This window comes from Hydrogenophaga soli (assembly GCF_054777695.1).
In genome coordinates this window covers 1-227432 of record NZ_BAAHAK010000002.1, presented here as the reverse complement: position 1 = coordinate 227432, position 227432 = coordinate 1, and the positions used below count along the sequence as shown (strand labels likewise).

Sequence of the window (227432 nt, the reverse complement as noted above, 5' to 3'; positions counted from 1 at the left end):
CACCAGATGGCCAAAGCCCTGGACGAGGCCGCCCGGGTGCTGCGCCCCGGTGGCTGGCTGTACGTGTCCGAGCCGGTGTACGAAGGTGCGCTGAACGACATCGTCAAGCTCTACAACGACGAAGGCACCGTGCGGGCCGCCGCCCAGATGGCCTTGGACGAGGCGCTGGACCGCCACGACAGCCCCTGGAACGGCCAGCAGGAAGAGTTGTTTGACATGCCCGCCCGGTTTGCCGATTGGCCGGAGTTCGAGCGGCGCATGCTCCACCCCAGCTTTGTCGACCACCACATCACGCCCGAGCTGAGCGAACGGGTTCGCGCCGCCTTCCTCCCCCATTGCGGGCCCACCGGTGCCCAGTTCACCCGCCCCATGCGGGTGCGGGTGCTGCACAAGAAGTAATGCTATAAGTTTTGTAGCCTCTTACGCTTACCAATAAAGCGGCAGAAGCCAAAAAAGCATCAAGAATCATCCCCCGATGGCGGGGGTGGGGGCACCAGGTAACGCCGGTCTGACCAGGTGGCCAGCCACTCCGGCTTGAACGCCACAAAAATGGCCGTCAGCATGCCGGTCAGCACCGCGTCGCCCCAGGCCATCAGCCAGCGGGCCACCAGGGCGTCGCCCGTCTCCACGCCCCCCAACACGTGGTAGAGCAGCTCGTACAACACCCCTGACGCGAACATGCACAGGGCCGTGCCCAGGAAGCCCCGCCCCAGGATGTAGACAAACACGTGCGACGGGGCCCAGCGCCGCAGCACCGCCCCCCAGCCCAGGCACAGGGCCGACGGCACCAGCCCCAGCCACACCAGCTGAGACAGCCCCACGTCCAGCGCCACATCCCCCAGCAGCCACACCACACCGGACACTGCGCCCAGGGCCAAGGTGGCCAGCGGCCAGCCCAGCAGCAGCGTGAGCAGGCACGCCCCCGACAACTGCACCGACACACTGCCCCCAAACACCGACGACGGCAGCTTTTGCGGCAACAACCAGAACCAGGGCAACAACACCCCGCCCGCCAGCAGCGGCGTCAGCAAGGCCGGGGTGAGCATGCGCCAGGGGCGCAACCCGAGGGAGAGCACCAAAGCCAGCAGGGCCGCGGCCAGCTCCAGGTCAAAGGCGTCAGGGAACGGCATCGGTGAAGGCATGGGGCCCGCAGTATGCGACGCCGACCTGCGGCCCCGCGTTGACTTCGGTCAACCCATGCCGGGCAGCTTGGGCATGCCCATGCCCTTCATGCCGCCCAGGCGCTTCATCATCTTCATGAGGCCGCCGCCCTTCATCTTCTTCATCATGCCCTGCATCTGCTCGAACTCCTTGAGCAGGCGGTTGACCTCCTGCACATGCACACCAGCCCCGGCGGCAATGCGGCGCTTGCGGGTGGCCTTGATGAGTTCGGGCTTGCGCCGCTCCAGCGGCGTCATGCTGCAGATGATGCCTTCCTTGCGCTTGATGTCTTTTTCGGCCCGATCCAGATCGGCAGGCGTGGTCTTGCCAGATATATCGCCGGGCAGCTTGTCCATCAGACTGGAGAGGCCGCCCATGTTCTTCATCTGGCGGATCTGCTCCAGGAAGTCTTGCAGGTCGAAACCGTCACCGCTCTTGACCTTGGCGGCCAGCTTCTGCGCGGCGGCCAGGTCCACGTTGGCGGTGACCTGCTCGACCAGGGCCACGATGTCGCCCATGCCCAGGATGCGCCCGGCGTGGCGCTCGGCATCAAACGCTTCCAGCCCGTCGATCTTTTCGGACACCCCGGCGAACTTGATGGGCACGCCGGTGATGTGGCGCACCGACAGCGCCGCACCGCCGCGGCTGTCGCCATCGGTCTTGGTGAGCACGATGCCGGTGAGGGGCAGCGCCTCCTTGAAGGCCTTGGCGGTGTTGACCGCGTCCTGACCCTGCATGGCGTCCACCACAAACAGCGTTTCCACCGGATGGATGGCGGCGTGCAAGGCCTTGATCTCGGCCATCAAGGCCTCGTCAATGGCCAGGCGGCCTGCTGTGTCCACCAGCAGCACGTCGAAGTGGTGCTTGCGGGCATGGTCCAGGGCCGCCAGGGCAATGTCCACGGGCCTCTGGTCGGGGCTGGAGGGGAACCACTCGGCCCCGGCCTGGGCGGTCACGGTCTTGAGCTGCTCGATGGCGGCGGGGCGGTACACGTCGCCCGACACGGTGAGCACCTTCTTCTTGCGCCGTTCAATGAGGTGTTTGGCCAGCTTGGCGGTGGTGGTGGTCTTGCCGGCCCCTTGCAAGCCGGCCATCAGCACCACGGCGGGCGGCTGGGCGGCCAGGTTGATGTCGTTCAGGGCGCGCTGGTCACCCTCGCCACCGCTCATCACCGCAACCAGCTCGCGGTTGACCACCGACACCAGCGCCTGTCCAGGGGTGAGTGAACCCACCACCTCCTGGCCCAGGGCCTTGTCCTTGACCTTGGCAATGAAGTCGCGCACCACGGGCAGGGCCACGTCGGCCTCCAGCAGGGCCATGCGCACTTCGCGCAGCATGTCGGCCACGTTGCTGTCGGTGATGCGGGCCTGGCCGCGCATCTCCTTGACGATGCGTGACAGTTTTTCGGAGAGGGCAGAGGCCATGGTGGGGTGTGTGGAATGTGAGGCCCGTGGGGCTGAGCCGGGCCGTTAAACTGTGCCCATGATTTTAGCGGCCAGCCCCCTCGTGACCACCGTGCTTGCAGTCGGCGCTGCGGTGGGTTATGCCGCCATGGCCCTGGCGCAACGCAAGCTGACCGCCCAAGGGTCGCGCCTGGGGCTGACCTTGGCCTGGCTGCTGCACGGTGCCGTGCTGGCCAGCCAGCTGTGGGCCTCTCCCCCCAGCTTCGGTTTTGGCCCGGCGCTGTCGGTCACGGCCTGGCTGGTGCTGATGGTCTACGCCATCGAAAGCCACATCTACCCTCAACTCAAGGCCAATGCCCTGCTGCTGGTGCTGGGCATGGTCACGGTGCTGCTGGCCTGGGCCTTTCCGGGTGCCCCTTACGCCAGCATGCCCTCGCCCTGGCTGCCCCTGCATTGGGCGCTGGGCATTGCCGCCTACGGGCTGATTGCCGCCGCCGTGGTGCACGCCTGGTGGATGCAGCGCACCGAGCGCGCCATTCGCCAAGCCAGCACGCCCATGGAGCCCAGCATCCCGCTGCTGGCCATCGAGCGCCTGACCTTCCGCTTTGTGCTGGCGGGCTTTGTGCTGCTGACGGCCACGCTGGTGGCCGGGGTGTGGTTTTCCGAGCTGCTGTACGGCAAAGCCCTGACCTGGGACCACAAGCGGGTGTTCACCCTGTTGTCGTGGGCGGTGTTTGCGGTGCTGCTGCTGGGCCGCTGGCGGCTGGGCTGGCGCGGTCGCGCCGCGGTGCGCGTGCTGTACCTCGGCTCAGGGCTGCTGCTGCTGGCCTATGTGGGGTCGCGCTTTGTGCTGGAAGTGCTGCTGCACCGCGCCTGAAAGGCAAGCCCGGGGATGAAATACATCGTTGTTGCACTGGTCATCCTGGTGGGCATCTGGTCCTGGCGGCGTGGCCGCGAGCAGGAACGCCAGGAGAACCAACGACGGCGTGCCCCCCAGCCCCCTGCCGCGAACCACGCGCCCACCACCGACATGGTGGCCTGCGCCCACTGCGGCCTGCACCTCCCCGCGAACGACGCCGTGCAGGGCCAGCGGGGCGTGTACTGCGGCCACGCCCACCGCCAAGCCCACGAGTCCTGAACGGGCGCAAGCCATGTGGCCTTCCTTCGCCCGGTCCACGCCGACCACCCTCCAGTTCTGGGAAGGTCCCCTCAACCGCTCCAGTGAGCGGCTGTGGGCCGCCTTCATGACGGCCCGCGTGGCCGTGGCCTCGGTGCTGGTGCTGCTGCAAGGCACCGTGCTGATGCTGGGTGGGCTGAACAACGGGCTGAGCCTGCTGCTGTGCATGGCGCACCTGGTGGCCTCCATCGCGGCGCGGCGGTTGGTGCATCCCCGCACCACGCTGGGCGTGTGGCGCTGGCCCTGGTTGCCCACCGTGGGGGTGGACTGGGGGGTGTATGCGGTGCTGCAAACCCTGCAACCCGGGGGGCTGAACTACTCCCTGCTGTTCGCGCTGCCGGTGCTCATGGCCGCCACCCTCGGTCCCCAGCGGCGGGCGCTGGCGGCGGCGGCGTCGGTCACGCTGTTCCTGCTCGTCGATGCTGCGTGGCGCTCCTGGCGCCTGAACGAGGACGGCGCGGCCCGCTACCTGCAGACCGCCATCACCGGCACCGGCTACTTCCTGATTGCCCTGCTGGCCCACCAGCTGTCCGTGCGCCTGGCCCGCGAAGAGGCCCTGGCCGAAACCAGCCAGTCGGCCGCGCGCACGCAAGCGGAGGTGAATGCCCTCATCATCGAAACCCTCACCGACGGGGTGCTGGTGGTGGACAGGCACCTCCAGGTGTGGGCGGCCAACCCGGCGGCCCGCAGCCTGCTGGGCGACGGCACCAGCCCCACCCCGGAACACTTCTGGCTGACGGACCGCGCCTACTGTGCGCCCCTGAACGAGCTGATCGAACGCACACTGGCCACCCACCAGCCCCAGACCGCCGAGATCCAGCTGACCACCCCCAATGACCACCGCCAGCAGCTGAGGGTGGGCACCCGCCCCATGGGCAGCGCCCCCGAGCACACCCCGGTGGATGGCCCGTCGTGTGTGGTGTTCCTGGAAGACCTGCACGAAATCGAGGCCCGCATCCGCGCCGAAAAGCTGGCGGGCATGGGGCGCATGACGGTGGCGGTGGCCCACGAAATCCGCAACCCCCTGTCGGCCATTTCACAGGCCAACGAACTGCTGACCGAAGAGCTCCAAGACCCCATGCAGCGGCGGTTGGTGCAGATGATCGGGCAGAACACCCAGCGGCTCAACCGCATCGTGGACGACATCCTCAACGTCGTGCGCATCCCCGGGCGACCGGCTCTGCAGGAAACAGCACCGTTGGCCCTGGATGCAGCCCTGGCCAACACCCTCACTGAGTGGTGTGGGCAGCATGCCTGCACCACCCGCGTCCGCTGCACCCCCCGGTGCCCCGAGGTGCTGGTGCGCTTCGATGCCGAACACTTCCGCCGGGTGCTGGTCAACCTGCTGGACAACGCCCACCGCTATGCCTCCATGGCGCCCGGGGCCATCCAGATCGACACCCTGGTGCAGGCCCCGGATGCCGTGTGCCTGTCCGTCTGGAGCGACGGCGCCCCGCTGGAGCCCGGCATCCGGCGGCACCTGTTCGAACCGTTCTTTTCCTCCGAAAGCCGCTCCAGCGGCATGGGCCTGTACCTGTGCCGCGAGCTGTGCGACCGCTACCAGGCCCGGCTGGACTACCGTCGGGCCGACCGGGACGGTCGCTCGGGCAACGAATTTTTTGTGGTGATGGCCGCCCTCCACGCCCCCAACCCATGAGTTTCAACGCCCCTCCCCCCGCCACGCCCACCGCGACCGGACCGTCTCGCATCCTGGTGGTGGATGACGAACCCGACCTGCGCACGCTGTACGAACTCACGCTGCTGCGCGAAGGCCACCTGGTGGACGCCGCTGGCACGCTGGCCGAAGCGCGAGAGCAGCTGGCGCAGCAGCGGTACGACCTGCTCATCACCGACATGCGCCTGCCCGACGGCCTGGGGCTGGACCTGCTGCGCGACGGCACCGCCGCCGCGCGGGCCAGCCGCACCGTGGTGGTCACGGCCTATGGGTCGGCCGAAAGCGCCGTGGAAGCCCTCAAACAAGGCGCGTTCGACTACCTCACCAAACCGGTGGACCTCAAGCAGTTCCGCACCGTGGTGGCCACCGCGTTGCAGTCGCCCGCCCCCGCGGTGGAGGCGGCCCGCCCCACCCGGTCGGTCACGCCCTCGGGGTCGGGATCCGCCTCGGCCACCGGCCCTGGGGCCTTGGCGTCGGTGCCTGCATTGAACCGGCTGATCGGCAGCTCCGCGGCCATGCAATTGGTCAAGGACCGCATCGCCCGCGTGGCCGGCAGCATGGCCCCGGTGATGATCCTGGGGGAATCCGGCACCGGCAAGGAGGTGGTGGCCCGCGCCATCCACGGTTGCAGCCACCGCGCCGCCGGTCCGTTCATCGCCGTCAACTGCGGGGCCATCCCCGACACCCTGCTGGAGGCCGAATTCTTCGGCGCCCGCAAAGGGGCCTACACCGGCGCCACCACCGACCGCGAAGGCTACTTTGCCGCAGCCCGCACCGGCACCCTGTTCCTGGACGAAATCGGCGACCTGCCCCTGCCCATGCAGGCCAAGCTGCTGCGGGCCATCCAGGAGCGCAAGATCCGCCCGCTGGGCGGCGTGCAGGAAGAGCCCGTGGACGTGCGCATCCTCTGCGCCACCCACAAAGACCTGGCCAAGGCGGTGGCCGACGGGCAGTTCCGCCAAGACCTGTTCTACCGCCTCAACGTCATCGAGTTGCGCCTGCCCGCGCTGCGCGACCGGCGCGAAGACCTCGACGCTTTGGTCGATGGCCTGATGCAACGCATCTGCCACGAAACCGGCCAACCCCCGGCCCACCTCAGCCCCGAGGCCCGCGCCTGGCTGCACACCCACCCCCTGGATGGCAACGTGCGCGAGCTGGAAAACCTGCTGCACCGCGCCCTGGCCCTGTGCAGCGGCGACACCATCCTGCCCGCCGACCTGCGCGACGACCACCACCACCCGGCGCAAATGGACTGGATGGCGCTCCCGGCGCACAGCCCCAGCCCCAGCCCCAGTCCCGTCTCCGCCCCGCCGCGCCCTGAAGCACCCGGCACTGAACCCCACACAGACGCCCCCGTCACCCAGCCCCCGGCGGTGACCCTGCCGCCCGAAGCGCTGCCCTCCGACTTGCAGCAGTACCTGGACGCCCACGAAAAGCGGGTGCTGGAGCGCATGCTGCGCGAAACCAAGGGCAACCGCACCGCCGCCGCCGCCCGCCTGGGGCTGAACCTGCGCCAGATCCGCTACCGCATTGCCCGCCTGGGCATCCAGGTCAAAGACCCCGATGACGCCCCCGCCCCCGATGGCCCCGAAAGCTGACCCGCAGCCCTCCGACTCAACCGCCCCGGGTTGGCTGGCGGGCGTGCGCCATTGCCCCTCGCCCAACTTCGGCCCCCGCCCTGTGGGAACCGACATCAGCCTGCTGGTGGTGCATTCCATCAGCCTGCCCCCGGGCCACTACGGCACGGGCCAGGTGGAACGGCTGTTCACCAACACCCTGGACTGGGATGCCCACCCTTACTTTCAAGGCATTCGGGGGCTGGAGGTGTCGGCCCACTTCTTCATCGACCGCCTGGGCCAGGTCACGCAGTTCGTGAGCATCTGGGACCGCGCCTGGCACGCCGGCAAGTCCCACTGGCAGGGCCGCGACAACTGCAACGACTTTTCGGTGGGCGTGGAGCTGGAAGGCCTGGAGGGCGACACCTTCGAACCCGTGCAGTACCAGCAACTGGCGCGGCTGTGCCACACGCTCAGCGGCCTGCTGCCCCTGGGGCAGGTGGTCGGGCATGAACACGTGGCCCCCGGGCGCAAGCAGGACCCCGGGCCGGGGTTCCAATGGGAAACGTTACACGCCGCGCTGCACGCAGCGCCAGGCCCGCACACCCTGGCGCTGCCGCAGAAACTATCAAATTGATAGCTGTCTACGCTTAATTTGCAAGCGCAAGGCAGTAAAAAAGCCTTCAGACCGGCCACACCAAGCCGTTCTCGTTCAGGATGGTGTCCAACGGCTGGTCGTGCACCTCGGGCTCGAAGTCGTCCACAAACCCCGAGGTGAAGCCCAGCCCCACCGTGAACGGTTTGGGTTGCAGGCTGGCCAGGGTGCGGTCGTAAAAACCACCACCGTACCCCAGCCGATAGCCGCCAATGCCGTAGCCCACGCAGGGCACGAACAGCAGGGTGGGCACGATGACCTCGGTGTCCTTGGGCTTGGGAATGCCGTAGGCGTCTTCCTCCATGGGGCAGCCGGGGTACCACACGTGGAAGGTCAGCGTCTTGTTCACCTTGTCCACCACCGGCAGGCCGATGCGGCGGCGCTGCGGCTGGTCCAGCAACTCGCCGTCTTCCTTCCAGCGGTGCAGCGCGGGCAGCGGATCGAATTCCCCCTTGATGGGCCAGTACGCACCAATGACCGTGTCGGGCCGTTCGATCAGCCACACCCGCATGACGCGCTGCAACAACTCGGAACGCCATTCGCGGTCGGGCATGGCCTGGCGGCGGGCCAGCAACTCCTGGCGCAGCGCCTGCTTGTGTGTGCGCAACCCATCGTCCACCGTGGGTTTGCTGGAAGGTTTGTTGTCCATAATGAGCCGATGTTGTTTCGCAAGCACGGTGCACCAGCCCCAGGGCCGGGCACCCTCACCTCCAAACGGGCCAAGTCCCGCCTTGCCATTCTCGCCGTTGTGTGCCTGATTGTGAGTGCACCGGCCTTCTCTCAACCCACCCTCACCTCGGCTGACCAGGCCGTGCTGGACGCCAAGGACGCCTACCGCCGCGGCAACGCCAGCGCCTTGCAGGCCGCCGCCAGCAAGACCCGCCAGCACCTGCTGGCCCCGCTGGTGGCCTATTGGGAGATGCGCCTGGGGCTGGAAACCGCCTCCAACGACCGCATCCGCCAGTTCCTGGACACCTGGGCCGGCTCCTACTACGAAGACCGCTTGCGCAACGACTGGCTGCGCCTGCTGGGCGCACGGCAGGACTGGCGCACTTTCCTGCAGGAACACCCCCGCTTTCGCATGCTGGACGATGCCACCGTCCAGTGCCACCACCTGAACGCCCGGCTCAGCACCGAAGACACCCTGCCCCCCGAGGCCGTGGACGACGTGGTCCGGTTGTGGATGGCGCAGAAAGACGCCGAAGACGCCTGCGCCGACGTGGCCGACAAGCTCATCCAGCAGCACAGGCTGCCCACCCAGCTGGCCTGGCAGCGGGCCCGGCTGGGGGCGGAACTCAACAAACCCCGCATGGCCACCCAGGCCGTGGGCCTGCTGGACAGCGGCTGGGCCAAGTCGGCCCAGGCCATCCTGGCCCAGCCCGAGCGCTACCTGGACGACAAGCTCACCGCCGTACGCCACCAGACCAAGGAGCTGGTGACGCTGGCCGTGGTCAAGCTGGCCACCCAGCAGCCCGCCGACGCGGCCGACCAGCTCAACAAATCCCGCTGGCGGGTGCAACTCACCCAGGAAGAACGCAGCTGGGCCTGGGGCGCGGTGGGCAAGGCCGCGGCCCTGCGCCTCATGCCCGAAGCCACCCAGTGGTTTGCCAAGGGCCAACCCGAGCACATGCACCCCGACCACCTGGCCTGGTGGGTCCGCGCGGCACTGCGCCAGGGCCAATGGGACCAGGTCCAGCGCGCCATTGCCGCCATGCCCGCCGAGCTGCGGGCCGACCCCACGTGGACCTACTGGCAAGCCCGCGCCCTGTTGAAGCTGCGCGCCAACACCCCTGAGGGCACCGCCGAAGCCCGGCGGATGCTGCAATCCATCGCCAGCCCCCACCACTTCTACGGCCAACTGGCCCTGGAAGAGCTGGGTCAGGCCATCCAGGTGCCCCCGGCCCCATCGCCCTTGACGGACGACGAACTGCGCAGCGCCAAAGCCAACCCCGGCCTGCAACGGGCGCTGGCCGCCATCGCCCTGGGCCTGCGGCCCGAAGGGGTGAAGGAATGGAACTACACCACCAACCTGCACAACGCAGGCGGCATGGGTGACCGCGAGCGCCTGGCTGCCGCCCAATGGGCCTGCCAGCAACAGGTGTGGGACCGTTGCATCAACACCAGCGAGCGCACCCGCGACGTGGCCGACTACCTGCAACGTTACCCCATGCCCCTGAAGGACACGGTGGTGCCCCGCACCCGCGACATCGGCCTGGACCCGGCCTACGTGTACGGCCTCATCCGGCAAGAAAGTCGGTTTGTCACCGACGCCCGCTCGCACGTCGGTGCCTCGGGCCTGATGCAGGTGATGCCCGCCACCGCCAAATGGACGGCCAAGAAGATCGGCCTCAACGGCTTCACGCCCAACGACCTGAACGAGCGCCAGACCAACGTGACCATTGGCACGGCCTACCTCAAGCTCATCCTCGACGACTTCGAAGGCTCCATGCCCCTGGCCGCGGCCGCCTACAACGCCGGACCGGGACGCCCCCGCCAGTGGCGTGCGCCCGGGGGTCAGGGCCCGGTGCTCGAAGGGGCCATCTGGGCCGAGAACATCCCGTTCAGCGAAACCCGCGACTACGTCAAGAAGGTGTTGTCCAACACCACCAACTACGCGGCGCTGATCTCAGGGCAGCCACAATCGCTCAAAACCCGGCTGGGAACGGTCGGCCCGCGCACCGCAGCCGGGCAGGCCCCGGACCTGGAACTGCCCTGAGCCGCACCCCGAACCCACCGCATTCAACCCATTGAGGAACACACCGCATGTCCAACATCCTGGTTCTGGGGGGCACCGGCTTCGTCGGTCGCCATGTGTGCGAAAGCCTGCAACGCGCCGGCCACCGCACGACCGTGCCCACCCGCGTGCTCAAGAACGCCGCCGCCGTACAACACCTGCCCGGGCTGACCGTTCAGGTGGCCGATGTGCACCAGCCCGACCAGCTCAACCGGCTGGTGGCCGGGCATGACCTGGTCATCAACCTGGTGGCCATCCTGCACGGCAACGAGCGGGCCTTCCGCAAGGTGCATGTCGATTTGCCCGAATCGCTGGCCGCGGCCTGTGCCGCCGCGGGCGTGCGCCGGGTCATCCACGTCAGCGCACTGGGCGCGGCGGCCGACGCCCCATCGCTGTACCTGCGCAGCAAAGCCGCTGGTGAAGCGGTGCTGGAAGCAGCCGACCTGGACCTGACCGTGCTGCGGCCCAGCGTCATCTTTGGTGCGGGAGATCACTTCATCAACCTGTTTGCCCGCATGCAGCAGGTGCTGCCGTTGGTGCCCTTGGCCGGTGCCCGCGTGCGCTTTCAACCCGTGTGGGTGCAAGACGTGGCCCAAGCCATCGTGCATGCGGTCGCCCACCCCGACACCATCGACCAGACCCTGGAAGCCACCGGCCCCGACGTGTACACGCTGGCCCAGCTGGTGCGCCTGGCCGGACAGGCCGTGGGCTGCCCCCGCCCGGTGCTGGCCCTGCCCACCGCGCTGGCCTATTTCCAGGCCCTGCTGATGGAACTGCTGCCCGGCACCCCGTTGATGAGCACCGACAACATCAGCTCGCTCGAGGTGGACAACGTGGCCTCCGAAACCGACGACGGGCAGGTCACCCTGGCCGACTGGGGCCTGACCCCCGCCCACCTGGAAGATGTGCTGCCCACCTTCCTGCACCAGACAGCCGGCACACTGGCCCCGCGGGAACGGCTGGTTGACCTCCGCGCCCAACGGCGGCGCTGACCGCCGGTGGCACCACCCTCGTTCCGAAGGGCGTTGTCGCGCCCCGCCATGGCTTCTTCCTGAGAGGAGAGGGCAGGCCAGCGCAACCCCATTTACCCTGGAAGGTAAGGTTATTCACGGATGAATGTTTGGTGAAAGCCTGGTGCAAGCCATCCATGCGTTGCCTTTTTTGGCACACTCCCCCTCCTGAACCCAACCTCAGGACTTCCCATGCCCACCAAAGCCCCTGCGCCTTCTGCAGCCGCTGCCTGCGACAAACCCACCACGCCGTCGCCCTACCGGCAGGAACACCAGCGCGATGTGGTCAACCGCCTCAAACGCATCGAAGGCCAGGTGCGCGGGCTGATCGACATGATCGAAAGCGGACGCCCCTGCGAAGACGTGGCCCAGCAGATGTCCGCCGCCCGCAAGGCCATGGAAAAGACCTTCTACCGCATGATGGCCTGCACAGTGATGGAAGCCGTCGCCTCCTCCGAATCCGAGCAGGACACGCTGCGCGAGGTGGAACGCTCCACCCGCATCCTCGAAAAGTACGCCTGAACGCCCCCGCAGCCTCACCCATCCACACCCATGGCCTACACCCTGCTGATCGGCAACAAGAACTACTCGTCCTGGTCCATGCGCCCCTGGGTGCTGATGAAGCAGGCGGGCATTGCCTTTGACGAGCGACTGCTGCGCTTTGACTCGTTCGCGCCCCATTCCACGTTCAAGCAGTCGCTCTCCGGCATCAGCCCCACCGGCAAGGTGCCCGCGCTGATCGACGACGCCCACACCACCGCCGACGGCAAGGCCCTGGCGGTGTGGGACACCCTGGCCATTGCCGAATACCTGGCCGACCGCCACCCCGAGCTGAACCTGTGGCCCACCGACCCGGTGGCCCGTGCCCAGGCCCGCAGCGTGTGTGCCGAAATGCACAGTGGCTTTGGTGCCCTGCGCAGCCACTTCCCCATGAACATCGAGGCCAGCCTGCCGCACATCGGCGAGCTGGTGCTGCGTGACCATGCCGCGGCCCGCACCGACCTGGAGCGGCTGAAAACGCTGTGGACCGGCCTGTTGAGTGCCTACGGCGGCCCGCTGCTGTTCGGGCGTTTTTCCATTGCCGACGCCTACTTCGCCCCCATGGTGATGCGCCTGCGCACCTACGGCATCGCCCTGCCGCCTCAGTTGGCCGACTACGTGCAGGCGGTGTGCGATCTGCCCGGCGTGCAGGCCTGGGTGCACGACGCCCTGCACGAAGCCGACTTCCTCGATTTCGAGGAACCCTACCGGCTGGGCCGCTGAACCGGCTGCACATGGTGTCCACCCCGGGCGCACAACCGCCCTCGTTTTCCGTGCACCTGGTGGGCGGCGCGGTGCGTGACGCCCTGCTGGGCCTGCCCGTGCAGGACCGCGACTGGGTGGTGGTGGGGGCCACGCCTCAAGACCTGCTGGACCAGGGCTTCCAGCCTGTGGGCAAGGATTTCCCGGTGTTCCTGCACCCGATCACCCACGAAGAATTCGCCCTGGCCCGCACCGAACGCAAAACTGCCCCCGGCTACCAGGGCTTTGCCTTCCACGCCGCGCCCGACGTGACGCTGGAGCAGGACTTGGCGCGGCGCGACCTCACTATTAATTCAATAGCTACTTGCGCTTTGAATGAAAGCGCCAGGGCCATTTTTGATTCAAAAAATGGCGGCCTGCCCCCGCTGGAGGGGCTGATCGACCCCCATGGCGGCGTGGCCGACCTGCGTGCGGGCGTGCTGCGCCATGTGGGCGACGCCTTCCGCGAAGACCCGGTGCGCATCCTGCGGCTGGCGCGTTTTGCCGCCCGCTTTCCCCATTTCCGCGTGGCCGACGACACCCTGGTGCTGATGCGCCAGATGGTGGCCGATGGCGAGGTGCACCACCTGGTGGCCGAGCGGGTGTGGCAGGAGCTGTCCCGCGGGCTGATGGCGGCCCGCCCCTCGCGCATGTTCGAGGTGCTGCGCACCTGCGGGGCGCTGGCCGTGCTGCTGCCCGAGCTGGACCGGCTGTGGGGCGTGCCCCAACGCGCCGAGTACCACCCCGAAGTGGACACGGGCGTGCACGTCATGCTGGTGCTGGACATGGCCGCCCAGCTGAACACCAGCCTGCCCGTGCGGCTGGCCTGCCTGATGCACGACCTGGGCAAAGGCACCACCCCCGCCCACGTGTTGCCCCGCCACATCGACCACGAAGAACGCAGCGCCCAGCTGCTGCGCGACGTGTGTGAACGCTGGCGCGTGCCGCGCGACTGCAAGGAACTGGCCGACACCGTGGCCCGCGAGCACGGCCACATCCACCGCTGCATGGACCTGTCCCCCGCCGCCCTGCTGCGCCTGCTGGAACGCTGCGATGCCCTGCGCCGCCCCGAGCGCTTTGCCGAGGTGCTGTTGGCCTGCGAATGCGACGCCCGAGGCCGCCTGGGCAAGGACCAGGAGCCCTACCCCCAACGCCCCCATTTGCTGGCGGTGCTGGCGGCGGCGCAGTCGGTGGACGCGGGACAGGTGGCGCGGGACGTCGCCCGCCCGCCCGGGGCCAGCACACGGCCTCGCGCCCAAGGGGAGGCCATTGCCCAGGCCATCCAGGCGGCCCGCACCCGGGCCATTGGCCAGGCCCTCGGCACGCGGGCCTGAGGCCCCAGCCTCACGCCCGCGGGTGACGGGCCCCCCTCAGTTGGACTTGGGTTTGTCCTGGAAGCGCTCGCACGCCGGATGCTTGCGGTAGGCATCGGTGCGGCACTGCGTCCACAGGCAGGATTCCCGCGCGAAAAAGCCCATGCCCGCGCACGGCTCTGCAGGACGGGTGGCCGCCTGTGGGGGCGCCGGGGTGGGCGCAGGCTCATGGCGGGGTGGTGCCGCGGCGGGTTGGGTCGGCGCAGCCGCATCCGCCCCCGCCGCCGATGCAGCAGCACTGGTGGCGGTGGGGATGGTCGCACCGGCCACGGGTTTGCGCGCCACAGTCCCCGAGGGGTTGGCGGGTTTGGCAGTCGAGGCACTGGCCGACGGGGGCAGGGCGGCACCCGATGGCGGCATGGCCGCGGGCACCGCCGTGGGTGCCGGGGCCGGGGCTGACGCAGATGCCGAGGACGCTGCCGTGGAGGAGGTCACCAGCACTTCTTTGTCAGACAACGATTGGGCGGGGTCGCCCAGGGCTGCCGGTGGCGCTGGCGTGGGCTCAGGGACCGCCGGGCGCAGCGCCAGCCACGCCAACACCGCCACCACCGTCACGCCACTGAGCGCAGCCGCCAGCCAGGCAAACCGGCGCCCCGACGGGGCGGCGGGGGTTGCAGGGGCGGCGACACGGCGAGGGCTGGGTGGCGGCGTGTCGGTGCGGCCAGGGGTCGCAGCAGAGGCCACCACCCGTCGCACCTGGTCCGCTTCCGACAAGTACAACCGGGTGCGGTCATCGGCATCGGAGAGGTCAACCACCGGCACCACCTGCGTGGGGGCGTTGGCTTCGCCGGACTCTTCGGTCCGCAGCTCTCGCAGGAGCACCCGCAATGCCTCTTGGGATGCATCGGTCACCAGGACGGCCACGCCATGGGTGCTGCGTCCACACTCCGGCTCGGGCCAATCGGCGGACACCGACGCGAGCACCTGGGCAAACATCTGGCTGGAGGGAAAACGCTCGTTGGCCACCTTGGCCAGCGCCCGACCCAGCACCGGGTCGAGGGCCGGGTTCACGCCGGGTTCGACCACCGAGGGGGGCTGGGGTTCGTCGTGGAGGATGGCCGTGGCAATGGCAATGGCACTGCCCCCATCGAACGGGGGTTTGCCGGTCAGCAGTTCGTACAGCAACACCCCCACCGAGAACAGGTCGGAACGCTCGTCCAACGCGCCCCCGCGCACCTGCTCGGGGGACATGTAGCGTGGCGTACCGATGGAGCCGCCGGAGAGCTGCGTGCCGTTGTCCACCTCGGAGTCCAGCATCTTGGCGATGCCGAAGTCGGTCAGCTTCACCCGCCCGGTGTCGTCGAGCAGGATGTTTTCGGGCTTGATGTCGCGGTGGATGATGCGCTGCTCGTGCGCGTGGCCCAAGGCGGCCAGCACGTCCTGCACGATGCGGACCGCGCCCCAAGGGGAAAACCGCACCCCGGCGCGCAAGCAGTCCTTCAGGTTGACGCCCGGCACGTACTCCATGACGAGGTACGACATGGCGTCGATCTGCCCCGAGTCGTAGACGCTGACGATGTTGGGGTGCGCCAGCCGGGCGACCGAGCGGGCCTCGGTGTCAAAGCGGGCTTCGTAAGTGCGAGATTGCTCCGCAGAGAGGTTCTCCGCCCGGATGGTTTTGATGGCCACCCGCCGGGCCAGGCGAGGATCGAGGGCTTCGAAAACAACACCCATGGCCCCTTGCCCCAACACCCGGACCACCTCGTATCGACCTATGTGAGAGTGTTCCATGTTCGCATTGCACCAGACATTGCCGTCAGCACAGCGGGCGGCGAATGCGTTATTGTCCATGCATGTGCGCCCGATTGAGTCCAATCGATCCAAAACAACCGTTCTTTCCTGTTTCCCTATGGCCCGACTCCTGCTTGCCGAAGACGATGAACTGTTGCGTGATGGCCTGTGTGTGCTGCTGACCCAGGCCGGCCACGAGGTGGCCACCGCCTCTGACGGGCAACAAGCCCTGCAAATGACCCAGGAAGGCGCTTTTGAAGGCGTGGTGCTGGACCTGGGTCTGCCGCTGCTGGACGGCATGCAGGTGCTGGCCGAGCTGCGACGCGCTCAGCCTGCGCTGCCCGTGCTCATCCTCACCGCCCGCGACGGTCTGGACGACCGCATTGATGGCTTGAAAGCCGGTGCGGACGACTACCTCACCAAGCCTTTCAGCCCCGACGAGCTGCTGGTGCGGGTGCAGTCCATGCTGCGCCGGGCCAGCCTGCCCGCGTTTGCGCCCCATGGATCGACCAACCAAGGCATTCAGCTTGACCCCGCATCCCACCGGATCTGGTTTGACGGCCATCCCGTCGAGCTCACCTCCCGCGAATGGGCGCTGCTGGAGTTGCTTGTACGCAACATCGGGCAGGTGGTCAGCCGCGAGGCCGTGCTGGAAGTCTGGCAGGCCCAACCCATGGACGGGGGCCCCCCGGCCCTGGCTTCCAACGCACTGGAGGTGTACGTCCACCGCCTGCGCCGCAAGCTGACCGAGTCGACCTACGTCATCCGCAACATCCGCGGCCTGGGTTACCTGCTGGAACAGAGCCACCACTGACCCGCCATGCACTTCCGCCCCGCGGCCAGCCAGTCGCTGCGACGCCAATTGCTGTTGTGGTTGCTGCTGCCCCAGTTGGCCCTGTGGGCCGGCGGTGGGGCGCTGGCCTACCGCATGGCGCTGGCCTACGCCGAAAAAGGCATCGACCAGTCGCTGTCGCAGTCGGTCTGGGCGCTGTCCCGCCAGGTCAAACCCATTGGCTCAGGCCTGCTGATCGACTTTCCCAAGGCTGCCCAGGACGTGCTGGAACAGGACCCCACGGACCGGCTCAGCTACACCGTGTCGTCGCCCCCGGGCCAGTTCCTGCTGGGCAACCGCAACCTGCCCGAGCCGCCGAACAACCCCAGCTTGGACCATCCGTTGAGCCGCCCCATCCATTACCAGGTGGTGGTGGATGGGCGCCCCATGCGCATCGCCTCCCTGGACCTGGCCTACGGCGAGGCCGACGCGCCCCGCCGGCTGCGTGTGCAGGTGGGCCAAAGCCTGACCGGCCAGCAACGCATTGCCGCCGAGCTGGTGTACGACCTGCTGGCCCCGCTGCTGGTGCTGGGGGTGTTGCTCAGCATCGCGGTGTACGGCGGCGTGGTGCGGGGCTTGAGCCCGCTCACCCGCCTCACCACCCAGCTGGCCCACCGCGATGTGGATGCCCTGTCACCCATTGAAATCAACCAGGCCCCCAGCGAGGTCAGTGCGCTGGTGCATGCGGTCAACGGCCTGCTGGCCAAGGTGGCCCGCAACGTCAGCCAGGAAAAGCGCTTTCTCAACGACGCCGCCCACCAGCTGCGAACCCCGCTGGCCGGGCTCATCAGCCAGGTGGAGCTGGCGCAGCGCGAAACCCCCGGTCCCCTGTTGACCGAACGGCTGGCCAAGGTGCGCACCGGGGCCGAGCGCAGCGCCCACTTGGTGCAGCAGCTGCTGGCCCTGGCCCGCAGCGAAGCGCCGCTGAGGGCCCAACCCATGGACCTGGCCCAACTGGCCCGGGACGTGGCCCGGGAATGGACACCCAAGGCCCTGCTGGCTGGCATGGACCTGGGCTACGAGGGCGTGGACTCCCTCCCTCTGCAGGCCGACGGCTTGCAGTTGCGGGAAGCCCTGGCCAACCTGCTCGACAACGTGCTGCGCTACACCCCCCGGGACACCCAGGTCACCCTGCGTGTGGGGGTCAACCAGTTGGTGCCCGAAGCCGTGCTGACCGTGGAAGACAACGGGCCGGGCCTGCCCGCCGCCGACCGGACCCAGGCGTTCCAGCGCTTCTGGCGCGGCAGTCAGCTGCCGGGCGGCTGTGGACTGGGGCTGTCCATCGTGCAAGAAGTGGCGCAGCGACACGGCGGCCGTGCCGTGGCCGAGAGTCCGCCCGAAGGCGGCTTGCGGGTTTCGCTGCACATCCCGCTGAACAAGCCTGCCCCCGTGCCCGCCACGGTCTGAATCAGCCCCTGAGCACGCACGGCTCAGGTGGGCAGGCGTGCACCGCTGACGGGGTCGAACCAGTTCAGCGCGGTGGCGCACACCGCCAAACCCACGCGATCGCCCACCTGCACCCGAACCTGGGGCGAAACCCGCACGGTCACCTCACCCGCCGCGGTGTGGACCACCACATGGGTGTCAGCCCCGGTGGGCTCCACCAAGGACACCTGACCGCGCCAGGACGAGGCATCGTCCAGCCGCAGGTGCTCGGGCCTCAAGCCCAGCCGCACGGGGCAGGCGTCGGGCACGGGGGCGCTCAGAGGCAAGACCGCGGATTCAATGACAAATTGGCCTTCAGCGCTTTCAAATAAAGCGTGACCAGCTATCAAATTCATTGTTGGTGACCCCATGAACGTGGCCACATAGGTGTTGGCGGGGCGGTTGTAGATGTCGTCCGGTGTGCCCAGTTGTTGCACCACACCGTCTTTCAGGACGGCGATGCGGCTGCCCAGCGTCATGGCCTCCACCTGGTCGTGGGTGACATACACGCTGGTGATGCCGCTGGCCAGGTGCAGCCGCTTGATTTCGGCCCGCATCTCCACCCTCAGCTTGGCGTCCAGGTTGGACAGCGGCTCGTCAAACAGGAACAGCTGCGGCTCACGCGCCAGCGCCCGCCCCATGGCCACCCGCTGACGCTGCCCGCCCGACAACTGACTGGGGCGGCGGCTGAGCAGGTGCTCGATCTGCAGCATGGCCGCCACCTGCTGGACGCGGGCCTGGCGCTCGGCCTTGGGCACCTTGCGCATCTCCAGCGCAAAACCGATGTTGTCAGCCACGCTCATGGTGGGGTAGAGCGCATAGTTCTGGAACACCATGGCGATGTCGCGCTGCGCGGGGGGCACGCCCACCACGTTGCGCGCGCCGATGCGAACCGCCCCCTGGGTGGGGACCTCCAGCCCGGCAATGATGTTGAGCAGCGTGCTTTTGCCGCACCCCGACGGCCCCACCAGGATGAGGAACTCACCCGGTGCCACGTCGAGGTTGATGTGTTTGAGCACCTCGACCTCGCGCCCTCCCCTGCCGAACGTCTTGCGGATGCCTTGGAGGTGCAATGCGGAAGCCATGCGATGCCTTCGGTGAAGTGATACGGGCGTCAACCCTTGACGGCACCGGCCGTCAGGCCCTTGACGAAGTACTGGCCGGCCAGCACGTAAATCAGCAGGGTGGGCAGGCCCGCGATGACGGCGGCGGCCATGTCCACGTTGTAGGCCTTGACGCTGCTGGTGGTGTTGACCATGTTGTTCAGGCCCACGGTGACCGGCTTGCTGTCGGCCCCGCTGAACGACACGCCGAACAGGAAGTCGTTCCAGATGTTGGTGAACTGCCAGATGACGGTGACCATCACGATGGGCGTGGACATGGGCACGATGATGCGAAAGAAGATGCGCCAGAAGCCCGCCCCGTCGATGCGGGCGGCGTTGATCAGCGCCTTGGGCACCAAGGCGTAGTGGTTGCGAAAGAACAGCGTGGTGCCCGCCACCCCCGCCAGGCAGTGCACCAGCACCAGGCCGCCGATGGAGCTGTACAGGCCCAGCCAGCCCAGCACCTGGCTCATGGGCAGCAACACCACCTGGAACGGCATGAACACGCCAAACAGCAGCAGCCCGAACAACACCTCGCTGCCACGAAACTTCCACAGGCTCAGCACATACCCGTTGACGGCCCCCCACAGCGTGGACAACAGCACCGCAGGCACCACCATCTGCACCGAGTTCCAGAAATACGGCTGCAAGCCCCGGCAATCGGCACCGGTGCACGCCTGGGACCAGGCCCGTTGCCAGGCCTCCAGGTTGAGGTGCTGCGGCCAGGCCAGCAGGTTGCCCTGGCGGATTTCGTCGGCGTCCTTGAACGCGGTGGTCAGCATCACGTACAGCGGGGCCAGGAACACCAGCGCCGCCACCAACAGCAGCAGGTACACCAGCACACGCCCCAGGCGGGCCGTCAGGCGAGCCCCTTCAGCGCTCATGGGACTTGCTCCGCAGTTCGCTGTAGAGGAAGGGCACCACAATGGCCGCCACGGTGGCCAGCATCAGGGTGGCGCTGGCCGCCCCCAGGCCGATCTGGCCCCGGGTGAAGCTCATGGTGTACATGAAGGTGGCGGGCACATCGCTGGCATACGCCGGGCCGCCGCCGGTCAGCGCCATCACCAGGTCAAAACTCTTGATGGACAGGTGCGACAGCACCATGACGGTGGAAAACACCACCGGCCGCAGCATGGGCAGGATCACCCGCCAGTAGATGCGCGGCAGGCTGGCCCCGTCGATCTGCGCCGCCTTGATGATGCAGTCGTCAATCCCCCGCAGCCCCGCCAGGAACAGCGCCATGGCAAACCCGGCGCTCTGCCACACCCCCGCCAGCACCACGCAGTAAATGGCCGTGTCGCTCTGCACCAGCCAGTCAAAGGTGAAATCGGTCCAGCCCAGGTCCTGCACCAGCTTTTGCACGCCCAGGCTGGGGTCGAGCACCCACTTCCAGGCGGTGCCCGTCACGACGAAGGACAGCGCCATGGGGTACAGGTACAGGGTGCGCAAGGCGCCCTCGGCCCGCACCTTCTGGTCCAGCAGGATGGCCAGGACCAGCCCCACCCCCATGGAGCCGCCCACATACAGCACCGTGAACAGGCCCAGGTTCTTCAGTGCCTGCCACCAGCGGTCCATGTCCCACAAGCGGGCGTATTGCGCCAACCCCACAAACTCGCTGTAGTTGGGCAGCATGCGTGAGGCGGTCAGGGACAACACGCCATTCCAGATCATCAGGCCGTAGATGAACGCAAACCCCAGCACAAAGGCGGGGGCCACGACGAGCTTGGGCAACGCCGTTTCAAACGCGGGCTTCATGGCAACACCCTTTTGAGGCTGAACACCCGCGGTGCGGATGCGACGGAGCCCCCGCAGACCCACCTGCGGGGGGATCAGACCCTCACCGGGTCTGGGCTGCAACGGCGAGCTTCTTCATGCCGTCGGCGACGCTGACCTTGTCGTCGTTCCAGAACTGGCTCACCACGTCCTTGATGGCGCCTTCGGTGACCGGTGCAATCGCCATGCCGTGGGCTGCCGACGGCTGCAGGGAACCGGCCTTGGCCGTCTCCACAAAGTCCCGGGCCGAGGTCTTGGCACAGTCGTCGAACTTGTCCATCTTCATGTTCAGGCGAACCGGGATGGACCCTTTGTTCAGGTTGAACACCTCCTGGAACTCGGGGCTCATGATGGAGGTGGCCAGGTCGGCCTGGGCCTTCTGCGCGGCAGCGTCCTTCAGCTTGAACATGATGAAGGAGTCCGTGATGAAGGTGTAGGCATTGGCGGTGCCCGGTGCGGTGGCGCACAGGAAGTCCTTGCCCGGCACCTTGCCTGCGGCGAGGAATTCACCCTTGGCCCAGTCGCCCATGAACTGGAAGCCCGCCTTGCCCTGCATCACCATGGCGGTGGCCAGGTTCCAGTCGCGCCCGGGGGCGGCGGCGTCGGTGTAGGCCTTGAGCCTGCGGAAGGTTTCCAGCGTCTTCTTCATGGTGTCGCTGGTGAAGGCCTTGGGGTCGAGCTTGACCAGGGCGTCCTGGTAGAACTTGGCGCCGCCCACCCCCAGGGCCACGGTTTCGAAGGTGGTGAAGTCCTGCCAGTTCTGGCCCCCATGGGCCACGGCGATCAGGCCCTTGGCCTTGATCTTGTCGGCGGCGGCAAAGAACTCGTCCCAGGTCTTGGGCATGGCCGCCACACCCGCCTGCTTCAGCACCTCGGGGTTGGCCCAGACCCAGTTGACACGGTGCACGTTGACCGGCACCGCCACATAGTTGCCCTTGTACTTCATGACGTCGGCCACCACCTTGGGCAACAGTTCGTCCCACTTCTCGGCCTTGGCGGTGGCGTCCAGGTTGGCAAGCGAAGATTCCGTCGCCCATTCCTGGATGGCCGGGCCTTTGATCTGGGCCGCCATGGGCGGGTTGCCCGCCACCGTGCGGCTTTTCAGCACGGTCATGGCGTTGTCACCGGCCCCGCCAGCCACGGCGAAGTCTTTCCACACATGGCCCTTGGTCTGGAGCATTTTCTTCAGCTCTGCCACCGACTTGGCTTCCCCCCCTGATGTCCACCAGTGCAGCACTTCGACCTCACCAGCCATGGCCGACTGCAGGGTCGCCGCTGCCACCAGGGCACCGAGCAAACGATTGAATTTCATGGGAAGGGTCTCCTTGACTGTGGTGAAGGGCACTGCGGCCCCTTGGAAAAAGAACAACGCCGCCACCCATGCAGCGGTTATTCATTATGCGATTAATTAAATATCCGCCCAAAACCCCGTATCGGCAGATCCACCGCCCGCCGTCAATCGGCCTGATCCAGGGCCCGGATGGCCCCCCACAGCGCAGGCGACTGGGACGAGGTGATGACCCAGGTGGGCACCGCCGCCAGATACCCCTGAAACCGGCCCTTGGCCTCAAACCGGGCGCGGAACGGTGAACGATCAAACCACTCACCCAGGCGCGGCACGATGCCCCCGCCCACGTACACCCCGCCCTTGGCCCCCAGGGTGAGGGCCAGGTTGCCCGCCACCGAGCCCAGCCAGGCGCAAAACAGCGTGAGGGCTTCCTCGGCCCGCGGGTCGGTGGCCGCCAGGGCCGCCGCCGTCACCTCGGACGGCTGGGTGCACCCAGCGTCCACCCCATCCAAGGCACACAACACCCGGTAGGTGTCGAGCAGACCCTGCCCACTGAGCGCCCGTTCTGCCGAAGGGTGGCCGTGCAGGCGCTCCAGACCGGCCTGCACCGCCCACTCCCGCGCCCCTTGCGCGGGCAGGGTGGTGTGGCCCCCTTCGCCTTGCAGAGGGGCCCAGCCCCCACCCGCCTGAGGCACCAGACCCGACACGCCCAGGCCCGTGCCCGCGCCCAGCAGGCCGATGGCCGCCCGGGCTTGGGCTTGCCCCGGCCCCACCTGCCGCAACTCGTCGGCGGGAATGTCGGGCAGCGCCAGCGCCAAAGCGGTGAAGTCGTTGAGCATCTTGAGCCGCGTCACCCCCAGGCTTTGGGCCAACTCTCGCTGGGAGAAGCGCCAGTGGTGGTTGGTCATGCAAACCCAGTCGCCCTCAATGGGGTTGGCGATGGCAATGGCGGCTTGCGTCGGTACCCCTTGGCCGATGGCCGCCAGGTAGGCCTGGGCCGCATCGGCCAGCGTGGGGAAGTCGGCACCGGGCAGCACCCGCAGGTCGGACATGGGCTGGCCGGGGCCGACCTGCCAGGCGAAGCGGGCATTGGTGCCCCCAATGTCAGCCAGGAGGCGCGGACCAGAGGAAACGGGTTGTGAGGGATGCATCGCCACGGACAAAATCTCTACAAAAACACAGCAGTTCCCCGTCGGAAAGGCTTGCAACGGGCACGGTCGCAAGCAGTGTAGCCCCCGTGGTCAGCGCCCCAGCTGGGCGTGCGTCCACTGCACGATCTGCTCAGCCCGCAGGGCACCGGCCTGCCGGGCCACCTCGCGCCCGCCCACGTACAGCGCCAGCGTGGGGATGCTGCGGATGTGGAGGCGTGCGCCCAGCGCCTGGGCCTCTTCGGTGTTGACCTTGACCAGCCGCACCCCGGGCTCCAGCGTGCGGGCGGCGGCTTCGAACTGCGGGGCCATCGTGCGGCAGGGGCCGCACCACGGGGCCCAGAAGTCCACCAGCACCGGCAGGTGGCTGCGGCCCACGTGGCGTTCAAAGCCCGCCTCGTCCAGCGCCAGCGGGTGGCCGGTGAACAGCGGCTGGTGGCATTTGCCGCAGCTGGGGTCGGCCCGCAGGCCGTCGGGGGTGACGCGGTTCGTCACATGGCAATGCGGGCAGACCACGTGCAGCGGATCGGTGGGGGTGGCAGCGTTCATTTCATACTCCTTGGCGTATGCACATGATGCCGCCCCGGCGGTCTTCAAGCCCCCGAAGGACGAGGGTTCACACCAGCTTGGCCAACAGGCCCGCCACCAGGCTCAGCAGCACGGTGCTGGTGATGGGAATGAACCACTCGCGCCCGAACAGCCGGAACCGGAAATCCCCCGGCAGCCGCCCGAACCCGAACTTCTGCAGCAGCGGGTGCAGCCCGTTGATGAGCAGCAGCGCCAGGAAGATCACCAGCATCCAGCGGATCACGCGCGGCCTCCGGGTCGGTCAGAGTGTGTGGGTGCGGTCGCCCTGGGCAAAACCCAGGGGCTCCCACGCCGCGGCTTCAGCCCCGGGGGCCGCGGGGGCCAGGCCGATGACCTTGAACAGCTCGCCCATCTCGTGCTCCTGCACCAGCTTGGCGGCCATGGCGCGTGCGGCCAGCCCGGCGTCGGTGTGCGGCAGCGCATCCAGCAGCCCGGCCAGGCCGCAGTTGATGAGGAAACGCGCCTGCGTGGTGTAACCCAGCACGTCCAACCCGGCTTCCTGCGCGGCCAGCGCCACGCCGGTGAAGTTGACGTGGGCGGTGATGTCCTTCTCGCCCACCCGCGCCAGCGGATTGTCGTCCATGCGGTGCAGGTGGTGGCAGGCCAGCGTGCCGGTGTCGCGTTGCGGGTGGTAGTACTCGGCCTCGGGAAAACCGTAGTCGATGAAGAACCCGGCCCCACGCGCCCAGCGCTCGGCCAGGGTGCGCACAAAGGCCTCGGCCTGGGGGTGGATTTCGGTCACGTAGTCGTGGTCGCCCGGCACCTCCACCGGCGGGCGCAGGTCGGTGGGGCGATCGGCCCAGACCCAGGCCGCCTGGCCCGACGGGCTGGCGTCGGCCCGCGCCACACCGCGCTCGTGCCACACGCCGCCCTGGCGGGCAAGCAGTTTGACGGGCATGGCGTCCAGCACCTCGTTGCCCAGCACCACCCCGCTGAAACGCTCGGGCAGGCGGTCGGCCCACTGCACCCGGTCGCCCCAGGCGGCCAGACGCGCCTGCTGGCGCTGGCGCAGCACGCCCGACACGTCCACGATGGTGTATTTGCGGATGAAATTAGCCTTTTGCGCTTTCTCCAAAAGCGCAACATGCTCCAAAATTTGTAGCGCCAGAGCCCCGGAACCGGCCCCGAACTCCCACACCTCGTCGGTGCCGGTGGCCTGCAATGCCTGCACCACCTGCTGCGCCAGCGCCTGCCCGAACAGGGGCGACAGCTCGGGGGCGGTGACAAAGTCGCTGCCCGCCAGCTCGCCCGCGGCACCGCCCTGGGCCTGACCGCCGGGCATGCGCCCGAACGTCACCCGCCCGTTGGCGTAGTAGCCCAGACCGGGCTCGTACAGCGCCAGGGCCATGAAGTGGTCAAAAGGCAGCCAGCCGCCCGCGTCGCGCACAGCCTGGGTCATGCGGACACACAGTGCGCTGGCTACACTGTCGGCCCCGTTGTCGTTGGATGCATTCACCCCTGCATTGTCCCCGATGGACCCCACTGAGCCACAAGCCGCGCCGCCATCCCCCGCCTCCCCACAGACACCGCGCACCGCGCTGGTGACTGGCGCCGCCAAACGCCTGGGCCGCGAAATCGCCCTCACCCTGGCCCGACAGGGGTGGAACGTGGCGCTGCACCACCGTTACTCCCGGGTGGACGCCGTCAACACCGCGGCCGAATGCCACGAGGCGTCGGCCGGGCGCGGGCAGTTCGACGTGCTGTTTGCCGACCTGTCGGACGAGACCTCGGTCCGAGCCCTGTGGGAGCGCACGGTCCAGCGTTTTGGCACCGTGGACGCGGTGGTCAACAACGCCAGCACCTTCGAACACGACACGGCCCCCCGCTTTGGTTATGCGTCGCTGATGCAGCACCTGGCCACCAACACCGCCGCGCCGGTGGTGCTGGCGCAATGCCTGCATGCCCACCGCCAGGCCCTGCGGGCTGACCTGCCGCCCGGGGTGGTGGTCAACCTGCTGGACCAGAAGCTGTGGAACCCCAACCCCGACTTCTTCAGCTACACCCTGTCCAAGGCCGCCCTGGAGGCCGCCAACACCCTGCTGGCCCAGGCCCTGGCCCCGTGGGTGCGGGTGGTGGGCGTGGCCCCGGGCCTGACGCTGACCAGCCACCTGCTGAGCGACGCCCAGTTCGAGGCGTTGCACCGGCTGTCGCCGCTGGGTCGTTCGTCCACCCCCGAAGACGTGGCCGCCACCGTGGCCTTTGCGCTGAGCAACCGTTCCCTCACCGGCACCACGCTGCTGGTGGACGGCGGCCAGCACCTGATGAAGTTCGACCGCGATTTTTCACTGATGCCCTCGGCCTCAGCATCCGCCCCGACGCCTGCACCATGACCGCCACCAGCCTCCCCCACCAAGCAGGCAACCAGACCCTGACGCTCACCGGCCTGCGCTTTGACGCCAACCTGGGCATCCTGGCGCACGAAAAGACCAAGCCCCAGCCCATCCAGGTGGATGCCGAGCTGAACCAGGGCCCGCAACCGCTGCTGCCCCACGACGACGACATCAACCATGTGCTGGACTACCGCAAGGTGCGCCAGATCATCATCGACGAGTGCACCGCCGAGCACGTCAACCTGCTGGAGACGCTCATCGGCAAGCTGGCCCGCCGCCTGCTGCAACTGCCCGGGGTGGTGGGGGTGCGGGTCAAGATTGCCAAACTGGCCATTTTTGACGACTGCGAAGTGGCCATCCGCATGGAAAGCGGGCAGTGGTGAGCCGTCAAAATACAGGGGTCTTCCTTTCGAAAGTGCTTTGATGCTCGACCTTCAGCGTCGGTCCCTGTGCCTGTGGGCACTGTCTGCCTGCCTCCTCTCCCTGCCAGCCCATGCGGCGGATGCGGTTTCGACCCCGGCCCCCATCTTTGTCCTCAACTCACTCGACGCCACCGTCAGCGTCGTTGACCCGGTGAAGCTCACCGAGGTCAAACGCATCAACGTGGGCAAGGAGCCCCACCACCTGTACCTGACGCCCGACGAACGCTCGCTGATCGTGGCCAACGCGGTGGGCAACTCGCTGACCTTCATCGACCCCCGAACCGCCCAGGTGCAGCGCGACATCAAGGGCATCATGGACCCCTACCAGTTGCGTTTCTCCCCCGACATGCGCTGGTTCGTGACCCTGGCCAACCGGCTCAACCATGTGGACATCTACCACTGGGAGCCCCAGAACGCCAACGAGCCCTTCCGCCTGGCCAAGCGCATCCCCACGGGCAAGACGCCCAGCCACCAGTGGATCGACAGCACCAGCAGCACGGTGTACGCCACCATGCAGGAAAGCAGCGAGCTGATCGCCATCGACCTGAAAACCCAGGCCGTCAAATGGCGCGTGGGCACGGGCCAGCTGCCCGCCGACGTCTACCTGACCGCCGATGACAAAACCCTGTTCGTGGCCCTGACGGGCGACCGTTTTGTGGAGGTGTACGACGTCACCGCCAGCCCGGCCAAACTCATCAAGCGCATCGAAACCGGGGAAAGCGCCCACGCCTTCCGCGCCGTGGGTGACAAGCGCCATGTGTTCGTGGGCAACCGTTCGGCCGACACCATCAGCATCATCGACACCCAGCAGCAGGCCGTGGTGGGCAAGCTGCCCGCCCCTGGCGGCCCCGACGACATGGAGCTGCTGGCCGACGGCAAGACCCTGCTGGTGGCCTCGCGCTGGGCGCGCAAGCTCACCTGGGTGGATGTGCCCAACCGCCAGGTGATCCACCAGGTGAAGGTGGGCAAGTCGCCCCACGGTGTGTTCACACTGAGCCATGCACCCCGTCAGTGACCTGGTGGCCCGCCTGCTCCCCAGGCGTTGGGGCCCCTTGGCCTTCAGCCTGGCCGGGTTGACCCTGCTCTCCCCCCTCCATGCCGCGGCACCGGCTGAACCGGCAGCGGCCTGCGCCCGCCCGGTGTACCTCACGTTCGACACCGGCCACATGGGCGTGGCCGCGCTGGTGGCCGACGTGCTGCACCGCCACGACGTGAAAGCCACCTTTTTCCTGGCCAATGAACCCACCCGGGAGGGAGGCGGCAGCCTGGACAACACCTGGGCCCCCTGGTGGCGCGCCCGCGCCGCCGAGGGCCATGCGTTTGGCAGCCACACCTTCGACCACGTGTACTGGCGGGCCGACCGGGCCGATGGCTCGTTCACCGTGCGCCCCAGTGCAGGGCCCCGCTCCGGCCAGGCATTTCGCATGACCGCCGCCGACTACTGCACCGAACTCAAGCGCAGCGCTGCACGGTTCGAGGCCATGACCGGCCACGCCATGGCCGCCGCCTTCCGAGCCCCCGGCGGCAAGACCTCACCCGCGCTGTTGGCCGCCGCCAAAACCTGCGGCTTCACCCACATCCCCTGGAGCCCCGAGGGTTTTCTGGGTGACGAACTGCCCAGCGAGACCTCGCCCAACGCCGCCCTGCTGGCGCGTGCGCTGCGCGACGTGCGCCCCGGCTCCATCCTGCTGGCGCACCTGGGCATCTGGTCCCGGCAAGACCCCTGGGCACCTGCGGTGCTGGAGCCGCTGATCACCGGACTGAAAAACCGGGGTTTCTGCTTTGAAACGCTGCGGACCCACCCGGTCTACGGACCGGCATTTCGCATGGAGGCCCCCCGCCCATGAACCTCGACACCCTTGGGTCATGGCTGGACACGCTGGGAGACGGTTTGGACACCGTTCACGAGTGGTTTTTTGTCCACCTGGTGCAACCCGCCCTGCCCCTGCTGGGGCTGACCCCGTACACCGACGACGCCTTCCTGGGTTCGCTGTGGTTCCTGATCGGTGTGCTGGAGATCCTCGCCATCGGCCTGGTGCTGCGCCCGCTGGAGCGGCTGCGCCCTTTCGAAGCCGCCCCCAGCACGGACGAAGGCCGCCGGGTGCGGCGGCACGACATTGGCATCGACGTGATCTACACCCTCATCGACCGCCTGGGCATCCTGCGGGTGGCCACCTTCCTGCTGCTGGGGCCGCTGTGGAACGCCCTGTTCGGATGGCTGGCCGTGCACGACATCGGCACTGGCCAGCTGGACCAGTGGATGGCCCCCTGGTGGCCCGGCGTGACCGACCAGGCGCTGTTTGGCTTTCTGGTGTACGTGGTGTTGCTGGATGCCGCCAACTACTGGATTCACCGCTTCCAGCACCGCTGGACATGGTGGTGGGCGCTGCACGCGGTGCACCACAGCCAACGACACATGACGGCCTGGAGCGACAGCCGCACCCATGTGCTGGACATCGTGCTGGTGGAGGTGCTGTTTGTGCTGCTGGCCCGCTTGATCGGCGTGCCCACCGACCAGTTCGTGCTGCTGGCGGTGCTGTTCAAACTGTCCGAATCGCTGGCGCATGCCAACCTCAACCTCAGCTTTGGCCGCTGGGGCCAATACCTGTGGGTGGGGCCGCGGTTTCACCGGGTGCACCACAGCATCGACGTGGGCACCACGCCCGAAGAACACCACCTGCGCCTGGGCTGCAATTACGCCGTGCTGCTGCCGCTGTGGGATGTCCTGTTCGGCTCCGCCCAGTTCCACCGCGCCCCCGGCCCCACCGGCATCCACGACCAGTTGCCCGAGGCCGGTGGTGTGGACTACGGTTGGGGTTTCTGGCGCCAGCAGACCACCGCACTGGCTCGCCTGGCGCGGGCCTTGCGCCCCCGCCGACGCACCGACTCTCCCGCCCTGCCATGAACATCGAACGCGAAAACCACAAACTCGAAAAACGCCTGTGCCGCCAAGTGGGCGAAGCCATCGTGGACCACAACATGATTGGCGAGGGCGACAAGGTCATGGTCTGCCTGTCGGGCGGCAAGGACAGCTACGGCCTGTTGGACATCCTGCTCAAGCTCCAGGCGCGGGCACCGGTGCGTTTTGAGCTGGTGGCCGTCAACCTCGACCAGAAGCAGCCCGGTTTTCCGGCGCACATCCTGCCCGAGTACCTCACGCAGCTGGGCGTGCCCTTCCACATCGAGAACCAGGACACCTACTCCATCGTCAAGGAGAAGATCGAGCCCGGCAAAACCATGTGCAGCCTGTGCAGCCGCCTGCGCCGGGGCATTTTGTACCGGGTGGCCAGCGAGCTGGGAGCCACCAAGATCGCACTGGGCCACCACCGCGACGACATCCTGGCCACGCTCATGCTCAACATGTTCTTCGGCGGCAAGTTGAAGGGCATGCCCCCCAAGCTGGTCAGCGACGACGGGCGGCACACCGTCATCCGCCCGTTGGCCTATGTGGCCGAGAAGGACCTGATCCGCTGGGCGCAGGTGCGCGAATTCCCCATCATCCCCTGCACCCTGTGCGGCAGCCAGGAAAACCTGCAACGCGCCCAAATCAACCAGATGCTGAAGGACTGGGACAAAAAACACCCCGGCCGCCTGGACAACATGCTGCACGCCCTGCAAAACGTGGTGCCCAGCCACCTGATGGACCGCCAGTTGTTCCCGTTTGAAACCATTGCCCCCACGGGCGTGGCCAGCGACGAGGGCGACAAGGCCTTTGACCACGAAGACCTGCCCCTCACCCCGCCCAGCCTGCCGGAACTTCAGGTCATTGCCATCGATCGGAACCGGACCGCCTGACCCAACGCCTTCTGGAGTTCACCATGCACCCCCACCGCTTTGCCCGTCGCACCCCGCTGTGGGCCACCGCACTGGCCTGCACCGCCTTGTTGGCCTTGGGGGGATGCACCGTGATGCGGGTGGACAACCAGGTGGAATCACATGCCTTATGGGGCTCCAGCGCTTTGTCTGAAAGCGCAACCAGCTATCAATTTGAGAGACTGCCCTCCCAGCAGACCGGGCCGCAGGCCCAGTCGCAGGCCGACCTGGAAGGCTGGGTGGCCCAGGCCCTGGCCACCCACGGCTGGCGGCAACAAGCCGCTGCAGGTGCAGGGGCCGACACACCCCCTCCCTGGCGCGTGACGGTGAGCGCCAGCCACACCACGCTGCCCCGCGCGCCCTGGGAAGAACCCGCCGACGGCCGTTTGTGGCCGCGCTTTGGCCCGCCCCTGATGGCGGGTGGGCGGCACCACAGCCTGCTGCTCATGCCGGACATGCCCTACCACCTGCGCAGCGTGTCGGTGGTGGTGCGGGACGGACAGCGGGGCACGGTGGTCTACGAAACCCAGGCCCGGCACGACGGGCGCTGGAACGACACCCCAGCGTTGTGGCAGGCCATGGTGCAGGCGGCGCTGTCGGGCTTTCCGCAACCTCCGGCAGGCGTGCGGCAGATCGACATCGACCTGCCGCGCTGACCCACGGCCCCGCACTCACGCCCACACCCGCGCTCAGGGGCTGGTGCGCGGTGGCAGGGTGGCCAGCAGGGCCACCAGCGTGTCCACCTGTTCTTCCACGCTGTCCTGGCGGTTGAGCACCCGCAACACCCCTTCGGCCTCGGCCTCGCTGTGCATGAACGGGGTCACATGGCCCGAGGTGATCACCACGGGCAGGTCGGGCCGCAAGGCCCGCGCCCGGCGCACCACGTCCAAACCACTGAGCACGGGCATGTTGTAGTCGGTCACCAGCAGGTCCACCTCGTCCTTGTGGGCCTCCAGGTAGGCCAGGGCATCGGTCACCCGCTCGAACGCCGTCACCCGCTGGCCACGCCGCGTGAGCATGCGGGTCATGAGGTAGACCATGGCCTCGTAGTCGTCCACGTACACCACATGCCGCCCCGTGGGCGCCGGGGCGTCGGCGGCAGACTCGGGCGTTCGGTTCAGCGCCTGCAAGCCCTTGCCCAGGGGGTCGGTGGCGTCGGGCGAGGCCGCGCCAGGCACAGCGGCGGCATCGCTCACCCGGGGCAACCACACGTTGACCGTGGTGCCCTGCCCGGGTTCGCTGCGCAGGCTGACCCGGCCTTGCAGGCCCTGGACCACCGCCTGCACCACCGCCAACCCCAGGCCCATGCCCGCCCCCTCCCGTTGCCCCGGCGTGCGGGCGGTAAAAAACGGCTCGAAGGCGCGGGCCTGTACGTCGGAAGACATGCCCACGCCATCGTCGGACACGCTCAGCTGCACCCCGGTGCCATCGGGCTCCGGCACCACCGCCACCTGGATGTGGGCTTCACGCTCGGCCACCGCCTGCCAGGCGTTGGTGCACAAGGCCTGCAACACCAGCCTGAGTTGCGCCACATCCACCAGCACCCGCACGGGCACCGAGGGCACCTGCACCCCCCAGTGCACCCCCGCCGGAGCGGTCGATTGCAGCGATGACAGCAGAGCGGGCACCCGCACCCCCAGGTCCACCACCTCCAGCCGCTGAGGCCGCACCCCACCCACGACCGACAGCTGTTCGGCCAGGTGGGTGCCCCGCTCGGCCAGCCGCAACAAGTCCCCCACGATGGCGTGGTCGGACCACGGTGCCGGGAGCTCGTGGGCCAGACCCCGCAGACCCCGGAGCAGGTTGCCCGTGACCTTGCCCAGCCCCGGCGCCAATCCCCGTGCCACCTGGGTCAGCGCCAGCTGTGCGCTCTGCGCCTGGTGCTGCTGGGTCTGGGACGTGCGCTGCGCATCGGCCACAGTGCGGTCGTGCACGTCCATGAGGTGCCCCGCCAAGCGAAGGGCCTGGCCCTGCGCGTCGCGCAGCACCACGGCCCGGCTCCGAAACCAGCGGTAGCTGCCCGACACATGCCGAAGGCGGTAGGTGGCGTCAAACGCCGGATCGGAGCCATCCAGCACACGGCCCACCAGGCGCGTGACCCGCGCCAGGTCTTGCGCGTGCAAGTGGCTGCGAAAGCTGAAGCTGCTCAGGAACACCGAGGCTTGCTTGTAGCCCAGCAGCGCCATGAAACGCTCGGAGTACTGCACCCGATCGGCCACCAAGTCCCAGTCCCACACCCCGTCGCCCAAGGCGGCCAGCACCTCGAACAGCGGCAGTTCCGTGGCGGTCGAGGGGGACGCGCTTGCGCCCGCCAACACGGGCGGGGACAAAAAGGGCGGCAGCAGGGCGCGATCTTGGGGCACGGCGGGGTCCATCCATCCGAATGGTGGGCATGGTACTTCCAACGATACAGTTCTGTCTCTGCGCCCCGTCGGGCCGCACCACCCCTATTTTGCGAAAGCCGCTGCCTTGCAAGCCTCACGCCTCATCGTCCTGCGCCACGGCGAAACCACCTGGAACCAGGACACCCGCATCCAGGGCCACACCGACATTCCCCTCAACCCCACCGGCCTGTGGCAGGCCCAACGCCTGGGGCAGGCCCTGGCTGAGGAACCTCTGGCCGCCGTCTACGCCAGCGACCTGAGCCGCGCCTTCACCACGGCCCAGGCGGTGGCCCGGCACCAGGGCCTGAGCGTCACCCCCGAGGTGGCCTTGCGCGAACGCAGCTTTGGCACGCTGGAGGGGCTGACCTGGGCCGAAATCGAAACCCAGCACCCCGAAGCGGCCCGCCTGTGGCGCAGCCGCGAGCCCGACTGGGCCCCGCCGGGGGGCGAATCGCTCACCACCCTGCAAGCCCGCGTGCTGAACACGTTGCACCGCCTGGCGGCCCGCCATGTGGACGAACAGATTGCCCTGGTGGCCCATGGCGGGGTGCTGGACATCATTTACCGCGCCGCCACCGGTCAACACCTGCAAACCCCGCGCACCTGGCAGCTGAAAAACGCCGCCATCAACCGCGTGCTCTGGACGCCCGAATCGCTGACCCTGATCGGTTGGGGTGACGAGAGCCACCTCGAATCCGCCGAAGCCCCCACCGACGACGCGTCGGCCTGACCGGGCCAAGGGACCCGGCCCGCTGGTCACGAAGGCACGGGATCGGCCACCCCACTCGCACGCCGACAGGCGTGTCAGGTTTTCACTGACAAGGGTTGTCGGGGGAGCTGACAGCACGAACAGCCAAACGCTGATTCAAGAAAAGTAGGCGGGTTTTCACAATCCACTTCAACGAATCACCGCTTTGTCCGGCGTGTTAGCCAAGACCCAGCGACCAACCCCTGAAGGAGTGAGCACCATGAACAACGAACAGATGCTGGCCGAGATCCGCGAAGCCAATCTGACCTACCTCATGCTGGCTCAAAGCCTCATCCGTCAGGACAAGGCCGAAGCCCAGTTCCGCCTCGGTCTGACCGAGGAGGCCGCCGAGCTGCTGGGCTCGCTGTCTCCCGCCCAGATCATGAAGGTCGCTTCGGGCAACATGCTGCTGTGCCGCTTCCGCGTCGAAGACGATCTGGTGTGGGACCTGCTGACCAACCACAAGCCCGGCAAGGTGGCCAATGAAGCCACCTCCCGTCTGCATGCCAGCATTCTGATGGCTGGCCGCGTGACCGAAACGATGTAAAGCAGGAGAAAACCATGGCTGTTGTCAAAAGCATCGTCAACGAGTCGCGCGACATCGAACGCGCCATTGCCCTCATCCACCTGGGCGCACGCCTGCAGGTGCTGGAGAGCGAAACCAGCCTGTCGTACGAGCGGTTGCTGCGTCTGTACAAGGAAGTGGCTGGCAAGTCGCCCTCCAAGGGCCAACTGCCGTTCTCGACCGATTGGTTCCTGACCTGGCAGCCCAACATCCACGCCAGCCTGTTTGCCAACATCCACGAGTACCTGTCCAAGGCGGCGGAGCTGGACGACATCGACGTGATCATCAAGGCCTACCGGCTCTACACCGAGCAGATGACGGCCTGCGGGATCGAGCCGCTGCTGACCTTCACACGGGCATGGCGTCTGGTGAAGTTCATGGACAACCACATGCTGGGCATGACCCAATGCAGCTGCTGCGGGGGCAAGTTCGTGACCGAGCCTTACGAGATCAGCCGCAACTTCGTGTGCGGCCTGTGTGAACCCCCGGCACGGGCGGGCAAGGGCAGTGCTGCGGGCAGCCTCAAGTTGCAGTGAGGGAGTGGGCGAGCAAGCCCACCACCCTCAACCCGCCAACAAGTCGCCCGTGTCCTTGGGAGGCAGCAGGCCCAGGTGCCGGTAGGCCGCCTGGGTGGCGATGCGCCCGCGCGGGCTGCGCTGCACATACCCTTGCTGGATGAGGTAGGGCTCGATCACGTCTTCGATGGTGTCGCGCTCTTCACCGATGCTGGCGGCAATGTTGTCCAGCCCCACCGGCCCGCCGTCGAAGCGGTGCACCAGCGCCTCCAGGAACTTGCGGTCCATCAGGTCAAAGCCCTGCGGGTCCACGTCCAGCATGGCCAGGGCGCGGTTGGCCATGTCGGCGGTGATGGTGCCGTCGCCCTTCACCTCCGCGTAGTCGCGCACCCGGCGCAGCAGGCGGTTGGCAATGCGGGGCGTGCCGCGGCTGCGGCGGGCAATCTCAAAGCCCCCGGCCTCGTCCATGGGCGCGTTCAGCAACCCGGCGCTGCGGCGCACGATGCGCGTCAGCTCTTCGGCGTTGTAGAACTCGAGCCGAGCCACGATGCCGAAGCGGTCGCGCAACGGGTTGGTCAGCATGCCGGCACGGGTGGTGGCCCCCACCAGGGTGAAGGGCTGCAAATCCAGCTTGATGCTGCGCGCCGCCGGGCCTTCACCAATCATGATGTCGATCTGGTAGTCCTCCAGCGCGGGGTACAAAATTTCCTCCACCACCGGGCTCAGGCGGTGGATTTCGTCGATGAACAGCACATCGTTGGGCTCCAGGTTGGTCAGCAGCGCCGCCAGGTCCTTGGGTTTTTCGAGCACCGGGCCGCTGGTCTGGCGCAGGTTCACGCCCAGCTCGGCGGCAATGATGTGACTCAGCGTGGTCTTGCCCAGCCCCGGCGGGCCGAACAGCAGCACGTGGTCCAGCGCCTCGCGGCGCTTCTTGGCCGCGCCAATGAAAATTTCCAGCTGCTCGCGCACCTTGGCCTGGCCCACGTATTCGTCGAGCAGTTTGGGGCGCAGGGCACGCTCCAGCGCCTCCTCGCGGGGGGACTCCGCAGCGGCACTGATGACCCGCGACGCCGAAGGCTTGGGCGGGACGGGGGCAAAATCGTCGGTCTGTATGCTCATGGTGAGCATTCATTGTGCCCGCACAGGTGCCGATATACCGGCCAACCCTTTGCCCCATGTCCAACCATCCAAAACCCCGCTCCCTCGGCCTACAGGCTGCCGTGCTGTCCGTCGGACTGGGCTGCGGCGTGCTCGCCCACGCCCAGACGGCGGCCCCGGTGGATGTGCCCGTCACCCGGGGCACGGTGGACCTGAGCGGGTTCCAGTCGGCCATCCAGCAGGCCCGGCCGCCAGTGCTCAAACCCGAGATGGCGGGTGAATCCACGGCCACGCCTGCACCCACAGCCACCCCACCCGCTGCGCCCGCCAGCCCTGCTGCTGCCCTCCCGCCGCCGTCAGGTCCACGCCCCCGCACGGTGGCCGAGTGGGCGGCCTACAACAAGGCCCGAGAACAAGCCCAGCACCGCACCCCAGCCCCGGCCACACCCCCGGCGGTGCCCGCCGCTGCGCCCGCCACCGTGCACACACCGTCCGTTCCGCCGACGCCACCGACACCGCCCGTGGCCAAACCCACCGCGCCCCTGCCTGTGCAGGCCCCCGCGGCGGTGCCCGTCCCTGCGGAGGCGCACGCCCCCAGTCCCGTCCCCACGGCGGGCAAGCCCGTGCCCCCCTCCCGCCCCTCAGGGGGCAAGCCGACGGAAGAAGAGCAACTGCAACAGGTGGCCGAAAAGCTGCTGTCGGCCATTGCCGCCGTCAACGAAAAACAGCGCAAGGACGCTGCGGGCCACAAAACCGAACCCGCGCCCCCGGCCCGCCCCAAACGCGCCACACCCCCTGACGCGGGGTTGGACCCCTCCACCGAAACGCTGGTGACGCCGCGCAAGCATTGAGGCGGCATCGGAGCGTCCATCCATGGTCACTTTGGTTGTGCTTCCCGGCCTGGACGGCACCGGTGTGCCGTTGGCACCCTTTGCAGCAGCTTTTGGACCCGAAGTGAAGGTGGTGGTGGTCACCTACCCCAACACACAACCCATGGGGTATGCCGCATTGGAATCGGTGGCGCGCACCTTTTTGCCGACCAATGAACCGTTTTTCCTGCTGGGCGAGTCCTTTTCAGGCCCCATCGCCATCTCCATCGCTGCGTCGAAGCCGACGGGTTTGCGCGGCTTGATCCTGTGCTGCTCGTTCGCACGCACCCCTCGGCCATGGTTGTCTTGGTGTCGGCCCTTGGTGTCCGTGACCCCAGTGCAGGCACTGCCCTTGGGGCTTCTGAGCTTTGCGGTGCTGGGGCGTTTCTCATCGCCCGAGCGGCGGGAGATGCTGACCCAGGCACTGCGCATGGTCCATCCGTCCGTGCTGCGGGCCAGAGGTCTGGCTGTGCTGCGCGTGGATGTGTCCCCCTTGTTGGGCCGCGTCGGCGTCCCGCTGCTGTATTTGCAGGCGTTGGAAGACCGGGTGGTTCCCGCATCCGCCGCCCAATGGGTCACGGCTACCGCCCCCTCCACCCAGGTGGTGACGTTTCAGGCCCCCCACTTCTTGCTGCAAGTGCAGGCGGGCGACGCCGCCCGTGCCGTGGAACGCTTCATGGCGCACCCTGGCGGGCAAGCTGCATGCCCATCGGGGCATGCGCAGGAACTACAAAATCAATAGCTTCTTACGCTTTATTTGAAAGCGCCATATGCCATTTTCACTCTCAATTCTGGAGCCACACCCTCAACGAGTCAGGCTCTTGAGCGCCAGCTTGATGCCCTCGCTCACCCCCACGCCGTCAGGCAGGGCCTTGAGGGTGGCGGCGGCTTCCTTGTCGCTGTAGCCCAGCGCCAGCAGGGCTTGCAGGATGTCGTGCTGGGCATCGCTCACCGGGCCCGTGCCGCCTGCGCCGCCCGCCCCGGCCAGGTCGCCCAGGTCGGCCCCCAGCTTGCCCTTGAGCTCCAGCAGCAGCCGTTCGGCGGTTTTCTTGCCGATGCCGGGCACCTTGGTCAGGCGCGTGGCCTGCTGCTGGGTGACGGCTTGCGCCAGATCGGCCACGCTCAGGCCGCTGAGGATGGACAGCGCCGTGCGCGGGCCGATGCCGCTGATCTTGATGAGCTGGCGAAACGTTTCCCGCTCCGACGCCGTGGCAAAGCCGAACAGCACCTGCGCGTCCTCGCGCACCACAAAGTGCGTCAGCAGGGTGACGGTGCCGCCCACCTCGGGCAGGTTGTAGAAGGTGCTCATGGGCACATCCACCTCGTAACCCACGCCGTGGCAGTCCACCAGCACCTGGGGCGGGTTTTTCTCGGCCAGTTGGCCATGCAGTCGTCCGATCATGGGGTCATCCCTTTACCATTTGCCCATGATTCTCCGCCACACCTTCTCCCCGCCCGACAACGCCCGCATGGGCCACCTCTGCGGCCCGCTGGACGCGCACCTGCGCACCATCGAGCAGGCGCTGAACGTGAAGGTGGCGCACCGGTTCGAGCAGTTCCGCATCGAAGGCCCCAAGGCCAAGGCCGAGCGGGCGCTGGAGGTGCTGCAAGCCCTGTACGAGCGGGCGCGCCGCCCCATCCCGGCCGAGCAGGTGCAGCTGATGCTGACCGGCGAAACCGCGCTGGGTGATGTGGACACCGACGCCCTCACGGTGCAAAGCCGCCGCGGCGAAATTCGCGGACGCACCCCCAACCAGACGCGGTACCTGGAGCTGATCGCCACGCACGACATCACCTTCGGCATCGGCCCCGCGGGCACGGGCAAGACCTACCTGGCCGTGGCCAGCGCGGTCGATGCGCTGGAGCGCAGCGCGGTGCAACGCATCATCCTCACCCGCCCGGCGGTGGAGGCCGGTGAAAAGCTGGGTTTTCTGCCCGGCGACCTGGGCCAGAAGGTGGACCCCTACCTGCGTCCGCTGTACGACGCGCTCTACGACCTGATGGGCCACGACAAGGTGCAAAAGGCGTTTGAGCGCCAGCAGATCGAGATTGCGCCGCTGGCCTTCATGCGCGGGCGCACGCTCAACCACGCCTTCGTCATCCTGGACGAGGCGCAGAACACCACACCCGAGCAGATGAAGATGGCGCTCACCCGCATCGGTTTTGGCAGCAAGGCCGTCATCACCGGGGACGTGAGCCAGATCGACCTGCCGCCCACGCAACTCAGCGGCCTGATCGACGCCGAGCGCGTGCTGCGCCGCGTGCAAGGCATTGCCCTGTGCCACCTCACCAGCGCCGACGTGGTGCGCCACCCGCTGGTGGCCCGCATCGTCGATGCCTACGACGCCCGCGGTGGCCGCGGCACCCCCGCCAGCACCCACGTGGCCGAAGTGCCGCCACCGGGGGCGGTGGGGGCGGGCAAGTCGAGCAAGCGGCTGCGCGCCGAAAAGTAAAAACGATAGCTGCTTGCACTTATGAATAAAGCGCCAGAGGCCATTTTCATTCAAATCATTGAAAGGCCGAGGAACGTGTTCAAAAAGTGCCCGTTTGTATAAACGACGCCGTTAACATGCATAGAAATTTGGATTTTCTGCGCAAGTACTCCCCTCTGGTCCATGCCCACGTTGCTCCCACTCGACTCGCTGGCCGCTGCCCGGTTTGACACCCCGGCCATTCTGAAGAAGTTGGCCAGCAGCAGCCGCCGCCTGGCCGAGCTGAAAGGGGTGGCGGCATCCATCCCCAACCAGGGCATCCTCATCAACACACTGGGCTTGCAAGAAGCCAAAGACAGCTCCGAAATTGAAAACATCGTCACCACGCACGATGAACTGTTCAAGGACGATGCTGACCCCAATGCCTTTGCAAACCCGGCGGCCAAGGAGGTGCTGCGCTACCGACAAGCGCTGCGTGTGGGGTTTGAATTGGTGCGGACCACCGGGTTGCTGACAGCCAACCACATCATTGACATCCAGCGGGAGCTGGAACGCAACCACGCAGGTTTTCGCAAACTGCCTGGCACAGCCCTGAAAGACGGTGCAGGCCACACGGTGTACACGCCACCGCAAGACCCGGCTGAAATCGTTGAGTTGATGCGTGGGCTGGAGCAGTTCATGAACAACCCGGACCTGTTCGATGCCGACCCACTCATCAAAATGGCGCTGCTGCACCACCAGTTTGAGAGCATCCACCCGTTTTACGACGGCAATGGCCGCACCGGACGGATCGTGAATGTGCTGTATTTGGTGAAGGAGGGTTTGCTGGACATCCCGGTTCTGTACCTCAGCCACCACATTGTGCGCACCAAGGTCGATTACTACCGCTTGCTGCAAACCGTTCGCGAGGAAGACAACTGGGAAGAGTGGGTGCTGTACATGCTGACGGCGGTGGAAACCACCGCACAGCGGGCCATCCTCATGGTGCAGTCCATCAAAGTGGCCCTGATGGACTACAAGCACCGAATCAGGGCTGCGCACAAGTTTTACAGCCAAGACCTCATCAACAACCTGTTCACGCACCCGTACACCAAGATCGACTTTTTGCAGCGCGATCTGGACGTGTCGCGGCTGACCGCCACCAAGTACCTGGATGCGCTGGCTGAAACGGGGTTCGTGAGAAAGCAAAAAATCGGTCGCAGCAACTACTACGTCAATCTGGCACTGAACCAGTTGCTGCAAGACCACCACGGGGAGTAGAGACATGACCCGAAAATCCACCCCCATCCCCGAATTCGTCACCCACTGCCTGGACCTGCTCTCGCCCGTTGGCCCCTGCGTGGCCAAGCGCATGTTCGGGGGCTGGGGCATCAGCCACGACGGCCTGACCTTTGCCATCATTGCCGACCTGGGCGCGGGCGAGCGCCTGTACCTCAAGACCGAGGCCGACACCCGCGCCCGCTTCGAGGCCGAAGGCGGCCTCCAGTTTGTGTACGAAGCCAAGGGCAAACCCATGGCCATGGGCTACCACACCGCGCCCGACGACGCCATGGAGTCATCCGCCCTCATGCGCCCCTGGGCGCTTTCGGCCTGGGCCACCGCCGTGCGGGCACAGGCCACCAAACCAAAAAAACCATAGCTGCTTGCGCTTTCTGCAAAAGCGCTTAACCCACTTTTTCTTGCAAACCATGGCCCTGCCCCAACTGTCCCTGTCCCTCCAGTTCTCCAACCTGACCGACCCCGCCACCCACCGCGCCGCGCTGCCGCGCCACCGGGTGGTGCGCGCCATCCGCCATGCGCTGGAGGCCGATGCCGAAATCACCGTGCGCATCGTCGATGCCGACGAGGGCCAGGCCCTCAACCGCAGCTACCGCCACAAGGATTACGCCACCAACGTGCTCACCTTCGACTACGCCTCCGACCCCGTGGTCATGGCCGACCTGGTGCTGTGCGCCCCCGTGGTGGCCCGCGAAGCCGCCGAAAACGGCAAGACCCTGGCCGACCACTACACCCACCTGCTGGTGCACGGCACCCTGCACGCCCAGGGCTGGGACCACGAAACCAGCGACGCCGATGCCGACGCCATGGAAGCCCGCGAAGCCGAAGTGCTGGCCCGCCTGGGCGTGGCCAACCCCTACGCCGCCGACTCGGCGGGCGAAGCGGGCTGAAGCCTGCGGCCTTCATTCAACCTTCAAACTCCCTTGCGCAGAATGGCCGCACACACCCACTTCAACCCCCATGGGCCCGGTGGGGACGTGTGTTGTCCCATCCCATTCGGAGTGAATTGCCATGAAAAAACTGTTGTCCGCCCTCCTCGTGTCCGCCGGTCTGATCGCTGCCGGTGCCGCCCAAGCCAGCACCCCGCTGGTGTCGGCATCGGGCACCGGCTTCACCCCCTCGGCCGCCACCCACAAGGTCAAGCCCGCCAAGAAGGCCAAGAAGCACAAGGTCAAGAAAACCAAGGCCGCCGCTGTCCAGTGAGCGCCCGCCGTTCGTGAAGCTGCTGCTGACCGAAGACGACCCCCTGATCGGCGACGGCCTGGTGCTGGCCCTGGGTGATGCGGGCTTCCAGGTGGACTGGGTGCGCCGCGCCGACCAGGCGCTGACCGCGCTGGAACACACCCCCTACAACCTGTGGGTGCTGGACCTGGGCCTGCCCGACCGCGACGGCCTGGACCTGCTGGCCCGCACCCAGGCCGGGGCACACCGCCCCCCCACCCTCATCCTGTCGGCCCGCGCCTTCACCACCGACCGCGTGCGCGGCCTCAACCTCGGTGCCGACGACTACCTGGCCAAACCCTTCGACCTGGACGAACTCATCGCCCGCCTGCACGCCCTGCACCGGCGCAACCAGGGCCGACGCGACCCGCTGCTGCGCGTGAACGGCCTGGAGGTGGACCCGGTGCGCCAGCACGCCCGCCTGCACGAACAAGCGCTGGACCTGAGCCGCCGCGAATTCGCCCTGCTGCTGGCCCTGGCCGAAGACCCGCAGGCCGTGCGCTCGGTGCCCTGGTTGGAAAACCGCCTGTACGGCTGGGGTCAGGAAGTGGCCAGCAACTCGGTGCAAGTGCACCTGGCCAACCTGCGCCGCAAGCTGGGCCCCGGCTGGATCGAGAACCTGCGCGGACAGGGCTACCGGCTGCAAGCCACCTGAGCCCATGCCCCCCGCCGCCTCCAACCCCACCTCCATGCGCCAGCGGCTGCTGCGCATGCAAGCCCTGTCCCTGCTGGCGGTGGGCCTGCTGGCCGGGCTGCTGTCGTTCGGGCTGACCTGGCAGTACCTCAACGACGAACACGACCGCACCCTGGAGCAGGTGGCCCAGACCGTCATCCGCCACGGCCTACAGGCCGTGAACGACGACGACCCCGACCCCGTGGACCGTGGCCAGTTCATCAGCCAGATCTGGGCCGAGGACGGCACCCTGCTCTACCCCGCCGAAGCCGACGCCGGCCCGCCCCGCCAGGCCGAAGGCTGGCACACCGTCACCTGGCAGCAGCAGCGCTGGCAGGTGTACAGCCTGCTGCAAGACGGCCTGACCATCCAGATCTCCCAACCCCTGCGCAGCCGTGACCAGGCCTTCTGGGAAGAGGCCCCCTGGCTGGGCGGCGGGCTGCTGCTGCTCATTGGCACCCTGCTGGGGCTGCTGCATGCGGTGGTCCACCGCTCGCTGCAACCGCTGGAGCGCCTGCGCGAGCAGATCGACCAGATCCACCCCGGCGATCCCGCCTCCACGCTGGACGCCACGACCTGGCCCGCCGACTTGGCCCCGCTGGTGCAGACCCTGGACGCGCTGCTGGGCGGCATCCGCGACGCCCAGTCCGCCCACCGCGACACCGTGGCCCGCGCCGCCCACGAGCTGCGCACCCCGCTGGCCGCCCTCAAGATCCACATGCAGCTGCTGGACCGCTCGCCGCAAGGCAACCACGCCGCCCACCACCGCACCCAGGCCCTGGCCGCGGGCGAACGCCTCAACCGCCTGGTGGACCAACTGCTGCACCTGGCCGAACTGGAAAACCCCGACACCCAGACCGCCAGCGCCCCCACCCCCGTGTGGCCCGCGCTGGCCCCGCTGCAAGCCATCTGGCAACCGCTGGCCCTGGCCCACGGCACCCAATTGGTGGTGGACGTGCCCGAACACGCCGTGCTCCACGGCCAAAGCCGCGCCTGGCTGGCCATGCTGGACAACCTGGTGCACAACGCCATCCGCTGCGGGGCCAGCGCCCAGGGCATCCGGCTGGCGCTCACCCACGAGGGCAGCGAAGCCATCTGGACCGTCACCGACCACGGCCCCGGCCTGGCGGCCGATCAGCTCGATCGCATCAACCAGGGCCACAAACCCTCCACCGACCGCCACGAAGGCGGCACCGGCCTGGGCCTGCACATCGCCGTGCGCGCCGCCCAACGGCATGGCGGCACCCTGCGCCTGAGCGACACCCCGGGCGGCGGCCTCACCGTCACCGTGCGCCTGCCCTGCGCCTGGCTTCAGCCCAAAGCGCCGGACCCGCACCCACAGCAGTGACAGAATGGGCACACACCGATCCCCTGTGCCCCACATGCCCTCCGCCGCATCAGCCCCCGACACCGGTCCCGCGCACCCGTTCCCCCAAACCTGGCTGGGCGAACTCGACACCTGGCTGCTGGCCCAGGGCCAGCACCTGCGCCCCTGGCAAAAGCTGGGGGCCCACCCCACCCACCTGAACGGGCAAGACGGCGTGGCCTTTGCCGTGTGGGCCCCCAACGCCCGCGGCGTGGGTGTGCTGGGCGACTTCAACGGCTGGCAGCCCCAGCCCATGCGCCTGCACCCGGGCTGCGGGGTGTGGGAACTGTTCGTCCCCGGGGCCACCGTGGGGGCCTGGTACAAGTTCGAGGTGCACGGGGCCGACGGCCAACGCGTGCACAAAACCGATCCCTTCGCCCGCGAAACCGAGTTGCCCCCCGGCAACGCCGCCCGCGTGGCACCGCCCCTGCGGCCTTCCCCTGCCGCCCCAGCGTCCACGGACGCCGCCATGACGGACGCCACCGCATCCGCCAGCGCCAGCCCCGCCGCCCACTCCACTGCCCCGGGCACCACCCCGCTGCGCATCTACGAAGTGCACGCCGGTTCCTGGCGACGCCCGTGGGGGCCCGACGTCATGCCCACCTGGGACGACCTCACCCACCACCTGGTGCCCTATGTGGCCGAGCAGGGCTTCACCCACATCGAGCTGCTGCCGGTGTCCGAACACCCCTTCTACGCCTCGTGGGGCTACCAGCCCACCGGCCTGTACGCCCCCACCGCCCGCCACGGCGGGCCGGAGGGCTTCCGCCAGTTTGTGCAAGCCGCCCACGCCGCCGGACTGAAGGTGCTGCTGGACTGGGTGCCCGCCCACTTCCCCACCGACGCGCACGCCCTGGCCCGCTTCGACGGCACCGCCCTGTACGAACACGCCGACCCGCGCGAGGGCTTTCACCGCGACTGGAACACCCTCATCTACAACTGGGGCCGCCACGAGGTGCGCAACTTCCTGGTGGGCAACGCGCTGTACTGGATCGAGCAGTACGGCGTGGACGGCCTGCGGGTGGACGCCGTGGCCTCCATGCTCTACCGCGACTACAGCCGCCCCGCCGGTGAATGGGTGCCCAACCACCTGGGCGGGCGCGAGAACCTGGAGGCCATCGCCTTCCTGAAAGAGGTCAACCAGGTGCTGGCCCAGCACGCGCCGCAGGCCCTCACCGTGGCGGAAGAATCCACATCCTTCCCCGCCGTCACCGGCCCCACCGAACACGGCGGCCTGGGCTTTGGCTGCAAATGGAACATGGGCTGGATGCACGACACCCTGGCCTACTTTGCGCAAGACCCGGTGCACCGCCGCTGGCACCACGACCAGCTCACCTTCGGCCTGGTGTACGCCTGGTCCGAACGGTTTGTGCTGCCCCTCTCGCACGACGAGGTGGTGCACGGCAAGGGCTCGCTGCTGGGCAAGATGCCCGGCGAACGCTGGCAGCAACTCGCCAACCTGCGTGCGCTGTATGGGTGGATGTACGGCCACCCCGGCGGCAAGCTGCTGTTCATGGGCAGCGAGCTGGCCCCGCCCACCGAATGGGCGCACGACGGCCAGCTGCCGTGGGACCTGCTGCGCGACCCCGCCCACGCCGGGGTGCATCGGCTGGTGCGCGACCTCAACCACAACCACCAGCAGCAACCCGCGCTGTGGGCCCGCGACACCGACCCCCACGCCTTCCAATGGCTGGTGGTGGACGACGCCGACCACTCGGTGCTGGCCTTTGTGCGCTACGGCCACACGGCGCAGCACACCACGGTGGTGGTGGCCAACCTCACGCCCGTGCCGCGCGAGGGCTACGCCCTCGGCCTGCCCGACCTGGGCCTGGGCACGCGCTGGCGCGAGGTGCTCAACACCGATTCGGCCCACTACGGCGGCTCCGACCTGGGCAACCACGGCAGTGTGCGGGCCGACGGCCCGGCGCTGCACCACCAGCCCCGCAGCGCCCGCCTGACCCTGCCGCCCCTGGCGGTGCTGTGGCTGAGCCCGGAGGCCGAGTGAACCGCCCAAGCCACCCAAGGGGCCGGGGCCAGGGGCGCAGCGCGCACCGGGGGGCCTGGGGGGCAGCGCCTGGTGACGCTCGCGGTGTGTCCGTAAGGCTTGTGCCGCTATGGGCTCGAAACTCGCGCCCTGCGGGCGCTCAGACAGTCGAGCCCATGGCCGCGGCCCTTCGCCAACGGGCACATCCGCTCGGTCACAAGTTGCCGCCCCCCAGGCCCCCCGGTGCGCGCTGCGCCCCTGGCCCCGGCCCCTTGGGCGGCTTGGGCGGCTCACTCGGCCTCCGCGCCCCAGTTTCAGCACCCAAACAGGCCCTACCGCATGTTTGAAAAGCGCAAACAGCTATCAAATTCAATGCACCTAACCCGCCTGTTCGGGCCGGGGGCCACCCCTGTCCAGCAGGGTGCGGCAGGTGACAGCGGCACCGCCTTCGTGGTGTGGGCCCCATCGGCCACCACCGTGCAGGTGGGCTTGTGCGCCCCCGACGGCACCGAAACCCAGCGGCTGGACCTGCAAGCCGCGGGCAACGGGCTGTGGGCCGTGTGGGCCGACGGCGTGGGCAGCGGGCAGCTGTACGGCCTGCGCGCCCACGGCCCCTGGGCACCCGCGCAAGGCCAGCGCTTCAACCCCGCCAAACTGCTGCTGGACCCGTGGGCACACGCCGTGGTGGACCCCAGCGGCCAGGCCTGGGCGCAGCAGGCGCTGCGCACCGGGCACACCGTTCCCGACCCGCTGCGCCCCAACCAGGCTTGGCAGCAGCACCAACCCTGCCCGGTGGACGACGCGGCACTGCGCCTGCGTTCGGTGGTCACGGCCCGCTCGGGTCCCTGTCCTGCCCCCCGAACCGACGCCACCCCCCCCGACTGGCGTGTGCCCGATGACCGCGTGGTGCTGTACGAGGCGCATGTGAAAGCCCTCACCCGCCTGCACCCCGGCGTGCCCGAGGCCTTGCGCGGCACCTATGCCGGGCTGGCGCACCCGGCGGTGCTGGACCACCTGCAACGCCTGGGCATCACCACCGTGTGCCTGCTGCCGGTGCACGCCCACATCGACGAGCGCCACCTGCTGGCCCGGGGCCTGTCCAACCACTGGGGCTACAACCCGCTCAACGTGTTCATGCCCCACCCGGGCTACGCCGCCTGCACCGGCGGCCAACCGCCCCGCACCGCGACCGATGCGCTGGCCATTCAGGCGGAGTTCCAGGCCATGGTGGACGCGCTGCACGCTGCCGGGCTGGAGGTGGTGCTGGACGTGGTGTTCAACCACACCTGCGAAAGCGACCCCGACGGCCCCACCCTCAGCTGGCGCGGCCTGGGCCAGGCCGACTGGTACGCCCTGGCCACGGACGGAGCCCCCCACAACTTCAGCGGCTGCGGCAACAGCCTGAACGTGACCCACCCCCGCGTCATCCAGTGGGTGATGGACAGCCTGCGCCACGGGGTGCAGGTGCTGGGGGTGGACGGTTACCGCTTTGACCTGGGCGTGTCCCTGGGCCGCGACGCCACCCGCGACCACGCCTTCCACCCCCTGCACCCGCTGCTGAGCGCCATGGCGCAAGACCCGGTGCTGGCCGGGGTGCGCCGCATTGCCGAGCCCTGGGACATCGGCCCCAACGGCCACCACACCGGCGGCTTTGCCCCCGGCTGGGCGGAGTGGAACGACGGCTTTCGCGACACCGCCCGCGCCTTCTGGCTGGGCCACCCCTGCACCCGCGGGCAACTGGCGCAGCACGTGGCCGCCAGCGCCGCCCGCTTTGCCACCGAGCGGCCCGGCGTGCGCCATGCGGGAGAACGCCCACCCACCGCCAACATCCACCTGCTGACGGCGCACGACGGCTTCACCCTGCACGACCTCACCGCCTACACCCGCAAACACAACCACGCCAACGGCGAAGACAACCGCGATGGCCACGGCCACAACCTCAGCCACAACGCGGGGGTGGAAGGCCCGTCGGACGACCCGGCGGTGCAACAACGCCGCCTGCACTGGCAGCGGGCCTTGCTGGCCACGCTGTTCTGCGCCCAGGGTACACCCCAATTGCTGGCGGGGGACGAATGGGGCCACAGCCAGCAGGGCAACAACAACGCCTACTGCCAGGACAACGCCACCACCTGGCTGGCCTGGCCCACGGGGGACAGCGCCCACAACCACACCGCCTTCATCGCCGGGCTGACGGCCTTGCGCCGCGCCTTGCCCGCGCTGCGGCACCCGCACTGGTTCAACGGCCAAGTGCCCAAGGGACGCGCATGGCCCGACATCGCCTGGCTGGGACCCGACGGACGCCTTCCCCAAGGCAACGCCTGGAGCGACCCCAACCAACGCACCCTGGGGGCCGTCATCACGGTGGGTGAACCGTGCAGCCCCCCCGACAACGCCCCACGTGAGCGGGTGCTGATCGTCTGGCACGCCCTTGCCCCCGATGCATGCGACACCACACCCGCCACCTTCCGCCTGTCCGAAGGGCCATGGCAATGGCGGCTCCACAGCGCCACGGCCACCGTTTGGCCCGAAACAGACGGACCCACGGTAGGCGCGGCCCTGGCGCTGGAGGCGCCCGGCGTGTATGTCCTGACACAGTCTTTGCTAGGCTCCACCCCATGAGCACACCCACTGCCGTTCCCTCGCACCCGCTGATGCGCCACCGCCTGTCGGGTGTGCTGCTGCACCTCACCAGCCTGCCCGGCCCGCACGGCAGTGGTGACATGGGCACCGAGGCCCGCCACTTCGTGGACTGGCTGGCCGCGGCGGGTCAAGGGCTGTGGCAAATCCTGCCGCTGTCGCCCCCCGGGGCGGGGCATTCGCCGTACCACAGCGTGTCGGCCTTTGCGGGCAACTTCTGGCTGGTGGACTTGGACGACCTGGTCCAGCACGGCTGGCTGCCGTGGGCCCCCACGCAGGGGTTTGACACCCAGCGCTGCGAGTTCGAGCGGGTCATTCCCTACCGCATGGAGCGCCTGCGCCAGGCCTGGGCCGGGTTCCAGCGCATGGGCCAAGCCCACCACCAGGCGGCCATGGCGCGGTTTGTCGAAGAACACGCCCACTGGCTGGACGACTTTGCGCTGTTCATGGTGCTGGACGCCCGCCACGGTGCCCCCTGGACGCAATGGCCCACCGCCCTGGCCCAGCGTGACCCGGCGGCCCTGGACGCGGTGCGCCACGAGGCGACGGACGAGCTGGGGTTCTGGCACTTTGTGCAGTGGCGCTTTTGGGAACAGTGGCAGCGCCTGCGCGCCCATGCCCACCTGCGGGGCGTGCGCATTGCGGGGGATGCGCCCATCTTCGTGTCGCACCACAGCGCCGACGTGTGGGCCCGCCCGCACGAATTCCTGCTGGCCCCGGATGGTGAACCCGAGGTGGTGGCCGGGGTGCCGCCCGACTACTTCTCGGCCACCGGCCAGCGCTGGGGCAACCCCTTGTACAACTGGGACGCCATGGCCCACAGCGGCCACCGCTGGTGGACCGACCGCATGGCCCATTTGCTCAAACAGGTGGACGTGGTGCGGCTGGACCACTTCCGCGGTTTTCAGGCGCACTGGGAAATCCCCGCCTCCGAGCCCACGGCCATGTACGGCCACTGGCGCGAGGGGCCGGGGCAGGCCCTGTTCAAGGCCATGGAGCAGGCCCTGGGGCCGCTGCCCATCATCGCCGAGGACCTGGGGCTGATCACCCCCGAGGTGACCGCCCTGCGCGAGGCCTGCGGGTTTCCGGGCATGCGCATCCTGCAATTTGCGCTGGGGGGCGGCCCCACCAACCCCTACCTGCCGCACAACCACACGCCCGACTCGGTGGCCTACACCGGCACCCACGACAACGACACCACCGTGGGCTGGTGGCGCGCGGCCAGCGTGCCCGAACGGGACGCGGCCCGCGCCTATTTCGGCCCGGCCATGGAGACAGAGCCCCACTGGACGATGATCCGCGCCGCGTCCATGTCGGTGGCGCGCACGGTCATCTTCCCGTTCCAGGACGTGCTGGGGCTGGACGGGCAACACCGCATGAACACGCCCGGCGTGGCCGAAGGCTGCTGGACCTGGCGCTTTGACTGGGGCCAGGTGGACCACCTGCCCGCCGAACGCCTGCACACCATGACCCAGGCCCACGGACGCAAGCTGCCCGAACGCGCCCGCGAACACCCCTGACCCCAAGACCACCCCGAGGAGACCCCCATGACCCCCACCCCCAACCCCCGACAGCTGGCGCGCCAGACCATGGCCCTGGTGCTGGCCGGTGGGCGCGGCTCGCGCCTGCAAGCCCTGACCGACCGGCGGGCCAAACCGGCGGTGTACTTTGGGGGCAAGTTCCGCATCATCGACTTCGCGCTGTCCAACTGCCTCAACTCCGGGGTGCGCCGCATCGGGGTGTTGACGCAGTACAAGTCCCACAGCCTGCTGCGCCACCTGCAACGGGGCTGGAGTTTCCTGCGCAACGAGTTCAACGAGTTCATCGACCTGCTGCCCGCCCAGCAGCGCATGGACGACGAGAGCTGGTACCTGGGCACCGCCGACGCGGTCTACCAGAACCTGGACATCCTGCGCGCGCACGACCCGCGCTACATCCTGGTGCTGGCCGGGGACCACATCTACAAGATGGACTATGCCAACCTGATTGCCGACCACGTGGCCCAGGGCCGGGCCTGCACGGTGGGCTGCATCGAGGTGCCACTGGCCGAGGCCTGCGCCTTTGGCGTGATGGCCATCGACGCGCAGCGCCGCATCGTCAGCTTCACCGAAAAACCCGCCCAGCCCGCCCCCATGCCCGGCAAGCCCGACGTGGCCCTGGCCAGCATGGGCATTTACGTGTTCGATGCCCAGGTGCTGTTCCAAGCCCTGGAGCAGGACGCCAAGACCGAGGGTTCCAGCCGCGACTTTGGCAAAGACCTGATCCCCGCGCTGGTGGCCCAGGGCCAGGCGGTGGCCCACCCCTTTGGCCTGTCGTGCGTGAAAAGCAGCCCCGAAGCACCCAGCTACTGGCGCGACGTGGGCACGGTGGACGCTTACTGGCAGGCCAACATCGACCTCACCGGCACCATACCCGAGCTGGACATGTACAACCAGCAATGGCCCATCTGGACCTACCAGGAGCAACTGCCCCCGGCCAAGTTCGTGTTTGACGACGATGGCCGCCGCGGCAGCGCGGTCGATTCGCTGGTGTCGGGCGGCTGCATCCTGTCGGGCTCCACGGTGCGGCGCTCGGTGCTGTTTTCCAAAGTGCGCGTCCACTCCTACTGCACGGTGGAAGACGCGGTGGTGCTGCCCGAGGTGAGCATTGGCCGCCACTGCGTGCTCAAGAAAGTGGTCATCGACCACGGTTGCCAGTTGCCCGACGGCCTGCAGATCGGCGTGGACCCCGAGGCCGACGCCCGCCACTTCCACCGCACGCCCGGCGGTGTGGTGCTGGTGACCGCCCCCATGCTGGAACGCTGGCAAGCGGCCCAGGACACGGCCCCGGAGGGTGCGGCGTGAGCGCCCCCCCACGCCCAGACGCACAGCCCACCCCCATGCGGGTGCTGTACGCCTGTGCCGAGGTGTTTCCGCTGCTGAAAACCGGCGGTCTGGCCGACGTGAGCGCCGCACTGCCCCCCGCGCTCATGGCCGCCGGGGCCGACGTTCGGCTGCTGCTGCCCGCCTTCCCGGCCATTGAAGCAGGGCTCCAGACGTATGGCCCACCCCTTCCGCTGCCATCTGGAGAAGCCCACGGTTGTGGCCCCCAGGCCCACACCGCCGGGGCCGAGGGGGCTTGGCTGCAACGCGCCCGTTGGCCCGCACCGTCGGCCACGGCCACCTCGCCCCCCCCTGCGGCCCCCACCCCGGTGGTCTACCTGCTGCACGCACCCCGCCTGTTCGGGCAGCCCGGCAACCCCTACCTCAACGCCGAGGGCCAGCCCTGGCCCGACAGCGCCGCCCGCTTTGCGTGGCTGGGCTGGGCCGCGGCGCAACTGGGCCTGGGCCTGGACCCCGAGTGGCAGCCCAAGGTGCTGCATGGGCACGACTGGCACACCGGCCTGGCCCCAGCCTACCTGCATGCCCTCACCCGCCATCAGCCATGTGAACGCGCCCCGCGCACCGTGTTCACCGTGCACAACCTGGCCTACCAGGGCCTGTTCGGCCCCGAATGGCTGGAACCGCTGGGCCTGCCCGGTGACCTGTTCCGCCTGCAAGGGCTGGAGTTCCACGGCCAGCTGTCGTTCATGAAGGCCGGCTTGCAGTACAGCGACGTGCTGACCACCGTCAGCCCCACCTACGCCCGCGAAATCACCACCCCCGAACAGGGCTGTGGCCTCGATGGCCTGCTGCGCGAACGGCAGGACCGCCTGCACGGCATCCTGAACGGCGTGGACGACGCCATCTGGAACCCCGCCCACGACCCCCTGGCCCCGCCCGGCTACAGCGCAGACAAACTCACCGGCAAAACCCGCGCCAAGGCCCGGCTGCAAGCCGAGCTGGGCCTGCAAGCCGACACCCAGGCCCTGCTGTGTGTGGTGGTCAGCCGCCTGACCGAACAAAAGGGCCTGCACCTGCTGCCCGAGGTGGTGGACGACCTGGTGCAGCGTGGCGGCCAGCTGGCGGTGCTGGGCACGGGGGACGCGACCATCGTGGCGGCCCTGCAAGCCTGTGCCGACCGACACCCCCAACAGGTGCACCTGCACCTGGGCTACGACGAAACCCTGGCGCACCGGCTGATGGCCGGGGGCGATGTCATCCTGGTGCCCTCGCGCTTCGAGCCCTGCGGCCTCACCCAGCTCTACGGCCTGCGCTACGGCACCCTGCCGCTGGTGCGGGCGGTGGGCGGTCTGGCCGACACCGTGACCGATTGCAGCCTGGAAAACCTGGACGACGGCACGGCCACCGGCTTTGTGTTCCAAGACCTGACCGCCGCCGACCTGTCCCGCGCCCTGCGCCGCGCCTTTGCCCTGCACCACCGCCGCACCGACTGGCGGGCCGTGCAGCGCCGTGGCATGACCCAGCCGCTGGGCTGGGACCGTGCCGCTGCCGCCTACCTGGCCTTGTACGCGCCCCCAACGTGACTGGCACGCCTGATGCTTGACCGCCTCCGCCGCTGAACCCACCCGTTTTCCCGAACCCGAGCCGACCATGCCCCACTTGCCCATGACCCCTGCCGACCCCAGTGCCGCGTTCGAGTACGACCTGCTGTCCAACGACGTGGACGCGCTGCGACGCTCCATTGCCAACCGGCTGGTGTACGCCATGGGCAAGGACCTGCGCTCAGCCACCCGGCGCGACTGGCTGTTTGCCCTGTTCCACGCGGTGCGTGACCGCACCATGCACCGCTGGCGCGAAACCCTGACCCGCGCCCACGAGCAGGACGCCAAGCGGGTGTACTACCTGTCCATGGAGTTCCTGACCGGCCGGGCCCTGACCAATGCGCTGCTGTCCGCCGGGGTGTACGACGCGGCCAAGGAGGCCTGCGCCCAACTGGGCGTGGACATCGACACCCTCATCGACCTGGAAACCGACGCCGGCCTGGGCAACGGCGGCCTGGGTCGGCTGGCGGCCTGTTTCCTCGACTCCATGGCCAGCGTGGGCCTGCCGGGCATGGGCTATGGCATCCGTTACGACTTTGGCATGTTCGCCCAGCGCATCCAGAACGGGCGGCAGGTGGAGGAGCCCGACTACTGGTTGGTCAACGGCAACCCCTGGGAGTTCATGCGCCCCGAGTTCAGCTACCCCGTGCGTTTTGGCGGCAAGCTGGTGCAAGGGGCCACGGGCGTGAGCTGGGTGGAAACCGACGACGTGATCGCCACCGCCTACGACAGCGGCGTGCCCGGCCACGAGCTGACCAGCGTGTCCACCCTGCGCCTGTGGTCGGCACGGGCCACCAGCGGCATCAACCTCGACGCCTTCAACAAAGGCGACTACATGCGGGCGGTGGAGGCCAAGAACCAGTCGGAAAACGTGTCGCGCGTGCTCTACCCCGACGACAGCACCGAACACGGCAAGGAACTGCGCCTGCGGCAGGAGTACTTTTTTGTGAGCGCCTCGCTGCAGGACATCCTGCGCCGCCACCTGAAAAACCACCCCGACTTTGCCAACCTGGCCGACAAGGTGGCCATCCACCTCAACGACACCCACCCGGCCCTGGCCGTGCCTGAGCTGATGCGCCTGCTGGTGGACGACCACGGCATGGATTGGGACAGCGCCTGGGCCCAGTGCCAGCAGGTGTTCAGCTACACCAACCACACGCTGATGAGCGAGGCCCTGGAAACCTGGCCGGTGGAAATGCTGGGCCGACTGCTGCCGCGCCACCTGCGCATCATCTACGACCTGAACGCCCGCTTCCTGGCCGAGGTGCACGAGCGTTTTCCCAACGACAACGACCTGCTGCGCCGGGTGTCGCTCATCGACGAGCGCGGCCAGCGCCGCGTGCGCATGGCCTACCTGTCGGTGCTGGCCAGCCACAAGGTCAACGGCGTGTCGGCGCTGCACAGCAACCTGATGGTGGAAACCATCTTTGCCGACTTCGCCCGCCTGTTCCCCGAGCGCTTTTGCAACAAGACCAACGGCATCACCCCCCGGCGCTGGCTGTCGCAGGCCAACCGCCCGCTGTCGGCGCTGATCGACCGCCACATCGGCCCCGACTGGCGACGCCACCTGGACCAGCTGGCCCAGCTGCGCCCGTTGGCCGACGACCCGGCTTTCATCGCCGATGTGCGCGCCGCCAAGCTGGCCAACAAGGAGCGACTGGCCGACCGCATCGTGCACGAGTGTGGTGTGGTGGTGGACCCCAACAGCCTGTTCGACGTGCAGATCAAGCGCATGCACGAGTACAAGCGCCAGCTGCTCAACGTGCTGCACGTGGTCACGCGCTACCAGCAGATCCTGGCCCAGCCCAACGCGCCGTGGGTGCCCCGCACGGTCATCTTCGGGGGCAAGGCGGCGTCGGCCTACTACATGGCCAAGCTGGTCATCAAGCTCATCAACGACGTGGCGCGGGTGGTCAACAGCGACCACCGCATTGGCCACAAGCTCAAGGTGGTGTTCCTGCCCAACTACCGGGTGTCGCTGGCCGAGGTCATCATCCCCGCGGCCGACCTGTCGGAGCAGATTTCCACCGCGGGCACCGAGGCCTCGGGCACCGGCAACATGAAGTTCGCGCTCAACGGGGCGCTGACCATCGGCACCTGGGACGGGGCCAACATCGAGATTGCCGAGAACGTGGGGCTGGACAACATCTTCATCTTCGGCAACCGCACCGAGCAGGTGGCCGCGCTGCGTGCCAGCGGCTACAACCCACGCCGCTACTACGACCACAACTACGACCTGAAAACCGCCATCGACCGCATCGCCGAGGGCCTGTTCAGCCCCGAAGAACCGGGCCGCTTCCACGACATCACCCGCACGCTGCTGGAGTCCGACTACTACCTGCTGCTGGCCGACTACGCCGACTACGTGGCCACGCAGAAACGCGTGGACGAGTTGTACCGCCGCCCCGACGAATGGGCCCGCAAAGCAGTGCTCAACGTGGCGGGCATGGGGGTGTTCTCGTCAGACCGCACCATCCGCGAGTACGCGGATGACATCTGGAAAGTGAAGCCAATCTTTTAAGAAAAAATTGGCTCTAGCGCTTTATTGATAAGCGCAAGCAGCTATCAAATAAATAGCAATCACACCACCTGCATGGGGATGGTGACCGGCCCGTCGTTGACCAGGTGCACCTGCATGTCGGCGGCAAACCGGCCCGTGGCCACCTGCGGGTGCAGTCGGCGGGCCTGGGCCACGGCGTACTCGTAGAGCCGCAGCCCTTCGTCGGGCGGGGCGGCCTGGGTGAAGCTGGGGCGGTTGCCGCCCGTGGTGTCGGCGGCCAGGGTGAACTGGCTCACGATCAGCAGGCCGCCGGGCGTGCCCTGGCCGTCCAGGTCCTGCACGCTGCGGTTCATCTTGCCCGCGTCGTCAGAAAAGATGCGCAGCTTCAGCAGCTTGGCCAGCAGCTTGTCGGCCTGGGCCTCGGTGTCGCCGCGTTCGGCGCACAACAGCACCAGCAGGCCGGGGCCGATGGCCCCGATGGTCTCGCCCGCCACATCGACCCGGGCCTGGGCCACGCGCTGGATGACGGCTTTCACGCCAGCGTGACCCGGGCGAACTTGCGCTTGCCCACCTGCACCACGTAGGTGCCCGCGCCCAGCTTCAGGCCGCGGTCGCTGACCACGCTGCCATCCACACGCACGCCGCCGCCGTCGATCAGGCGGTTGGCTTCGCTGGTGGAGGGGGCCAGGTTGGCCGCCTTCAGCAGGGCGCCGATGCCCATGGCCCCGTCGCTCAAGCCGCTCAGGGTGACTTCCGGGATGTCGTCGGGCACGCCACCCTTGCTGCGGTTGATGAAGTCCTGCTCGGCCGCATCAGCGGCGGCGGCGTTGTGGAAGCGGGCGGTGATTTCCTTGGCCAGCGCCACCTTGGCGTCCTTGGGGTTGCGGCCCGCGGCCACTTCGGCCCGCAGGGCGGCTATCTGGGCTTCGGTCTGGAAGCTCAGCAGCGTGTACCAGTCCCACATCAGGTCGTCGCTGATGGACAGCACCTTGGCGAACATGGTGTTCGCCTCCTCGGTGATGCCGATGTAGTTGTTCTTGGACTTGGACATCTTGTCCACCCCGTCCAGCCCCACCAGCAGCGGCATGGTCAGGATGCACTGCGGCTCCTGCCCGTACTCGGCCTGCAAATGGCGGCCCATCAGCAGGTTGAACTTCTGGTCGGTGCCGCCCAGCTCCAGGTCGCTTTTCAGGGCCACCGAGTCGTAGCCCTGCATCAGCGGGTACAAAAACTCGTGCACGCTGATGGGAGTGCCGGCGTGGAAGCGGTCGTGGAAGTCGTTGCGCTCCATCATGCGCGCCACGGTGTACTTGGCCGCCAGCTGGATCATGCCCATGCTGCCCAGGGGCAGGCTCCATTCGCTGTTGTAGCGAATCTCGGTCTTGGCCGAGTCCAGCACCAGGCTGGCCTGCTTGTAATAGGTTTCGGCGTTGAGCTTGATCTGCTCGGGCGTGAGCGGTGGGCGGGTGCTGTTGCGCCCGGAAGGGTCGCCAATCAGGCTGGTGAAGTCGCCAATCAGGAAGATGACCTGGTGCCCCAGGTTCTGCAGCTGGCGCATCTTGTTCAGCACCACGGTGTGGCCGATGTGGATGTCGGGCGCGGTGGGGTCCAGGCCCAACTTGATGCGCAGCGGCTGCCCCGTCTGCTCGGCCCGCTGGAGTTTTTTCACCCAGTCGGGCTGGGGAATCAGCTCCTCGCAACCCCGCAGGGTCACGGCAAGGGCTTCCTGCACGCGGTCGCTCAGCGCGGCAGCAGGGGCGGAGGGCGTCGGTTGGGACGCTGCGGTGTCAGAGGTCATGGGAATATCCACAGGATGCCAGCGCGGGGATGCGGGGCTATACTTTTGGGTGGTTCAAGCCCCGGATTTTAGTGGTCGGACCTTGCAGCCCGTTGCGGCTGCCCCACGGTCCACCCCATCCATTTCCACTGCAAACTTCAGCGCCGTCGTGGCGCTTTCTGTTGGATGACCCTGACAAGCCAACTCATTGCCGTGCTGCAAGCCCATCCCAAGCGTGTCATGGCCTCCGTGGGGGCTTTGTTGCTCGGCACCGGCGTCACCGCCTTCGGCATTGCCCCGCTGGCCCCGGACGCCGCAGACCTCCCCGTTCGCCAAGTGCTGGAAGCGGTGCAGTTCGACACCACAGCCCTGCAAGCCCCGCCCGCGCTGGCCGACACGGCCTCTGCCCTGGTGCTGTACCGCCACGATTTCACCCGCCAAAGCGACACGGCGGCCACGCTGCTGCAGCGCCTGGGCGTGGTGGACATGGGGGCGGCCAACTTCATCCGGCAGTCTTTCCAGACCCGCGACCTGCTGACCGGACGCGCCGGCAAACTGGTGCAGGTGCAGACCGACGACCAGAAGCGCCTTCTCAAGATGACGGTGCGCTGGCCCGCCGCCGACGAGCGCAGCTACCGCAAGATCGACATCGACCGCGTGGGCAACAACTTCCTGGCCAAGCCCGGGTTTGGCGAGCTCAAGCCCGCCATCCGCATGGCCAGCGGCACCATCCAGACCTCGCTGTTCGCCACCACCGACGCCCTGGGCATGCCCGACGCGGTGGCCACCCAGTTGGCCGACATCTTTTCGGGCGACATCGACTTCCGGCGCGACCTGCGCAAGGGCGACCACTTCTCGGTGGTGTACGAATCGCTGGAGGCCGAGGGCGAACCCCTGCGCGCCGGCCGCATCCTGAGTGCCGAATTTGTCAACGACGGCAAGGCCCTGCAAAGCATATGGTTCCAGGAACCCGGCAGCAAAGGCGGTTACTACACCTTTGACGGCCAGAGCAAGCGTCGGTCCTACCTGGCCGCGCCCCTGGCCTTTTCCCGCGTGAGCAGCGGCTACGGCATGCGCTTCCACCCCGTCAACGGCGGCATGAAAGCCCACCTGGGGGTGGACTACGCCGCCCCCACGGGCACCCCCATCCTGGCGGTGGGTGACGGGGTGGTGGAATTTGCTGGCTGGCAGAACGGCTACGGCAATTTCATCATCCTCCAACACCGCAATGGGCACACCACCGCCTACGGTCACCTGAGCCGCATTGGCGTCAAAAAAGGCCAACGGGTGGAGCAAGGCAGCGTCATTGGTGCCGTGGGGTCCACCGGTGTGTCCACCGGACCGCACCTGCACTTCGAATTCCGCGACCACGGCGTGCACAAGGACCCACTGGTGATCGCCAAACAAGGCGAAACCGTGCCCGTCTCCGCCGCCTCGCGTCCGGCCTTTGAAGCCCAGGTCAAGCGCATGCGGCTGGAGTTGGCCGCTTCGGTGCCCGTGCAGACCGCCAGCGCACAGTGACCCTCGCGCCCCACCCGAGCCCCCCTCAGGGAGTTGCTGCACCGCCCGCACCGGACGAACAGCACCACATCGGGCTGATGTCGGGCACGTCGCTGGACGGCGTGGACGGCGTGGTGCTGAGTGGCTCAGCCCACTCGGGCCACCGCGTCACCGCGTCCGTCCACCTGGACATGCCCGCGCCCTTGCGCACCGCGCTGATGGCGCTGCAACACAGTGGCCCCGACGAGTTGCACCGCAGCCAATGGGCCGCCAATGCGTTGGCGCAAGCCTATGCGCAGGTGGTTCACCGGTTGCTGGCATCCAGCGGGCTGTCGGCCCGCGACATACGGGCCATCGGCGCTCACGGGCAAACGGTGCGCCACCAACCCGCCGCCCCCACCCAACCGGCCAACACACCCCAGCCCGATCCGGCGCAACCGTGGTTGGCCTACACCGTGCAACTCAACAACCCCGCGCTGTTGGCCGAGTTGACCGGCATCACCGTGGTGGCCGACTTTCGCAGCCGCGACGTTGCGGCTGGGGGTCAAGGCGCTCCCCTGGTGCCCGCATTTCACCAAGCCCTGTTCGGCGGCCCCCACGCGGTGGCGGTGGTCAACATCGGCGGCATGGCCAACGTCACGGTGCTGAACCCGGGCCACCCGGTCACTGGGTTTGACACCGGTCCCGGCAACGTGCTCATGGACCTGTGGTGTGAACGCCACCGGGGCACCCATTTCGATGCCGGTGGGCAGTGGGCGGCTTCGGGCCGCTGTGTGGATTCCCTGCTGCAGCAGATGCTGGCCGAGCCCTTTTTTGCGCTTCATGGCCCGCGCAGCACGGGACGGGACCATTTCAACGCCGCGTGGCTGGACCAACACCTGCGCCAACACCTGCACCAGCACCCGGCGCTGGCCCCCGAGGACGTTCAGGCCACCCTGCTGCAACTCACGGCCCGCAGCATCGCCCATGCCATACCCGCAAACACGCGGCGACTGGTGGTGTGCGGCGGCGGGGGCCTCAACCAACGCTTGCTGGCCGCCTTGTCCGAGGCCCTCCCGGGCACCCAGGTGACCCCGTCAGACCGACTGGGGTTGCCGCTCATGGACGTGGAAGCCGCGGCCTTTGCGTGGCTGGCCCAACGCACCCTGGACGGCCTGCCTGGCAATGTGGTGCAGGTCACCGGCGCGGCAGGCCCCCGCGTGCTGGGGGCCATCTACCCGGCGTGAAGATGGCCCCTTTCTGAACAGGGCCCCTGCGGTCCGCCGGGGAAGGGAACCGCGGCGCAACACCTCAAACGCTGAAGGAAGAGCCACAACCGCAGGTGGTGGTGGCGTTGGGGTTGCGAATGACGAACTGGGCACCTTCCAGGTCTTCCTTGTAGTCGATCTCGGCGCCCACCAGGTACTGGTAGCTCATGGCGTCGATCAGCAGCGACACGCCATTTTTGGTCATGGTGGTGTCGTCTTCGTTGACGATTTCGTCGAACGTGAAGCCGTACTGGAAACCCGAGCACCCGCCACCCTGCACAAACACCCGCAGCTTCAGGTCGGGGTTGCCCTCCTCGGCGATCAGGTCGGCCACCTTGGCGGCAGCACTGTCGGTGAAGACCAACGGTGCGGGCATTTCGGATACTTCAGGGGCGACAACGGCGTTCATGGGGGCACCTCACGGTCAATGACAGGGGCGCATCCACCCACACGGCAGATGCATTTAGTTGACGATTTTACTCAGTCAACCCGCTGGCGTGCAGGTTCAGGTGTTGTTTGCCGCCAGTTTCAGTGGGGGCTTTTCTGCGGGAGCATCTTCAACCACCGGCTCCAACTGCCCGGCGATGGTGGCCCCCTGGTGCATTTCCAGGGCCTTGTAGGACACGTTGCCCTGCACCCGGGCCTTGGGTTGCAGCTCCAGCAAGTCAAGGGCCCTGACCGGCCCTTGGACATGGCCGTTGATGACCACCAGATCGGCCGTGATTTCACCCACCACCGTCGCCGTTTCACTGATCACCAGCAAACTGGCCAGACCCGGCGAGGACCGGACGTTGCCGCGCACCTCGCCGTCGATGCGCAAGCCGTCCTGGAACTCTACGTCCCCCCGGATCACGGTGCCCCCTGCAATGAGGCTTTTGATGGGGGGCTGCTTGCGCTTACCGAACATGGAAACCTCCAGGGTTCAAGGGACATCTCCACCCACCGGGGCGGACTGGGTCAGCACCACCTGCGGGCCTTGCGTCAATTTGACGGACACGGTTTTTACCACGGCCCCGTTGGGGATGGCCACATCGCCCACCAAACGCAAAAACTGCTTCACGCTCACCTTTCGTGGGGCGGCGCCGTCCCGCTGGGTCCATGCCTTGCCGTTGAGGGTTCCCTCCAGGGTCACCTCCAGGTCGGCGTTGAAATCGCCATTCTGTCGGGCCGGTTGCACCACCAGCATCTGCCAGGCCACCCGGCCATCGGGGCGGCGAACCGCCTGCAACCCCCGAACGTTCGGCCCCGACATGCCGTTGGCGGGCATGAGCTGCTCAAAAAACCCCAGCTCCCGTTGCAAGGACTGGTTGCGCACCTGAAGTTCCTTGAGCTGATCGGTGAGGTGTTTCTGCGCAGCCCGCTCTGCCGCCTGCAAACTCTCCACGGTGTTGGCCACGGCCTGGGCCTGCGCGAGGGCATCGCTCAAACGCTGATTCTCTGAGCGCAACCGCTCCAACTCGGCATGGCTGCCACGATCCCCCCCCGCGATGTCCCGACCAAACTCGAAGGCGGTGACCGCCACCGCCGCCGACAAGCCCAACACAAGCCCCGCAAGCAACCACTTCAACGGCCAGGGCAATGCGCTGCGGATGGCCATGCGGGGCGCACTGACCGTCAACCGCCGACGCCACAACCTCAGGCGCACGACCACCTCGACTCAACCGCATCACACGCCATGAACAACATGAGAGGCTCCTGAAAACAAAAACGCCGCCCGAGCATAACCGGGGCGGCGTTTGGGGCAACGGGCACCCACCCCAAGGGGCGAGTGCACCGCGGCACAGGATCAGCGCTTGCTGAACTGCTTGCGACGGCGAGCAGAACGCAGACCGACCTTTTTACGTTCAACTTCGCGGGCATCGCGAGTGACGTAACCGGCAGCGCTCAGGGCAGGCTTGAGGGCTGCGTCGTAGTCGATCAGGGCGCGGGTGATGCCGTGACGAACGGCACCGGCTTGGCCGGATTCACCACCACCGTGCACGTTGACCTGGATGTCGAAGGCTTCGACGTTCTCGGTCAGCACCAGGGGCTGCTTGGCAATCATGATCGAGGTTTGACGGCCGAAGAACTGTTCGATGTCCTTGCCGTTGACCGTGATCTTGCCGGAGCCTTTTTTCAGGAACACGCGGGCGACGCTGGATTTGCGACGGCCGGTGCCATTGTTCCATTCACCAATCATGTCCGCTCCTTAGATGTCCAACACTTTGGGTTGCTGGGCGGTGTGGGGATGCTCAGCACCACCGTACACCTTGAGCTTCTTGATCATGGCGTAACCCAGAGGGCCCTTGGGCAGCATGCCCTTGACGGCTTTTTCCAGGGCACGGCCAGGGTGCTTGGCTTGCAGGTCGCGGAAGTTGGTACCGTAGATGCCACCGGGGAAACCGGAGTGGCGGTAGTACATCTTGTCCAGGGACTTGGTGCCCGTGACCTTGAGTTTGGCTGCGTTGACGACGACGATGTAATCGCCGGTATCGACGTGAGGCGTGTAAATGGCTTTGTGTTTGCCGCGCAGACGGAGGGCAACTTCGCTGGCTACCCGGCCGAGCACCTTGTCGGTGGCGTCAACAACAAACCACTCGTGCACCACGTCAGCGGGTTTGGCGCTGAAAGTTTTCATGGTTGGAATCAATCGAGTGAAGATTTCGGGTCCTTTTCCACGGTCGGTGTTTCTCTGGTGGAAACCTCTTAGGTGGGGAGTTTGATCTTTGCCGCGGGACCACACAAACGCTGCAAAGCCGAGCATTATACGAATTTTCAACCCACCCCGGCTAGCCACGGCAGGACAACAGGTACCATCCCCCCATGTTCAGTTACCGCCACGCCTACCACGCCGGCAACCATGCCGACGTGCTCAAGCACGCCATGCTGGTGTGCATCCTGCAATACCTCACCCAAAAAGACACCGCATTGCAGGTGGTGGACACCCACGCAGGTGCCGGGCTGTACCGCATGGAAGGCTCCCAGGCGCAGACCAGCGGCGAAGCCGCCGCCGGCATCCTGACCCTGCTGGGTGAGTCCGGACTGGCCACCAGTGGACTGGGCCGCCTGCTGGACGACTACGTGGCCGTGTTGCGCCAGTTCAACCCCGAGCCCAAGGGCCGGATTCGCAACTACCCAGGCTCCCCCCTCATCGCCGAAAAGCTGCTGCGCCCGCAGGACCGCCTGCACGCCTTCGAGGTGCACCCCACCGACCAGCGGCTGCTGCGCGGCCTTATGAAGCAGCGCGACACCCGCGGCATCGCCACCCTGCATGTGGCCGATGGGTTTGCAGGCGTCAAGCCGTTGCTGCCCCCGCCCAGCCGCCGGGGCCTGCTGGTGTGCGACCCGTCGTATGAAATCAAGACCGACTACGCGCGTGTGGTCGATCTGGTCACCGAAACCCTCAAGCGTTTTGCCACCGGCTGCATTTTTGTGTGGCACCCCATCGTGGCCCGCCCCGAGGCCCACGACCTGCCCCGCAAGCTGAAGAATGCCGCCAGCCGCGCCGGAAAGTCCTGGCTGTACGCCAGCCTGAGCGTCAAGTCCGGTCAGGCTAACGCGCGTGGCGTGCCGGTGGGCCTGAGCGGCAGCGGCGTGTTCGTGGCCAACCCGCCCTTTGTGCTGGCCCCGGCCCTGAAAGAAGCCCTGCCCAAAATGGTGGAGGCGCTGCGCCAGGACGCACACGCTGGATTCACCCTCGAAACCGGAGCCTGAGCCCCACCCACGGGCCACCCCACCGAAAGGCCTCTCCTTGCAAGGCGGCGCAGCCCCCAACATCGGCCCCTGGCTCACCTGGCGTCAACACCTGAAGGCCAGCCTGTCGCTGGGCGGACCCCTGGTGCTGGCCAACCTGGCGCAGGCCGCTTTGACCGCCACCGACGTGATGCTGATGGGCCGACTGGGTCCGGACGCCCTGGCGGCCGGGGCCCTGGCGTCGGCGCTGTACCACGCCTGCATGGTGTTCTGCATGGGCCTGGTGTCGGCCACCTTGCCACTGGTGTCTTCGGCCCTTGGGCGACGCAAGCGCCCCGTGCGCGAGGTGCGCTTGACCGTGCACCACGGACTCTGGAGCGCCTTGGCCGTCAGCCTGCCCATGTGGCTGCTGCTGTGGCAGGCCGAACCCATCCTGGGGCTGATGGGACAGTCCCCCGAGGCCGCGGCCCGTGCCGCCGGGTTCATGCACACCCTCCAATGGGCCCTGCTGCCTTACCTGGGCTACCTGGTGTTGCGCTCGCTGTTTGCGGCCTTGGGTTTGCAGCGGTGGACCCTGGCGGTGGTGGGGGTGGCCATCGGCATCAACGCACTGCTGGCCTGGGCGCTGATGTTTGGACACCTGGGCCTGCCGAACCTGGGGCTGCCCGGCGCTGGGGTGGCCAGCACCCTGGCCAGCGCCTTCATGTTCCTGGGCTTGGCCGGGGTGGCTTGGCGGCACCCGGCGCTGCGGCCCTACCACCTGCTGCGCCACGGCTGGCGACCCGAGCGTGAACGCATGCGCCGCTTGTGGGCCCTGGGCTTGCCCATTGCCCTGACGTTTTCCTTTGAAACCACCATCTTCTACGCCGCCGTGATGATGATGGGGCTCATCGGCCCCACCGAACTGGCCGCGCATTCGGTGGCGGTGCAGATCGCTTCGGTGAGCTTCATGGTGCCCTTGAGCTTTGGGCAGGTGGCCACCATCCGCGTGGCCATGGCCCACGGGGCAGGCACGGCCCACGACGGGGGCCACAGCTTGCGCATGGCGGGCTGGAGTGCGTTTGCAATTGGCGTGGGTTTCATGGCCCTGATGGCCGGGGTCATGCTGACCGCCCCCCATGTGCTGCTGGCCGCGTTCATGGACCTGGACCGCCCAGGCAACGCCCCTGTGGTGGCCCTGGCGGCGCACTTTCTGGGCTTGGCCGCCCTGTTCCAGGTGGTGGATGGGGCGCAGGCCGTGGCCGCGGGCATGCTGCGCGGGCTGCACGACACCCGGGCCTCCATGTGGATGGCCGGGGTGGGCTACTGGGTGTTTGGCATCCCGCTGAGCGCGTGGTTTGCGTTCGGCCTGGGCTGGGGTGGCACGGGTGTGTGGCTGGGGCTGCTCACGGGCCTGGGCACCACCGCCATTCTGCTGACGCGGCGTTGGTGGGTGTTGTCACACCCAAGCGACTTCAGACTTCGCCACCAAAGTGCTTGATCAGGTTGTCGATGTATTTTTCGACGAGCTTTTCAAATTCACCCTCGACCACCGGCACCACCACCATCTTCATCAAGCCAGGCAACGGCACCGACACCGTGCCTTCGATGGCCAGCTTCAGGGATGTGCCCCCGCTCTTGTGGGCCTTGATCGTCCATTGACCGCCCACCAGGGCATTGCCCACGCCGTCCACCGGCGTCCACACCACCGTGCCTTTGCTGCGGTTGGTCACGTACTTGGAGGCGTACACGGTCTGGATGTTGACTTGGGCCGTGCCCACCTTCTCCATCTCCCAGCGGTAGACACCGCCGCCCATGTCCACCAACTGATCGACCTTGGGGAAGTGGCTGACCGAAGTGGGCACATCGGACAAGGTGTCGAACACCTCTTCCAACGGGGCCTTGACGGCGAATTCGTAACCGAGGTCGATGGGGACGTTGATGGCCATGATGGTGAATGACAGCAGAACAAGGGTTGAAACAAGCCCTCCATTGTTCGGCAGAACCGCTCACCCGGGCTAGGGGGAATCCACCAGAGCGCACCCCGAAGCCCGCGGCCCCACTCAGGCGTTGAGCAACTCCTCCAGCGTGCCACTGGGGGGCTCGAACCGTTTGCGGCGGAACATCAGCCGCGTGGGCCCGGGCAACCGGGCCACCGGCTGCGAATGCCTGGGGTCACCGGGGTAACAAATCACGCGCATGCCCTCTTCGTCAAACGGCTCGGGCTCGATGGTGGGTGTGGGGTGGGCCTGTGCATGGCCCAACACCTGGGCCACCGACCCAAACCGGTGAAGGTGCACCAGGCTCATGATTTGCGGCGGGGCCATGGCAAATTCACCGGCCCAGTAGCGGCACAGGGCGGCCCGCGGCGTCATCCACTCGCTGGCCGTGGTTTCGAAGTTGTCGTGCACTGCCTGCTGCTGGTCGGGCAGCGCGGCCACAAAAAACCGGGTGTCGAAGCGTTGGTCCATCAGCGAGGCCTGGCGCGGCGTGATCCAACGGCTCCAGGGCACCAGGGCGTCCAGGGGCAGCTGCACGCCGCATTCTTCAGTGGCTTCGCGCACGGCGGCCAGGTGCAGGCCCACGGCCAGGGCATGGGACACGGTCGGTTCACCCAGGCGGTGGCGGTAGGGCTCGGCATCCAGGGTGGGCAGCAGGCGTTCGGCGTGGGCCAAATCGGCCTCGTCCAGCTTGCCCCCCGGGAACACATAGGCCCCGCCCAGCACGCCCGACTGCGCCGCCCGGCGCATGAGGAACACCTCCAACCCCGCCACGGTGTCGCGCAACAGGATGACGGTGGCCGCATCCCGTGGCGGCGTGGTGACGATGTGGGAGGTGATGTCCATGTCGCAGCCCCTGGTTCAGGCCGCGGCCAGCGCTTGGTCCAAATCGGCCAGCAGGTCGTCGATGTGCTCGATGCCGATGGACAGGCGCACCATCTCCACCTTGACACCCGCCTTGGCCAGTTCCTCGGGGTTGAGCTGACGGTGGGTGGTGGAGGCCGGGTGACAGGCCAGCGACTTGGCGTCACCGATGTTGACCAGGCGCGTGAACAGCTGCAGCGCATCCTGGAAGCGGGCACCGGCGGCCATGGCGGCCTCGGTGCCGTCGGCCTTGAGGCCAAAGCTGATGATGCCGGAGGCCCGCCCGCCCATGAGCTTTTGCACCAGCGCGTGGTCGGCGTGGTCGGCCAGACCCGCGTAGTTGACCCAGGCCACCTTGGGGTGGTTTTTCAGGTGCTGGGCCACCTTGACGGCGTTCTCGCAGATGCGGTCCATGCGCAGCGCCAGGGTCTCGATGCCCTGCAGGATCTGGAACGCGTTCATGGGCGACAGTGCCGCGCCCATGTTGCGCAGCGGCACCACACGGGCCCGTGCGATGTAGGCCGCAGCCCCCAGCGCCTCGGTGTAGACCACGCCGTGGTAACTCACGTCGGGCTCGTTCAGGCGCTTGAAACGCGCCTTGTGCAGTGCCCAAGGGAACTTGCCACTGTCCACGATGGCCCCGCCAATGCTGGTGCCATGGCCCCCCAGGTATTTGGTGAGCGAGTGCACCACGATGTCGGCCCCGTGTTCAAACGGGCGGCACAGCGCCGGGCTGGTCACGGTGTTGTCCACGATGAGCGGGACTCCGGCCGCATGGGCCACCTGGGCCAAGGCGGCGATGTCGGTCACGTTGCCCAGCGGGTTGCCCACCGATTCGCAGTACACGGCCTTGGTGCGGCTGTCGATCAGCGCGGCAAAGCTGGCCGGGTCACGCGGGTCGGCAAAGCGCACGGTGATGCCCTGCTGCGGCAAGGTGTGCGCAAACAGGTTGTAGGTGCCGCCGTACAGGGTGCTGGCCGACACGATGTTGTCGCCCGCCTCGGCAATGGTCTGGATGGCGTAGGTGATGGCGGCCATGCCCGAGGCCACGGCCAGGGCCCCGATGCCGCCCTCCAGCGCCGCCAACCGCGCTTCCAGCACGCCGTTGGTGGGGTTCATGATGCGGCTGTAGATGTTGCCGGGCACCTTCAGGTCGAACAGGTCGGCCCCGTGCTGGGTGTTGTCGAACGCGTAGGCCACCGTCTGGTAGATGGGCACGGCCACGGCCTTGGTGGTGGGATCGGGGGTGTAGCCGCCGTGGACGGCCAGGGTTTCAAGCTTCATGTCATCTCCTTTTGGGGTTGGTGGGCACACGCAGGGGCCGATCATGCAATGCGGAGTTGACCCCAGGCTGTCGCGCGACGAACTCGGCCCAATCCTCCGGCGTGGCCGAATGCACCTCCACCAGCGTGACCCCCAGGCCCAGCAGCCCCAACTCCCGGGCGGCGGCCTGGCTCAGGTCCACCACGCGCCCGGCCACATGTGGACCCCGGTCGGTGATGCGCACCACCACATCCACGCCCGTGGACAGGTTGACCACCCGTGCGTGGCTGTCCAGCGGCAGGGTCTTGTGGGCTGCGGTGAAGTCGCCCGGGCGGTAGGGCTGGCCATTGGCCATGCGACGGCCCGCAAAGCTGGGGTGGTACCACGACGCCAAGCCCGTTTCGATGAGGGTGAACAGGGGCTCCGGGGGCGGTGCCGGGCGGTTGTCGTTCAACGATGGCAACGGCCCCTCAGGCAAGGCCCCATCCTCGGCGGACACAGGCGCGGCGCCGGAGGACTGGGAGGGCTCCCCCGCCACCTCCACCGAAACGGGCCGTTCCACCTGCCCCCATGCCCCGCTCAAAGCCCCCGCCAGCAGCCACGCCGTGGCGAGGGCTCGCCCCGGCTTGCTCACCAGCCCAGCCTATCGAGCAGCGCCAGTGTGGGGCCGCTCTGGTTCATGGAATAGAAGTGCAGGCCCGGGGCCCCCTCGGCACGCAGGCGCTCGCAGAGGTCGGCCACCACGTCCAGGCCAAAGGCCTTGATGGAGGCGGTGTCGTCGCCAAAGCCTTGCAGGCGCAGGCGAATCCAGCGGGGAATTTCAGCTCCGCAGGCGTCGGAAAACCGCATGAGCTGACTGGCGTTGGTGATGGGCATGATGCCGGGGACGATGGGCACATTCACCCCTTGGCGCTGGGCCTCGTCCACCAGCCGGAAATAGGCGTCGGCGTTGTAGAAGTACTGGGTGATGGCGCTGTCGGCCCCGGCCTTGACCTTGGTGACAAAGGCCTTCAGGTCGGCCTCGGCGCTGCGCGCCTGGGGGTGCACCTCGGGGTAGGCCGCCACCTCGATGTGGAAATGCCGCCCGGTCTCGGCGCGGATGAAGGCCACCAGGTCGCTGGCGTAGGTGAACTCGCCACCCAGGCCGTAGCCGCTGGGCAGGTCGCCGCGCAGGGCCACCAGGCGTTTGACCCCCATGGTCTGGAGCGTGGCCAGTTGCTCACGCACGCGGGCCTTTGTGGCACCGATGCACGAGAAGTGGCTGGCCGCCTGCTGGCCTTCAGCCTGGATGTCGGCCACGGTGGCAAAGGTGCCTTCCTGCGTGGAGCCCCCGGCCCCGAAGGTGACCGAGCAGAACTCCGGCTGGCGGGCGTACAAGGCCTGGCGCACCACGCGCAGTTTGTCGGCACCCTCGGGCGTCTTGGGCGGGAAGAACTCGAAGCTGATGGGGTAGTGGGGGGACGAGGCCATGGGCCGTTCCTTCGGGTCAGGGTTGGGGTTCACGCCGGGCGTGGATGAAGAACTCGCGGTTGCCGTCCCCACCGGCAATGGGGCTGTCGTGCCAACCGGCCACGTGCAGGCCCAGCGCCGCGCAGGCGTCGCGCAGGCGTTGCTCCACCTGGGCGTACAGCGCCGGGTCGCGCACCAGGCCGCCCTTGCCAATGTCCTGGGGTTGCAACTCGAACTGGGGCTTGACCAGCATCAGCAGCTCGCCCGCCGGGGCGAGCAAGGGCAGCAGGGCCGGCAGCACCAGCGTCAGGCTGATGAACGACAGGTCGCCCACCACCCGGTCAAACGGCGCTGAAAGTTTCAAGCTTTTTTGGCCTCTAGCGCTTTCATTAAAAGCGCAAGCAGCTACCAAAATCATAGCATTCAGCTGCGCTGCCGTCAGTTCGCGGGCGTTGAGCTTTTCGAGGCAGATCACCCGCTCGTCGGCCCGCAGCCGGGGGTGCAGCTGGCCGTGGCCCACGTCCACCCCCACCACGGTGGCAGCACCGTGTTGCAGCAGGCAATCGGTGAAGCCACCGGTGCTCTGGCCCACGTCCAGGCAGACACACCCAGCCACCGACAGCCCGCTGGCCTGCAACGCGCCCGCCAGCTTCAGGCCACCGCGGGACACGTAGCGGCTTTCGCTGTCGTCGGACAGTTGCAGTTCGGCGGACTCGGGCACCTCGTCACCCGCCTTGTGGGCGGTGCGCCAAGGGGCCGCGGGCCCCAGTCGCCACGCCACGCCCGCGGCCACCAGACGGGCGGCTTGCGAGCGGCTGGCGGCCTGGCCGCGTTGGACAAGAAGCTGGTCGATGCGCACGGGCGCAGCCGATCAGTAGCGGTAGGTGTCGGGCTTGTAAGGCCCGGTCTTGCTCACGCCGATGTAGGCGGCCTGGGCATCGGTCAGCTCGGTGAGCTGGGCGCCCAGCTTGCTCAGTTGCAGGCGGGCCACTTTTTCGTCCAGCAGTTTGGGCAGCACATACACCTTGCCAGCCTGATAGGCCTCGGGCTTGGTGAACAGCTCGATCTGCGCAATGGTCTGGTTGGCAAAGCTGCTGCTCATCACGTAGCTGGGGTGGCCGGTGCCGCAACCCAGGTTGACCAAGCGGCCCTTGGCCAGCAGGATGATGCGTTTGCCGTCCGGGAAGATGACGTGATCGACCTGCGGCTTGATCTCTTCCCACTGGTACTGCTCCAGCGAGGCGACGTCGATCTCGTTGTCGAAGTGGCCGATGTTGCAGACGATGGCCTGGTCCTTCATGGCGGCCATGTGCTCGTGGCGGATCACGTCCTTGTTGCCAGTGGTGGTCACGAAGATGTCGGCCTTGTCGGCGGCGTACTCCATGGTCACGACCTTGTAGCCTTCCATGCAGGCTTGCAGGGCGTTGATGGGGTCGATCTCGGTCACCCACACCTGGGCGCTCAGGGCGCGCAGGGCCTGGGCGCTGCCCTTGCCCACGTCGCCGTAACCGGCCACCACGGCCACCTTGCCAGCGATCATCACGTCGGTGGCGCGCTTGATGCCGTCCACCAGGCTCTCGCGGCAGCCGTACAGGTTGTCGAACTTGCTCTTGGTGACGCTGTCGTTGACGTTGATGGCGCGGAACAGCAGGGTGCCCTTGGCACTCATCTCGTTCAGGCGGTGCACGCCGGTGGTGGTTTCCTCGGTCACGCCGATGATCTGGGCGCTCTTGCGGGTGTACCAGGTGGGGTCTTGTGCAATCTTGGCCTTGATGGCGGCAAACAGAATGCGCTCTTCCTCGCTGCCGGGGTTGGCCAGCACGCTGGGGTCTTTCTCGGCCTTCTGACCCAGGTGCATCAGCAGCGTGGCGTCGCCGCCGTCGTCCAGGATCATGTTGGGGCCTTCACCTTCGGCACCGGCGGGGCCGAAGTCGAAGATGCGGTGGGTGTAGTCCCAGTAGTCCACCAGGGTTTCGCCCTTGATGGCGAACACCGGCGTACCGCTGGCGGCAATGGCGGCGGCGGCGTGGTCTTGCGTGGAGAAGATGTTGCAGCTGGCCCAACGCACCTGGGCACCCAGGGCTTGCAGGGTTTCGATCAGCACCGCCGTCTGGATGGTCATGTGCAGGCTGCCGGTGATGCGGGCGCCTTTGAGCGGCTGGGTCTTGGCGAATTCGTCGCGGATGGCCATCAGACCGGGCATTTCGGTCTCGGCAATGCGGATTTCCTTGCGGCCCCAGGCGGCCAGGCCGATGTCGGCAATGGCGCAATCGGCGTGCAGGGCGGGCGTGGTGAGGGAAGCGGAAGGTGCGTTCATGGTGGCTCCAGGTTTCAGGGACGACCACCGGACGCTGCGGCCACAACAGCTCACCGCACGCATCCAGTGGGTGAGCGCCGTTGGGTCTGGCCCGCCTGAGGCGGTTCCACGGAACCGGAGGCGGGGGTTCCGAGCCTCGCCTGCCAGGGTGGCAGGCTGCAACGCTCCTCGGAAGGAGGCCGATTATAAGAAAAGCGCCGCCCGCCGGGTCAGCGCTGGGGGCAATCACCCGTTGGCGTCGCCCAAGTTGAACGAGGCCACCGACGTCACCAAGCGAACCGACTGGGCGTTGAGGCTGGCCGCCGCCGCCGCGCCCTCTTCGACCAGCGCGGCGTTTTGCTGCGTGTTCTGGTCGAGCAAGGCAATGGCCTCCCCCACTTGCAACACGTCACGGGTCTGCTGGTCCAAGGCCTCGGTCATGGTTTGCATGATCTGCGACACATTGCCAATCGCGGTCACCACCTCCCCCATGGTGTCCCCCGCCCGGTTGACCAGCGCCGTGCCCTGGCTGACCTCGTTGACGCTGGCCAGGATCAGCCCCTTGATCTCCTTGGCCGCTTCGGCGGACCGCTGGGCCAACCCCCGCACCTCCGAGGCCACCACGGCAAAACCCCGCCCGGCTTCGCCAGCGCGTGCGGCCTCCACCGCGGCATTGAGCGCCAGGATGTTGGTCTGGAAGGCAATGCTGTCAATCACCCCGATGATGTCGGCGATCTTGTGCGACGACCCTTCAATGCGACGCATGGACGCAATCACCTCCGACACCACCGAGCCCCCCACCCCGGCCACGTTGCTGGCCTGGTTGGCCAAGGCGCAGGCCTGCCCAACCTGCTCGGCGTTTTGCTGCACCGAGGCGCTGACCTGGTGCATGGCCGCCGCCGTCTGCTCCAGCGAGCTGGCCTGGGTTTCGGTGCGGGCCGACAGGTCTTGGTTGCCCTGCGCCACCTGCTCGCCGCCCGTGGCCACCGCGGCTGAGGCGTCGCGCACATCGGCAATCAGGGTGCGCAAATGGCCGGTCATTTCGTTCAGGTGGTGCAACAGCACCCGCAGTTCGGCATACCCGGTCACCTGGATGCGGTGGGTCAGGTCCCCTTCGGCCACCGCCCGCGCCGCTCGGCTGGCATGTTCGACCGACAGCAGGATCTTGCGAATGATGCGGACACAGATCAGCACGATGATGACCCAACCGACCACGTTGCCCACCACGATCAGCGTGCGGGCCATGGACTCGGTGGCAGCCCCCTGCACCCGAACCTCCTCGCCCAATGCCACCAACTCGTCACCCGGCTTGGCCAGGGCCACTTCCAGCTTTTCAAACGCCTCCATGAACTCGGGCAGATGGCCGCGTGCTTCGGCGGGGTCCCGGTCCACCAGCGCCTGAATGGTCTGTGCAGACTTCACATACCCCTGCGCCACCGGCATGACCTCCCGCACACGGCCCCGAATCGCCTCGGGAATGGGTGCATCGGCCACCGCTTGAAGCTGGGCCAGCAGCGCTTCACCACTGACCTTCAGGTCCTCCCGGGACGCGGCCAGCCCCTTGGGGTCGTCGGTCTGACCGGACACGATGCTTTGCAGCACCGCCGAGCGCACCGCGTCGTGGTGCATGTCGGCTCGGGCTGAGGCCAGCATGGCCTGCCCCAGGCCCGAGGCATGGTTCAGTTGGCCACTGAGGGCACTGACGCCGCGCCACCCCATGGCCCCGGTGAGCAGGGTGCCCACCATCCCCACCAGGCCCAACCCGACCAAGGCGTGTTTGAGCTTCAACGGCATGCTGCCTCCCCGATACTCACCCGCATTGACTGCACCATGACCCCTCCTCATGAACAACATCCACCGTTTGCCCCGCCCTCGGGCGTGGGTCGGCCTGCTCACCGACATCGACGACACATTGACCGCCGACGGCGACATTGAACCCGTGGCGCTGGCCGCATTGCAGCGGCTGCGCACCGCAGGCATTCCCCTGATTGCCATCACAGGCCGCCCCGTGGGCTGGAGCGAATCTCCCGCACTGCATTGGCCCCTGACCACCATCGTCGCAGAAAACGGCAGTGTGCGGTTGTCTTGCCAAAATGGCCGCTTGGTCAAGCACTACGCCCAGGACGACACCACCCGTCAACACCAGCACCACACGCTGATGCAGGTGCTGGAACTCATCGAACGCACCGTGCCCGGGGCTCGGCGGGCAGGGGACAGCGCTGGACGGGAAACCGACATCGCCATCGACCACAGCGAACACACCCACCTGCCACCCGACCGCGTGGCCCAGGTGGTGGCTCTGATGCAAGCGCATGGGCTGACGGCCACGGTCAGCTCCATCCACATCAATGGGTGGCTGGGCCACCACAACAAATGGACCGGGGCCTGCTGGGCGGTGCGAGAGGTGCTGGGCCAGGATTTGGCCCGCGAGCGGGACCGCTGGGTGTATGTGGGGGACTCGACCAACGACCAGGTGATGTTCGAGCAAATGCCCCATTCGGTGGGGGTGGCCAACATCCGGCGGTTTTGGAACGACCTGGTGCACCGCCCACGGCATGTCACCCAGGGCGAACGAGGGCAGGGGTTTGCCGAAGTGGTGGAACACCTGCTGGGCGATCCACCGGCACCTTAGGGCCGCCCGTGCAGGGGGGGGTCAGTGGTCCCGCAGGCGTGCCCGCAAGCGGGCAATGGACTGGCTGTGCAACTGGCACACGCGTGACTCGGTCACGCCCAGCACCGCCGCGATTTCCTTCAGGTTCATGTCGTGCTCGTAGTACATGCTCATGATGTACTGCTCGCGCTCAGGCAGGTTCTTGATGGCTTCCACCAACGCCGCCCGCATGCGGACATCACCCAGGATGTGTTCAGGGTCCTCGTCTTCCTGGGCTACGTGGCGGTCCAGGTAGTCGTCCCCCCCGTCATCACCGCCGGAAAAATCTTCCAGATAGACCAGTTGGGTGCCGCGCACGCGGGCCAACAGTTCCTGGTAGTCAGCCAGCGACATGTCCAGTTCGGCGGCGATTTCAGATTCCATGGGGGCCCGGTGCAAGCGATGCTCCAGCCGATGCACCGCGTGTTCAATCTCTTTTTGGCTTTTGCGGGAGCCACGCGACATCCAGTCGCCGCCACGCAGCTCGTCGATCATGGCCCCGCGGATGCGTTGGCTGGCAAAGGTCTCGAACTGCACCCCTTGCGAGGGTTCATAACGGGCCAAAGCCTCGGTCAGTCCGATCATGCCCACCTGGATGAGGTCGTCCACTTCCACGCTGGCCGGCAACTTGGCAATCATGTGATGCGCCAGACGCTTGACCAGCGGGCTGTACTGCCGGATCTGGGCGTCGCGGTTGAGAGTGCCTTTAGCGGTGTACATCAGCAACTCCAAAGCTGTGGAACCAGCGCCTCCCTGGGTGTGGAAGGGGACCAGCCCGATCCGGGCGTGCCAGGTTCCTCCAGCAGGAGAGCGCTCTCCAGCATTCTAAGCATCCATTGGGTGATGATGTCACGCGTCACACTGGGGCCCTGCTCAGGCAGCGGACTGTTTTCGGGCACCCACCCCAGGTGCCGTTTGGCCGTGTCCAACAAAACCCCCAGGGCTTGTTCGGCCACGGGGTCCGGCACCTCGCTGCGCATGGGCACCAGGACCGGCTTCAAATCGCCCGCTTGGTGCAGCACCTTGAGGGCGCTGTATGCATCCACCACACCCGTGGGTTGGAACGTGAACGGCACCAGGGGCCGCACGGCCGCCCCTTCCATCAGCACGCTGACCCACTCCTTGGGGGCCAGCAGCAGCACGACGGTGTCGGGACTGAAGCACGCCGCCAGACGGGCCAAAGCCGCGCCAGGCCCTTGCGTGGCCGCCACGTGCAGCAAGGTCTGCATGCCGCTCTGGCTGGGCCACACCCGCCATTGGGCCTCGTTCGGAGAGGCCGGTTCAGGCCCGGTCTTGAGGAACTGGGCCAAACCAGGGCGCCCGGATTGCTCGCGGCTGGTCGCATCCAAGGCCACCACCGAGTGCCCCAGAACCGACAGCCCGGCCCCCAGGGTCCAGACCATGTCGAACGCCACGTCACTGTCGCGGCCCAGCACCACGGGCAGCACGCGCACACAATGGGCGGCAGCCACCGAACGCAAACCGGCCGCCTGGTCGAACATCGGATCAAACACGGAGCGCTCCCAGGTTCATTTGCTTTGGAGAAGGCTGGGCAAAGAAGAAGCCCACTTCCGACGGCGCGGGATCGAAGGCCGACTTGCCCTCGGTGCCCATGGACGTGCGCACCAGTTGGTGCGCCACCGGGCCTTGCCAGTCCTCAGGCACGCGCTGGCCGTTGGCCACGCCACGCAACATCACCTGGTGGCGAATGAGGGCATCGACCGCAGGACCCAGTTTGACGGCCTCGTCCACTTTGGACAGCACCACGCCGTGCAACTCCTTGGCCTTGAAGGCCGCCAGCACGTCGTCCATGGTGTCGCCATGGCTGCTGGCGTTGAGCACCAGCATTTTCTTGATGCCGGGCAGGTCCAGCACCTCCAGCATGTCCTGGATGCGGGGGTCCTTTTGTCCCAGGCCAGCGGTGTCAATGACCACCATGCGCTTGCCCGCCAGCAGGGTCAACAAATCCTTCAGGGCGGCACGGTCATGGGCCAGATGGGCCACCACACCCATCATGCGACCGTAAGCGCGCAGTTGCTCGTAGCCGGCCACACGGTAGGTGTCCAGGGTGATCAGGCCCACGCTGTTGGCACCGTACTGCTTGACGCACTGGGCGGCCAGCTTGGCGGCGGTGGTGGTCTTGCCCACCCCGGTGGCACCGATCAGGGCGACCACGCCGCCTTCGTCACAGATGCTGGTGGCGCTATCAGCGGTTTTGAGGTTGCGGGCCAACACGTCCATGACCCAGCGAACGGCCTCGGCAGGACCGGCCTCGGTGGGCATGCGCTCCAGCACACTGCGCACCAGGGCGGGGCTGTAGCCCGCACGAATGAGCTTGAGCATGAGGTTGGACTGCAAGGGGTTGTTGCGCGACGTGCCCAGCCAAGCCAGCATGTTGAAGCGGTCTTCAATCATGTCCTTGAGTGCGGACAGCTCGTTGGCGATGTTGCCCCCCTGGGGCGCAGCCGTCAGCGGCACATCGGCAGGAGGCATCACCATGGCAGCGCTCCAGTCCGCCGCAGCGGCAGCACGAGCGACGGGGCGTGGTGACTCCATGCCAGGCTCCTGCGCCATTTCGCGGGTCATGATGGGTGCTGGAGCCGCTGCACGGGGAGCCGACACCATGGGCTCCGCAGCAACCATCCGCTCGGGCACGGCGCGGCGCGGCGCTTGCGCCACAGGGGCGGGAACAGCCGCCGTGGCACGACCTTCCAGTTCTTCCTTGCGACGCTTGAGCATGCGCTCGCGCACATAGTCCTGGAATGACAGGGTGCTCATGGCCATGGTCTCGGTGTCGCGCTCGACACTGGTGCTGCGTTCCAGGGCCTTGGGCGACGTCACGGCCGCAGAGGGTCCGGACAGACGGGCGCGCTCGGCAAACGAGGGCTGGGGGCGGGCCTGTTCCACGGGTTGGGCCGCCACGGAAGTGGATGCGCCGACCGGCAGACTGGACAGGTTCTCCTCGGTGGTGGCCACCACCTCAAAGCCGTTGGCGGTGGCGCGGCTGGACAGGATCACGGCGCTGTCACCAAAGGCGGCACGGGCCTTGGCCATGGCTTCACGCGAAGTGGGTGCGAGAAAACGCTGGATGTTCATGATGCGTTACCTCCGAGGATCGGTCCGATGCGGATGAGATGGGTGTCTGGGATTTCGCTGTGCGCCAGCACTTGCAGGCGCGGAGCGGCACGGCGCATGAGGCGCGCCATGGCAGAACGGATGGCATCAGGCACCAGCAGGCAGGCGGGCACGCCACTTTCTTCCTGCTTGTTGGCGACCTGAGCGGCAGATTGGGAGAGCATGTCGGCCACGCCAGGGTCCAGCGCCGCACCGCCATTGCCGCCCAGGGCCTGCACCAGCAAGCGCTCCAGGTTGGGGTCGATGGCAATGACTTCCAGTTCCTTGGCGGGGCCGTAGATCTGCTGAACGATGGCCGGTGCCAGAGAAACACGCACACGGCGGGCCAGTTCGGCCGCATCAGAAACACCCGCAGCGGCATGCTCGGCCAGCGTCTCGATGATGGTGCGCATGTCACGGATGTTCACAGACTCGTCCAGCAGCAGCTGGAGCACTTTCTGGAACGTGGCAATGGACACCATTTTGGGTACGACCTCTTCAATCAATTTGGGCGCCAGCTTGGCCACGTGATCCACCAGTTCCTGGGTCTCCGTGCGGCTGAGCAACTTGGCTGCCTGGACTTGCATCAAGTGTGACAAATGAGTGGCCAGTACAGTCTCTGAATCAACCACCGTAAAACCGGCCATTTGTGCGCTCTCCTTCTGACGTTCGTCGATCCAGTGCGCAGGCAGGCCAAAAGCGGGGTCGGTGGTGGGGGTGCCAATCAAGGGCGTGGTGATGCCACCCGGGTTGATGGCCAGGAACATGCCAGGGAACACCTCACCATCGCCCACCACCACGCCACGCAGGGTGATGCGGTAGGCGCTGGGACGCAGTTCCAGGTTGTCACGCACATGCACGGCGGGGGGCAGGAAACCCACTTCCTGCGCAAACTTCTTGCGCACCCCTTTGATGCGGGACAGCAGGTCACCCTGGCGGGTCTTGTCCACCAGCGCAATCAGGCGGTAACCCAGCTCCAGACCCAGCAGGTCCACGGGCTGCATGTCGTCCCAGGTGGCTTCGCCGTCGTTGGCCGGGGCGGCGGGGGCCGGGGCAGGCTCCGGTGCCGGCTTGGCTTTTTCGCGGGCCAGCCACCAGGCCCAACTGCCCAGCGTCACCGCAAACATCAAGAACACCAGGTGCGGCATGCCGGGAATGATGCCCAGCATGCCCATCACACCCGCGGTGATGCCCATCACGCGGGGCGAGTCGAACACCTGCTCGGCAATCTGGCGACCCAGGTCGTCGTCCTTGCCCACCCGAGACACCACCATGGCAGCGGCCACAGAGATCAGCAACCCGGGAATCTGTGCCACCAGCGCGTCACCCACGGCCAGCAGGATGTAGCTGTTGGCGGCGTCACCCGCCGTCAGGTTGTGCTGCAACATGCCAATGGCAAAGCCACCGATGATGTTGATGAACAGGATCAGGATGCCGGCGATGGCGTCGCCCCGCACAAACTTGGCAGCACCGTCCATGGCACCGAAGAAGCCCGCCTCGTCGCCCACTTCGCTGCGGCGGCGCTTGGCTTCCTTTTCGTCAATCAGACCGGCGTTCAGGTCGGCATCGATGGCCATTTGCTTGCCGGGCATGGCGTCCAGGGTGAAGCGAGCGGACACTTCGGCAATGCGCTCCGAGCCCTTGGTCACCACGATGAAGTTGATGACCACCAAAATGGCAAACACGATCAGGCCCACGGCAAAGTTGCCCCCGATCAGGAAGTGGCCAAAGGCTTCGATCACCGCACCGGCAGCCCCCGGGCCGGTGTGCCCTTCCATCAGCACCACACGGGTGGACGCCACGTTGAGCGACAAGCGCAGCAGCGTGGTCAACAGCAGCACGGTGGGGAACACTGCGAAATCCAGCGGACGGCGCATGTAGGCAGCCACCATCATCACCACCACCGACAGGGCAATGTTGAGCGAAAAGAAGCCGTCCAGCATCCACGAGGGCATGGGCAGCACCATCAGCGCCAACACGGCCATCACCAGGATGGGGGCGGCCAGGCCGGACAAATGGCCCGAGCCTGCTCGCAGCCATTGCTGCGCGGCGAGGATTTGGGGGTTCATGTGCGTTCCTCCGGTGCCGCGGCTTTGCGGTCACGTTGGTTGTGCGGGTCGAGCTCGGGTGGCACATGCGGATCGGGTTGGACCGATGGCATGCGACCTTGACCTTGCATGGCGGCTTTGATCTGGTACACGTAGGCCAACACCTGGGCCACGGCGGTGTACAGCGCCTGCGGAATCTCGGTGTTGAGGTCGGCATGGGCATACAACGCCCGGGCCAACTTGGGAGACTGCAGCACAGGAACCTTGCAGTCCTTGGCCACGTCGCGGATCTTGAGGGCCAGCAGGTCTGCACCTTTGGCGATCACCCTCGGTGCGGCCATGGTGGCGTCGTCGTACTGGATGGCCACGGCATAGTGGGTGGGGTTCATCACCACCAAGTCAGCCTGGGGAACCTGGGCAATGCTGTTGCGGTTGGCAATTTCCCGTTGCAAGGCCCGCATGCGCCCCTTGAGTTGCGGACTGCCTTCGGTTTCCTTGTGCTCCTGCTTCACTTCCTGGTGCGACATGCGCAGGCGTTGTTTGTGCAGGAACAACACCATGGGCACATCCACCAGGGCTGTGACCAGCACCACACTCAACAACGTGGCCACGCCCATGGCCAGCCAGTGCCCCATCTGGATCAACCCTGCATCCAAGGGGCGCAGCATGAGGCTGGCAAAGTCCACGAAGTGAGAAGACAGGTACATCCAGCCAATTGAGCTGACCACCGCGGTCAAAGCGGCCAGCTTGGCCACCTCGAACAGCTGCTGCTTGGAAAAAATGCGCCCAAAACCCGAAAGGGGGCTGATCTTGGAAAGATCGGGCATGAGCGGCTTGAGGCTCAGCGTCCATCCACCGGCAGCCACGGTGGCCCCCACCGCGAGGACCAGCACAGCCAACCCCAAGGGCAAGTAGACCAGCAACGCCCCCAACACCCCCTGGGTGAGGTGGCTGCTCATCAGGTCAGATCGCAGCAACGAGGCGTGATCAAAGCGCAGCAGGTTGCGCAAGCCGTCCAGCATGCGAGCCGTGCCCATGGAGAACAGGGCCACCAACAAGCTGAACCCCCCGCCCAACACCGCCAGGTTGGACAGCTCCTTGGAGCGCGCAACCTGGCCCTCGTCCCGCGCCTGTTGAAGGCGTCTGTCGGTGGCGGGTAGGTCTTTGTCCTGACTGGAGTCCATGGAAGGCAATGCAGAGTGGGTGCTTGCATTGTCTGACCCGGGTCAGGTTTCTAAAGCGCAAAAAAAGCCGGGTTCACCCGGCTGTTTGACAAGCGTTGAGCAGGGTCAGAAACCCAGGCTCGCCAGCAGGTCGTCCACATCCTGCTGGTTGGTGGCCACATCTGTGCGCGATTCAGGGTTGACCACAGGCCCCGCCAAATCATCGTGGTCAGGCTTGCGGGCGGCGGTGGGGGCTGGAGGCGCCACATCCACCAACAACTGCAAAAGCTGGTCTTCGATGTTGGCCGCCAACTTGACCACGCGGGCGATCACCTGGCCGGTCAGATCATGAAAGTCCTGCGCCATCATGATGTCGGTCAGGTGCTGGTCGGTTTGCTCACCGGCCTCACGCAGCTTGCGCAGTTGATCGGCCAAAGCAGGCTTGGCCGGAAACAGCGATTCCAGCAAGCGGCTGACTTGAACAATTTCGTCTTGCTTGGCCTTGGCCGCATCCACGCTGTTGAGGACCTTTTCCGCCGCCTCGCCCGTCAATTTGGCAATGTAATTGAGGCGGCTTTTGGCGTCGGGGAGCTCTCCGACCGTGTCTTTGAGCTTGTCGGCAAAGCCCAACTCTTGGAGAGCGTCATGCAGTTGGCGGGTGATGTGCCCCAACCGATTGAACATCTCCGAAGAGCGGTCCTCGGTTTGCCCACCCCCGGCTGTCACGTCCTGTGGCTCCATGGTGTGCTCCGAGGGTCACAGACCCAGCTTTTTGATGATGTTGACCAGCTTCTCTTCCAGGGTGGCCTTGGTGAAAGGCTTCACGATGTAACCAGCGGCACCACTCTGGGCCGCCAACACAATGTCTTCCTTGCGGGCTTCGGCGGTGACCATCAGCACCGGAATGTGCTTGAGCTTGTCATCGGTCTTGATTTCCTTGAGCAACTGGAACCCGTTCATGTTGGGCATGTTGATGTCGCTCACCACGAAATCGAAGCGACCATTGCGCAGCTTGTTCAGCGCCACGGCACCGTCTTCGGCTTCATCGGCATCCTGATAGCCGATTTCCTTGAGCAACCCCCTCACGATGCGGCGCATGGTGGAAAAGTCATCAACAATCAAAAAACGAAGGTCGTTCGCCATGGGAAATTCCGTCTGCTAAAGGGCTGCGCAAAGCGCCTGTGTTGTTTATACCGCGGATTCACCGGGCTCAAGGCGTTGCTGCGGGCACATTTTGCCCGGACGACACGCCAGGGTCGAAACTTCCGGCTCGATAGGTGCGCATGGCGCGTTCCTCGGCCTCCTTGGTCATCACCACAATGCTGATGCGTCGGTTGATCGCTGCCTCGGGCTTGTCGGGTTCCAGCGGCTGGCTGTAGGCCAACCCCTCCACCCGCACGATTTTTTCGTTGGGAACGCCCACGCTGTAGAGCTCGCGCCGCACGGCATTGGCTCGTTCAGCCGACAACTCCCAGTTGCTGTACCCCCCAAGCCCGCCGCCAAACGGGGCCGAGTCGGTGTGCCCGGCCAGTGAAATGCGGTTTTCCACATCGGCCAGCACGGTACCCACGGCACGGATGAGTTCGCGCATGTAGGGCTTGACCACCGCGCCACCGCTGTCAAACATGGGGCGGTTCTGGGCATCCACGATCTGGATGTGCAAGCCATCGGGTGACGACTCGATGCGGATTTGATCGGCAAACTCCAGCAGTTTGGGGTTGTTGACGATGACGTTGACGATCTTGTCGCGCAGTTTCTCCAGCCGCTCCGACTCTTCCTTTCGAAACGCGTTCTGGGCCGTCTGGGCCCCCCGGAGCTTTTCGGTGCGTTGGGCATCCCCACCGTCCACCTGCCCATCGGACGCACTGAGGTCCCGCCCCCCGCCCACCAGAATGCTGTTGGAGCCACCCGAGCCCGGCCCGCCCATCAGCGCCACCTTCAAAGGGCTGGCAAAGTAGTCGGCAATGCCCTTCTTGTCACCCTCTGTGGTGGAGCCCAGCAGCCACATCAACAGGAAGAAGGCCATCATGGCCGTCACGAAGTCGGCGTACGCGATCTTCCACGCACCCCCGTGAGCGGCATGGCCGCCCTTCTTGATGCGCTTGATGATGATCGGCTGCAGCCGCTTGGCGTCACCTGCCATGATGAATGAAAATGGGCTCTACCGCTTGTTCAAACTGGATGTACCGCTCACTTTTTCTTCACATGAGCTTCCAGCTCTGTAAAGGTGGGGCGATCGGTGGAATACAGCACTTTGCGACCAAACTCGATCGCGGTCATGGGCGCGTAACCCTGCATGCTGGCCAGCAAGGTGGTTTTGATGCATTGCAACTCTTTGGCTGCCTCGTCTTCCTTTTGCTCCAGCAAGAAGCCCAAGGGCTCTGCAAACGCATACGCCAGCAAAATACCCAGAAAGGTTCCCACCAGGGCGGAACCGATCATCCCGCCCAGCACCGCGGGCGGCTGCCCCACCGAGCCCATGGTGTTCACCACCCCCAACACCGCGGCCACGATACCGAATGCGGGCAAGCCCCCCGCAACGCGGGCAATGGACTGCACCGCCGCATGGGCCTCGTGGTGGTGGGTTTCGATCTCGGTGTCCATGATGGACTCGATTTCGTGGGCGTTCAGGTTGCCGGACACCATCAGCCGCAGGTAGTCGGTGATGAACTCGGTCACATGGTGATCGGTGCCGACATTGGGGTACTTCTGGAACAGCGGAGACGAATGCGGGTCTTCCACATCCTTTTCAATGGCCATCAAGCCTTCTTTGCGGGCCTTTTGGAGGATGTCGTACATCAGCGCGAGCAGCTCCATGTACCGATCTTTGGTGTACTTGCTGCCTTTGAAGCACTTGCCCAAGCCTGCCAGCGTGGCCTTGACCACGGTCATCTTGTTGGCGGCCAAGAACGCCCCCAGCGTGGCACCGCCAATGGTGATCAGCTCAAACGGCAGCGCCGTCAGCACCACCTTGATGTTGCCGCCGTGAGCAATGAAAACGCCGAAGACGCAGGCAATGACCACGCCCCAGCCCACGAATACAAACATGGTTCAGTTCCGTTCAGGAGAGCCACCTCCCCGTTTGGGCAACATGCCAGGAGGTTCAGCGCATGATAAGGGATAGGGGTACACCCCTGAGCTCGCAATAAAGCATGCCGCCCCAGGGCATTTCGGCGCTTTCAGCCCGTAACGAGCCGCCCTCACTGCAACTTGAGGCTGCCCGCAGCGCTGCCCTTGCCCGCCCGTGCCGGGGGCTCGCACAGCCCGCACACGAAGTTGCGGCTGATCTCGTAAGGCTCGGTCACGAACTTGCCCCCGCAGCAGCTGCATTGGGTCATGCCCAGCATGTGGTTGTCCATGAACTTCACCAGGCGCCATGCCCGCGTGAACGTCAGCAGCGGCTCGATCCCGCAGGCCGTCATCTGCTCGGTGTAGAGCCGGTAGGCCTTGATGACCACGTCGATGTCGTCCAGCTCCGCTGCCTTGGACAGGTACTCGTGGATGTTGGCAAACAGGCTGGCGTGGATGTTGGGTTGCCAGGTCAGGAACCAGTCGGTCGAGAACGGCAGTTGACCCTTGGACGGCGACTTGCCAGCCACTTCCTTGTACAGACGCAGCAACCGCTCGTACGACAGGCTGGTTTCGCTCTCCAGCACCTGCAGGCGTGCACCCAGGTGGATGAGGGCAATGGCGCGCTCGATGTCGCGCGACTCGTTGACGATGCTTTTGACAACAGCCATGGTTTTCTCCTGCTTTACATCGTTTCGGTCACGCGGCCAGCCATCAGAATGCTGGCATGCAGACGGGAGGTGGCTTCATTGGCCACCTTGCCGGGCTTGTGGTTGGTCAGCAGGTCCCACACCAGATCGTCCTCGACGCGGAAGCGGCACAGCAGCATGTTGCCCGAAGCGACCTTCATGATCTGGGCGGGAGACAGCGAACCCAGCAGCTCGGCGGCCTCTTCGGTCAGACCCAGGCGGAACTGGGCCTCGGCCTTGTCCTGACGGATGAGGCTTTGAGCCAGCATGAGGTAGGTCAGGTTGGCTTCGCGGATCTCGGCCAGCATCTGTTCGTTGTTCATGGTGCTCACTCCTTCAGGGGTTGGTCGCTGGGCCTTGGCTAACACGCCGGACAAAGCGGTGATTCGTTGAAGTGGATTGTGAAAACCCACCTACTTTTCTTGAATCAGCGTTTGGCTGTTCGTGCTGTCAGCTCCCCCGACATCCCTTGTCAGTGAAAACCTGACACGCACATGGGGCCCGACCCCAAAAGCCCCTGGATGGGAAGCAGTAAAGTCACACTGGACGCAACCAATGCATTGAGGGTTGGACCATGAAAGCAGTGATTTTGGCAGGGGGCCTGGGCACCCGCATCTCGGAAGAAACCCACACACGCCCCAAGCCCATGGTGGAGATTGGTGGGCGCCCCGTGTTGTGGCACATCCTCAAAACCTATTCGGCCCACGGCGTGAATGACTTCATCATCTGCTGTGGCTACAAGGGTTACGTCATCAAGGAGTACTTTGCCAACTACTTCCTGCACATGTCCGACGTCACCTTCGACATGGCCACCAACCGCATGGAAGTGCACCAGCGCCACGCCGAGCCCTGGCGTGTGACCCTGGTGGACACGGGCGAAGACACCCTCACCGGCGGACGACTCAAACGCGTGGCCAGCTATCTGCAGGATGAAGACGCCTTCTGCTTCACCTACGGCGACGGGGTATCCGACGTCCACATCGGCAAGCTGATCGACTTCCATCGCCAACACGGCAAGATGGCCACGGTCACCGCCGTGCAGCCCCCGGGACGTTATGGCGCGCTGTCCATGTCCGGTCAAGCGGTGCAAGGCTTCACCGAAAAACCCCCGGGTGACGGTGGCCTGATCAACGGTGGCTACTTTGTGCTGTCCCCCCGCTGCCTGAGCCTGATCGACGGAGACCAAACCCCCTGGGAAAGCACACCCCTGGGCCAACTGGCCGCCCAAGGGGAACTGATGGCCTATGAACACACCGGCTTTTGGCAACCCATGGACACCCTCCGGGAGAAAAACCTGTTGGAAGACCTGTGGAACTCAGGCAAAGCCCCGTGGAAGGTCTGGTGATGTCCCTGCCCAACACCGAGTTCTGGCGCGGCAAGCGCGTGTTGGTCACCGGGCACACGGGCTTCAAGGGCTCGTGGCTGGTGCTGTGGCTGCAACGCCTGGGTGCTGAGGTCCATGGACTGGCCCTGACACCGCCCACCCAGCCCAACCTGTTTGAAGCCGCCCGCGTGCAAGCCGATGTGGACCACCACCTGGTGGACATCCGCGATGCCGCCCAAGTGGCTCAACGGGTGCGGGCCATGGCCCCCGAGTTGGTGTTTCACCTCGCCGCGCAACCCCTGGTGCGCGCCAGTTACGCCGACCCGCTGGCCACCTACGCCACCAACGTCATGGGCACCGCCCATGTGCTGGACGCCCTGCGGGGGCTGAACACCGTGAAGGTGGCGGTGATGGTGACCACCGACAAGGTGTACCGCAACCTCGCCCAGCCCTACCCCTTCCGCGAAGACGACCCCTTGGGCGGTCACGACCCCTACAGCGCCAGCAAGGCCGCCAGTGAACTGGTGATTGCCAGCTACCGCGACGCCTGGCTGGCCGCCCAGGGCGTGGCCGTGGCCAGCGCCCGGGCCGGCAACGTCATCGGCGGTGGCGACTGGGCGGCGGACCGGCTGATCCCCGACGCCATCCGCGCCTGGCAAGCCGGGCACCCCGTGCACATCCGCAACCCGCATGCCACGCGCCCCTGGCAGCATGTGCTGGAGCCGCTGGCGGGCTACCTGGTGCTGGCCCAACACCTGTGGACCCAGCCCCAACACGCCGCGGCCCACAACTTTGGCCCCCACAGCCACGAAGCGGCCACGGTGGAATTCATCATCAAAAGCCTTTCCAGCGCTTATCCTGAAAGCGTGGTCAGCTACGAAAACAATGAGCACAACCCCCACGAGGCACCCACCCTCGCGCTGGAGACCGCACACACCCGCGCGCTGCTGAACGTGCAGCCCCGCTGGCCGCTGGCCCAGGCCCTCACCCGCACCGTGCAGTGGTACCGGGCCCACCACAACGGGGCCGATGCCCGCCAGCTGTGCCTGCAAGACATTGACGCCTACGAGGCCTCCGCCACCGCACCATGCGCCGCCTGAGCCTGCACCCCACCCCGCTGGCGGGACTGTTCGAGGTCCAACGCCACCCGCTGGGCGACAGCCGCGGCTTCTTTGCACGGCTGTTTTGTGCCCATGAACTGGCCGACGCGGGCTGGCACACCCCCATAGCCCAAATCAACCACACGCACACCGCCCGCATGGGCACCGTGCGCGGCATGCACTGGCAACGCCCACCCCATGCCGAAATGAAGCTGGTCACCTGCATCCGTGGCGAGGTGTGGGACGTGGCCGTGGACGTGCGCCCCGAGTCCCCCACCCACCTGCACTGGCACGCCGCCCGCTTGTCCGCCGCCAATGGCCGCGCCCTGCTCATCCCCCCGGGCTTTGCCCACGGGTTTCAGGCCCTGAGCGACGACGCCGAACTGGTCTACTGCCACTCCCACCCCCACGCCCCCGAGGCCGAAGCGGGCCTGCACCCGCAAGACCCTCGCCTGGCCATTCCCTGGCCCTTGCCTGTGGTGGAACTGTCCGCACGCGACCAGTCCCACCCCCTGTTGACCGACACCGCCCCCACGCCATGAAATGCCGCCACTGCCAATCTGACCTGAGCCTGGAGTTCCTGGACCTGGGCAGCGCCCCCGCCTCCAACGCCTACCTCAGCCCGGCACGCCTGATGGCCCCCGAGCGCTGGTACCCGCTGCGCCTGCTGGTGTGCACCCATTGCTGGCTGGTGCAAACCCAAGACTTCGCCCGTGCCGACGAGTTGTTCGACGCCGACTATGCTTACTTCAGCTCCTACTCCAGCACCTGGCTGGCCCACGCCCAGGCCACCGTCCAGACCCTGACCCAGCGCTTTGGCCTGACCCCCGCCCACTGCGTGGTGGAAGTGGCCTCCAACGACGGCTACCTGCTGCAATACGTCAAGGCCGCAGGCATGGCGTGTTACGGCATCGAGCCCACGGCCAGCACCGCAGCCGCCGCCCGCGCCAAGGGCATCGAGGTGGTGGAACGGTTTTTTGGCGTGGCCCTGGCCGACGAGCTGACCGCTCAAGGACGGCAAGCCGACCTGATGGTGGCCAACAACGTGCTGGCCCACGTGCCCGACATCAACGACTTTGTGGGGGGCTTTGCCCGCCTGCTCAAGCCGCAAGGCGTGGCCTCTTTCGAGTTCCCCCACCTGCTGCAGCTGGTGCGCCACCGCCAGTTCGACACCGTCTACCACGAGCACTACTCCTACCTGTCGCTCACCGCGGTTCAAACCCTGTTTGCCGCCAATGGCCTGACGGTGTTCGACGTGGAGCCGCTGCGCACCCACGGTGGCAGCCTGCGGGTGCTGGCCCAACGCGCCGACACCGGCCTTCACGCCGCCAGCCCGCACGTGCAAGCGCTGCTGGACGAAGAACACACCGCAGGCGTCACCCAAACCCATTTTTATGCCCATTTGCAGCAGCAGGTCATACAAATCAAGCGTGAGCTGATCTCATTTTTGCTGTCTTGCGCTGAAAAAGGGCAAACCGTGGCGGGGTATGGTGCCGCGGCCAAAGGCAACACCTTGCTCAACTTTGCCGGCGTGCGCCCCGACCTGCTGCCCTACGTGGTGGACAAAAACCCCGCCAAACAAGGGCAGTACCTGCCGGGCAGCCGCATCCCCATCCTGTCGCCCGAGCACCTGCTGACCCAAAAGCCCGACTTCGTCCTCATCCTGCCCTGGAACCTCCAAGACGAGGTGATGGCCCAGCTCGCCCCCGTGCGGGAATGGGGTGGGCGGTTTGTGACGGCGGTGCCCCAGTTGAGCATCACATGATCGACTGCCACCCCACCGCCCGCATTTCCGAACGGGCTGACATTGAAGACTCGGTGCGAGGCAGCCGCATTGTCATCGGCGCACGCAGCGTCATCGACAGTTTCGTGAAGATCAAACCCGCGGGCGGCTCTGGCGACCTGGTGGTGGGAGAGGACTGCGTCATCAACTCAGGCTGTGTGCTTTACACCGGCAATGGAATCGTCATGGGCCACGGGGTGGCGGTGGCGGCCAATTGCACGTTTGCGCCCGTCAACCACGAGTTTTCGCGTCGGGACGTGCCCATCCGCAGCCAAGGGTTCAGGCCCAGCAAAGGCGGCATCGTGATCGAGGACGACGTGTGGATTGGCGCCAACTGCGTCATTCTGGACGGTGCCGTGCTGCGCCGGGGCTGCGTCATCGGCGCGGGCTCTCTGGTCAGGGGCGAGGTGGCGGCCTACTCCATCCAGGCGGGCAACCCCTTGGAACTCAAAGGATGGCGACAGTGACGCACCCATCCCACAACCCCCACCCGCAGGGACCTGTGACGGTGCTGGGTGGGCGAGGCTACATCGGTCAGCACCTGGTCCAGGGCCTGCGCCATTCGGGCCTGGACCCCTGGGTCCCCCAGCGCGACGACCCGGCTGTGTTTGAAAGGCCGCTGGGGGTGGTGTATTTCTGCGTGGGCCTGACCGCCGACTTCCGCTCCCGCCCGTTTGAAACGGTCGATGCCCATGTCGGCTTTTTGCGCCAGCTGCTCCAACACGCCCATTTCGACCAACTGGTGTACCTGTCGAGCACGCGGGTCTACCTGGGCGCTGCAGGCACCCAGGAAGACCAGGCCCTGGTGGTGCGACCCCAGGACGCCGACGACCTGTACAAACTGTCCAAGCTGATGGGCGAAAGCCTGGCCCTGCACTCAGGACGGCACTGCAAGGTGGTGCGGCTGTCCAATGTGGTGGGGGGCGAACATGGCAACCCCGACAGCTTTGTCTACAGCCTGCTGGCCGATGCCCGTCGCGGCCACGTGGTGCTGCGCAGCCACCCGGACTCGGCCAAAGACTATGTCCACATTGACGACGTGGTGGACCTGCTGCCGCAAATTGCCCACCGCGGACAGCACCCCACCTACAACCTGGCCAGCGGCAGGCAAACCACTCACCGCCAATGGCTGGAGGCCATCTGCAACGCCACCGGAGCCACCTGGGAGACGGCGGACCATTGCCCGTTGCAAGCCTTTGCGCCCATTGATGTGCAGCGAATCCAACGTGAATTCGGATTCAAGGCCGCGTGGCCGGTGGAACGGTTCATCCCACACCCCCCCTCTTCGGCGCTGACAACGCCTCAACGCCCACTGTGAGCTTGTGCTCCAGGATGCTGCCATGCCCGATCAAACCCCAACAGCCCCCAACCATGTGACCGCGGTGTTTTTTGGCGCCGCCGATCAGCCCGAGTTTCTCCAGGGCATGCAACAGGCGATCAACCAAATCAACCCGCCAGCGGGCATCTACGCCGGGGACAACCTGTTCACGTACCACCGAAACCTGAGTTTCCTGGAGGACCGCCCGCTCATGGAAGCGGTCGCCAAGCACAGCACCTCCACCGTGGAGCAAGGCATCCTTTGGCGGCAGTCGGTGGTCCTGTGGGGTGCACGGAACGGGTTGAAGCTGGAAGGTGACTTTGTGGAAATCGCCTGTTACAAAGGGACCACCGCCCGAATCGTATGTGATGCCCTGAACTTCAGCTCACTCCATCGACGTTACTTTCTCTACGACCTGTTCGACCACGATCCTGCCATGGCTCACCATGCCATGCCAGAGCACGGTCAGCAGTTGTACGAGTCGGTCAAAGCACGCTTCTCGGACGCACCCAACGTCGTGGTCACCCAAGGCAAAGTGCCCGAGGTGCTGGCTGAGGTGGCCCCGGAAAAAATCGCTTTCATGCACCTCGATTTGAACAATGCCGAGGCCGAAATTGGGGCCCTGGATGTGCTGTTCGAGCGCATGGTCCCGGGCGCGGTCCTGGTGTTGGACGACTATGGCTGGCTGGCGTATCGTGCACAAAAACTCGCCGAAGACCCCTGGTTCGCAGCCCGTGGTTACTTCGTGATGGAGTTACCCACCGGCCAAGGCATGGTCATCAAGCAATCCTGATTTCCCTCTCAGACGACATCCCATGAGCAACCCCATTGAACAATTTCGCCAAGAGCAACAACAACGCATTTCCGCTTACGGACAAGATGCAGGATTCCAAGCGCTGTCCCGCGATTGGTTGCAGGCGTCCATGCAGCGCCAGTACGTGTACAACTTCGACTGGATGGGCCGCCCCATCATCCAATACCCGCAAGACATGGTGGCCATGCAGGAACTGGTCTGGCGGGTTCGCCCCGACCTGATCATTGAAACCGGCATCGCCCACGGTGGCTCGTTGGTGCTGTCGGCATCGCTGCTGGCCTTGCTGGACATGAGTGATGCCATTCAAGCGCAAACCACCTTGGACCCCGCCCGCTCCAAGCGCAAGGTGATCGGGGTGGACATCGACATTCGGGCCCACAACCGCGCCGCGATTGAAGCGCACCCCATGGCCAGCCGCATCCACATGATCCAGGGTTCCTCCATCGATCCGGCCACGGTGGCCCAGGTGAAAGAAGCGGCCCAAGGTTTTGAGCGGGTGATGGTGTGCCTGGACTCCATGCACACCCACGACCATGTGTTGGCGGAGTTGGCCGCCTATGCGCCACTGGTCAGCTCAGGCAGTTACTGCGTGGTGTTTGACACGTTTGTGCAAGACATGCCGCCGGGCTTTTTTGCCGACCGCCCCTGGGATGTGGGCAACAACCCCCAAACCGCGGTGCAGACCTTTCTGAAGTCCAACACCGCCTTTGAGATTGATGCCGACATGGAGCACAAGCTGATGGTGACCGTGGCACCTCAGGGTTTCTTGCGACGTCGGTGACTCACCCCTGCCGTTGACCGCCCCTTGGGCCGTCAACGGCGGTTCAGCCTTGCATGGCCTGCTGCGCGTAACGCAAGTAGGTCACGGCAAAATCGGTGTGCCCGTGAGCGTGCTCAACCTCCGCCAGACACGCCAATGCCAGCGGATCGTGAGGAATGGCACACAACACGGTTTCGGCCAACTGGGTCACGGCCACCCACTCGGGCCTGAACCCGGCTCCATCCACAGACCCCGTCCCGGCCTGCTTGGCCACGTCCAGCAGGTGCTGGAGCTGAGCGTAAATGTCTGGCCGATCCACCCGTTGGCCATCGCCCATGCCAACGGCCTTGACGGGTGCCCCGGCCAAGGCATCGGGCACGTTGGCCTGCCATTGCTGGACGTGCTGCGCTTGCGCGGCTTCGTCGCCCGGGGCCGCTTGTGCAGCCAACCAGCGCTGCCACGCCGTGCGCAGGCCCAGCCCAAACTCCTGCACAAAGCGGTCTTCATCCATCAGGCATGAGGCTTCGACGTGCTGCCGAAGTCCCTGGCGAATGGCATTGAGCTGGTCCACATCAGCGGCCAGCTGGTGTGCAATGGCCAGGTACTGTTGGGGCGTGTCAGCCAACCACCCTGTTTGCCCCAGATACCGCAACATCCCGGTGCTCAACCGACTTTTGAAATCTCGCCCCTCCATGGACACCAGGGGCACCCCCATCCACAGCAAGTCGAAGGTGGTGGTCCCCCCGGTGAGGGGGAAGGGGTCCAGCGCAATGTCGATGTCGTGGTAGGTCAGGTACTGGTTTCGGTTGTCCAGGCCCACCAGCGTCAACCGGTCCAACGGGATGCCCAGTCGGCCACAACGTTGCTCAAACTCGGCGGCAAACTCGGGGTTGTCGAGGTTTTTGCCCTCAATCAACAAGCGGTAGTTGGCATTGCCGTGCAACAACTCACCCCACAGCGCCAGCACGTCGTCGGTGAGTTTGCCCAAGTTGTTGCAGCTCCCGAAGGTGACATAGCCCCGACTCAAGGCTGGCGTGGGCTGCACCAGATAAGCCGGTTGGTATCGCCACAACGGGTTGCGGCTGTGGGGGCGATAACAACAGAACAGGGTGTTCATCCGGTACAGACGCTCCGAATACTCGGCGTCGGCCCCCGGCGGATCGGTCACCTGGTCGGTGAACTTGTAATCGACCGCCGTCAGCCCGGTGGTGGCCGGGTAGCCCAACCAGGACACCTGCACCGGCGCCAGCTTTTGCGCCATCAGCAGCAAGCCGTTGCCGCCGGTGTGGCCCGCCAGGTCAATGAGGATGTCGAACTGGCCCTCGCGAATCAGACGGGCCTTTTCCTCGGGCGTCTCAAACCCCAAGTGGGTGAACACATCCACATGTTTGCGCACCCGTTCGGTCACCGCGTCGATGACCGGGTGCAGGTACAGGGCATGAACCTCAAATTGGCGGCGGTCCAATTGCGCCAGCAGGCCTTCCACAAAGTACATCACCGAGTGAACGCGGAAGTCAGGCGACAGAAACCCCACCTTCAGGCGATCCCACGGCCCGCGCCCTGCTGCACTGTGGGTGGGCCATTGGCCGCGGATGGGGTCTTCAAACTGGTGCGCGAACTCGGTGGCCGCCTTGTGAATGTCCACCGCGGTGAATCGCGGGTCGGCCAGCATGAACAGCTGCCTGTTGACATAGCTGGCCACATCGGGGGGAAACAACTCGATGGCGGTGTTGCAGTCGGCCACGGCCTCGGCCACCTCGCCCAGTTCACGTCGATGCAGACCCCGGTGGGACACCGCCGTGGCGCGCTCCTCGTTGGTTTGGGCCAACGCCAGCATGCGTTCCGCACAGGTCAGGCCACGGCGCGGCTCCTGAACCTGGTACAGACACTTGGACAAGGCCATCCAGGTGACATAGCGGTCAGGCCGTTTTTGCACCACGGCTTCAAGCTTGGGCAATGCCCGCTGGTACTGCCCCAGCTCCATGAGGGTGTTGCCATGGTTGAGGGCCAGCTCCATGTCGAGGGGAACGGCTTTGGCCGCGTCCTCGAAGGCCTTGACACATTCTTCAGCCCTGTGCAGCTTGAACAGCGCAAAACCCAAGAACCGGTGCGCCCAGAGGTCTCGCGGCGCTTTGCGCAAGGTTTTCCGACACGCTTGCACCAACTGAGGCCAGTTCTGTTGGGCCATCAAATTTTTCAACAGAACTTCAGAGGATGACATTGCATTTTTCATGAAGAGAACCTTCGCCGCAGAACGAGCTGCGAGCATAGCCTCCCAGGGAAAGCAACAACCTCACCCCGTCCCAGGTTTTTGCTGCTGATCGAACTCAGCCCAACAGCTTCAACACACTTTGCGGCAGCTGGTTGGCCTGGGCCACCATGGCCGTGCCCGCTTGTTGCAGGATTTGCGCACGGCTGAGGTTGGCCGTTTCCATCGCAAAGTCAGCGTCTTGAATCCGGCTGCGGGCTGCAGACATGTTCTCAGACGAAATGTTCACGCTGCTGATGGCCGCCTCAAAGCGAGACTGCAAAGCGCCCAGCTTGGCACGTTCACCGCTGATGAACTGCAAAGCCGAGTCCACCGTCTTGAGGGCATCGGTCGCCTTGGTGAAGGTCGTGATGTCCAGCTCCGACACCTTCTTCAAGGCCGATCCGGTGGTGGCGCCTGCGGTGCCCAGGGCGGTGGTGGTGGTGCTCACCACACTGAAGGACTTTTCAGAGTCCAGCGTCAGGTAGCCGGAAGACACGATGTACGCAGCCGAAGCGGCGGTCGCCCCGGCAATGGCGCGGGATGTGCCGGTGGTGCTGAGCGTGCCACTGGTGTCGGCCGTCATCTTCTGGACGTTGACCGTGCCGCCGTTGGCCGTGGTGGCTGCCTTGCCCACCACGATGTTGTTGCCGGAGGTGTTGGTCAGGATGATGCCCGAGTTGGTCGAATTCATCTCGGCGGTGATGCCGGTCTTGGACGACTTGTCGTTGATCGCCTGAACGGCGGCCGACAGCGCGTCTGCACCCGACGTGGCGGAGAGAGAGAAACTCACCGCCTCGGCCGCAGAGTTGTCACCCAGCAACTCCAGGCTGTAGCCCCCTGTTGCGGTGAAGTCCAACTGCACATTGGTGCGAGCCGTGGCTTTCACCCCCGTGGCAACCGTTTGCGCATTGATCTTGTCGGCCGTGGCCTTGGACGTCTCGTCAATGGCCACGGAAATGTTTTGTGAGCCCAGCGCACCCGCCACGGCCAGCGTACCGGCCACCACACCGTTGGTGGTGGGGGCGGCTGCGGCTGCGGCCTGTGCATCGGCACCCGTGCCCGTGGCCTGGTTGTTGCCGTACACGTTGGTGCGCATGTTGGCCGTCGAAGCCACAATGGTCTGGTTGGCGTTGGCACCCACTTGGTACTTGGCGGTGCCGAAGGTGCCGTCCAGGATCTTCTGGCCGTTGAATTCGGTGGATTGAGCAAGGCGATCCAGTTCACCCACCAACTGAGAAACTTCTTGGTTCAGGGCTTGACGGTCACCGGCACTGTTGGTGGCGTTGGCCGACTGAACCGCCAATTCGCGGATGCGCTGGAGGATGTTGGTGGCCGACCCCATGGCCCCTTCCGTCACCTGCGCCAACGAAATGCCGTCGTTGGCATTGCGGGCGGCTTGGTTCAAGCCCCGGATTTGCGCGGAAAACCGCTCGGTGATGGCCAGGCCTGCGGCATCGTCCTTGGCGCTGTTGATGCGCAAGCCCGACGACAGCCGCTGGATGGACGTGGACAAAGACGACTGACTGATGCCCATGTTGCGCTGAGCCGTCAGTGAACTGACATTGGTGTTGATGGTTGCAGCCATGATGTAACTCCTACAAGGTTGGCGCCTCCAACTGCATTCAAACCAGCCTGACACTGCATGGCAAGGACTCAGGAAGCGGTAGGTCAATTGTGGAAAGGACAGAAATTTCCAATCCCCGGATCAACACCCCAAAAACCCGCCAAATCCAAACTCTCCGCCACCACAACCGCCAAGATCGCAAACAAAACCTCCAAAAGCCCCTCAAGTTGCCAGCCCCGGCGGCCGATACAGACATCAACGACTCTTTACACCCGCTGTGGACGAGCACCTCGCCCCATGTGGCAACTGGTTCATAAAGTCGTGGGCGGCGGCAACGCCGTGTTTACTGGTTCATCAGGAGAAGCATCATGGCTGCAACCATCAACAGCAACATCAACTCGCTCACGGCACAGCGCCAACTCGGCGTCAGCCAGAATGCGCTCAGCACATCCATCACCCGCTTGTCTTCCGGCCTGCGCATCAACAGCGCCAAGGATGACGCTGCCGGCTTGGCCATTTCCGAGCGTTTCACGGGGCAAATCCGCGGCTTGAACCAAGCCGTTCGCAATGCCAACGACGGCATTTCGTTGGCTCAAACGGCTGAAGGCGCCATGAAGGCCGCTGGCGACATCCTGCAACGGGTTCGCGAACTGGCGGTTCAGTCGGCCAACGCCACCAACAGCGCCAGTGACCGTCAAGCCCTGAACCAAGAAGTTTCTCAGTTGGTGGGTGAACTGGACCGCATCTCCCAGTCCACCGAATTCAACGGCCAGAAGATTCTGGACGGCACCTTCGGCACCGCCAAGTACCAAGTGGGTGCCAACGCCAACCAGACCATTGTGGCCACCACGGCCAACATGCGCACCAACGTGTATGGCAACAACCAGGCCACAGGCACGGGCGCCGATGCACAGGCTGCTGCCGCAGCCGCCCCCACCACCAACGGTGTGGTGGCCGGTACACTGGCCGTGGCAGGCTCCTTGGGCTCCAAGAACATCTCCGTGTCCATCGACGAGACGTCCAAGGCCACGGCCGACAAGATCAACCTGGAAACCACCAACACCGGCGTGACGGCCTCGGCTCGCACCAATGTGCAGCTGGACTTCACTGCAACGGGCGGGTACAGCATCGAGCTGCTGGCCGACAACTCCACCGCTGAATCGGTCAGCTTCTCCCTGACCGCCACCACGGGCGCAGACGCGTTGTCGGCCGCCGTCCAGGCGATCAACGACAAGTCGTCCAAGACCGGCATCACGGCCGAGTTGAATTCATCCAACTCGGGCATCATCCTGACCAACACCTCCGGCAACAACATCGTGGTGGGCAAGGCAGCCACCACGGCCAACGGTGGCACGGTCAACGTCCAGAAGATGACGGCAGACACCAACGGTGCGCTCAGCACCGCCGGCACGTCCCGCGCCATTGCCGGGGCGACCGCCGCTTCTGCTGCGTACATCGTGTCTTCCGGCTACCTGACGCTGGACTCTGAAAAGTCCTTCAGCGTGGTGAGCACCACCACCACCGCCCTGGGCACCGCAGGCGCCACCACCGGCTCTTCCTTGAAGAAGGTGTCCGAGTTGGACATCACGACCTTCACCAAGGCCACCGACGCCCTCAAGACGGTGGATTCGGCCTTGAAGTTCATCAGCGGTGAACGCGCCAAGCTGGGCGCTTTGCAGTCACGCTTCGAAACCACTGTAGCCAACTTGCAGGTGTCTGCTGAGAACATGTCTGCAGCCCGCAGCCGGATTCAAGACGCCGACTTCGCCTCGGAAACCGCCAACCTGAGCCGCGCCCAAATCCTGCAGCAAGCAGGCACGGCCATGGTGGCCCAGGCCAACCAGCTGCCGCAAGGTGTGCTGGCCCTGCTGCGGTAAACACTGCACCTCTGGACGTCATCGTCCACAAGGAGTGAGCGGCAGCAGGTTAACCTGCTGCCGCTTTTTGCCATTTCTGAGGAAAAACAGGCATGGGTTCAGGGCTAATTTGAAGCACCATCAGCCCGGCCCACAACCATAATGCACATTGCGTTCCTGTTGACGCAACCAAGGAGTTTGCTATGGCCACCATCACGTCACAAGGCATCGGCAGCGGGCTGGATGTCAAGTCCATCGTGTCGCAATTGGTGGCCCTTGAGCAGAGACCACTGACAAAACTGCAAACCGACAAAGCGGTCATCAACACCAAGATTTCGGCTTTTGGACAAATCAAATCGCTCGTTTCCGCGCTGTCCACAGCAACAGGCACGCTCAACAGCCTGACCACTTGGAATTCGGTGTCAGCCACATCCTCCAACACCGCTGCGGTCACCGCGTCGGCGGTGGGAGGAACGTCCTCCAATGCATTCACCTTCCAGGTGACCGGACTGGCCAAAGCCCAAAGTTATGCATCCGCCGCCCTCCCCCTGCCTGCGGGAACACCCTTGGGCGCGGGAACGCTGCACATCACCATGACCGGCGCGGCCACACCGGTGGATGTGGCCGTGTTGGGCACCGATTCTGTTTCCGATATCGCCAGCAAAATCAATGGCTCGGGGGCGGGCGTCACCGCAGCCGTGCTGAACGACGCCAGTGGCGAGCGACTTTTGCTGCGCTCCAAAACGACGGGCGTGGCCAATGGATTCACCGTCAGCGTGACCGACAACGATGGCAACCACACCGATGCCGCCGGACTGTCGCGCCTGGTCAACAGCGCATCCACCGTGGCCGCGCAAGACGCCACAGCCACCGTCAATGGCAGCATTTCCGTTACATCGTCCACCAACACGTTCAGCAACGTGGTGTCCGGGGTGACGCTCACGGCCAAAGAGGTGATGACCACGGCCGCCGACATCACCGTGAGCGCCAACCGCGGGGCCATTACCGGCGCCGTTGACAGTTTTGTGAAAGCCTACAACGACTTGAACGCCATGCTTCAAGAGTTGACCAAGTACGACGCGGGCACCAAACAAGCGGGATTACTGCAAGGCGACAGTACCGCCGTGAGCCTGCAAAGCGCCCTCCGGGGAATGCTTCAATCGTCCTCCACCGGCTCTGCATACGCCAGACTGGCCGACGTGGGCATCAGTGCAGAACTGGGCGGCAATTTGGTGGTTGACAAGACCAAACTGTCGGCAGCGCTGGACAACGGCACCGAAGTGAAAAAGCTATTCACCACCGACAACCACAACACAGCAACCAATGGGTTTGCGCTGAAATTCAAGAAGTTTGCCGATGGCCTGTTGGCAACCGACGGATTTTTCAGCAACAAGGATGCGTCGTTCAAACGCTCACTGGATTCAAACACCAAGGAGCAGGCTCGCGTCAATGACAAAATTGCGCGTGTCACTGCGGCCCTCAACCGCCGCTACAACGCACTGGACACCCAAATGTCCAACATGAATGCACTGAACAACTATGTGAGCCAACAAGTGACCAAATGGAACAAGGCGTGACCCATCCACGGATGGGAGATGCACTCAAACCGTTTTTTCTTTTGCATTGCGGGCTTGATTTGACATGACAAATGCCGATAAAGAATACAGAGAACAAAGGAGTTCAACTGTGTTCACCCCCATCAGCACCCGGTCGGTCAACGCCTATCGCCGCCAAAGCGTCGAGTCTGACGTCTCGGTCGCCAATCCTCACCGCTTGGTTGAAATGTTGTTCGAAGGCGCGATTGTCAGCATCGGCGCTGCGCGTCACGCCCTGGAGCGCGGAGACATCAAAGCCAAGTGCGAAAGCATCATCAAGGCCGTGCGAATTATTGAAGAAGGCCTCAAGAGCAACCTCAATCTGTCCGAAGGTGGTGAGTTGGCAGCCAACTTGGACAAGATTTACGACTACTGCGTTTTGCAGTTGACTCAGGCCAATGTGCACAACGACGTTGCTGCCCTGGAAGAAGTGAGCAAACTCCTGGGTGTTGTGTCTGACGGCTGGAAAAACATGAACACGGCGACGGCCAACGCACAGGAGATGGGTCATGCTTGACGACCGAAACCAAGTGGCGACTGCCGCGCAGCAACTGGGACTGATCGACTATTACAAAGCCATTGAAGGTGCCAGCCGCCAAATGCTGGAGGCTGCACAAATGGAAGATTGGGATGCCGTGGTTCGCCTGGAAGGCGTGTGCGCCGTGCTGATTGAACAATTGCGCTCCGAATCCCGCAAACAAGACCTGCCCACCGAAGCCCGCGCCGAGAAACAACGGATCATGCTGAGCATCCTCCGGCACGATGCCGAGATCCGACAACTGGCCGAACCCTGGTTGGCCGACATCGACCACATGCTGGGTGGCACACACTCCCATCAGCTTCATTGAAGCCTGATGACACCATGAAAAAAGGGGCGAAAGCCCCTTTTTTCATAGCAACAACCCTATACAAATAAAGCGCTAGACAGGTTTTTTATTCATTAAACCTGCATGTTCATGATGTCGGAATAGGCCTGAACCATGCGGTTACGCACCGTCAGTGCGGTCTGAAAGCCAACTTGCGCCTTCTGCATGGCCACCATGGTTTCTTCCAGGCTGGCCCCAGGAGCGCCTACCTGCACTTGGTTTTGCAACTCTGAAGCCTTGTTCTGCGCAGTGCTGACAGCCGTCAGCGCATTCTTGAAAGCCGTGGAGAACGTCGCCTCGGTTTTTCCGGCCGCCGTCGCAGCCTGGGCCTGACTGGTGGCCAACACCTTGGCATTGGGCGCGGCAGAGGCAATGCCGGGGTTGAGCAGGCGTTGCGCGGCCAACTGTGCCAGCGCCTGGCTTTGCAGTGATTGGATGCGGTTCATGTTGGGGGTCCTGCCAAACGGAGATCGGGCTGGAATCGTACGGCGCATGCCCCTCCAGCTTGAATTCAATGAAGCGCACAAAAACCCGGCTTTTCGCGCTTTAGTGGCCTGAGGTGGTGCAGACAATGCAGGCATTCGGGGGTGTTGCCCCTGCAATGTTCACAAACACCGTTTCCATCATGAGCACCGCTGTCGCCGAAATTGATGTCCAGCCCGCGCCCCCCCGCAATGCGTTGGCTGAGGGGTTTGCTCGCATGAGCAATGGTCAGAAGCTGCGCGCCTTGGCGGGTGTCGTTGCATTGCTGGCCATCGTGATCGGGGCCGTCTTCATGGGTCGGCAACCCGATTGGCGGGTGCTGTTCGCCAACCTCAACGACAAAGACGGCGGCGCGATCGTGGCCCAGTTGGCCACCATGAACGTGCCCTACAAATACACCGAGGGTGGCGGCGCCATCATGGTGCCCGCTGATCGCGTGCACGACACCCGCTTGCGCCTGGCTCAACAAGGCCTGCCCAAAGGGTCGGTGGGTGGTTTTGAAATGCTGGAAGCCAACCGCTTTGGCATGACGCAGTTCCAGGAGCGACTGACCTTTCAGCGGGGGCTGGAAGGTGAGCTGACACGATCCATTCAGTCGATTGGGGCGGTGCAGTCGGCACGCATCCACCTGGCGCTGCCCAACCAGAACGGCTTCTATCGCGAACAGCAAAAACCCTCGGCCTCGGTGTTGGTCACCCTGCATCCTGGCCGCACGCTGGACAAAGCGCAGGTGGCAGGCATCGTCCACTTGGTGGCATCCAGTGTGCCGGAAATGACCACCAAGTCGGTCAGCGTGGTGGACGACGCGGGCAACCTGCTGTCCAACCCGCCTGACGGTCAGCCCTTGGGCGCGGACACACAACAACTTCAATACGTGCAAAAACTGGAAGAAAGCTACACCAAGCGTGTGGTGGACATCCTGGAGCCGCTGCTCGGACGCAACAACGTGCGAGCCCAGGTGACGGCCGATGTGGATTTTTCGCAGTCGGAACAAACCTCCGAACAGCACGGAGCCAACCAAAATGGGGCACCCATGGCCATCCGCAGCCAGCAATCGGTGGAGGACTCATCCGACCGCAATGGCACGGCCGCAGGCGTGCCCGGGGCCACCAGCAACATTCCACCCGGTGCGTCCGCAGCGCCCATCAACGGTCAAGCGGTCACCCCGGGAGTGACCGGCCCCAACGGAACCAGCGCCAGCAACAGTGCCTCAAACACCCGCCGCGAATCGGTGGTCAACTACGAAGTGGACAAAACGGTGCGTGTGATCAAGGGTGCCACGGGCTCGGTGCGCCGCCTGACCGCAGCCGTGGTCATCAACCACCGCATGGTGATGGACCCCAAGACCGGCAAAGAAACGGCCCAAGCCTTGCCACCGGAGCAGATCGAACAAATGACCGCACTGGTCCGCGAAGCCATCGGGTTCAACAAGGATCGCGGCGACTCCGTCAACCTGATGAACGCTCCCTTCACGGTCGAGAAATCCGAAGTGGCAGACATCCCCATCTGGAAGCAACCCGACACCATTGAACTGGCGCGCTCCCTGGCATGGCCCATTGGCGCGGTTGTTCTGGGCATCGTCGTCCTGCTAGGATTGGTGCGGCCGAGCATGAAGGCCATCACCGCCCCACCGGCCCCGCCGGAGAAGGCGCTGGCCAATGTGCAGCAACTCGAAACTGTGGTGGGCGGCGGTGGCCAAGAACGGGCCGAACTGCTGCCGGGTCTCGCTGGCCCTGAAAATGTCGGCGAACAGCCGCCGTCCGAGCATCAGTTGCGACTGGAAGATGCCCGACGCCTGGCCCGCGAAAATCCGGTGGCCGTGGCCAACATCGTCAAGACCTGGGTCAACGGCGAAGCCCCTGCCTGAACAACATGACACAAGAGGTGTAACGTGGAAGACGATGGCGTTCAAAACGCAGCCATATTCCTGATGTCCCTGGGCGAGGAAGAGGCTGCCGAAGTCTTCAAACACCTGTCACCCAAAGAAGTGCAAAAGTTGGGCGAGACCATCGCCCGCACCCGAGGCATCACCCACGAGAAAGTGGAAGAGGTCATCGAAAAGTTCACCGGCGAGGCCAAGTCCCAAAGCCTGCTGGTGACCGACACCGACAACTACGTTCGCTCGGTGCTCAAGCGTGCCTTGGGGGACGACAAGGCCTCGCTGCTGATCGACCGGATCTTGCAAGGCGGTGACGTCTCCGGCATTGAAAGCCTGAAGTGGATGGACCCGCTGTCCGTGGCCGAACTGCTGCGCAACGAGCACCCGCAGATTCTGGCAGCCATCCTGGTGCACCTGGACTTCGACCAGACCGCAGGCATTCTGAAGAACTTCACCGAGCGCATGCGCAACGAGGTGATGCTGCGCATTGCCACGCTGGAAGGCATTCAGCCCATGGCACTGAAAGACCTCAACGAAGTGCTCTACAAGGTGCTGGCGGGTGGTGACAAGATTCGCAAAACCTCCCTCGGCGGCGTCAAGACGGCAGCCGAAATCATCAACCTCATGGGCAGTGCGGTCGAAACCGGCGTCATCGAGTCCATCCGCGAGCACGATCCCGATCTGGCCCAGAAGATCATGGACAAGATGTTCACCTTCGAAGACTTGCTCAAGCTCGACGACAAGTCCATTCAGATGGTGCTCAAGGAAGTGGCCTCCGAAACCCTGGTCATTTCGCTCAAAGGTTCGTCTCAGGAGCTGCGCGAAAAAATCCTCTCCAACATGTCTTCGCGTGCCGCAGAAAGCATGCGGGAGGACCTGGAATCCCGCGGTCCCGTGCGTCTGTCCGAAGTGGAAGCCCAACAGAAGGAAATCCTCAAGATTGTCCGGCGTCTGACCGACGAAGGTCAGATCGTGGTCGGCGGAGGCGGAGATGACGCATTCGTCTAAGTCGGCGTACTCACGCTTCATCCCCAGCGAGGAAATCGATGCGGTCTCCACATGGCGCTTTGCCAATGTGGATGGCACCCCTCACCCCGATGAGGTGAAGGCCCTCGAACCTCAAGGACCCACGCCGGAGGAGATTGAGGCCATGGTTGAGGCCGCGCGTGCTCAAGGCCTCGAACAGGGGTACGCGGAAGGACATGCCGCGGGCGTCGCAGAAACCCGGGCCAACCTGGAATCACCCTTGGCAGAGGCCAAAGCCGACTGGTTGCAGCGATTCGATTCGCTCTTGACAACGCTGGACCAGCAAATCTCCAACACCCACGAAGCCATGGCCCAGTCGGTGCTGGAGATGGCCTGTGAACTGGCCCGGCAGGTGCTGCGCCAGGAACTCTCGACCGACAGCACGTCGCTGGTGCCTGTGGTGCAAGAAGCGTTGGGACAGCTGACTGGCGACGCCAAACCGGTGTCCATTCGGCTGCACCCCGATGACCTGGCCTCCATCGAGTCGGTCTGGGATGCTGCCCCCCCTGCCGAACGCCCCACCCTGGTCCCCGATCCCAGCATCACGCCCGGAGGCTGCCTGATGCAAGCCCCTGGCAGCGGCATTGATGCCACCCTTGAAAAGCGCTGGCTGCGGACGATTGCCAATCTGGGGCAGTCCACCCCCTGGGAGCCCGATCATGAAGACCGCTGAGTTGGGAGATCACTGGCAGACATTTCTTGCTGAAGCCAAGGCGAGAACCCAGTTGCCCGCCCCCCTGGAGGCGCGCGGCCAACTCACACGCCTGGCAGGCTTGGTACTGGAAGCCTCTGGACTCCGTGCCCCCGTGGGAAGTCAATGCCTGATCGACGCAGGACAAGGCGACACCGTTTTGGCCGAAATTGTGGGATTTTCCGGGAACAAGGCCTATTTGATGCCAGCAGGTGACGTGCATGGACTGACACCTGGCGCCATCATCACCCCAGTCCCCCCCTATCGGCCCAAACCCAGACTGGGGCAGCCAGGTCGCCCCATCAATCCGCACGAAAAAGGGGTGCTTCGGCTCCCGTTTGGCGACGGTTTGCTGGGTCGGGTGGTGGACGCACACGGCACCCCCCTGGACAACCAGGGTGAACTGACGCGGGTCGACATGGAGGCCTTGGAGCGGGTTCCACTGAACGCCATGGAGCGCGAGCCCATCCGCACCACCCTGGACACTGGGGTGCGCTGCATCAACAGCCTGTTGACCGTGGGCCGAGGTCAGCGGCTGGGCCTGTTTGCCGGTTCGGGCGTGGGCAAGAGTGTGCTGCTGGGCATGATGGCGCGCTACACCCAGGCCGACGTGATCGTGGTGGGTCTCATTGGCGAGCGGGGCCGCGAGGTGAAGGAGTTCATCGAAGACATCCTGGGTGCAGAGGGCAGGCAGCGCTCTGTGGTGGTGGCCGCCCCTGCCGATGCCCCCCCCCTGGTGCGCATGCAAGGTGCCACCTATGCCACGGCCGTGGCCGAGCATTTCCGGGATCGAGGCCAGCATGTGCTGCTGCTGATGGACTCACTCACCCGCTATGCCATGGCCCAACGCGAAATTGCATTGGCCATTGGAGAACCGCCGGCCACCAAGGGTTACCCGCCGTCGTGCTTCGCCAAGCTTCCGGGCTTGGTGGAGCGCAGTGGCAATGGGCTCAATGGCGTGGGCTCCATCACGGCGTTCTACACCGTGCTCTCCGAGGGGGACGACCAGCAAGACCCCATTGCCGACGCAGCCCGGGCCATCCTTGACGGCCACATCGTGCTGTCACGGACACTGGCCGAGTCGGGGCACTACCCGGCCATTGACGTCGAGCAATCAGCGTCTCGGGTCATGCACAACGTGGTGGGGCCGCAGCATTGGGAAATGTCTAGGCGGTTCAAAGCCCTCTATTCCCGCTATCAAAAGACCCGCGACTTGATACAACTTGGGGTGTATGTACAAGGCAGTGACCCCGAAACCGACCGAGCCATCCAGCTCCATCCTGGCATGCAGAAATTCCTCACTCAGGACATGCTGGAAGCAGCACCCTTGGGGCAATGCATGTCCCAACTTCAGCAGCTGCTGGCTGAGCCTGCACCGGGACGCGGCTGAGTCCTCGATTGACGGGAGCTCACCATGGCCGTGAACCTCAAAAGCATGCAACTGGTGGTTGACCTGGCCACCCGGCGACGCGATCACGCCGGGAACCAGTTGGCGGCTGCGCTGCAGGCCCTGGAACACGCCAAAGCCCAGTTGACCCAATTGGTGGACTACACCGAAGAGGGTCAAAACAAGTGGCAGGCACGGAGTGCGCAAGGGGTGAGTGGCGTGTTGGTTCAACACCAGCGGGCCTTCTCACAAAAGCTGCAGGAAGCCATCGATTTTCAACACCAGGTGATCCGCCAGAAGCAAGCCACCGTGGCCTCTGCACAAGGCAATCTTCAGCAAGCCGAACGGGAGCTGGCAACCCTGAAAAAAGTGGTGGAGCGGGCCCTGCAAACCCAGGAAGCCACAGCCCGCAAGCGAGAACAGAAGCAAGTGGATGAAATGGCCATGTCCATGCTGGCCCACCAGCGCCGATTGGCCGAACAGGAGTGAAACCATGACCCCCGTGACATCACATGCCACCCAACAAGGTTCTGTGGGCAGCGCCACTCGCGCCACAACAGGCAAGCCGCAAGGTCAGTTCAAGGCCGGCATGGCCAACAGCTTTGCAGCACTGATGCTTCAGGCAGACGAACAGCCAAACGACACCTTCGATCTGTCGGGAAGCACCCCAAGCGCCAAAAAGAAACCAGGCGAACCCGAGACAGCCGCATCTGGAGCGGATCCAGCCTGGGCAGCGCCCTCGTACCCATTGGCGGAGTTCATGCAGCGGTCCGGACAACCCCAGGCCAACGCCACGTTGTCCAATGCCGATTCAGATGCAGGTCGCCCAACAACACACACTCGACACTGGGGTCACCAAGCAGACACGATCGATCCAGGTTTTCCATTGAAAGCAGGAACAGAAGTCTCCCTGAGCGCGTCTGTTGGAGAGTCATCTCTCTCGAACGCCACGCCTGGGTCAAACCTGTCGGCAAACAACCAGTCGCCGAAGAACGGCCTGCTTTTTGACAAAGCCTCTGCCGAAATCACCTCCACCACAGGAACAGTGAACGGCAGCACTCCCCTCTCAAATGGCGCCCCAAACTCGCCACCACCTGATGTCACTCTGGCGATGCCATCCGTCGAAAATGTTCGCCCATTGGAAAGCGGTCGAATCATGCCCACGCTCGGACAAGGGGATGTCAGCTCTTCGGCGTCGCTGAACAACTCGAAGGACTTGACGGCAGGGCAGCTTGCTGAAGGACGGCCGTCAGACACATCCGCGGCAGCGCCAAGCACCGCCGGAACCAACAGGGCTCGACTGCAGGGCTGGCGCGCAGGCGCGGCCCTGTCTGGGCACGTCAGTACCGTCAAGCTTGCCACTGCAACACCCCATCTGGGCAACAGCGCTTCAGCACAGTCCTCGGCACCCAGCACCTCGCTCACGGCGGGCATTCAGCAAGTGGCGGCAGAGATGCTGTCGCAAGGTCGCACAGGCAATGTGCCATCGGCCACCCCCATCACAGAAGCAAACACGGCCATCACTGGCACCCCCTCCACACAAGAAGCAAGTTCCAACCAAAGCTCATCTGATCAACAGCCTGGAGGGCGGCCATCGGGCCAAGAGATCATGGATGCGCAGTTCCAGCAGCCTTCGTCTGCCGCCACTGATGTGCAAGAACCTGGGAACACGGCTTCATTTTCCGAGGTGATGAGCCAGCTCACCGATCAAGTGAATACCCTGATCACCCAAGGCACCCAAACCGCAACCCTCACCGTCGATGCCGATGGAGCCAACCCGGTGAACATCCACGTCACCATGGACGATGGCATGGTGAACGTGACCTTCGGAGCAATGGACACATCCACCCTGGACGCCCTGAAATCCCAGGCCGAGAACACATTGAAACCGATGCTTGAAACACAAGGGATGACACTGAACCAGGTGTCCGTTGAAGCCCAAGCAAACGCGGGCAGCATGGGAGGATCAGGCGCACAAACCGGATCCGGCCACGCCAGTGGCCACCGCCCCCCTCCTGGCTCCAGCATCGGCAAAACATCCACCTCCGGTGACCCCCCCCCTCGGACGGCTCCCCACACCCCCCTTCCATCGAAGGGGCGCCTGGACTTGTTCGCCTGAACATTGACTTTCAGCCAAAGTGGGCTGTCTTTTTCCGTCTGATCAGATCATTGAAGGACAGCAGTCAGCCAATAATCAGCGCATCTGTCATCTGACTCACAGGGCCACACCATGTCAGCCAAACCTGCCGAAGAAGGGGCCGTCGCCGAAAAGCCCAAAAGCAAAAAACTGCTGATCATCATCGTTGCAGCGGTTTTGCTCGTGGTGATCATTGGTGGGGGTGTTGCCTTTTTCCTGATGAAAAAGAAGAGTCATGACGAGGAGGCTGCCGCTGGAGACGAGGCCGCCGCGCCCAAGGTCGTGCACAAAGCCAAAACGCCAGACCCCAAAGCCCCGCCGGTCTATCTGCCGCTGGACAACATGGTCGTGAATCTGGCTGACCCCGGTGGTGGCAGATTTGTACAGTTGGGCATCACCCTTCAACTGGACGAACAGAAAACGGCAGACACGGTCAAGCAATACATGCCCAGCGTCCGCAATGCTGTTCTGCTGGCCGCTTCGCAACGCACGGCCGACGAGCTCCTGGCCCCGGAGGGGAAGGAAAAACTGGTCCGAGCCATCACCCGACTGGTTTCAGAACAGTTGGGTTACGAGGTGGATGACGAGGACGAACCAGACACCCCGGCCAAGAAAAAGAAGAAAAAGGTTCAAACACCACTGCCCGTGCTCGCAGTGCTGTTCACCAGTTTCATCGTTCAATGAACCCACGGGGGACGCACCATGAGTGAATCCTACCTGTCACAGGAAGAGATTGACGCCCTTCTGGAAGGTGTCACGGGTGAGAGTCAGAAGCTCGCCAAAGAAGACGAACCCACCGACGGCATACGTGACTACAACCTGTCCAGCCAGGAACGCATTGTTCGGGGCCGGATGCCGACGATGGAAATCGTCAACGAGCGTTTTGCTCGCAACTTGCGCGTGGGGTTGTTCAACTTCATCCGCCGCAGCCCCGAGATTTCGGTCGGTGCCGTGAGCGTGCAAAAGTACAGCGCCTTCCTGCGCGAACTGGTGGTGCCCACCAACTTCAACATCATGGCGGTCAAACCCCTGCGGGGCAATGGCCTGATTGTTTGCGAGCCCACGCTCCTGTTCGGGGTCATCGACAGCCTGTTCGGAGGAACGGGCAAGTTCCACACCCGGATTGAGGGCCGAGACTTTTCACCCACCGAGCAGCGGGTCATCAACCGGTTGGTGGACGTGGCCTCGGAAGAGTACGCCAAGGCGTGGAAAGGGGTCTATCCGATTGAGCTGGTTTACCAACGATCGGAAATGCAGCCTCAATTCGCCACCATCGCCACCCCCAGCGAGATTGTGGTCTCGTCCACCTTCACGCTGGAAATCGGTGATCTCACCGGCTCATTGCATGTGTGCATCCCTTATTCCACGCTGGAACCCATCCGGGACGTGCTGTATTCAGCCGTTCAGGGCGATGCGATTGAAGTGGACAAACGTTGGGTGAAGGTGCTGGGCCACGAAATTCAAGCCGCCGAAGTTCAGCTGGTGGCTGAGCTGGCCCGTGCCGACGCCACCATTGAGCAACTGCTGGCCATGAAGGTTGGCGATTTCATCGAACTGGACCGCAAACCCATCATCCAGGCCAAAGTCGACGGCGTGCCCGTGTTCGAGTGCCAGTACGGCACCCACAAAGGGAAATACGCCCTCAAGGTGGAGCGAAACCTGCGCTCAAGCACATTGAACTGGATCGGAGACCAATATGACAACTGACACCCCAATGGACCCCAGTGCCGAACAGGCCATGGCCGACGAGTGGGCGCAGGCGCTGGAAGAACAAACACACGCCTCGTCGGGTGGCAGCGGAGCCCCCGCCTTTGACGCGGTGGATGATGCGTTTGCATCGGCCAGCCGCCCGGCCGCCAACAATGACATCAACATGGTGCTGGACATTCCAGTTCAGCTGTCGGTGGAGTTGGGGCGAACCAAAGTGCCCATCAAGTACATCCTCCAACTGGGACAAGGCTCTGTGGTGGAACTGGATGCCCTGGCCGGCGAGCCCATGGACGTGTTGGTCAATGGCTACTTGATTGCACAAGGCGAAGTGGTGGTGGTGAACGACAAATTCGGTATTCGACTGACCGACATCGTGACCCCCTCCGAACGGCTCAAGCGCCTGAGCAAAGGGTGACCCCGATGTCATGGACCCAAGCTTGGCCCGCGCTGGCCTTGCTGCTGGCCGTTGTCCTGCTGCCTGGGTTGGTCCGTCTCGCCAAAACCCGTGGCTGGATCCGCGGGGTTCCACCTCATCAGGTGGCCACCGTGGTGTCTGTTTCTCCCATCAGCCCCAATCAGAGGGTGGTGACCCTGGAAGTCAAACATGGAGAGCACCATCGGATGCTCCTGCTTGGAGTCACGGCACAATCGGTCTGTGTACTCGATTCATGGACGCCCCCTTCGCAGCCCCCGGAACGCCTCTCAGGAGCGTCTGTTGAGCCGTAATCTCCGACAAGGCTGGTGCAGAGGTTTTCTGCTGTTGGCCATGATCCTCGGCCCCTCATGGGCGTGGGCACAGAGCGGTGGGCAATTGCCCCTTGTCATTGGTCAAGGCGCATCGGGCACCAGCTATTCCGTTCCCATTCAGACGCTGCTGTTCTTCACGGCGCTGTCGTTCCTGCCCGCGATCGTGCTGATGATGACGGGATTCACCCGGATCGTCATCGTGCTGGGTTTGATGCGACAAGCCCTGGGCACACAGTCAGCCCCTCCCAACCAGGTCATCATTGGGTTGTCTCTGTTTTTGACGTTTTTCGTCATGAGCCCCACCCTGGACAAGGTGTACCGCGACGCTTACGTGCCGTACACAGAGAATCGCCTGACGTTCGAACAAGCCACCGAGGCGGCACAGGCCCCAGTCCGCTCGTTCATGCTGAAACAAACCCGCCAGTCGGACTTTGAACTCTTCGCTCGACTGGCCAAACTCGATGCCAAGGAAACACCCGAAACCGCCCCTTTGCGGGTGCTGATTCCAGCCTTTGCCACCAGCGAACTGAAAACGGCATTCCAGATCGGGTTTCTGGTGTTCATTCCGTTCCTGGTCATTGACATGGTGGTCGCCAGCGTCTTGATGTCCTTGGGCATGATGATGCTCTCACCTGTTCTGGTGGCGCTGCCCTTCAAGCTGATGCTGTTTGTTTTGGCCGATGGCTGGAACCTGTTGCTCGGCTCATTGGCCGCCAGCTTTGTCAACTGAGGGAACAGAACATGGATGCACAAACCGTTCTGACACTGGCCCAAAACGCGCTGTTTCTGCTGCTGATGGTGTCGTCCCCGGTGTTGGCGGTGGTACTCGTGGTGGGACTGGCCGTCAGCCTGTTTCAAGCCATCACGCAGATCCATGAGGCCACGCTGTCCTTTGTGCCCAAACTCATTGCAGCCATCGTCGTCTTCACCATCGCGGGTCCTTGGATGCTGGCCACCATGGTTGATTTCATCCGCCGTACCCTGCTGTCCATCCCGACATTTGCGGCTTGATCTGCAACGCACGTCATGATCGGATTCACCGAAGCTCAGATCATGGCGTGGGTCACACCTGTTTTTTGGCCATTCCTGCGAATTCTTGCCCTGTTCAGCTCGGCTCCCGTGCTGTCAGCACGGTCATTTCCCGTTCGGAGTCGGGTGGCGTTGGCGTTCTTCATTGCCTTGTGCGCCCAAGCCGGACTTCAAGATCAGCCCCTGATTTCGCTGAATGACCGGACGGCCATGGCTGTTGCTGTGCAACAGGTCGGAATTGGGCTGGCCTTGGGCCTGGCCACTCGCATCGTGTTCTCATCCGTCGAAATGGCGGGGGAAGTGATCGGCTTGCAAATGGGGTTGAACTTTGCCGGCTTTTTTGACCCTGCCACCAGCAGCCAATCCAGTGCCATTGGCCGATTTTTCGGCAACATCACCATGCTGCTGTTTGTGGTGCTCAACGGTCACTTGTTGCTGATCCAAACCATCGTGACCAGTTTCCACACCTTTCCGATCGGGCAAAGCCCACTCCACATCATGTCCCAGTTCAAATTGCACGAGCTGGGAGCCATCATCTTCAGTCAAGGTTTGTTGATTGCATTGCCGTTGATTGGCGTTTTGCTTTTTGTGAACGCTGTTCTGGGTGTGCTGTCCCGGGTCGCTCCACAAATGAACGCATTTGCCATCGGGTTCCCCTTGACGCTGTCGGCGGGTCTTTTGGGTTTGGCAGGTACGCTTTCCCTGCTGGAACAACCCCTGGTCAAGTTGATGGCACAACTCGCCGACATCTTTGGTGGGCATTGACTCCCTCCACCTCAAATGAGCGAATGCCGGATTGCATAAGCGGTCAGTTCGGCGTTGTTTGACAACCCCAACTTCTGAAGCACCCGAGCCCGATACACGCTCACGGTTTTGGGGCTGAGCATCAACTCGTCGGCAATCTCCGACAGGCGATGACCCGCCGCCATTTTTTGCAGCGTCTGAAGCTCTCTTTCCGACAAGCTAACATGAGGCGCCTCCGCCTCGGGCGACAACAAGCTGTCCACCAACTTCTGAGCGACCTCCTGAGTGACGTACTTGCGTCCTTGCATGAGCGTACGGATGGCGGCAACCAATTCCGCGGGCTCCACCGACTTGTTCAGGTACCCCATTGCGCCAGCCTTGAGGCAACGGATGGCGTATTGGTCTTCCGGATACATCGACACCACCAAGGTCTTGATGGCCGAGCCTTCGTCTTTCAAGGTTGAAAGGACCTCCAGCCCCCCCCGGCCAGGCATGTTCAGGTCCAACACCAGGACATCGCAAGACACCTCCCGAAGAACTTGACGCAACTCCGGATAGCTCCCCACCTCACCCACGACACGCAGGTCTACCGCCTCGGAAATTGCGTCTTTGATGCCACGGCGAACCATGGCATGGTCATCACAGACCACCACGTTGATCATCGATCAGCTCCGCCATGTCATTGAATTTCTCAGTATCCAACGGTACCGAAAGGATCACGGAAACACCTCGCTCTGAAGAGCTCACATCCAGCCACCCTCCCACCGATTGCGCCCGCTCCCGCAAGCCGAGAATCCCGAACGAAGTGGCCTTGCTCAACGCTTTGGGCGCAAGTCCTACGCCGTTGTCAGACACTTCCACGGTCAACATGCCTTCCTGATCGCTCACATCCACGACAACCCTGGACGCCTGAGCGTGTTTGACCACATTCGTCAAAGACTCTCGCACCACACTGAATGCCACCGTTTGCACTTCCGCCGACAGGTCCAGTGATTCATTGCAGCAACGCAATACAACCTCGGCACCTGTGCGCTTTTGAAACGTGCTCACCAGCCACTGCAACGCGGGAACCAGTCCCTCATCCAAAATGGCCGGGCGCAAGTTGAGCATGATGCGCTGACTGGCATCCAGCGCTTGTTGCAACGTGGAGACGGCTTGTGCAACCCGCTCCTTGACATCAGGATCAGCAGTCCGCCTGGAAATCCACGCCAGATCGAACTTGACAGCGGCCAAGGCCCCACCAATGTCATCGTGTATTTCCCGTGAGACTGCTGCGCGCTCTTCATCGACTTTGGCGTGCAACTGCTGGGTCAGCCTCAGCAACTGATTGCGCGACACCTCCAATGCGGCATCAGCCTGCATTCGGGCCTGCCGAGCCTCCCACAGCTCCAGAAGCTTGGAAACCACATACCCCAAGCGAGGAAAATCCTCGGCATACACACACTCACTCACCCCACTGCGCATCGCGTCAATGGAAGCCACCTCTGCAACGTCTTCATCCAACAACACCACAAATGGCACGGCATCATCGCGATGGTCCAGCAGATTCCATGCGTCAATGCCTGTGGCACCCCGCAAATGGTAGTCAGCGAGTTGAACGTCGTGCGGCTGCTCCATCACAGCCCGCACAAAAGTGTCCAGCGAGTCAAACACCGACAGGTCAACACTGTCGAACTCCCTCAGGAGCACGGCCTCGACAGTGTCGTATGCTCGCACGCCTCCTGCAAGATAAAGTGCACGGAGAGTGCGGCTCATGTGGTTTTCCAACGCCGGTCAGTTGACCGCCGGATTGACGGCCACAAAATTTCAAGCATGATCGGCATCAACAGAGACCACCCAAAAGTTCTATAAACTGCCTGAGCAGTGGAGTTTCAGCATTTCGAAAATTGTAGTGGTGCCGTTTTCCAGCAACAAGCGTCCTCACAACCCAGGCCACGATCCAACGAGACATGCCGCACTCACAACCGACAATCAATTTGCCGATGTCGACCGTGGCCGATCTGCAGGACTCACTGCTCATTGCCATGAACGATCTTCAACGACTTGGAGGGCTGTTGGACCATGCGACGGAGAATCTCATGGATCGGTTCAGTTCAGCGAACACGGCACTGGCGCACATGGGTCATGGCGGATCATCCGAGCTGCCCGCCATTCGGCAAGCGCTCCAGCAGGCTGTCACCGAACTTCAGTTTCACGACATGGCATCTCAACTGCTGGTGCATACCGACAAGATCCTCAAGGCCTGCGCATACAAACTCGCAGAGGAAGCCATGGGAGTCGATGAAGACGAAGCCCCTGGAGTGCAAATTGATGTACAACCCCCACGCCCCAATCCAGTCACTCAGAGCGAGATGGACGCAGGATCTGTGGAACTCTTCTGAACCTGCTCACCTAACCATCTAGACCTTTCGGGGTGAACTTCATGCCTTCTATCCTTGCCGTGGACGACTCGGCTTCCATGCGGAAAATGGTTTCCTTCACCCTTACCGGTGCGGGCTACCAAGTCACCGAAGCCGTGGATGGGCAAGATGCTTTGGAAAAAGCTCAAAGCCAGACTTTCGACCTCGTCCTGACCGACCAAAACATGCCAAGACTGGACGGGCTTGGACTGACCCGGAAGCTCCGAGAGCACCCAGCATTTGCAACCACACCCATTCTGATTCTGACCACTGAGTCCAGTGATCAGATGAAGCAACAAGGGCGCGCTGCTGGTGCCACAGGGTGGTTGGTCAAACCTTTCGATCCGAGTCGCCTGATCGAGATCATTCAAAAAGTCATCAAGTAAAGTTCCCTCCACGCACTCCTCGCAAGAGGTGAAAACGGGTGTTTCCATGCAAGAAAACCACGGCTCCGGCGATTCCATCGACCTTTCCCAGTTCTTTGAAATCTTTTTTGAAGAAGCGGGTGAAAACCTGGATCAGATGGAGCAGATGCTGCTTCACCTCGACATCGACACCGCCGATGACGAGGAGTTGAATGCCATCTTCCGGTGTGCGCATTCCATCAAAGGGGGGGCTGCCACGTTCGGCTTCGCTGATGTGGCGGAGCTCACCCACCAGATGGAGTCGCTGCTGGACAAGCTGCGCCGACACGAACTCAAGCCAAGCACCCCCATGGTGGACGTGCTCCTGGAGTCTTCGGACGCCCTGAAAGGCCTCCTGGCCCGACACCAAGGAGCCGGAGGCGAAGAAATGGACACCAGCAGTTTGGTGGAGCGAATTCGCGTTCTCGCCGCCGGGGGAGCCCCTGTCCCCGCGGCCCCTGCCCCGACGCGGGTTGCCCCGCCACCGGCCCCCGTCGCAGCCGCTCCTGCTCCCGCTCCTGCCGCGTCATCACCGGCAACAGACGGAGTCCGAAAGCTCGAAATCCACGTGGGCCCGATTGATCACCCTGAACAAGCAGACGCCATTTTTGATCTGTTCAGGGACATTGCTGGGCTTGGAACCATCCAATCCATGCCATCGGAAGACAAGCTCACTCGAATTTTCGCGGTGGAGACATCTTCATCCGACAGTGAACTGATTGACCTTTTTGCGTTCCACGTCGCCAAGGAAAACATCCGGATTCATCCGATCGGTCAGGGACCCGCGCAGACACCCTCCGCAGCGCCCCAGGAAGACCATGGATTCGGGCTGTTCGACGACGCCCCCTCGTCTGCCTCAACGGCGGCACCAGCCTCTGTAGCCAGTCCCGCTCCTGCAACGGTGACGCCCGTTCCGTCCGCACCGGCAAAACCAGCCAGTGCAGCCCCTGGCAAGGGGGAGATCAAGCCAGCCGCACAAGCCGCACAACTTGAGTCGTCAACGTTGCGCGTTTCCGTGAGCAAAGTGGACCAGCTCATCAACCTTGTGGGTGAACTCGTCATCACCCAAGCGATGCTGGCGCAAAACAGCCGAACACTGGACCCTGTGACGAACCAGCAGTTGCTGGCGGGGCTCGCCGATCTGGATCGAAACACCCGCGACCTTCAAGAGTCGGTCATGTCGATCCGAATGATCCCGATGTCGGTCGTCTTCAGTCGGTTCCCACGCATGCTTCGCGATCTGGCCAGCAAACTGGGCAAACGGGTTGAACTGGTCACACATGGTGAGGCCACCGAGCTCGACAAGGGTTTGATCGAGAAGATCACCGATCCGCTCACCCATTTGATCCGCAACAGCTGTGACCACGGCATTGAAATGCCTGACGTTCGCACTGCTGCAGGCAAGCCAGAGACTGGCACGGTCACTCTGTCTGCCTCTCACCAAGGCGGCTCCATCCTGATTGAGGTGAAAGACGATGGGCGCGGCCTCAACCGCGACAAGCTGATTGCCAAGGCCAAGGAAAAGGGCATCGAAGTCTCTGACCAGATCACGGATCAGGAAGCGTGGCAGCTGATCTTTGCACCAGGCTTCTCAACCGCCGATGTGGTCACCGATGTTTCGGGGCGCGGTGTGGGCATGGACGTGGTCAAAAAGAACATTGCCTCCCTGAACGGCACGGTGGAAATCGAGTCCCGGGAAGGCAAAGGCATGAAGGTGATGGTGCGCCTGCCATTGACCTTGGCCATCATGGATGGCATGTCGGTGCGCGTCAGCGACGAGGTTTACATCCTCCCGCTGTCGTCTGTCGTGGAATCTTTCCAGGTGAAACCCGGAGAGATCAACACCGTTGCCCAGGGCGCCCAGCTCGTGAAGGTCCGGGAAGAGTACATGCCGGTCATTGAGTTGGAGCGCGTGTTTGAGGTTCCTCGCAAAGACTACACCAGCGCCAACAGCATCATGGTGGTGATCGAGGCCGAAGGCCAACGTGTTGCCGTCATGGTCGACGAGCTGCTGGGGCAGCAACAGGTGGTGATCAAGAACCTGGAAAGCAACTACCGCAAAGTGAGCAACGTGTCCGGGGCCACCATCCTTGGGGACGGCAAAGTTGCGTTGATTTTGGACACCAGCGGACTGATTCGCCGTTCTCGGCATTGACCTGCAAACGCCGGGCAGTCCTTTGTTCTGCCCGGGCTTCCCATCAGCCCCATCTGTTCATGAAACCACACGGCGCGGCCTCAGACGACACATCCAACCTCAACCAAGGTCGGGAGTTCGTTTGGAGCGACCAGGACTTTGCACGCATCAAAGCGCTGATTTACCAGCGGGCAGGCATCAGCTTGCACGATGGCAAGCACGCCATGGTCTACAGCCGCATCTCGCGGCGATTGCGTGAAACCGGTCACGACAGTTTCAAAGACTACCTTGACTGGTTGGAAAGTCACGATGGCGGTGAATGGCAAGAATTCATCAACGCGCTGACCACCAACCTCACCGCATTTTTTCGGGAACAGCACCATTTCTCCATCTTGGCGGATCACTTGAGGAAGATGCCCTCGGGCGCCACACCGCGCATCTGGTGCAGCGCCACATCCACTGGAGAAGAGCCATATTCCATTGCCATGACGGTGATCGACACCCTGGGAAGTCACGCCAATTACGTGCTCCAGTGCAGCGACATCGACACCAAGGTGTTGTCGACGGCGGCGACCGGGGTGTACAAGGCGGAGAACGTCAAAGGTCTGTCTGCGGAGCAACTGCGCAAGTACTTCCTGCGGGGCAAGGGCAAGAACAGCGGGTATGTTCGGGTCAAGCCTGAGCTTCAAAAGCACATCGACTTCTTCACCGTCAACCTCATCCAGGACAACTGGCCCTTCAAGGAACCCTTTGACTTTGTGTTTTGCCGCAACGTCATGATCTACTTCGATGCGGCCACTCAACGGCGCGTGTTGGAGCGCATTCACCGCAACATGAAACGCGGAGGCATGCTGTTCGTCGGGCACGCCGAGAACTTCACCGACGCCAAAACGTTGTTTGCACTGAGGGGAAAGACCGTCTATGAACGCCTATAGCGTCCCTCAGGGTTCGGGAGCTGCGATGAAGCCACCCGCTGCGGCATCGGTCGGCCTGCAAAAAAGCAGTTCCCTGACCTCGCTGCGCAGCCAGCCGCGCAAGCCGGGTGAAGCCTCTTTTTTCTTTTTTGATCACCACTTCCAGTCCGACGCCGTCAAAGTCCTGCCGGGCGAATACTTCGTGTCCAACCAGGACATCGTGATCATGACGGTGTTGGGTTCCTGCATTGCGGCCTGCATCTGGGACCCCAAAGTGTCGGTGGGCGGAATGAACCACTTCATGCTGCCGGAAGGTGACAGCGCCGACACCTCCGGTCGTTACGGATCCTATGCCATGGAATTGTTGATCAACGAAATGATCAAACTGGGGGCGCGGCGCGAAAGCATGCAAGCCAAGGTGTTCGGCGGAGGCCAAGTCATGGCAGGATTCACCACCATGAACGTCGGCGAGCGCAACACGCGTTTTGTGCTGGACTACTTGCACACGGAGCGCATCACCATCGTGTCCAAGGATGTGCTGGACATCTACCCGCGTAAGGTGGTGTTTTTCCCCACCTCAGGCAAGGCGATGGTGAAAAAGCTGGCCCATTCGCACCCCGAGACACTGGAAACCACGGAACGCAAAGGCAGTGCGGCCGTGCTGGCCAAGACCACCGCAGGTGGGTCGGTCGATCTTTTTTAATGGAGTTTTTTGAGCATGGGAAAAATCAGGGTTGTCGTGGTCGACGACTCAGCGCTGGTTCGCAGCCTACTGACCGAGATCATCAACCAACAGCCCGACATGACCTGTGTGGGCGCCGCGAACGATCCGCTGATCGCTCGCGAAATGATCCGAGAACTCAACCCGGACGTCATCACGCTGGACGTGGAAATGCCGCGCATGGACGGATTGGATTTCCTGTCCCGGCTGATGCGCCTTCGCCCCATGCCGGTGGTGATGGTGTCCACGCTGACCGAAAAAGGCGCGGAAATCACCATGCGGGCGCTGGAAATGGGGGCCATCGACTTTGTGGCCAAGCCACGCATTGGGGTGTCGTCTGGGCTGAAAGAACTGTCCACCGAAATTGTTGACAAGATTCGCACCGCCGCCGTGGCGCATGTGAGCCGCCACACGTCAACCCCGCCCGAAACCGTGAAGACCCCGGGCAAAACCGTGGCAGCGGCCCCCGCATCAACCGCTGTGCGCCCAACCCCAAGCCGTCTGTCCACGGAAAAGGTGATCTGCATCGGGGCCTCCACTGGCGGAACCGAAGCCATCCGCGAGGTGCTGGTCCCCCTGCCCGCGGACTCTCCTGCCATTGTCATCACCCAACACATGCCCCCGGGCTTCACCACCAGCTTTGCGGCCCGACTGGATTCGCTGTGCCGCATCAGTGTGAAAGAAGCGTCGAACGGCGAACGGATCCTGCCCGGGCACGCTTACATCGCTCCGGGTGGCAAGCAGTTCCGAATTGACCGCAGTGGCTCCAATTACGTGGCCGTGGTGGAAGACACCGAACCCGTGAACCGACACAAGCCTTCCGTCGAAGTGCTGTTCCGCTCTGCCGCCAAGGTGTTGGGGCCCAACGCTTATGGGGTGATGCTGACCGGCATGGGCGCAGACGGCGCACAGGCGATGAAAGAAATGCGTGATGCGGGCAGCTACAACATCTGCCAGGACGAGGCCACTTGCGTGGTGTTTGGGATGCCACGCATGGCCATCCAGGCCGGTGCCGCCAACGAAGTGTTGCCCCTGAAGCAGATCCCCATCACGCTGATGGAAAAGCTGGCGGTGGGCAGTGCTGCGGTGCGTCACCGCATTTGATGCACACGATCAGGCCAACTCAGGCCACCAAATCCAGCAACAGCCCACGGGACAACGTCCCGTTGGCATTGCCTGACGCGTTGTAAGACTGCACGCTCCCCGCCGAAGGGGGCTTTCCGGGGGTTGGGTTGCCCCCTGGATTTGCAGCTTTCATCCCCGTCAGCAAATCCACCTCCACGGGAAGCTGCACCTCTTTCAGCGTCTGTTCAAGCAGTGTGTCGTCTCTGCCCAGCAAGAAATCGACCGCTTTCCCACTGGCATTCCATACGTTGGCCAACAACTCGCGAATTTGCACGTCCAACGCTCTTTGAACTGGACTCTTCTCTGAGGGCGGGGCGTCCTTCGTTGACCGGGGCTCGGCCCCATTGACCTGAATCGCCGAAGACTGCATGCGAGCAGTCTGCCCTGCCTGCACCAGCTGACCAGACTCCACGGACGGTTGATCTTGCCGGTTGTCCACCCTGGAGCGCTGCTTGCTGATGGCGGAAGTGGGTTCAATGGCTGAAGCAGAACCTGTTGAAGAAGCAGAACGCACCGCGTCAGACACCAACGCAGGGCGTGACGCCAGCACAGGGGGGCTGGTCGTATTGATGCTCGGCAATGACAGCATGGCAACACTCCTCTCACCACAAACACACGGGGAACACCCCTCTTGTCGGTTGATCTATCGGCCCGCCTGAAGCAATCTTTAGAAAAAAGTTGCATTCCCCCTCTTTTTTCAACGTTTGTTCATCCTTTGGTGTGTTACATGCCCCTCAAACAGGCACGCTCCCCCTGAAAATAGCCCCATGACGCACGCGCCTGAACCCGACTTCGTTGCTCACACCGAACGCACGGCGGTGTACCTGCCCGCGGATGCCCAACTGCGCCACGCCCTGCACAACGAGGTGCATGCACGCCCGTCCGCCCGCATCCGGCTGCCCGCCTTGGTGGTGTATGTGGCGGTGCTGAACGACGGCATTTCACGTGAACAGGAATGCGAGCACCTGCGCCAGTTGCCTGGGCAGCAGCACCTCACTGTGGCCGATCTGCAAGAGAACTTCTTGCGCCTGCGCTTTGGCACCCACACCCTGAAGTGGGAACGCCACAGCGAGTTCACGCGGTACTCCCTGGTTCAACCCCTGCCCCCGCGAGCCGAGCTGGGCGGGGTGGACCCGGACTTGTTGAGCAACCTGGCCATCGCACCCGCATGGCTTCAGGCCATTCCGGGCCAGACCATTGCGGCCATCAAGCTGGTGCTGGCGCATGCGGAACTGAACGACGCTGCCCACACCCTGGAAGAGGCCCGGGCCTGGTTCAGTCACCGCACCGTGGTGGCCTCGGTCATGGGCACCAACGGCCATTCCTGGGCCGTGACGGATTTTCGGCTTCGCCCCTCCGGATTCGAGCGCATGCTGGTACTGGCCCCCCCGGGCACCAGCGAGACCCGGGCCGGGCGGGTGTCCGCCCGGCTGCTGGAGATGGAAACCTATCGGCTCATGGCGCTGCTGGGCTTGCCCGTTGCCAAGATGATCATGCCGCAGCTGGGAAAGGCCGAGCGTGAGTTGGCCGACATCACTGCGCTGGTCGACCACAGCGCTGAATCGGACCCTGTGCTGCTGGACCGTCTGGCCAGCCTGGCGGCCCGCATCGAACGCATGACCGCCGACCACGCCTACCGGTTTGCCGCCACCGAGGCGTACCACGGCATCGTGAAGCAACGCATTGCCGAGTTGAGGGAACAGGCCATCCCCGGCACGCAGACCCTGGGCGAGTTCATGGGGCGCCGGTTGTCACCGGCCATGGCCACGGTGGCCTCCACGGCGCGGCGGCTGGAGTCGCTGTCGGACCGCATCACCCGCACCACCTCGCTGTTGCGCACGCGTGTGGACATTGCCACCGAATCACAAAACCAGCAGCTGCTGGAAAAACTGACCCGCGGGCAAGCCCTTCAACTGCACCTGCAAACCACCGTGGAAGGCCTGTCCATTGCCGCCATCAGCTATTACGTGGTCAGCCTGTTGCTGTACGGAGCCAAAGCGGCCAAGGCGGCGGGAATCCCCGTGGAGCCCGAGATGGCCGTCGGCGCGTTGATTCCGCTGGTGCTGTGGGCCGTGTGGCGAACCACCCGGCGCATCCATGCACGGCTTCACACCACCGACCATGGGTAACAAAGAAAACATGGCCTGGCGCTTGACTGATGTCAGTGGTTGACCCACCCTTGATCCGTTGATGGCCCTCCGCGTCCACGAGAACCTGCCCGGAAACCCCCACCCGAACAGGAATGCACGAGGACTTTCATCCACACGCAGCAACGCCCACCACCAACATGAGTGCCCCTGAGATCGTCAAACCCACCACCCTGGCCAACCGAGCCCTCAAATTGGCCTTGCTCCGCATTGGCCTGGTGTCCCTGGTGGCGGGCGCCGTGTCCTACACAGTCAACCTGAAGGACATCGAATCGGCCGTGACCCGCCAGCTGCAGTTGTCCACCGAACAGACCTTGCAACGGGAATCCCTGCCCTTCCAGGAAATCAAGGACCTGCAGAAGAACTTCCTGGCCGAGTTCAAGGACATCGACACCCGGCCCGACGCCCACGCAGCGCTGGTCAAAGACTTCGGGCTGATCTTTCTCCAGCACCCGGACGGGTCGTACACCCAACGACCGGGCCTGTTTGAAGGCCAGCCGCTGCCCGACGGGCGGCGGTTTGCCAACATGTCGGCCACCTACGCCCCCGACATCCCCCCCAACGACGACACCAAGGCGCGTTTTGCCTTGTCGTACCAGCTCTCGCACAAGTACGGCTCCAGCGCCAAGGGCCGATTGTTCAATTTTTATGGCGTGGTGCCAGAAAAGGGCTTCCCCATCCACCAGGCGGTGGACATTGCCCGGGAGTTCAGCTACTCAGGGCCGGACGCCCTGAACCTCAACAACTTCGAGTTCTACACCCGCGGGTTTGGCTCACCCAGCCACGAGACCTTTTTCACCCAGATGTACTGGGACCCGTCGAACAAGGCGTGGATGACCACGGTCGCCACCCCCGATGAAGCCACCGCGGCCGGCAAGCACCGCATCCTGGCTTGCGTGGACGTGCTGCTGGACGAGCTGATGCTGCGCACCGCCCGCCCATCCATCCAGGGGGCCTACAGCACCCTGTTCATGAACGACGCCGACGGCACCCTGCTGTACCACCCGGCGCATGTGGACGACATCCAGACCAGCGAAGGCAAGGCCTCCATCCGTTCGCTGTCCATCACCAACGACTACCCGCTGCTGGCCGCCCTCCCCCAGGTCAAAGCCGGGCAGGCCACGGTGGTTCAGACGGTCAGTGACATCGTGGCCCAAGGCATCATCCCCGGCACGCCCTGGGTGCTGGCGGTGCACTATCCCCGCCAACTGATGAACACCGCCATCCTGACCAACCTGGTCATCGTTGTGGCGCTGGGACTGCTGACGCTGCTGGTGGAGGTGTTCATCCTCCGCTCCATCCTGCAAAAGCAGGTGGCCATTCCGCTGTCACGGCTGATCGCCGCCACCCGCCAGCTGGGCATGTCACGCGAACGGATGTCGCCCGAGCTGCTGCCCACCCAGTCGTCCGACGAGGTGGGGCAACTGGCCCGTGAATTTGCCTGCATGACGGCCCGCATCCAGGAGGCCCAAAGCCAGCTGGAGCTGAAGGTTCAGGAACGCACCTCGGCGCTGGAAGACGCCAACCGACAACTGGTGGCCCTCAGTGCCACCGACACGCTCACGGGCCTGTTCAACCGCCGCCACTTCGACGAGGCCTTGCAGCAGGAGTGGCAGCGCGCCCTGCGCACCGGCAACCCCCTGGCGGTGATGATGATCGACGTGGATTGGTTCAAGCGGTACAACGACCGCTACGGCCACCTGGCCGGGGACGATTGCCTGTGCGCCATCGCCCAGACCCTGAAAGCCCAGGCCTGCCGGGCCGGCGACGTGACGGCCCGCTACGGCGGCGAGGAGTTTGTGGTGATCTGCTCGCCCCAGAACCCCGTGGACGCCATGGCCCTGGCCCACAAGCTGTGCAGTGCCGTGTCCGCCGGACAGTGGCCACACGACATTTCTCCCGTGGGCCATGTGACCATCAGCATTGGCGTGGCGGTCACCCTGCCCAACACCAACCACACAGCGGCCGAACTGGTCAAACGGGCAGACGACGCCCTCTACCAAGCCAAGGCGCAGGGCCGCAATCAGGTGGTGCTGGCCACCGACCCGCCCCAAAAAACTACATCATAAAATAGCCTCTAGCGCTTTATTCATAAGCGCGAACAGCTATCAATAAGTGACTGCCCATCACGGGCAGTGGTGGTGCTGCTTCCACATCTGCTCGTGGCCCAAGGCCTTGGCAAACGCGGGCACCTGGCAGCGCTGCGCGTCTGCCTCGGCTGGCTCAACGGTGGGTGACTCACCCGTCACCACCCCATGTTGAGCGGCCCCTTGCACGCCCATGTCCAGCAAAAAGATCAGCACAAACCACCGGGTGGGCTGAAAGTTGCCCAGCAGCAACAAACCCGCGGCGGCACGCACGGCACGCTCGTTCAGCACCCGCACGGGGTAACCGTCAATCTCTTCTCCAAACTGGAACAGGCGTGAGGACATGCAGGGGCTCCAAAGCGCAAGGGCATGCGCGGCCCACACGGACCGAGGGCGCGATGCCACGCCGAATCACGCCCCTTGGCTTACCGACCCCCATGGGCAATCAAGCTTGCACCGCTTTCGACCGACCCCGGCGCAGCAGGCGCAGGGTCCATTGCACGCCGTCGTCCACGTAGGTGAACACCACCGGGATCACCAGCAGGCTCAAGAAGGTGGAGGTGATGAGCCCGCCGATGACCGACACCGCCATGGGCTGGCGGAAGCTGGGGTCGGCCCCCAGCCCCAGGGCAATGGGCATCATGCCCGCGCCCATGGCGATGGTGGTCATGACGATGGGGCGGGCACGTTTGTGGCAGGCGTCCAGCAACGCATCCCACCGCGACTTGCCCTCGCGGCGGGCCAGGATGGCGTAGTCCACCAGCAAGATGGAATTCTTGGTGGCAATGCCCATGAGCATCAGCAGCCCGATGAGCGAGGGCATGGAGAACGGGTTGCGCGTGAGCAGCAAAGCCACAAACGCCCCACCCAACGACAAGGGCAGCGCCGCCAGGATGGTGACCGGCTGGGCAAAGCCCTTGAACAGCAGCACCAGCACGATGTAGATGCACAGCACCCCGGCCAACATGGCCAGGCCAAAGCTGGTGAACAGCTCGCCCATCACCTCGGCGTCGCCCAGCGTGGCCTGCTTCACCCCGGCGGGCAGGTTGTTGAGGCTGGGCAGGGCCTGGATCTTCTGGGCCACGTCGCCCAGGGGTTGGCCGTTGAGCTCGATGTCGAAGTTGATGTTGCGCTGGCGGTCGTAACGGTCGATCTGGGCCGGACCGCTTTCCATGGCGATGCTGGCCACGTTGGCCAAAGGCACCGGGCCTTTGGCACCGGGCACCGTCAGTTGCCCCAGAAAACCGGGCTCCTGGCGGGCCTGTTGCGGCAGGCGAACCACGATGGGGATTTGCCGCTGCGCCAGGTTCAGCTTGGCCAGGCCGCTGTCGTAGTCGCCACTGGTGGCCAGGCGCAGGGTGTCGGCCATGGCGGCACTGGTCACCCCCGCATCGGCAGCGCGGGCGGCGTCGGGTCGCACCACCACCTCGGGGCGGATCAGGCTGGCGGTGGAGGCAATGTTGCCCAGGCCGGGGATGGTGCGCAAATCGCGCTCCACCGCCCGCGCAGCTTCGGCCAGCGCGGCCCCGTCGTCACCCGACAGCACCAGCACATAGGCCTCGCCATTGCCTGCCAAGCCCACCTTGACGCGGGCTCCGGGCAGGTTTTTCATGCGCTCGCGCAGGTCGGCCTCGATCAGCTGCTTGCGCACCCCGGGGCGCTCGGTGCGCGGCGTCAGCGTGAGCGTGAGCGTGGCCTTGCGCACCTCGGCGGCACCGCCGCCCGCAAACGGGTCGCTGCCCGACGCGCCGCCGCCCACTGCGGTGTACACGCGCTTGACGTGTGGGTTCTCAACCACCAACGCCCGTGCCTGCTCGGCGGCGGCCAGCGTGTCCTGGAAGGTGCTGCCCGGCGGCAGTTCGATGCTGACCTGGCTCTGCCCGAAGTCGTCGGGCGGCACAAAGCCGGTGGGCAGCAGCGGGATGAGCGCCACCGACCCCACAAAAAACGCCCCCGACATCAGCATGGTCATCCAGCGGTGGCGCATGCACCAGGCCGCCGTGCGCATGTAGGCGGCCATGATGCGGCCGTCCTTGGGCTCGCCATGCTCCGCAATGGGCTTGAGAATGTAGGCCGCCATCATGGGCGTGAGCATGCGCGCCACCACCAGCGACGCAAACACCGCCAGCGCCGCCGTCCAACCGAACTGCTTGAAGAACTTGCCCGGAATGCCGCCCATGAAGGCCGTGGGCAGGAACACCGCAATCAGCGTGAACGTGGTGGCGATCACCGCCAGGCCGATTTCATCCGCCGCCTCCATGGCCGCCTGGTAAGGCGATTTGCCCATGCGCAGGTGGCGCACGATGTTCTCGATTTCCACGATGGCATCGTCCACCAGGATGCCGATGACCAGCGACAGGCTCAGCAGCGTGACGATGTTGATGGAGAACCCCAGGTACCACATGCCCACAAACGCGGGAATGACCGACAGCGGCAAGGCCGCCGCCGCCACAAAAGTGGCCCGCCAGTCGCGCAGGAAGAACCACACCACGATGATGGCCAGCACCGCGCCCTCGTACAGCAGGGTCATGGAGCCTTCGTAGTTCTCGGTGACCGGGTCCACCATGTTGAAGGCCTGCACAAAACTCACGCCCGCGTGGGCCTCCTTCAACTGCGCCAGCACGCGGCTGACCCCGGCGTCCACCTCCACCTCGCTGGCGCCCCGGCTGCGGGTGATTTCAAAGCCCACCACGGGCTTGCCATCCAGCAAGGCGGTGCTGCGCTGTTCGGCCACGGTGTCGCTCACCTGGGCCACGTCACCCAGGCGGATGCGCCGCCCGTCCGACAACGGGATGTCCAACGCCGCCAGCTCCGAAGCCGAGCGCACGGTGGCCAGGGTGCGCACCGTCTGCTCGGCCCCACCCCATTCGGCACGGCCCCCTGACGAGTCCTGCTGCACCGCCCGCAGCTGGCGCGACACATCCGCCGCCGTGGCCTTGAGCGCCAGCAGGCGGGCCGGGTCCAGCGCCACGCGCACCTCGCGCGTGACCCCACCCACCCGGGCCACCGACCCCACGCCATTGACGGCCAGCAGCGCCTTGGTCACGTCGTTGTCCACGAACCAGCTCAGGGCCTCGTCGTCCATGCGCGGGGCTTGGATGGTGTAGGTCAGGATGGGCGCACCCGACAGGTTGAGCTTGGTGATCTGCGGGTCGCGCAGGTCACCGGGCAGGTCGCCGCGGATGCGGTTGACGGCATCGCGCACGTCGTCCACGGCCTCCTGGGTCGGTTTTTCCAGGCGGAACTCCACCGTCACCGTGGCCGTGCCGTCCTGCACCTTGCTGTAGATGTGCTTGATGCCCTGCAGCGTGGCCACCGAGTTCTCGATCTTGCGGGCCACCTCGGTTTCCATTTGCGCCGGGGCAGCCCCGGGCAGGCTGGCCGACACGGTCACGGTGGGCAGCTCCAGGTCCATGAAGTTCTGCACCTTCATGGATTGGAACCCCACCAGCCCCGCCAAGGACAGCAGCACAAAGGCCATGATGGCCGGGATGGGGTTGCGGATGGACCAGGACGAAACGTTCATTTCACCACCTTCACGCTGTCACCGTCCGACAGGAAAGCCGCACCGCGCTCCACCACCTGGGCGTCGGCGGGCAGCCCCTCGATGGCCACGCGGTCGGCCTGTCGGCCCACCACCTGCACCTTGGTCTGGCTGACCTTCTGGTCATCACCCACGCGCATCACCACCTCGAAACCGTCGCGCAGCAGCACGGCGCTGGCCGGCAGGGTGTTGACCTGGCGGGCCGCCAGACGGAACTCCCCGCGCACGAACATGCCGGGGCGCAGGTCCACGGCCTTGGGCAGGTCCACATACACCAGGCCGTTGCGCGAGGCCGCGTCCACCGTGGGGGCCACCTGGCGCACCACGCCGTCCACCGCCTGGCCACCGGGCGTCTGCACCGCCACCTTCTGCCCGGCCTTCAGGCGGGCCAGTTCGGCAAACGGCACCTCGGCCCGCCACTCCAGGCGGCCCTGGCGGATCAGGCGGAACAGCTCCTGCCCGCTGCCGGGCACCGCCCCCAAGGTGGCGGGACGGGCGCTGATGACGCCCGCATCAGGCGCACGCACCTCGGTGAACGACAGGCGCAGCCGCTCCGCCGCCACCCGGGCCTGGGCCGAGGCCACCCGAGCCTGTGCGGTCTGCTCGGCGGTGACGTACTGGGCAATGGCCTGGGCGCTGAGGGCGCCGCTGCCCTCCAGGCTGCGGGCGCGCTGGGCGTCGGCCACGGCCTGGGCGGCCTGGGCCTTGGCCTCGGCCCACGCGGCTTCGGCCTGGGCCAGGTCGGCCTTCACGGTGTCGTCGGCCAGGCGGGCCAGCACCTGCCCGGCGGTCACGCGGTCCCCCACGTCGGCGCGCAGTTCGGCCAGGCGCAGGCCCTGGGTTTCTGCGCCAATGCTGGCTTCCTGCCAAGCGGCCACGTTGCCGCTGGCCGACAGGGTGACGGGCATGCTGGCCGCCGAGGGGCGCACCACCTGCACGGTGAGGGCGGCCTTGGCGGGCGCTGCGGCCCCGGCGGGGGCTTGCTGCGCTTGGGTTTGGGTGGACACCCCCCAGGCCATCACGGCCAGCGCGGCGCTGACAGACAGGGCAAGGGTGGTGCGGCGGGACAACACAACGGCAAAGTTCATGGTCGGTCCGTTCAGGGAAAGGCGTGACGGGTTGAAGGGCTCAAGGGGTGGTGGGGCTCGGAGCCTGCGGCAAGCCTTGCGCCTGCAGCTCGGGGGTCCAGCCGCCGCCCAAGGCGGTGTACAAGGCCACCCAGGCGTCCAGCGTGTCTTTGCGCTGGGCCAGCTCGGCGGCCTGCAGGGCCAGCACCTGGCGGCGGGCATCTTCCAGCTCCAGGCGGTTGGCCAACCCAGCTTGCCAACGGGCGTCTGCCGCGCGGGCGGCGGCGTCGAACCCGGCCAGCGCCTGCTGCAACTCGGCACCGCGTTGCTGCCCGGTGTGGATGCGCAGCAGCGCCTCCTCCACCTCGCGCACGGCCTGGCGCAGCGTGGCGGCATAGGCGGTGGTGGCTTCGTCGTAGGCGGCGCGGCTGGCGTCGGACTGGGCGGCGCGGCGTCCGCCGTCGAACACCGGCAGCGTGATCTGCAAGGGGCCGATGGACCACACCGTGCCGTTCATGCTGGCCCCCTGGGTGCGCACCCCCAGGGCACTGAGGCTGCCCGCCAGCGCAATGCGGGGCAGGTGTTCGGCGTCCTGCACCTTCACCTCCGCGGCGGCGGCCTGCACCAGGCGTTCGGCCCGGTACACGTCGGGGCGCTGGGCCAGCACGGCGGCGGGCACCTCGGGCACCGCCAGCCCCACCGGGGCGGGCAGTTGGGCCTGGCCCGGGGCCACGGCGTCGCGCAGGGTGGGCAGGGGCACCGCCGTCAGTGCGGCCAGGGCGTGGCCCCATTGGTCGCATTGCAGGGTGCGAGCGGCCCAGGTGGCCCGGGCCTGCGCGGCCAGGGCGTCGGTCATGCGGGCCTGGGCCGCGGCGTCCAACCCGGCGCGGCTCGACTGGTCCACCACCCGTGCCGTGGCTTCGCGGGACAACACGTCGGCTTGGTCCAGCACGGCCTGCGCCTCGCAGGCCCGCAGGTTGAAGTACAGGTTTGCGGTGTTCACGGCCACACCCACGCGGGCTTCGTGCCAGGCGGCTTGGGCCACGTCCAGACGCGCCCCGGCGGCGTCTCGCGCGGCCCGCTGCCCACCGCTGAGGTCCAGCACCCACGATGCACTCAACCCGCCCGAGGCGCTGGTGAGCACGGGCGTGGCCAGGTCGGGACGCGTGCGCTGGGAAGACAGTTGGGCGTCCACCTGCGGCCCCAGGGCCGCCCCGGCGGCCACGCTGCCCGCCCGGGCTTGCATCAGCCGGGTGCGGGCACTGGCCACGTCGGGGCTGGCCTGCTGGGCCCAGCCCATCAGGCGCGTCAGCACCGGGTCGTTCAGGCGCTGCCACCAGGCCGTCAGTGCGGCGGCATCGCTGCCGCGACTGGCGGTGGGCAAGGGGGCCGCCCATTGGGCAGGGACCGCCGTGGCAACCGCTTCGGGCTGCGCCAGTGCCGCGGAGGCCGACAGGCAGGCCCCCAGGGCCACCACGCCCATGCGCCAGCGCCAGCCGGTGTGTGTGTGAGGCCCGCGGGCCTCTGGCCAAGACAACAACTTGTTCATGGGAAATGACCTCAGATAAGACATCAACGCCCCCCGGTGGAGACTGCGCTGGCGTTCCCGCTCGACGGTGGCAACTGGTCGGCGCGGCGCAGGCGTTCGGCCTCCACCATGGCGCGGGCCTGCCGCACCAGGCATTCGCGCCACGCCATCAACGGCGCCCCCGTGCCCAGCAGTTGCGGTGCCACCGACGCCACCACCTCCTGCCCAATGTGCAATTGCACCCCCAAGGCCATGATGCTGATGGCCAGGCGGTGAAGCTCGTCATCCTCGGTGACCAAGCCCAGGTGTCGGCCCACCACCTGCACCAGTTGCTGGTGCATGGGCCGCAACCCGTGCTCGATTTCTTCCTGCCACAGGCCGGTGGGCTCCAGCATTTCGCGCATGCGCAGCTTGACGCACAGGCGCCCGGTGTCGCCATCGAGCAGCGGGGCCAGGAACACGTCGAAATAGCCCTGAAGCGCTTGTTCCAGCGTCAGGTCGTCGCCGCCAAAACGGGCCAGGTCTTCTTCCACCGTGCTCACGGGTTCGAAGAACACGGCGCGGTACAGCCCCGCCTTGTCGCCAAAGTGGTAGCTGATGGCGGCCACGTTGGCCTGGGCGGCCTGCGCAATTTCGCGCACCGAGGTCTGCGCAAAACCCTGGTTGGCAAACAGGGACAGGGCCGCGTCCAGCAGGCGCTGGCGCGTGGCCTCGCCATCGGCACGGGGGGTTGGCGTTGCCAGCGGGGCCTGCAAGAAAGGGGTTGAAGGGTGCATGGGGGCACTGTAGCACAATTCAAACAAACGTTTGATTGATGGCGATGCACGCAAAAATTCGCCCACAACCACGCCGCCCAATTCCCCATTTGTCGCGACTCACGCCCTAAGATTCGAAAAAACCTGAACGTTCATCCCGCCGCCACGGGGGTGTGCGCGCGGCAATTCCAACCTACAGTTCCACGCTTTTGCGCGGCCTTGTGGGGCCCGTTCTCACCACGACTCTGGAGCCTTGCCCATGGACTTTTTGTTCGACCCCAACATCTGGCTGGCCTTTGCCATGCTGACCGCCCTGGAAATCGTGCTGGGGATCGACAACATCATCTTCATCAGCATCCTGGTGGGGCGTTTGCCCGCCACGGTGCGCGACCGCGCCCGGCGCATGGGCCTGGCCTTTGCCATGGCCACGCGGCTGGGGCTGCTGTTCTCGCTGAGCTGGATCATGGGGCTCAAGGACGACCTGTTCACCCTGGCCGGGCAAGGCATCAGCGGGCGCGACATCGTGTTGCTACTGGGCGGTCTGTTCCTGCTGTACAAGGCGTCGCACGAGATTTTTGTGGAGGTGGAAGCCCGCGAGGACGATGTACCCCCCGCCCCGGCCCAAGCCGGTGCAGGCCCCGTCCACACCGCCGGCGCCCGCTTGTTCTGGGCCACCATCGGGCAGATTGCGATCATCGACATCGTGTTTTCGCTGGACTCGGTCATCACCGCCGTGGGCATGGTGGACAAGCTGCCGGTGATGATGGCCGCGGTCATCGCCTCGGTGGGCGTGATGATGTTTGCCGCCAAGCCGATTGGCGACTTTGTGGACAGCCACCCGTCGGTGAAGGTGCTGGCCCTGGCTTTCCTGGTGATGGTGGGCATGGCGCTGACGGCCGAGGCCTTTGAGGTGCACGTGCCCAAGGGCTACATCTACGCGGCCATGAGTTTTTCGCTGGCGGTGGAGTTCCTGAACATCCGGGCGCGGGCCAAGCGGCTGGGCAAGGTGGGGGGCTGAGCGGCCTTTGCTTGGGTTCGTGACGTGGCGGGTGGGCCCTGGGGTGGGCGCCTCGCCGGGGGTCCGCTGGTGCGGACTGCGCTGCGGTGCTCGACCGCGGGGCGCGTCGCGGAACTCGCTTCACGCCCCTTGGGCGTTCCGCTCAGACAGCCGCGACGAGTCAGAGGTTGAGGGTGCGCTGTCGCGCACCCGCCCCGCGGTCTGTGCGCCTCGCCACCGGCGAAGGTGCCCACCCCAGGGCCCACCCGCCACGCCACGGGCAACCGGGCTGGTTCGCGAGGGCCTGACATGCCGCTCCTTTTTGGCGTCAAACGCTATTCATTCAGTAGCTGCTTGCGCTTTATATAAAAGCGCCAGGTGCCATTTTTTCTCACAAAACCGCACCCTCACCCCGGTGGCGCAACCCCTTCAGGGCTCGCCGTCGCCCCAGGGGTGGGCTTCGGTGTCGGCCAGCTCTTTGAGCTTGCGGTACAGCGAGCGTTCGCTGATGCCCAGCTTGGCCGCCAGCGCCGAGCGCGGGCCGCGGTGCTGGCGCACCTGCTCGCGCAGGGCGGCCAGTTCAATGTCGCGCAGGCTTTGCGGTGGGGGCGGAGGGGCGGCGGTGGAGCGCCAGCCTGCGGCCACGGCCCCGCCGTGCAGGGGCCAGGGGCCACCGGAGGACGCTGGCGCGGAATCGCCCCCCTTGAATGCCGCGGACACCTGGGGTGCGCCCCGGGCGCTGCCCAGGGCCATCTCCAGGTGGCTCAGTTCAATCACCTGGCCGTCGCACAACAAGGCCGTGCGCTCCAGCAGGTTGCGCAACTCGCGCACGTTGCCCGGAAACGGCAGGCTGGTCAGCACACGCTGGGTGTCGGCCGACAGGCTCAGGCGGCGCTGCGGGCTGACGCGGCGCAGCAGTGCCTCGGCCAGCAGCGGGATGTCGGTGGGGCGGTCGCGCAGCGGTGGCAGCGCAATGGGAAAGGTGCTGAGGCGGAAGTACAGGTCTTCGCGGAACTTGCCCTCCTGCACCATGCGCTCCAGCGGGCGGTGGGTGGCGGCCACCACGCGGATGTCGGCATGGCGCACCTCGGTGCTGCCCACGCGGCGGTAGGTGCCGCTTTCCAGCAGGCGCAGCAGCTTGACCTGCATGGGCAGGGGAATGTCACCCACCTCATCCAGGAACAGGGTGCCGCCGCTGGCAGCCTCCACCAACCCGGCCCGGCTGGTGTTGGCCCCGGTGAAGGCCCCGCGCTCGTGGCCGAACAGCTCGGACTCGAACAGGCTTTCGGTCAGGCTGGAGCACTCCACCGGCACCAGCGCCTTGTCGGCCCGGGGGCTGGCCTCGTGCACGGCGCGGGCCACCAGTTCCTTGCCCGTGCCCGACTCGCCCAGCAACAGCACCGTGGCCTGGGACGGAGCCACGCGGGACACCAGTTCCATCATGCGCTGGAAGGCGGGGGAGCGCCCGATCAGGCCCTGCGCCGCCGGTTTGCCCCGCGCCACCTTGAGCGCGGCCATCTTTTCGGTGAAGTAGGCTTGCTCGCCCTGCGCGTCCAGCACCGGGGTGAGTTCGATGTTGACGTATTCCTCCCCGCGCGAGGTGTGGTGCAGGTGCAGCACCCGCTCACGCTGGCCCGAGGCCTGCGCCCGCGCCAGGGGGCACGATTCACCCGCTTGGTCGCACGGTTTGTCGAAGTGGTGCGACACCTCGTAGCAGGTGCGCCCGATGACCGACGCCCCGCCCGGCGGCGCAAACTGCTGCCGATAGGCCTGGTTGGCCGCCACGATGCGGTACTGCCGGTCGAACAGGATGTGCGGCTCGGGCAGGCTGTCCAGGAATGAAACCAGTTCGGGCAACGGGGGCATGGACACCTCGTGGGGCAAGCGGGGGGCTGACAACCGCTGCCAGCCGGGTGTTGGCAACACTGCCACCTTTGGCATTCTGGCATTGCACCGGGGCTCACAACACACGCACTACCCGTGGGCCACGGGCCATGTGACGGGGATTTGATCCACCGCAAAACTGCCCGCCGTCTCCGGGGGCTCGGGCTGGTGGCGGCTGCCTATGCACCCCTTCCTGGCACTTGGGGGTCTTGCTGTGTCGCGTCGTTCAACCTTCGTCCAGCGCCAGTGCGCCCTGTGGCGACGCGGGCGGCCACTGGGCCGCCGCCACCCGGGCTTCAAACCAGCGGTGCATGGCGGCGTCTTCCACGGCGTACTCGCCGCGGGCTGACTTCCACACCAGGGCGGGCGTGCGCTGCCGCAGCGACTCCAAGGCCTTCTGCGCCTGCTGCACGGTCATCGGGCGCCCCAGCTTCTCACGGTAGAAGCGCAGCGCCTCGGCGTCGTACGGGCGAAAGCGCGGCCCCTGGTCCAGCATGCGCCACAGCACCACCTGCTCGGTGGGTTTGAGGCCCAGGTAGTCGGACTCCATCTGCGCTTCGTCCTGCACCTGCTGGTCCTGTGCCGCCTGTTGCAACGCCGGTTCAAAGCGGCCACTGTGGCCCGACAGAGGGCTGAGCACCGCGCCCATGGCCGCCATGAAAAACTGTGGCCGGTGGCCGAAGGCGGCAAACGCCGCCTGCAACGCGGCCCGATCCACCGGCACCAGATCGGGCCGCTGCGCTTCCACCAACCCGGCCACATGGGCGATGAAATCCGTGTCCAACGGCGGCAGCGCCTGGATCTGCGAGCCGTAGAACGGCGCCCCTGCGCTCACCACCAGGCGCAGCAACTTGTCGCGGTCGGAACCCGACATCACCAGCATCAGGTTCACCCGGCCGGGCTGGTTCATCTGGTCACGCGCTGACTTGAGCGCCGTCATCGCCACCTCGCCCGCCTCGCTGGTCAGGGCGTGCTGGGCTTCGTCAATGATCAGCGCCACCGGCTTGCCTGCTGCCTGGTGCAGGCTGCGCAAAGCGTCCACCAGCGTCAGGCCGTCCACCTGGCCGATCTTGCTGGTGTCGATGTCCAGCGCACCCGCCACCTTCACGCTCTTGACGCCAGCCTTTCTGGCGGTACGGGCCACCAGCCCCAGGTGCGCTTGCAGGGCCTGGGCAATGGCCTCGGCAATCAGCGTACCCGGGTCGCGACGGGTGTCGGCCCACAAGTCCACGTACACCACCTCCACGTCGGCCTGCCGCAAAGCGGGCGCCAGGTCACCTTGCAAAAAGGTGCTCTTGCCGGTTCTGCGTGGTGCGGCCAGGAACAGACCGTTGTGCGCGTCGCCCAGCAGCGCTTTCCCCTGCAAAGCCTGCACCAGCTGTTTCGCCAGCGCCGTGCGGTGGTACGCGATCATGCGATTACCTCTATTTATCCACAATATGGATAATTTATCTTATTTTAAATAAAAAGAGATAATTTCATTGACCCACGATCCGTCAGGCACTTGGCCAAGACGGATGCACTTGATGAACAGCAGCATCAGCACATGGTCTTTGTACTGACTGGCGTCCATGCCGCCGCGCAGTTCGTCGCAGTGGGGACAAACGAGCGCAAGGGCGCTGGGGGTGAAAGGAATCATATACAGCCACACTGCGCCGCCAAACTTGTCAGTCTACCGCCACTCGCGGCAGTCAGCCCCACCACGCGGCCACCCCACAATAGTCGCTAACACCTTGAAAACAAAGGGTTTTTCGCACCACGTACCCCGCTGGCACAAAACATGAACACGGCCCGGGCTGTCACCCCCGCCCAAAGTCCACCGCCATGCCCCCCGCCCCCCTTGTCGCGCCCTCTGCCGCCGCATCCCCCTACGCCAAACTGGGCGGCGACGCGGGCGTGCGCCGCCTGGCCCATCGCTTCTACGAGCTGATGGACGAACTGCCCGAGGCCTGGACCATCCGCCAGATGCACCCCGAAAGCCTGGCCGCCAGCGAAGACCGCCTGTTCGACTTCCTCAGCGGCTGGCTGGGCGGGCCGCCGCGGCTCCAGCACGAGCACGGCCCTCCCCACCCGCGCATGCGCCACGCGCCCTGCGCCATCGACAGCCAGGCCCGCGACGAATGGCTGCTGTGCATGCGCCTGGCCCTGGCCGAGCAGGTGCCCGACCCAAACTTCCGAGCCGCCCTGCAACTGGCGTTTGAACAAATGGCCGAGCAGGTGTGCGAGTGGCTCCACAATCGGAGCCACTGAGAGCACCGCCATGCCCCATTGGATTCCCACCTCCCTCCGCGCCCGCTGGTTGCTGGGCACCGCCCTTGTGTTGGCCCTGGTGTTGGCGGTGGCCATGCTGCGGCCCCGCACCAAGGCGGTGGCCCTGGTGGGCGTGCAGCGTGCCGACCTCACCCAGACCGTGGTGGCCACCGGCCGCGTGAACCTGCCCGCCCGGGTGGACGTGGCCAGCGAGGTGACCGCCACCATCCAACGCGTGGCCGTGCGCGAGGGCGACCGCGTCAAGGCCGGCAGCCTGCTGGTGCAATTGGCCGATGCCGAAGCCCGCGCCGCCCTGGAGCAGGCCCAGGCCGCCCTGGCCGAAGCCCGCGCCCGCCAGACCCAGCAGCGTGACGTGGCCGCCCCCATGGCCGCCGCCGCGCTCACCCAGGCCGAGGCCGCGCTGAAGGTGGCCCAGGCCGAACACCGCCGCGCCACCGACCTGGTGGCCCAAGGCTTTTACTCGCAACAAAAGCTGGACGACGCCCGCAAAGCCCTGGACACCGCCCGCAGTGCCGTGGATTCGGCCCGCAGCCAGGCCCAGGCCCAGCAAGCCCAGGGCGTGGAAGTGCAACTGGTCCAGACCCGGTGGGTGCAGGCCGAAGCCGCCGTGCAGGCCGCCCAGGCCCGCCTGGCGCGGCTGCGCCTGCTGGCCCCCATGGACGCCGTGGTGCTCCACCGCGTGGCCGAACCCGGCGGCCTGGCCCAGCCCAGCAAGGTGCTGCTGAGCCTGGGCAGCGTGGACGCCCCCCGCATCGACGCCGGGGTGGACGAACGCCACCTGGGCCTGCTGACCCCCGGCCTGGCCGCCCGCGCCGTGGCCGACGCCTTTGCGGCCCAGCCCTTTGACGCCAAGCTGGACTGGGTGAGCCCCACGGTGGACGCCACCCGGGGCACGGTGGATGTGCGCCTGTCCATCCCCCAGCCCCCCGCGTTCCTGCGCCCGGACATGACGGTGTCGGTGGAAATGACCGTGGGCCGCCAGCCACAGGCCCTGGTGCTGGACGCCAGCGCTGTGCGTGACCTGGACAGTGCCGCCCCCTGGGCCCTGGTGGCCCAAGACGGCGTGGCCCGCCGCGTGCCCCTGCAACTGGGCCTGCGCGGCGTGGGGCAGGTGGAAATCAAGCAAGGGCTGAGCGAAGGCGACCGGGTGATTCCCGCCACCGAAAAGGCCGAGCCCGGCGACCGCGTGCGCCCCAGCACCCAGGGCGCAACGCCCATGTCCTTGGGCATGGGCCGATGAGCGCCCACCACCGCCCCGCGGTGGGCCGATCGACCCGCTGGCTGCCGTTCGAACTGCTGGTGGCCTTGCGCTTCTTGAAGGAAGGCCGGGCGCAAAGCGTGCTCATCTTGGCGGGCGTCACCGGCGGGGTGGCCGTCATCATCTTCCTCACCCAGCTCATCAACCAGCTGCAGGGCACCATCATCGACCGGGTGCTGGGCTCGCAGGCGCACATCGTCATCCGCCCCACCGAGGAAGTGAACCGTGTGCCGCCTCCGGTCACCCCCGCAACCACTCCCGATTCAGGAGCTGCTCACGCTTACTCTGAAAGCGCTACAGGCCAGTTTGACTCAAAAAATCCAGCCACCACCCGGCTGATCCAACCCCGCGCCCAGCGCCTGCGCCCGGTGGACCAGTGGGAGCCCGTGGCCGCCCTGGCCGCCGCCACGCCGGGCGTGCTGGCGGTGTCGCCCCTGGTGACCGGCCCGGTGTTCGCCCAGCGCGGCGGGGCCACCAAAAGCGCGGTGCTGATGGGCGTGGTGCCCGACGACTACCGCCGCATCGTCAAGATGGACGGCTACATGACCCGGGGCCGCTTTGCGCTGCAAGGCACCGAAACGCTGATCGGCATCGAACTGGCCAAAGACCTGGGCCTGAACGTGGGCGACAAGCTGCGCGTGACCACCTCGGGCAACACCGCCGAGACGCTGCACATCACCGGCCTGTTCGACACCGGCAACCGCGACCTCAACCGCCGCTGGGTGTTCGTGCCGCTGAAGCTGGCGCAAACCCTGCTGGACATGCCGGGCGGCGTGTCGCAGATCGACCTGACCGTCACCGACCTGTTCGGCGCCGACGCCGTGGCCAACGCCCTGGCCGCCCGCACCGGCCTGACGGTGGAGAGCTGGATGCAGACCAACGCCGGGCTGCTGACGGCGCTGTCCAACCAGACGGTGTCCAACAACCTCATCCGCAGCTTTGTGGTCATCATCGTGGCGCTGGGCATTTCCAGCGTGCTGGTGGTCAGCGTGGTGCAGAAGCAGCGCGAAATCGGCATCCTGCGCGCCATGGGCGCGGGCCGGGGCCGCATGATGACCGTCTTCCTGCTGCAAGGCGGGCTGGTGGGCCTGCTGGGCTCGCTGCTGGGCAGCGGACTGGCGTGGACGCTGCTGACCGTGTTCAGCCACATCTACCAAAGCCCCGACGGCAGCGCCCTGTTCGAGGCCGAGCTGGACCCCAGCCTGGTGCTGCTGGCCACCGTGGTGGCCCTGGGCGTGGGCGTGGCCGCCGCCGCCCTGCCCGCCCGCCGCGCCGCCCGCATGGACCCGGTGCAGGCCATTCGCAGCTGAGAGACTACAAAATCAATAGCTGCTCACGCTTACATATAAAGCGCCAGAGGCCATTTTGACCACCATCTACCAGCTGCAAGGCATCCGCAAGAGCTACAACCTGGGCACCCCGGTGGAGACCGAGGTGCTGCACGGCATCGACCTGGCGTTGGCCCAGGCCGAGTTCGTGTCGCTCACCGGGCCGTCGGGCTCGGGCAAAAGCACGCTGCTCAACATCATGGGGCTGCTGGAGCGGCCCACCTCGGGCACGCTGACCATTGCGGGCGAGCGGGCCGACGCGCTGGACGACACCGCCCTCACCCGGCTGCGCGGGCGCACCATCGGCTTTGTGTTCCAGTTCCACCACCTGCTGCCCGCCTTCACCGCCCTGGAAAACGTGATGCTGCCCGCCATCATCGACGCCGGGCAGGCCACGCCCCAGGCCGAGGCTTTCGGGCGCGAGCTGCTGGCCCGCGTGGGCCTGAAAGGGGCCGAGCACAAGCGCCCGGGCGAGCTGTCGGGCGGCATGCAGCAGCGCGTGGCCATTGCACGGGCCCTGGCCTTGCAGCCCCGCCTCATCCTGGCCGACGAACCCACCGGCAACCTGGACACCGTGACCGCCGATGAGGTGTTTGCCCTGCTGCGCGAGTTCAACCGCGACCACGGCAGCGCCTGCCTCATCGTCACCCACGACCCGCGCCTGGCCCAACGCTGCGACCGCCAGGTGGTGCTGGTGGACGGGCGCTTGCAGAGCTAACAGCCGCCCGGCCAGCCGCGCCAGCCCACGCGCCCTGCCCAGCCAGGCCGCCTGACGCTGCCAGCACTGGCAGCAAAGCCCCCTCGCCACTGCCAGCAACGGCACCTTCGGACCCACCCGCCCAGGCCCCCCCACGCGCCATGGGCAGCCTAAGCCCTTGATTGCATTGGCCATTGGCCCCACCGAGCGGGCCTGGCACACGACTTGAACCCCCACACGGCATCCACGACTCCCGTGGTCACCCGATCAACAGGATTTGCCGACATGGACACCGCCCCTCAATTTGCCGCCTTGGCCGACAACGCCTCAGAACACGACGCCGAACGCCGCCGCATGCTGGCGCTCACCGCCGCCGCCACCGGCGTCGGCACGCTGGTCACGGCCTGGCCGTTCGTGAACTCGCTGGCCCCCAGCGAACGCGCCCGCGCCCAGGGCGCCAGCGTGGAGGTGGAGCTGAGCGACATCGCACCCGGCACCCTCAAAACGGTGGAATGGCGCGGCAAGCCGGTGTGGGTGATGCGCCGCACACCCGAGATGCTGGCCTCGCTCCAGGCCACCGAGGGCCTGGTGGTGGACCCCCACTCCGAGCGCCCGCAGCAGCCCGGTTACGCGAAGAACGACCAGCGCTCCATCAGGCCCGAACTGTTGGTGGTCACCGCCATCTGCACCCACCTGGGCTGTTCACCCAACTCGGTGCCCGCGGGCAGCAACAACCCCAGCGTGCCTGCCGATTGGCAGGGCGGTTTCTTCTGCCCCTGCCACGGCTCCACCTTCGACCTGGCGGGCCGGGTGTTCAAGAACAAACCCGCGCCCACCAACCTGGAGATCCCGCCCCACCAGTACCTGAGCGACACCCGCCTGCTGGTGGGTGAGGATGGCGGCAAGGGCTGAGGGCCTGGGTGTTCAGCGGAACGCGCCGGTTCAAACCAGGCGGAAGACCTGAACCGCACGCTGCAAGGTGTCGGCCTTGCGTTCCAATTCCTGGCAGGCCCGCGCCGATTGGTCGGCCTGCTGGGCATTTTGCTGGGTGACCCCATCGAGGACCTGCATGGCCTCGTTGATCTGACGCACCCCCACGGCCTGTTCCCCGGCCGCGTCGGTGATGTGCTTGAGGGTGTCGCTGACCTGGTGCACGGTGCTCACGGCGTGGCGGATGGTGGCGGCCGCATGCCCCACCGCCGCGGTGCCGCTTTGCACCTCGTTCACGGCGGTGTGGATCAGGTCGCGGATGTCGTGTGCGGCCTTTGCGCTGCGCTTGGCCAGTTGCCGGACCTCGTCGGCCACCACGGCAAAACCGCGCCCCTGTTCCCCGGCGTGGGCCGCTTCCACCGCCGCATTCAGCGCCAGCAGGTTGGTCTGGAAGGCCAAGCCCTCCATCACGTGGATGATGTCGGTGATGCGTTGCGACGAGCGGTCGATTTCGTGCATGGAATGCGCCAGGGCTTCCACGGCATCGGCCCCGCGGGTGGCCTCGGCCGAGGCATCGCGCCCCAGGTCGGCCGCGCCTTGCACGGTGTGCACCGTCTGCTGCAGGGTGCCCGACACCTGCTCCACCGAGGCCGAAGTCTGCTCCACGCTGGCGGCCTGCGCCTCGGTTCGGCGGGCCAGCTCCTGGCTGCCCTCGAAAATGTCCCGTGCCTTGCCCACCATGCCGTCCACCTCGCCCTGCACGTCGGTGACGATGGCCCGCATGTTCAGGTTGATGAGCCACAGGCGCCGCATCAACGCCCCCAGCGGGCTGGTGGTCTTGTAGCTCATGGAGCCGTTCAGGTCGCACCCGGCCACCTGGGTGGCCAGGTGGTTGGCGCCGTCCAGTTCGCGCAGCACGGTGGTGTGGAGCCAGGCCATGGTGGCCCCGCCCGAGCACAGCAGCAGCAGGAACTGCAAGGACCATTGCGGCCACCCCATGGCCTGCCAGCCCAGCAACCCCGGCCACATGACGGGGGCCATGCCCAGGAACAGCGTGGCCAGAAAGGCGGCCCCCAGCCGCTGCCCCAGCGTGAGGCGGTGCAGGCGGGCGGGCCAGTCGCGCCAGCCCAGCAGGCGCACGCCGCCCGCGTGGATCTTGAAGGTGGGGTGGCCACTCTGCCGCTCCTGCGCCACCCGGGCGTAGAGCTGTTCGGCGGCCGCCACCTGCTCGCGTGTGGGCTTGAGGCGAACCGACATGTAGGCCACGGGTTTGCCGTTTTTCATCACCGGCGACACGTTGGCGTGCACCCAGTAGTGGTCGCCGTTCTTGCGCCGGTTCTTGACGATGCCGCTCCACGGGCGCCCGCGCCCGATGGTGGCCCACAGGTCCCGGAACGCCTCAGGGGGCATGTCGGGGTGGCGCACCATGCTGTGCGGTTGCCCCAGGAGTTCGGCGTAGTCGTAACCGCTTGCCTTGACGAAGTCCAGATTGCAGTGGGTGATCCGGCCTTGCGGGTCGGTGGTGGACACCAGCGTCACTCCGTCCGGGAGTGGGTGTTCACGCTGGGTCACAAGAAGAGGGGCATTCATGCAAAAGCGTGTCCAACGGGTCAGAATCGGCTGATAGCCTGTAAGAATATTCCCAAGGCCGATTCTGAAGGTCACCCCTTGAAATGCCAAGATTAACCCTTGCTTAAGTTGACTTTCGTCAACCAGGAATGACGCCCGTCACCCACGCCGTGGAAGAGACTGCCCATGCGCAACAACCAACCTGTCACCCAGAACGAACAGAAGCTTCTTGACGACCAGACCCTGATCTCGGTCACGGACTTGAAGGGGCGCATCACCTACGCCAACAAGGCGTTCATCTCGCTCAGCGGTTACCTGGAGGACGAACTGCTGGGTCAGCCGCACAACATCGTCCGCCACCCCGACATGCCGGAGGAGGCGTTCCGGGACCTGTGGGCCACCATCGAAAGTGGCTCGCCGTGGTCCGGCCTGGTCAAGAACCGGCGCAAGAACGGCGACTTCTATTGGGTGCGGGCCAACGCCACGCCCATGCGCGACGGCGACCGCATCGTGGGCTACCTGTCGGTGCGAACCAAACCCGCGGAAGACGAGGTCCGCGCCGCGGAAGGCCTGTATGCCCGCATGCGCCAGGAAGCCCAGTCGGGTCACCAGGTGCATGTGCTGGAGCGTGGCCGGGTGGTTCGGGCGGGGCGGCTGGCCCGCTGGGGACGGCAAGTCACGCCCGGTCTGCGCGGGCGCATCCTGTGGCTGACGGTGCTGTCGGCCACCATCCCCCAGCTGCTGCTTCAACTGGGCGTACCGCCCACCCTCAGCATGGTGTGTGCATGGGGGGCTGCGGTGGGAGCCGGGCTGTGGATCTGGCAGTTGATGGGGGCACCGCTGCATCGTGTGGTCGCCCAGGCCAACCGCGTGGCCGCAGGCGACCTGTCCGAAAACCTCCGGCTGACCGAGTCCGGCTTGCTGGGTGAACTTCAGCAGGCGCTGGCCCAAGTCCAGTTGACCACCCGCACGGTGGTCCGCGACGTGCGCCACGAGGTGGGCAACCTGCGGGGTGGCACCCAGGAAATCGCCATGGGCAACAACGACATCTCCAACCGGGTGGAGTCCCAGGCCAGCAGCATCGAACAGACCGCGGCGTCCATGGAGCAGATCAACGGCACCGTCAAGCAAACCACCGACACCGCGGCCCAGGGGGCCGAGCTGGCCAACCACACCTTGGCCATTGCCCGGCGCAGCCACGAATCGGTGCAAGCCGTCACCGACACCATGCAGGGCATTGAAGAGTCGTCACGGCGCATCGGCGACATCATCAAGGTGATTGAAGGGGTGGCGTTCCAGACCAACATCCTGGCGCTCAATGCCGCCGTGGAGGCGGCCCGGGCCGGTGAAGCGGGGCGTGGCTTTGCCGTGGTGGCGTCCGAAGTGCGCGCCCTGGCCCAGCGCACCAGCAGCGCCGCCAGGGAAATCCGCGACCTCATCGAAGAGTCTCACCGCCGCGTTCAAGACGGCGCGCAACGGGCCGCCGAGGCCCGTGCACGGGTGGACGAGTCCATGGCCGCGGTGGACAAGGTCACGGCCATGCTGGACGGCATCCGCACGGCCACGCAGCAGCAGTTGTCCGGCACGTCGCACATCACCCAGGCCCTGAGCGACATGGACGACATCACCCAGCAAAACGCTGCCATGGTGGAAGAGCTGGCCGCGGCCTCCAAGTCGCTGAACGACCAGGTGGATGCCGTGCACTACTCCATCCGGGTGTTCCGCCTGTTCCAGGGCGACAAGACCCTGGCGGAAGACGACGCCGTCCAGCTCCGGCGACAGAAGAAGGACAACACCGACCTGCGCGACGACGAGGTGGATTTCGACAAGGTCATTGCCGCCCACCAGCAGTGGCGGGTGACGCTGCGCAACGCCGTCCTGAAAAACAAGAAGCTGGACGCCGACACCCTGCGCCGGGACGACTGCTGTGCGCTGGGCAAATGGCTGCACGGCGGCGGCGGGCGGCGGTGGGGCCATGTGCCCGACTTCAAGGCCCTGCTCCAGCACCACAAGGCCTTCCACCACGAGGCCGGCAAAGTGGCCGACGCCATCAACCAGGGAGCGCTGGACAAGGCCAAGGCCATGATGGAAAGCGGCACACCGTTTGTGCAGGCCGGCCACCACGTGACCCACACCATTCGGGCCCTCAGGGCGCTGGCGGAACACCACGACACCCCAACCCGCGCCCAACCCGCAGCCGCTCCCGCCACCACCCCCAAACCCGCGCTCAGCCCGGTAGCCCCCCGGGCCACCGCCAACGCAGGAACAGACGACTGGGAAACCTTCTGAGCCGCCCGCTCACCGCCGAAACGGCGTGGCCACCTCCAGGCTGGCGTCGCAGCCCACGCCCACCGCAATCCACCGATGGGCCAGGCGCAGCAACAGGGGCGCACACCAGCGAAAGCCAGGGGGCAACACGCTGCGGGGTTGGGTCAGCGCACCGCAACGGTACAGGTGGTTGGCCTCATCCCAACGCAAGGCCATGCACGAGCCCAACCGTTTGCGCGACAACAGCATGCCCAGGGGGCAGGGTTCGGCCAGGCAGCACAGGCCACAGCCGTTGCACACAGCCCCTTCGGGTGGTTTGCGCGGGGCCTCAGGGTGGATGTGGATGATCGGGCTCACTGCCCCGACACCCGCTTGGCCAGGCGCAGCAACTTGGAGCTCATGCGCAACTGGGCTTGGTTGGCGGCGTCCAAATCCACCTCAAACGCCAGGCGCCGTTCGTCGGGCACGATTTGGAGCATGGCCCCTTGGCGAGCAGCCTGCGGATCGTCGGTCACGGTCAGCACCGGGGTGCCTCGCAGCGACTGGAACAAACGCCCACCGCGCTCACCTTCGCCTTCGCCCACGTACAACATCTGGCACTGCTTGATTTCGGGCACCGTGCCAATGCGCACCACCTTCAAAGGCTTGCCATTGACGGTTTTGCCCCGCAGCTTTTCCAGGGCGCTCACCAGCTCGTCCTGCCCGAACACACACACGGTGAATGTGTCCAAGCCGCTGCCCGGCACGCTGGAAGGCCAGTCGGTCAGTTGGGCAAAGTTGTACAGGTACACCGCCTTCATGGCGTATTCCGGCACGGCCTTGTCACCCTCGGCCGCACGGACAGGCGCCATGCAAAGCATGGCCGCCAGCCAGACGGCCCACAACCCAATGGAGCGGAGTGACGACTTCATTTGAACTCGTACCCCAGTTGGAACCAGAAATTCCGCCCATCGGCTGGATAGGACCCCACCGCCGTCACCACTGACGAGCTGATGTGGTTGTAGTGAACATTGCCCAGGTTGCGGATGGAAAAGCTGTAGGTCCAGCGGTTGGCTTTGCCACTGAGCGTCAGGTCACCCACCCAATAGGCGGGCTCGCGGGTCACAGAATCATTGCGCAACCGCGAACCCAGGTAGCGCGCCGACAGCCCCAAACGCAACGACTCCCCCCGCAACGGCAGGCTGAAGTTGAACTTCAGGTTGTTGTGGGCCATGTTCTCCGGGTAACGACCATAGGGAGAACCTTCGGGGAAGTAGGTGTTCTGGTAGGCGTAACTGGTCAGCAGGCGGGCGCCGTTGTCCCACAGGTGCTCCAACTCCAGCTCAGCCCCACGAGACGCCTTGGGCCCGTAATTGCCCGGTTCCTGCCACCCCTTGTAGAGCAGGTACAGGAAATTGCTGATGCGGTAGTTGTAGAGCGACGCCGTCAAGCGGGTCTTGGGCCCGAGCTGCTGCTCCAAGGCCAGCTCCTGCGTGCGCAGTTTCTCCACCAGCGGATCGGGTGCCCACAGCTCCGACCAAGCGGTCTGCTGCCGATTGGCCTTGCCGGTGGACAGCTTCAGCCGTGTGCCGTCCCACGGCGTGTACACCGCCGCCACCCGTGGGCTGAAGGTCTGGCTGCCATTGTTGCGGGCATCCCAACGCCCGCCAAAATTCAGCTGCAGCTTGTCGGAGACGGCAAAGTCGTCGTAGGTGTACAGGCTTTTGGTGCGCCGAGACACCAGGTAAATGTTCTCCGGGACCTCCACGCCATGTTCGAATGAACGAGCACTCTGCGCATGGTCATCCCGGTACTCCGCCCCCAACACCAGGGTGTGGCGATCAAACCACGTGCCCACCAGTTTGGCATCCACACCGCGCCAGCGGGCCGCATAGACGTCCACCCAATCGTCGGCAGGGAAGCGCTCATCCGTCCGGAAGTCCCCGTGGTACAGATCCACGGAGGTTTTGAGACGCTCGCCCAGCTCACCGTCGTAGCGCAGGCGAACAAACGACTGGTCGTTCGGTTCACGCTGACTCAGGTCGACAGGATGGGACATCTTGCGATTGACCTGCGCGGCCTGCAAGGTCCAGCCCTGGTATTGGGTCTTCAGGAACAGGCGGCGATTGCTGTATTGCTCCACCCGATCGACCTCGGGCAACACCTCGCTGCCCTGGGGATGCCGACCGCTGCTCTCCATGCCCGAGGCGGACAGCAACACGTCCAACCCGCTGTCGAACTGACGCCCGAACGTGACCCGGTTCTCACGCCAGCCATGGCTGCCCAGCCCAGTGGTGAGCTGGGCGCCCCCGAAGTCGCGCCCCTTCTTGGTGATGACGTTCACCACCCCCAGGAAGGCATTGTCCCCCTCGCTGCTGGAGCCGTTGCCGGGGATGTACTCCACCCGGTCGATGAGGTCCACGTCCAGCAGTCCGTCGGTGCCGAACGAGGTACGCGAGAAGAAGCCATCGGTGGCCCGGTGGCCGTCGATCAGCAGGGTCAAACGGCCCGACTGACTCCCGGCGTTGGCATACCCACGTCCGCTCAGGAAGCCCTGGCGCGAGGTGTAGCCCATGCTGAGCCCACGCATGCTGTCCAGGATGTCCCCCAGCGAGCGGTAGCCGAAATCGCGGATGTCCTTGGCCGTGACGATGGACACGGCCGACGGCGCGTGGCTGACCTGCCGGGCCAGCTTTTCAGCGGTGATGACCTCGGTGGCCAGCAACTGCTCGAACGGCACCTCGGTCAGCTCGGCCACGTCGTCCGGCACCGACTGGGCCAGCACGGGCCAGACCGACAGCAGCGCCAGCGGCAGCAACGCCCAACGACGCACCTTCCCGCGCCAAGCGCGGGAAGCCTTTCGGTCGGTCTTTGGGGGTTTGCGGAAGTCTGACATGAAGATGAACGGCGATGTTACCAAACCCCATTGCGTGACATTCACTCCGGCGGATGAAAGGTCACCTGATTCCGCCCCCCCATCTTGGAACGGTACATCGCAATGTCAGCCCACTTCAGGATGTCGTCATCCCGGTGTTCGTGGTTCACGGTCACCACCACACCAATGCTGGCGGAGCACGGGTGCTCGGAACACGTCTGGGTTTGTCCGCCTGAGGCACCGTGAACGCTGTAAGGCTTGGCCAACGCCGCACGGATCTTTTCCGCCACCCGAGCCACTTGGGATGTGGCCGCCGCGTGGTCGGTGTCCAGATCGCTGAGCAGCACCACGAACTCATCCCCACCAAACCGGGCCACCGTGTCGGCATCGCGCACACAGCCGGTGATGCGTTGGGCCACCTCCTTGAGCAAGCGGTCCCCCGCTTCGTGGCCGTGGCTGTCGTTCAAGGCCTTGAAGTGGTCCAGGTCCAGGAACATCAGGGCAATGTGGCGGCGGCTGCGGTTGCTGGCGGTCATGGCGTGTTTCAACCGGTCCAGCAACAGGCGACGGTTGGGCAAGGCGGTCAACGCGTCGTGGTAGGCCAGGTGGAAGATTTCTTCCTCACGCTTTTTCTGCGTGATGTCCCGCCCGATGGCAATCACCCCCTGCACCCCCCCGGCGCCATCCCGCTCCGGCAGCATGCGGATGTGGTGCACCTCCACGCGGCCATCCGGCAAGGTGATGGTTTTCTCCAACTCGCCCGCGCGACCACTGGCCAACACGGCATCCAGCAGCTGGGCATAGTCCTCGTAGGAACCGTCCTGGTGATAGGCCCGCGGATGGGCTCCCAGCATGACCTTGTCCGCGCCCCCGAGCGTTCGCTCCAAATTCGGGTTGACGTAAACCGTTCGCCCCATGGCGTCATACCGAACCACGTTGTCGGGCAGGCTGTCAACCAACGAGCGGTACTTGTGCTCGCTGGCGCTCAAGTCGCGGTGCATCAGCAGCCGTGCCAAGCCATCCTGCAAGCGCAGCCCCATTTGCTGCAGCAGCCGGACATCGCCAGCCGCCCATGCGTTGGCGAGGTTGCAGCGGCTCAACCCGAACCGCCACACGCCCCCCGCCTGAGGGCGCAGGGTCAGGACCACCATGGCCTGAACGCCTCCACGCGCCCGAAACACGGCGGGCACCGCATGTGCCGTGTCGGGGCCGAAGGGCACCGGAACCCCTCCCTCCTGGGTGAGTTGCAACCACGCTGCCAGCCCGTCGTCCATGGGAAGGGACAGGCTGGCGGGCACCGCGGCCTCCGGCACGCAACGTTCCATCGCCAGCGTCAGCGTCGAATCGGACGGGTTGCAAGGCGGCAACAAAAAGGCGCGATCGGCGTCGAACACCGACAAGAACACATCCAACGCGCTGCACACCAAGGGATCGAACTCGGAAGCCTCCTGCATGACACGGTTGATCCGGTCCAGGCAGGCCAGGACGTGCAACTGCGCCTGCTGCTCGTGCTCCAGACGCTTGCGCTCGGAAATGTCCAGCATCAGCCCGTGCCACACCATCCCGACCGCCAGGTCCTCGCCGGGGGCCGCAATCACCTCCAGCCAGCGCTCGGGCGCATCAGGGCGAAGGACGCGGAACTCCTCGCGGTAAGGCTTCAACACCCCAGCAGAATCGGCCATGGCGGCCTGCACCCGCACCCGGTCGTCGGGGTGGACCCGCTGCAACATGGGCGTCAGGTCATGCGCAACGTCATCGGGCTTGAGGCCGAACAAGGCATCCACCCCCTCGCTGATGAACGAGAAGCCGCCCTGGCCTTCGGGCAAGGGCCGAAGGGTGAATGCAAGCCCCGGCAGGTTGCCCAGGAAATGGTTGAGCCGGTTCTGGGCCTCGTGCTGGACGTTGATGTTGCGACCGAACGCCAGCGTCCCGACCACCCGCCCCGAGGGATCCCGCTCGGGCATCACCAGGATCTGCTTCTGGTTGTGCAACCCGGACACGGGATCGAACAGGCGCATCTCGAAAGACACCTCGACCCCGGTGCGCTGAACCTGTGCCGCGGCGCGCTGAAACGCGTCAAAACGACCATCGGGCCAGACCTCGGACGGCAACCGGCCCGCGACCTCCGCCAGCGATACCCCCAGAAAGTCCCGCAACAACGGGGTCAGGTACCGGATGCACCCCGACGCGTCGTACCCAATGATGTGGTCGGGCGAGCTTTCCAGCATGCGCTGGAAATCAGGACCGTCAAGCCTCCCCACACCATCGCGCATGCGTTGTGAAGTCGCGCTCATTGGCTGTCCCCTCGTTCAAGAAAGCCTGGCGAGGCCTTGGAGCCCAGCAGGCACGACCGCCCCAACGGTTCATGGCCGATTCATTCAATTGATCATATGAAATACCGGCACCCACGCCAACCCGAAAGCGCAGGGCCTGACGCAAATCAGAGACACCCCCTGAAGTATCAACCCTCGAAAAACGCCCTCACCCCCGCGCCAACACCGGCCCCAACGCCACACCCGTGTGGGTGCCCAGGCGCACCACCTCTTCGGGCGGTGCGGCGGCCACGATGCGACCGCCCTCGCCGCCGCCTTCGGGGCCGAGGTCGATGATCCAGTCGGCCTCGGCCATCACGTCCAGGTCGTGCTCGATCACCACCACGCTGTGGCCGCCATCCACCAGGCGGTGCAGCACGCGGATGAGTTTGTCCACGTCGGCCATGTGCAGGCCCACGGTGGGTTCGTCCAGCACGTACAGGGTGTGTGGAGACTTTTGGCCTCTGCGCCCAATGTCGTCACGCACCTTGCTGAGCTCGGTCACCAGCTTGATGCGCTGCGCCTCGCCACCGCTGAGCGTGGGGCTGGGCTGGCCCAGCGTCAGGTAGCCCAGGCCCACGTCTTTCAGCAGTTGCAGCGGGTGGGCGATGCTGGGCATGGTGGCAAAGAAGTCCACCGCCTCGTCCACCTCCATCTGCAACACGTCGCCAATGCTTTTGCCCTTCCAGGTCACGGCCAGGGTTTCGGGGTTGAAGCGGGCGCCATGGCAGGTTTCGCAAGGCACCTTCACGTCGGGCAGGAAGCTCATTTCGATGGTCCGCATGCCCTGGCCCTCGCAGGCGGGGCAACGCCCGTCGCCGGTGTTGAAGCTGAAGCGCCCCGGCGCGTAGCCGCGGGCCTTGGCCTCCAGCGTCTCGGCAAACAGCTTGCGGATGGTGTCCCAGAAGCCGATGTAGGTGGCCGGGCAGCTGCGCGGCGTCTTGCCGATGGGGGTCTGGTCCACCTCCAGCACACGGTCCACCGGCTCGATGCCGCGCACGCCGCGGCAGCCCACCCAGGTGGGGCGCTCGCCACGGTCCCAGGCCTCGCGGCCCGCCTTGGTACTGCGCTGAGCCACGGCGCTGGCCACATTGGCCAGCAGCACGTCTCGCGCCAGCGTGGATTTGCCCGAGCCGCTCACACCCGTGACCACCACCAAGCGCTGCAGGGGCACGGCCACGTCCAGCTGTTGCAGGTTGTGCAAATGCGCCCCAGAAATATGAACAAAATCTGCCCCTGGCGCTTTACGTGCAGGCATGGGGTGCTTCATTGCCTGTAGCAAATAACGCCCGGTTTGCGACTCGGCGTTGGCGGCGATGTCGACCACCGAACCCTGCGCCACCACCTGCCCACCGCGCTTGCCCGCGCTGGGGCCGATGTCGATGATGTGGTCGGCCCGGCGGATGGTGTCCTCGTCGTGCTCCACCACCACCAGGGTGTTGCCGTGGGCCCGCAGCTGGTCCAGCGCCTCCAGCAGCACGCGGTTGTCACGCGGGTGCAGGCCGATGGTGGGCTCATCCAGCACGTAACACACACCCTGCAGGTTGCTGCCCAGCTGGGCCGCCAGGCGGATGCGCTGCGCCTCCCCCCCGCTGAGGGTGGGCGCGCCCCGGTCCAGCGTGAGGTAGCCCAGGCCCACCTGCTCCAGGAACCGCAGGCGGCCCAGGATTTCGGGCCACAGGTCGCGGGCAATGTCCTGCTCGCGCTGGGCCAAGGGGGTGCCCGAAGCCCCCGCCACCGCCTCCACCCACTGCCGCACCTCGCGCACGCTCATGGCGGCCACGTCGGCAATGCCCTGCCCGGCAAAGCGCACGGCCCGGGCCTGGGGGTTGAGGCGGGTGCCATGGCAGGCCGGGCAGGCCTCGTGGCTGAGGTCTTCCACCTCGGGTTCGGCAAACGACTGTTCGCGGCCCTGGGCGTCGTCGCGCTGGCTGTCGTCCAGCAGCTTGCGCTGCTCGCGGCTGAGGTTGACGCCCGTGCCCACGCAGTCCGGGCACCAGCCGTGTTTGCTGTTGTACGAGAACAGGCGTGGGTCCAGCTCGGGGTAGCTGGTGTGGCAGGTGGGGCAGGCGCGCAGGGTGGACAGCACCTGCAGTGTGCCCACGTGTTCGCCCACGCCGTCCGCCGCTGCGGCGCTCGGGGCCACTTGCGCGGCGTGCGCTGCGAAGGCATCGGCCAGACCGTCCAGCGGGCTGAGCAGGTGCACCACGCCCTTGCCGTGCTGCAAGGCCAGGGCCAGTTGCAGGCGCAAAAATTCCTCGGTCTCGGGGCCCACCACCAGGTCGGCCACGGGCAGCTCCACCGTGTGTTCCTTGTAGCGGTCCAGCTTGGGGAAGGGGCTGGTGGGCACAAAGGCACCGTCCACCCGCAGGTGGCTGTGGCCGCGGCCCCGCGCCCATTCGGCCAGCTCGGTGTAGATGCCTTTGCGGCCCACCACCAGCGGGCTCAGCAGGCCGACGTGGCGGCCCCGGTGCTGGCGCATGATCTGCGCCACCATCTGCTCGGGCGACTGGGGGCGCACCTCGGTGCCGTCGTGCACGCAGTGCTGGGTGCCCAGCTTGACGTACAGCAGCCGCAGGTGGTGCCACACCTCGGTGGTGGTGCCCACGGTGCTCTTGCGCCCCCCGCGGGAGAGCCGCTGTTCGATGGCCACGGTGGGCGGGATGCCGTACACCGCGTCCACCTCGGGCCGCCCCGCCGGTTGCACGATGCTGCGGGCGTAGGCGTTGAGGCTTTCCAGGTAGCGGCGCTGGCCTTCGTTGAACAGGATGTCGAAGGCCAGGGTGGATTTGCCCGAGCCGCTGACGCCGGAGATGACGTTGAAGGCCCCGCGGGGAATGTCCACGCTCAGGCCTTTGAGGTTGTGCTCTTTGGCGTTGACGATGCGGATGGCGTTTTTTTCAGCGCTCTTGGCGGCACGTGGGTCCGCCTCGGTCGGCGGGGCGGGGTGGGCATGGGCCTCATATTCGCTTCGCTCATCAAATCGGCCCACACCCACCCCGCCCCGCTCGCCCGAGACGGACCCACGTGCTGCGGTGCGCTGCTGCACTTGGGACAGATAGGCGGCTGCAGGCGCTTCTTTCACGGCGTGCACCTGGTCGAAGGCTTGGGCGTAGTCGCGCAGGGCCTGGGCGGTGTGGGTTTGGGCGTGTTCGCGCACGTCTTCGGGGGTGCCTTGGGCCACGATGCGGCCGCCTTGGTCGCCGCCGTCCGGGCCCAGGTCGATCAGCCAATCGGAGGCTCGGATCACGTCCAGGTTGTGTTCGATGACGATGAGCGAGTGCCCCGCCTCCAGCAACTTGCGCAGGGCGCGCATGAGCTTGGCGATGTCGTCAAAGTGCAGGCCGGTGGTGGGCTCGTCGAACAGGAAGAGCTTGCCCTTGCGGGCCACCGCCTGGCGGCTGGCCGTGGCTTTGTGGCCGGTCTTGGTGGCCTCGGCCAGGAAGCCCGCCAGCTTGAGGCGCTGGGCCTCGCCGCCGCTGAGGGTGGGCACGGGCTGGCCCAGTTTCACGTACTCCAGCCCCACGTCCACGATGGGTTGCAGCACGCGCTGCACCTCGCGGTCGGTGGCGAACAGCTGCACCGCCTCGCTGACGGTCAGCTCCAGCACCTGGGCCACGTTCAGGGTGCGGCCCCCGCGCTCCAGCGTGACCTCCAGCACCTCGGGGCGGTAGCGCTGGCCGTCGCAGTCGGGGCAGCGCAGGTACACGTCGCTCAGGAACTGCATTTCCACATGCTCGAAGCCCGAGCCGCCGCAGCTGGGGCAGCGCCCGTCACCGCTGTTGAAGCTGAACTTGCTGCCGGTGTAGCCGCGCTGCTGTGCCAGCGGCGTGGCGGCAAACAGGGTGCGGATGGCGTCCCACGCGCCCACGTAGCTCACGGGGTTGGAGCGGGCCGTCTTGCCGATGGGCGACTGGTCCACAAACACCGCATCGGCCAGCACCTCCGCGCCCAGCAGGCGGTCGTGGGCGCCGGGGGTTTCGGTGCCCTGGCCGAAGTGGCGGGCCAGCGCCGGGGCCAGGATGTCCTGGATCAGCGTGGACTTGCCCGAGCCGCTCACCCCCGTGACCACCACCAGCCGTTGCAGGGGGAATTCCACGTCCAGGTGCTGCAGGTTGTGCTCGCGTGCGCCTTCCAGAATCAGGCGGGGCGTGCTGTCGGTCACCAACCGCTTGAAGCCAAAACCCACCTGCTTGCGCCCGCCCAGGTAGGCACCGGTGAGGGTGTCGGCATGGCGGATGGCCTGGGGCGTGCCGTCGAACACGATCTGCCCGCCGCGCTCGCCGGGGCCGGGACCCATGTCGATGAGGCGGTCGGCCGAGAGCATGACCGCCGGGTCGTGCTCCACCACCACCAGGGTGTTGCCCGCGTCCACCAGGCGGCGCATGGCGACGTTGATGCGGTCCATGTCGCGCGGGTGCAGGCCGATGCTGGGTTCGTCCAGCACGAACAGGGTGTTGACCAGGCTGGTGCCCAGGGCCGTGGTGAGGTTGATGCGCTGCACTTCGCCGCCGCTGAGGGTGCGGCTTTGGCGGTCCAGCGTGAGGTAGGGCAGGCCCACGTCGCACAGGTAGCGCAGGCGGGTGTTGATTTCGTCGAACAGCAGGTCGAGGGCGCGGGCCTCTCCGGTTGGTTTTTCGAGGCCGTGCGGGGTGGCCTGGGACCCGGCCTCAACCAGCCCCGCCCGCACGGCCTCGAAAAACGTGCGCAGCCGCGCAATGGGCAGCCGCATCAGGTCGTGCAGGCACAGGCCGGGCAGGGCTTGCAGCTGTGCACGGGTCCAGCGGGTGCCCGGGGGCAGGAAGCGTTGGGCGGGGGGCAGCACGGCGTCGGCCTGAGCCTGGGAGCCAATGCGCCACAGCAGGCTTTCGGGCTTGAGGCGGGCGCCTTGGCAGTCGGGGCATTCGGTGTAGCTGCGGTACTTGGACAGCAGCACCCGGATGTGCATCTTGTAGGCCTTGGTCTCCAGGTATTCGAAGAAGCGGGCCACGCCGTACCACTGCTGGTTCCACTTGCCGTTCCATTCGGGGCTGCCGCCAATCACCCACTGCTGCTGCTCGGGCGTGAGCTTGGCCCAGGGCGTGTCGCGGGGGATGCCTGCGGCCTCGGCGTGGCGCATCAGGTCGTCCTGGCACTCTTTCCAGGCCGGGGTTTGCAGGGGTTTGATGGCCCCGGCGCGCAGCGTGAGTTTGTCGTTGGGGATGACCAGCCCGTAGTCCACCCCGATGACGCGGCCAAAGCCGCGGCAGGTGTCGCACGCGCCCAGCGCCGAGTTGAAGCTGAACAGCGAGGGCGTGGGCTGCTGGTAGTGCTGGCCGCTGTCCGGGCAGTGCAGGCCGGTGGAAAAGGACCACACGGCGGGCTCAGCGCCCGGCGTTCCGTCGGTGGCCGCGGCGGGCAACACGTGCACACGCACCTGGCCCTGGCCGCGTTGCAGCGCCACCTCCAGCGCCTCGGCCAGGCGGGCGGGCTCGGTGGTGCTGAGGCGGAAGCGGTCGGCCACCACGTCCAGAACCTTGATGGTTTTTTGGCCTCCAGCGCTTTCAGAAGAAGCGCGAGCAGCTCCTTTTTTTGTAGTTTTTGCCTGCCCCTCGGTGGCCGGGCTGGGCAAGGCCACCTCGCGCTGCGCCTGCACGCGGGTGAAGCCGCTGGCGGCCAGCCAGCCTTCCACGTCGGCCTCGGTGGCGCTGGCGGGCAGGGTCACCGGGAAGGTGACCACCAGGCGGGGTTCGTCGCCCTGGCGGGCGGTCCAGTCGGCCACGCGCTGGTGCAGTTCGGCGGCGATGCTTTGCGGGTTGTCCTCGCGCACGGGCTGGGCGGTCACGCGGTCGAACAGCTGCGCACCCCGCGCAAACAGCAGCTTGAGGTGGTCGTTCAGCTCGGTCATGGTGCCCACGGTGGAGCGGGAGCTGCGCACGGGGTTGGTCTGGTCGATGGCGATGGCCGGGGGCACGCCGTCCACCCGGTCCACCGCGGGCTTGTCCATGCGGTCCAAAAACTGACGGGCGTAGGCGCTGAAGGTCTCCACGTAGCGGCGCTGGCCCTCGGCAAACAGGGTGTCGAACACCAGGCTGGACTTGCCCGAGCCGCTGGGGCCGGTGACCACCGTCAGTTCAGCGGTGCGGATGTCCAGGTCCACCCCCTTCAGGTTGTGCTGCCGTGCGCCACGGATGCGGATCAGGCCGGTGTCCCGATCGGTGTCGGGCTGGGGCGTGGGCGTGTCGGGGAGCTGGGACATGGCGGAGGGGGGGGGAAGGAGGGCCGGACATCGGCGCGGGCTGAACATTCTAGGAAGGGCGGCTTACCCGCGCGGCCTGGCGGGGCGTTCAGTTTTTCTTCAACCCCGACAAAAAAGCTCGCGGGGTTTGCCTGCCGCCCCGGTGCTGGGGCAAGCTCGGCGGCATGAACCACACACCCTTGTTTTTTCCGACGTTTGCCCAGGGCATGGCCTTGAGCCTGGGCCTGATCGTGGCCATCGGGGCGCAGAACGCCTTTGTGCTGCGCCAGGGCCTGCGGCGCGAGCACGTGGGCCCCGTGGTGGCGTTTTGTGCGCTGGCCGACGCGGTGCTGATCTCCGCCGGGGTGCTGGGCATGGCCCAGGCGCTGGGCGAGCGGCCCTTGCTGGCCCGCGCCCTGGCGCTGGCGGGCGCGGGGTTTCTGGCCCTGTACGGCTGGCAGGCCCTGTGCCGCGCACGCCAATCGCACCAGTTGCGGGCCGACCTGAACCAGCCGGGCCTGAGCCGCCCCGCCGCCCTGGCCCAGGCCGCGGCCTTCACCCTGCTCAACCCCCATGTGTACCTGGACACGGTGATGTTGGTGGGCAGCATCGGGGCCCAACAGCCCGCGGCGCTGCGGGGCTGGTTTGTGGCCGGGGCCTGCTCGGCCAGCCTGATGTGGTTCACCTCGCTGGGTTTTGGGGCCCGCTGGCTGGCCCCCTGGTTTGCACGCCCCCGGGCCTGGCAGGTGCTGGATGCACTGATTGGGGTCACCATGTGGGTGCTGGCCACCCTGCTGGTGCACCACGCTTGGGCAGGAAGCTGACACAATCCGCCCCAGCGGGCCGATGTCCGGCCTTCGCCCCCTTCTGTATTGGACGGTGCTGCGATGACCCTGCTTCCTGGCCTGCGCAAACTGCTGCCCTCTGTGTTGACCGTGGGTTTGCTCACGGGGGTTTGCATCCCGTGGGCACAGGCGCAAATCAAGGTGGGAATGCCCTCGGGCTTCACCGGCTCGGTGGCGGCGGGCGTCAAGGAGAACCTGGAAGGGGCGCAGCTGTACCTGGACGCCGTCAACCAGCACGGGGGCGTGCACGGGCAGAAGATCGAGCTGATCCAGGCCGACGACGCCTTCGCCCCCCAGAAAACCGCCCAGGTGGCCGCCGAATTGGCCGACAAACACGACCTGGTGGCCCTGTTCCTGAACCGCGGCACCCCCCACACCGAAGCCCTGCTGCCGCTGCTGGCCAAACTCAAGCTGCCGCTGGTGGCCCCCAGCACCGGGGCCATGGTGGTGCACAGCCCGGTCCATCCCTGGGTGTTCAACGTGCGGGCCACCTACCAACGGGAAGCCGCCCGCGCCGTGGAGCACCTGGCCAGCCTGGGCATCACCCGCATCGCGGTGCTGCAAACCGACGACTCGTTCGGGGCCGACGCGGTGGTGGGCGCCGAAAAGGGCTTGGCCAAGGCGGGCCTGAAGGCCCTCTGGATCGAGAAATTTCCCCGCGACAAACCCGACTTCGGCCCGCTGGCGGCCAAGGTGCAGCAGACCGAGGCGCAGGCGGTGGTGTTCCTGGGGTCGGCGGGCAACGTGGCCACCGGGGTGCTTGCCCTCCGGGCCACGGGCTCGCGGGCGCAGGTGGTGACGCTGTCCAACAACGCGTCTCAGGGCTTCATCAAGCTGTTGGGGGAACACGCCCGCGGCGTGATCGTGACCCAGGTGTTCCCGGGCGAGCGGGCGGCGCTGGCCTTCAGCCGCGAAGCACAAGACCTGGCCAAGGCCAAAGGGCTGTCAACCGTGTCCCCCGCCATGCTGGAAGGGTTTGCCGCCGCCAAGGTGTTGGTGGAGGGGCTCAAACGGGCGGGCCCCAACCCCACGGGGAGCAAGCTGCGCGATGCGCTGGAAGGCATGCGCCACGTTGACCTGGGCGGTCTGACGCTGGGCTACAGCGCCACCGACCACACCGGGCTGGACTTCAGCGACCTGTCCATCGTCGATGCGTCGGGACAGTTCAGGCGCTGAAGCCCGGGCGGGCTGAGGATCAGGCCTTGATGATCATCACCGGCACGGTGGCGTGGGTCAGCACCTTCTGGGTGACGCTGCCCAGGATCAGCGCTTCAATGCCCCGACGACCGTGCGAGCCCATGACGATCAGATCGCAGGCTTCGACCTTGGCCGTGACCAGGATGCCGTCGTAAGCCGCGTCGCGCTCGATGGTGTCGCCAGAGAACGGCACGCCGCGCGCCTCGCAGATTTCGCGCAGCTCGGCCAGCACATGGGCGGCGGCGGTCTGTGCGTCGGTCATGTAGGCCTGGAGGCTGGCCGGGGCGGTTTCGCCCACGCCTGCGAACGGGAAAGGATCGACCACAAACACACCCACCACCGATGCGCCCTGGCTCTTGGCCAGGTCAGCGGCCACTTCAGCGGCCTTGCGAGCCTGGATCGAGCCGTCGATGGGAACGAGGATTTTCTTGAACATGGATGCCTCCTGAATTGAGATGGGCGGCATGTTACCGCCAGCGCGGGGCGTCTTGCCCCTGCATCAGTCAAATTGATCGTTGATGATTCGTTGGGAGAGCGGCCCCAGGGGGCGGGAGCGCGGGGCCTGGCGGTGGGACGTGGGGGCTGGGATGCTGGCCCCTTCGGGGTGCCCTGCCGAAATGACAGCCCCCACGCTCCCTGCGGTCGCTGCCCCCCAAGGGGGCGTTCACCGCCTTGGGAGCGGCCCTGCGGCGGTTCATCGGGCGGCAGGAGCGTCGCGGAACTCACGCCGCTTTGCTGCGCAAAGCTCTGTTCAAACAACCGCGACCAGTCAGACCACGAAGCACGCTGCGCGTGCCTCCCGCCACCCTGCTCTTCTCGGCTGCGCATGTGCGCCCCCAAGCCCCACCGCCGGGCCCCGCGCTCCCGCCCCCTGGGGCCACCCGTGGGTTGTGTGGGACATCTCAAGCAAAAAGTGCCTCTTGCGCTTTTAATGAAAGCGCAAAAAGCTATCAAAAGCATAGTTGCGTGCGCAACGCGACTAAACCCTGGGTTCGCGCCCGTGGTGAACCAGCAGCACTTCAGCGGGGTGGGGCGGGTGGGCTGTGGGGTGGTTGCCTTCGCCGGTGGCGAGGCGCACAGACCGTGGGGCGGGGGGCGCGCCAGCGCCCCCTCAACCTCTGACTTCGTCGCGGCTGTTTGAACGGAGTTTTGCCAAGGGCAAAACGCAGTGAGTTCCGCGACGCGCCCCACGGTCGAGCACCGCAGCGGAATCGGCTGAAAGCCGATCACCGGCGAGGCACCCACCCCACAGCCCACCCGCCCCACCCCGCCGCGAGGACGTGCCCACAAAGCAACAAGGACTCACCACGCCATAAGCACCGCACCCCGCAGCCCGTCGCTACACTGCCAACACCTTGTCGCAAGGGGGAGATTCCAATGACCCAATTCACACGCCAATGGCTCATGGGGGGCGCTGCCGCCGCTGTCGCGGGAGCTGTTTTGTTGGGCGGCTGGCTGTTCAAGCAACACACGTCCAGCACCGCCCCACCCGACGGCTCCGACGAACCCTTTGCCTGGGTGGACTGCAAGCCCCGGCTGCTGGACGGGTCCCCCGCCGTGGCGGTGACCTTCACCCAGCCGCTGGCGCGTGGGCAGAATTGGGACAAGCTGGTCCAGGCGTCTGAAGGCGAATCCGCCGACAAGGCCCAGCCCGTCACCCCGCGCTGGGTGCTGGGCGACAACCCCCGCACGTTGTTCCTGCCCAACGCCACCCCCGAACGCACCTACCGCATCGCCCTGGCCGAAGGGTTGGCCGCCGCCAAGGGCGGCACGCTGGGCGCGGCGCAGAACTGCTCGGTCAAGAGCGAGGCCATGCCCGCCGCCTACTACTTCGCCAGCAAGGGCGTGGTGCTGCCCGCGGGCCAGAACGGCGGCCTGCCGGTGGTCACCGTCAACACGCCAGAGGTGGATGTGCAGTTCCTGCGCGTCAACGCCGAATCGCTGCCCGCCTTCCTGGAGCAGGTGGGCAGCCGCCCCCAAGCCCGGGCCGCCAGTGAAACCGCCACCGAAGACGGCGAAGGCGAGTACGACGGCGGCTGGGTGGACCCCGCCCGCAAGCTCAAAGGCACGGTGGGCGGTTATGTGCTGGACGAGCTGCGCGGCAAGGCCACCAGCGTCTACCTGTCGCGTTTCAGCACCGACCCGCGGCCCAACCGCCGCAACGTGAGCTTTTTGCCGGTGGAGCGCATCAAGGAGCTGCAGGAGCCCGGCATCTACATCGCGGTGATGAACCCGCCCGGCCGCTTTGGCTGGGACCACCAGGTCACCTACTTCTACGTGACCGACATCGGCCTGCACGTGCGCCGCCATGGCGACCAGGCCGACGTGTTCGCCTCGTCGCTCAAGACCGGGCAGGCCCTGAAGGGGGTGGAAGTCACCCTCATCGACGACAAGGGCAAAAGCCTGGGCCAGGCCGGCACCGACGACGACGGCCACGCCGTGCTGACCAGCCGGGTGGACAAGGCCCGCGCCGTGGTGGCGCGGCGCAACAAGGAAATGTCAGTCCTGGCGCTGCGCGACCCGGCGCTGGACCTGTCGGAATTCGACGCGAGCGGCCACCCCTCGCGCAACCAGAAGCTGTTTGTGTACGCCGGGCGCGACCTGTACCGCCCGGGCGAAAGCTTCACCGTCTCGGTGCTGGCCCGCGACGCCGACGGCAAGCCCCTGCCCGCCGCGGCCGCGCCTGGCCTGCCGCTGACCCTCACCCTCAAGAAGCCCGACGGGGAATCCGTCTCCACCCAGTTGGTGCGCCCCCACGCCAAGGGCTCGGGCTACTACCAGCACGAGCTGGCCCTGCCCGCCGCCGCGCCCACCGGGCGTTGGCTGCTGGAGGCCCGCGTGGACCCCGCCGCCAAGCGCCCCGACGCCAGCTGGGGCTTCCAGGTGGAGGAATTCCTGCCCGAGCGCATGAAGCTGGACCTCAAGGCCCCCGAAGCCGTGCTGCAAGGCGGTGGCGAGCTGACGGTGGCCGTGCAAGGCAACTACCTGTACGGCGCCCCCGCCGCGGGCAACACCCTGCAGACCACCATGGTGACCGAGCGCCAGCGCGTGGCCCTGCCCCAGCAGTGGCCGGGCTTCTACTTTGGCGACATGGCCGACGACAGCGCCCGCCAGCGCCAGGACCTGGGCGAATCCACCCTGGACGAACAAGGCCAGGCCAGCATCAGCGTGCCGCTGGCGCTGTCGGAACGCAGCTCGCCCATGAAGGTGCGGGCCAGCTTCAGCCTGCTGGAATCGGGCGGGCGGCCCGTGGTGCGCTCCATCGAACGCACCTGGTGGCCCGCCGACACGCTGGTGGGCATTCGCCCGCTGTTCGACCGTGACGTGACCCAGGAAGGCGGGCTGGCCGAGTTCGAGCTGATCCGCGTCAACACCCAGGGCAAGTTCGTGCCCGTCAAGGGCCTGCAGGTGCGCCTGGTGCGCGAAGAACGCCAGTGGTACTGGCGCTACGACGACGACCGCGGCTGGCACAGCGGCTACACCGAGGCCGAGGAGCTGACCGACGCCCGCGGCCTGGACCTGAGCGCCCGCGCCAAGCTGGCCGTGCCCGTGGGCTGGGGACGGCACCGGCTGGAGGTGATCGACCCCCGCACCGGCCAGACGGCCCGCTACCGCTTCTACGCCGGCTGGAATGCCCAAGACGGTGACGAGCTGGGCAACCGTCCCGACCGGGTGGGCATCCAGCTGGAAGGCGCACCGTACAAGCCCGGGGACAAGGCGCACATCGTCATCAAGCCACCGCACGACGGCGAGGCCATCGTCACCGTGGAAGGTGACCGCGTGCTGTACACCCAACGCCTGAAGGTGCGCGCCAGCGGCACCACGCTGGACATTCCCGTGGCCGCCGACTGGAACCGCCACGACCTGTACGTGAGCGTGCTGGCCCTGCGCCCCGGCAGCGCGGGTGACCGCGTCACCCCGGCCCGCGCCCTGGGCTTGGCCCACCTGCCCCTGGCCCGCGACAGCCGCAAGCTCAAGCTGGCCCTCAAGGCCCCGGCCAAGACCGCGCCGGAGCAGCAGGTGCCCGTCACCGTGAAGCTGACCGACGCCAAGGGCCAGCCCTTCAAACCCGCCGCCGGGCAGCAGGCCATCGTGACGCTGTCGGCGGTGGACGTGGGCATCCTCAACATCACCCGCTACCCCACGCCCGACCCGGCCGACTACTTCTTTGGCAAACACCGCTACGAGGCCGACCTGCTGGACCTCTACGGCAAGCTCATCGAAAAGATGGACGGCAACCAGGCCCGCCAGCGCTTTGGCGGCGACGCGGGCAAACGCGACACGCAAAGCCTGCCGCGCAAGGTGCGGCTGGTGGACCTGTTCAGCGGCCCCGTGGTGCTGAACGACGCCGGGGAAGCCACCATCCCGCTCAGCCTGCCCGACTTCAACGGCACCCTGCGGCTGATGGCCGTGGCCCACACCGCCGACAGCTACGCCAGCGCCGACGCCGAGATGGTGGTGGCCGCCCCCCTGGTGGCCGAGCTGAGCATGCCCCGCTTCATTGCGCCCGGCGACAGCGCCACCATTGCGCTGGACGTGACCAACCTCTCGGGCCAGGCGCAGGAGGTGAGCGTCAAGGTGGAATCGGGCTCCCCGCTGCGCATCACCGGGCAACACGGCGCCGTCAAGCTGGCCGACCAGCAGCGCACCGTGCTGCGCTACACCGCCGAGGCCACCGACGCCTACGGGCTGGCCCCCATCAAGCTCACGGTGACGGCGGGCACGCTGAAGGTGGTGCGCGAGGCCGCCTTGCAGGTGCAGCCCGCCACCCCCGTGGTGCGGGAGGTGCGGCAGCTGCGCATCGACGCCGACGGCACCGCCAAGGCCGACCCCACCTTGGGCGACGGCCTGTGGCCCGACTCCACCCAGGTCAACCTGACGCTGTCCAACCGCCCACCCATCGACGTGAAAAGCGCCGTGCAGGGCCTGTTGATGTACCCCTACGGCTGCCTGGAGCAGACCACCAGCAGCGCCTACCCGCTGGTGTTCATCGACGAGGCCGGGGCCACGGCCTATGGCATGAAGCCCCTGAGCCGCGAGGAACGCGCCAAGCGCCTGGACGTGGCCTTTGGCCGCCTGGCCGGCATGCAGCAGCCGCAAGGCGGCTTTGGCCTGTGGAGCGCCAGCAGCCCTTACGAGGCCTGGCTCAGCGCCTACGTCACCGGCTTCCTGCAAGATGCCCACGACGCCGGGTTTGCCGTGCCCGACACCCTGCTGCAACGCGCCACCCAGTCGCTGCTGGAGCAGTTCCAGAAGGCCCCCGGCCAGCAGACCCGCCCCCCCAAGGACGTCAAGCGCAACGCCGAAGGCCGCATTGCCGATTACCGAGACGTGGAGCTGGTGCGCATTGCCCACCAGCGCCTGGCCGAATCGGCGCATGCAGGCTACATCCTGGCCCGCGCCCAGAAGGCCCCGCTGGCCACGCTGCGCACCCTGCACGACGAGTGGCGCGGCAACGCCCGCTCGCCGCTGGCCCTGGTGCACCTGGGCCTGGCCCTCAAGCTGATGGGTGACGAATCCCGCGCCCAGGCCGCCTTCAACGACGCCATGGCCCTGCCCTACGGCATCCACGGCAACGTGGGCGGCAATGCCGGTTACTGGTGGGACGACTGGCTGGGCGACTACGGCTCCGCCGTGCGCGACACCGCCCTGGCCTATGCCCTGCTGCACCGCCACCAGATCAGCACGCCGCGCCGCGAAAACCTGGTGCTGGACCTGGCCGGGCTGTTGGGCCAGCGCCAGTACCACTCCACCCAGGAGCGGCTGGCCCTGTTCCTGGCCGCCCGTGCCGCCGGGGGCAGCACCAGCGCCCCGTGGCAAGCCATCGTCACGGCCAACGGCAGCACCGACACCCTCAAAGGCAGCACCGCCGAGCAGCGCAGCTTCAGTGCGGCGGCGCTCAAGCGTGGCATCAGCGTGGCCAACAAGGGCAAGGACGTGCTGTTTGCCGAGGTGTCGGTCGAGGGCTACGCCACCAAGCCCCCCGCCCCCAGGGACGACCGCATCAGCCTGGAGCGCAGCTGGTGGACCGCCGACGGCCAGCCGGTGACGGGCCGACAGTTCAAGACGGGCGACATGCTGATCGTGCGCGTCAAGGTGCAAAGCAAGCAGCGCATCAAGGACGCACTGGTGGTCGAACGTGTGCCCGCCGGCATGGAGGTGGAAAACCTCAACCTCAGCCAGGGTGTGCAGGCCAGCGACTTCACCGTGGACAAGGCCAACGTGGCCGAGGCCATGGCCGATGCCCGCATCAAGCACCGAGAGTTCCGCGACGACCGCTTCGTGGCCGCCGCCGACCTGCGCGAAGGGCCGCTCCACCTGTTCTACGTGCTGCGGGTGGTGACACCCGGCACCTACACCGTGCCCGCCCCCTACGCCGAGGACATGTACCGCCCCGACGTGCGCGGCGTGGGCAAGGCGGAGGCCAACATCACGGTGGTGGATGGCCGGGGCAAGTGAGCCGCCCCTCGGGGTTCACTTCTTGGCGTTGGTGGGGGCGGGGTTGGTCAACGCCACCAGCTTGGCCTGGGCGTCGGCCACGGACATCTTGTCGTCCTGCCAGAACTCGGTGACCACCGCCTTCAGTGCCGATTGCTGGGCGCTCGACAAGGCCATGCCGTGGGCGATGGACGGCAGCAGCGTGGTGTCCTTGGCGGCGGCCAAGAAGTCCTTGCCCGACGTCTGGGCGCAGCTGTCAAACTTGTCCAGCGGCACCTTGGTGTTGGCCGGGATGGAGCCTTTGCGCAGGTTGAACTGCTCCTGGAACACCGGCTGCATGAGCTGATACGCCAGAAAGCCCTGGGCCTTTTGCGACTCCCACAGCTTGAGCTGGAACATCACCAGCGAGTCCACCACAAACAGGAACGACCCGCCCGTGCCCGGCGACACCGTGCACGAGAACTCAACCCCCGGCTTTTGGTTGGCCACCAAAAATTCACCCTTGGCCCAGTCCCCCATGATCTGGAAGGCCGCCTTGCCCTTGATGACCATGTCGGTGGCCACGTTCCAGTCGCGCCCACTGGCACCGGCGTCGGTGTACGACTTCATGCGGCGGTAGGTTTCCAGCACCTTGCGCATGGGCTCGCTGCCCAGGGCGGCCTTGTCCTGCTGCAACAGCGCCTTGTCGAAAAAGCCCGGGCCGCCCACGGCCATGGCCACGGCTTCGAACACGGTGAAGTCCTGCCAGTCCTGATCGCCGTGCGCCAGCGGCACAAACCCGGCGGCCTTGACCTTGTCGGCGGCGGCAAAAAACTCGTCCAGGGTCTTGGGAGGGGCCGCCACGCCTGCCTTCTTGAGCACCGCGTTGTTGGACCACAGCCAGTTGACGCGGTGGATGTTGATCGGCACCGCCACGTAGTGGCCCTTGTACTTCATCAGGTCAACAATGACCTTGGGCAACTTGTCGTCCCATTTGTCGAACTGGGCCATCACGTCCAGGTCGTTCAACTTGCTTTGCGCAGCCCACTCCTGAATGGCCGGTCCCTTGAGGGTGGCCGCGGCAGGCGGTTTGCCGTCGGCCACGCGCTGCTTGAGCGTGACCATGGCATTGCCACCTGCGCCACCCACCACGACAAAATCCTTCCAGGTGTACCCGCGTTGGGCCAGCAGGGTTTTGAGTTCCTCCACCGACTTGGCTTCGCCACCCGAGGTCCAGAAGTGCAGCACCTCGGCCTCGCCCGCCTTGCTCGCATGCGCCACGGGCGGCATCAAACCCGCCCACAATGCGGCGCAGAGTCCTGAGATCCATTTCTTCGATGTGCTCATCTCGATGATCCTTTAATTTATTAATTATGTAATACATCCCTTCGCCCTGCCTGGCCATGCCCAAATGGCCGCAGCGCAAGGGGCCCATCCGCATGCGGCTCCTGCTCAAATTTCATGGAAAAAAGTGGCTATACCGCTTTCTATGCATGGCTTTATTGCTATGCTTTTTGAAAGCACTGGACCTGCTGTTCCCCCTGCCACCCATGGCCTTTCAGGGCGAAGCGGCCCCCGGCACCCTGGTGGTGCTGGCCGCCGATGGCACGCCCCTGCGCACCTGGCCGGGGGCCGACGGGGCCTTGCGCCAGCCCACCACCCCTGAGACGGTTTCGCCCCTGTACCTGGAGGCACTGCGCCAGTACGAAGACCGCGCCTTTGACTGGCACCCAGGCATCAACCCCCTGGCCCTGCTGAGGGCCGGTTGGCAATGGGTGCGGCATGGGCGAGTGGTGTCGGGCGGCTCCACGCTGACCATGCAGGTGGCCCGCATCCTGGAAATGAACGCCGCCGCGCCCACCGATGCCGACACCCCGCCCCAAGCCCGCCGCAGCCTGCTGACCAAGCTGCGCCAGATGGCCCGCGCCCTGCAGCTGGAATGGCACCTGAGCAAGCGCGACATCCTGGTGCTGTACCTCAACCACGCGCCCATGGGCGGGCAGGTGCAGGGCGTGGAGATGGCCGCCCGGGCCTACCTGGGCAAGTCCGCCGCCAGCCTCAGCCATGCCGAAGCGGCGCTGCTGGTGGCGCTGCCGCAGAACCCCTCGCGCTGGCGGCCCGACCGCGCCCCCACCCTGGCCCAGGCCGCCCGCGACAAGGTGCTGACCCGCATGGCCAACCTGGGCGTGTGGCCCGCCGCCACCGTGGCCGACGCCAAGCTGGAGCGGGTGTTCGCCCCACCCCTGCGCGCCCGCTGGCTGGCCCCGTTGGCCGCCGAACGGTTGCGGCAGACCCAGCTGCAGCGCCTGCGCCAGCACCCCGGCCCCCCCGCCGCCGCCCAGGTGCTGCACAGCACCCTGGACGCCGGGGTGCAGATGCGGCTGGAACAGGTGCTGACCGACCGCCTGCCCAACCTTCCCCCGGCGGTGTCGGTGGCCGCGCTGGTGGTGGACAACGCCAGCCTGTCCATCCGCGGCTACGCGGGCAGCGCCGACTTTGCCGACCCCCAGCGGGCGGCCCACGTGGACATGGTGCGCGGCGTGCGCTCGCCCGGCTCCACGCTCAAGCCCTTTCTGTACGCCATGGCGCTGGACGAGGGCTTGATCCACTCCGAAAGCCTGCTGATCGACGCCCCGCAGAACTTCGGCGGCTACGCGCCGGGCAACTTCCAGGCCGCGTTCAGCGGCCCGGTGAGCGTGAGCGAGGCGCTGCAACGCTCGCTCAACGTGCCCGCGGTGGACCTGCTGGAGCGGCTGGACCCGGCCCGCTTTGCCGCCAGGCTGCGCAACGCGGGGCTGAAGCTGCGCATGCCCCGTGGGGCCACCCCCAACCTCAGCCTGATCCTGGGTGGCGCAGGCACCACGCTGGAAGAACTGGTGGGTGCCTACACCGCACTGGCCCGCGGCGGCGTGGCCGGCCAGCCCCGCCTGCAGCCCGACGAACCCACGGTGGACACCCCGCTGATGAGCGCCGGGGCGGCCTTCATCGTGCGCGAGATCCTGGAAAACGGTGGCCGCCCCGGTGCCCCGTTCCGCGAAGGCACGGGCCGCGTGGCCTGGAAAACCGGCACCAGCTTCGGCTTTCGCGACGCCTGGGCCATTGGCGTGACCAACCGCTACACCCTGGGCGTGTGGGTGGGCCGTCCCGATGGCACGCCCAACCCCGGTTTCTTCGGGGCCAACACCGCCGCCCCCCTGGTCAAGGACCTGCTGACCGCGCTGGACCCCGACGCCAGCGACAGCGCCCACCAGACCGCCCCGGCCCGCCAGCCCCCGCCCGACGTGGTGGCGCAGGACATCTGCTGGCCGCTGGGTCTGGCCGCCACGGCCACGAATGCCACGCACTGCATGCTCCGCCGTCAAGCCTGGACCCTGCAAGGCACCGCCCCGCCCACCCTGCCCGACCGACTCAGCCCCACCGGCCTGCTGGACACCGCCTGGGTGGATCTGCGCGATGCCCGCCACCCCGTGCGGCTGCGCCCCGGCTGTTCACCCGCCGCAGGCCCTGGCCCCCAAGGGCGCACGGGCTCGGCCCGCGTGCAGGCCGTGCCCTATGCCCGCTGGCCCACGCTGCTGCAACCGTGGATCAGCCGCGAACTGCGCAGCGAGGTGGAGCGCCTGCCGCTGGGCCCGGCCTGCCGGGGCGAAGCCCCCTCGCGCAGCCTGCGCATCGTGGGGCTGGACCCCCACAGCACCCTGCACCCGGTTCCCGGCCAGCAGGCGGTGAAGGTGCAGGTGCACGCACTGGGCAGCGCCGAGGCGGTGCATTGGCTGCTGGATGGCACGCTGGTGGGCAGCACCGGCGGCACCGGCAGCAACGACGCCAACGCCCCCCGCAGCCTGAGCCTCAACATCGACCGCCCGGGCCCGCACACCCTGACCGCCATGGACGCCAGCGGGCGCTACGCCCAGGTGGGGTTTGCGTTGCGCTGAGGCTGCACGTCGTCCCAGTGCAAGCCGTGTTTGTGCAGGTACTTGCGCAGGCGGTCGGCATCGTTGACCACCGCACGCTGCGTGCGTGACTGGTGAAACAGCTGCCGCCCCGCGTCGGACAGCGTGCGCGCCCCACGGCACACCCGCAGCACGGCGGCCAGCTGAAGGCGGTCAAACAGGTCCATGGCCTGCACCCGCTCGGCGGGCAGCACGGACCGCAACACATCGTCGTCATCGCCCAAGGCCGCGTGGCCGGGGGCCTCGGTGGGCGTCATCTGCCACAGCCAGCGCAGGCGTTGCAGTTCGGCCTCCACCAGGGGCGTGCCCACCCGCCCGCTTTCGGCCAGGGTGCACAGCCGGGTCACGCTGGCGGCCAGGTCACGGAAATTGCCCCGCCACACCGCCTGGGGCGATTGGGCAAACCGCAGGTACAAGGCCCTGGCCTCGGCGTTGAAACGCACCGACCGCCCCAGCTCCGCGCTGATGCTCGCCACCAGGTGGTCCACGTTGGGTTCGATGTCTTCGGGGCGTTGCGCCAGACCCGGCAGGGTGTAGGTCCACAGGTTGATGCGGGCGTACAGGTCTTCACGAAAACGGCCTTCGCGCACGTCCAGCCGCAGGTCCCGGTTGGTGCCGGCAATGAGTTGGAAGTCGCTGCCCACCTCACGGTCGCTGCCCACGGGGTAGAAACGCTTTTCCTCCACCGCCTTGAGCAGGGTGGCCTGTTCGTCCAGGCCCAGCTCGCCAATCTCGTCCAGGAACAACACCCCGCGGTGCGCCATGCGCAACAGGCCCGCGCGGTCGGCCACCGCCCCCGTGAACGCCCCCTTCTTGTGGCCGAACAGGGTGGACGCAGCCCCGTCCCCGCGCAGCGTGGCGCAGTTGACCTCCACAAAATCACCCTCGACCTGGTGGCGCGATTTCTTCAGCTCGAACATGCGCCGCGCCAGGTGGGACTTGCCCGCGCCGGTTGGCCCGGTCAGGAGGATGGGGGCCTTGGAGTGGAGGGCCACCCGTTCAATCTCTTCAATCAAGGCGTTGAAGGCGGGGTTGCGGGTGGCAATGCCGCTTTTGAGGAAGTTCAGCGCATCGCGCTGCTCCGCGCCAAAACGCTGGGCCAGGGCGTCGTAACGCGACAGGTCCAGGTCAATCAGGGCGAAGGTGCCGGGGTTGTCCGCCTGCTGGCGCTTGGGCGGCGAGGTCTGCACCAGCACGCCCGGAATGCGCCGCGACTCCACCAGCAGGAACAGGCAAATCTGTGCCACATGGGTGCCGGTGGTGATGTGCGTCCAGTACGCCTCGTGCTCGGGCTGGAACGGGTATTGGCGAACCCAGTCGTACAACACGCCGTAGACCTCTTCAAAGTCCCAGGGGTTGTCCATGGGCATGGGCACGAGGTTGACCACGGTCTGCGGCGAACACGCGGCCACGTCCTGGCGCACCAGCTCCGCCAGCGACTGGTGCGCAGGGGGATACAGCAACTCCAGCCGGTCCACCAACACGTCCTCGTGCTGCGTCAACGACACCGTGGGACGCCACTTCTCCCACCGCCCGGCCCCCCGGCCACTGTCGAGCTGGGTGCCGAGGAATCCGATGACCACGGTTTTCATGAAGCTATCCCAATGGATAAAAAACGATCTACAAATATACACGCCAACCAAAATGCAGATTGAGCAGGGAGGTCGCAAGAAGTCAAATTTCCAATGGATTCAATCAATTGCATTCAGCATCCCGCACAAACAAAAACTTGGCACGGGTTTCGCAATGACAGATGACAGACACTCAACAGCCCAGTGAATCTGGCGCTGAGCATCCACAGCCACGCAAAGGAATGTGATGAAAGCAAAGAAGCTGGCCGCACTTGAACGGCGCCAAAACAGGGACACCCCCGCGGTGAATTGCGATTCCGTGGGGCTGATGCCTTCTGTCTACAACGAGGCTCTGCGCCACCTGTTCGACCGCCCTGTGCCTGCACGCGGTGAACAGGAGTGGTACTGGAACATCGATGAACCAGAGTTCACGGCCACACCGCTGCAATGGACCCACATTCAGACGGTGCTGTTCGCTAATGCCGGCTCTGACCTCGCCCCGTACAGCGACGATCAGGTCGGGATGGGTCTGACCCATGTGATGAGCAACAACGCGGGCGACATCCCGCACATGGCCAACGATCCGTCCGTTCCCTTGGCCGACGCCTTGAAGATGATGGAGATGCTGCCCAGCCTGTGGCGCGACTGCCTGGCCCCCCGTTTGGCGGCTGCACCGAGCGCCATCGGCGGTGGAAACAGCCGACTGCACTTTGTCTGCTACATGTGGTTTGACGTCTGGCCCACGTTCTGGAATGCCCAGCACATCCCCGAATGGCGCGACGCGATGTGGCAGGCGTACCGCTCCATGCTGGCCATGCCCTGGCGCGACGCGCAGGTATCGGCGTTGCACGGGATTGGTCACGACGGCAGGCGGCTGAATCGCCCCGAGGAAATACAGACGCACGTGGACGCCTTCATCCGCCACGTGAAAAACGACGACAAACTGAAAACCTACGCACAGGCTGCCGCCCGCGGCATGGTGCAGTGACCCACAACAACGAAAGAACACCATGAACAACACCCAAGAACAAATCGACGTGCCCAACGGCGTGCCCGTGAAAATGTGGACCCACGGCGTGCCTGTGGAAGAAGACGCCAAGAACCAGCTGCGCAACATTGCGCGCCTGCCTATCGTGTTCAAACACGTGGCGGTGATGCCTGACGTGCACCTGGGGATTGGGGCCACCATCGGCTCGGTGGTGCCCACGCTCAAGGCCATCATCCCCGCGGCGGTGGGGGTGGACCTGGGGTGCGGAATGATGGCGTGCAAGACCACGCTGACCGCCAGCGACCTGCCCGACAACCTGGCGGGCGTGCGCGCCGCCATCGAACGCGCCGTGCCCGTGGGCCTGACGCCCAAGCGCATGGGCCGCGACAAAGGCAGCTGGGACACCCCGCCCGCCGAAACCGACCGCGCATGGGCCACGTTGGTGGACGAGTTCGAGGAAATCTGCGAGGCCCACCCCCGCATCAAAAACACCAACAACCACAAGCACCTGGGAACGCTGGGTACCGGCAACCACTTCATTGAAATCTGCCTGGACGAACACCAGGCCGTGTGGGTGATGCTGCACTCCGGCTCACGCGGGGTGGGGAATGCCATTGGCACCCACTTCATCGAGCTGGCCAAGAAGGACGCCGAACTGCACCAACGCAACCTGCCCGACAAGGACCTGGCCTACTTTGAAGAAGGGGCGCGTTACTTTGGCGACTACGTCAAGGCCGTGGGCTGGGCGCAGAAATTTGCCGCCGCCAACCGCGAGGTGATGATGAGCCGCGTGATTGCCGCGCTGCGCCAGGCCATCCCCAAGCCGTTCGAAACGCATGTGGAAGCGGTGAACTGCCACCACAACTACGTGCAGCGCGAAACGCACTTTGGGCAAGAGGTGTTCGTGACCCGCAAGGGCGCGGTGAGTGCCGAACAGGGCAAGCTGGGCATCATCCCCGGGAGCATGGGGGCCAAGAGCTACATCGTGCGCGGAAAAGGCAACCCCGACAGCTTCAACAGCTGCAGCCACGGTGCGGGCCGCACCATGAGCCGCACCAAGGCCAAGAAGCTGTTCACGGTGGACGATCAAATCAAGGCCACCGAGGGCGTGGAGTGCCGAAAGGACGCCGACGTGATCGACGAAATTCCCATGGCCTACAAGGACATCGACGCCGTGATGGCCGCACAACAAGACTTGGTGGACGTGGTGTACACGCTCAAGCAGGTGGTGTGTGTGAAGGGGTAGGAATACTACAAAAACAATAGCTGCTTGCGCTGATTGAAAAAGCGCAAGAGGTCATTTTCATGAAAAACAATCAAACCAAAACACTGCACCCCACGCACCCGGTGGAGGCCGGAGCACCCATTCACATCGACGGCTCCCAAGGCGAAGGCGGGGGCCAGATCCTTCGGGCCAGCCTGTCACTGTCGATGGTCACCGGCCAGCCGGTGGTCATAGAACACATTCGCGCCAAGCGGCCCAAGCCCGGCTTGATGCGCCAGCACCTGACCTGCGTGCTGGCGGCCCAGGCCATCTGTGCGGCGCGGGTCCAGGGGGCTGAGCTGGGCTCGCAAACCCTGGTGTTCGAACCCGGCCCCACGCGGGCAGGCAGCCATTCGTTTGCCGTGGGCTCGGCCGGCAGTTGCCTGCTGGTGCTGCAAACCGTGCTGCCCGCGCTGATGCTGGCCGACGCCCCCAGCCGCGTCACGCTGTCTGGCGGCACCCACAACCCGTTGGCGCCCAACTTCCACTTCATCGAACGGGCGTTTGTCCCGCTGCTGGCGCGCATGGGGGTGAAGGTCGATCTCACGCTGCAGCGCCACGGCTTCTACCCCGCAGGGGGCGGCGAGATGCAGGCCGACATCACGCCTGCGCCGCATGGCCTGCAAACCTTCAACCTGCTGGAGCCCGGCCCGCTGCGCCACGGCCACGCCGAAGCCCTGGTGGCGGGCTTGCCCCGCCGCATTGCCGAACGCGAGTTGGCCGCGCTGGCCGCCGCGCTGCAATGGCCAGAGGAAGACCTGCGCATCCCCGTCCTTCGCCAGAACGAAGGGCCGGGCAATGCCCTGCTGCTGACCCTGGCGCACGAACACGTGACCGAGGTGTTTGCCAGCTTTGGCGAAAAGTCCGTCAGCTCGGAACAGGTGGCTGCCCGGGTGTTGCGGCAGGCCGAGGCCTACCGCCACAGCGGTGCCGCCGTCGGACCGCACCTGGCCGACCAACTGGCCCTGCCCTTGGCCCTGGCGGTGTGGCAACGCGGACAAGCCGCCGCCTACACCTGCAGCAAGGTGAGTGAACACACCCGCACCCACCTGGAGGTGATTGAGCGTTTCCTGCCCGTGCAGGCCACCGTCACCCGCGTTGACTCGCACCGCTGGCTGGTGCAACTCGCGCCGCGGTGAGCGCTTGCCCCCTCGGGGGCTCAGGGCATCACGATGCTGTTTTTTCAAGGATGGAGGGCCGCTGCGCCGCTGCATCCCAATCCGGCCCGTTGAACCATTCGCCCCCGGCCAGGCAGTCGCGCAGCATGGGCAGGCTGTCCAGGCCCCAGAACAGGCGACCCTCCACCACAAACGACGGCACACCAAACGCCCCGGCGGCCAAGGCCTCGTCGCCGTTGGCGCGCAGGCGGGCCTTGATGGCGTCGCTGTCCGGGTCGGCCAGGCTGCGTTCGCGCAGGTTCATGTGCTCGGCCAGCACCTCGCGCAGTGCGGCCAGGCGAGTGGGGTCGGCGGCATCCTGCCCGCCTTCCCACACGTGGCGCAGCACCTGCTCGGCCACGTAGCGGTTGACGGCCCCGGGCTCGCTGCCCAGCTCACCCTCGGGGATGGCGGTGGCCAGTGCCAGGCGCAGCAGCGGCAGCGGGTTGAAGGGGTGCACCGCGGGCATGGCCAGCGGCACGCCCAGGTGGTGCCCCAGCCACGACACCTGGCGGTAGGTCCAGTCGCGTTTGGCGGGGATTTCCGCCGGGCCCAACGAGCCGCGCGCACGCAGCAGCGGCCCCAGGAACACGGGCTTGTACAGCACCCGGTGGCTCAGGCCCATCAGCGCCTCGGGCAGCTTCTGGAACGCCAGCCACGAGAACGGGGAGATGGGGTCGAAGTAGAAGTGGATGGTCTTCATGCGGTGGCCTCCTGGTCGCGGTGGCGCTGCTCCAGCTCGGCCCACAGGTGCAGCTTGTCGGCGTCGGTGGCCTTGGACCACCCGGCGATTTCGGGCACGGTGCGCAGGCAGCCGGCGCACAGCGGCAGGTCGTGGACGAAGGTGGGCTCCATGCGGCACACGCCCACACAGGGCGAGGGCACGTTGGGTGCGGGTTTGTCGGCGGTCCACTCGCGCTGGCGGTTGCGCTCGGTGGCCTGGGCCAGGGTCAGGAAGGGGGAGGTGCTCATGCCGCGGCCACCTCCACCACGTCGGCCACGGGGGCGCCGGTCCAGTCCACCAGGTCTTGCGGGCTCAGGCGGAACACGCCGTGCGGGTGTCCGGCGGCGGCCCACACCTCGGCAAAGCGGAACAGCTCGCGGTCGATCAGCGTGACCGGCGGTTGGGCATGCGCCAGCGGCGACACACCGCCGATGGAAAAGCCGGTGGACTGTTTCACAAAGTCGGCATCGGCGCGGCCCAGCTTCTGCCCGGCCTCGCACACCAGGGCCTGCACGCGGGCCTCGTCCACGCGGCGGTCGCCCGAGGTGATGACCAGCACGGCCATACCGTCGGGCTTGCGGCGGAAGATGATGCTTTTGGCAATCTGCCCCAGTTGCACACCCAGCGCATCGGCGGCCTGCTGGGCGGTGCGGGCGGCGTCGGACAGCATCACCGGCGTTTGCGGGTGGCCCAGGCGTTGCAATTCAGCGGCCACGCGCTGCACGCCCTCGGGCAGGGTTTGAAGTTCAGATCCACACATGCTCAAGCTCCTCGCCGCACCCACATCAAACTGGCCCCCATGGCCATCAACACGCCCCCGAACACGCGGTTTTGCGTGCGCTGTGCCTTCGCACCCCGCAGCAGCCGCGCCAGCCGCGCCCCGGTGTAGGCGTAGCCGTGCATGACCACCACGTCGGTGAACACCGTGGTGGCCAGCAACACCGCCAGTTGCGGCAGCAGGGGCCGCTGGGGCGAGATGAACTGGGGCAACACGGCCACCATGAACACGATGCCCTTGGGGTTGGTCAGGTTGGTGAACAGCCCGGTGAGGAAGCGCTGGCGGGGGCTGGTCAAGCCATCCCGCTCAGCAGGGGTGGCGGCGGCACCGTCCAGCACCCCATGCCCCTCCTGCACGGGGGCACGCCATTGCTGCCAGCCCAGCCACAGCAGGTAGGCCGCACCCAGCGTCTTGACCACCATGAAGGCGGTGGCCGACGCCATCAGCAGCGAGCCCACCCCCACCCCGGCCACCAGGGTGATGCCCACCAGCCCCAGCTGCAAACCGGCAATGGTGACGCTGGCCCCGCGCACGCCGTAGCGCAGGCCATGCCCCACCGACAACACCGCGCCCGAGCCGGGCGACAGTGCAATCAGCCATGCGGCTGCGAAATAAGTCCACCAGGTCGAAACGTCCATGCTCTGTCACTTTCATTGAGTTGTCACACCACTGTCGTCCAATGCCGCTTCTGTTCAGGGAGCTCCGCATGACCGATCCCACCCCCTTGGAAGAGGCCACTTTGTGGGACCTCATCCGCCAGCGGCAATTCCACTTCCATTTTCAGCCCATCGTGGACCTGAAGACGCTGAAGGTGGTCTCGCAGGAAGCCCTGGTCCGCCCCGACCCGGCCACCGGCTTTGCCAACCCGGCGGCGTTGTTCCAGCGCGCACGCGAGCTGGACCTGCACACCGAACTGGATTTGGCGTGTGTGGAGTCTGCCATCGAGTCCTTTTCCCGGTTGACGCAACGGTCGGGGCAGCGCCTGCACGTCAACGTCAACAGCGACACGCTGGCCCGGCCCGAGACGCTGGCCCGCTTGCAGCGCCTGATCGAACGCGATGCCCAGGTGCTGGGCCACCGCGGCCTGGTGGTGGAGCTGACCGAGTGCGACCCCCTCAACCACGACGGTGTGGATGCTTTCCTGGGCACCTGCCGCCGCGCAGGCGTGTCCATTGCGCTGGACGACTTCGGTGTGGGCCACAGCAACCTGAACGCCTGGCTGGAGTACAAGCCCGAGAAGATCAAGATCGACCGCTGCTTCATCCACGACCTGCCCCACGACGTGTCGCGCCAGGAGCTGCTGCGCGGCCTGCGCCAGATGGCCGACGTGTTGGGCACCGTGCTGCTGGCCGAAGGCGTGGAGACCGCCGACGAGTTGCGCATGGTGCGCGCCATGGGCATGGAGCAGGCCCAGGGCTTTTTCCTGGCCCGCCCGCTGGCCGAGCCGGTGCTGGACGTGTCGCCCCCGGCACGCGCCGCGTTCGACGACGGGCGGCTGATGGTGCCCGCCTACCCGGGGCGCAAGACCAACCTGACCGGCGTGCTGCGCAACCTGGTGGACATGCGCCCCAGCCTGCCCCACACCGCCCGTGCCCGCGATGTGGTGCAGTTCTTCTCGGTGTGCGCCAACCAGACCTCGGTGGTGCTGGTGGACGAGGTGCAGCACCCGGTGGGCATCCTGTCCATGGCCACCTTCATGAACCAGATGGCCCAGCCCTACCGGCTGGACATCTACGGCAACCGCTCCGTGCTGCCGCTGAGCAACCGCAACCCGGTCATCAAGGACGTGGACGCCAGTTTCGACGAGTTGGCCACCGTGCTGACCGAGGCCGACCAGCGTTACCTGACCGACGGCATCGTGGTCACGCAGAACGGGCGCTACCTGGGCCTGTGCAGCGCGCACCAGCTGGTGCGCCAGGTCACCGAAAACCGCATCGAGGCCGCCCGCCACGCCAACCCGCTGACGCTGCTGCCGGGCAACGTGCCCATCAACGCCCACCTGGAGCGCATGCTCGACAGCCAGGTGGGCTTTGTGCTGGCCTATGCCGACCTGAACCACTTCAAGCCCTTCAACGACCGCTACGGCTTTTGGAAGGGGGACGAGGTGATCCTGCTGGCGGCCAGCACCATCCGCGAACACATCGACCCGCTGCACGACTTTGTGGGCCATGTGGGCGGGGACGACTTCGTGCTCATTTTGCAAAGCCCCGACTGGCAGGCGCGGCTGCGCCGCATCGTGCGCGAGGCCGCCCAGGCCATTGCCCAGCTCTACCCCGAGCCCGAGCGCCTGGCCGGCGGCATCACGGCGGAAGACCGGTTTGGCGTGGAACGCTTCTTCCCGCTGGTGAGCCTGAGTTTTGGCGTGATCCCGGTGCCCCCGGGCGAAACCGTGCGCTCCAACGCCCTGGTGACCGCGGTGGCCGAGGCCAAGAAGCGCTCCAAGGAAGCGGCGGACAACATCCACGTGCAAGGGCTGGAGGCACCACAGCCGCCGGTCAGTGAAAGTCCCGACTCTGCGTTTGCAACGATCCCAGCAGCGGCGTGAGGTCGCGCAGGCGCTTGGCCACCAGGTGGCGCACCTGGCCACCCGTGTTGCAGTCGGGGGCATCGTCGCGCTGCCACACGCCGTACACGGCCATCAGGCGCGAGCGCGTCAACTCGTGGCGCTGGCGCTCCTTCAGCGCGGGCCAGACGATGACGTTGACCGTGCCCGTTTCGTCCTCCAGCGTCACGAACACCACCCCGCTGGCCGTGCCCGGCTGCTGCCGCACGGTGACGATGCCGCAGGCCCGCGCCAGCCGCCCCGAGGGGTAGGCCGACAGCTCGGCGGCAGTGGACAGGCGCAGCGCCGCCAGCTGCGGGCGCAGAAAGCTCACCGGGTGGGCCCGCAGGCTCAGGCCGGTGGCGGCGTGGTCGGCCACCACGTCCTGCGCGGGCGTGGGCTCGGGCAGCAGGCTGGGGGGCAAGGCGTCGTCATCGGCCCCCACCGGGCGGAACAGCCCGACCAGCGGCACCGCGCCCGCCGCCGCCCACACCTGGGTGCGGCGGTGCCCGGCCAGGCCGCGCAAGGCGTCGGCGGCGGCCAGCGCGTCCAGCTCGGCCTGGTTCAGGCCCGCCAGCCGGGCCAGCTCTTCCACCGAGGCCCAGGTTCGATGCTCTTGAATCAATAGCTGTTCACGCTTTCTGAACAAGCGCAAGGCGGCGTTTTCATTGAAATTCTTGACCAACCTCAGCCCCAGGCGCACGGGGCGCAGGTCCGGGGCCCGGGGCTGTGAACGCGGCTGTGAACGAAGCGGCGGCAAGGGCGGCTCTGCCAGCAGGCGGGCCGTGTCGTCGGGCTGCGCCAGCGTGCAGTCCCAGTGGCTGAAACGCACGTCCACCGGCAGCACCTGCACGCCGTGGCGCTGCGCGTCCTGCACCAGTTGCGAGGGGGTGTAGAACCCCATGGGCTGGCTGTTGAGCAGCGCGGCCAAAAACACGTCGGGGTGGTGGCACTTGAGCCAGGCGCTGGCGTAGGCCAGCAGGGCAAAGCTGGCGGCGTGGCTTTCGGGGAAACCGTATTCACCAAAGCCTTCGATCTGCGCAAAGATGGCCTCGGCAAAGTCCTGCGGGTAACCCTGGGCCACCATGCCCTGCACCACGCGGTCGCGGAAACGGTCCACCCCGCCCTTGCGTTTCCAGGCGGCCATGGCGCGGCGCAGCTGGTCGGCCTCGCCCGCGCTGAACCCGGCGCACAGCATCACCACCTGCATCACCTGCTCCTGGAAGATGGGCACGCCCAGGGTGCGGCCCAGCGCCTGCTCCAGCTGCGGGCTCAGGTGCACCACCGGCTCCAGCCCGCGGCGGCGGCGCAGGTAGGGATGGACCATGCCGCCCTGGATGGGGCCGGGCCGCACGATGGCCACCTGCACCACCAGGTCGTAGAACACCTCGGGGCGCAGCCGGGGCAGCATGCTCATCTGCGCCCGGCTCTCGATCTGGAACACGCCCACCGTGTCGGCCCGGGACACCATGGCGTACACCGCCGGGCACTCGGGCGGAATGGCCGCCAGCGTGTGGGCGGGCAGGCCCTTGGCGGTCAGCAGGTGCAGCGCACGGCGCAGCGCGGTCAGCATGCCCAGGGCCAGCACGTCCACCTTCATCAGGCCCACGGCATCCAGGTCGTCCTTGTCCCACTGGATGATGCTGCGCCCGTCCATGGCCGCGGGCTCGATGGGCACCAGCCGCGTCAACGGCCCCTCGGTCAGCACAAAGCCGCCCACATGCTGGCTGAGGTGGCGCGGGAAGCCCAGCAACTGCTCGGCCAGCGACAGCCACAAATCCAAGAGCGCCTGCGTGGGGCGGCCCACGGAGTCGCCCCCCACGCTCCCTGCGGTCGCTGCCCCCCCGAGGGGGGCGCTCGCCTGCTTGGGGCGGCCCGGCGCAGGCTCGGAGCCCTCGCCCAGGACCTGGGCCAAGCGCTCAGGGTAGAGCTTTCGGCCATACATGCCGGGGTGCTCCTTGCAGAAGGCGTGGATGAGCCGCTCGTCCACGCCCAGCGCCCGGCCCACGTCGCGCAGGGCGCTGCGGGGGCGGTAGCTGATGACGGTGGCGGCCAGCGCGGCGCGGTCGCGCCCGTATTTGGCGTAGATGTACTGGATGACCTCTTCGCGCCGCTGGTGTTCGAAGTCCACGTCGATGTCGGGCGGTTCGTCGCGTTCGCGGCTGATGAAACGTTCGAACAGCAGGGTGGCGCGGGCCGGGTCCACCTCGGTGATGCCCAGGCAGTAACACACCGCCGAGTTGGCCGCCGAGCCCCGGCCCTGGCACAGGATGTCGCGGCTGCGGGCAAAGCGCACCAGGTCGTGCACGGTGAGGAAGTACATCTCGTAGCCCAGCTCGGCGATCAGCGCCAGCTCGTGGGTGAGCTGGGCGTGCACCTCGGGCGGCAACGCCCCTTCGGTGTCGCCATACCGCCACGCCGCCCCGGCCCACACCAGCCGGGCCAGGGTCTGGGCCGGGGTTTCGCCCGGGGCCACGGTTTCGCGGGGGTAGCGGTAGCGCAGTTCGTCCAGGCTGAAGCGGCAGCGCCCGGCCAGCGTGAGGGTGGCGGCCAGCAGTTCGGGCGGGTAGACGCGGGCCAGTTGCAGCCGGGTGCGCAAATGGGCCTGGGCGTTGGGCAGCAGGGCCTGGCCGCATTGGGCCACCGGGCGGTGCAGGCGGATGGCGGTCAGCACGTCGTGCAGGGGCTTGCGCGAGCGGTGGTGCATGACGGCCCCGCCCAGCGCCACCAGCGGCAGGCCGCTGGCCTGGGACCAGTGGCTGAGGTGCATCAACCACAGGTCGTCGTCCAGTTGCTGGTGCAGCACCGCGCCCAGCCAGAGGCTGCCGTTTTCAGCATCAAAAAGGGCTCCAGCGCTTTTTAAAAAAGCGCAAACAGCTATGCTTTCAGGAGCATCCAGACTGACTTGGGGGCCGCGGGGGGGCAGCAGCACCACCTCGCAGCCGCTGAGGGTGCCACTGCCCGGGCGGGGCCAGGCCGCGCGGTACTGGCCTTTGGGGGCGGCGGCGCGGGCCAGGGTGATGCAGCGGCACAGCTGGCCCCAGCCCATCAGGTGGCGGGGCAGCACCACCATGCGCCAGCCGGGGAGGGACTCACCCGGGGGCTCGCCCTCGGGCGGTGGCAGTGCGAACACCGCCCCGGGCAGCAGCTGCAGGCCGGGGTGTTGGCGGGCCTGGGCATGGGCGCGCACCACACCGGCCACGCTGCAGTCGTCGGTGACGGCCAGGGCCTGGTAGCCCAGGGCGGCGGCGCGGTCCACCAGTTCTTCGGGCGACGAGGCCCCTTGCTGAAAGCTGAAGTGGCTCAGGGCCATGAGTTCGGCGTAACCGGGCAGCGCGGTCATGCCATCCACCCCTGCAGGAACCAGGTGGGGGCGTCGTGGGTCTGGCCCTGGGAGGGGGCGGTGGCGTCGGCACGGCGCTGGCGGTACACCCACACCAGACCGGCCCCGGGGCTGCGGGCCAGGAAGTGGTCGCGCACGGTCACGGGCGGGGCCTGGCCGTGCAGGGGCTCGGGGGCGCCGGGCCACTGCACCCATTCGATGCGGTGCGGCCCGGCCAGCAGCTCCAGCGGCCCTTGGTAGACGGGGCGGTCGCCGCGCAGGCGCAAGGGCTGGGGCGGGTCGGCCAGCCAGGTGGGCGCGAGGGGCCCCAGCGCGGTGGCGGAGGCCTCGGAGGCCACGGAGGTGTCGGGGGCCTCAAGGGCTGGGGGAGCGGGCGGGCGGTGCCGCGCCGGGGCTTCAGCTGTCGAGGGGGTGGACGGCAGCGGGTGCTGGCTGGCTTCGCTCAGGTGGGTGTCTTGCAGCTGCCACTGCACCACGGCGTCGTTGCCCAGGCGGGCGCGCAGGCGCTCCAGCAATTCGGTCCAGCTGTGGGGATGGCGCAGGGGGGCGTGGGTTGACGTGGGGGACAGCAGCCCCTCCGCGGTGGTGGGCACCCAGGGGGCCAGGTCCAGCGTGTCCAGGCCCAGCCCCACCACGGGGGCGGGCCAGTGGACCTGGGCCAGGTGTTCGGCGGTGAGGTGTTGCAGGTGGTCCAGCTGCTGCACGGGTTGGGCCAGGTGCAACGCCCATTCGCCATGGGTGGGCACGTCGCGGCGGGCGTCGTGCACCCAGCGCCAGCGCACGGCGCGCACGCCCTGGTGGCGCTGCACCAGCCAGCCGTGCAGGGCGGCCAGCAACTGGCGGGCCGGCCCCATGAGGGCGGCGGCGGACTCCAGCGCCTGCGTCAGTTCCAGTGTGTGGCTGAACACGGGCGGGGCCTGGATGCTGCGCAAGGGCTGGGGGCTGCGGCCCAGGGCCTGGTCCAGCGCCCGCAAGCCCTCGGGGCCCCAGCGGCGCACCACCCCGGCGCGGGGCAGGCGCTCCAGCTGGGCCCAGGTGTGCACCCCCAGCCGGGCGAGCACGGGCACCTGGGCCTGCCAGGCCGACAGGCTGCGCAAGGGCAGTGCCCGCAGCGGGGCGGGGGTCAGCAGCTCGGGCTGATCGGCACAGGCGGCGTCATCCGAGGCGCTCAGGCTGGGGTGGATGCGGCAGCGGGCCAAAGCCCCCAGGGGGGTGAAGGCCACGGCCAGGGCCAGGGGGCGGGCGGGCTCGGGCCACTGCGCCCGCAGGCGTTGCAGCAGCCGGGGCAGGCCGCCCCACAGGCGCAGGGTGGCGGTCACGTCCAGCAGCCAGGCGTCTTCCAGCCGCGCCACCTGGGGGGTGAACTGCAAGGCCCACAGGCCCACCCAGTCCGCCTGCGGCTCAGGCGAAGGGGGCCACTGCAGGGCGATCCAGCACGGGCGCTTGGGCATGGGAAGGTGCCTGGGAAAGGGCCAGGGGAAGGGCCTGAGAACGGGCCACGGCAAGGTCGGCGGCACGCCGCCGTTGGGCTTGCCGCCAGCGGGCGGCGTCCAGCCAGGCTTGCACCCGGGCGTCGGCCAGCGGCAGGTCCAGCGGCTGGGCCACCGCCGCGCCCCGGTGTTTGAGGATGTGCACGCACAAATGCCCCGGTTGTATGCCCGCCGACAGCAGGAGGCGCACCACGGCGGGGGACGGCTGGGTTCGGGCCGACTCGGGGCGGCACACCCACACCAGCCCGCCTTGGCGGGACGCAGCCAGCTGCAAGCGCCGCAACGCGGCAAACGAGGTCAGGGGCAACCAGGCCAGCACCGCCCCCACAGAGGGGCAGGCCAGGGCCTGTTCACAGGCCCACAGGCGGCGGGCCGGGTCGGCGGTGTTGACCTGTACCCATTGGCCGGGATTCAGGCCCCGCGCCCGCCAGGCCGAGGCCAGCGGCATGCCCGGCGGGCCCACCAGCACCAGTTGCGGGTGCGCCTCGGCCCCGGGCGGGGGTCGCTCAGCCAGCCAGCGCCGCAGCGCGGGGGCCACCAGGGCCCAGGGCAGCGGGCTGGGCGCGTCTTGCAGCACCTCCACCACCCCGCCCAGCGGCCAGCCGCCCCCGGCCAGGTGGGCGTCGAGCACGGCATGGCCGGTGGGGCAGACCGGGGCGGATGGCGCACCGGTGCCCGGGGCATCGCAGGCGCGCCAGGTTCCAGGCAACGGCACAGGAGGCCGAACCAGGTTTGCGGCAGGACGGGGCATGGGAATGGCTCAGGACTCAGCGTTGAAAAGCCGCAGAATACTGTATTTATAAACAGTGTCAATCTAGGGGAAAAAACCCACCTCGCCAGCACGCCTGCGGCGAAACTCGCGGTTTTGCCCACGCACGCCCCATCCCCATGAACCCGCCCACGCTGCCCTTCGATCCGGACACGCCTGCCGCCGACATCGACCGCCTGTTTGCCCTCCAGGCCCCCATGGCGCTGGCCTTGCGCCAGTCCACCCTGGCCGAGCGGCGGCACAAGCTGGAGCGCCTGCGCGATGCGCTGATGGCGCGGCGCACGCAGTTCCTGGCGGCTTTTGCCCAGGACCTGCGCAAGCCCGAGGTGGAAGTGGACCTGACCGAGCTGGTGCCGGTGCTGGACGAAATCCGCCACGCGCTCCAGCACCTGCGGCGCTGGATGCGGCCACACAAGGTGACCCCCACACTGTTGATGCTGGGCACCCGCGGGCAGGTGGTGTACCAGCCGCGGGGGCGTTGCCTGATCATCGGCCCCTGGAACTACCCGCTCAACACCCTGGTGGGGCCGCTGGTGTCGGCGGTGGCGGCGGGCAACACCGTCATCCTCAAACCGTCTGAATTCACCCCTCACGTCAACGCCGAGGTGGCCCAGCTGGTGGCCGAGGTGTTCGACCCCGCCGAAGTGGCCATGGTGCACGGGGCGGTGGCCACTTCGCAGCACCTGCTGTCGCTGCCGTTCGACCACATCTTCTTCACCGGCTCGCCCCTGGTGGGCAAGGTGGTCATGGCCGCCGCTGCGCAGCACCTCACCTCGGTGACGCTGGAGCTGGGGGGCAAGTCGCCGGTCATCGTGGATGAAACGGCTGACCTGGAACACGCCGCACGTCACATCATGTGGGGCAAGGTGATCAATGGCGGACAGACCTGCGTGGCCCCCGACCATGTCTACGTTCACCGCAGCGTGCACGACCGCTTTGTGGCCCTGTGCCGCGGCATGCTGGCCCAGCGTTTTGGCACCGATGCCAACGCCGTGGCCACCAGCCCCGACCTGGCCCGCATGATCCACAGCCGCCACGCACAACGCATTGGGGCCCTGATCGATGACGCGATGGCCCAAGGTGCGCACATGGAAGCGGGTGGACAACACGACGCCGCCACACGCTACGTGGCCCCCACCCTGCTCACGCAGGTGCCCGACACGGCGCTCATCGGCCAGGAGGAAATCTTCGGCCCGGTGCTGCCCATCCGCGCCTACGACACGCTGGACGAGGTGATTGACCGCATCAATGCGGCCCCCAAGCCCCTGGCCCTGTACCTGTGGACCCGCAACGACAACACCGTGGACACCGTGCGCACCCGCACCAGCTCGGGCAGCTTGGGCGTCAACCTGTGCCTTCAGCAATACACGCACAGCAACCTGCCGTTTGGGGGCGTGAACAACTCCGGCATTGGCAACGGGCATGGGTTTTATGGCTTCAAGGCGTTTTCGCACGAGCGTGCGGAACTTCGATCCAGCACCTGGTCGGCCTTGACTTTGTTGTTTCCGCCCTACAACAACCGATCCAAACGCCTCAGTTTGACCCTGCTCAAACTGCTTCAGCGCTTCTGAGACCGCCCAACCGCCAAACGGGCAGTGTCGGAGAAAAGCTTTCTCTAGAATGAACGGCTGATTTTTCAACAACCGTTGGGCCCCGTTCCATGCCAGATTCGCCTGCTTCTGGCCAATCCGCGTTTGGCACGCTGGATGTGGCCGCGCCTGAGCTGCTGCGCAGCGTGGTGGACCATTCGCCCACGATGCTGGCCTACTTTGACAGTGCGCTGATCTGCCGCTATGGCAACGCCAGCTACCGACGGGTGTTCGAAACCCCGGGGGAAACGCTGGAGGGAACGCATTTCGAGTCCCTCGTACTCCCTCACATGCGCGACCACATCATGCCGCGCGCCCGTGCGGCCCTGACGGGCCTGCCCCAGGACTACGAATACGAACGCCCCATGCCCCAAGGGGGCAGCATGCATGTGGAGGTGAAATACACCCCCGACGTGCGCGATGGCCAGGTGGCGGGCATGTTCGTCGAGCTGCACGACATCACCAGCCACAAAAAAATCGAAGAGCTGGTGCTGGAGTCCAACCGCCACCTGGAAGAGCACATCCGCGAACGCTCGGCCCGGCTGTTCGACAGCGAGCAGCGTTTCCGGCTGATGGTGGATGGCCTGCAGGACTACTGCATCTACTTCCTGGACGAACTGGGCCGCGTGACCGACTGGACCGACAGCGCCCAGCGCATGCACGGCCTGACCCCCGACCAGGCGCTGCGCCAACCCATCGCCCAACTGCTGGACGACACCCACCCCGGTCAGCACCCGGGTTTTCAGGCCCAACTGCTGCGCCAAGCCATTGAGCAGGGTCACAGCGAAACCGACGGCTGGCAAATCCGCGCCGGACAACCCGCCTTCTGGGCCCACACCATGCTGACAGCCTTGCGCGACCCACGGGGCGAGCTGCAAGGCCTGTCGGTCATCACCCGCGACATGACCGAGGCCAAACGGCTGGAGGACATGCTCAACCAGCTCAACCAGGAGCTGGAAAAGCGCGTGGCCGAGCGCAGCCGCGAGTTGATGCTGGCCAACCGCGACATCGACGCCTTTGCCCACATGGTGTCGCACGACCTGCGGGCCCCGCTGCGCCACATCTCCGGCTACCTGACGCTGCTGCGCGAAGACCTGCAAGAGCAGCTCCACATCCCCGAAACGTCCGACATCTACCACCACACCTCGGCCATGGACCAGGCGTGCAAGCGGCTGTCGCGCATGATCGAAAGCACACTGGAATACGCCCGCCTGGGGCGCACCACGCTGGAGGCCGTGCCCACGCCCCTGGGCCCGGTCATGGAAGCGGCCCTGGCCAGCGCACGGCAGTCCGCTGGGAATCGGCTCATCACCTGGGTGCTGCCCGAGCACTGGCCCACGGTCCAGGGCGACCCGGCCCTGCTGACCCAGTTGTTCAGCCAGCTGCTGGACAACGCCGTCAAGTACACCCGCACCTCCGATGCAGCCTGCATCGAAATGGGCTGGAGAGTGGCCGATGCCAGCGACCCACAACCCTCGGGCTACACCCATTCAGGGCCGCAGATCCGCCTCTGGATTCAGGACAACGGCGTGGGTTTTGACAGTGAACGCGCCAACAACCTGTTCGTCATGTTCCAACGCCAGCACCACTCGATGGATTTCGAAGGCTCGGGAACCGGCCTGGCCTTGGGCCAGCGCATCGCGGGGTTGCATCGGGGCACGCTGCGCCTCAAAAGCCAGCCCGGGCACGGCTGCCGCGCAACGGTCACCCTGCCCATGGCAGACACCCTCCCCGCCTGACATCAACCCCCGGGGTTTGCCGCACATCAAAACACCCCAGGGGGTAGGCCGTCACAATGCGGGCTTTTCAGCCCTCAGCCGCCTGCCCCGCCATGGACTTCTCCGCCCTGCTCGAACAGCATTCCGAACCCGTGGTGTTGGCCGTTGGCGGTTTGGTGATGGGGTTGCTGTTCGGGTTTTTCGCCCAACGCTCGCGCTTTTGCCTGCGCGCCGCCGTCATCGAGTTCTGGCACGGCCAATGGGGCGAAAAGCTGCCAGTGTGGCTGATGGCGTTTTCGTCGGCCGTGGTGGCGGTGCAGCTGCTCATCCTCACCGGGCAGCTGGACGTGAGCACTTCGCGCCAGATGGCCAACACCGGCAGCCTGTCGGGCGCGCTGATCGGTGGGCTGGTGTTCGGCATGGGCATGATCCTCACGCGCGGCTGCGCCAGCCGCCTGCTGGTGCTGTCGGCCACCGGCAACCTGCGAGCCCTGCTGTCAGGGCTGATCTTCGCGGTGGCGGCCCAAGCCTCGCTGGCCGGGGCGCTGGCACCGTTGCGCCTGGCCATCAGCGGCTGGTGGACGGTGGACGGCGGCGCGGGCCGCGACCTGCTGGCCTGGACCGGCCTGGGCCACGTGGGCGGTTTGCTGTTTGGCGTGGTGTGGCTGGCCGCCGGGGTGTTTTTTGCGCTGCGCAACCGCTGGTCGGTGCAGAAGTGGCTGTTTGCCATCGTCACCGGGCTGACGGTGGCCGGGGCCTGGTGGTTCAGTTACCAGGTGTCCAAGGCCTCGTTTGAAGTGGTCAATATCCAGGGCCTCACGTTCAGTGGCCCCTCGGCCGAATGGCTGATGCGGGTGCTGGAGAACCCCGGGGCCAAAATTGGCTTCGACTTCGGGCTGATGCCCGGGGTGTTCGCGGGGTCGGCCCTCGGGGCGCTGCTGTTCAAGGAGTGGAAGCTGGAAGGCTTCAAGGACGGGCACAGCATGCGCCGCTACATCGTCGGCGCCATTCTCATGGGCTTTGGCTCCATGCTGGCCGGTGGCTGCGCCGTGGGCGCGGGCATGACCGGCGGGGCCATTTTTGCGGTGACGGCCTGGCTCACCCTGGTGGGCATGTGGGTGGGGGCGGGGGCCATGGACCGCCTCATGGACCGCGAGCCCCCGGCGGGCAACTGAACACCCGCCCCGCGCTCAACGCCGGGACCTTGCCCTCACTGCCCGCAGCACTTCTTGTACTTCTTGCCGCTGCCGCAGGGGCACAGGTCGTTGCGACCGGGTTCCGGCGCTTTGATGACCGTGCCGGTGCGCGGGCCCAGGCTCTTCCAGATCTGGTGGATGTCATACACCGCCCACAGGGCTTCGCCAAAGGCGTTCAGGCGCTCCTGGCTGACGCTGGGCGGGCCGCCTTCCTCGTACATGTTTTCGGTGGGGGTGTGGGTGTCGTCTTCGGTGAGGGCGACGATGTGCTCCAGCGAGTCGCTGAGCCACTGGGCCACCTCGCGGTCGCGCGGGGCTTCCCAGGCTTCCGGCCAGAACTCGACGGCGGCCATGAACCCAAGCGCCCAGATTTGGGCAAACGACGGCAATTCCTCCGGCGCATCGGGGTTGGCCGTCTGCTCGGCCTCCCACTGCGCCCGGTCTTCGGGGCTCAGGCAGGCGATGGCGCCGCGCACGTCCATCACCTCGGGCGAGAACGCGGCTTCGTCGGCCAGCGACTCGATCTTGGTGGACAGGCTCACGGCCAGGGCCTGACGGCGGCGCTCGCACAGCGCCAGGAACTGGGCCTTCTGCGCCCCGTCGGCCCACAGCGGGGTCTCGTCGGCAAACTCGGGCAGCAGGGTGTCGATGGCCTCGGCGGTGGAAAGGGTTTCGCGGCAGCACACCACGGCGGCCAAAAAGCCTTCGACAAACTCCCACTGCGGCACCTCGGGGTCGCGGGAGCGCATGTCGTCGAGCATGGCGTCCAGGGTTTCGAAATCGTCGGGGGTGAGGTCGGTGGAGGGGGTCATGTCAGGGGTCTCGTCAGTGAACGGGGGCAGGCAGGGGAGCGGAGGCGGGCGCGGTCCAGTGGCGGACCACCTCCACCCCCAGCGTGGCCAGGCGCTTTTTCAGGCGCAACACGGCCTTGTCTTTGCTGACCAGCACCACGCAGGGCCCGGAGCCGGGGGGCACGGAGGCGTGGGCGGCGGCGAGGTCGATGAACTTCTGGTCATCGGCATCGGTGCAGGTGTAGCGGGCCTTGGGGGCCACGGGTTGCAGGGTGACGGCAGCGTCCCAGCGGGCGAGCACGTCGGCGGCGGTGTTCGCCGTGGTGACATCGGGCGCACGGGCGTCCGGTGGCATGGCCAACCGGGCCGCCAACCTCGCCGCCAGGTGCGGGTAGGCCAACACACGGGCCAGTTCCTCGCGCATGACCGGGGTGCCCAGCCACACGGCACCGGCCGCCAGCGCGTCGCGCAGCGGCTGCACCGCGGGTTCATCGAACACCCACAGGTCCAGCGCGATGTTGGTGTCCAACACAAAACGCCCTGGGCCGCCAGACTCACGGCTCATTCGGCAGCCTCGCTCTGGGGTTTGGCGCGGGCGCTGCCGGCCACCAGGTCAAAGCGGAACAGGCGGCATTCGATGGGGCCGTTCCACATGGGCACGCGGCGCGACTCCTTCAGGCGCATCAGGCTGGGCAGCTTGAGGTCGGGCGTCAGCATCCAGGCGGTCCAGCCGGAGAAGTTCTTTTTCCAGTGCGCGGCCAAGCGGGGGAAGAAGTCGTCGCCGCCCGCGTCGGTCTGCGCCTGCTCGCGGCCCAAGCCCCCAGGGCGGCCTTGCGCGACCTCGGCCCCACCCGCACGGAACACCCGCGGTGCGCGGGCCTGGCCTTGGGCGCGGTCTTGCGCCCGTTGCCCGGCCACCCCGGCGGCGGCAATGCGCTCACCATACGGCGGGTTGAGCAGCAGGATGCCCGGCTGTTCACACGGGGGCATGCGTTGCAGGGCGTCGCCCCCGCGGAATTCGATGGCGTGCGCCACCCCGGCACGCTGGGCGTTGCGCTGCGCAAAGTCCACCATGCGGTGCGACACGTCGCTGCCGAAGATGAAGGGTTTTTGCGAGTCTTTTTGGCCTCCAGCGCTTTCAGAACAAGCGCTGGCAGCTTCGTTTTTGATACCTTGCCACACGTGCGACTGGAAGGGCAGCAAGCGCTCGAAGGCAAAGCGCCGCTGGCTGCCCGGGGCAATGCCCAGCGCCATCTGCGCCGCTTCGATGGCGATGGTGCCGCTGCCGCAGCAGGGGTCGTACAGTGGCAACGCCGCCCCCTGGCTGCCGTCCCACCCGGCGGCAGCCAGCATGGCGGCAGCCAGGGTTTCCTTCAGCGGGGCGTCGCCCTTGTCGTCGCGCCAGCCGCGTTTGAACAACGGCTCGCCCGAGGTGTCGATGTACAGGCTGACGTGGTCGCTGGTGAGGTGCACGAACACGCGCACGTCGGGCCGGGCGGTGTCCACGTCAGGCCGGGTGCCGGTCTTGTGGCGGAAGCGGTCGGCCACGGCATCCTTGACCTTGAGCGCGGCAAAGTTCAGGCTTTGCAGCGGGCTGTGCTGGGCGGTGATGTCGATCTTGAAGCTCTGGCGCGGGGTGAACCAGATTTCCCAGGCCACGTCGCTGGCGGCCTCGTACAGGTCGGCCTCGGAGCGGTAGGGGCGGTGCGCCAGTTGCACCAGCACGCGCTGGGCCAGGCGGCTGTACAGGTTGAGGCGCATGGCGTCGCGCCAGGAGGCCGCCACCATCAGCCCCGCCCGCCCGGTGCGCCCGGTCAGGCCGGTGATGCGGGCCACTTCGTCGGCCAGGAAGCCCTCGACGCCAGCGGCGCAGGGCAAAAAGAGTTGGAGTTGGTTCATGCAGAAATTCAGGCCGTGCCGTCACCCGGGATTGTGACGGCTCCCGCACAAAAATACGGCCGCCCGCGCATCAATCGGTTATCGTCATTCCGAAACGCTGGCGCATACCCTCCGAGACAAATGAATAAAAAGTGAAATGAGCGCAACCACAGGCATTTCGTTGGAACAGGCGCAGGCCGAGTTGGCGGGGTTTTCGGGCGCCAAGAACTTCTCCCCGCTGATTGAACCGCACTACCGGGCCCACCTGGCGCACAGCCATGCCAAGTCGGTGTTCTGGGGCGGGCTGGCCGCCTTGGCGCTGTTCAACCTGTTCATCGTCAACGACTATTTTTCGCGCCCAAACATTTTCCTGCTGTCGGTGGTGACGCGGCTGCTGGTGGTCACGCCGCTGTGTGTGCTGGCCCTGTGGCAGGTGCGCCAAAGCACCGACGGCAAACACCAGGATGCCTGGCTGTCCAGCGGATTTGTGGTGGTCATGCTGGGCATCGCCACCATCCACTGGTTCACCCGCACGCGGGCAGAAAACTTCGACCCGCCCGCCTTCGTCATCCTGCTCATGACCTGCAACGTGGTCATGCCCCTGCGGTTTCGGACGGCGGCGTTGATCACCGGGGTGAGCATGCTCATCTTCTCGGTGGAAATCGGGCTGCACCCCGGCATGGAGGCATTTGCCAAGCGCACCTCCATCCTCACCTACAACGTCACAGGCCTGCTCACGCTGCTGGCCAACCACCGACTCAACAAGGCCGCCCGGTTCAGCTACCTGGTCAAGCTGTGTGACCAGCTTCAGCTGGACCGGTCCACCGCCACCAGCCACCATTTCAAGGTGGCCGCCCTCACCGACGACCTGACACAACTGCCCAACCGCCGACACATGGACGAGGTGTTCCAGCGCTGGCAAAGCTACCCCCCCGAGTCGGGCAAACCCATGGCGGCGCTCATCATCGACGTTGATCACTTCAAGCAGTACAACGACACCTGGGGGCACTTGCAGGGAGACGTCTGTCTGCGCGAGGTGGCCCGCGTCCTGATGGCCTGCACCCGCGCCCACACCGACTTGGCCGCCCGCCTGGGCGGTGAAGAGTTCGTGGTGCTGCTGCGCCAGTCCGATGCCCCCGAGGCCCTGAGCACCGCCGAACGCATCCGTCAGGCGATCGAAGCCATTGCATTGCCCATGGACACCCCGGGGCCGTCACACCACGTCACCGCCAGCATCGGCGTCGCCCTGGCCCCCTATGGTGACGCCGAGCGCATGCAGTCGCTGCTGGAACGGGCCGACCAGGCCCTGTACCAAGCCAAACGCCATGGCCGCAACCGAACAGAAATGGACCCCAGCCACCATGAAACCCCGCCCACCTGACCGCCGCACCTTTTTGCGGAGCAGTGCGGCCCTGGTGTCTGCCTTGCGCAGCATTGAATGGGTGCATCCGTAACATGAAGAGATAATCCGGCGCCCGTCATTCAAACCATACATCAGGAGGTAATTCATGAAACGTCGCGATTTGATTTCTGTCACCCTGCTCGCCTCGGGCTTCAGCGCCATGAGCCCCGTGCAGGCCCAACTCAATTTCGGCAAGATTTTTGAAGCAGGACAGGACTTGGCCAAAGCCGAGTCCATCACCGATGCCGAGCTGCAAAGCTACTTCGATCAAATGACCACGGAAATGGATCATCAGAATCAAGTGGCCCCCAACAACAGCCCCTACGCCCAACGGCTGTCCAAAATGGTGAAGGGCCTGCAAACCTATGACGGCTTGCGCTTGAACTTCAAGGTCTACATCACACCGCAAATCAATGCTTTTGCCATGGCCAATGGCACGATCCGTGTGTATTCCGGGCTGATGGATGCATTCACCGACGACGAGGTTCGGTACGTGATTGGCCACGAAATTGGCCACGTGAAATCGGGTCACTCCAAAGCGCGCATGCAGACGGCCCTGCGCACCAGCGCCTTGCGCAAAGGCGTGGAATCCAGCAACACCCGCGTGGGGGCGTTGGCCAGCTCCGCGCTGGGCGATTTGTTTGAAAAAGTGGTCAAGGCACAGCACTCTCAATCCAACGAACGTGAGGCGGATGACTACGCACTGAACTTCATGCGCAACCGCAAGTACACCCCCCAAGCATGCGTCAGCGCCTTGGACAAGCTGGCCGCGTTGACGGGCGACACGGCAAGCAGCATCCTCTCGACGCATCCTGCCCCCAAGGATCGCGCCGACCGGTTGCGAACCCAGCTGGGGTGAATCCGTGGATCGACGCTCGTTGCTGCGCTGCGCCGTTCTGCTGGGACTGAGCGCGCCGCCCATCGCCCAGGCCCAAGCCCAAGCCCTGCGGGGCTGGGACGATTGGAAGGCCACCTACGTGGCCTCCGACGGGCGCGTGACCGACACCGGACAGCGCAACATCAGCCACTCCGAAGGTCAGGGCTTTGGCCTGCTGCTGGCCACCGCGGCAGGTGACAAGGCCACATTCGAACGCATCTGGGCCTGGACGCAAGCCAACCTGGGCAAGCGCCCCGACGGCCTGTTTGCCTGGCGCTGGGAGCCGGGCCGCGGCATCACCGACATGAACACCGCCACCGACGGCGACCTGTTCATCGCCTGGGCCCTGCAACGCGCCGCCGAGCGCTTCAACCTGCCGGAGCTGAAAGGCCGCGCCGCGGCCATCGGCCAGGCCATCCGCGACAAGGTGGTGCAGGACGGCACGCCCTGGGGCACCATCATCAAACCCGGGGTGGACGGCTTTGGCACCCCGCAGGGGCAGGTGGTCAACCTGTCGTACTGGGTGTTTCCGGCCTTCGAGGCGCTGAACAAGGTGGATCCGCACCCGCAGTGGCAGGCCCTCACCACGTCGGGGTTGCGGTTGGTGGAAGTGGCCCGCTTCGGCCGTTGGAGCCTGCCGCCCGACTGGCTGCTGCTGGTCAACCCGCTGGCCCCTGACCCCAGCCGCCTGCCCCGCTATGGCTACGACTCAGCCCGCGTGCCGCTGTACCTGCACTGGGCGGGCCACGCCACCCCCGGGCGAATGGAAGGCTTCAAGAAGTTCTGGACCCACTTCCAGTGCGACGGCTTCCTGCCCGGCTGGGCCAACGTGCAGGACAACTCCATCGACAGCTACGGGGCCGACCCCGGGGTGCAGGCCATCCGAAGCCTGCTGACCACTGGCAAACCGCCCAGCTCACGCCTGCCCATGACGGCCCAGAGTTACTACTCGGCCACCCTGGGCATGCTGGTGGAGGTGGCGGCGCGGGAGGGTGGGCGCAAGTAGCGCGGCAAGCCGCGTGCTCAGAGCGCCTTGCGCAAGCTGGCCGGGGCGATTTTCAGCGCCTCGCGGTACTTGGCCACGGTGCGGCGGGCGCACTCGATGCCCTGCTCTTTCAGCATGTCCGACAAGGCGTTGTCCGACAGCGGCTTTTTGGGGTCTTCCCCCGCCACCAGCTGCTTGATGAGCGCCCGCACCGCGGTGCTGGAGGCGTTGCCCCCGGTTTCGGTGCCCAGGCTGGAGCCAAAGAAGTACTTCAGCTCGTAGGTGCCAAACGGCGTGGCCATGTACTTGGCGGTGGTCACGCGGCTGATGGTGGACTCGTGCAGGCCCAGCTCGTCGGCAATCTCGCGCAGCACCAGCGGGCGCATGGCCAGCTCGCCGTGCATGAAGAAGTTGCGTTGGCGCTCCACGATGGCACTGGAGACGCGCAGGATGGTGTCAAACCGCTGCTGGATGTTCTTGATGAACCAGCGCGCCTCTTGCAGGCGCTGCTGCATGCCCGCGCCGTCGCCACGGCTCCCTCGGCCTTCGCGCAGGGCGGCGGCGTACACGTCGTGCACCCGCAGCTTGGGCATGACCTCAGGGTTGAGCTGCACCTTGAAGCCGCGCCCCGCGCGGGTCACCAGCACATCGGGCACCACCATCTGGCCTTCCAGGTTGGCAAAACGGCGACCGGGCCGGGGTTCGAGCTGGGTGATGAGGGCCAGCGCCTCGCGCACCAGCGGCTCTTCCAGCCCGCACACCAGGGCCAGCTTGCGGGTGTCGCGGCGGGCCATCAGGTCCAGGGGTTGCTGGCAGATGGCCAGCGCGGCCCGGGCTGCGGGGGTGTTGCGCAGTTCGTTGATCTGCAAGCGCAGGCACTCGCCCACGTCGCGTGCGCCCACCCCGGGCGGGTCCATGTTCTGCAGCCAGCCCAAGGCCGTGCGCAGCAGTTGCACGGTGGCCTCACGGCGCTCCTGCACGGCGAGGTCGTCCGGGTTGCCGGGCTCGAACGAGGCGGCCAGGTCTTCCAAGGGGTCGGCCAGGTAGCCGTCGTCGTCCAGCGACTCGATCAGCGCGTACAGCGCCGCCTGTTCCTCGGGGCTGAGGCGCAGGCCCAGGGCCTGCTGGTGCAGGTGGGCCTGCAGGGTGATGTGCTCACTGGCGAGGTCGGCGGCGCTGGCGGTGTCATCGTCGTCGTGGCTGCCGGTGCCCCGGGCGGGGGCTTCGCCGCCCCACTCGCCGTCGTCGGGTTGCATGTCCACGGTGCCGTCACCCGACCAGTCGGGCTCGGTCAGGCTGACATCGTCACCCGACGAGGCTTCGGGGGTTGACTCGGCAGAATTTGATGACTCAAAAACAGACTCAGCGCTTGATGTGCCTGAACTTTCTGCTACACCTTCCATGGCGCGCTCGGACAACACATCCCCCAGGCTGACCGGGGCATCGGCGGTTTCCAGGCCAAACGACTCGCGCTCGGCGGCCTCGTCCTGACGCTCCAGGAAGGGGTTTTCGTCGAGCATCTGCTCGACCTCCTGCCCCAGCTCCAGCGTGGACAGCTGCAACAGCCGAATGGACTGCTGCAGCTGGGGCGTGAGCGCCAGGTGCTGCGAGACGCGGAGGGACAGGCCTTGTTTCATGGGCGCATCACATGCGGAAGTGTTCGCCCAGGTACACCCGGCGCACGTCGGCGTTGTCCACAATCTCGGCGGGCGTGCCCTGCGCCAGCACCGTGCCGTCGTTGATGATGTAGGCGTGGTCGCAAATGCCCAGCGTCTCGCGCACGTTGTGGTCGGTGATCAGCACCCCGATGCCCCGCGCCTTCAGGAAACCGATGATGCGCTGGATCTCGATGACGGCGATGGGGTCGATGCCGGCAAACGGCTCGTCCAGCAGGATGAAGCGGGGCTGGGTGGCCAGTGCCCGGGCAATTTCCACCCGCCGCCGCTCGCCCCCCGACAGCGCGGGCGCCGGAGAGTGGCGCAGGTGGTCCACCCGCAAGTCGGCCAGCAGGGCGTCCAGGCGCTGCTGCACCACCGCGGGCGACAGGCGTTTGCCCTGTTCGTCGTGCTGCAACTCCAGCACGGCGCGCACGTTGTCTTCGACGTTGAGCTTGCGGAAGATGGACGCTTCCTGCGGCAGATAGCCCAACCCCAGGCGCGAACGGCGGTGGATGGGCTGATGTTCAATGGGCTGGCCGTCCAGGAAGATGTCACCCCCATCGGCCCGCACCAGGCCCACGATCATGTAAAACGAGGTGGTCTTGCCCGCGCCGTTGGGACCCAGCAGGCCCACCACCTCCCCCTCGTTGACAGCCAGCGACACGTCCTTGACCACCTTGCGGCTGCCGTAGGACTTGCGCAGGTGCATCGCCTCCAGACGCACCGGCTGGGGTGCATCGGGTTCGAGGGCAAGGCGGACACTGGCGCCGCCGCTCACCGGCCAACCCCATCCAGCACGGGGGCCGACCGCAGACGCGCCGGGTCGGTGGCCGCAGGGGCCGGAGCCCCTTCGGCAGGCCGTGGCGTGGGCGTCAACATCGCCCGCACGCGGCCAGAAGGGTTGGAAGGCGTCTTGCTGGCCTCGCCACCGTCCACCGAGAAGGTTTCCGCGGCGTTGTTGTAGACGATCAGGCTGCCCGAGGTTTCATCGGCCAGGGTGGCTCCACGGTAGCGGCGCAGCATGGCGCGCTGCTCGAACCGCACCACGTCGGTCTGTCCGTTGTAGTCGATGCGATCGGACACACCCTCGATGTACTCGTCCAACCCCTCGCGCTTCTGGCGGAAAAAGGCGGGCTTGGCGGCTGAACCGGTGACCACCCCGAACTGGTTGCCCTGGGCGTCCTGACGGACTTCGACCTTGTCGCCCCGGATGACGATGGTGCCCTTGGTGATGACCACATTGCCGGTGAACACGCTGAGCTGACGCACGTCGTCGTAGCGCAGGCTGTCGGCCTCGGCATTCATGGGCTTGTCGCGGTCGGCCTTTTCGGCATGGGCCGCGGCACACAGCCACAGCGCACTCAAGGCCACCCAGCCACACCCCAGCCGCCGCAGGCCGGAAACAAGGGCATGCGGTCGGGCGCTGGGCACAGGGGGAGTGGAACGAGGAGTCACAAGCAAACTCATGGCGGCATGGTATTTGCTTGTCATTGTAGCGGTGCCGTCGGGATTTCCTGACGGCACCAAAGGCAAAAACGCGAGAGTCTGAGGCTTTCAGCCCTTGCGGCTGGCCTCTGCCAGCTGGTTCACCACCGCCAGCGCACGTTCACCGGTGCCCGCTGTGGACGGGGACGTGAAATACCGCCCGGCCACACCCAACGCGGGCACGCCGTCAAGCTTGTAGGCCTCGGCCATCTGCGCCGCACGCTTGAGCTTGCCCGCCACCGAGAAGGCATTGAAGAACTCCAGGAACTTGGCCCGGTCCAAGCCTTGGCGAGCCGCCCAGTTGGCGATGTCGTCGGGCGTGGACAACTTCTGGTGTTCACCATGGATGGCCACGAACACCTTGGCATGCAGTTCGTCGAGCTTGCCCATGGCTTCCAGCGCAAAGTACAGCCGCTGCAGCGGCTCCTGGGCCGAACTGAAGGCAATGGGGTTGCGACGCACCACGATGTGGGCGGGTTGCTTCTTGACCCAGGTGTCGAAGGTGGGCTCGAACTTGGCACAGTGCGGACACCAGTAGCCGAAGAACTCGATCACCTCCACCTTGCCTGCGGGCGAGTCCACGGGGGCGGGACTGGCCAATTTGAGGTAGTCCTTGCCCTCCTTGAAGGCTTCGGTTTGGGCCTGGGCGGTGGTCACCAGGGCGGGGGCAGCAGCGGTCAGCAACGCGACCTGCGAAAACTCACGACGACGCATGGAATGGTTTCTCCTTGTGGGCAATCAGTGTGGGGGGCGCGTGTTTTGGTTCCCCGGGGTGGGGAACCCAGGGTTTCAACGTTGCACGCGGACCAGGGCCGTCTCCAGCCCGCTGGGGGCCAGGTCTTCCTTCATTTTTTCAGCATCGCTCAGGCGTTCGTAGGGACCCAGGCGCACGCGGTAGACGGTCTTGCCGTTCTGCTCACGCTCGGACACCTTGGCATCCAGGCCCATCAGCACCAATTTGGCGCGCTGTGCCTGGGCATCCTCCGGGGTGCGAAACGCCCCCACCTGCACAAAAAAGGTGAACGGCTCAGCGGCTGCGGGGGCAGGCACGTCGCGGGGGGTGGTCGCGGCCACGGTCTTGCCCTGCACCTTGGACGAGGCCAGGTCGCCCAGCGGGTCGGAGGAATAGGTCTTGCCTTTGGGCTCCACCGGGGCTTCCGCCGGGGCCTTGGCTGCTTCGGTCGGCTTGGCGGGGGCTTCGGCCTTCTTGGCGGGCTCGGGGGCAGGGGTGGGCTCGGACGGCGCATCCGCCGGGGCATCGCCCTTGGCCGCCGACTTGGAGGGCTTGCCCCCCAGCGCCGCATTGGGGTTCCAGTTGCGGTTGCGGTCGGCCTCGGCCGCGTCGTCGGACGCCGGACGGGAAATGACCCGCTCCACAAAAGGCACGGGCACCTTGGTGACGTACACCGCCACCACCAGGGCCCCCACCAGGCCCAGCAGCACCCCGAGGATCAACCCCAGAAAGGTGCCCCCCTGCTGGGTGCGTGGTGGGGCGCACTTCGGTGCCCGACTCGGGCCTGGGCGACGGTTCTGACAGTCCTTCATGGGCAAGACCTTTGCAATGTGCCGTGAGCGAAACAGACCCAGGGGGTCACATGCGGGTGGGGGCACTCACCCCCAGCACCGCCAGGCCATTGGCCAACACTTGGGCCGTGGCCGCCACCAGGGCCAGACGGGCGCGTTTGACGGCCTCGTCGTCCACCAGGATGCGCTCGGCATCGTAATAGCTGTGGTACGTGGACGCCAGTTCGCGCAGGTAGAAGGTGACGTCGTGCGGCGCAAAGTCGGTGGCCGCCGCGGTCAGCATGGCCGGGTACTGCGCCAGCTTGAGCATCAGGGCCGCGGCCTGAGGGCTTTCCAGCGCCGACAGATCGGCCTGCGCCAGCGTGGCCACGTCGCCACCGTCTTTCTCGGCCCAGGCCGCCAGCACCGAGCAGATGCGGGCGTGGGCGTACTGCACGTAGTACACCGGGTTGTCGTTGTTCTGGGCCAGGGCCAGGTCGATGTCGAAGATGTACTCGGTGTCGGGCTTGCGGCTGAGCAGGAAGAAGCGCACCGCGTCCTTGCTGGTCCATTCGATCAGGTCGCGCAACGTGACGTAGCTGCCGGCGCGCTTGGAAATCTTCACTTCCTCGCCCCCGCGCATGACCCGCACCATGGTGTGCAGCACGTAATCGGGGTAGCCCAGGGGAATGCCCACGTCGGCCGCCTGCAGCCCGGCGCGCACACGGGCGATGGTGCCGTGGTGGTCGGTGCCCTGGATGTTGACCACCTTGGCAAAGCCGCGCTCCCACTTGGTGATGTGGTAGGCCACATCGGGCACGAAGTAGGTGTAGCCGCCGTCGGTCTTTTTCATGACGCGGTCCTTGTCGTCCCCGTAGTCGGTGGACTTGAGCCACAGTGCGCCGTCTTGCTCGTAGGTGTGGCCGTTGGCCACCAGTTTGTCCACCGCGGCCTGCACCCGGCCGCTGGTGTACAGGCTGGACTCCAGGTAGAACTGGTCGAACTTCACCTGGAATGCCTTCAGGTCCAAGTCCTGCTCGTGGCGCAGGTAGGCCACGGCAAATTCGCGGATGCTGGTCAGGTCATTCACGTCACCGCTGGCGGTCACCTCGCGGTCGTCGGCCTTGACAGTCTTGCGGGCCAGGAAGTCGTTGGCAATGTCCTGGATGTAGTCGCCGTTGTAGGCGGCTTCGGGCCACCCCGCGTCGCCGGGCTTGATGCCCTTGGCGCGCAACTGGGTGGAGTTGGCCAGGGTTTCGATCTGCACACCGGCGTCGTTGTAATAGAACTCGCGGTGGACGGCCCAGCCCTGGGTGTCGAACAGGTTGCAGATGGCGTCACCCAACGCGGCCTGACGGCCATGGCCCACATGCAGCGGCCCCGTGGGGTTGGCGGACACGAACTCCACCAGCAGTTTCTCGTTGCGGGCGGGTTGGCGACCGAAGGCGGCCCCGCCAGTCAGCACCTCACGCACCACGGCCTGTTTGGCCGCAGGCTTGAGGCGGATGTTGATGAAGCCCGGACCGGCAATGTCCAGCGCCTCGACCCACTGCGCAAACACGGGCGTGGCGCGCAGCGCGGCGCACAGTTCCTCGGCCACTTGGCGGGGGTTCTTCTTGAGGGGTTTGGCCAGCTGCATGGCCGCGGTGCAGGCGAAGTCGCCATGGGCCGCCACCTTGGGGGATTCAAAAACCGCCTTGTCGGCGGCACCGGGCATCAGCTGATCGAGTTCTGCCGCCAGCGCGGCCAGCAGGTCTTGTTTGATTTGAAGCATGGCCGGGATTTTAGGCGGCGGCCCCATCCCACCCTTTTGCGGAGCGCCACCCATGCGCGACAGGCCCTGTTGCATTTCTTCACACATTCAGCCTGCGGGGTGCCCCACCGTCACGACAAGGGCGTGCGAACTGGCCACAATGCGCGCACGGTCATGCACGCGCAGCGGCAGCCGTGTCTTCCTTTTTCAACCACCGAAAGCCATCCATGAAAGCACTTGCCTCCGTCATCGCCTGCACCCTGGCCCTGGCCGCCACCGTGGCCGTGCCCGCCCATGCCGCCACGCAGCAGGACAAAATGAAAACCTGCAACGCCGACGCCAAAACCAAGAACCTGGCAGGCGACGAGCGCAAGGCCTTCATGAAAGAGTGCCTGAGCGCCAAGGCCGAAGCCCCTGCCGATGGCAAGACCGCCCAGCAAGAAAAAATGAAAACCTGCAACGCCGACGCCAAGACCAAGGCGCTGAAGGGTGACGAACGCAAGAAGTTCATGAGCGAGTGCCTGAAAGGCTGATCAACGGCTGACCGGCCCGGCGAGGGCGGCCCAAAGAAAACTGCAAAAACAATAGCTGCCATCGCTTATATAAAAAGCGCCAGAGGCCATTTTTCATGCAGGCATTGCCCGCCACACGCGGGCCCATCCTCAGGCTCTCTGGCATCACACATCCGGCATGGGCAGCAAATTCGCCTGAGCCGCCTGTTTGACCGCCTCGGTCAGGCGGCGAGCGGAAGACGCCTCGCGCTCCCAGTGCTGCCAGTACAAGGCCACATCCACCGCCGCCCCCGGCAGCAGTTCGACCATGCGGCCCGCCACGCCGGGCCGCGCCAGGTGCTGCTCCGGCACCATGCCCCAACCCAAGCCCAGTTCGATGGCGGCTTCAAAACCATCCACCGCCGGTGCAAAGTGCCGCGGGTAGGCGGGTTGTTTCAAGCCGATGTGCTGCGCCAGGAAGGCGTCCTGCAACCCGTCCTTGCGGTTGAAGATGACCGCGGGCGTGGCCAGCAGGCGGTGCACCGACAAGCCGCCCCCTTCCGCCTGCACCGACGCGGCCAGCGCGGGTGAACCCACGCAGCGGTAACGCATCACCCCCAGGGGCTCGGCCACGCAGCCCCGCATGGCGCGCGACAAGGTGGTCACACAGCCCAACACGTCGCCGCTCTTGAGGGCGTCGTGTGTGTGGTCCTGGTCATCCAGCGTGATATCCAGCAGCAGCCGGTGCCGCGCCAGCAACGGGGCCACCCCCGGCAAGAACCAGCTGGCCATGGAGTCGGCGTTGATGGCCACGCTCAGGGTCTGCCAAGGCGTTTCGGCGGCCCCATCCACCCCACCGCGCTGCAAACCCTGGAGCAGATCGGCCTCCATCAGGCGCACCTGGCGCACGTGGGTGAGCAAGGCCTGCCCCGCCGACGTGGCCCGCACCACCTTGCCCCGCACCAGCAGGCGCTGGCCCAGCACCTCCTCCAGGGACTTGATGCGCAGCGACACCGCCGCCAGCGTCACGTTGAGCTGGCGGGCCGCAGCGGCAAAGCTGCCCTGTTCGGCCACCGCGGCCAGGGCTTCAAGTTGACGGGCATCGAGCATGGATTTTGTTAACTAAATATTGATCGAATTTAAAACGCTTCAAAACAGTTTAAACAAATCCGCAAACCTTGCACACTGCATCCCAACACCCAGACACCTCTCCACCGGAGCTCCCCATGACCGCCTTCGCTTTGCCCGTTTTGGGCTCCACCTTCACCGCCGGGATGGTGCTCAGCCTGTCCCTGATCATGGCCATCGGGCCACAAAACGCCCATGTGCTGCGCATGGGCCTGCAACGCCAGCACGTGTGGCTGACGGTGGCCGTGTGCATCGTGGCCGACGTGGTGCTGATCGCCCTGGGCGTGCTGGGCCTCGCCCACCTGGGCGGACTGTCCGACAAGCTGCACGGCGCGCTGATCGGGGCGGGCCTGCTGTTCCTGTCGGTGTACGGCTGGCAGGCCTTCCAACGCTTCTGGCACCCCGCGGCGGCGCAACCGGACGCCCAAGCCACAACCGAAGCAACCGACGCACCGCGCATCGGCCGCTGGCAGGCGGTGGGTTCGGCGCTGGCGTTTTCGTGGCTCAACCCCCACGCCTGGCTGGACACCGCCGTGCTGATCGGCACCGCCTCGCTGGCCTATGGGCAGGGCAGCACCGTGTTCGGCATGGGGGCGGCCACCGGCTCGCTGCTGTGGTTTGCGGTGCTGGGCGTGGCCGCCTTCTGGCTGGGGCGTCGCCTCAACTCGGTGGCCATCTGGCGGGCGCTGGACGGTGCCGTGGCCCTGATGATGTGGGGCACCGCCGCCTGGCTGGCCCGCAGCCTGTTCTGAACACGCCGCCCCCGCCGCACCCGATAGACTTGCCCCCTTTTTCCAACTTTTGCCACCGCCCGTCGGCCCCGCGCCGGGGCGGTGTGTCGCTGATCAAGGGGACCCTGTGTTCAAGAACCTGTCGGTTTATGCCGTCACGGCGGGCTGGCCCGCCTCCCTCACCGCGCTGGAAGAGGTGCTGAGCGTCATGCCCTTCCTGCCCGGCAGCGCCAGCCAGGAAAAGTCGGTGGGCTGGGTGCCCCCGCGCGGGCAGGCGCACGGCGTGCTGGCCGAATCGGTCAACGGCCAGTGGGTGCTGCGCTTCATGGTCGAGACCCGGCAGGTGCCCAGCAGCGTCATCCAGGGCAAGGTGGACGAAGCCTGCGCCGCCATCGAGGCCAGCTCGGGCCGCAAACCCGGCAAGAAGGAAAAGCGCGACCTGAAAGAAGAAGTGAAGGCCGCGCTGCTGCCCCAGGCCTTCCCGCGCCAGCAATCCACCTGGGTGTGGCTGGACCCCACCACCCACCGCATGGTGTTGGACACCACCGCCAACGCCCGGGCCGACGACATCATCACCGCGCTGGTGAAACTGGTGGACGGTTTCACCGCCGAACCGCTGCAAACCGCCACCTCGCCCGCCGTGGCCATGGCCCGCTGGCTGTCCGAGCAGGAAACCCCCGCCGGTTTTGCCATTGGCCACGAATGTGAACTGAAGGCCGCCGACGAAAGCCAGGCCGTGGTGCGCTACGCCCGCCACCCGCTGCTGACCGACGAGGTGCGCGACCACATCACCCAAGGCAAGCAACCCACCCGCCTGGCCCTGCACTGGGACGACCGCGTGCAGTTTGTGCTGAGCGACGCGCTGCACCTGAAAAAGCTGGTGTTCGAAGACCATGTGCTGGAGCAGGCCAAGGCCCAGGGCCAGCGTGCCGACGACTTTGACGGCAGCGTGCTGATGGCCACCGCCGAACTGGGCCCGCTGATCGGCGACCTGATCGACGCGCTGGACGGCCTGGCCGAGATCGGCACCTCGGCCGGCCCCGCCACCCGCCGCGCCGCGGCACCGGCCCCCGTCACCACCGGCGCGGGCTACCAGGCCGCCGCCACGTCCTCACCGTCCAGCGAAGACGACCCGCCGTTTTGATCCTTTCGGTCACCGCGAGTCATAATAGACTGGATAAAACATCAGGCAACCCAATGGACTCGCTGGAACTTTGTGCAGGTGCGGGCGGACAAGCCCTGGGGCTGGAGCGTGCGGGCTTCGAGCACCGCACCTTGGTGGAAATTGACGCCCACGCCTGCGCCACGCTGCGCCACAACCGCCCGCATTGGCAGGTGCACCAAGGGGACTTGGCGGCCTTTGACGCCCAGGGTTTCAAAGGCATTGACCTCGTGGCCGGCGGTGTGCCCTGCCCACCGTTTTCCAAGGCCGGAAAGCAGCTGGGTGCGGACGACGAACGGGACCTGTTCCCCCAAGCCATCCGGGTGGTGGACGAAACCCGCCCTCAGGCCGTGATGCTGGAAAACGTGCGCGGCCTGTTGGATGCCGTGTTTGTGGACTACCGGCAAAAAATTGCCCGCCAACTGCAAGCCCTGGGGTATTGGACCGACTGGCATTTGTTCAACGCCGCCGATTTCGGGGTGTGCCAACTCCGTCCCCGGGTGGTGTTTGTGGCGGTGCGCAAGGAATTGGCCGAGCACTTCCAATGGCCGGAGCCCTCTTTGGAGCGGCCACCCACGGTGGGCACCTTGCTCGGCGACCTGATGGCTGAGCGAGGCTGGCGCGGGGTGCAAGGTTGGATGCAGCGGGCCAACGACATCGCCCCCACCCTGGTGGGGGGCAGCAAAAAGCACGGCGGTCCTGATTTGGGGCCCACACGGGCACGCCAGGCCTGGGCCTCACTGGGGGTGGATGGCAAAGGACTGGCCGACCTGGCCCCCGACGCCGACTTTGTGGGCATGCCCCGCCTGACGGTGCGCATGTGCGCCCGCGTCCAAGGGTTTCCGGACGAATGGCACTTCACCGGCAAAAAAACCCCGGCCTACCGACAGGTGGGCAATGCTTTCCCGCCCCCCGTGGCCCATGCGGTCAGCCAGCGCATTGCCATGGCCATTGAGGCTGGGGCCGCCAGCCGTTCCAAGCGGAGGGTGGCATGAGCGCCCAACCAACTCCCCCCAAAGGGGCTCGCGCCAAGTTGCGCCAGCATTTCCTGAACCACCTGGGCGAAGTGTTGGAGGCCGAACAACTGCGCAAGGTGGCCGGGGACATCAGCGAATGGGCGCGGCGCATCCGCGAACTGCGCACGGAAGAGGGCTACCAGATCCTCACTCACAACGACCGGGCCGACCTCAAACCCGGCCAGTACCTGCTGGAAACACCCAAGCCCCAACCTGCATTTGCCCGCGAAATTTCCAAGGAAACCCGGGCCTACGTGCTGGACCGCAATGGGTTCACCTGCCAGATGTGCGGCGCCGTGGCCGGGGAGCCCCACCCCTACGACCCCACACGCAAAACGCGCCTGCACCTGGGCCACATCATCGACAAAAGCATGGGGGGCAGCGACGAGCCCGCCAACCTGCGGGCCATTTGCTCGGTGTGCAACGAAGGTGCCTCCAACATCACGCTGCCCAGGCCGGACCTGCAAAAGCTCCTGATCCAAGTGCGCCGGGCCACCACCGCCGATCAATTGGCCGTTCTGGACTGGCTCAAGACCAAGTTCAAGCGCTGAACGCGGCCACACCCGACATCCGTTCCTGCCCCCACCCCCGCGCCCAGAACTGCGGCTGGCCGTAGTGCTGCCTGAGGTAGTCCACCCACAGCCGCACGCGCAGCGCCAGGTGTTTGCGCTGCGGAAACACGGCGTAAATGCCGTTAGGCGGGGCGGCAAACGCCTCCAGCACCGGCACCAGGCGACCGGCGGCGATGTCGGCCTCCACCTCCCAGGTGCTGCGCCACGCAATGCCGTAGCCGGACAGGCACCATTCGTGCAGCACCTGCCCGTCGGAGCAGTCCAGCGGGCCTGCAGGGCGCAGGTGAATGAGTTCGCTCATGCCCGGCTCGGGCGGGTCCAGCGGCACCTGGAAGGCCCAGCCCCGGGTTTGTGAGGCGTCGCTGGACAGCACCAGGCAGTCGTGCCGCGCCAGCTCGGACGGGTGGCGCGGCGTGCCATGGTGGCGCAGGTACTCGGGCGTGGCCACGCACAGGCGGCGGTTGTCGGCCAGGCGCACGCTGACCAGCGAGGAATCGGGGAGGTCGCCCACGCGCACGGCGCAGTCGTAGCCTTCGGCGGCAATGTCCACCACCCGGTCCGACAGGTTGAGCGACACCTGCACCTCGGGGTGCAGCTCCCGAAAACGCGGCACCAGCGGGGCCACATGCCGCCGCCCGAAACCCGCCGGGGCGGTGATGCGCAAATGCCCGCTGGCCTTGACGCCCCCGGCGCTGACGCTGGCCTCGGCGTTAGCCAGGTCCACCAGGATGCGTTGGCAGTCTTCCAGAAAGGCGCTGCCCTCGTGCGTGAGGGTGATGCGCCGGGTGGTGCGCACCATGAGCTTGACGCCCAGTTGCTCCTCCAGCGCGTCCAGCCGCCGCCCGACGATGGCCGGGGCCACCCCCTCGGCCTTGGCCGCCGCCGTCAGGCTGCCGCGCTGGGCCACTGAGGCAAAGGTTTCAATGGCTTTGAGCTTGTCCATGGCCGGGCATTATGGGGAGGCCAGTGGCAGCCGGGCCACCGCGTCCAGCCCTTGCACCTCGCCATGGATGATGCGGTTGTCCAGCGACAGGCCGCCGCCCAGCGCCAGCACGATGCCGTGGCAGATGGCCAGCCCCAGGCCCGAGCCCTGGCCGTCGTCGGCATGGCCGCGGGCAAAGGGTTGGAACAGGTGGGGCCGCAGTTCGGCAGGCACACCCGGCCCCATGTCGCGCACCCGCAAGGTCACGCGGCCCGCGCTCGCGCTGCCCTCGTCCACCCACAGCGACACGCTCAACTCGGCCCCGGGCGGGCTGAAGCGGATGGCGTTGTGCAACAGGTTGCGCGCCAGCTCGCGCAGCGCCCATTCGTGGGCGCGCACGGGGGCGGGGTCCTCGGGCAGGTCCAGGCCGAAGTCCAGCTGGCGTTCCACGGCCAGCGGCGACACGTCCAGCGCCACCTGGCGCACCACGGCGGCCCAGTCGGTCAGCGGCACGTCGGCGGCGCTGGTGCCCGATTGCAGTTGCTCGGCCTTGGCCAGCGCCAGCATCTGGTTGGCCAGGGCGGTGGCGTCGTCCACGGTGTGGGCGATTTCGGCCAGGGCCAGGTCGGGCGGCACATCGCCCCGGCGGGCGGACTGCACCTGGGCCTTGAGCACCGCCAGCGGCGTGCGCAGCTGGTGCGAGGCATCGCGCACAAACCGCTTCTGGTGCGCCAGCAGGTGGCTCAGGCGGGCCATGTGGTCGTTGGTGGCGTCGATGAGCGGACGCAGCTCCTGCGGTGCGTCGGCTGCGGGCAGCGGGGACAGGTCGCTGTCGCTGCGGCGGGCCAGGGCATCGCCCAGGGCGTGCACGGGGTGGGTGGCGCGGCGCACCACCCAGATCACCACGGCGGCGATGGTGGCAATGAGCGCCAGCTGGCGCCAGATGGTGGCCACCAGCAGGCTGCGGGCCAGGGTCTGGCGCAGCTCCAGCGTCTCGGCCACCTGCACCGTGGCCATGCCCTGCCCGGCCGCCCCCGCCACCGGCTGGAGCAGCACGGCCACGCGCACGGGCTGGTCCAGGTAGGTGTCGTCGTAAAAGTCCACCAGCGCCGAATAGATGCCTTGCGAGGGAATCCGCCCATGCCAGGCGGGCAAGGCATCGAAACCCGACACCATTTCCCCCTGGAAACCGCTGACCTTGTAGAACATGCGGCTGCGGTTGTCGGCCTCGAAGGCTTCCAGTGACGAGTACGGCAGCGACGCCTGCAAACGCGCAGGGCCACCCGCATCGCCCGCCACCACCTGCAACTGCTCGCCAATGGCCTTGGCCGAGGCCAGCAGGGTGCGGTCGTAGGCGGTGTCGGCGGCGGACAGCGCCTGGCGGTACAGGAACACGGTGTTGACCACCAGCACCAGCCCCACCGGCAGCAGGATGCCCAGCATCAGTTGCCAGCGCAGCGACACGCCTTGCATGCGTCCCACGCGGTTCAGGCCGGTCATGCCACTCATGCCGTTCATGCGCCCTGGGGGGCCAGCTTGAGCAGGTAGCCCAGGCCCCGCAGCGTCACCAACTGCGCGCCGGTGGCCGCGAGCCGCTTGCGCAGGCGGTAGGCCACCACCTCGATGGCCTCGGTCTGTACGTCCAGCTCGCCGGGGAACACCTGCTCGAACAGCCGCTCCTTGGCCATGGCCTGCCCGGGGCGGGCCAGCAGGGCACGCAGCAGGGCCAGCTCGCGCGGGGGCAGGTCCAGGGGCTCGCCCTGGAAGTACACGGCGCCGCTGTCGCGGTCCACGTCAAAACCACCGCTCGGCGACACGCCCTGCACGGCCCCACCCGGCACGGCCAGGCCGCCACCCAGCCGCCCCGCCGTGCCACCCGCCGCCTGACCCGCAGGACTGCGCCGCAGCAGGGCCTTGATGCGGGCTTCCAGCTCGTCAAGGTCGAAGGGTTTGGCCAGGTAGTCGTCGGCCCCGGTGTTCAGGCCCAGGATGCGGTCGCCCACCGTGCCACGGGCGGTGAGGATGATGACCGGGGCCGCCAGCCCCTGAGCCCGGGCTTCGCCCAGCACGGTGAGGCCGTCGCGCCCGGGCAGGCTCAGGTCCAGCAGCACCAGGTCGGGCTGGGTGTTGCGCCAGCAGGCCAGGGCTTGCAGACCATCGGCACAGGTGCTCACCTCGTAGCCCTGACGCACCAGGGTGCGCACCAGCGTGGTCTGGAGCGACAGGTTGTCTTCGATGAGCAGCAGCTTCATGGCGGCATGTCCACCCCGGCGTGCGCTTTAACGCCACACCCAGGCAACAGCGCTTTCGGTGGTGATGTAAAGCTTGTCACCGCTCAGCGCGATACCGATTGGCGCATTCACATTCCGATTGGGCAGCCCATTGATCATCAGGCTGCTGACCACGCCGTCAGGCGTGATTTTGCGAATGGTACTGTTGCCGGTATCTGCCACATAGACGGTGCCGTTACTGTCAACGGCCAGCCCTCTAGGTCGGTTGAACCGTGCTGCGCTGCCCAAGCCGTCCGCACTTCCCGGCTCATATGCACGACCCGCCAAGGTGGTCACCATGCCGTCAGTGCTGATTTTTCGTATGGTGTGGGTGGATGAATCCGCCACATACAGGTTGCCGCCACCATCAACGGCTATCCCGACGGGAGTATCAAAGCGGGCTGCGCCACTGCTGCCATCTGCGCTACCGCGCTGACCAGCCCGTCCAGCCAAGGTGGTCACCATGCCTTCAGGCGTGATTTTTCGTATGGCATTGTCTGTGGAATAGGCATCTAGGGCTGCAGATCCAAGGTATTCTGCTACGTAGACGTTTCCGCTGCTGTCAACAACGAGCCCCTGAGGCGAACCGAACTCGGCCGCGCTGCCGATGCCATCTTTGATGCCCGAATGCCCGCCACGGCCAGCCAACGTCGTCACCACGCCGTCAGGCGTGACTTTGCGAATGGTGTTATTCCCAGTGTCCGCAACGTAAAGGTTGCCGCGGCCATCTACAGTGACTCCACTAGCGCTGTTAAACCGTGCAGCGCTGCCCGGACCGTCTGCGTTGCCACGCTCGCCAGCCCTGCCAGCCAACGTCGTCACCGCTCCTTCTGGTGTGACTTTTCGGATGGTGAAAGAATCCGAAACATAGACGTTGCCACGGCTGTCAACAGCTAATCCTTGGGGCAACTCAAACCGCGCTGCGCCGCCGCTGCCGTCTTCACTTCCAGTCACTTTTGCCCTGCCTGCCAGGGTTGTCACCATGCCCTCTGGGTTGATTTTTCGAATGGTGCCGGAACTGGAATCCGCCACATAAACATTGCCGCTGGCGTCAACGGCCAAGCCTTTTGGCCAGTTGAATCGTGCCGCGCTGCCGCGTCCATCTGCGCTGCCCTCCTTGCCAGCACTGCCGGCCAAGGTCGTTACCAAGCCGTCCGACGTGATTTTGCGAATGGTGTTGTTGAGTCGAATGCCAGGAATACCAGCATCCGCCACATAAACCTCTCCACGGCTGTCAACAGCGATCCCAATCGGAATTCCAAACCTTGCCTCTCCGACAGGACCATCTGCGCTGCCAAGCTCGCCTGCACGGCCCGCCCAAGTAGTCACCACGCCCTCTGGGGTGATTTTTCGGATGGCAGTGGCATCTGTTGCATAAACGTTGCCGCGGCTGTCAACGGCCACCCCATTGAGAGAGCTGAACCTTGCTGCGCTGCCGCTTCCATCCGCGTTGCCACTCTCGCCAGCACTACCCGCCAAGGTCGTCACCATGCCTTCAGGCGTGATTTTTCGGATGGTGTTTGAATCTGTCACATAGACATTGCCACGGCCATCAACGGCCAGCCCATATGGGCTATCAAAACGTGCTGCGCTGCCGATGCCATCTGCCCTGCCACGCTCGCCAGCCCGACCAGCCAACGTCGTCACCACACCGTCAGGCGTGACTTTGCGAATGGTGCTGTTGTATTGATCTGCCACATAGAGGGTGCCACCGCTGTCGACGGCAATCCCACTGGGCTGGCGGAACCGCGCCACGCTGCCTACACCATCTGTGCTACCCGGATCACCCGGACTGCCAGCAAAGGTCGTTACCACACCATCAGGTGTGATTTTGCGAATGGTGTCATTGCATTGATCCGCCACATAGACGCTGCCGCTGCGATCAACAGCGACACCACTGGGGGCGCAGAACCGCGCCGCGCTGCCGACACCATCGATTGCCCCAAGCCCTCCAAATGCACCCGCCAGCAAATTGAGGGCATTGGTTGGCTTGACCACGACCTCGCCACCGCCTGTTGTCCCCCCCGATCCTGGGGAGCTGGCATCACTGCCGCTCCCGCCGCAAGCGCTCAGTGCACTGGCAAGCACGACAGCCCCCATCAGGCTGATCAATTGTCGAAATGATGCGTAAACACTCACCGTTTTATTCCCCTGGATAAAAAAGGGAGGAGCATACCGAAAGCACGCAAATTGAAACGGATTCAGGCATCGCGGCCCTAACCATGCGATTCGTTGTTGGAGGTGTTCCGTGAACACAGATCTGGCAGCGAAGAGTGCACGAACCCAGTGCAAACCCCTAGATCCTGGACAGCCAACTGACAGCCAGCCTGTCGAACATCCATCCCCACACCTGTTCAGGCTTTTTCATACAAGGAGACTTGCCATGCGCCGCGACACCTTCCTCAAATCCATGGCCGCCCTGGCCACCACCGGCACGCTGGGTGCGCTGCCACTGTCGGCCTGGGCCAGTGCCAACCTGAAGATGATGATCCCCGCCAACCCCGGCGGCGGCTGGGACACCACGGGCCGCTCGCTGGGCAACGCCCTGCGCGAAGCCGGTGTGGCCGCCTCGGTCACGTTCGAAAACAAGGGCGGTGCCGCGGGCGCGATTGGCCTGGCCCAGTTCTACAACAGCGCCAAGGGCGACCCCAACGCACTGATGGTCATGGGCGCGGTGATGCTGGGCGGCATCATCACCGGCAAGCCGCCGGTGTCCATCACCCAGGTCACGCCCATTGCCCGGCTGACCAGCGAATACAACGTGTTTGTGGTGCCCGCGGGTTCGCCGCTCAAGACCATGAAGGACGTGGTGGAGCAGCTCAAGAAGGACCCCGGCAGCATCAAGTGGGGCGGCGGTTCGCGCGGCTCCACCGAGCACATTGCCGCCGCCATGATCGCGCAGGCCGTGGGGGTGCAGGCCGCCAAGATCAACTACGTGCCCTTCCGTGGGGGCGGTGAAGCCACCGCCGCCATCCTGGGCGGCAACGTGACGGTGGGCGGCAGCGGCTACAGCGAGTTCCAGCCCTACATCGAGTCGGGCAAGATGATCCCCATCGCCGTCACCTCGGCCAAGCGCCTGCCCGGCATCAACGTGCCCACGCTGAAGGAACAGGGCATTGACGTGGAAATCGGCAACTGGCGCGGCGTGTACGGTGCCGCAGGCATCACCCCGGCGCAGCAGGCCGCCCTGGCCGACATGATCGTCAAGGCCACCAAAACCAAGGCATGGGCCGACGCCATGGAAAAGAACGCCTGGACCCCCGCCCTGCTGACCGGCCAGGCCTTTGCCGACTTTGTGGACCATGACTTTGCCGCGCTGCGCGCCACCATGGTGCGGGCAGGCATGGTCTGAGCGCCACCGCCTCTCTCCCAGGGGCGTCAAGCCCCTTTTTTTGCATTTTTTTAAGCATCTTTTTGGCCTCTTTCGCTTGATTTGAAAGCGCAAGCAGCTACATTTTCAGGAGCAAACCATGCAGCAAACCCCGGATGGGCGGAGCATCCAAGCCGCCACCGTGAACCACCGCCCCGGCCAGTTGGCCGTGGCCACGGGCGTGCTGGTGGCGTCGGGCCTGATGATGTGGGGTGCCAGCGACATCCCCGCCGACGCGGGCTACGCCGGGGTGGGCCCCAACTTCCTGCCCTGGCTGGCGGCGGTGGCCCTGGCCCTGTGTGGGCTCAACCTGTTCTGGCAGGCCTGGAACGGGGCCTACCACGACATGCCCGAGCCCTCGGGTGCCCCCCGGGGCAACTGGCACGCCCTGGCCTGGGTGGTGGCCGGGGTGCTGGCCAATGCGGCCTTGATCGAGCGGCTGGGCTTCATCGCCAGTTGCGGCCTGTGTTTTGCGCTGGCCGTGCGGGGCCTGCGCATTGCCGAAGGCAAACCGGGCGGCCACTTCGCCCAGGCCATGAAAGACCTGCTGATTGGCTTTGCCATTTCGGCCCCGGTGTTCTGGCTGTTCACCAAGGTGCTGGCGGTCAACCTGCCCGCCCTCACCAGCACCGGCTGGCTCTGAGCCCCGCCCCAGACACGCATCGAGGACACACACCATGGACACCAACCTCTGGGCCCAGCTTCTGGGCGGCTTTGCCACCGCTGCCACCCCCATCAACCTGCTGTGGGCCTTTGTGGGCTGCGCCCTGGGCACTGCCATTGGCGTGCTGCCCGGCCTGGGCCCGGCCGTCACCGTGGCCATGCTGCTGCCCATCACGGGCCAGGTGGAGCCCACAGCGTCGATGATCTTCTTCGCCGGCATCTACTACGGGGCCATGTATGGCGGCTCCACCACCTCCATCCTGCTCAACACCCCGGGCGAAACCGGCACCATGGTCACGGCGCTGGAAGGCTTCAAGATGGCCAAGAATGGCCGTGCGGGAGCGGCGCTGGCCACCTCGGCCATTGGCTCGTTCGTGGCCGGCACCATCGCCACCGTGCTGGTGACGCTGTTCGCACCGGTGCTGGCCGAATTTGCCGTGAAGCTGGGCCCCCCTGAGTACTTCTGCCTGATGCTGCTGGCCTTCACCACCGTGAGTGCGGTGCTGGGCGAAAGCACGCTGCGTGGCCTGACCTCGCTGTTCATCGGGCTGGCCATGGGCCTGGTGGGCATGGACCAGATCTCGGGCCAGGTGCGCTGGACCGCCGGGGTGCTGGAGTTCATGGACGGCATCGAGGTGGTGCTGGTGGCCGTGGGCCTGTTTGCCGTGGGCGAGGCGCTGTACAACGCGCTGTACGAGGGCAAGTCCAGCAGCGAGCTGAACAAGATGAACAAGGCCCACATGACCAAAACCGAGTGGAAGCGCTCCTGGCCCGCCTGGTTGCGTGGCACGGCGCTGGGCTTCCCGTTTGGTTGCATTCCCGCCGGCGGTTCCGAAATTCCCACCTTCCTGAGCTACGCCACCGAAAAGAAGCTGGCCGACCCGGAACACCAAAAGGAGTTCGGGACCGTGGGCGCCATTGAAGGTGTGGCCGGTCCCGAAGCCGCCAACAACTCGGCGGTGACGGCCACGCTGGTGCCGCTGCTGACGCTGGGCATCCCCACTTCGGTGACGGCGGCCATCATGCTCAACGCGCTACAGAACTACGGCATCCAGGCCGGACCGCAGCTGTTCCAGACCTCGTCCAACCTGGTGTGGGCGCTGATCGCCTCGCTCTACATCGGCAACGTGATGCTGCTGGTGCTCAACCTGCCCATGGTGGGCCTGTGGGTCAAGCTGTTGAAGATCCCCAAGGCACCGCTGTACGCCGGCATTTTGATTTTTGCCACCGTGGGCGTGTACGGCATGCGCCAGAGCAGTTTCGACCTGTTCCTCATGCTGGGCCTGGGCCTGGTGGGGGTGGTGATGCGCCGCTTCGACTTCCCCACCGCCCCGGTGATCGTGGGCTTGATCCTGGGGCCGCTGGCCGAGGCACAGATGCGCAACGCCCTGTCCATTGGCGAAGGCAGCTGGCGCGTGTTTGTGGACCGCCCCATGTCGCTGGCCCTGCTGATCGTGGTGGTGCTGGTGCTGATCACCCCCCGCCTGCTGGCCTGGCACCGCCGCAGCTGAACGCACCCAGAGGAAGTCGGCAGGGAGTTATCCCCGCCACGCCAGCCCAACCCTGTGGATAAGCTGTGAATGCCAGAGGACAACGAGGCCCCAAGCCAAGCCCCGCATGGATTTGTGGCTGTGCAAAAGCCGGATTGCCCAATAAACAGGCAATGACCCGTGCTTGCGTCGCTCAGTGGCGTTTCATGGGCATTCCCGCGCCTTCACGCCACTGCGCCACAACCGCGAACACCCTTCGGCATTGCACACACTGGTAGCGCCCGGAGGGCCGCATCACCCCCGCCTCATCCCGAGCCATCAGGGTCTTGTACGACGTGGCACCACAGTGGCCACAGGCGTTCTGCACCCGGCCATGCACCTCACGGGTCGCCTTGGCCGTGGCTGCATGCCGGTTCAGGATGGCGGAGCCCGGCACAGAGAACAGGGACACGTCTGACATGCTCATGGCGTGGTCTCCAAGAGAGCGAAACACAGGACACAAAAACCTGTCCTGTGCGCAGTAGACCGTGTTTCTTTTTGCGGCGTCGCACGCCATGCGAAGAAGACTGCTGCGGCCCGAAGCAAGGGATCAGCCCGCCACCAACGCGGCCACGGCCTGCCCCAGCTCGGTGGTGTTGGCGCTGCCGCCCAGGTCGCGGGTGCGGGGGCCTTCGCGCAGCACGGTTTCGATGGCGGCCACGATGGCGTCGTGCGCCGCCCGGCCCGCACCTTGGCCGCCAGTGAGGAAGTCCAACATCATCGCGCCCGACCAGATCATGGCGATGGGGTTGGCGATGTTCTGGCCGTAGATGTCGGGCGCCGAGCCGTGCACCGGCTCGAACAGGCTGGGCGAGGTGCGCTCGGGGTTGAGGTTGGCCGACGGGGCCAGACCGATGGTGCCCGCGGTGGCGGGGCCCAGGTCGGACAGGATGTCGCCAAACAGGTTGCTGGCCACCACCACGTCAAAACGCTGGGGTTGCAGCACAAAGCGGGCGGTGAGGATGTCGATGTGCTGTTTGTCCACCGCCACCTCGGGGTAGTGGGCCGCCATGGCGTCGGCACGGCTGTCCCACCAGGGCATGCTGATGGCCACGCCGTTGCTCTTGGTGGCCACGGTCAGGTGTTTGCGCTGGCGCTGCTGGGCCAGGTCGAAGGCGTACTTCAGCACCCGGTCGGTGCCGTGGCGGCTGAACACCGACTCCTGGATGACGATTTCGCGCTCGGTGCCCGCGTACATCACCCCGCCCAGGTTGGTGTATTCACCCTCGGTGTTTTCGCGCACGATGAGGTAGTCCAGGTCGCCCGGCTTGCGCCCGGCCAATGGGCAGGGCACGCCGTCGAACAGGCGCACCGGGCGCAGGTTGACGTACTGGTCGAACTCGCGGCGGAACTTCAGCAGGCTGCCCCACAGGGAGATGTGGTCGGGCACGGTGGCGGGCCAGCCCACGGCGCCGAAGTAGATGGCGTCCATGCCTTGCAGCTGGGCCTTCCAGTCGGGCGGCATCATTTCGCCGTGCTTCTGGTACCAGTCGCAGCTGGCCCATTCGAACTCGGTCACCTCCAGCGTCAGGCCAAAGCGCTGGGCCGCGGCCTGCACCACGCGCATGCCCTCGGGGGCCACTTCCTTGCCGATGCCGTCGCCAGGAATGAGGGCGATGCGGTAGGGTTTGCTCATGCGGTTCTCCAGTGGGGTGAATGGGATGACAGGCATGGTATTGCAGCCTTCCGTTTCTACAATGCCTTGCAGCGTGGCCACATTCAACACACAACGTGAACAATCAAAGCCTTTCCAATGACGACCTGCGGGTGTTCTGCGTGGTGGTGCGCAAGGCCAGCTTTGTGGCCGCGGCGGACGACCTGGGGGCCTCACCCGCCTACGTGAGCAAACGCATCCGCCTGCTGGAGGACCAGCTGGGCACCCGGCTGCTGCACCGCACCACCCGCCGCGTGACGCTGACCGACGAGGGCGAGCGCGTCTACCGCTGGGCCCAGCGCATCCTGGACGACGTGGACCAGCTGCTGCAGGAAGTGGGCGGCAGCCGCGCCCAGGCCCGCGGGGCCTTGCGGGTGTGCAGCAGCTTTGGTTTTGGCCAGCAGGTGGTGGCCCCGGCGCTGGGCGAACTTGTGGCCCAACACCCGGCCTTGCAGGTGCGGCTGGAGCTGTTCGACCGCCTGGTGGACGTGGCCGCCGAGGGGTTTGACCTGGACGTGCGCGTGGGCAACGACATTGCGCCCCACCTCATCGCCCGCAAGCTGGCCAGCAACCACCGCGTGTTGTGCGCCTCGCCCGCCTACGTGGCGCGGCGTGGTGCCCCCCGCACCCCGCAGGACCTGGCCGGGCACGACTGCCTGCCCATCAAGGAGCGCGACCACCCCTTTGGCGTGTGGCGGCTGCTGTGCGACGGTCAGGAGCAGACCCTCAAGGTCAGCGGGCCACTTTCAAGCAACCACGGCGAGGTGGCGCTGCGCTGGGCGCTGGACGGGCACGGCATTGTGTTGCGCTCCCTGTGGCAAGCGGCCCCGCTGCTGGCCAGCGGCCAGTTGGTGCAGTTGCTGCCCGGCTGCACCCAGAGCGCGGACATCTGGGCCGTGTACCCGGTGCGACTGGAGCGCTCGGCCAAGTTGCGGGTGGCGGTGACGTTTCTGGAACAGCGCTTGGCGGGGTTGATGCCGCGCTGAGGCTCGCGGAGGGGTGTGTTCCGGCCTTCGGGCGGCGCTTGGGCGCTGGGCCTGGGGCGCGGCTCCTCGCCGAGGGTCGGCTTTCAGCCGACTGCGCTGCGGTGCTCGGCCGTGGGGCGTGCGTCGCGGAACTCCCTGCGCGCCCTTGGGGCGCTCCGGTCAAACAGCCGCGACGAGTCAGTGGTTGAAGTGCGCTGTCGCGCACCGCCCCACGGCCTGTGCGCCTCGCCATCGGCGAAGTCGCCGCGCCCCAGGCCCAGCGCCCAAGCGCCGCCCAAAGGCATGGGCACTCCTTGGCCCACGCGTCACCCCTGCCCGACAAAACCGCCTATTACAAACAATTTAGTCACCAATAAATTGACAAACACGTTTTTAATCAGCGTACAAGGTTGCAATAAAGTCTTGCCTCAAGCTGCCTGGGGTTTCTGCACCGCAGGGCAAACCGGTTTCAACATCCTTTTTTGAGGCAATCGACCATGACTGCACGCACCCAGGTTCTCGGCCTGCAAGTGGCCACCGAGCTGTACGACTTCATCCAGAACGAGGTGCTGCCCGGCACCGGTGTCACCAGCGAGGTGTTCTGGCGGGGGTTTGACGCCATCGTGACCGACCTGGCCCCCAAGAACGCCGCCCTGCTGAAGGAGCGTGACCGCCTGCAGACCGAGCTGGACAAGTGGCACAGCGCCAACCCCGGCCCCATCTGCAACATGGTGGCCTACCGCAAGTTCCTGGAGACGATTGGCTACCTGGTGCCCCAGCCCACCGACGTGCAGACCACCACCGCCAACGTGGACGCCGAACTGGCCGTGCAGGCCGGCCCGCAGCTGGTGGTGCCCATCCTCAACGCCCGCTACGCCCTGAACGCGGCCAACGCCCGCTGGGGCAGCCTGTACGACGCGCTGTACGGCACCGACGCCATCCCCGAAACCGACGGCGCAGAAAAAGCCGGTGCCTACAACCCGCTGCGCGGCGCCAAGGTCATCGAGTTCGCCCGCAACTTCCTGGACCAGGCCGCGCCGCTGGCCATCGAGTCGCACAAGGACGCCCAGGGTTACAGCGTGGTCAACGGCCAGCTGACCGTGGCCTTGGTCGACGGCCAGACCACCGGCCTGAAGGACCCCGCCCAGTTCGTGGGCTACCAGGGTGAGGCCGCTGCGCCCACCTCGCTGCTGCTCAAGCACCACGGCAACCACATCGACATCGTCATCAACCGCAACACCCCCATCGGCCACACCGACCCCGCGGGCGTGTCCGACGTGGTGCTGGAAGCCGCGCTGTCCACCATCCTGGACCTGGAAGACTCCGTGGCCGCCGTGGACGCCGAAGACAAGGTGCTGGGCTACCGCAACTGGCTGGGCATCCTCAAGGGCACGCTGACCGAAACCTTCCAGAAGGGCGGCAAGACGCTGACCCGCGGCCTCAACCCCGACCGCATTTACACCGCCCCCAACGGTGGCGAAGTGCGCCTGCATGGCCGCAGCCTGATGTTCGTGCGCAACGTGGGCCACCTGATGACCAACCCCGCCATCCTGTGGGGCGCGGAAGGCAAGGAAATCCCCGAAGGCATCATGGACGCGATGGTCACCACCACCATCGCCCTGCACGACCTCAAGGGCAACGGCAAGGACGGCCTGCGCAACAGCCGCACCGGCAGCGTCTACATCGTCAAGCCCAAGATGCACGGCCCCACCGAAGTGGGCTTTGCCGCCGAGCTGTTCAGCCGTGTGGAACAGGTGCTGGGCCTGCCGGACAGCACCGTGAAGCTGGGCATCATGGACGAGGAGCGCCGCACCTCCATCAACCTGAAGGCCTGCATTGCCGCCGCCAAGAGCCGCGTGGCCTTCATCAACACCGGCTTCCTGGACCGCACCGGCGACGAAATGCACACCGCCATGCTGGCCGGCCCCATGCTGCGCAAGGGCGACATGAAGACCAGCGCCTGGATCCAGAGCTACGAGAAGAACAACGTGATCGTGGGCCTGTCCAGCGGCCTGCGCGGCAAGGCCCAGATCGGCAAGGGCATGTGGGCCATGCCCGACCTGATGGCCGCCATGCTGGAGCAGAAGATCTGCCACCCCAAGGCCGGTGCCAACACCGCCTGGGTGCCCAGCCCCACCGCCGCCACGCTGCACGCCCTGCACTACCACCAGGTGCTGGTGTCGGACATCCAGGCCGAGCTGGAAAAGATCGACGCCAACGCCGAGCGCGACAACCTGCTCACCGGCCTGCTGACCGTGCCGGTGACCGCCACGCCCAACTGGTCCGACGCTGAAAAGCAGGCCGAGCTGGACAACAACATCCAGGGCATTCTGGGTTATGTGGTGCGCTGGGTGGACCAGGGCGTGGGCTGCTCCAAGGTGCCCGACATCAACGACATCGGCCTGATGGAAGACCGCGCCACCCTGCGCATCAGCAGCCAGCACGTGGCCAACTGGCTGCACCACGGCGTGGTGACCGAGGCGCAAGTGCGCGCCACCTTCGAGCGCATGGCCGCCAAGGTGGACGGCCAGAACGCCGGAGACCCGCTGTACCAGAACATGGCCGGCCGCTTTGCCGAAAGCAAGGCCTACCAGGCCGCGCTGGACCTGGTGTTCAAGGGCAAGGAACAGCCCAGCGGCTACACCGAACCGCTGCTGCACGCCTGGCGATTGAAGGTGAAGGCTTCGGCTTGATGCTTCAGTTTTAATAGCTGCTTGCGCTTTTCAAGAAAGCGCTATAGGCTTATTTTTCATATAAAAAGGCACCCCATGGGGTGCCTTTTTTCTTTCCGGCGCCGGGCATCCCGAGGGGCTCTCCCCTATTTCCGGGACGGCAGAGGCGTTGGTGCGCCTCACTGAAGGCGGAAGCGCGCCACCACGGCGATGAGCTGCCCCGCTTGATCGCGCAGCGACTCAGACGCGGCGGCGGATTGCTCGACCAGCGCCGCGTTTTGCTGCGTCATGCCATCGAGCTGCGAGATGGCGGTGTTGACCTCGGCCACGCTTTGGCTTTGGTCTTGGATGGTGCTGGCAATCTCGCCGATGAGGTGGCTCACCCGTTGCACGGAATCCACGACCTTGTCCATGGTCTGGCCCGCCTCGCCGACCAATCGGGCGCCGCCCTCGACCTGATCCACCGAGCTGACGATCAACTGCTTGATCTCGCGGGCTGCTTGCGCGCTGCGTTGCGCCAACGTGCGCACCTCCGTGGCCACCACCGCAAAGCCACGGCCTTGTTCGCCAGCACGCGCGGCTTCCACCGCCGCATTGAGCGCCAGGATGTTGGTCTGGAAGGCGATGCTGTCGATGACACCAATGATGTCGCCAATCTTGCGCGAAGAGGTTTGGATGCCGTCCATGGTGTGGATCACGCGCGCGACCACCTGCCCGCCCGCCAATGCCACGTCGGATGCCGCCGATGCCAACTGATGGGCTTGGTGGGCTGACGCCGAGCTCTGGCGCACGGTGTCGGTCACCTGTTGCAACGCCGCTGAGGTCTGTTCAATGCTGGCTGCGGCGGCTTCGGTTCGCACCGACAGGTCATGACCACCACTGCTGACTTCCTGGCTGGCAATCAAAATGTTGTCGGCGCTGCGCCGAACGTCGCTGACGGAGGCATGGAGGGCCTCTTGCATGCGTCCCAGTGCACGCAGCAAATCACCCAGTTCATCGCCCCGTGTGGAGCGAAGCTCACCGGCCAGGTCACCGTTTGCAATCCGGTCGGCGGATTTCGCCGCAAAACTCAGAGGGACGGTGAGGGATCGTGTGAGCTGCCAGCCCACGGCCACCCCCGTGGCCAGCATCCCCGCCATCATGAGCCATATGCCCCAAAGCACCGTGCGGTAGCTTTCCTCACTGGCCACATTGGCCTTGTGCGCACCTTCATCGTTCACGGCGCTCAGCTTGCCAATGGCGTCGGTGGTGGCACGAAAGGCGATGCGCGAGTCACCACGCAGGTAGGTGGTGGCCTCGTCCGTCTTGGCATCGTGCAGCAGCGCCAGCAGCTTGTCCTGTGTTTCCTTGTATCGAAGGACGGTGGCCTTGAACGCATCGAACAGCTGCGTTTCTTCTCCATCGGAGAGGGTGCTGGCATAGGCGTCGAGGAGCTTGGGCATCAAGGCCCACTGCTTGTTGATGCGAGCGGTTTCGTCCTGGATGGTCTTTGTGTCGCCGCCCAAGATCATTTGCAGTTCGGCCCGACGCATCTGGTTGAGGGCCTCGTTCAGGCCCGCGAGCTGCTGGGTGCTGGGCAGCCAGTTGGTGGCCAGATCGGCCGCTGTTTCATGCACACGGTTGACCCGGTTCACCGCAAACAGCCCCATGGCCAACACCAGCAGCAACAGAAGGCCAAAACCCAAGCCCAGACGCACACCGACCCGCAGATTCGATAGAGACATCGTCATTCCCTCCATGGAGAGCAGGACAACCGCCGTGCTCATGGTGAAACCACTGCCACACTGCCGTTGGACATGCTAGCGCAGAGTTGGGAAATCGCACAGCGCGAAGGCAAAGTTGGCCATGGCCTCGCCGTCTTCGCATCGGCGAAGACGGAGGGACTTCATGCGCCTCAATACGCCACCGTGAACCGCTGCTGCAAATGGCGGGGCGATTCCAGCTCGTCCACGATGGCCACGGCCAGGTCATCCACGCTGATGGTGCCGGGCTGGTCGCCGTTCATCAGCGGTGCCTCGGTGCCCAAGCGGTATTGGCCGGTGCGCTCGCCCGGCACCAGCAGGATGGCGGGGGACAGGAAGGTCCATTGCAGCGCCGACTCCTGACGCAGCAGGTTGAGCGCCTCGCGGGCGGCCAGGGCACCGGTTTTCCATTCGGCGGGGAACTGGGGCGTGTCCACCAGCTGCACGCCCGGGGCCACGAACAGGCTGCCCGCGCCACCCACCACCAGCAGGCGCTGCACGCCAGCGGCCTTCACACCTTCGGTGATGGCGCGGCTGCCGCGCAAGAACTCGTCGTGCAGGTCGGGGTGGGTCCAGCCGGGGCAGTAGGCGCTGACCACGGCGTCCACGCCTTGCACGGCGCGGGCCACCTGGGTGGCGTCGGTGGCGTCGCCCTGCACCACGGTCAGGCCGTCACGCGGGGCCAGCTTGGACGGGGTGCGGGCCAGCGCCGTCACGCGGTGGCCGCGCTGCAGCAGTTCGTTCAACAAGGGGGTGCCCACGAAGCCGGTGGGGCCGATCAGTGCGATGTGCATGGGGTGCTCCTGCAAGGTCAAAGTGAAGAAGCCGCAAGCGTATTTCCGCCGCCTGCCTTGCGGTAGTGGGCCAAAATGGCTTTGTGTTTGAAGCACAGCTTCACAATCAAGCCCCACCACCCCCCCCAAGCAAGAGCCGAATGGAAGACTTGAAATGGACGACTTGAAACGCATGGCGGTGTTTGCCAGCGTGGTGCAGCACGGCTCCATGAGCGGCGCGGCCCGGGCACTGGGCATGAGCCCTTCCGCCGTGAGTCAGCAGGTGCGCCAGCTGGAGCGCGAAGGCGGGGTGACGCTGCTGCACCGTTCCACCCGCCAACTGGCCCTCACCGAGGCCGGGCAGCGTGTCCACGCGCAGTGCGCGGCCATGTGTGCCGCGGCGGACCAGGCGCGGGCCGAGCTGGCCGCCTCGCGCGAGGCCCCCAATGGCGAGTTGCGCCTGTCCGCCACCGTGGGTTTTGCCCGGCACGTGGCCCCGGCGCTGGGGCCTTTGCTGGCGGCCCACCCGTCGCTGCGCCTGCGGCTGTTGGTGGACGATGCGCCGATTGACCTCATCAACGCCCGCATCGACCTGGCGGTGCGCTTTGGCCGCCTGGCCGATTCCACCTGGGCGGCGCGGCGGCTGGGCACGCTGGAGTGGTGGCTGTGCGCCTCACCCGACTGGCTGGCGCGGCACGGCCAGCCCGAATCGCCCGACGCCCTGCTGGCCCACACCTGGCTGGGTTTTGCACGGGAAGGCAACGGCCTGATGCTGGACTTGCAAGGCCCCGACGGGGCCACCCGCAGCCTGCGCGTGGAGCCGCGCATCGTCAGCAACAACCAGCTCTCCATCCAGCAGATGTGCGAGGCCGGCTTGGGCCTGGCCCTGTTGGGCAGCCTGGACGTGCAAGACGCGCTTCAGGCCGGGCGGCTGGTGCGGCTGCTGCCGCACTGGGGTCTGGGCACGCTGGCCATCTGGGCGGTGACGCCGCAGCGCGACGCCCAGCCCGCCAAGGTGCGCCAGGCCATTGAGGCCTTGCAGCGGTACCTGATCACTCAGCCTGGGGTGCGGGCTTGATGAACGCCTCCACCGTGCCCTTGACCTTGATGAGCAGGGGCTGACCGCGGCGGTCCAGCGTCTTGCCCGCGGGCACCTTGACCCAGCCTTCGCTGATGCAGTACTCGGCCACGTCGAAACGCTCTTTGCCATTGACGCGAATGCCAATGTCGTGCTCGAACAGCTCGCGCACAAAGTGCGGGCTGCGGGGGTCTTGCGACAGGCGGTCGGGCAGGGTCGGGGGGGTGGCAGACGTGCTCATGGACATCACAACAAGGGAAAACAGAAAGCGCCGATTGTCGGGGATGGCCCGGGCCGCCCAGCGCCACCCACGGAGAGAGGGCTTCCTATACTCCCCACTCTTTCATCCAGCCCTCGGGGTTCAAGTTGCTGACGGAGTTTTTCATGGGGCGTCATTGGCGCAAAACCGTTTCCATGGCCCGGGCCGCAGGGCCGCTGCTGTGGGGACTGGTCCTGACCCTGTGGATGGCCAACGCCCACCCCGCAACGCCCCCTCTGGCACTGCAAGCCCGCACCCTGGACCTGTGGCCCGGCGTGCAGGTGCTGGACGACCCGCACGACTCACTCGACCTGCCCTCGGTGCAGGCGATGGCCCGCCAATTCACCGCGCCCCACAACGTCCGGGGCAGCCTGGGCCTGCACCGCAACCCTGTGTGGCTGCGTGTGTTGTTCGACGTGCCGCCCGACGCCCCCCCGGGGTGGGTGTTGGACAGCGGAGCCACCTCGCTGCACCACCTGGACGTGTACCTGCTGCGGGACCACCAAGTGGTGCAACACGCCACACTGGGCACGCTGCAAGCCCGTGACCCGACCGAGCCCCCCCGCGCCGCACGCACCCAGGCCGTGGCCTTGCAGCTGGCACCTGGCCAACGTCACGAGCTGCTGTTGCGCATCCAGACCGATGCGGCCATGGTGCTGCCCCTCACCCTGAGCACCCCCGACGCATTCCTGGCCCGGGCCCTGCGGGAGCAGCTGTTCCAGGGCGCCTTGCTGACGCTGATGGTCTGCGTGGTGCTCTACAGCGTGGTCTTGTGGCTGACGCTGCGCGACCCCTTGTTCCTGAAATACACCGGCGTGGTGCTGGGGGGCCTGGGGTTTGCGTTGGCACAACTGGGCATTGGCGCGCAATACCTCTGGGGCGACTCACCCTGGATGCTGGTGCATGCCGCCCCACTGGCGGCCATGTGCTCGGCCATGGGTTTGGCGCTGTTTCTTGAACATGCGTTGGTGGCCCCAGCCGGACACCCCTGGCTGTCGCGGCTGATGAAAGCCGGTGCCCTGGCCTGCGTGCTGCTGGCGCTGGCGTTTGCCGTCAACGGACTGTCCACGCAGCAAATCGGCCCGCCCTTGAGCCTCCTGTCACTCACGCCCCCGCTGGTGTCGCTGCCGCTGGCGCTGCAGCGCACACGGCAAAGGGACCCCATGGGCACCTACCTCCTGCTGGCCGTGCTGGTGTACCTGGGGGCCACGGCCACCATGGCGGGCGTGGTGTACGGCCAAATGCCCGTCAACTTCTGGACGCATCACGCCGTGCAACTGTCCTCGTTGCTCGACGCCTTGTTGCTGGGCCGGATGCTGGTGCTGCGCACCCAGACCGCCCAGCGGCTGGCCCAGCAGGCGGCCAGGGAACGCGACGCCATGCGCTCCCTGGCCCACACCGATGCGCTGACCGGCCTGCTCAACCGGCGTGGGCTGGACCACGCCCTGGCCCTGGCCCTGTCCCGCTGCACCCCCGAACACCTGTTGGTGGTGTACGTGATCGACCTGGACGGCTTCAAACAGGTCAATGACCGCCACGGGCATGACGTGGGCGACGAGCTGCTGGTGGCCGTGACCGAACGGCTGCGCACCCTGGTGCGCAACAACGACGTGGTGGCCCGCATCGGGGGCGACGAGTTCGTCATCCTCGTGGGCGGCATGGCCAAAAGCACCCAGGCGGTGGACATGGGCCACAAGCTGCTGGCGGCGTTCCACACCCCATTCCAACTGGCCCAACACACCTGCCACGTGGGCCTGACCATTGGGTATGCCCTGGCCCCGCTGGACGGACTGGACGCCGCCAGCCTGCTCAAATGCGCCGACGCAGGCATGTACCAAGGCAAGACCGACGGCAAACACTGCCTGCGGCGGCACGAGCCCCCACACGTCATGCCGGCGGGCTGACGCCGCGCAGCAGCACCTTGTCACCCACGCGCCAAGCCGCCGCGCCAAGCGCGGCCACACTCCGGCATTTTCTGCATCGCCCGGCCCCGCATGACCCCCCTCATTCCGCACCTTGCCAGCCTGCACACCCGCAAAGACGCCATCGACCAGCACCGCGTGGTCACCCACCAGCCCCTGCCCCCGCTGAACGCGGGCGAGGTGCGCCTGCGCATCGACCGCGTGGCCATCACCACCAACAACATCACCTACGCGGCCTACGGCCACAGCATGCGGTACTGGGACTTCTTTCCCACCGGCGACGCGCAGTGGGGCCACATCCCCGTGTGGGGCTATGGCGTGGTGGAAGCCTCGCTGGCCGAAGGCATTGCGGTGGGCGAGCGCTTCTACGGCTACTTTCCCATTGCCACCCACCTCACGGTGCAGGCCGACCGCGTCAAACCCCACGGCTTTGTGGACGCCGCCGCCCACCGCCGCGAGCTGCCCGCCGTGTACAACCAGTACCTGCGCTGCAGCCAAGACCCCGCCCACGACGACGCATGGGCTGACGCCCTGCTGGTGGTGCGCCCGCTGTTTGCCACGTCGTACCTGTGCGCCGACTTCCTGGCCGACAACGACTGCTTCGGCGCGCAACAGGTGGTGGTGTCCAGCGCCTCCAGCAAAACCGCCTACGGCACCGCCCACTGCCTGCGCAGCCTGTCCCCCGCCAAGCGGGTGGGCTTGACCGGGGCCGCCAACGCCGACTTTGTGCGCAGCACCGGCTGCTACGACCAGGTGCTGACCTACGACGAACTGGCCGCCCTGCCCACCGACGTGCCCACGCTGTACCTGGACTTTTCAGGCAGCAAGGCGCTGCGCACCCAGGTGCGCGAGCGCGTGGGCCTGTCGTTGGTGCACGACTGCGTGGTGGGCTCCACCCAGAACAGCGAGGCCGACCAGGCAAGCCGCTGGCCCGACCCCAAACCCAGCTTTTTCTTCGCGCCGAAGCAAGTGCAAAAACGTGTGGCCGACTGGGGCAACGACGGCTTCAGCCAGCGCGTGGCCGACGCCCAGCGCCAGTTCCTGCAAGCTGCCAGCCACCCCGAACGCCGCTGGCTGGACGTGGTGCTGAACCAGGGCCTGCACACCGCCGAACCCCTGCTGCAACACCTGCACGCGGGCCGGGCCGACCCGCGCCAGGGCCATGTGCTGGTGCTGGGCTGAAGCCGCCCGCCACCCGCGCTACATCCACAGTCGGTAGGGCCAGAACGCCTCGTCCTCGGCCATGCCGCGGCGCAGTGCCTCGGGGCTGAAGCCGGTGATGCGCCGCGACACCCGGCACAGGTGGGCCTGGTCGGCATAACCGGTGTCGGCGGCCACCTCGGCCCAGCGCACGGCGTCGCCTTGCACATGGGCATCTGCCGCCTGAAAAAACGCCTGCTCCGAACGGGCCAACACCTGCAACTCGCGCATGGGCAGGCCCGCCCAGCGCTTCACCCGCCGCTCCCACTGGCGCAGGCTGCGCCCGGGGCCGGACACGGCGGCGCGCTGCGCCAGGTGCGTGGCCCAGTCCGCATAGCGGTGGGCGTGCAAGGGCAGCGGGTGGCGGCAGGCCGCCCAGCGGGGGGCCAGAAACGCCTCCAACCGGGCCAGGCGCGTGGCGTCGTCGGGCGCGGCCTGCACATCGTGCAGCATGGGCAGCCAGTCGGGCGGCAGCACGGCCTCGGCATCGACGATGCGGTTGGTCAACGCCTCGGGCTCCAGCCCGGTCAACTGGTGGAGGGCGTCGGGCATCAGCAGCACCATCATGGCGTGCACCGGGCCGGGACACCACGAACACGTGGGGTGCGTGTGCGGCCCGCCCAGCACCCAACGCCCGGGCATGGGCTGGCGCGGGGCCAACAGCGGCGCATGGCGGTTGTCGTCGGTCAGCAGCACGTTGTGGCTGCACCCCTCAAACCACCAACTGAGCGAACACAGCGGCGCTGCCGGAAAGTGGTTGAACCGCTGCGCATCGGTCAGCACATGCCCCAAGGTGTTGCGCACCACCGTGGCCCGCACACAAGCCGTCAACCCCGCCGCAGGCAACCACAACTGCCCGGACGGCAACATGCCGTCCGGCTCGGTGATGCGGGGGGTGGCGGGGTGGGGCATGGGAGAGGCACCGAAGTATCGCGAAGGCATGGGAGCCTGAACCGCTGGTGTCGAAAAGGAAATTCGCCCCTATTGGTCACCTACGCACAATTGAAACAAGAGGCTCCCAACGAACTCGTGACCAAAAAGAAAGGTACCGCCCAGCGTGTATGCGTCCGCGACGTTGGACTAGTCTTGTCCAAACGGAAGAGTTTTAATAAACGCGGCAAGACGCGATGCTTCATGATCAGAAAGATCCGTCGGCAGTTCAAAGGAAATCGGCAAATCAGGACGAAGAACGAAGGTGTGCTCTACGAAGTCGACATCCTCGGAGTTATCGCTGTCGTCAATAGACGAAATATCTGGGACCAGTGTCTCTTGCCCGCTTGCCACTGATGAAACATGAAGGCTCTTTGTTCCCCAGACAAAGCGCGAGGGCCACCCATGTCGGCCCTCAACGTATCTACCACAACCGACTTCTTCAAGAGCGCGAAATGCACCGATAACATCCCCGCGTTTGAAGTCAAAACCATCGTTTTCAAGATGCTTCAACATGCGATGAAGCTTTGTCTCAGTTTGGTTTTTGTCGCGATTGGCCATGTGATCGCAGATGGCTTGGACTACTTGGTTTTGGCCATATTTGGCCTTCAAAGCTTCAACTTCCATTGATGGTTTCCTTATGAACAAAGAAATCTGAGCCTATCTCGGCATTTTCAAGATAGGCAACAAAAACTGGAAGGTCGGATTCGCCCAGCATCAGCCCCCCGCTCCGCCATGCTTCCTGCCATCCGTTCCCAGACAGCATGCATTGCGCCCAGCGCAGGGTCATTCGCATTGTTCAAATCAACCTCCCGTTACCGCAGTCACCACGCCTGCACATTCGGCGGTGCAGTTCTTGCGGCTTGGTCAATGTAAAGGCTGAGGCGGCCTCTGTGCGCGGCTGAAAGCTCTCTGGCCGCCAACAAAATTACAAGCCAAAAGCGGCTCTATCGCTTGCTCTGTAAGCGCAATCGGCTATCAAAACAGGACACACCGACACCCCATGCTGTATGCGCAAAGCCACAGCCCAGCGTTGTCCCCCGCCCGTGAATGGCCCACGCGGACCCACTGGTCACCAGACTCAATCATTCCCAATTCAATAGCTGCTCACGCTTTCAGAAAAAGCGCTGGAGCCATTTTTTCTTTGCAACCAGCCACACCGCTGGAGCGCGGTGCGCCGAGCCAAGGCAGTGGAATCTGGGCGCGGGGGTGAATCAAGGCTCCTCGTAGAGTCCCAAGTCGCAGTGTGGGCAGCGGCGCTCTACGCCCAGGCGAGGCTCCTGGTTCGCCAGCCACGGGCGGCCACAACGCGGACACGGCCAGCGGACGACTCGAAAGGCCGCCCAGGCCCAAACCGTTGCCCACGCCACCATGGCGACAAGCAGCACATACGGCCACCACACGCCCCCCAGAAAAATCTTGCCAAGCATGCACAGCCCCACCACGGCAGGCATGCCGACCACCAGGCCCAGCAAGGCCATGACGTGGAGCCGTCGATACCGCCGCCACGCAGCGGGAACCGTTTGAAACATCAGCGTCTTGCTCCTGTTCAATGCCGCGACAGGAAGTGCCGCACTCCGACCGATGCAAGGGTACAGGCAGTCATTCGCCTCGTGGCCTATCACTCCCAATTCAATAGCATCTCACGCTTTCAGAAAAAGCGCTGGAGCCATTTTTTCCTTGAAACCCACCACACCGCCGGAGCGCAACGCGCTGGGCCGGGGCCGTGGGGCCGTGGGGCCGGTGTTTGTCAAGAAAGATGGCCGCTTAATTTTCAAGCAGTGGATGCAGAAGGTGACTGTTTGTGCTTTGGTGGATTGAGCCAGACCTCCTTGACTTCATCCCAGTCACGCGTGGCACGCGAGTTCCAGCGTCTTGGCATTCGGCACTTGGCGGCCTCGTAAACCGCTTTGCGGTTTTGCAGAACGTTACCGTCTTGCCCTGCATGACGTTGAGCGGGCGTGACGTACTGGATGGCGCTGTGCCTGTGCTGCGTGTTGTACCAAGTCACAAACCCATGTACCCAGGCCCTGGCCTGCTCAATGCCCTCAAAGGGTTTGGCCGGGTAGGCTGGCGTGTACTTGAGCG

At 66.2% G+C, this 227432-nt stretch carries 205 protein-coding genes, 1 pseudogene and 1 riboswitch (1 of these 207 running past the window's edge); of the genes and pseudogenes, 110 read left to right on the top strand and 96 right to left on the bottom strand.

Features of this window, described 5'->3' with window-relative positions; genetic code table 11:
• A protein-coding gene (locus ACYVB7_RS04185) for a class I SAM-dependent methyltransferase (RefSeq protein ID WP_460505314.1) crosses the window boundary here: on the top strand, window positions 1-399 show its 3' portion. Its footprint begins 324 nt before the window's first position; 399 of the gene's 723 nt are visible here — the last part of the coding sequence; the start codon falls outside the window, past its left edge; it ends in the stop codon at window positions 397-399.
• Between the two features lie 59 nt (window positions 400-458).
• On the opposite strand, the gene ACYVB7_RS04180 is transcribed toward ACYVB7_RS04185, so the two are convergent.
• Complete coding sequence (locus tag ACYVB7_RS04180; RefSeq protein ID WP_460505313.1) at window positions 459-1142, bottom strand: hypothetical protein; 684 nt, start codon at window positions 1140-1142, stop codon at window positions 459-461.
• A gap of 48 nt (window positions 1143-1190) precedes the next feature.
• On the bottom strand, window positions 1191-2585 hold the full coding sequence (ffh, locus tag ACYVB7_RS04175) for a signal recognition particle protein (RefSeq protein WP_460505312.1): 1395 nt from the start codon (window positions 2583-2585) through the stop codon (window positions 1191-1193).
• A gap of 58 nt (window positions 2586-2643) precedes the next feature.
• On the opposite strand from ffh, the gene ACYVB7_RS04170 reads away from it, so the two are divergent.
• Genes ACYVB7_RS04170 through ampD form a run of 5 tightly spaced genes read left to right on the top strand, consistent with a single transcriptional unit; the run spans window position 2644 to window position 7609 of the window.
• The gene (locus ACYVB7_RS04170; protein ID WP_460505311.1) at window positions 2644-3441 is read left to right on the top strand and encodes a cytochrome C assembly family protein; all 798 of its coding nucleotides are present in this window, start codon (window positions 2644-2646) and stop codon (window positions 3439-3441) included.
• 15 nt (window positions 3442-3456) lie between these two features.
• Window positions 3457-3702, top strand: a complete 246-nt coding sequence (locus tag ACYVB7_RS04165) for a PP0621 family protein (RefSeq protein WP_460505310.1) — start codon at window positions 3457-3459, stop codon at window positions 3700-3702.
• A gap of 13 nt (window positions 3703-3715) precedes the next feature.
• The gene (locus ACYVB7_RS04160) at window positions 3716-5398 is read left to right on the top strand and encodes a sensor histidine kinase (RefSeq protein WP_460505309.1); all 1683 of its coding nucleotides are present in this window, start codon (window positions 3716-3718) and stop codon (window positions 5396-5398) included.
• A complete protein-coding gene (locus ACYVB7_RS04155; protein ID WP_460505308.1) occupies window positions 5395-7014 on the top strand; it encodes a sigma-54-dependent transcriptional regulator in 1620 nt (539 codons plus the stop codon). Before ACYVB7_RS04160 ends, ACYVB7_RS04155 begins: the two co-directional genes overlap by 4 nt.
• Complete coding sequence (ampD, locus tag ACYVB7_RS04150; RefSeq protein WP_460505307.1) at window positions 6998-7609, top strand: N-acetylmuramoyl-L-alanine amidase; 612 nt, start codon at window positions 6998-7000, stop codon at window positions 7607-7609. Before ACYVB7_RS04155 ends, ampD begins: the two co-directional genes overlap by 17 nt.
• Before the next feature lie 46 nt (window positions 7610-7655).
• Here ampD and ACYVB7_RS04145 read toward each other — a convergent pair whose 3' ends face one another.
• On the bottom strand, window positions 7656-8276 hold the full coding sequence (locus ACYVB7_RS04145) for a 5-formyltetrahydrofolate cyclo-ligase (RefSeq protein WP_460505306.1): 621 nt from the start codon (window positions 8274-8276) through the stop codon (window positions 7656-7658).
• 9 nt (window positions 8277-8285) lie between these two features.
• On the opposite strand from ACYVB7_RS04145, the gene ACYVB7_RS04140 reads away from it, so the two are divergent.
• The 5 genes from ACYVB7_RS04140 to ACYVB7_RS04120 all read left to right on the top strand — a co-directional run bounded on the left by ACYVB7_RS04140 (window position 8286) and on the right by ACYVB7_RS04120 (window position 13986).
• Complete coding sequence (locus tag ACYVB7_RS04140; RefSeq protein ID WP_460505305.1) at window positions 8286-10343, top strand: lytic transglycosylase domain-containing protein; 2058 nt, start codon at window positions 8286-8288, stop codon at window positions 10341-10343.
• Between the two features lie 47 nt (window positions 10344-10390).
• A complete protein-coding gene (locus tag ACYVB7_RS04135; RefSeq protein WP_460505304.1) occupies window positions 10391-11353 on the top strand; it encodes a complex I NDUFA9 subunit family protein in 963 nt (320 codons plus the stop codon).
• A 210-nt stretch (window positions 11354-11563) separates the two neighbouring features.
• Entirely contained in the window at window positions 11564-11893 is a 330-nt protein-coding gene (locus tag ACYVB7_RS04130; RefSeq protein WP_460505302.1) for a metal-sensitive transcriptional regulator, read from the top strand.
• A 30-nt stretch (window positions 11894-11923) separates the two neighbouring features.
• A complete protein-coding gene (locus ACYVB7_RS04125; protein ID WP_460505301.1) occupies window positions 11924-12634 on the top strand; it encodes a glutathione S-transferase family protein in 711 nt (236 codons plus the stop codon).
• 11 nt (window positions 12635-12645) lie between these two features.
• On the top strand, window positions 12646-13986 hold the full coding sequence (locus tag ACYVB7_RS04120; RefSeq protein ID WP_460505300.1) for a multifunctional CCA addition/repair protein: 1341 nt from the start codon (window positions 12646-12648) through the stop codon (window positions 13984-13986).
• Window positions 13987-14022: 36 nt separating this feature from the next.
• Here ACYVB7_RS04120 and ACYVB7_RS04115 read toward each other — a convergent pair whose 3' ends face one another.
• Window positions 14023-15756 (bottom strand): serine/threonine-protein kinase, encoded by a 1734-nt coding sequence (locus tag ACYVB7_RS04115; protein ID WP_460505298.1) that lies wholly within the window; start codon window positions 15754-15756, stop codon window positions 14023-14025.
• 118 nt (window positions 15757-15874) lie between these two features.
• Here ACYVB7_RS04115 and ACYVB7_RS04110 point away from each other — a divergent pair, with 118 nt between their 5' ends.
• On the top strand, window positions 15875-16570 hold the full coding sequence (locus tag ACYVB7_RS04110; RefSeq protein WP_460505297.1) for a response regulator transcription factor: 696 nt from the start codon (window positions 15875-15877) through the stop codon (window positions 16568-16570).
• 6 nt (window positions 16571-16576) lie between these two features.
• Entirely contained in the window at window positions 16577-17995 is a 1419-nt protein-coding gene (locus ACYVB7_RS04105; protein ID WP_460505296.1) for a sensor histidine kinase, read from the top strand.
• 23 nt (window positions 17996-18018) lie between these two features.
• Here ACYVB7_RS04105 and ACYVB7_RS04100 read toward each other — a convergent pair whose 3' ends face one another.
• The 8 genes from ACYVB7_RS04100 to ACYVB7_RS04065 all read right to left on the bottom strand — a co-directional run bounded on the left by ACYVB7_RS04100 (window position 18019) and on the right by ACYVB7_RS04065 (window position 25312).
• Window positions 18019-19098, bottom strand: a complete 1080-nt coding sequence (locus tag ACYVB7_RS04100; protein ID WP_460505295.1) for an ABC transporter ATP-binding protein — start codon at window positions 19096-19098, stop codon at window positions 18019-18021.
• 29 nt (window positions 19099-19127) lie between these two features.
• Window positions 19128-20000: a carbohydrate ABC transporter permease gene (locus ACYVB7_RS04095; protein WP_460505294.1), complete on the bottom strand. Its 873-nt coding sequence runs from the start codon at window positions 19998-20000 to the stop codon at window positions 19128-19130.
• Window positions 19990-20871 (bottom strand): carbohydrate ABC transporter permease, encoded by an 882-nt coding sequence (locus ACYVB7_RS04090; RefSeq protein WP_460505293.1) that lies wholly within the window; start codon window positions 20869-20871, stop codon window positions 19990-19992. The genes ACYVB7_RS04095 and ACYVB7_RS04090 overlap by 11 nt, the downstream gene beginning before the upstream one ends.
• 82 nt (window positions 20872-20953) lie before the next feature.
• Window positions 20954-22201, bottom strand: coding sequence for an ABC transporter substrate-binding protein (locus ACYVB7_RS04085; protein WP_460505292.1), 1248 nt, complete (start codon window positions 22199-22201; stop codon window positions 20954-20956).
• 143 nt (window positions 22202-22344) lie between these two features.
• Window positions 22345-23328: a glucokinase gene (gene glk, locus ACYVB7_RS04080; protein ID WP_460505695.1), complete on the bottom strand. Its 984-nt coding sequence runs from the start codon at window positions 23326-23328 to the stop codon at window positions 22345-22347.
• A gap of 90 nt (window positions 23329-23418) precedes the next feature.
• Complete coding sequence (gene trxC, locus ACYVB7_RS04075; protein ID WP_460505291.1) at window positions 23419-23874, bottom strand: thioredoxin family protein; 456 nt, start codon at window positions 23872-23874, stop codon at window positions 23419-23421.
• A 67-nt stretch (window positions 23875-23941) separates the two neighbouring features.
• The gene (locus ACYVB7_RS04070) at window positions 23942-24136 is read right to left on the bottom strand and encodes a DUF2905 domain-containing protein (protein ID WP_460505290.1); all 195 of its coding nucleotides are present in this window, start codon (window positions 24134-24136) and stop codon (window positions 23942-23944) included.
• A gap of 18 nt (window positions 24137-24154) precedes the next feature.
• The gene (locus tag ACYVB7_RS04065) at window positions 24155-25312 is read right to left on the bottom strand and encodes a class I SAM-dependent methyltransferase (protein WP_460505289.1); all 1158 of its coding nucleotides are present in this window, start codon (window positions 25310-25312) and stop codon (window positions 24155-24157) included.
• 73 nt (window positions 25313-25385) lie between these two features.
• On the opposite strand from ACYVB7_RS04065, the gene ACYVB7_RS04060 reads away from it, so the two are divergent.
• From ACYVB7_RS04060 to ACYVB7_RS04030, 7 genes are read left to right on the top strand one after another with little or no spacing between them, the layout of a single operon-like run.
• Window positions 25386-26243 (top strand): SDR family oxidoreductase, encoded by an 858-nt coding sequence (locus tag ACYVB7_RS04060; protein ID WP_460505287.1) that lies wholly within the window; start codon window positions 25386-25388, stop codon window positions 26241-26243.
• On the top strand, window positions 26240-26626 hold the full coding sequence (locus ACYVB7_RS04055) for a dihydroneopterin aldolase (RefSeq protein WP_460505286.1): 387 nt from the start codon (window positions 26240-26242) through the stop codon (window positions 26624-26626). Before ACYVB7_RS04060 ends, ACYVB7_RS04055 begins: the two co-directional genes overlap by 4 nt.
• A 40-nt stretch (window positions 26627-26666) precedes the next feature.
• Entirely contained in the window at window positions 26667-27680 is a 1014-nt protein-coding gene (locus tag ACYVB7_RS04050; protein ID WP_460505285.1) for a YncE family protein, read from the top strand.
• Complete coding sequence (locus ACYVB7_RS04045; protein WP_460505284.1) at window positions 27664-28512, top strand: polysaccharide deacetylase family protein; 849 nt, start codon at window positions 27664-27666, stop codon at window positions 28510-28512. Before ACYVB7_RS04050 ends, ACYVB7_RS04045 begins: the two co-directional genes overlap by 17 nt.
• On the top strand, window positions 28509-29570 hold the full coding sequence (locus tag ACYVB7_RS04040) for a sterol desaturase family protein (RefSeq protein WP_460505283.1): 1062 nt from the start codon (window positions 28509-28511) through the stop codon (window positions 29568-29570). The genes ACYVB7_RS04045 and ACYVB7_RS04040 overlap by 4 nt, the downstream gene beginning before the upstream one ends.
• A complete protein-coding gene (ttcA, locus tag ACYVB7_RS04035; RefSeq protein WP_460505282.1) occupies window positions 29567-30460 on the top strand; it encodes a tRNA 2-thiocytidine(32) synthetase TtcA in 894 nt (297 codons plus the stop codon). The genes ACYVB7_RS04040 and ttcA overlap by 4 nt, the downstream gene beginning before the upstream one ends.
• Window positions 30461-30483: 23 nt before the next feature.
• Window positions 30484-31134: a hypothetical protein gene (locus ACYVB7_RS04030; RefSeq protein ID WP_460505281.1), complete on the top strand. Its 651-nt coding sequence runs from the start codon at window positions 30484-30486 to the stop codon at window positions 31132-31134.
• A 33-nt stretch (window positions 31135-31167) separates the two neighbouring features.
• Here the strand turns inward: ACYVB7_RS04030 and ACYVB7_RS04025 are convergent, their stop codons facing one another.
• On the bottom strand, window positions 31168-32841 hold the full coding sequence (locus tag ACYVB7_RS04025) for an ATP-binding response regulator (RefSeq protein ID WP_460505280.1): 1674 nt from the start codon (window positions 32839-32841) through the stop codon (window positions 31168-31170).
• 106 nt (window positions 32842-32947) lie between these two features.
• Here ACYVB7_RS04025 and ACYVB7_RS04020 point away from each other — a divergent pair, with 106 nt between their 5' ends.
• The 3 genes from ACYVB7_RS04020 (at window position 32948) to flhC (ACYVB7_RS04010) (ending at window position 34711) form a co-directional block, all read left to right on the top strand.
• The gene (locus ACYVB7_RS04020; RefSeq protein WP_460505279.1) at window positions 32948-33592 is read left to right on the top strand and encodes a histidine phosphatase family protein; all 645 of its coding nucleotides are present in this window, start codon (window positions 32948-32950) and stop codon (window positions 33590-33592) included.
• 238 nt (window positions 33593-33830) lie between these two features.
• Entirely contained in the window at window positions 33831-34157 is a 327-nt protein-coding gene (gene flhD / locus ACYVB7_RS04015) for a flagellar transcriptional regulator FlhD (protein WP_460505234.1), read from the top strand.
• Between the two features lie 14 nt (window positions 34158-34171).
• A complete protein-coding gene (flhC, locus tag ACYVB7_RS04010) occupies window positions 34172-34711 on the top strand; it encodes a flagellar transcriptional regulator FlhC (protein WP_460505278.1) in 540 nt (179 codons plus the stop codon).
• 27 nt (window positions 34712-34738) lie between these two features.
• Here flhC (ACYVB7_RS04010) and ruvB read toward each other — a convergent pair whose 3' ends face one another.
• Entirely contained in the window at window positions 34739-35809 is a 1071-nt protein-coding gene (gene ruvB, locus ACYVB7_RS04005) for a Holliday junction branch migration DNA helicase RuvB (RefSeq protein ID WP_460505277.1), read from the bottom strand.
• A gap of 56 nt (window positions 35810-35865) precedes the next feature.
• On the opposite strand from ruvB, the gene ACYVB7_RS04000 reads away from it, so the two are divergent.
• Together ACYVB7_RS04000 and ACYVB7_RS03995 are read left to right on the top strand one after the other, a co-directional pair.
• Window positions 35866-36639 (top strand): hypothetical protein, encoded by a 774-nt coding sequence (locus ACYVB7_RS04000; protein ID WP_460505276.1) that lies wholly within the window; start codon window positions 35866-35868, stop codon window positions 36637-36639.
• Between the two features lie 22 nt (window positions 36640-36661).
• The gene (locus ACYVB7_RS03995; RefSeq protein WP_460505275.1) at window positions 36662-37399 is read left to right on the top strand and encodes an alpha/beta fold hydrolase; all 738 of its coding nucleotides are present in this window, start codon (window positions 36662-36664) and stop codon (window positions 37397-37399) included.
• 63 nt (window positions 37400-37462) lie between these two features.
• Here ACYVB7_RS03995 and ruvA read toward each other — a convergent pair whose 3' ends face one another.
• Window positions 37463-38059: a Holliday junction branch migration protein RuvA gene (gene ruvA, locus ACYVB7_RS03990; RefSeq protein ID WP_460505274.1), complete on the bottom strand. Its 597-nt coding sequence runs from the start codon at window positions 38057-38059 to the stop codon at window positions 37463-37465.
• A 25-nt stretch (window positions 38060-38084) separates the two neighbouring features.
• Between ruvA and ACYVB7_RS03985 the strand changes: the two genes are divergently transcribed.
• The 13 genes from ACYVB7_RS03985 to ACYVB7_RS03925 all read left to right on the top strand — a co-directional run bounded on the left by ACYVB7_RS03985 (window position 38085) and on the right by ACYVB7_RS03925 (window position 55192).
• The gene (locus tag ACYVB7_RS03985) at window positions 38085-39110 is read left to right on the top strand and encodes a PhoH family protein (protein ID WP_460505273.1); all 1026 of its coding nucleotides are present in this window, start codon (window positions 38085-38087) and stop codon (window positions 39108-39110) included.
• Window positions 39111-39272: 162 nt separating this feature from the next.
• Entirely contained in the window at window positions 39273-40349 is a 1077-nt protein-coding gene (locus ACYVB7_RS03980; protein ID WP_460505272.1) for a Fic family protein, read from the top strand.
• Window positions 40350-40353: 4 nt separating this feature from the next.
• Window positions 40354-40728 carry a TfoX/Sxy family protein gene (locus tag ACYVB7_RS03975; RefSeq protein WP_460505271.1) on the top strand — a complete coding sequence of 125 codons (375 nt, stop codon included), beginning with the start codon at window positions 40354-40356 and terminating at the stop codon, window positions 40726-40728.
• A 49-nt stretch (window positions 40729-40777) separates the two neighbouring features.
• The gene (gene ybeY, locus ACYVB7_RS03970; RefSeq protein ID WP_460505270.1) at window positions 40778-41257 is read left to right on the top strand and encodes an rRNA maturation RNase YbeY; all 480 of its coding nucleotides are present in this window, start codon (window positions 40778-40780) and stop codon (window positions 41255-41257) included.
• 121 nt (window positions 41258-41378) lie between these two features.
• Window positions 41379-41570 carry an acid-shock protein gene (locus ACYVB7_RS03965; RefSeq protein ID WP_460505269.1) on the top strand — a complete coding sequence of 64 codons (192 nt, stop codon included), beginning with the start codon at window positions 41379-41381 and terminating at the stop codon, window positions 41568-41570.
• A gap of 13 nt (window positions 41571-41583) precedes the next feature.
• Window positions 41584-42243 carry a response regulator transcription factor family protein gene (locus ACYVB7_RS03960; protein ID WP_460505268.1) on the top strand — a complete coding sequence of 220 codons (660 nt, stop codon included), beginning with the start codon at window positions 41584-41586 and terminating at the stop codon, window positions 42241-42243.
• Window positions 42244-42247: 4 nt separating this feature from the next.
• Window positions 42248-43609, top strand: coding sequence for a sensor histidine kinase (locus tag ACYVB7_RS03955; protein WP_460505267.1), 1362 nt, complete (start codon window positions 42248-42250; stop codon window positions 43607-43609).
• A 34-nt stretch (window positions 43610-43643) separates the two neighbouring features.
• Window positions 43644-45632 carry a 1,4-alpha-glucan branching protein GlgB gene (gene glgB, locus ACYVB7_RS03950; RefSeq protein WP_460505266.1) on the top strand — a complete coding sequence of 663 codons (1989 nt, stop codon included), beginning with the start codon at window positions 43644-43646 and terminating at the stop codon, window positions 45630-45632.
• Between the two features lie 351 nt (window positions 45633-45983).
• Window positions 45984-48230 (top strand): glycogen debranching protein, encoded by a 2247-nt coding sequence (gene glgX / locus ACYVB7_RS03945; protein WP_460505265.1) that lies wholly within the window; start codon window positions 45984-45986, stop codon window positions 48228-48230.
• The gene (malQ, locus tag ACYVB7_RS03940) at window positions 48227-49768 is read left to right on the top strand and encodes a 4-alpha-glucanotransferase (RefSeq protein ID WP_460505264.1); all 1542 of its coding nucleotides are present in this window, start codon (window positions 48227-48229) and stop codon (window positions 49766-49768) included. Before glgX ends, malQ begins: the two co-directional genes overlap by 4 nt.
• A gap of 27 nt (window positions 49769-49795) precedes the next feature.
• Entirely contained in the window at window positions 49796-51091 is a 1296-nt protein-coding gene (gene glgC, locus ACYVB7_RS03935; protein WP_460505263.1) for a glucose-1-phosphate adenylyltransferase, read from the top strand.
• 35 nt (window positions 51092-51126) lie between these two features.
• On the top strand, window positions 51127-52653 hold the full coding sequence (gene glgA, locus ACYVB7_RS03930; protein ID WP_460505694.1) for a glycogen synthase: 1527 nt from the start codon (window positions 51127-51129) through the stop codon (window positions 52651-52653).
• 67 nt (window positions 52654-52720) lie between these two features.
• Window positions 52721-55192 (top strand): glycogen/starch/alpha-glucan phosphorylase, encoded by a 2472-nt coding sequence (locus ACYVB7_RS03925; protein ID WP_460505262.1) that lies wholly within the window; start codon window positions 52721-52723, stop codon window positions 55190-55192.
• Between the two features lie 59 nt (window positions 55193-55251).
• Here ACYVB7_RS03925 and dtd read toward each other — a convergent pair whose 3' ends face one another.
• Together dtd and tyrS are read right to left on the bottom strand one after the other, a co-directional pair.
• The gene (gene dtd / locus ACYVB7_RS03920) at window positions 55252-55707 is read right to left on the bottom strand and encodes a D-aminoacyl-tRNA deacylase (RefSeq protein WP_460505261.1); all 456 of its coding nucleotides are present in this window, start codon (window positions 55705-55707) and stop codon (window positions 55252-55254) included.
• Entirely contained in the window at window positions 55704-56969 is a 1266-nt protein-coding gene (tyrS, locus tag ACYVB7_RS03915) for a tyrosine--tRNA ligase (protein WP_460505260.1), read from the bottom strand. The genes dtd and tyrS overlap by 4 nt, the downstream gene beginning before the upstream one ends.
• 165 nt (window positions 56970-57134) lie before the next feature.
• Here tyrS and ACYVB7_RS03910 point away from each other — a divergent pair, with 165 nt between their 5' ends.
• Both ACYVB7_RS03910 and ACYVB7_RS03905 read left to right on the top strand, forming a co-directional pair.
• Window positions 57135-58469 (top strand): M23 family metallopeptidase, encoded by a 1335-nt coding sequence (locus ACYVB7_RS03910; protein ID WP_460505259.1) that lies wholly within the window; start codon window positions 57135-57137, stop codon window positions 58467-58469.
• A gap of 68 nt (window positions 58470-58537) precedes the next feature.
• A complete protein-coding gene (locus ACYVB7_RS03905; protein ID WP_460505693.1) occupies window positions 58538-59674 on the top strand; it encodes an anhydro-N-acetylmuramic acid kinase in 1137 nt (378 codons plus the stop codon).
• Between the two features lie 64 nt (window positions 59675-59738).
• Here the strand turns inward: ACYVB7_RS03905 and erpA are convergent, their stop codons facing one another.
• From erpA to rplM, 5 genes are all read right to left on the bottom strand, one after another.
• Window positions 59739-60104, bottom strand: a complete 366-nt coding sequence (gene erpA, locus ACYVB7_RS03900) for an iron-sulfur cluster insertion protein ErpA (protein WP_460505258.1) — start codon at window positions 60102-60104, stop codon at window positions 59739-59741.
• Window positions 60105-60200: 96 nt separating this feature from the next.
• Complete coding sequence (locus ACYVB7_RS03895; RefSeq protein WP_460505257.1) at window positions 60201-60602, bottom strand: bactofilin family protein; 402 nt, start codon at window positions 60600-60602, stop codon at window positions 60201-60203.
• A 15-nt stretch (window positions 60603-60617) separates the two neighbouring features.
• A complete protein-coding gene (locus ACYVB7_RS03890; protein ID WP_460505256.1) occupies window positions 60618-61292 on the bottom strand; it encodes a DUF6776 family protein in 675 nt (224 codons plus the stop codon).
• A 189-nt stretch (window positions 61293-61481) separates the two neighbouring features.
• Window positions 61482-61874 carry a 30S ribosomal protein S9 gene (gene rpsI, locus ACYVB7_RS03885; RefSeq protein ID WP_460505255.1) on the bottom strand — a complete coding sequence of 131 codons (393 nt, stop codon included), beginning with the start codon at window positions 61872-61874 and terminating at the stop codon, window positions 61482-61484.
• A 9-nt stretch (window positions 61875-61883) separates the two neighbouring features.
• On the bottom strand, window positions 61884-62312 hold the full coding sequence (gene rplM, locus ACYVB7_RS03880) for a large ribosomal subunit protein uL13 (RefSeq protein WP_460505254.1): 429 nt from the start codon (window positions 62310-62312) through the stop codon (window positions 61884-61886).
• Between the two features lie 185 nt (window positions 62313-62497).
• On the opposite strand from rplM, the gene ACYVB7_RS03875 reads away from it, so the two are divergent.
• Together ACYVB7_RS03875 and ACYVB7_RS03870 are read left to right on the top strand one after the other, a co-directional pair.
• The gene (locus ACYVB7_RS03875; RefSeq protein ID WP_460505253.1) at window positions 62498-63388 is read left to right on the top strand and encodes a 23S rRNA (adenine(2030)-N(6))-methyltransferase RlmJ; all 891 of its coding nucleotides are present in this window, start codon (window positions 62498-62500) and stop codon (window positions 63386-63388) included.
• 37 nt (window positions 63389-63425) lie between these two features.
• Complete coding sequence (locus ACYVB7_RS03870; protein ID WP_460505252.1) at window positions 63426-64847, top strand: MATE family efflux transporter; 1422 nt, start codon at window positions 63426-63428, stop codon at window positions 64845-64847.
• Here the strand turns inward: ACYVB7_RS03870 and ACYVB7_RS03865 are convergent.
• The 9 genes and pseudogenes from ACYVB7_RS03865 to ACYVB7_RS03825 all read right to left on the bottom strand — a co-directional run.
• Window positions 64822-65295 carry an SRPBCC family protein gene (locus ACYVB7_RS03865; protein WP_460505251.1) on the bottom strand — a complete coding sequence of 158 codons (474 nt, stop codon included), beginning with the start codon at window positions 65293-65295 and terminating at the stop codon, window positions 64822-64824. The genes ACYVB7_RS03870 and ACYVB7_RS03865 overlap by 26 nt on opposite strands.
• Window positions 65296-65409: 114 nt before the next feature.
• Window positions 65410-66192, bottom strand: coding sequence for an NUDIX hydrolase (locus tag ACYVB7_RS03860; protein WP_460505250.1), 783 nt, complete (start codon window positions 66190-66192; stop codon window positions 65410-65412).
• A 15-nt stretch (window positions 66193-66207) separates the two neighbouring features.
• On the bottom strand, window positions 66208-67494 hold the full coding sequence (locus ACYVB7_RS03855) for an O-acetylhomoserine aminocarboxypropyltransferase/cysteine synthase family protein (protein WP_460505249.1): 1287 nt from the start codon (window positions 67492-67494) through the stop codon (window positions 66208-66210).
• A gap of 1 nt (window position 67495) precedes the next feature.
• Window positions 67496-68107, bottom strand: a complete 612-nt coding sequence (locus ACYVB7_RS03850; RefSeq protein WP_460505248.1) for a septal ring lytic transglycosylase RlpA family protein — start codon at window positions 68105-68107, stop codon at window positions 67496-67498.
• A complete protein-coding gene (metF, locus tag ACYVB7_RS03845; protein WP_460505247.1) occupies window positions 68104-68943 on the bottom strand; it encodes a methylenetetrahydrofolate reductase in 840 nt (279 codons plus the stop codon). Before metF ends, ACYVB7_RS03850 begins: the two co-directional genes overlap by 4 nt.
• 16 nt (window positions 68944-68959) lie before the next feature.
• Window positions 68960-69781, bottom strand: coding sequence for a TlyA family RNA methyltransferase (locus tag ACYVB7_RS03840; RefSeq protein ID WP_460505246.1), 822 nt, complete (start codon window positions 69779-69781; stop codon window positions 68960-68962).
• A gap of 12 nt (window positions 69782-69793) precedes the next feature.
• On the bottom strand, window positions 69794-71239 hold the full coding sequence (gene ahcY, locus ACYVB7_RS03835) for an adenosylhomocysteinase (RefSeq protein ID WP_460505245.1): 1446 nt from the start codon (window positions 71237-71239) through the stop codon (window positions 69794-69796).
• A 65-nt stretch (window positions 71240-71304) separates the two neighbouring features.
• A riboswitch (S-adenosyl-L-homocysteine riboswitch) is annotated at window positions 71305-71415 on the bottom strand.
• 49 nt (window positions 71416-71464) lie between these two features.
• Window positions 71465-72109 (bottom strand): methyl-accepting chemotaxis protein, encoded by a 645-nt coding sequence (locus ACYVB7_RS03830; RefSeq protein WP_460505692.1) that lies wholly within the window; start codon window positions 72107-72109, stop codon window positions 71465-71467.
• A gap of 144 nt (window positions 72110-72253) precedes the next feature.
• Window positions 72254-72463: pseudogene (locus ACYVB7_RS03825) on the bottom strand (HAMP domain-containing protein); the annotation flags it as partial.
• A gap of 598 nt (window positions 72464-73061) precedes the next feature.
• Between ACYVB7_RS03825 and ACYVB7_RS03820 the strand changes: the two are divergent.
• Window positions 73062-73850 carry a Cof-type HAD-IIB family hydrolase gene (locus ACYVB7_RS03820; RefSeq protein ID WP_460505244.1) on the top strand — a complete coding sequence of 263 codons (789 nt, stop codon included), beginning with the start codon at window positions 73062-73064 and terminating at the stop codon, window positions 73848-73850.
• A gap of 21 nt (window positions 73851-73871) precedes the next feature.
• On the opposite strand, the gene ACYVB7_RS03815 is transcribed toward ACYVB7_RS03820, so the two are convergent.
• The 11 genes from ACYVB7_RS03815 to flhD (ACYVB7_RS03765) all read right to left on the bottom strand — a co-directional run bounded on the left by ACYVB7_RS03815 (window position 73872) and on the right by flhD (ACYVB7_RS03765) (window position 84274).
• A complete protein-coding gene (locus tag ACYVB7_RS03815; protein ID WP_460505243.1) occupies window positions 73872-74588 on the bottom strand; it encodes an RNA polymerase sigma factor FliA in 717 nt (238 codons plus the stop codon).
• On the bottom strand, window positions 74588-75382 hold the full coding sequence (locus tag ACYVB7_RS03810) for a hypothetical protein (protein WP_460505242.1): 795 nt from the start codon (window positions 75380-75382) through the stop codon (window positions 74588-74590). Before ACYVB7_RS03810 ends, ACYVB7_RS03815 begins: the two co-directional genes overlap by 1 nt.
• A complete protein-coding gene (gene flhF, locus ACYVB7_RS03805) occupies window positions 75375-76964 on the bottom strand; it encodes a flagellar biosynthesis protein FlhF (RefSeq protein ID WP_460505241.1) in 1590 nt (529 codons plus the stop codon). The genes ACYVB7_RS03810 and flhF overlap by 8 nt, the downstream gene beginning before the upstream one ends.
• Window positions 76961-79051, bottom strand: coding sequence for a flagellar biosynthesis protein FlhA (flhA, locus tag ACYVB7_RS03800; RefSeq protein ID WP_460505240.1), 2091 nt, complete (start codon window positions 79049-79051; stop codon window positions 76961-76963). The genes flhF and flhA overlap by 4 nt, the downstream gene beginning before the upstream one ends.
• A complete protein-coding gene (locus tag ACYVB7_RS03795; protein ID WP_460505239.1) occupies window positions 79048-80214 on the bottom strand; it encodes an EscU/YscU/HrcU family type III secretion system export apparatus switch protein in 1167 nt (388 codons plus the stop codon). Before ACYVB7_RS03795 ends, flhA begins: the two co-directional genes overlap by 4 nt.
• A 105-nt stretch (window positions 80215-80319) precedes the next feature.
• The gene (locus ACYVB7_RS03790; protein WP_460505691.1) at window positions 80320-80877 is read right to left on the bottom strand and encodes a protein phosphatase CheZ; all 558 of its coding nucleotides are present in this window, start codon (window positions 80875-80877) and stop codon (window positions 80320-80322) included.
• A 72-nt stretch (window positions 80878-80949) separates the two neighbouring features.
• Window positions 80950-81336: a response regulator gene (cheY, locus tag ACYVB7_RS03785; protein WP_460505238.1), complete on the bottom strand. Its 387-nt coding sequence runs from the start codon at window positions 81334-81336 to the stop codon at window positions 80950-80952.
• Between the two features lie 67 nt (window positions 81337-81403).
• Window positions 81404-82336: a flagellar motor protein MotB gene (gene motB, locus ACYVB7_RS03780; protein WP_460505237.1), complete on the bottom strand. Its 933-nt coding sequence runs from the start codon at window positions 82334-82336 to the stop codon at window positions 81404-81406.
• Window positions 82337-82383: 47 nt separating this feature from the next.
• Window positions 82384-83241 carry a flagellar motor stator protein MotA gene (motA, locus tag ACYVB7_RS03775; RefSeq protein ID WP_460505236.1) on the bottom strand — a complete coding sequence of 286 codons (858 nt, stop codon included), beginning with the start codon at window positions 83239-83241 and terminating at the stop codon, window positions 82384-82386.
• Between the two features lie 152 nt (window positions 83242-83393).
• Window positions 83394-83933 (bottom strand): flagellar transcriptional regulator FlhC, encoded by a 540-nt coding sequence (flhC, locus tag ACYVB7_RS03770; RefSeq protein WP_460505235.1) that lies wholly within the window; start codon window positions 83931-83933, stop codon window positions 83394-83396.
• Window positions 83934-83947: 14 nt separating this feature from the next.
• Window positions 83948-84274, bottom strand: coding sequence for a flagellar transcriptional regulator FlhD (gene flhD, locus ACYVB7_RS03765; RefSeq protein WP_460505234.1), 327 nt, complete (start codon window positions 84272-84274; stop codon window positions 83948-83950).
• A gap of 251 nt (window positions 84275-84525) precedes the next feature.
• On the opposite strand from flhD (ACYVB7_RS03765), the gene rfbF reads away from it, so the two are divergent.
• The 8 genes from rfbF to ACYVB7_RS03725 are packed head-to-tail and all read left to right on the top strand — an operon-like array spanning window position 84526 to window position 91071.
• Complete coding sequence (gene rfbF, locus ACYVB7_RS03760; protein ID WP_460505233.1) at window positions 84526-85296, top strand: glycosyltransferase family protein; 771 nt, start codon at window positions 84526-84528, stop codon at window positions 85294-85296.
• Complete coding sequence (gene rfbG / locus ACYVB7_RS03755) at window positions 85296-86375, top strand: CDP-glucose 4,6-dehydratase (RefSeq protein ID WP_460505232.1); 1080 nt, start codon at window positions 85296-85298, stop codon at window positions 86373-86375. The genes rfbF and rfbG overlap by 1 nt, the downstream gene beginning before the upstream one ends.
• A complete protein-coding gene (locus ACYVB7_RS03750) occupies window positions 86363-86917 on the top strand; it encodes a dTDP-4-dehydrorhamnose 3,5-epimerase family protein (protein WP_460505231.1) in 555 nt (184 codons plus the stop codon). Before rfbG ends, ACYVB7_RS03750 begins: the two co-directional genes overlap by 13 nt.
• Window positions 86914-88140, top strand: a complete 1227-nt coding sequence (locus ACYVB7_RS03745) for a methyltransferase domain-containing protein (RefSeq protein ID WP_460505230.1) — start codon at window positions 86914-86916, stop codon at window positions 88138-88140. Before ACYVB7_RS03750 ends, ACYVB7_RS03745 begins: the two co-directional genes overlap by 4 nt.
• Window positions 88137-88625, top strand: coding sequence for an acyltransferase (locus tag ACYVB7_RS03740; RefSeq protein WP_460505229.1), 489 nt, complete (start codon window positions 88137-88139; stop codon window positions 88623-88625). Before ACYVB7_RS03745 ends, ACYVB7_RS03740 begins: the two co-directional genes overlap by 4 nt.
• Entirely contained in the window at window positions 88622-89476 is an 855-nt protein-coding gene (locus ACYVB7_RS03735; RefSeq protein ID WP_460505228.1) for an NAD-dependent epimerase/dehydratase family protein, read from the top strand. Before ACYVB7_RS03740 ends, ACYVB7_RS03735 begins: the two co-directional genes overlap by 4 nt.
• A gap of 22 nt (window positions 89477-89498) precedes the next feature.
• Window positions 89499-90269 (top strand): class I SAM-dependent methyltransferase, encoded by a 771-nt coding sequence (locus tag ACYVB7_RS03730; RefSeq protein WP_460505227.1) that lies wholly within the window; start codon window positions 89499-89501, stop codon window positions 90267-90269.
• 22 nt (window positions 90270-90291) lie between these two features.
• A complete protein-coding gene (locus ACYVB7_RS03725; RefSeq protein WP_460505226.1) occupies window positions 90292-91071 on the top strand; it encodes a cephalosporin hydroxylase family protein in 780 nt (259 codons plus the stop codon).
• Between the two features lie 43 nt (window positions 91072-91114).
• Here ACYVB7_RS03725 and ACYVB7_RS03720 read toward each other — a convergent pair whose 3' ends face one another.
• Both ACYVB7_RS03720 and ACYVB7_RS03715 read right to left on the bottom strand, forming a co-directional pair.
• Window positions 91115-93238 (bottom strand): O-linked N-acetylglucosamine transferase, SPINDLY family protein, encoded by a 2124-nt coding sequence (locus ACYVB7_RS03720; protein ID WP_460505225.1) that lies wholly within the window; start codon window positions 93236-93238, stop codon window positions 91115-91117.
• Between the two features lie 139 nt (window positions 93239-93377).
• Window positions 93378-94886 (bottom strand): flagellin, encoded by a 1509-nt coding sequence (locus ACYVB7_RS03715; RefSeq protein ID WP_460505224.1) that lies wholly within the window; start codon window positions 94884-94886, stop codon window positions 93378-93380.
• A gap of 347 nt (window positions 94887-95233) precedes the next feature.
• On the opposite strand from ACYVB7_RS03715, the gene ACYVB7_RS03710 reads away from it, so the two are divergent.
• The 4 genes from ACYVB7_RS03710 (at window position 95234) to ACYVB7_RS03695 (ending at window position 99164) form a co-directional block, all read left to right on the top strand.
• On the top strand, window positions 95234-96742 hold the full coding sequence (locus ACYVB7_RS03710; protein WP_460505223.1) for a flagellin: 1509 nt from the start codon (window positions 95234-95236) through the stop codon (window positions 96740-96742).
• Window positions 96743-96924: 182 nt separating this feature from the next.
• Entirely contained in the window at window positions 96925-98298 is a 1374-nt protein-coding gene (fliD, locus tag ACYVB7_RS03705) for a flagellar filament capping protein FliD (RefSeq protein WP_460505222.1), read from the top strand.
• A 109-nt stretch (window positions 98299-98407) separates the two neighbouring features.
• Window positions 98408-98833: a flagellar export chaperone FliS gene (fliS, locus tag ACYVB7_RS03700; protein ID WP_460505221.1), complete on the top strand. Its 426-nt coding sequence runs from the start codon at window positions 98408-98410 to the stop codon at window positions 98831-98833.
• On the top strand, window positions 98826-99164 hold the full coding sequence (locus ACYVB7_RS03695) for a flagellar protein FliT (RefSeq protein ID WP_460505220.1): 339 nt from the start codon (window positions 98826-98828) through the stop codon (window positions 99162-99164). The genes fliS and ACYVB7_RS03695 overlap by 8 nt, the downstream gene beginning before the upstream one ends.
• A gap of 92 nt (window positions 99165-99256) precedes the next feature.
• On the opposite strand, the gene fliE is transcribed toward ACYVB7_RS03695, so the two are convergent.
• The gene (gene fliE / locus ACYVB7_RS03690) at window positions 99257-99628 is read right to left on the bottom strand and encodes a flagellar hook-basal body complex protein FliE (RefSeq protein ID WP_460505219.1); all 372 of its coding nucleotides are present in this window, start codon (window positions 99626-99628) and stop codon (window positions 99257-99259) included.
• A 179-nt stretch (window positions 99629-99807) separates the two neighbouring features.
• On the opposite strand from fliE, the gene fliF reads away from it, so the two are divergent.
• The 13 genes from fliF (at window position 99808) to fliR (ending at window position 111036) form a co-directional block, all read left to right on the top strand.
• Window positions 99808-101532, top strand: a complete 1725-nt coding sequence (fliF, locus tag ACYVB7_RS03685) for a flagellar basal-body MS-ring/collar protein FliF (RefSeq protein WP_460505218.1) — start codon at window positions 99808-99810, stop codon at window positions 101530-101532.
• A gap of 24 nt (window positions 101533-101556) precedes the next feature.
• On the top strand, window positions 101557-102552 hold the full coding sequence (fliG, locus tag ACYVB7_RS03680; protein WP_460505217.1) for a flagellar motor switch protein FliG: 996 nt from the start codon (window positions 101557-101559) through the stop codon (window positions 102550-102552).
• On the top strand, window positions 102536-103243 hold the full coding sequence (locus ACYVB7_RS03675; protein ID WP_460505216.1) for a FliH/SctL family protein: 708 nt from the start codon (window positions 102536-102538) through the stop codon (window positions 103241-103243). Before fliG ends, ACYVB7_RS03675 begins: the two co-directional genes overlap by 17 nt.
• Window positions 103230-104651: a FliI/YscN family ATPase gene (gene fliI, locus ACYVB7_RS03670; RefSeq protein WP_460505215.1), complete on the top strand. Its 1422-nt coding sequence runs from the start codon at window positions 103230-103232 to the stop codon at window positions 104649-104651. The genes ACYVB7_RS03675 and fliI overlap by 14 nt, the downstream gene beginning before the upstream one ends.
• A gap of 24 nt (window positions 104652-104675) precedes the next feature.
• Window positions 104676-105137, top strand: coding sequence for a flagellar export protein FliJ (gene fliJ, locus ACYVB7_RS03665; RefSeq protein WP_460505214.1), 462 nt, complete (start codon window positions 104676-104678; stop codon window positions 105135-105137).
• Between the two features lie 4 nt (window positions 105138-105141).
• The gene (locus ACYVB7_RS03660) at window positions 105142-106767 is read left to right on the top strand and encodes a flagellar hook-length control protein FliK (RefSeq protein WP_460505213.1); all 1626 of its coding nucleotides are present in this window, start codon (window positions 105142-105144) and stop codon (window positions 106765-106767) included.
• A 111-nt stretch (window positions 106768-106878) separates the two neighbouring features.
• On the top strand, window positions 106879-107469 hold the full coding sequence (locus ACYVB7_RS03655) for a flagellar basal body-associated FliL family protein (RefSeq protein WP_460505212.1): 591 nt from the start codon (window positions 106879-106881) through the stop codon (window positions 107467-107469).
• A gap of 18 nt (window positions 107470-107487) precedes the next feature.
• The gene (gene fliM, locus ACYVB7_RS03650; protein ID WP_460505211.1) at window positions 107488-108492 is read left to right on the top strand and encodes a flagellar motor switch protein FliM; all 1005 of its coding nucleotides are present in this window, start codon (window positions 107488-107490) and stop codon (window positions 108490-108492) included.
• Entirely contained in the window at window positions 108482-108910 is a 429-nt protein-coding gene (gene fliN, locus ACYVB7_RS03645) for a flagellar motor switch protein FliN (protein WP_460505210.1), read from the top strand. Before fliM ends, fliN begins: the two co-directional genes overlap by 11 nt.
• Window positions 108911-108915: 5 nt before the next feature.
• Window positions 108916-109221 (top strand): flagellar biosynthetic protein FliO, encoded by a 306-nt coding sequence (locus ACYVB7_RS03640; protein ID WP_460505209.1) that lies wholly within the window; start codon window positions 108916-108918, stop codon window positions 109219-109221.
• A 40-nt stretch (window positions 109222-109261) separates the two neighbouring features.
• Complete coding sequence (gene fliP / locus ACYVB7_RS03635) at window positions 109262-109972, top strand: flagellar type III secretion system pore protein FliP (protein ID WP_460505690.1); 711 nt, start codon at window positions 109262-109264, stop codon at window positions 109970-109972.
• A gap of 11 nt (window positions 109973-109983) precedes the next feature.
• On the top strand, window positions 109984-110253 hold the full coding sequence (fliQ, locus tag ACYVB7_RS03630; RefSeq protein WP_460505208.1) for a flagellar biosynthetic protein FliQ: 270 nt from the start codon (window positions 109984-109986) through the stop codon (window positions 110251-110253).
• A 15-nt stretch (window positions 110254-110268) separates the two neighbouring features.
• Complete coding sequence (gene fliR, locus ACYVB7_RS03625) at window positions 110269-111036, top strand: flagellar biosynthetic protein FliR (RefSeq protein WP_460505207.1); 768 nt, start codon at window positions 110269-110271, stop codon at window positions 111034-111036.
• A gap of 11 nt (window positions 111037-111047) precedes the next feature.
• On the opposite strand, the gene ACYVB7_RS03620 is transcribed toward fliR, so the two are convergent.
• Together ACYVB7_RS03620 and ACYVB7_RS03615 are read right to left on the bottom strand one after the other, a co-directional pair.
• Window positions 111048-111677 (bottom strand): response regulator transcription factor, encoded by a 630-nt coding sequence (locus tag ACYVB7_RS03620; protein WP_460505206.1) that lies wholly within the window; start codon window positions 111675-111677, stop codon window positions 111048-111050.
• Window positions 111655-112770 carry a sensor histidine kinase gene (locus ACYVB7_RS03615; protein ID WP_460505205.1) on the bottom strand — a complete coding sequence of 372 codons (1116 nt, stop codon included), beginning with the start codon at window positions 112768-112770 and terminating at the stop codon, window positions 111655-111657. The genes ACYVB7_RS03620 and ACYVB7_RS03615 overlap by 23 nt, the downstream gene beginning before the upstream one ends.
• Before the next feature lie 227 nt (window positions 112771-112997).
• Between ACYVB7_RS03615 and ACYVB7_RS03610 the strand changes: the two genes are divergently transcribed.
• Genes ACYVB7_RS03610 through ACYVB7_RS03585 form a run of 6 tightly spaced genes read left to right on the top strand, consistent with a single transcriptional unit; the run spans window position 112998 to window position 118691 of the window.
• The gene (locus tag ACYVB7_RS03610; protein WP_460505204.1) at window positions 112998-113396 is read left to right on the top strand and encodes a hypothetical protein; all 399 of its coding nucleotides are present in this window, start codon (window positions 112998-113000) and stop codon (window positions 113394-113396) included.
• Between the two features lie 41 nt (window positions 113397-113437).
• Window positions 113438-113800 (top strand): response regulator, encoded by a 363-nt coding sequence (locus ACYVB7_RS03605; protein ID WP_460505203.1) that lies wholly within the window; start codon window positions 113438-113440, stop codon window positions 113798-113800.
• Between the two features lie 46 nt (window positions 113801-113846).
• Window positions 113847-115973: a chemotaxis protein CheA gene (locus ACYVB7_RS03600; protein WP_460505202.1), complete on the top strand. Its 2127-nt coding sequence runs from the start codon at window positions 113847-113849 to the stop codon at window positions 115971-115973.
• Window positions 115974-116032: 59 nt separating this feature from the next.
• A complete protein-coding gene (locus ACYVB7_RS03595) occupies window positions 116033-116887 on the top strand; it encodes a CheR family methyltransferase (RefSeq protein WP_460505201.1) in 855 nt (284 codons plus the stop codon).
• 25 nt (window positions 116888-116912) lie between these two features.
• Window positions 116913-117569 carry a chemoreceptor glutamine deamidase CheD gene (gene cheD, locus ACYVB7_RS03590; RefSeq protein ID WP_460505200.1) on the top strand — a complete coding sequence of 219 codons (657 nt, stop codon included), beginning with the start codon at window positions 116913-116915 and terminating at the stop codon, window positions 117567-117569.
• Between the two features lie 15 nt (window positions 117570-117584).
• On the top strand, window positions 117585-118691 hold the full coding sequence (locus tag ACYVB7_RS03585) for a protein-glutamate methylesterase/protein-glutamine glutaminase (protein ID WP_460505199.1): 1107 nt from the start codon (window positions 117585-117587) through the stop codon (window positions 118689-118691).
• A gap of 19 nt (window positions 118692-118710) precedes the next feature.
• On the opposite strand, the gene ACYVB7_RS03580 is transcribed toward ACYVB7_RS03585, so the two are convergent.
• Window positions 118711-119301 carry a hypothetical protein gene (locus ACYVB7_RS03580; protein WP_460505198.1) on the bottom strand — a complete coding sequence of 197 codons (591 nt, stop codon included), beginning with the start codon at window positions 119299-119301 and terminating at the stop codon, window positions 118711-118713.
• 178 nt (window positions 119302-119479) lie between these two features.
• On the opposite strand from ACYVB7_RS03580, the gene ACYVB7_RS03575 reads away from it, so the two are divergent.
• Window positions 119480-120841 carry a DUF3422 family protein gene (locus ACYVB7_RS03575; protein WP_460505197.1) on the top strand — a complete coding sequence of 454 codons (1362 nt, stop codon included), beginning with the start codon at window positions 119480-119482 and terminating at the stop codon, window positions 120839-120841.
• Window positions 120842-120999: 158 nt separating this feature from the next.
• Window positions 121000-122928, top strand: coding sequence for a GGDEF domain-containing protein (locus ACYVB7_RS03570; RefSeq protein WP_460505196.1), 1929 nt, complete (start codon window positions 121000-121002; stop codon window positions 122926-122928).
• 57 nt (window positions 122929-122985) lie between these two features.
• Here the strand turns inward: ACYVB7_RS03570 and ACYVB7_RS03565 are convergent, their stop codons facing one another.
• The 5 genes from ACYVB7_RS03565 to ACYVB7_RS03545 form a co-directional block, all read right to left on the bottom strand.
• Window positions 122986-123291: a hypothetical protein gene (locus ACYVB7_RS03565; protein WP_460505195.1), complete on the bottom strand. Its 306-nt coding sequence runs from the start codon at window positions 123289-123291 to the stop codon at window positions 122986-122988.
• Window positions 123292-123391: 100 nt separating this feature from the next.
• Entirely contained in the window at window positions 123392-126472 is a 3081-nt protein-coding gene (locus ACYVB7_RS03560; protein WP_460505194.1) for an efflux RND transporter permease subunit, read from the bottom strand.
• Window positions 126469-127578, bottom strand: coding sequence for an efflux RND transporter periplasmic adaptor subunit (locus ACYVB7_RS03555; RefSeq protein ID WP_460505193.1), 1110 nt, complete (start codon window positions 127576-127578; stop codon window positions 126469-126471). Before ACYVB7_RS03555 ends, ACYVB7_RS03560 begins: the two co-directional genes overlap by 4 nt.
• A 40-nt stretch (window positions 127579-127618) precedes the next feature.
• Window positions 127619-129106, bottom strand: a complete 1488-nt coding sequence (locus ACYVB7_RS03550) for an efflux transporter outer membrane subunit (RefSeq protein WP_460505192.1) — start codon at window positions 129104-129106, stop codon at window positions 127619-127621.
• 23 nt (window positions 129107-129129) lie between these two features.
• The gene (locus tag ACYVB7_RS03545; RefSeq protein WP_460505191.1) at window positions 129130-129861 is read right to left on the bottom strand and encodes a CerR family C-terminal domain-containing protein; all 732 of its coding nucleotides are present in this window, start codon (window positions 129859-129861) and stop codon (window positions 129130-129132) included.
• Window positions 129862-130099: 238 nt separating this feature from the next.
• Between ACYVB7_RS03545 and ACYVB7_RS03540 the strand changes: the two genes are divergently transcribed.
• Window positions 130100-130858 (top strand): TerC family protein, encoded by a 759-nt coding sequence (locus ACYVB7_RS03540; protein WP_460505190.1) that lies wholly within the window; start codon window positions 130100-130102, stop codon window positions 130856-130858.
• A gap of 408 nt (window positions 130859-131266) precedes the next feature.
• On the opposite strand, the gene ACYVB7_RS03535 is transcribed toward ACYVB7_RS03540, so the two are convergent.
• The 3 genes from ACYVB7_RS03535 to ACYVB7_RS03525 form a co-directional block, all read right to left on the bottom strand.
• Window positions 131267-132703, bottom strand: coding sequence for a sigma-54 interaction domain-containing protein (locus ACYVB7_RS03535; RefSeq protein WP_460505689.1), 1437 nt, complete (start codon window positions 132701-132703; stop codon window positions 131267-131269).
• A gap of 244 nt (window positions 132704-132947) precedes the next feature.
• On the bottom strand, window positions 132948-134135 hold the full coding sequence (locus ACYVB7_RS03530; RefSeq protein WP_460505189.1) for an ATP-binding protein: 1188 nt from the start codon (window positions 134133-134135) through the stop codon (window positions 132948-132950).
• Between the two features lie 39 nt (window positions 134136-134174).
• Entirely contained in the window at window positions 134175-134360 is a 186-nt protein-coding gene (locus ACYVB7_RS03525; protein ID WP_460505188.1) for a type I restriction-modification system subunit M N-terminal domain-containing protein, read from the bottom strand.
• 185 nt (window positions 134361-134545) lie between these two features.
• Between ACYVB7_RS03525 and ACYVB7_RS03520 the strand changes: the two genes are divergently transcribed.
• The 5 genes from ACYVB7_RS03520 (at window position 134546) to petA (ending at window position 139187) form a co-directional block, all read left to right on the top strand.
• The gene (locus tag ACYVB7_RS03520; protein ID WP_460505187.1) at window positions 134546-134971 is read left to right on the top strand and encodes a group II truncated hemoglobin; all 426 of its coding nucleotides are present in this window, start codon (window positions 134546-134548) and stop codon (window positions 134969-134971) included.
• 10 nt (window positions 134972-134981) lie between these two features.
• Window positions 134982-136232, top strand: a complete 1251-nt coding sequence (locus tag ACYVB7_RS03515; protein WP_460505186.1) for an efflux RND transporter periplasmic adaptor subunit — start codon at window positions 134982-134984, stop codon at window positions 136230-136232.
• Complete coding sequence (locus tag ACYVB7_RS03510) at window positions 136229-137560, top strand: ABC transporter permease (RefSeq protein ID WP_460505185.1); 1332 nt, start codon at window positions 136229-136231, stop codon at window positions 137558-137560. The genes ACYVB7_RS03515 and ACYVB7_RS03510 overlap by 4 nt, the downstream gene beginning before the upstream one ends.
• 55 nt (window positions 137561-137615) lie before the next feature.
• Window positions 137616-138296 carry an ABC transporter ATP-binding protein gene (locus ACYVB7_RS03505; RefSeq protein WP_460505184.1) on the top strand — a complete coding sequence of 227 codons (681 nt, stop codon included), beginning with the start codon at window positions 137616-137618 and terminating at the stop codon, window positions 138294-138296.
• A gap of 264 nt (window positions 138297-138560) precedes the next feature.
• Window positions 138561-139187, top strand: a complete 627-nt coding sequence (petA, locus tag ACYVB7_RS03500; RefSeq protein ID WP_460505183.1) for a ubiquinol-cytochrome c reductase iron-sulfur subunit — start codon at window positions 138561-138563, stop codon at window positions 139185-139187.
• Window positions 139188-139217: 30 nt separating this feature from the next.
• Here petA and ACYVB7_RS03495 read toward each other — a convergent pair whose 3' ends face one another.
• Window positions 139218-140795, bottom strand: a complete 1578-nt coding sequence (locus tag ACYVB7_RS03495; RefSeq protein ID WP_460505182.1) for a methyl-accepting chemotaxis protein — start codon at window positions 140793-140795, stop codon at window positions 139218-139220.
• 165 nt (window positions 140796-140960) lie between these two features.
• Between ACYVB7_RS03495 and ACYVB7_RS03490 the strand changes: the two genes are divergently transcribed.
• Complete coding sequence (locus ACYVB7_RS03490; protein WP_460505181.1) at window positions 140961-143063, top strand: methyl-accepting chemotaxis protein; 2103 nt, start codon at window positions 140961-140963, stop codon at window positions 143061-143063.
• Between the two features lie 9 nt (window positions 143064-143072).
• Here the strand turns inward: ACYVB7_RS03490 and ACYVB7_RS03485 are convergent, their stop codons facing one another.
• The 5 genes from ACYVB7_RS03485 to uvrA all read right to left on the bottom strand — a co-directional run bounded on the left by ACYVB7_RS03485 (window position 143073) and on the right by uvrA (window position 154446).
• Window positions 143073-143399, bottom strand: a complete 327-nt coding sequence (locus ACYVB7_RS03485; protein WP_460505180.1) for a hypothetical protein — start codon at window positions 143397-143399, stop codon at window positions 143073-143075.
• Window positions 143396-143953: a YfiR family protein gene (locus ACYVB7_RS03480; RefSeq protein ID WP_460505179.1), complete on the bottom strand. Its 558-nt coding sequence runs from the start codon at window positions 143951-143953 to the stop codon at window positions 143396-143398. Before ACYVB7_RS03480 ends, ACYVB7_RS03485 begins: the two co-directional genes overlap by 4 nt.
• On the bottom strand, window positions 143950-145917 hold the full coding sequence (locus tag ACYVB7_RS03475) for a TonB-dependent receptor plug domain-containing protein (protein WP_460505178.1): 1968 nt from the start codon (window positions 145915-145917) through the stop codon (window positions 143950-143952). Before ACYVB7_RS03475 ends, ACYVB7_RS03480 begins: the two co-directional genes overlap by 4 nt.
• 41 nt (window positions 145918-145958) lie before the next feature.
• Window positions 145959-148190: a sensor domain-containing protein gene (locus tag ACYVB7_RS03470; RefSeq protein ID WP_460505177.1), complete on the bottom strand. Its 2232-nt coding sequence runs from the start codon at window positions 148188-148190 to the stop codon at window positions 145959-145961.
• Between the two features lie 187 nt (window positions 148191-148377).
• Window positions 148378-154446, bottom strand: a complete 6069-nt coding sequence (gene uvrA / locus ACYVB7_RS03465) for an excinuclease ABC subunit UvrA (protein ID WP_460505176.1) — start codon at window positions 154444-154446, stop codon at window positions 148378-148380.
• Between the two features lie 164 nt (window positions 154447-154610).
• On the opposite strand from uvrA, the gene ACYVB7_RS03460 reads away from it, so the two are divergent.
• Complete coding sequence (locus ACYVB7_RS03460) at window positions 154611-155249, top strand: LysE/ArgO family amino acid transporter (protein WP_460505175.1); 639 nt, start codon at window positions 154611-154613, stop codon at window positions 155247-155249.
• A gap of 63 nt (window positions 155250-155312) precedes the next feature.
• Window positions 155313-156446, top strand: a complete 1134-nt coding sequence (locus ACYVB7_RS03455) for an ABC transporter substrate-binding protein (protein WP_460505174.1) — start codon at window positions 155313-155315, stop codon at window positions 156444-156446.
• 19 nt (window positions 156447-156465) lie between these two features.
• Here the strand turns inward: ACYVB7_RS03455 and ACYVB7_RS03450 are convergent, their stop codons facing one another.
• Entirely contained in the window at window positions 156466-156903 is a 438-nt protein-coding gene (locus ACYVB7_RS03450; protein WP_460505173.1) for a universal stress protein, read from the bottom strand.
• 941 nt (window positions 156904-157844) lie between these two features.
• On the opposite strand from ACYVB7_RS03450, the gene ACYVB7_RS03445 reads away from it, so the two are divergent.
• On the top strand, window positions 157845-162926 hold the full coding sequence (locus ACYVB7_RS03445; RefSeq protein ID WP_460505172.1) for an alpha-2-macroglobulin family protein: 5082 nt from the start codon (window positions 157845-157847) through the stop codon (window positions 162924-162926).
• Between the two features lie 15 nt (window positions 162927-162941).
• Here ACYVB7_RS03445 and ACYVB7_RS03440 read toward each other — a convergent pair whose 3' ends face one another.
• Complete coding sequence (locus tag ACYVB7_RS03440; RefSeq protein ID WP_460505171.1) at window positions 162942-164231, bottom strand: ABC transporter substrate-binding protein; 1290 nt, start codon at window positions 164229-164231, stop codon at window positions 162942-162944.
• 146 nt (window positions 164232-164377) lie between these two features.
• Between ACYVB7_RS03440 and pbpC the strand changes: the two genes are divergently transcribed.
• Window positions 164378-166816, top strand: coding sequence for a penicillin-binding protein 1C (gene pbpC, locus ACYVB7_RS03435; RefSeq protein WP_460505170.1), 2439 nt, complete (start codon window positions 164378-164380; stop codon window positions 166814-166816).
• On the opposite strand, the gene rtcR is transcribed toward pbpC, so the two are convergent.
• A complete protein-coding gene (rtcR, locus tag ACYVB7_RS03430) occupies window positions 166786-168426 on the bottom strand; it encodes a sigma 54-dependent transcriptional regulator (protein WP_460505169.1) in 1641 nt (546 codons plus the stop codon). The genes pbpC and rtcR overlap by 31 nt on opposite strands.
• Before the next feature lie 226 nt (window positions 168427-168652).
• On the opposite strand from rtcR, the gene ACYVB7_RS03425 reads away from it, so the two are divergent.
• The 3 genes from ACYVB7_RS03425 to rtcA are packed head-to-tail and all read left to right on the top strand — an operon-like array spanning window position 168653 to window position 171796.
• On the top strand, window positions 168653-169393 hold the full coding sequence (locus tag ACYVB7_RS03425) for a hypothetical protein (protein ID WP_460505168.1): 741 nt from the start codon (window positions 168653-168655) through the stop codon (window positions 169391-169393).
• A gap of 22 nt (window positions 169394-169415) precedes the next feature.
• A complete protein-coding gene (locus ACYVB7_RS03420; RefSeq protein ID WP_460505167.1) occupies window positions 169416-170639 on the top strand; it encodes an RtcB family protein in 1224 nt (407 codons plus the stop codon).
• Between the two features lie 59 nt (window positions 170640-170698).
• A complete protein-coding gene (gene rtcA, locus ACYVB7_RS03415) occupies window positions 170699-171796 on the top strand; it encodes an RNA 3'-terminal phosphate cyclase (protein ID WP_460505166.1) in 1098 nt (365 codons plus the stop codon).
• A 28-nt stretch (window positions 171797-171824) separates the two neighbouring features.
• Here the strand turns inward: rtcA and ACYVB7_RS03410 are convergent, their stop codons facing one another.
• Genes ACYVB7_RS03410 through ACYVB7_RS03395 form a run of 4 tightly spaced genes read right to left on the bottom strand, consistent with a single transcriptional unit; the run spans window position 171825 to window position 173954 of the window.
• Window positions 171825-172517 carry a 2-hydroxychromene-2-carboxylate isomerase gene (locus ACYVB7_RS03410; RefSeq protein WP_460505165.1) on the bottom strand — a complete coding sequence of 231 codons (693 nt, stop codon included), beginning with the start codon at window positions 172515-172517 and terminating at the stop codon, window positions 171825-171827.
• On the bottom strand, window positions 172514-172786 hold the full coding sequence (locus ACYVB7_RS03405; protein ID WP_460505164.1) for a DUF1289 domain-containing protein: 273 nt from the start codon (window positions 172784-172786) through the stop codon (window positions 172514-172516). The genes ACYVB7_RS03410 and ACYVB7_RS03405 overlap by 4 nt, the downstream gene beginning before the upstream one ends.
• Window positions 172783-173298 carry a YbaK/EbsC family protein gene (locus ACYVB7_RS03400; RefSeq protein ID WP_460505163.1) on the bottom strand — a complete coding sequence of 172 codons (516 nt, stop codon included), beginning with the start codon at window positions 173296-173298 and terminating at the stop codon, window positions 172783-172785. The genes ACYVB7_RS03405 and ACYVB7_RS03400 overlap by 4 nt, the downstream gene beginning before the upstream one ends.
• Before the next feature lie 2 nt (window positions 173299-173300).
• Complete coding sequence (locus tag ACYVB7_RS03395) at window positions 173301-173954, bottom strand: LysE family translocator (RefSeq protein WP_460505162.1); 654 nt, start codon at window positions 173952-173954, stop codon at window positions 173301-173303.
• Between the two features lie 68 nt (window positions 173955-174022).
• Here ACYVB7_RS03395 and ACYVB7_RS03390 point away from each other — a divergent pair, with 68 nt between their 5' ends.
• Window positions 174023-175861: a bifunctional diguanylate cyclase/phosphodiesterase gene (locus ACYVB7_RS03390; RefSeq protein ID WP_460505161.1), complete on the top strand. Its 1839-nt coding sequence runs from the start codon at window positions 174023-174025 to the stop codon at window positions 175859-175861.
• Here ACYVB7_RS03390 and dnaE read toward each other — a convergent pair.
• From dnaE to imuA, 3 genes are read right to left on the bottom strand one after another with little or no spacing between them, the layout of a single operon-like run.
• Window positions 175812-179201: an error-prone DNA polymerase family protein gene (gene dnaE / locus ACYVB7_RS03385; RefSeq protein ID WP_460505160.1), complete on the bottom strand. Its 3390-nt coding sequence runs from the start codon at window positions 179199-179201 to the stop codon at window positions 175812-175814. The genes ACYVB7_RS03390 and dnaE overlap by 50 nt on opposite strands.
• Window positions 179198-180652: a Y-family DNA polymerase gene (locus ACYVB7_RS03380; RefSeq protein ID WP_460505159.1), complete on the bottom strand. Its 1455-nt coding sequence runs from the start codon at window positions 180650-180652 to the stop codon at window positions 179198-179200. Before ACYVB7_RS03380 ends, dnaE begins: the two co-directional genes overlap by 4 nt.
• Window positions 180603-181442: a translesion DNA synthesis-associated protein ImuA gene (gene imuA, locus ACYVB7_RS03375; RefSeq protein ID WP_460505158.1), complete on the bottom strand. Its 840-nt coding sequence runs from the start codon at window positions 181440-181442 to the stop codon at window positions 180603-180605. Before imuA ends, ACYVB7_RS03380 begins: the two co-directional genes overlap by 50 nt.
• A gap of 137 nt (window positions 181443-181579) precedes the next feature.
• On the opposite strand from imuA, the gene ACYVB7_RS03370 reads away from it, so the two are divergent.
• The 3 genes from ACYVB7_RS03370 (at window position 181580) to ACYVB7_RS03360 (ending at window position 185942) form a co-directional block, all read left to right on the top strand.
• Window positions 181580-183031, top strand: coding sequence for an aldehyde dehydrogenase family protein (locus ACYVB7_RS03370; protein WP_460505157.1), 1452 nt, complete (start codon window positions 181580-181582; stop codon window positions 183029-183031).
• Window positions 183032-183120: 89 nt separating this feature from the next.
• Window positions 183121-184788: a sensor histidine kinase gene (locus ACYVB7_RS03365; protein WP_460505156.1), complete on the top strand. Its 1668-nt coding sequence runs from the start codon at window positions 183121-183123 to the stop codon at window positions 184786-184788.
• Window positions 184789-184880: 92 nt separating this feature from the next.
• Window positions 184881-185942 (top strand): YeeE/YedE family protein, encoded by a 1062-nt coding sequence (locus tag ACYVB7_RS03360; protein ID WP_460505155.1) that lies wholly within the window; start codon window positions 184881-184883, stop codon window positions 185940-185942.
• A 35-nt stretch (window positions 185943-185977) separates the two neighbouring features.
• Here ACYVB7_RS03360 and ACYVB7_RS03355 read toward each other — a convergent pair whose 3' ends face one another.
• The 3 genes from ACYVB7_RS03355 to ACYVB7_RS03345 are packed head-to-tail and all read right to left on the bottom strand — an operon-like array spanning window position 185978 to window position 188653.
• The gene (locus ACYVB7_RS03355; protein WP_460505154.1) at window positions 185978-186775 is read right to left on the bottom strand and encodes a YecA/YgfB family protein; all 798 of its coding nucleotides are present in this window, start codon (window positions 186773-186775) and stop codon (window positions 185978-185980) included.
• A gap of 13 nt (window positions 186776-186788) precedes the next feature.
• Window positions 186789-187319 (bottom strand): PIN domain-containing protein, encoded by a 531-nt coding sequence (locus ACYVB7_RS03350; protein WP_460505153.1) that lies wholly within the window; start codon window positions 187317-187319, stop codon window positions 186789-186791.
• Complete coding sequence (locus ACYVB7_RS03345; protein WP_460505152.1) at window positions 187316-188653, bottom strand: THUMP domain-containing class I SAM-dependent RNA methyltransferase; 1338 nt, start codon at window positions 188651-188653, stop codon at window positions 187316-187318. Before ACYVB7_RS03345 ends, ACYVB7_RS03350 begins: the two co-directional genes overlap by 4 nt.
• 136 nt (window positions 188654-188789) lie before the next feature.
• Here ACYVB7_RS03345 and ACYVB7_RS03340 point away from each other — a divergent pair, with 136 nt between their 5' ends.
• The 3 genes from ACYVB7_RS03340 to ACYVB7_RS03330 all read left to right on the top strand — a co-directional run bounded on the left by ACYVB7_RS03340 (window position 188790) and on the right by ACYVB7_RS03330 (window position 191917).
• Window positions 188790-190013, top strand: coding sequence for a GGDEF domain-containing protein (locus tag ACYVB7_RS03340; protein ID WP_460505151.1), 1224 nt, complete (start codon window positions 188790-188792; stop codon window positions 190011-190013).
• A gap of 127 nt (window positions 190014-190140) precedes the next feature.
• Window positions 190141-190893, top strand: a complete 753-nt coding sequence (locus ACYVB7_RS03335; protein ID WP_460505150.1) for a M48 family metallopeptidase — start codon at window positions 190141-190143, stop codon at window positions 190891-190893.
• A 4-nt stretch (window positions 190894-190897) separates the two neighbouring features.
• The gene (locus tag ACYVB7_RS03330) at window positions 190898-191917 is read left to right on the top strand and encodes a glycosyl hydrolase family 8 (RefSeq protein ID WP_460505149.1); all 1020 of its coding nucleotides are present in this window, start codon (window positions 190898-190900) and stop codon (window positions 191915-191917) included.
• 17 nt (window positions 191918-191934) lie between these two features.
• Here ACYVB7_RS03330 and ACYVB7_RS03325 read toward each other — a convergent pair whose 3' ends face one another.
• The 6 genes from ACYVB7_RS03325 to argS all read right to left on the bottom strand — a co-directional run bounded on the left by ACYVB7_RS03325 (window position 191935) and on the right by argS (window position 198316).
• Window positions 191935-193533, bottom strand: a complete 1599-nt coding sequence (locus ACYVB7_RS03325) for an RNA polymerase factor sigma-54 (RefSeq protein WP_460505148.1) — start codon at window positions 193531-193533, stop codon at window positions 191935-191937.
• A 7-nt stretch (window positions 193534-193540) separates the two neighbouring features.
• Entirely contained in the window at window positions 193541-194263 is a 723-nt protein-coding gene (gene lptB, locus ACYVB7_RS03320; RefSeq protein ID WP_460505688.1) for an LPS export ABC transporter ATP-binding protein, read from the bottom strand.
• Between the two features lie 65 nt (window positions 194264-194328).
• On the bottom strand, window positions 194329-194985 hold the full coding sequence (gene lptA, locus ACYVB7_RS03315) for a lipopolysaccharide transport periplasmic protein LptA (RefSeq protein ID WP_460505687.1): 657 nt from the start codon (window positions 194983-194985) through the stop codon (window positions 194329-194331).
• Between the two features lie 123 nt (window positions 194986-195108).
• Window positions 195109-195753 carry a thiol:disulfide interchange protein DsbA/DsbL gene (locus ACYVB7_RS03310; RefSeq protein ID WP_460505147.1) on the bottom strand — a complete coding sequence of 215 codons (645 nt, stop codon included), beginning with the start codon at window positions 195751-195753 and terminating at the stop codon, window positions 195109-195111.
• A gap of 75 nt (window positions 195754-195828) precedes the next feature.
• Window positions 195829-196584, bottom strand: coding sequence for an SPOR domain-containing protein (locus ACYVB7_RS03305; RefSeq protein WP_460505146.1), 756 nt, complete (start codon window positions 196582-196584; stop codon window positions 195829-195831).
• Window positions 196585-196630: 46 nt separating this feature from the next.
• On the bottom strand, window positions 196631-198316 hold the full coding sequence (argS, locus tag ACYVB7_RS03300) for an arginine--tRNA ligase (RefSeq protein ID WP_460505145.1): 1686 nt from the start codon (window positions 198314-198316) through the stop codon (window positions 196631-196633).
• A gap of 206 nt (window positions 198317-198522) precedes the next feature.
• Here argS and ACYVB7_RS03295 point away from each other — a divergent pair, with 206 nt between their 5' ends.
• Window positions 198523-198828, top strand: coding sequence for a PsiF family protein (locus ACYVB7_RS03295; RefSeq protein ID WP_460505144.1), 306 nt, complete (start codon window positions 198523-198525; stop codon window positions 198826-198828).
• Between the two features lie 144 nt (window positions 198829-198972).
• Here the strand turns inward: ACYVB7_RS03295 and ACYVB7_RS03290 are convergent, their stop codons facing one another.
• A complete protein-coding gene (locus ACYVB7_RS03290) occupies window positions 198973-199896 on the bottom strand; it encodes an HTH-type transcriptional regulator ArgP (protein WP_460505143.1) in 924 nt (307 codons plus the stop codon).
• Window positions 199897-200012: 116 nt separating this feature from the next.
• Between ACYVB7_RS03290 and ACYVB7_RS03285 the strand changes: the two genes are divergently transcribed.
• From ACYVB7_RS03285 to ACYVB7_RS03270, 4 genes are all read left to right on the top strand, one after another.
• Entirely contained in the window at window positions 200013-200666 is a 654-nt protein-coding gene (locus ACYVB7_RS03285) for a LysE/ArgO family amino acid transporter (protein ID WP_460505142.1), read from the top strand.
• Between the two features lie 106 nt (window positions 200667-200772).
• A complete protein-coding gene (locus tag ACYVB7_RS03280) occupies window positions 200773-201789 on the top strand; it encodes a recombination-associated protein RdgC (RefSeq protein ID WP_460505141.1) in 1017 nt (338 codons plus the stop codon).
• A gap of 53 nt (window positions 201790-201842) precedes the next feature.
• The gene (locus ACYVB7_RS03275) at window positions 201843-202802 is read left to right on the top strand and encodes a DNA cytosine methyltransferase (RefSeq protein WP_460505140.1); all 960 of its coding nucleotides are present in this window, start codon (window positions 201843-201845) and stop codon (window positions 202800-202802) included.
• The gene (locus ACYVB7_RS03270; protein ID WP_460505139.1) at window positions 202799-203374 is read left to right on the top strand and encodes an HNH endonuclease; all 576 of its coding nucleotides are present in this window, start codon (window positions 202799-202801) and stop codon (window positions 203372-203374) included. The genes ACYVB7_RS03275 and ACYVB7_RS03270 overlap by 4 nt, the downstream gene beginning before the upstream one ends.
• Here ACYVB7_RS03270 and ACYVB7_RS03265 read toward each other — a convergent pair.
• The 4 genes from ACYVB7_RS03265 to ACYVB7_RS03250 are packed head-to-tail and all read right to left on the bottom strand — an operon-like array spanning window position 203364 to window position 208726.
• A complete protein-coding gene (locus ACYVB7_RS03265; protein WP_460505138.1) occupies window positions 203364-204338 on the bottom strand; it encodes a LysR family transcriptional regulator in 975 nt (324 codons plus the stop codon). The two genes, ACYVB7_RS03270 and ACYVB7_RS03265, sit on opposite strands and share 11 nt — an antisense overlap.
• Before the next feature lie 9 nt (window positions 204339-204347).
• Window positions 204348-205835, bottom strand: a complete 1488-nt coding sequence (locus ACYVB7_RS03260; RefSeq protein WP_460505137.1) for a sensor histidine kinase — start codon at window positions 205833-205835, stop codon at window positions 204348-204350.
• Entirely contained in the window at window positions 205832-206569 is a 738-nt protein-coding gene (locus ACYVB7_RS03255; protein WP_460505136.1) for a response regulator transcription factor, read from the bottom strand. The genes ACYVB7_RS03260 and ACYVB7_RS03255 overlap by 4 nt, the downstream gene beginning before the upstream one ends.
• A gap of 27 nt (window positions 206570-206596) precedes the next feature.
• Entirely contained in the window at window positions 206597-208726 is a 2130-nt protein-coding gene (locus tag ACYVB7_RS03250; RefSeq protein ID WP_460505135.1) for an NHL repeat-containing protein, read from the bottom strand.
• Window positions 208727-208970: 244 nt separating this feature from the next.
• Here ACYVB7_RS03250 and ACYVB7_RS03245 point away from each other — a divergent pair, with 244 nt between their 5' ends.
• From ACYVB7_RS03245 to ACYVB7_RS03235, 3 genes are all read left to right on the top strand, one after another.
• Window positions 208971-209939, top strand: coding sequence for a Bug family tripartite tricarboxylate transporter substrate binding protein (locus tag ACYVB7_RS03245; protein WP_460505134.1), 969 nt, complete (start codon window positions 208971-208973; stop codon window positions 209937-209939).
• 118 nt (window positions 209940-210057) lie between these two features.
• Window positions 210058-210600, top strand: a complete 543-nt coding sequence (locus ACYVB7_RS03240; protein ID WP_460505133.1) for a tripartite tricarboxylate transporter TctB family protein — start codon at window positions 210058-210060, stop codon at window positions 210598-210600.
• Window positions 210601-210634: 34 nt separating this feature from the next.
• Window positions 210635-212131: a tripartite tricarboxylate transporter permease gene (locus ACYVB7_RS03235; RefSeq protein WP_460505132.1), complete on the top strand. Its 1497-nt coding sequence runs from the start codon at window positions 210635-210637 to the stop codon at window positions 212129-212131.
• Between the two features lie 172 nt (window positions 212132-212303).
• On the opposite strand, the gene ACYVB7_RS03230 is transcribed toward ACYVB7_RS03235, so the two are convergent.
• Complete coding sequence (locus ACYVB7_RS03230; protein ID WP_460505131.1) at window positions 212304-212576, bottom strand: hypothetical protein; 273 nt, start codon at window positions 212574-212576, stop codon at window positions 212304-212306.
• A gap of 123 nt (window positions 212577-212699) precedes the next feature.
• Window positions 212700-213785: a tartrate dehydrogenase gene (locus ACYVB7_RS03225; protein WP_460505130.1), complete on the bottom strand. Its 1086-nt coding sequence runs from the start codon at window positions 213783-213785 to the stop codon at window positions 212700-212702.
• A gap of 95 nt (window positions 213786-213880) precedes the next feature.
• Here ACYVB7_RS03225 and ACYVB7_RS03220 point away from each other — a divergent pair, with 95 nt between their 5' ends.
• Together ACYVB7_RS03220 and ACYVB7_RS03215 are read left to right on the top strand one after the other, a co-directional pair.
• Window positions 213881-214789: a LysR family transcriptional regulator gene (locus ACYVB7_RS03220; RefSeq protein WP_460505129.1), complete on the top strand. Its 909-nt coding sequence runs from the start codon at window positions 213881-213883 to the stop codon at window positions 214787-214789.
• Window positions 214790-215265: 476 nt separating this feature from the next.
• A complete protein-coding gene (locus tag ACYVB7_RS03215; protein WP_460505128.1) occupies window positions 215266-217461 on the top strand; it encodes a malate synthase G in 2196 nt (731 codons plus the stop codon).
• 158 nt (window positions 217462-217619) lie between these two features.
• On the opposite strand, the gene ACYVB7_RS03210 is transcribed toward ACYVB7_RS03215, so the two are convergent.
• Entirely contained in the window at window positions 217620-219164 is a 1545-nt protein-coding gene (locus tag ACYVB7_RS03210) for a methyl-accepting chemotaxis protein (protein WP_460505127.1), read from the bottom strand.
• Between the two features lie 170 nt (window positions 219165-219334).
• Window positions 219335-219976, bottom strand: a complete 642-nt coding sequence (locus ACYVB7_RS03205) for an NAD(P)-dependent oxidoreductase (RefSeq protein WP_460505126.1) — start codon at window positions 219974-219976, stop codon at window positions 219335-219337.
• Window positions 219977-220130: 154 nt separating this feature from the next.
• Here ACYVB7_RS03205 and ACYVB7_RS03200 point away from each other — a divergent pair, with 154 nt between their 5' ends.
• A complete protein-coding gene (locus ACYVB7_RS03200) occupies window positions 220131-221033 on the top strand; it encodes a LysR family transcriptional regulator (RefSeq protein ID WP_460505125.1) in 903 nt (300 codons plus the stop codon).
• On the opposite strand, the gene ACYVB7_RS03195 is transcribed toward ACYVB7_RS03200, so the two are convergent.
• Window positions 221008-221274, bottom strand: coding sequence for a DUF3297 family protein (locus ACYVB7_RS03195; RefSeq protein WP_460505124.1), 267 nt, complete (start codon window positions 221272-221274; stop codon window positions 221008-221010). The two genes, ACYVB7_RS03200 and ACYVB7_RS03195, sit on opposite strands and share 26 nt — an antisense overlap.
• Window positions 221275-221417: 143 nt before the next feature.
• On the opposite strand from ACYVB7_RS03195, the gene ACYVB7_RS03190 reads away from it, so the two are divergent.
• Both ACYVB7_RS03190 and ACYVB7_RS03185 read left to right on the top strand, forming a co-directional pair.
• Window positions 221418-223196: a diguanylate cyclase domain-containing protein gene (locus ACYVB7_RS03190; protein WP_460505123.1), complete on the top strand. Its 1779-nt coding sequence runs from the start codon at window positions 221418-221420 to the stop codon at window positions 223194-223196.
• Window positions 223197-223286: 90 nt separating this feature from the next.
• The gene (locus tag ACYVB7_RS03185) at window positions 223287-224396 is read left to right on the top strand and encodes a DUF2855 family protein (RefSeq protein ID WP_460505122.1); all 1110 of its coding nucleotides are present in this window, start codon (window positions 223287-223289) and stop codon (window positions 224394-224396) included.
• 18 nt (window positions 224397-224414) lie between these two features.
• On the opposite strand, the gene ACYVB7_RS03180 is transcribed toward ACYVB7_RS03185, so the two are convergent.
• The 5 genes from ACYVB7_RS03180 to ACYVB7_RS03160 form a co-directional block, all read right to left on the bottom strand.
• Window positions 224415-225326, bottom strand: coding sequence for a helix-turn-helix domain-containing protein (locus ACYVB7_RS03180; protein ID WP_460505121.1), 912 nt, complete (start codon window positions 225324-225326; stop codon window positions 224415-224417).
• 168 nt (window positions 225327-225494) lie between these two features.
• Window positions 225495-225971 (bottom strand): hypothetical protein, encoded by a 477-nt coding sequence (locus ACYVB7_RS03175; protein WP_460505120.1) that lies wholly within the window; start codon window positions 225969-225971, stop codon window positions 225495-225497.
• Entirely contained in the window at window positions 225961-226134 is a 174-nt protein-coding gene (locus ACYVB7_RS03170) for a hypothetical protein (RefSeq protein WP_460505119.1), read from the bottom strand. Before ACYVB7_RS03170 ends, ACYVB7_RS03175 begins: the two co-directional genes overlap by 11 nt.
• A gap of 424 nt (window positions 226135-226558) precedes the next feature.
• The gene (locus tag ACYVB7_RS03165) at window positions 226559-226876 is read right to left on the bottom strand and encodes a hypothetical protein (protein WP_460505118.1); all 318 of its coding nucleotides are present in this window, start codon (window positions 226874-226876) and stop codon (window positions 226559-226561) included.
• A 242-nt stretch (window positions 226877-227118) separates the two neighbouring features.
• On the bottom strand, window positions 227119-227432 hold a 314-nt coding region (locus tag ACYVB7_RS03160; RefSeq protein WP_460505117.1), incomplete at its 5' end, for an integrase core domain-containing protein.

Excerpts from the sequence above, each read along its gene's own strand:
- ACYVB7_RS04180 (WP_460505313.1), bottom strand. The coding sequence starts at position 1,142 with ATGCCTTCACCGATGCCGTTCCCTGACGCCTTTGACCTGGAGCTGGCC.
- ffh (WP_460505312.1), bottom strand. The coding sequence starts at position 2,585 with ATGGCCTCTGCCCTCTCCGAAAAACTGTCACGCATCGTCAAGGAGATG.
- ACYVB7_RS04170 (WP_460505311.1), top strand. The coding sequence starts at position 2,644 with ATGATTTTAGCGGCCAGCCCCCTCGTGACCACCGTGCTTGCAGTCGGC.
- ACYVB7_RS04165 (WP_460505310.1), top strand. The coding sequence starts at position 3,457 with ATGAAATACATCGTTGTTGCACTGGTCATCCTGGTGGGCATCTGGTCC.
- ACYVB7_RS04160 (WP_460505309.1), top strand. The coding sequence starts at position 3,716 with ATGTGGCCTTCCTTCGCCCGGTCCACGCCGACCACCCTCCAGTTCTGG.
- ACYVB7_RS04155 (WP_460505308.1), top strand. The coding sequence starts at position 5,395 with ATGAGTTTCAACGCCCCTCCCCCCGCCACGCCCACCGCGACCGGACCG.
- ampD (WP_460505307.1), top strand. The coding sequence starts at position 6,998 with ATGGCCCCGAAAGCTGACCCGCAGCCCTCCGACTCAACCGCCCCGGGT.
- ACYVB7_RS04145 (WP_460505306.1), bottom strand. The coding sequence starts at position 8,276 with ATGGACAACAAACCTTCCAGCAAACCCACGGTGGACGATGGGTTGCGC.
- ACYVB7_RS04140 (WP_460505305.1), top strand. The coding sequence starts at position 8,286 with ATGTTGTTTCGCAAGCACGGTGCACCAGCCCCAGGGCCGGGCACCCTC.
- ACYVB7_RS04135 (WP_460505304.1), top strand. The coding sequence starts at position 10,391 with ATGTCCAACATCCTGGTTCTGGGGGGCACCGGCTTCGTCGGTCGCCAT.
- ACYVB7_RS04130 (WP_460505302.1), top strand. The coding sequence starts at position 11,564 with ATGCCCACCAAAGCCCCTGCGCCTTCTGCAGCCGCTGCCTGCGACAAA.
- ACYVB7_RS04125 (WP_460505301.1), top strand. The coding sequence starts at position 11,924 with ATGGCCTACACCCTGCTGATCGGCAACAAGAACTACTCGTCCTGGTCC.
- ACYVB7_RS04120 (WP_460505300.1), top strand. The coding sequence starts at position 12,646 with ATGGTGTCCACCCCGGGCGCACAACCGCCCTCGTTTTCCGTGCACCTG.
- ACYVB7_RS04115 (WP_460505298.1), bottom strand. The coding sequence starts at position 15,756 with ATGGAACACTCTCACATAGGTCGATACGAGGTGGTCCGGGTGTTGGGG.
- ACYVB7_RS04110 (WP_460505297.1), top strand. The coding sequence starts at position 15,875 with ATGGCCCGACTCCTGCTTGCCGAAGACGATGAACTGTTGCGTGATGGC.
- ACYVB7_RS04105 (WP_460505296.1), top strand. The coding sequence starts at position 16,577 with ATGCACTTCCGCCCCGCGGCCAGCCAGTCGCTGCGACGCCAATTGCTG.
- ACYVB7_RS04100 (WP_460505295.1), bottom strand. The coding sequence starts at position 19,098 with ATGGCTTCCGCATTGCACCTCCAAGGCATCCGCAAGACGTTCGGCAGG.
- ACYVB7_RS04095 (WP_460505294.1), bottom strand. The coding sequence starts at position 20,000 with ATGAGCGCTGAAGGGGCTCGCCTGACGGCCCGCCTGGGGCGTGTGCTG.
- ACYVB7_RS04090 (WP_460505293.1), bottom strand. The coding sequence starts at position 20,871 with ATGAAGCCCGCGTTTGAAACGGCGTTGCCCAAGCTCGTCGTGGCCCCC.
- ACYVB7_RS04085 (WP_460505292.1), bottom strand. The coding sequence starts at position 22,201 with ATGAAATTCAATCGTTTGCTCGGTGCCCTGGTGGCAGCGGCGACCCTG.
- glk (WP_460505695.1), bottom strand. The coding sequence starts at position 23,328 with ATGCATCCCTCACAACCCGTTTCCTCTGGTCCGCGCCTCCTGGCTGAC.
- trxC (WP_460505291.1), bottom strand. The coding sequence starts at position 23,874 with ATGAACGCTGCCACCCCCACCGATCCGCTGCACGTGGTCTGCCCGCAT.
- ACYVB7_RS04065 (WP_460505289.1), bottom strand. The coding sequence starts at position 25,312 with ATGACCCAGGCTGTGCGCGACGCGGGCGGCTGGCTGCCTTTTGACCAC.
- ACYVB7_RS04060 (WP_460505287.1), top strand. The coding sequence starts at position 25,386 with ATGGACCCCACTGAGCCACAAGCCGCGCCGCCATCCCCCGCCTCCCCA.
- ACYVB7_RS04055 (WP_460505286.1), top strand. The coding sequence starts at position 26,240 with ATGACCGCCACCAGCCTCCCCCACCAAGCAGGCAACCAGACCCTGACG.
- ACYVB7_RS04050 (WP_460505285.1), top strand. The coding sequence starts at position 26,667 with ATGCTCGACCTTCAGCGTCGGTCCCTGTGCCTGTGGGCACTGTCTGCC.
- ACYVB7_RS04045 (WP_460505284.1), top strand. The coding sequence starts at position 27,664 with ATGCACCCCGTCAGTGACCTGGTGGCCCGCCTGCTCCCCAGGCGTTGG.
- ACYVB7_RS04040 (WP_460505283.1), top strand. The coding sequence starts at position 28,509 with ATGAACCTCGACACCCTTGGGTCATGGCTGGACACGCTGGGAGACGGT.
- ttcA (WP_460505282.1), top strand. The coding sequence starts at position 29,567 with ATGAACATCGAACGCGAAAACCACAAACTCGAAAAACGCCTGTGCCGC.
- ACYVB7_RS04030 (WP_460505281.1), top strand. The coding sequence starts at position 30,484 with ATGCACCCCCACCGCTTTGCCCGTCGCACCCCGCTGTGGGCCACCGCA.
- flhD (WP_460505234.1), top strand. The coding sequence starts at position 33,831 with ATGAACAACGAACAGATGCTGGCCGAGATCCGCGAAGCCAATCTGACC.
- flhC (WP_460505278.1), top strand. The coding sequence starts at position 34,172 with ATGGCTGTTGTCAAAAGCATCGTCAACGAGTCGCGCGACATCGAACGC.
- ruvB (WP_460505277.1), bottom strand. The coding sequence starts at position 35,809 with ATGAGCATACAGACCGACGATTTTGCCCCCGTCCCGCCCAAGCCTTCG.
- ACYVB7_RS04000 (WP_460505276.1), top strand. The coding sequence starts at position 35,866 with ATGTCCAACCATCCAAAACCCCGCTCCCTCGGCCTACAGGCTGCCGTG.
- ACYVB7_RS03995 (WP_460505275.1), top strand. The coding sequence starts at position 36,662 with ATGGTCACTTTGGTTGTGCTTCCCGGCCTGGACGGCACCGGTGTGCCG.
- ruvA (WP_460505274.1), bottom strand. The coding sequence starts at position 38,059 with ATGATCGGACGACTGCATGGCCAACTGGCCGAGAAAAACCCGCCCCAG.
- ACYVB7_RS03985 (WP_460505273.1), top strand. The coding sequence starts at position 38,085 with ATGATTCTCCGCCACACCTTCTCCCCGCCCGACAACGCCCGCATGGGC.
- ACYVB7_RS03980 (WP_460505272.1), top strand. The coding sequence starts at position 39,273 with ATGCCCACGTTGCTCCCACTCGACTCGCTGGCCGCTGCCCGGTTTGAC.
- ACYVB7_RS03975 (WP_460505271.1), top strand. The coding sequence starts at position 40,354 with ATGACCCGAAAATCCACCCCCATCCCCGAATTCGTCACCCACTGCCTG.
- ybeY (WP_460505270.1), top strand. The coding sequence starts at position 40,778 with ATGGCCCTGCCCCAACTGTCCCTGTCCCTCCAGTTCTCCAACCTGACC.
- ACYVB7_RS03965 (WP_460505269.1), top strand. The coding sequence starts at position 41,379 with ATGAAAAAACTGTTGTCCGCCCTCCTCGTGTCCGCCGGTCTGATCGCT.
- ACYVB7_RS03955 (WP_460505267.1), top strand. The coding sequence starts at position 42,248 with ATGCCCCCCGCCGCCTCCAACCCCACCTCCATGCGCCAGCGGCTGCTG.
- glgB (WP_460505266.1), top strand. The coding sequence starts at position 43,644 with ATGCCCTCCGCCGCATCAGCCCCCGACACCGGTCCCGCGCACCCGTTC.
- glgX (WP_460505265.1), top strand. The coding sequence starts at position 45,984 with ATGCACCTAACCCGCCTGTTCGGGCCGGGGGCCACCCCTGTCCAGCAG.
- malQ (WP_460505264.1), top strand. The coding sequence starts at position 48,227 with ATGAGCACACCCACTGCCGTTCCCTCGCACCCGCTGATGCGCCACCGC.
- glgC (WP_460505263.1), top strand. The coding sequence starts at position 49,796 with ATGACCCCCACCCCCAACCCCCGACAGCTGGCGCGCCAGACCATGGCC.
- glgA (WP_460505694.1), top strand. The coding sequence starts at position 51,127 with ATGCGGGTGCTGTACGCCTGTGCCGAGGTGTTTCCGCTGCTGAAAACC.
- ACYVB7_RS03925 (WP_460505262.1), top strand. The coding sequence starts at position 52,721 with ATGCCCCACTTGCCCATGACCCCTGCCGACCCCAGTGCCGCGTTCGAG.
- tyrS (WP_460505260.1), bottom strand. The coding sequence starts at position 56,969 with ATGACCTCTGACACCGCAGCGTCCCAACCGACGCCCTCCGCCCCTGCT.
- ACYVB7_RS03910 (WP_460505259.1), top strand. The coding sequence starts at position 57,135 with ATGACCCTGACAAGCCAACTCATTGCCGTGCTGCAAGCCCATCCCAAG.
- erpA (WP_460505258.1), bottom strand. The coding sequence starts at position 60,104 with ATGAACGCCGTTGTCGCCCCTGAAGTATCCGAAATGCCCGCACCGTTG.
- ACYVB7_RS03895 (WP_460505257.1), bottom strand. The coding sequence starts at position 60,602 with ATGTTCGGTAAGCGCAAGCAGCCCCCCATCAAAAGCCTCATTGCAGGG.
- ACYVB7_RS03890 (WP_460505256.1), bottom strand. The coding sequence starts at position 61,292 with ATGGCCATCCGCAGCGCATTGCCCTGGCCGTTGAAGTGGTTGCTTGCG.
- rpsI (WP_460505255.1), bottom strand. The coding sequence starts at position 61,874 with ATGATTGGTGAATGGAACAATGGCACCGGCCGTCGCAAATCCAGCGTC.
- rplM (WP_460505254.1), bottom strand. The coding sequence starts at position 62,312 with ATGAAAACTTTCAGCGCCAAACCCGCTGACGTGGTGCACGAGTGGTTT.
- ACYVB7_RS03875 (WP_460505253.1), top strand. The coding sequence starts at position 62,498 with ATGTTCAGTTACCGCCACGCCTACCACGCCGGCAACCATGCCGACGTG.
- ACYVB7_RS03865 (WP_460505251.1), bottom strand. The coding sequence starts at position 65,295 with ATGGCCATCAACGTCCCCATCGACCTCGGTTACGAATTCGCCGTCAAG.
- ACYVB7_RS03860 (WP_460505250.1), bottom strand. The coding sequence starts at position 66,192 with ATGGACATCACCTCCCACATCGTCACCACGCCGCCACGGGATGCGGCC.
- ACYVB7_RS03855 (WP_460505249.1), bottom strand. The coding sequence starts at position 67,494 with ATGAAGCTTGAAACCCTGGCCGTCCACGGCGGCTACACCCCCGATCCC.
- metF (WP_460505247.1), bottom strand. The coding sequence starts at position 68,943 with ATGGCCTCGTCCCCCCACTACCCCATCAGCTTCGAGTTCTTCCCGCCC.
- ahcY (WP_460505245.1), bottom strand. The coding sequence starts at position 71,239 with ATGAACGCACCTTCCGCTTCCCTCACCACGCCCGCCCTGCACGCCGAT.
- ACYVB7_RS03830 (WP_460505692.1), bottom strand. The coding sequence starts at position 72,109 with ATGCACCAGGTCAGCGCCTCGGTGCAGCAAAACGCCGAGCAGGTTGGG.
- ACYVB7_RS03820 (WP_460505244.1), top strand. The coding sequence starts at position 73,062 with ATGAACAACATCCACCGTTTGCCCCGCCCTCGGGCGTGGGTCGGCCTG.
- ACYVB7_RS03815 (WP_460505243.1), bottom strand. The coding sequence starts at position 74,588 with ATGTACACCGCTAAAGGCACTCTCAACCGCGACGCCCAGATCCGGCAG.
- flhF (WP_460505241.1), bottom strand. The coding sequence starts at position 76,964 with ATGAACATCCAGCGTTTTCTCGCACCCACTTCGCGTGAAGCCATGGCC.
- flhA (WP_460505240.1), bottom strand. The coding sequence starts at position 79,051 with ATGAACCCCCAAATCCTCGCCGCGCAGCAATGGCTGCGAGCAGGCTCG.
- ACYVB7_RS03795 (WP_460505239.1), bottom strand. The coding sequence starts at position 80,214 with ATGGACTCCAGTCAGGACAAAGACCTACCCGCCACCGACAGACGCCTT.
- ACYVB7_RS03790 (WP_460505691.1), bottom strand. The coding sequence starts at position 80,877 with ATGTTCAATCGGTTGGGGCACATCACCCGCCAACTGCATGACGCTCTC.
- cheY (WP_460505238.1), bottom strand. The coding sequence starts at position 81,336 with ATGGCGAACGACCTTCGTTTTTTGATTGTTGATGACTTTTCCACCATG.
- motB (WP_460505237.1), bottom strand. The coding sequence starts at position 82,336 with ATGGCAGGTGACGCCAAGCGGCTGCAGCCGATCATCATCAAGCGCATC.
- motA (WP_460505236.1), bottom strand. The coding sequence starts at position 83,241 with ATGTTTGTATTCGTGGGCTGGGGCGTGGTCATTGCCTGCGTCTTCGGC.
- flhC (WP_460505235.1), bottom strand. The coding sequence starts at position 83,933 with ATGGCTGTTGTCAAAAGCATCGTCAACGAGTCGCGCGACATCGAGCGC.
- flhD (WP_460505234.1), bottom strand. The coding sequence starts at position 84,274 with ATGAACAACGAACAGATGCTGGCCGAGATCCGCGAAGCCAACCTGACC.
- rfbF (WP_460505233.1), top strand. The coding sequence starts at position 84,526 with ATGAAAGCAGTGATTTTGGCAGGGGGCCTGGGCACCCGCATCTCGGAA.
- rfbG (WP_460505232.1), top strand. The coding sequence starts at position 85,296 with ATGTCCCTGCCCAACACCGAGTTCTGGCGCGGCAAGCGCGTGTTGGTC.
- ACYVB7_RS03750 (WP_460505231.1), top strand. The coding sequence starts at position 86,363 with ATGCGCCGCCTGAGCCTGCACCCCACCCCGCTGGCGGGACTGTTCGAG.
- ACYVB7_RS03745 (WP_460505230.1), top strand. The coding sequence starts at position 86,914 with ATGAAATGCCGCCACTGCCAATCTGACCTGAGCCTGGAGTTCCTGGAC.
- ACYVB7_RS03740 (WP_460505229.1), top strand. The coding sequence starts at position 88,137 with ATGATCGACTGCCACCCCACCGCCCGCATTTCCGAACGGGCTGACATT.
- ACYVB7_RS03730 (WP_460505227.1), top strand. The coding sequence starts at position 89,499 with ATGCCCGATCAAACCCCAACAGCCCCCAACCATGTGACCGCGGTGTTT.
- ACYVB7_RS03725 (WP_460505226.1), top strand. The coding sequence starts at position 90,292 with ATGAGCAACCCCATTGAACAATTTCGCCAAGAGCAACAACAACGCATT.
- ACYVB7_RS03720 (WP_460505225.1), bottom strand. The coding sequence starts at position 93,238 with ATGGCCCAACAGAACTGGCCTCAGTTGGTGCAAGCGTGTCGGAAAACC.
- ACYVB7_RS03715 (WP_460505224.1), bottom strand. The coding sequence starts at position 94,886 with ATGGCTGCAACCATCAACACCAATGTCAGTTCACTGACGGCTCAGCGC.
- ACYVB7_RS03710 (WP_460505223.1), top strand. The coding sequence starts at position 95,234 with ATGGCTGCAACCATCAACAGCAACATCAACTCGCTCACGGCACAGCGC.
- fliD (WP_460505222.1), top strand. The coding sequence starts at position 96,925 with ATGGCCACCATCACGTCACAAGGCATCGGCAGCGGGCTGGATGTCAAG.
- ACYVB7_RS03695 (WP_460505220.1), top strand. The coding sequence starts at position 98,826 with ATGCTTGACGACCGAAACCAAGTGGCGACTGCCGCGCAGCAACTGGGA.
- fliE (WP_460505219.1), bottom strand. The coding sequence starts at position 99,628 with ATGAACCGCATCCAATCACTGCAAAGCCAGGCGCTGGCACAGTTGGCC.
- fliF (WP_460505218.1), top strand. The coding sequence starts at position 99,808 with ATGAGCACCGCTGTCGCCGAAATTGATGTCCAGCCCGCGCCCCCCCGC.
- ACYVB7_RS03675 (WP_460505216.1), top strand. The coding sequence starts at position 102,536 with ATGACGCATTCGTCTAAGTCGGCGTACTCACGCTTCATCCCCAGCGAG.
- fliI (WP_460505215.1), top strand. The coding sequence starts at position 103,230 with ATGAAGACCGCTGAGTTGGGAGATCACTGGCAGACATTTCTTGCTGAA.
- fliJ (WP_460505214.1), top strand. The coding sequence starts at position 104,676 with ATGGCCGTGAACCTCAAAAGCATGCAACTGGTGGTTGACCTGGCCACC.
- ACYVB7_RS03660 (WP_460505213.1), top strand. The coding sequence starts at position 105,142 with ATGACCCCCGTGACATCACATGCCACCCAACAAGGTTCTGTGGGCAGC.
- ACYVB7_RS03655 (WP_460505212.1), top strand. The coding sequence starts at position 106,879 with ATGTCAGCCAAACCTGCCGAAGAAGGGGCCGTCGCCGAAAAGCCCAAA.
- fliM (WP_460505211.1), top strand. The coding sequence starts at position 107,488 with ATGAGTGAATCCTACCTGTCACAGGAAGAGATTGACGCCCTTCTGGAA.
- fliN (WP_460505210.1), top strand. The coding sequence starts at position 108,482 with ATGACAACTGACACCCCAATGGACCCCAGTGCCGAACAGGCCATGGCC.
- ACYVB7_RS03640 (WP_460505209.1), top strand. The coding sequence starts at position 108,916 with ATGTCATGGACCCAAGCTTGGCCCGCGCTGGCCTTGCTGCTGGCCGTT.
- fliP (WP_460505690.1), top strand. The coding sequence starts at position 109,262 with ATGATCCTCGGCCCCTCATGGGCGTGGGCACAGAGCGGTGGGCAATTG.
- fliQ (WP_460505208.1), top strand. The coding sequence starts at position 109,984 with ATGGATGCACAAACCGTTCTGACACTGGCCCAAAACGCGCTGTTTCTG.
- fliR (WP_460505207.1), top strand. The coding sequence starts at position 110,269 with ATGATCGGATTCACCGAAGCTCAGATCATGGCGTGGGTCACACCTGTT.
- ACYVB7_RS03620 (WP_460505206.1), bottom strand. The coding sequence starts at position 111,677 with ATGATCAACGTGGTGGTCTGTGATGACCATGCCATGGTTCGCCGTGGC.
- ACYVB7_RS03615 (WP_460505205.1), bottom strand. The coding sequence starts at position 112,770 with ATGAGCCGCACTCTCCGTGCACTTTATCTTGCAGGAGGCGTGCGAGCA.
- ACYVB7_RS03610 (WP_460505204.1), top strand. The coding sequence starts at position 112,998 with ATGTCGACCGTGGCCGATCTGCAGGACTCACTGCTCATTGCCATGAAC.
- ACYVB7_RS03605 (WP_460505203.1), top strand. The coding sequence starts at position 113,438 with ATGCCTTCTATCCTTGCCGTGGACGACTCGGCTTCCATGCGGAAAATG.
- ACYVB7_RS03600 (WP_460505202.1), top strand. The coding sequence starts at position 113,847 with ATGCAAGAAAACCACGGCTCCGGCGATTCCATCGACCTTTCCCAGTTC.
- ACYVB7_RS03595 (WP_460505201.1), top strand. The coding sequence starts at position 116,033 with ATGAAACCACACGGCGCGGCCTCAGACGACACATCCAACCTCAACCAA.
- cheD (WP_460505200.1), top strand. The coding sequence starts at position 116,913 with ATGAAGCCACCCGCTGCGGCATCGGTCGGCCTGCAAAAAAGCAGTTCC.
- ACYVB7_RS03585 (WP_460505199.1), top strand. The coding sequence starts at position 117,585 with ATGGGAAAAATCAGGGTTGTCGTGGTCGACGACTCAGCGCTGGTTCGC.
- ACYVB7_RS03580 (WP_460505198.1), bottom strand. The coding sequence starts at position 119,301 with ATGCTGTCATTGCCGAGCATCAATACGACCAGCCCCCCTGTGCTGGCG.
- ACYVB7_RS03575 (WP_460505197.1), top strand. The coding sequence starts at position 119,480 with ATGACGCACGCGCCTGAACCCGACTTCGTTGCTCACACCGAACGCACG.
- ACYVB7_RS03570 (WP_460505196.1), top strand. The coding sequence starts at position 121,000 with ATGAGTGCCCCTGAGATCGTCAAACCCACCACCCTGGCCAACCGAGCC.
- ACYVB7_RS03565 (WP_460505195.1), bottom strand. The coding sequence starts at position 123,291 with ATGTCCTCACGCCTGTTCCAGTTTGGAGAAGAGATTGACGGTTACCCC.
- ACYVB7_RS03560 (WP_460505194.1), bottom strand. The coding sequence starts at position 126,472 with ATGAACGTTTCGTCCTGGTCCATCCGCAACCCCATCCCGGCCATCATG.
- ACYVB7_RS03555 (WP_460505193.1), bottom strand. The coding sequence starts at position 127,578 with ATGAACTTTGCCGTTGTGTTGTCCCGCCGCACCACCCTTGCCCTGTCT.
- ACYVB7_RS03550 (WP_460505192.1), bottom strand. The coding sequence starts at position 129,106 with ATGAACAAGTTGTTGTCTTGGCCAGAGGCCCGCGGGCCTCACACACAC.
- ACYVB7_RS03545 (WP_460505191.1), bottom strand. The coding sequence starts at position 129,861 with ATGCACCCTTCAACCCCTTTCTTGCAGGCCCCGCTGGCAACGCCAACC.
- ACYVB7_RS03540 (WP_460505190.1), top strand. The coding sequence starts at position 130,100 with ATGGACTTTTTGTTCGACCCCAACATCTGGCTGGCCTTTGCCATGCTG.
- ACYVB7_RS03535 (WP_460505689.1), bottom strand. The coding sequence starts at position 132,703 with ATGCCCCCGTTGCCCGAACTGGTTTCATTCCTGGACAGCCTGCCCGAG.
- ACYVB7_RS03530 (WP_460505189.1), bottom strand. The coding sequence starts at position 134,135 with ATGATCGCGTACCACCGCACGGCGCTGGCGAAACAGCTGGTGCAGGCT.
- ACYVB7_RS03525 (WP_460505188.1), bottom strand. The coding sequence starts at position 134,360 with ATGATTCCTTTCACCCCCAGCGCCCTTGCGCTCGTTTGTCCCCACTGC.
- ACYVB7_RS03520 (WP_460505187.1), top strand. The coding sequence starts at position 134,546 with ATGCCCCCCGCCCCCCTTGTCGCGCCCTCTGCCGCCGCATCCCCCTAC.
- ACYVB7_RS03515 (WP_460505186.1), top strand. The coding sequence starts at position 134,982 with ATGCCCCATTGGATTCCCACCTCCCTCCGCGCCCGCTGGTTGCTGGGC.
- ACYVB7_RS03510 (WP_460505185.1), top strand. The coding sequence starts at position 136,229 with ATGAGCGCCCACCACCGCCCCGCGGTGGGCCGATCGACCCGCTGGCTG.
- petA (WP_460505183.1), top strand. The coding sequence starts at position 138,561 with ATGGACACCGCCCCTCAATTTGCCGCCTTGGCCGACAACGCCTCAGAA.
- ACYVB7_RS03495 (WP_460505182.1), bottom strand. The coding sequence starts at position 140,795 with ATGAATGCCCCTCTTCTTGTGACCCAGCGTGAACACCCACTCCCGGAC.
- ACYVB7_RS03490 (WP_460505181.1), top strand. The coding sequence starts at position 140,961 with ATGCGCAACAACCAACCTGTCACCCAGAACGAACAGAAGCTTCTTGAC.
- ACYVB7_RS03480 (WP_460505179.1), bottom strand. The coding sequence starts at position 143,953 with ATGAAGTCGTCACTCCGCTCCATTGGGTTGTGGGCCGTCTGGCTGGCG.
- ACYVB7_RS03475 (WP_460505178.1), bottom strand. The coding sequence starts at position 145,917 with ATGTCAGACTTCCGCAAACCCCCAAAGACCGACCGAAAGGCTTCCCGC.
- ACYVB7_RS03470 (WP_460505177.1), bottom strand. The coding sequence starts at position 148,190 with ATGAGCGCGACTTCACAACGCATGCGCGATGGTGTGGGGAGGCTTGAC.
- uvrA (WP_460505176.1), bottom strand. The coding sequence starts at position 154,446 with ATGTCCCAGCTCCCCGACACGCCCACGCCCCAGCCCGACACCGATCGG.
- ACYVB7_RS03460 (WP_460505175.1), top strand. The coding sequence starts at position 154,611 with ATGAACCACACACCCTTGTTTTTTCCGACGTTTGCCCAGGGCATGGCC.
- ACYVB7_RS03455 (WP_460505174.1), top strand. The coding sequence starts at position 155,313 with ATGACCCTGCTTCCTGGCCTGCGCAAACTGCTGCCCTCTGTGTTGACC.
- ACYVB7_RS03450 (WP_460505173.1), bottom strand. The coding sequence starts at position 156,903 with ATGTTCAAGAAAATCCTCGTTCCCATCGACGGCTCGATCCAGGCTCGC.
- ACYVB7_RS03445 (WP_460505172.1), top strand. The coding sequence starts at position 157,845 with ATGACCCAATTCACACGCCAATGGCTCATGGGGGGCGCTGCCGCCGCT.
- ACYVB7_RS03440 (WP_460505171.1), bottom strand. The coding sequence starts at position 164,231 with ATGAGCACATCGAAGAAATGGATCTCAGGACTCTGCGCCGCATTGTGG.
- pbpC (WP_460505170.1), top strand. The coding sequence starts at position 164,378 with ATGGCTTTATTGCTATGCTTTTTGAAAGCACTGGACCTGCTGTTCCCC.
- rtcR (WP_460505169.1), bottom strand. The coding sequence starts at position 168,426 with ATGAAAACCGTGGTCATCGGATTCCTCGGCACCCAGCTCGACAGTGGC.
- ACYVB7_RS03425 (WP_460505168.1), top strand. The coding sequence starts at position 168,653 with ATGAAAGCAAAGAAGCTGGCCGCACTTGAACGGCGCCAAAACAGGGAC.
- ACYVB7_RS03420 (WP_460505167.1), top strand. The coding sequence starts at position 169,416 with ATGAACAACACCCAAGAACAAATCGACGTGCCCAACGGCGTGCCCGTG.
- rtcA (WP_460505166.1), top strand. The coding sequence starts at position 170,699 with ATGAAAAACAATCAAACCAAAACACTGCACCCCACGCACCCGGTGGAG.
- ACYVB7_RS03410 (WP_460505165.1), bottom strand. The coding sequence starts at position 172,517 with ATGAAGACCATCCACTTCTACTTCGACCCCATCTCCCCGTTCTCGTGG.
- ACYVB7_RS03405 (WP_460505164.1), bottom strand. The coding sequence starts at position 172,786 with ATGAGCACCTCCCCCTTCCTGACCCTGGCCCAGGCCACCGAGCGCAAC.
- ACYVB7_RS03400 (WP_460505163.1), bottom strand. The coding sequence starts at position 173,298 with ATGTGTGGATCTGAACTTCAAACCCTGCCCGAGGGCGTGCAGCGCGTG.
- ACYVB7_RS03395 (WP_460505162.1), bottom strand. The coding sequence starts at position 173,954 with ATGGACGTTTCGACCTGGTGGACTTATTTCGCAGCCGCATGGCTGATT.
- ACYVB7_RS03390 (WP_460505161.1), top strand. The coding sequence starts at position 174,023 with ATGACCGATCCCACCCCCTTGGAAGAGGCCACTTTGTGGGACCTCATC.
- dnaE (WP_460505160.1), bottom strand. The coding sequence starts at position 179,201 with ATGACCGCGCTGCCCGGTTACGCCGAACTCATGGCCCTGAGCCACTTC.
- ACYVB7_RS03380 (WP_460505159.1), bottom strand. The coding sequence starts at position 180,652 with ATGCCCAAGCGCCCGTGCTGGATCGCCCTGCAGTGGCCCCCTTCGCCT.
- imuA (WP_460505158.1), bottom strand. The coding sequence starts at position 181,442 with ATGCCCCGTCCTGCCGCAAACCTGGTTCGGCCTCCTGTGCCGTTGCCT.
- ACYVB7_RS03370 (WP_460505157.1), top strand. The coding sequence starts at position 181,580 with ATGAACCCGCCCACGCTGCCCTTCGATCCGGACACGCCTGCCGCCGAC.
- ACYVB7_RS03365 (WP_460505156.1), top strand. The coding sequence starts at position 183,121 with ATGCCAGATTCGCCTGCTTCTGGCCAATCCGCGTTTGGCACGCTGGAT.
- ACYVB7_RS03360 (WP_460505155.1), top strand. The coding sequence starts at position 184,881 with ATGGACTTCTCCGCCCTGCTCGAACAGCATTCCGAACCCGTGGTGTTG.
- ACYVB7_RS03355 (WP_460505154.1), bottom strand. The coding sequence starts at position 186,775 with ATGACCCCCTCCACCGACCTCACCCCCGACGATTTCGAAACCCTGGAC.
- ACYVB7_RS03350 (WP_460505153.1), bottom strand. The coding sequence starts at position 187,319 with ATGAGCCGTGAGTCTGGCGGCCCAGGGCGTTTTGTGTTGGACACCAAC.
- ACYVB7_RS03345 (WP_460505152.1), bottom strand. The coding sequence starts at position 188,653 with ATGAACCAACTCCAACTCTTTTTGCCCTGCGCCGCTGGCGTCGAGGGC.
- ACYVB7_RS03340 (WP_460505151.1), top strand. The coding sequence starts at position 188,790 with ATGAGCGCAACCACAGGCATTTCGTTGGAACAGGCGCAGGCCGAGTTG.
- ACYVB7_RS03335 (WP_460505150.1), top strand. The coding sequence starts at position 190,141 with ATGAAACGTCGCGATTTGATTTCTGTCACCCTGCTCGCCTCGGGCTTC.
- ACYVB7_RS03325 (WP_460505148.1), bottom strand. The coding sequence starts at position 193,533 with ATGAAACAAGGCCTGTCCCTCCGCGTCTCGCAGCACCTGGCGCTCACG.
- lptB (WP_460505688.1), bottom strand. The coding sequence starts at position 194,263 with ATGCACCTGCGCAAGTCCTACGGCAGCCGCAAGGTGGTCAAGGACGTG.
- ACYVB7_RS03310 (WP_460505147.1), bottom strand. The coding sequence starts at position 195,753 with ATGCGTCGTCGTGAGTTTTCGCAGGTCGCGTTGCTGACCGCTGCTGCC.
- ACYVB7_RS03305 (WP_460505146.1), bottom strand. The coding sequence starts at position 196,584 with ATGAAGGACTGTCAGAACCGTCGCCCAGGCCCGAGTCGGGCACCGAAG.
- argS (WP_460505145.1), bottom strand. The coding sequence starts at position 198,316 with ATGCTTCAAATCAAACAAGACCTGCTGGCCGCGCTGGCGGCAGAACTC.
- ACYVB7_RS03295 (WP_460505144.1), top strand. The coding sequence starts at position 198,523 with ATGAAAGCACTTGCCTCCGTCATCGCCTGCACCCTGGCCCTGGCCGCC.
- ACYVB7_RS03290 (WP_460505143.1), bottom strand. The coding sequence starts at position 199,896 with ATGCTCGATGCCCGTCAACTTGAAGCCCTGGCCGCGGTGGCCGAACAG.
- ACYVB7_RS03285 (WP_460505142.1), top strand. The coding sequence starts at position 200,013 with ATGACCGCCTTCGCTTTGCCCGTTTTGGGCTCCACCTTCACCGCCGGG.
- ACYVB7_RS03275 (WP_460505140.1), top strand. The coding sequence starts at position 201,843 with ATGGACTCGCTGGAACTTTGTGCAGGTGCGGGCGGACAAGCCCTGGGG.
- ACYVB7_RS03270 (WP_460505139.1), top strand. The coding sequence starts at position 202,799 with ATGAGCGCCCAACCAACTCCCCCCAAAGGGGCTCGCGCCAAGTTGCGC.
- ACYVB7_RS03265 (WP_460505138.1), bottom strand. The coding sequence starts at position 204,338 with ATGGACAAGCTCAAAGCCATTGAAACCTTTGCCTCAGTGGCCCAGCGC.
- ACYVB7_RS03260 (WP_460505137.1), bottom strand. The coding sequence starts at position 205,835 with ATGAACGGCATGAGTGGCATGACCGGCCTGAACCGCGTGGGACGCATG.
- ACYVB7_RS03255 (WP_460505136.1), bottom strand. The coding sequence starts at position 206,569 with ATGAAGCTGCTGCTCATCGAAGACAACCTGTCGCTCCAGACCACGCTG.
- ACYVB7_RS03245 (WP_460505134.1), top strand. The coding sequence starts at position 208,971 with ATGCGCCGCGACACCTTCCTCAAATCCATGGCCGCCCTGGCCACCACC.
- ACYVB7_RS03240 (WP_460505133.1), top strand. The coding sequence starts at position 210,058 with ATGCAGCAAACCCCGGATGGGCGGAGCATCCAAGCCGCCACCGTGAAC.
- ACYVB7_RS03235 (WP_460505132.1), top strand. The coding sequence starts at position 210,635 with ATGGACACCAACCTCTGGGCCCAGCTTCTGGGCGGCTTTGCCACCGCT.
- ACYVB7_RS03230 (WP_460505131.1), bottom strand. The coding sequence starts at position 212,576 with ATGAGCATGTCAGACGTGTCCCTGTTCTCTGTGCCGGGCTCCGCCATC.
- ACYVB7_RS03225 (WP_460505130.1), bottom strand. The coding sequence starts at position 213,785 with ATGAGCAAACCCTACCGCATCGCCCTCATTCCTGGCGACGGCATCGGC.
- ACYVB7_RS03215 (WP_460505128.1), top strand. The coding sequence starts at position 215,266 with ATGACTGCACGCACCCAGGTTCTCGGCCTGCAAGTGGCCACCGAGCTG.
- ACYVB7_RS03210 (WP_460505127.1), bottom strand. The coding sequence starts at position 219,164 with ATGTCTCTATCGAATCTGCGGGTCGGTGTGCGTCTGGGCTTGGGTTTT.
- ACYVB7_RS03205 (WP_460505126.1), bottom strand. The coding sequence starts at position 219,976 with ATGCACATCGCACTGATCGGCCCCACCGGCTTCGTGGGCACCCCCTTG.
- ACYVB7_RS03200 (WP_460505125.1), top strand. The coding sequence starts at position 220,131 with ATGGACGACTTGAAACGCATGGCGGTGTTTGCCAGCGTGGTGCAGCAC.
- ACYVB7_RS03195 (WP_460505124.1), bottom strand. The coding sequence starts at position 221,274 with ATGAGCACGTCTGCCACCCCCCCGACCCTGCCCGACCGCCTGTCGCAA.
- ACYVB7_RS03190 (WP_460505123.1), top strand. The coding sequence starts at position 221,418 with ATGGGGCGTCATTGGCGCAAAACCGTTTCCATGGCCCGGGCCGCAGGG.
- ACYVB7_RS03185 (WP_460505122.1), top strand. The coding sequence starts at position 223,287 with ATGACCCCCCTCATTCCGCACCTTGCCAGCCTGCACACCCGCAAAGAC.
- ACYVB7_RS03180 (WP_460505121.1), bottom strand. The coding sequence starts at position 225,326 with ATGCCCCACCCCGCCACCCCCCGCATCACCGAGCCGGACGGCATGTTG.
- ACYVB7_RS03175 (WP_460505120.1), bottom strand. The coding sequence starts at position 225,971 with ATGGAAGTTGAAGCTTTGAAGGCCAAATATGGCCAAAACCAAGTAGTC.
- ACYVB7_RS03170 (WP_460505119.1), bottom strand. The coding sequence starts at position 226,134 with ATGACCCTGCGCTGGGCGCAATGCATGCTGTCTGGGAACGGATGGCAG.
- ACYVB7_RS03165 (WP_460505118.1), bottom strand. The coding sequence starts at position 226,876 with ATGTTTCAAACGGTTCCCGCTGCGTGGCGGCGGTATCGACGGCTCCAC.